Origin of the sequence: Paenibacillus psychroresistens, assembly GCF_009728935.1 — a bacterium.
Taxonomy (GTDB): domain Bacteria; phylum Bacillota; class Bacilli; order Paenibacillales; family NBRC-103111; genus Paenibacillus_AC; species Paenibacillus_AC psychroresistens.
The window spans coordinates 1,377,501-1,608,186 of sequence record NZ_CP034235.1 but is presented as its reverse complement, the minus strand read 5'-3'; the positions used below and the strand labels follow the sequence as shown (position 1 = coordinate 1,608,186).

The 230,686-nt window shown below is 41.4% G+C and carries 197 protein-coding genes, 18 tRNA genes, 1 rRNA gene, 1 pseudogene and 2 riboswitches (2 of these 219 only partly in view); of the genes and pseudogenes, 53 read left to right on the top strand and 164 right to left on the bottom strand.

Annotation, left to right across the window (positions count from 1 at the left end; genetic code table 11):
• Together EHS13_RS07275 and EHS13_RS07270 are read right to left on the bottom strand one after the other, a co-directional pair.
• Positions 1 to 125, bottom strand: the beginning of a protein-coding gene (locus EHS13_RS07275; RefSeq protein WP_155699702.1) for a carbohydrate ABC transporter permease. It extends 751 nt beyond the left edge of the window; only the first 125 of its 876 coding nucleotides appear in the window; its start codon is at positions 123 to 125; its stop codon lies beyond the left edge, outside the window.
• 22 nt (positions 126 to 147) lie between these two features.
• Positions 148 to 1,020 (bottom strand): carbohydrate ABC transporter permease, encoded by an 873-nt coding sequence (locus EHS13_RS07270; RefSeq protein WP_155699701.1) that lies wholly within the window; start codon positions 1,018 to 1,020, stop codon positions 148 to 150.
• Between the two features lie 228 nt (positions 1,021 to 1,248).
• Between EHS13_RS07270 and EHS13_RS07265 the strand changes: the two genes are divergently transcribed.
• Both EHS13_RS07265 and EHS13_RS07260 read left to right on the top strand, forming a co-directional pair.
• On the top strand, positions 1,249 to 1,587 hold the full coding sequence (locus tag EHS13_RS07265) for a PadR family transcriptional regulator (protein WP_227013823.1): 339 nt from the start codon (positions 1,249 to 1,251) through the stop codon (positions 1,585 to 1,587).
• 4 nt (positions 1,588 to 1,591) lie between these two features.
• Entirely contained in the window at positions 1,592 to 2,152 is a 561-nt protein-coding gene (locus EHS13_RS07260) for a DUF2812 domain-containing protein (protein WP_155699700.1), read from the top strand.
• A 4-nt stretch (positions 2,153 to 2,156) separates the two neighbouring features.
• On the opposite strand, the gene EHS13_RS07255 is transcribed toward EHS13_RS07260, so the two are convergent.
• Both EHS13_RS07255 and EHS13_RS07250 read right to left on the bottom strand, forming a co-directional pair.
• Positions 2,157 to 2,822 carry a hypothetical protein gene (locus EHS13_RS07255; RefSeq protein ID WP_155699699.1) on the bottom strand — a complete coding sequence of 222 codons (666 nt, stop codon included), beginning with the start codon at positions 2,820 to 2,822 and terminating at the stop codon, positions 2,157 to 2,159.
• Positions 2,823 to 2,837: 15 nt separating this feature from the next.
• Positions 2,838 to 3,617, bottom strand: coding sequence for a VOC family protein (locus EHS13_RS07250; RefSeq protein ID WP_155699698.1), 780 nt, complete (start codon positions 3,615 to 3,617; stop codon positions 2,838 to 2,840).
• 187 nt (positions 3,618 to 3,804) lie between these two features.
• Here EHS13_RS07250 and EHS13_RS36370 point away from each other — a divergent pair, with 187 nt between their 5' ends.
• Positions 3,805 to 3,978 (top strand): hypothetical protein, encoded by a 174-nt coding sequence (locus EHS13_RS36370; protein ID WP_193571481.1) that lies wholly within the window; start codon positions 3,805 to 3,807, stop codon positions 3,976 to 3,978.
• A 282-nt stretch (positions 3,979 to 4,260) separates the two neighbouring features.
• On the opposite strand, the gene EHS13_RS07245 is transcribed toward EHS13_RS36370, so the two are convergent.
• The 9 genes from EHS13_RS07245 to EHS13_RS07205 all read right to left on the bottom strand — a co-directional run bounded on the left by EHS13_RS07245 (position 4,261) and on the right by EHS13_RS07205 (position 19,368).
• Entirely contained in the window at positions 4,261 to 4,569 is a 309-nt protein-coding gene (locus EHS13_RS07245; protein WP_155699697.1) for a hypothetical protein, read from the bottom strand.
• 168 nt (positions 4,570 to 4,737) lie between these two features.
• Entirely contained in the window at positions 4,738 to 5,598 is an 861-nt protein-coding gene (locus tag EHS13_RS07240) for a protein kinase family protein (RefSeq protein WP_155699696.1), read from the bottom strand.
• 127 nt (positions 5,599 to 5,725) lie between these two features.
• Positions 5,726 to 6,145 carry a hypothetical protein gene (locus tag EHS13_RS07235; RefSeq protein ID WP_155699695.1) on the bottom strand — a complete coding sequence of 140 codons (420 nt, stop codon included), beginning with the start codon at positions 6,143 to 6,145 and terminating at the stop codon, positions 5,726 to 5,728.
• Between the two features lie 220 nt (positions 6,146 to 6,365).
• Positions 6,366 to 8,489 (bottom strand): alpha-galactosidase, encoded by a 2,124-nt coding sequence (locus EHS13_RS07230; protein WP_155699694.1) that lies wholly within the window; start codon positions 8,487 to 8,489, stop codon positions 6,366 to 6,368.
• 28 nt (positions 8,490 to 8,517) lie between these two features.
• Positions 8,518 to 10,539, bottom strand: coding sequence for an alpha-galactosidase (locus EHS13_RS07225; protein ID WP_155699693.1), 2,022 nt, complete (start codon positions 10,537 to 10,539; stop codon positions 8,518 to 8,520).
• Between the two features lie 154 nt (positions 10,540 to 10,693).
• Positions 10,694 to 15,616, bottom strand: a complete 4,923-nt coding sequence (locus EHS13_RS07220; protein WP_155699692.1) for an S-layer homology domain-containing protein — start codon at positions 15,614 to 15,616, stop codon at positions 10,694 to 10,696.
• 102 nt (positions 15,617 to 15,718) lie between these two features.
• The gene (locus tag EHS13_RS07215) at positions 15,719 to 17,356 is read right to left on the bottom strand and encodes an extracellular solute-binding protein (RefSeq protein ID WP_155699691.1); all 1,638 of its coding nucleotides are present in this window, start codon (positions 17,354 to 17,356) and stop codon (positions 15,719 to 15,721) included.
• Positions 17,357 to 17,470: 114 nt separating this feature from the next.
• Positions 17,471 to 18,358, bottom strand: coding sequence for a carbohydrate ABC transporter permease (locus EHS13_RS07210; protein ID WP_155699690.1), 888 nt, complete (start codon positions 18,356 to 18,358; stop codon positions 17,471 to 17,473).
• Between the two features lie 35 nt (positions 18,359 to 18,393).
• The gene (locus tag EHS13_RS07205; protein WP_227013822.1) at positions 18,394 to 19,368 is read right to left on the bottom strand and encodes an ABC transporter permease; all 975 of its coding nucleotides are present in this window, start codon (positions 19,366 to 19,368) and stop codon (positions 18,394 to 18,396) included.
• A gap of 183 nt (positions 19,369 to 19,551) precedes the next feature.
• On the opposite strand from EHS13_RS07205, the gene EHS13_RS07200 reads away from it, so the two are divergent.
• Together EHS13_RS07200 and EHS13_RS07195 are read left to right on the top strand one after the other, a co-directional pair.
• Complete coding sequence (locus tag EHS13_RS07200) at positions 19,552 to 21,123, top strand: response regulator (RefSeq protein ID WP_155699689.1); 1,572 nt, start codon at positions 19,552 to 19,554, stop codon at positions 21,121 to 21,123.
• Positions 21,124 to 21,153: 30 nt separating this feature from the next.
• The gene (locus tag EHS13_RS07195) at positions 21,154 to 22,914 is read left to right on the top strand and encodes a cache domain-containing sensor histidine kinase (protein WP_155699688.1); all 1,761 of its coding nucleotides are present in this window, start codon (positions 21,154 to 21,156) and stop codon (positions 22,912 to 22,914) included.
• A gap of 173 nt (positions 22,915 to 23,087) precedes the next feature.
• On the opposite strand, the gene EHS13_RS07190 is transcribed toward EHS13_RS07195, so the two are convergent.
• The 5 genes from EHS13_RS07190 to EHS13_RS07170 form a co-directional block, all read right to left on the bottom strand.
• Positions 23,088 to 25,202, bottom strand: a complete 2,115-nt coding sequence (locus tag EHS13_RS07190; RefSeq protein WP_155699687.1) for an S-layer homology domain-containing protein — start codon at positions 25,200 to 25,202, stop codon at positions 23,088 to 23,090.
• A gap of 143 nt (positions 25,203 to 25,345) precedes the next feature.
• Entirely contained in the window at positions 25,346 to 25,747 is a 402-nt protein-coding gene (locus EHS13_RS07185) for a hypothetical protein (protein WP_155699686.1), read from the bottom strand.
• A 4-nt stretch (positions 25,748 to 25,751) separates the two neighbouring features.
• Positions 25,752 to 25,913, bottom strand: coding sequence for a hypothetical protein (locus tag EHS13_RS07180; protein WP_155699685.1), 162 nt, complete (start codon positions 25,911 to 25,913; stop codon positions 25,752 to 25,754).
• 42 nt (positions 25,914 to 25,955) lie between these two features.
• Positions 25,956 to 26,639 carry an RNA polymerase sigma factor gene (locus tag EHS13_RS07175; RefSeq protein WP_227014000.1) on the bottom strand — a complete coding sequence of 228 codons (684 nt, stop codon included), beginning with the start codon at positions 26,637 to 26,639 and terminating at the stop codon, positions 25,956 to 25,958.
• Between the two features lie 114 nt (positions 26,640 to 26,753).
• Positions 26,754 to 27,146, bottom strand: a complete 393-nt coding sequence (locus EHS13_RS07170) for a VOC family protein (protein ID WP_155699683.1) — start codon at positions 27,144 to 27,146, stop codon at positions 26,754 to 26,756.
• An 837-nt stretch (positions 27,147 to 27,983) separates the two neighbouring features.
• On the opposite strand from EHS13_RS07170, the gene EHS13_RS07165 reads away from it, so the two are divergent.
• Together EHS13_RS07165 and EHS13_RS07160 are read left to right on the top strand one after the other, a co-directional pair.
• Positions 27,984 to 28,334, top strand: a complete 351-nt coding sequence (locus EHS13_RS07165; RefSeq protein WP_155699682.1) for a VOC family protein — start codon at positions 27,984 to 27,986, stop codon at positions 28,332 to 28,334.
• Between the two features lie 640 nt (positions 28,335 to 28,974).
• A complete protein-coding gene (locus EHS13_RS07160) occupies positions 28,975 to 30,102 on the top strand; it encodes a polysialyltransferase family glycosyltransferase (protein ID WP_155699681.1) in 1,128 nt (375 codons plus the stop codon).
• Positions 30,103 to 30,111: 9 nt separating this feature from the next.
• Here the strand turns inward: EHS13_RS07160 and EHS13_RS07155 are convergent, their stop codons facing one another.
• Positions 30,112 to 30,804: a class I SAM-dependent methyltransferase gene (locus EHS13_RS07155; RefSeq protein WP_155699680.1), complete on the bottom strand. Its 693-nt coding sequence runs from the start codon at positions 30,802 to 30,804 to the stop codon at positions 30,112 to 30,114.
• A 162-nt stretch (positions 30,805 to 30,966) separates the two neighbouring features.
• Here EHS13_RS07155 and EHS13_RS07150 point away from each other — a divergent pair, with 162 nt between their 5' ends.
• Entirely contained in the window at positions 30,967 to 31,398 is a 432-nt protein-coding gene (locus EHS13_RS07150; protein WP_227013821.1) for a BlaI/MecI/CopY family transcriptional regulator, read from the top strand.
• Positions 31,395 to 32,243, top strand: coding sequence for a M56 family metallopeptidase (locus EHS13_RS07145; protein ID WP_155699679.1), 849 nt, complete (start codon positions 31,395 to 31,397; stop codon positions 32,241 to 32,243). The genes EHS13_RS07150 and EHS13_RS07145 overlap by 4 nt, the downstream gene beginning before the upstream one ends.
• A 103-nt stretch (positions 32,244 to 32,346) precedes the next feature.
• Here the strand turns inward: EHS13_RS07145 and EHS13_RS07140 are convergent, their stop codons facing one another.
• From EHS13_RS07140 to EHS13_RS07100, 9 genes are all read right to left on the bottom strand, one after another.
• Positions 32,347 to 33,408 carry an ABC transporter substrate-binding protein gene (locus tag EHS13_RS07140; protein WP_155699678.1) on the bottom strand — a complete coding sequence of 354 codons (1,062 nt, stop codon included), beginning with the start codon at positions 33,406 to 33,408 and terminating at the stop codon, positions 32,347 to 32,349.
• A gap of 106 nt (positions 33,409 to 33,514) precedes the next feature.
• The gene (locus EHS13_RS07135; protein ID WP_155699677.1) at positions 33,515 to 34,342 is read right to left on the bottom strand and encodes a helix-turn-helix domain-containing protein; all 828 of its coding nucleotides are present in this window, start codon (positions 34,340 to 34,342) and stop codon (positions 33,515 to 33,517) included.
• A 296-nt stretch (positions 34,343 to 34,638) separates the two neighbouring features.
• Positions 34,639 to 35,334, bottom strand: a complete 696-nt coding sequence (locus EHS13_RS07130) for a response regulator (RefSeq protein ID WP_155699676.1) — start codon at positions 35,332 to 35,334, stop codon at positions 34,639 to 34,641.
• 42 nt (positions 35,335 to 35,376) lie between these two features.
• The gene (sigW, locus tag EHS13_RS07125; protein ID WP_155699675.1) at positions 35,377 to 35,949 is read right to left on the bottom strand and encodes an RNA polymerase sigma factor SigW; all 573 of its coding nucleotides are present in this window, start codon (positions 35,947 to 35,949) and stop codon (positions 35,377 to 35,379) included.
• A 90-nt stretch (positions 35,950 to 36,039) separates the two neighbouring features.
• Positions 36,040 to 36,603, bottom strand: a complete 564-nt coding sequence (gene kdpC / locus EHS13_RS07120) for a potassium-transporting ATPase subunit KdpC (RefSeq protein ID WP_155699674.1) — start codon at positions 36,601 to 36,603, stop codon at positions 36,040 to 36,042.
• A 105-nt stretch (positions 36,604 to 36,708) separates the two neighbouring features.
• Positions 36,709 to 38,745 (bottom strand): potassium-transporting ATPase subunit KdpB, encoded by a 2,037-nt coding sequence (kdpB, locus tag EHS13_RS07115; RefSeq protein WP_155699673.1) that lies wholly within the window; start codon positions 38,743 to 38,745, stop codon positions 36,709 to 36,711.
• A gap of 15 nt (positions 38,746 to 38,760) precedes the next feature.
• Positions 38,761 to 40,434, bottom strand: coding sequence for a potassium-transporting ATPase subunit KdpA (kdpA, locus tag EHS13_RS07110; protein WP_155705251.1), 1,674 nt, complete (start codon positions 40,432 to 40,434; stop codon positions 38,761 to 38,763).
• Positions 40,435 to 40,493: 59 nt separating this feature from the next.
• Positions 40,494 to 40,571 carry a potassium-transporting ATPase subunit F gene (locus EHS13_RS37475; protein ID WP_155705250.1) on the bottom strand — a complete coding sequence of 26 codons (78 nt, stop codon included), beginning with the start codon at positions 40,569 to 40,571 and terminating at the stop codon, positions 40,494 to 40,496.
• A gap of 141 nt (positions 40,572 to 40,712) precedes the next feature.
• Positions 40,713 to 41,150, bottom strand: a complete 438-nt coding sequence (locus EHS13_RS07100; protein ID WP_155699672.1) for a hypothetical protein — start codon at positions 41,148 to 41,150, stop codon at positions 40,713 to 40,715.
• Positions 41,151 to 41,245: 95 nt separating this feature from the next.
• Positions 41,246 to 41,436: riboswitch (cyclic di-AMP (ydaO/yuaA leader) on the bottom strand.
• A 379-nt stretch (positions 41,437 to 41,815) separates the two neighbouring features.
• A riboswitch (cyclic di-AMP (ydaO/yuaA leader) is annotated at positions 41,816 to 42,006 on the top strand.
• 230 nt (positions 42,007 to 42,236) lie between these two features.
• Between EHS13_RS07100 and EHS13_RS07095 the strand changes: the two genes are divergently transcribed.
• The 5 genes from EHS13_RS07095 (at position 42,237) to EHS13_RS07075 (ending at position 48,772) form a co-directional block, all read left to right on the top strand.
• A complete protein-coding gene (locus tag EHS13_RS07095; protein WP_155699671.1) occupies positions 42,237 to 43,016 on the top strand; it encodes an alpha/beta fold hydrolase in 780 nt (259 codons plus the stop codon).
• Between the two features lie 55 nt (positions 43,017 to 43,071).
• The gene (locus EHS13_RS07090; protein ID WP_155699670.1) at positions 43,072 to 43,827 is read left to right on the top strand and encodes an enolase-like domain-containing protein; all 756 of its coding nucleotides are present in this window, start codon (positions 43,072 to 43,074) and stop codon (positions 43,825 to 43,827) included.
• 38 nt (positions 43,828 to 43,865) lie between these two features.
• The gene (gene kdpB / locus EHS13_RS07085) at positions 43,866 to 45,890 is read left to right on the top strand and encodes a potassium-transporting ATPase subunit KdpB (RefSeq protein WP_155699669.1); all 2,025 of its coding nucleotides are present in this window, start codon (positions 43,866 to 43,868) and stop codon (positions 45,888 to 45,890) included.
• A 28-nt stretch (positions 45,891 to 45,918) separates the two neighbouring features.
• The gene (locus tag EHS13_RS07080; protein WP_155699668.1) at positions 45,919 to 48,207 is read left to right on the top strand and encodes a sensor domain-containing protein; all 2,289 of its coding nucleotides are present in this window, start codon (positions 45,919 to 45,921) and stop codon (positions 48,205 to 48,207) included.
• Positions 48,208 to 48,331: 124 nt separating this feature from the next.
• The gene (locus EHS13_RS07075) at positions 48,332 to 48,772 is read left to right on the top strand and encodes a hypothetical protein (RefSeq protein WP_155699667.1); all 441 of its coding nucleotides are present in this window, start codon (positions 48,332 to 48,334) and stop codon (positions 48,770 to 48,772) included.
• 129 nt (positions 48,773 to 48,901) lie between these two features.
• On the opposite strand, the gene EHS13_RS07070 is transcribed toward EHS13_RS07075, so the two are convergent.
• Positions 48,902 to 50,728 carry an APC family permease gene (locus EHS13_RS07070; protein ID WP_155699666.1) on the bottom strand — a complete coding sequence of 609 codons (1,827 nt, stop codon included), beginning with the start codon at positions 50,726 to 50,728 and terminating at the stop codon, positions 48,902 to 48,904.
• Between the two features lie 283 nt (positions 50,729 to 51,011).
• On the opposite strand from EHS13_RS07070, the gene EHS13_RS07065 reads away from it, so the two are divergent.
• A complete protein-coding gene (locus tag EHS13_RS07065; RefSeq protein WP_155699665.1) occupies positions 51,012 to 51,443 on the top strand; it encodes an SRPBCC family protein in 432 nt (143 codons plus the stop codon).
• Between the two features lie 256 nt (positions 51,444 to 51,699).
• Here the strand turns inward: EHS13_RS07065 and EHS13_RS07060 are convergent, their stop codons facing one another.
• The 5 genes from EHS13_RS07060 to EHS13_RS07040 are packed head-to-tail and all read right to left on the bottom strand — an operon-like array spanning position 51,700 to position 62,203.
• Entirely contained in the window at positions 51,700 to 58,713 is a 7,014-nt protein-coding gene (locus EHS13_RS07060; protein ID WP_155699664.1) for a cadherin-like beta sandwich domain-containing protein, read from the bottom strand.
• Positions 58,652 to 59,761, bottom strand: a complete 1,110-nt coding sequence (locus EHS13_RS07055) for a HupE/UreJ family protein (RefSeq protein WP_155699663.1) — start codon at positions 59,759 to 59,761, stop codon at positions 58,652 to 58,654. Before EHS13_RS07055 ends, EHS13_RS07060 begins: the two co-directional genes overlap by 62 nt.
• 18 nt (positions 59,762 to 59,779) lie before the next feature.
• Positions 59,780 to 61,000 carry an ABC transporter permease gene (locus tag EHS13_RS07050; RefSeq protein WP_155699662.1) on the bottom strand — a complete coding sequence of 407 codons (1,221 nt, stop codon included), beginning with the start codon at positions 60,998 to 61,000 and terminating at the stop codon, positions 59,780 to 59,782.
• Entirely contained in the window at positions 60,987 to 61,685 is a 699-nt protein-coding gene (locus tag EHS13_RS07045) for an ABC transporter ATP-binding protein (RefSeq protein WP_155699661.1), read from the bottom strand. The genes EHS13_RS07050 and EHS13_RS07045 overlap by 14 nt, the downstream gene beginning before the upstream one ends.
• Complete coding sequence (locus EHS13_RS07040) at positions 61,685 to 62,203, bottom strand: hypothetical protein (protein WP_155699660.1); 519 nt, start codon at positions 62,201 to 62,203, stop codon at positions 61,685 to 61,687. The genes EHS13_RS07045 and EHS13_RS07040 overlap by 1 nt, the downstream gene beginning before the upstream one ends.
• A gap of 269 nt (positions 62,204 to 62,472) precedes the next feature.
• Between EHS13_RS07040 and EHS13_RS07035 the strand changes: the two genes are divergently transcribed.
• Both EHS13_RS07035 and EHS13_RS07030 read left to right on the top strand, forming a co-directional pair.
• Complete coding sequence (locus EHS13_RS07035) at positions 62,473 to 63,018, top strand: TlpA family protein disulfide reductase (RefSeq protein ID WP_155699659.1); 546 nt, start codon at positions 62,473 to 62,475, stop codon at positions 63,016 to 63,018.
• A gap of 126 nt (positions 63,019 to 63,144) precedes the next feature.
• Positions 63,145 to 63,363 carry a hypothetical protein gene (locus EHS13_RS07030; protein WP_155699658.1) on the top strand — a complete coding sequence of 73 codons (219 nt, stop codon included), beginning with the start codon at positions 63,145 to 63,147 and terminating at the stop codon, positions 63,361 to 63,363.
• 50 nt (positions 63,364 to 63,413) lie between these two features.
• Here the strand turns inward: EHS13_RS07030 and qoxD are convergent, their stop codons facing one another.
• The 5 genes from qoxD to EHS13_RS07005 all read right to left on the bottom strand — a co-directional run bounded on the left by qoxD (position 63,414) and on the right by EHS13_RS07005 (position 68,660).
• Positions 63,414 to 63,698, bottom strand: a complete 285-nt coding sequence (qoxD, locus tag EHS13_RS07025; RefSeq protein WP_155699657.1) for a cytochrome aa3 quinol oxidase subunit IV — start codon at positions 63,696 to 63,698, stop codon at positions 63,414 to 63,416.
• Position 63,699: 1 nt separating this feature from the next.
• On the bottom strand, positions 63,700 to 64,296 hold the full coding sequence (gene qoxC / locus EHS13_RS07020; protein ID WP_155699656.1) for a cytochrome aa3 quinol oxidase subunit III: 597 nt from the start codon (positions 64,294 to 64,296) through the stop codon (positions 63,700 to 63,702).
• On the bottom strand, positions 64,293 to 66,242 hold the full coding sequence (qoxB, locus tag EHS13_RS07015; protein ID WP_155699655.1) for a cytochrome aa3 quinol oxidase subunit I: 1,950 nt from the start codon (positions 66,240 to 66,242) through the stop codon (positions 64,293 to 64,295). Before qoxB ends, qoxC begins: the two co-directional genes overlap by 4 nt.
• 3 nt (positions 66,243 to 66,245) lie before the next feature.
• Positions 66,246 to 67,169: a cytochrome aa3 quinol oxidase subunit II gene (gene qoxA, locus EHS13_RS07010; RefSeq protein ID WP_155699654.1), complete on the bottom strand. Its 924-nt coding sequence runs from the start codon at positions 67,167 to 67,169 to the stop codon at positions 66,246 to 66,248.
• Between the two features lie 672 nt (positions 67,170 to 67,841).
• Positions 67,842 to 68,660 carry a TrmH family RNA methyltransferase gene (locus EHS13_RS07005; protein ID WP_155699653.1) on the bottom strand — a complete coding sequence of 273 codons (819 nt, stop codon included), beginning with the start codon at positions 68,658 to 68,660 and terminating at the stop codon, positions 67,842 to 67,844.
• Positions 68,661 to 68,775: 115 nt separating this feature from the next.
• Here EHS13_RS07005 and sspI point away from each other — a divergent pair, with 115 nt between their 5' ends.
• A complete protein-coding gene (gene sspI / locus EHS13_RS07000) occupies positions 68,776 to 68,982 on the top strand; it encodes a small acid-soluble spore protein SspI (protein WP_155699652.1) in 207 nt (68 codons plus the stop codon).
• Between the two features lie 49 nt (positions 68,983 to 69,031).
• On the opposite strand, the gene map is transcribed toward sspI, so the two are convergent.
• The 8 genes from map to EHS13_RS06960 all read right to left on the bottom strand — a co-directional run bounded on the left by map (position 69,032) and on the right by EHS13_RS06960 (position 76,719).
• On the bottom strand, positions 69,032 to 69,778 hold the full coding sequence (gene map, locus EHS13_RS06995) for a type I methionyl aminopeptidase (protein ID WP_155699651.1): 747 nt from the start codon (positions 69,776 to 69,778) through the stop codon (positions 69,032 to 69,034).
• Positions 69,779 to 70,209: 431 nt separating this feature from the next.
• Positions 70,210 to 71,304: a Gfo/Idh/MocA family protein gene (locus EHS13_RS06990; protein WP_155699650.1), complete on the bottom strand. Its 1,095-nt coding sequence runs from the start codon at positions 71,302 to 71,304 to the stop codon at positions 70,210 to 70,212.
• Between the two features lie 21 nt (positions 71,305 to 71,325).
• Positions 71,326 to 71,949: a ThuA domain-containing protein gene (locus tag EHS13_RS06985; RefSeq protein WP_155699649.1), complete on the bottom strand. Its 624-nt coding sequence runs from the start codon at positions 71,947 to 71,949 to the stop codon at positions 71,326 to 71,328.
• Positions 71,950 to 71,982: 33 nt separating this feature from the next.
• Positions 71,983 to 73,143: a Gfo/Idh/MocA family protein gene (locus EHS13_RS06980; RefSeq protein WP_155699648.1), complete on the bottom strand. Its 1,161-nt coding sequence runs from the start codon at positions 73,141 to 73,143 to the stop codon at positions 71,983 to 71,985.
• A gap of 35 nt (positions 73,144 to 73,178) precedes the next feature.
• Entirely contained in the window at positions 73,179 to 74,198 is a 1,020-nt protein-coding gene (locus EHS13_RS06975; RefSeq protein WP_155699647.1) for a LacI family DNA-binding transcriptional regulator, read from the bottom strand.
• Between the two features lie 84 nt (positions 74,199 to 74,282).
• The gene (locus tag EHS13_RS06970) at positions 74,283 to 74,630 is read right to left on the bottom strand and encodes an ImmA/IrrE family metallo-endopeptidase (protein ID WP_155699646.1); all 348 of its coding nucleotides are present in this window, start codon (positions 74,628 to 74,630) and stop codon (positions 74,283 to 74,285) included.
• Between the two features lie 135 nt (positions 74,631 to 74,765).
• Entirely contained in the window at positions 74,766 to 75,512 is a 747-nt protein-coding gene (locus EHS13_RS06965) for a YheC/YheD family protein (RefSeq protein ID WP_155699645.1), read from the bottom strand.
• Between the two features lie 28 nt (positions 75,513 to 75,540).
• Positions 75,541 to 76,719, bottom strand: a complete 1,179-nt coding sequence (locus EHS13_RS06960; RefSeq protein ID WP_155699644.1) for a glycosyltransferase family 4 protein — start codon at positions 76,717 to 76,719, stop codon at positions 75,541 to 75,543.
• A gap of 99 nt (positions 76,720 to 76,818) precedes the next feature.
• Here EHS13_RS06960 and EHS13_RS06955 point away from each other — a divergent pair, with 99 nt between their 5' ends.
• On the top strand, positions 76,819 to 77,145 hold the full coding sequence (locus tag EHS13_RS06955; protein WP_155699643.1) for an acetyl-CoA acetyltransferase: 327 nt from the start codon (positions 76,819 to 76,821) through the stop codon (positions 77,143 to 77,145).
• Between the two features lie 67 nt (positions 77,146 to 77,212).
• Here the strand turns inward: EHS13_RS06955 and EHS13_RS36365 are convergent, their stop codons facing one another.
• Positions 77,213 to 77,302, bottom strand: coding sequence for a sporulation protein YjcZ (locus EHS13_RS36365; protein ID WP_193571480.1), 90 nt, complete (start codon positions 77,300 to 77,302; stop codon positions 77,213 to 77,215).
• 207 nt (positions 77,303 to 77,509) lie between these two features.
• On the opposite strand from EHS13_RS36365, the gene EHS13_RS06950 reads away from it, so the two are divergent.
• On the top strand, positions 77,510 to 78,592 hold the full coding sequence (locus EHS13_RS06950) for an HD-GYP domain-containing protein (RefSeq protein ID WP_155699642.1): 1,083 nt from the start codon (positions 77,510 to 77,512) through the stop codon (positions 78,590 to 78,592).
• A gap of 51 nt (positions 78,593 to 78,643) precedes the next feature.
• On the opposite strand, the gene EHS13_RS06945 is transcribed toward EHS13_RS06950, so the two are convergent.
• The 6 genes from EHS13_RS06945 to EHS13_RS06920 form a co-directional block, all read right to left on the bottom strand.
• Entirely contained in the window at positions 78,644 to 80,230 is a 1,587-nt protein-coding gene (locus EHS13_RS06945; RefSeq protein ID WP_155699641.1) for a peptide chain release factor 3, read from the bottom strand.
• Between the two features lie 84 nt (positions 80,231 to 80,314).
• Positions 80,315 to 81,283, bottom strand: coding sequence for a quinone oxidoreductase family protein (locus EHS13_RS06940; protein WP_155699640.1), 969 nt, complete (start codon positions 81,281 to 81,283; stop codon positions 80,315 to 80,317).
• A 134-nt stretch (positions 81,284 to 81,417) separates the two neighbouring features.
• A complete protein-coding gene (locus tag EHS13_RS06935; RefSeq protein ID WP_155699639.1) occupies positions 81,418 to 86,883 on the bottom strand; it encodes a S8 family serine peptidase in 5,466 nt (1,821 codons plus the stop codon).
• Between the two features lie 190 nt (positions 86,884 to 87,073).
• A complete protein-coding gene (locus EHS13_RS06930) occupies positions 87,074 to 87,694 on the bottom strand; it encodes a cyclase family protein (protein ID WP_155699638.1) in 621 nt (206 codons plus the stop codon).
• Positions 87,695 to 87,718: 24 nt separating this feature from the next.
• Positions 87,719 to 89,284 (bottom strand): glucose-6-phosphate dehydrogenase, encoded by a 1,566-nt coding sequence (gene zwf / locus EHS13_RS06925; protein WP_155699637.1) that lies wholly within the window; start codon positions 89,282 to 89,284, stop codon positions 87,719 to 87,721.
• A 147-nt stretch (positions 89,285 to 89,431) separates the two neighbouring features.
• Positions 89,432 to 89,872 carry a GNAT family N-acetyltransferase gene (locus EHS13_RS06920; protein ID WP_162462992.1) on the bottom strand — a complete coding sequence of 147 codons (441 nt, stop codon included), beginning with the start codon at positions 89,870 to 89,872 and terminating at the stop codon, positions 89,432 to 89,434.
• A gap of 248 nt (positions 89,873 to 90,120) precedes the next feature.
• On the opposite strand from EHS13_RS06920, the gene EHS13_RS06915 reads away from it, so the two are divergent.
• A complete protein-coding gene (locus tag EHS13_RS06915) occupies positions 90,121 to 91,371 on the top strand; it encodes a flagellar filament capping protein FliD (protein ID WP_155699635.1) in 1,251 nt (416 codons plus the stop codon).
• Here EHS13_RS06915 and EHS13_RS06910 read toward each other — a convergent pair whose 3' ends face one another.
• The 23 genes from EHS13_RS06910 to EHS13_RS06800 form a co-directional block, all read right to left on the bottom strand.
• Positions 91,372 to 92,016, bottom strand: a complete 645-nt coding sequence (locus EHS13_RS06910; RefSeq protein WP_155699634.1) for a response regulator transcription factor — start codon at positions 92,014 to 92,016, stop codon at positions 91,372 to 91,374.
• On the bottom strand, positions 92,004 to 93,047 hold the full coding sequence (locus EHS13_RS06905) for a sensor histidine kinase (protein WP_155705249.1): 1,044 nt from the start codon (positions 93,045 to 93,047) through the stop codon (positions 92,004 to 92,006). Before EHS13_RS06905 ends, EHS13_RS06910 begins: the two co-directional genes overlap by 13 nt.
• A 64-nt stretch (positions 93,048 to 93,111) precedes the next feature.
• On the bottom strand, positions 93,112 to 93,777 hold the full coding sequence (gene liaF / locus EHS13_RS06900) for a cell wall-active antibiotics response protein LiaF (protein WP_155699633.1): 666 nt from the start codon (positions 93,775 to 93,777) through the stop codon (positions 93,112 to 93,114).
• 116 nt (positions 93,778 to 93,893) lie between these two features.
• A complete protein-coding gene (locus EHS13_RS06895; protein WP_155699632.1) occupies positions 93,894 to 94,628 on the bottom strand; it encodes a PspA/IM30 family protein in 735 nt (244 codons plus the stop codon).
• Between the two features lie 2 nt (positions 94,629 to 94,630).
• Positions 94,631 to 95,035: a PspC domain-containing protein gene (locus EHS13_RS06890; RefSeq protein ID WP_264373576.1), complete on the bottom strand. Its 405-nt coding sequence runs from the start codon at positions 95,033 to 95,035 to the stop codon at positions 94,631 to 94,633.
• 41 nt (positions 95,036 to 95,076) lie between these two features.
• The gene (locus EHS13_RS06885) at positions 95,077 to 95,757 is read right to left on the bottom strand and encodes a PspA/IM30 family protein (protein ID WP_155699630.1); all 681 of its coding nucleotides are present in this window, start codon (positions 95,755 to 95,757) and stop codon (positions 95,077 to 95,079) included.
• A gap of 24 nt (positions 95,758 to 95,781) precedes the next feature.
• Positions 95,782 to 96,075, bottom strand: coding sequence for a LiaF transmembrane domain-containing protein (locus EHS13_RS06880; RefSeq protein ID WP_155699629.1), 294 nt, complete (start codon positions 96,073 to 96,075; stop codon positions 95,782 to 95,784).
• Between the two features lie 392 nt (positions 96,076 to 96,467).
• Positions 96,468 to 96,911, bottom strand: coding sequence for a hypothetical protein (locus tag EHS13_RS36360; protein WP_193571479.1), 444 nt, complete (start codon positions 96,909 to 96,911; stop codon positions 96,468 to 96,470).
• 130 nt (positions 96,912 to 97,041) lie between these two features.
• On the bottom strand, positions 97,042 to 97,854 hold the full coding sequence (larE, locus tag EHS13_RS06870) for an ATP-dependent sacrificial sulfur transferase LarE (RefSeq protein ID WP_155699628.1): 813 nt from the start codon (positions 97,852 to 97,854) through the stop codon (positions 97,042 to 97,044).
• A 62-nt stretch (positions 97,855 to 97,916) separates the two neighbouring features.
• Complete coding sequence (locus tag EHS13_RS06865; RefSeq protein WP_227013820.1) at positions 97,917 to 99,110, bottom strand: GNAT family N-acetyltransferase; 1,194 nt, start codon at positions 99,108 to 99,110, stop codon at positions 97,917 to 97,919.
• Complete coding sequence (locus EHS13_RS06860) at positions 99,107 to 99,919, bottom strand: anti-sigma factor (protein ID WP_155699627.1); 813 nt, start codon at positions 99,917 to 99,919, stop codon at positions 99,107 to 99,109. The genes EHS13_RS06865 and EHS13_RS06860 overlap by 4 nt, the downstream gene beginning before the upstream one ends.
• On the bottom strand, positions 99,912 to 100,493 hold the full coding sequence (locus tag EHS13_RS06855) for an RNA polymerase sigma factor (protein WP_155699626.1): 582 nt from the start codon (positions 100,491 to 100,493) through the stop codon (positions 99,912 to 99,914). Before EHS13_RS06855 ends, EHS13_RS06860 begins: the two co-directional genes overlap by 8 nt.
• 246 nt (positions 100,494 to 100,739) lie before the next feature.
• Positions 100,740 to 101,744 carry a GTP 3',8-cyclase MoaA gene (moaA, locus tag EHS13_RS06850; RefSeq protein WP_155699625.1) on the bottom strand — a complete coding sequence of 335 codons (1,005 nt, stop codon included), beginning with the start codon at positions 101,742 to 101,744 and terminating at the stop codon, positions 100,740 to 100,742.
• Between the two features lie 73 nt (positions 101,745 to 101,817).
• Entirely contained in the window at positions 101,818 to 102,453 is a 636-nt protein-coding gene (locus EHS13_RS06845) for an MOSC domain-containing protein (RefSeq protein ID WP_155699624.1), read from the bottom strand.
• A 2-nt stretch (positions 102,454 to 102,455) separates the two neighbouring features.
• Positions 102,456 to 103,046 carry a histidine phosphatase family protein gene (locus EHS13_RS06840; RefSeq protein WP_155699623.1) on the bottom strand — a complete coding sequence of 197 codons (591 nt, stop codon included), beginning with the start codon at positions 103,044 to 103,046 and terminating at the stop codon, positions 102,456 to 102,458.
• Position 103,047: 1 nt separating this feature from the next.
• Entirely contained in the window at positions 103,048 to 103,359 is a 312-nt protein-coding gene (locus EHS13_RS06835) for a winged helix-turn-helix transcriptional regulator (RefSeq protein WP_155699622.1), read from the bottom strand.
• A gap of 259 nt (positions 103,360 to 103,618) precedes the next feature.
• Entirely contained in the window at positions 103,619 to 105,187 is a 1,569-nt protein-coding gene (locus EHS13_RS06830) for an ABC transporter substrate-binding protein (RefSeq protein ID WP_155699621.1), read from the bottom strand.
• Positions 105,188 to 105,242: 55 nt separating this feature from the next.
• Complete coding sequence (locus EHS13_RS06825) at positions 105,243 to 106,133, bottom strand: carbohydrate ABC transporter permease (protein WP_227013819.1); 891 nt, start codon at positions 106,131 to 106,133, stop codon at positions 105,243 to 105,245.
• A 19-nt stretch (positions 106,134 to 106,152) separates the two neighbouring features.
• Positions 106,153 to 107,124, bottom strand: a complete 972-nt coding sequence (locus EHS13_RS06820) for an ABC transporter permease (RefSeq protein WP_155699620.1) — start codon at positions 107,122 to 107,124, stop codon at positions 106,153 to 106,155.
• 171 nt (positions 107,125 to 107,295) lie between these two features.
• Positions 107,296 to 108,594, bottom strand: a complete 1,299-nt coding sequence (locus tag EHS13_RS06815) for a response regulator transcription factor (RefSeq protein WP_162462991.1) — start codon at positions 108,592 to 108,594, stop codon at positions 107,296 to 107,298.
• Complete coding sequence (locus tag EHS13_RS06810) at positions 108,587 to 110,338, bottom strand: cache domain-containing sensor histidine kinase (protein ID WP_155699618.1); 1,752 nt, start codon at positions 110,336 to 110,338, stop codon at positions 108,587 to 108,589. Before EHS13_RS06810 ends, EHS13_RS06815 begins: the two co-directional genes overlap by 8 nt.
• Positions 110,339 to 110,462: 124 nt before the next feature.
• On the bottom strand, positions 110,463 to 111,749 hold the full coding sequence (efeB, locus tag EHS13_RS06805) for an iron uptake transporter deferrochelatase/peroxidase subunit (RefSeq protein WP_155699617.1): 1,287 nt from the start codon (positions 111,747 to 111,749) through the stop codon (positions 110,463 to 110,465).
• Positions 111,750 to 111,756: 7 nt separating this feature from the next.
• A complete protein-coding gene (locus EHS13_RS06800; RefSeq protein WP_155699616.1) occupies positions 111,757 to 112,950 on the bottom strand; it encodes an EfeM/EfeO family lipoprotein in 1,194 nt (397 codons plus the stop codon).
• 213 nt (positions 112,951 to 113,163) lie between these two features.
• On the opposite strand from EHS13_RS06800, the gene EHS13_RS06795 reads away from it, so the two are divergent.
• Positions 113,164 to 113,769: a YcnI family copper-binding membrane protein gene (locus tag EHS13_RS06795; protein ID WP_227013818.1), complete on the top strand. Its 606-nt coding sequence runs from the start codon at positions 113,164 to 113,166 to the stop codon at positions 113,767 to 113,769.
• Positions 113,770 to 114,001: 232 nt separating this feature from the next.
• Positions 114,002 to 114,367 (top strand): c-type cytochrome, encoded by a 366-nt coding sequence (locus EHS13_RS06790; protein ID WP_155699615.1) that lies wholly within the window; start codon positions 114,002 to 114,004, stop codon positions 114,365 to 114,367.
• 31 nt (positions 114,368 to 114,398) lie between these two features.
• Here EHS13_RS06790 and EHS13_RS06785 read toward each other — a convergent pair whose 3' ends face one another.
• Both EHS13_RS06785 and EHS13_RS37715 read right to left on the bottom strand, forming a co-directional pair.
• Complete coding sequence (locus tag EHS13_RS06785) at positions 114,399 to 115,070, bottom strand: sortase (RefSeq protein ID WP_162462990.1); 672 nt, start codon at positions 115,068 to 115,070, stop codon at positions 114,399 to 114,401.
• Between the two features lie 22 nt (positions 115,071 to 115,092).
• Positions 115,093 to 116,052 (bottom strand): Calx-beta domain-containing protein, encoded by a 960-nt coding sequence (locus EHS13_RS37715; protein ID WP_155699613.1) that lies wholly within the window; start codon positions 116,050 to 116,052, stop codon positions 115,093 to 115,095.
• Positions 116,053 to 116,311: 259 nt separating this feature from the next.
• On the opposite strand from EHS13_RS37715, the gene EHS13_RS06775 reads away from it, so the two are divergent.
• Positions 116,312 to 116,704: a flagellar protein gene (locus tag EHS13_RS06775; RefSeq protein ID WP_155699612.1), complete on the top strand. Its 393-nt coding sequence runs from the start codon at positions 116,312 to 116,314 to the stop codon at positions 116,702 to 116,704.
• Between the two features lies 1 nt (position 116,705).
• Here the strand turns inward: EHS13_RS06775 and EHS13_RS06770 are convergent, their stop codons facing one another.
• The 4 genes from EHS13_RS06770 to EHS13_RS06755 form a co-directional block, all read right to left on the bottom strand.
• Positions 116,706 to 117,638 carry an NADP-dependent oxidoreductase gene (locus tag EHS13_RS06770; RefSeq protein WP_155699611.1) on the bottom strand — a complete coding sequence of 311 codons (933 nt, stop codon included), beginning with the start codon at positions 117,636 to 117,638 and terminating at the stop codon, positions 116,706 to 116,708.
• 29 nt (positions 117,639 to 117,667) lie between these two features.
• Entirely contained in the window at positions 117,668 to 118,294 is a 627-nt protein-coding gene (locus tag EHS13_RS06765; protein ID WP_155699610.1) for an FMN-dependent NADH-azoreductase, read from the bottom strand.
• Between the two features lie 375 nt (positions 118,295 to 118,669).
• Positions 118,670 to 119,701, bottom strand: a complete 1,032-nt coding sequence (locus EHS13_RS06760) for a zinc-dependent alcohol dehydrogenase family protein (RefSeq protein ID WP_155699609.1) — start codon at positions 119,699 to 119,701, stop codon at positions 118,670 to 118,672.
• 63 nt (positions 119,702 to 119,764) lie between these two features.
• A complete protein-coding gene (locus EHS13_RS06755; RefSeq protein ID WP_155699608.1) occupies positions 119,765 to 120,742 on the bottom strand; it encodes an aldo/keto reductase in 978 nt (325 codons plus the stop codon).
• 133 nt (positions 120,743 to 120,875) lie between these two features.
• On the opposite strand from EHS13_RS06755, the gene EHS13_RS06750 reads away from it, so the two are divergent.
• Entirely contained in the window at positions 120,876 to 121,958 is a 1,083-nt protein-coding gene (locus EHS13_RS06750) for an acyl-CoA dehydrogenase family protein (RefSeq protein WP_162462989.1), read from the top strand.
• Here EHS13_RS06750 and fdhA read toward each other — a convergent pair.
• From fdhA to glcD, 5 genes are all read right to left on the bottom strand, one after another.
• Positions 121,955 to 123,169 carry a formaldehyde dehydrogenase, glutathione-independent gene (gene fdhA, locus EHS13_RS06745; protein WP_155699606.1) on the bottom strand — a complete coding sequence of 405 codons (1,215 nt, stop codon included), beginning with the start codon at positions 123,167 to 123,169 and terminating at the stop codon, positions 121,955 to 121,957. The two genes, EHS13_RS06750 and fdhA, sit on opposite strands and share 4 nt — an antisense overlap.
• Before the next feature lie 42 nt (positions 123,170 to 123,211).
• On the bottom strand, positions 123,212 to 123,952 hold the full coding sequence (locus EHS13_RS06740) for a phytanoyl-CoA dioxygenase family protein (RefSeq protein WP_155699605.1): 741 nt from the start codon (positions 123,950 to 123,952) through the stop codon (positions 123,212 to 123,214).
• A 132-nt stretch (positions 123,953 to 124,084) separates the two neighbouring features.
• The gene (locus tag EHS13_RS06735) at positions 124,085 to 124,927 is read right to left on the bottom strand and encodes a helix-turn-helix domain-containing protein (RefSeq protein ID WP_155699604.1); all 843 of its coding nucleotides are present in this window, start codon (positions 124,925 to 124,927) and stop codon (positions 124,085 to 124,087) included.
• 15 nt (positions 124,928 to 124,942) lie between these two features.
• The gene (locus EHS13_RS06730) at positions 124,943 to 126,277 is read right to left on the bottom strand and encodes a (Fe-S)-binding protein (protein ID WP_405083552.1); all 1,335 of its coding nucleotides are present in this window, start codon (positions 126,275 to 126,277) and stop codon (positions 124,943 to 124,945) included.
• Complete coding sequence (glcD, locus tag EHS13_RS06725) at positions 126,270 to 127,685, bottom strand: glycolate oxidase subunit GlcD (protein WP_155699603.1); 1,416 nt, start codon at positions 127,683 to 127,685, stop codon at positions 126,270 to 126,272. The genes EHS13_RS06730 and glcD overlap by 8 nt, the downstream gene beginning before the upstream one ends.
• Before the next feature lie 434 nt (positions 127,686 to 128,119).
• Here glcD and EHS13_RS06720 point away from each other — a divergent pair, with 434 nt between their 5' ends.
• Entirely contained in the window at positions 128,120 to 128,845 is a 726-nt protein-coding gene (locus tag EHS13_RS06720) for a FadR/GntR family transcriptional regulator (protein WP_155699602.1), read from the top strand.
• On the opposite strand, the gene EHS13_RS06715 is transcribed toward EHS13_RS06720, so the two are convergent.
• From EHS13_RS06715 to EHS13_RS06670, 10 genes are all read right to left on the bottom strand, one after another.
• Positions 128,839 to 130,077 (bottom strand): NAD(P)/FAD-dependent oxidoreductase, encoded by a 1,239-nt coding sequence (locus tag EHS13_RS06715; RefSeq protein WP_155699601.1) that lies wholly within the window; start codon positions 130,075 to 130,077, stop codon positions 128,839 to 128,841. The two genes, EHS13_RS06720 and EHS13_RS06715, sit on opposite strands and share 7 nt — an antisense overlap.
• A 52-nt stretch (positions 130,078 to 130,129) precedes the next feature.
• Positions 130,130 to 130,450: a MocE family 2Fe-2S type ferredoxin gene (locus EHS13_RS06710; protein WP_155699600.1), complete on the bottom strand. Its 321-nt coding sequence runs from the start codon at positions 130,448 to 130,450 to the stop codon at positions 130,130 to 130,132.
• Between the two features lie 38 nt (positions 130,451 to 130,488).
• The gene (locus tag EHS13_RS06705) at positions 130,489 to 131,568 is read right to left on the bottom strand and encodes a fatty acid desaturase family protein (RefSeq protein ID WP_155699599.1); all 1,080 of its coding nucleotides are present in this window, start codon (positions 131,566 to 131,568) and stop codon (positions 130,489 to 130,491) included.
• 109 nt (positions 131,569 to 131,677) lie between these two features.
• On the bottom strand, positions 131,678 to 132,577 hold the full coding sequence (locus tag EHS13_RS06700) for an AraC family transcriptional regulator (RefSeq protein WP_155699598.1): 900 nt from the start codon (positions 132,575 to 132,577) through the stop codon (positions 131,678 to 131,680).
• Between the two features lie 28 nt (positions 132,578 to 132,605).
• Positions 132,606 to 133,367, bottom strand: coding sequence for a DeoR/GlpR family DNA-binding transcription regulator (locus EHS13_RS06695; RefSeq protein WP_155699597.1), 762 nt, complete (start codon positions 133,365 to 133,367; stop codon positions 132,606 to 132,608).
• Between the two features lie 19 nt (positions 133,368 to 133,386).
• A complete protein-coding gene (locus EHS13_RS06690; RefSeq protein ID WP_155699596.1) occupies positions 133,387 to 134,409 on the bottom strand; it encodes a DUF4432 family protein in 1,023 nt (340 codons plus the stop codon).
• 18 nt (positions 134,410 to 134,427) lie between these two features.
• Positions 134,428 to 134,928, bottom strand: a complete 501-nt coding sequence (locus EHS13_RS06685; protein ID WP_227013999.1) for a D-lyxose/D-mannose family sugar isomerase — start codon at positions 134,926 to 134,928, stop codon at positions 134,428 to 134,430.
• A gap of 89 nt (positions 134,929 to 135,017) precedes the next feature.
• Positions 135,018 to 136,208 (bottom strand): carbohydrate kinase family protein, encoded by a 1,191-nt coding sequence (locus EHS13_RS06680; protein ID WP_155699594.1) that lies wholly within the window; start codon positions 136,206 to 136,208, stop codon positions 135,018 to 135,020.
• Between the two features lie 2 nt (positions 136,209 to 136,210).
• A complete protein-coding gene (locus EHS13_RS06675) occupies positions 136,211 to 137,368 on the bottom strand; it encodes a Gfo/Idh/MocA family protein (RefSeq protein ID WP_155699593.1) in 1,158 nt (385 codons plus the stop codon).
• Positions 137,369 to 137,392: 24 nt separating this feature from the next.
• Positions 137,393 to 138,223 (bottom strand): class I fructose-bisphosphate aldolase, encoded by an 831-nt coding sequence (locus EHS13_RS06670; RefSeq protein ID WP_155699592.1) that lies wholly within the window; start codon positions 138,221 to 138,223, stop codon positions 137,393 to 137,395.
• 203 nt (positions 138,224 to 138,426) lie between these two features.
• On the opposite strand from EHS13_RS06670, the gene EHS13_RS06665 reads away from it, so the two are divergent.
• Together EHS13_RS06665 and EHS13_RS06660 are read left to right on the top strand one after the other, a co-directional pair.
• Positions 138,427 to 139,308, top strand: coding sequence for an AraC family transcriptional regulator (locus EHS13_RS06665; RefSeq protein WP_155699591.1), 882 nt, complete (start codon positions 138,427 to 138,429; stop codon positions 139,306 to 139,308).
• A 127-nt stretch (positions 139,309 to 139,435) separates the two neighbouring features.
• The gene (locus EHS13_RS06660; protein ID WP_155699590.1) at positions 139,436 to 140,200 is read left to right on the top strand and encodes a phytanoyl-CoA dioxygenase family protein; all 765 of its coding nucleotides are present in this window, start codon (positions 139,436 to 139,438) and stop codon (positions 140,198 to 140,200) included.
• 1 nt (position 140,201) lies between these two features.
• Here the strand turns inward: EHS13_RS06660 and EHS13_RS06655 are convergent, their stop codons facing one another.
• The gene (locus EHS13_RS06655; RefSeq protein ID WP_155699589.1) at positions 140,202 to 141,173 is read right to left on the bottom strand and encodes a zinc-binding dehydrogenase; all 972 of its coding nucleotides are present in this window, start codon (positions 141,171 to 141,173) and stop codon (positions 140,202 to 140,204) included.
• A complete protein-coding gene (locus EHS13_RS06650; protein ID WP_155699588.1) occupies positions 141,170 to 142,015 on the bottom strand; it encodes a sugar phosphate isomerase/epimerase family protein in 846 nt (281 codons plus the stop codon). The genes EHS13_RS06655 and EHS13_RS06650 overlap by 4 nt, the downstream gene beginning before the upstream one ends.
• A gap of 156 nt (positions 142,016 to 142,171) precedes the next feature.
• Here EHS13_RS06650 and EHS13_RS06645 point away from each other — a divergent pair, with 156 nt between their 5' ends.
• On the top strand, positions 142,172 to 143,035 hold the full coding sequence (locus EHS13_RS06645; RefSeq protein ID WP_155699587.1) for an AraC family transcriptional regulator: 864 nt from the start codon (positions 142,172 to 142,174) through the stop codon (positions 143,033 to 143,035).
• Here the strand turns inward: EHS13_RS06645 and EHS13_RS06640 are convergent.
• Complete coding sequence (locus EHS13_RS06640) at positions 143,032 to 145,509, bottom strand: glycoside hydrolase family 38 N-terminal domain-containing protein (protein WP_155699586.1); 2,478 nt, start codon at positions 145,507 to 145,509, stop codon at positions 143,032 to 143,034. The genes EHS13_RS06645 and EHS13_RS06640 overlap by 4 nt on opposite strands.
• A 170-nt stretch (positions 145,510 to 145,679) precedes the next feature.
• Here EHS13_RS06640 and EHS13_RS06635 point away from each other — a divergent pair, with 170 nt between their 5' ends.
• The 7 genes from EHS13_RS06635 (at position 145,680) to EHS13_RS06605 (ending at position 154,445) form a co-directional block, all read left to right on the top strand.
• On the top strand, positions 145,680 to 146,798 hold the full coding sequence (locus EHS13_RS06635; RefSeq protein ID WP_155699585.1) for a GntR family transcriptional regulator: 1,119 nt from the start codon (positions 145,680 to 145,682) through the stop codon (positions 146,796 to 146,798).
• 115 nt (positions 146,799 to 146,913) lie between these two features.
• Positions 146,914 to 147,315, top strand: a complete 402-nt coding sequence (locus EHS13_RS06630; protein WP_155699584.1) for a MarR family winged helix-turn-helix transcriptional regulator — start codon at positions 146,914 to 146,916, stop codon at positions 147,313 to 147,315.
• A gap of 347 nt (positions 147,316 to 147,662) precedes the next feature.
• The gene (locus tag EHS13_RS06625) at positions 147,663 to 148,904 is read left to right on the top strand and encodes a molybdopterin molybdotransferase MoeA (protein ID WP_162462988.1); all 1,242 of its coding nucleotides are present in this window, start codon (positions 147,663 to 147,665) and stop codon (positions 148,902 to 148,904) included.
• 429 nt (positions 148,905 to 149,333) lie between these two features.
• Positions 149,334 to 150,743: a HEAT repeat domain-containing protein gene (locus EHS13_RS06620; protein WP_155699582.1), complete on the top strand. Its 1,410-nt coding sequence runs from the start codon at positions 149,334 to 149,336 to the stop codon at positions 150,741 to 150,743.
• Positions 150,744 to 150,910: 167 nt separating this feature from the next.
• On the top strand, positions 150,911 to 152,239 hold the full coding sequence (locus EHS13_RS06615) for a spore germination protein (protein WP_155699581.1): 1,329 nt from the start codon (positions 150,911 to 150,913) through the stop codon (positions 152,237 to 152,239).
• A gap of 17 nt (positions 152,240 to 152,256) precedes the next feature.
• Complete coding sequence (locus tag EHS13_RS06610; protein ID WP_155699580.1) at positions 152,257 to 153,354, top strand: GerAB/ArcD/ProY family transporter; 1,098 nt, start codon at positions 152,257 to 152,259, stop codon at positions 153,352 to 153,354.
• On the top strand, positions 153,351 to 154,445 hold the full coding sequence (locus tag EHS13_RS06605; protein ID WP_155699579.1) for a Ger(x)C family spore germination protein: 1,095 nt from the start codon (positions 153,351 to 153,353) through the stop codon (positions 154,443 to 154,445). Before EHS13_RS06610 ends, EHS13_RS06605 begins: the two co-directional genes overlap by 4 nt.
• A 21-nt stretch (positions 154,446 to 154,466) precedes the next feature.
• Here the strand turns inward: EHS13_RS06605 and EHS13_RS06600 are convergent, their stop codons facing one another.
• The 7 genes from EHS13_RS06600 to EHS13_RS06570 form a co-directional block, all read right to left on the bottom strand.
• Positions 154,467 to 155,297 carry an AraC family transcriptional regulator gene (locus EHS13_RS06600; protein ID WP_155699578.1) on the bottom strand — a complete coding sequence of 277 codons (831 nt, stop codon included), beginning with the start codon at positions 155,295 to 155,297 and terminating at the stop codon, positions 154,467 to 154,469.
• Positions 155,298 to 155,338: 41 nt separating this feature from the next.
• A complete protein-coding gene (locus tag EHS13_RS06595) occupies positions 155,339 to 156,499 on the bottom strand; it encodes a UxaA family hydrolase (protein WP_155699577.1) in 1,161 nt (386 codons plus the stop codon).
• Position 156,500: 1 nt separating this feature from the next.
• A complete protein-coding gene (locus tag EHS13_RS06590) occupies positions 156,501 to 156,830 on the bottom strand; it encodes a UxaA family hydrolase (RefSeq protein ID WP_155699576.1) in 330 nt (109 codons plus the stop codon).
• A 181-nt stretch (positions 156,831 to 157,011) separates the two neighbouring features.
• A complete protein-coding gene (locus EHS13_RS06585; protein ID WP_155699575.1) occupies positions 157,012 to 157,338 on the bottom strand; it encodes an L-rhamnose mutarotase in 327 nt (108 codons plus the stop codon).
• Positions 157,339 to 157,353: 15 nt separating this feature from the next.
• On the bottom strand, positions 157,354 to 158,979 hold the full coding sequence (locus tag EHS13_RS06580; RefSeq protein WP_162462987.1) for a family 43 glycosylhydrolase: 1,626 nt from the start codon (positions 158,977 to 158,979) through the stop codon (positions 157,354 to 157,356).
• A complete protein-coding gene (locus EHS13_RS06575; protein WP_155699573.1) occupies positions 158,972 to 160,918 on the bottom strand; it encodes a DUF8034 domain-containing protein in 1,947 nt (648 codons plus the stop codon). Before EHS13_RS06575 ends, EHS13_RS06580 begins: the two co-directional genes overlap by 8 nt.
• A gap of 12 nt (positions 160,919 to 160,930) precedes the next feature.
• Positions 160,931 to 161,851 carry an aldo/keto reductase gene (locus tag EHS13_RS06570; RefSeq protein WP_155699572.1) on the bottom strand — a complete coding sequence of 307 codons (921 nt, stop codon included), beginning with the start codon at positions 161,849 to 161,851 and terminating at the stop codon, positions 160,931 to 160,933.
• 176 nt (positions 161,852 to 162,027) lie between these two features.
• Between EHS13_RS06570 and EHS13_RS06565 the strand changes: the two genes are divergently transcribed.
• The 3 genes from EHS13_RS06565 (at position 162,028) to EHS13_RS06555 (ending at position 164,583) form a co-directional block, all read left to right on the top strand.
• The gene (locus EHS13_RS06565) at positions 162,028 to 162,870 is read left to right on the top strand and encodes a helix-turn-helix transcriptional regulator (RefSeq protein WP_155699571.1); all 843 of its coding nucleotides are present in this window, start codon (positions 162,028 to 162,030) and stop codon (positions 162,868 to 162,870) included.
• 134 nt (positions 162,871 to 163,004) lie between these two features.
• The gene (locus EHS13_RS06560; protein ID WP_155699570.1) at positions 163,005 to 164,294 is read left to right on the top strand and encodes a DUF455 family protein; all 1,290 of its coding nucleotides are present in this window, start codon (positions 163,005 to 163,007) and stop codon (positions 164,292 to 164,294) included.
• Positions 164,287 to 164,583: a 2Fe-2S iron-sulfur cluster-binding protein gene (locus tag EHS13_RS06555; protein WP_155699569.1), complete on the top strand. Its 297-nt coding sequence runs from the start codon at positions 164,287 to 164,289 to the stop codon at positions 164,581 to 164,583. Before EHS13_RS06560 ends, EHS13_RS06555 begins: the two co-directional genes overlap by 8 nt.
• 226 nt (positions 164,584 to 164,809) lie before the next feature.
• Here EHS13_RS06555 and EHS13_RS06550 read toward each other — a convergent pair whose 3' ends face one another.
• Both EHS13_RS06550 and EHS13_RS06545 read right to left on the bottom strand, forming a co-directional pair.
• Entirely contained in the window at positions 164,810 to 165,700 is an 891-nt protein-coding gene (locus EHS13_RS06550; RefSeq protein WP_162462986.1) for a helix-turn-helix domain-containing protein, read from the bottom strand.
• A gap of 35 nt (positions 165,701 to 165,735) precedes the next feature.
• On the bottom strand, positions 165,736 to 166,548 hold the full coding sequence (locus EHS13_RS06545; RefSeq protein WP_162462985.1) for a helix-turn-helix domain-containing protein: 813 nt from the start codon (positions 166,546 to 166,548) through the stop codon (positions 165,736 to 165,738).
• Positions 166,549 to 166,765: 217 nt separating this feature from the next.
• Between EHS13_RS06545 and EHS13_RS06540 the strand changes: the two genes are divergently transcribed.
• The 3 genes from EHS13_RS06540 to melA are packed head-to-tail and all read left to right on the top strand — an operon-like array spanning position 166,766 to position 170,364.
• The gene (locus EHS13_RS06540; protein WP_155699566.1) at positions 166,766 to 167,854 is read left to right on the top strand and encodes an FG-GAP repeat domain-containing protein; all 1,089 of its coding nucleotides are present in this window, start codon (positions 166,766 to 166,768) and stop codon (positions 167,852 to 167,854) included.
• A gap of 7 nt (positions 167,855 to 167,861) precedes the next feature.
• On the top strand, positions 167,862 to 168,914 hold the full coding sequence (locus tag EHS13_RS06535) for a Gfo/Idh/MocA family protein (protein ID WP_155699565.1): 1,053 nt from the start codon (positions 167,862 to 167,864) through the stop codon (positions 168,912 to 168,914).
• 37 nt (positions 168,915 to 168,951) lie between these two features.
• Positions 168,952 to 170,364 carry an alpha-galactosidase gene (gene melA, locus EHS13_RS06530; protein ID WP_155699564.1) on the top strand — a complete coding sequence of 471 codons (1,413 nt, stop codon included), beginning with the start codon at positions 168,952 to 168,954 and terminating at the stop codon, positions 170,362 to 170,364.
• A gap of 145 nt (positions 170,365 to 170,509) precedes the next feature.
• Here melA and EHS13_RS06525 read toward each other — a convergent pair whose 3' ends face one another.
• From EHS13_RS06525 to EHS13_RS06515, 3 genes are read right to left on the bottom strand one after another with little or no spacing between them, the layout of a single operon-like run.
• Complete coding sequence (locus tag EHS13_RS06525) at positions 170,510 to 171,511, bottom strand: ABC transporter substrate-binding protein (protein ID WP_155699563.1); 1,002 nt, start codon at positions 171,509 to 171,511, stop codon at positions 170,510 to 170,512.
• Positions 171,512 to 171,564: 53 nt separating this feature from the next.
• Positions 171,565 to 172,578 carry a FecCD family ABC transporter permease gene (locus EHS13_RS06520; RefSeq protein ID WP_155699562.1) on the bottom strand — a complete coding sequence of 338 codons (1,014 nt, stop codon included), beginning with the start codon at positions 172,576 to 172,578 and terminating at the stop codon, positions 171,565 to 171,567.
• Entirely contained in the window at positions 172,575 to 173,636 is a 1,062-nt protein-coding gene (locus EHS13_RS06515) for a FecCD family ABC transporter permease (protein WP_155699561.1), read from the bottom strand. Before EHS13_RS06515 ends, EHS13_RS06520 begins: the two co-directional genes overlap by 4 nt.
• 546 nt (positions 173,637 to 174,182) lie before the next feature.
• Between EHS13_RS06515 and EHS13_RS06510 the strand changes: the two genes are divergently transcribed.
• Positions 174,183 to 174,959: an IclR family transcriptional regulator gene (locus EHS13_RS06510; RefSeq protein WP_162462984.1), complete on the top strand. Its 777-nt coding sequence runs from the start codon at positions 174,183 to 174,185 to the stop codon at positions 174,957 to 174,959.
• Here EHS13_RS06510 and EHS13_RS06505 read toward each other — a convergent pair whose 3' ends face one another.
• The 10 genes from EHS13_RS06505 to EHS13_RS06460 all read right to left on the bottom strand — a co-directional run bounded on the left by EHS13_RS06505 (position 174,960) and on the right by EHS13_RS06460 (position 183,046).
• A complete protein-coding gene (locus tag EHS13_RS06505; RefSeq protein WP_155699559.1) occupies positions 174,960 to 175,724 on the bottom strand; it encodes an SDR family NAD(P)-dependent oxidoreductase in 765 nt (254 codons plus the stop codon).
• Positions 175,725 to 175,748: 24 nt separating this feature from the next.
• Positions 175,749 to 176,717 carry a mannonate dehydratase gene (locus tag EHS13_RS06500; protein ID WP_155699558.1) on the bottom strand — a complete coding sequence of 323 codons (969 nt, stop codon included), beginning with the start codon at positions 176,715 to 176,717 and terminating at the stop codon, positions 175,749 to 175,751.
• A gap of 93 nt (positions 176,718 to 176,810) precedes the next feature.
• On the bottom strand, positions 176,811 to 177,716 hold the full coding sequence (locus tag EHS13_RS06495) for a fumarylacetoacetate hydrolase family protein (RefSeq protein ID WP_155699557.1): 906 nt from the start codon (positions 177,714 to 177,716) through the stop codon (positions 176,811 to 176,813).
• A gap of 34 nt (positions 177,717 to 177,750) precedes the next feature.
• Positions 177,751 to 178,524, bottom strand: coding sequence for an SDR family NAD(P)-dependent oxidoreductase (locus EHS13_RS06490; protein WP_155699556.1), 774 nt, complete (start codon positions 178,522 to 178,524; stop codon positions 177,751 to 177,753).
• Between the two features lie 210 nt (positions 178,525 to 178,734).
• Entirely contained in the window at positions 178,735 to 179,478 is a 744-nt protein-coding gene (locus tag EHS13_RS06485) for an IclR family transcriptional regulator (protein ID WP_155699555.1), read from the bottom strand.
• A gap of 74 nt (positions 179,479 to 179,552) precedes the next feature.
• Positions 179,553 to 180,527, bottom strand: coding sequence for an aldose epimerase family protein (locus tag EHS13_RS06480; protein ID WP_155699554.1), 975 nt, complete (start codon positions 180,525 to 180,527; stop codon positions 179,553 to 179,555).
• Between the two features lie 38 nt (positions 180,528 to 180,565).
• The gene (locus EHS13_RS06475; RefSeq protein WP_155699553.1) at positions 180,566 to 182,044 is read right to left on the bottom strand and encodes an MDR family MFS transporter; all 1,479 of its coding nucleotides are present in this window, start codon (positions 182,042 to 182,044) and stop codon (positions 180,566 to 180,568) included.
• Positions 182,045 to 182,089: 45 nt separating this feature from the next.
• Positions 182,090 to 182,518 (bottom strand): MarR family winged helix-turn-helix transcriptional regulator, encoded by a 429-nt coding sequence (locus EHS13_RS06470; RefSeq protein WP_155699552.1) that lies wholly within the window; start codon positions 182,516 to 182,518, stop codon positions 182,090 to 182,092.
• Positions 182,519 to 182,682: 164 nt separating this feature from the next.
• Positions 182,683 to 182,759 (bottom strand) — tRNA-Arg (locus EHS13_RS06465).
• A gap of 56 nt (positions 182,760 to 182,815) precedes the next feature.
• Complete coding sequence (locus tag EHS13_RS06460; protein ID WP_155699551.1) at positions 182,816 to 183,046, bottom strand: helix-turn-helix domain-containing protein; 231 nt, start codon at positions 183,044 to 183,046, stop codon at positions 182,816 to 182,818.
• A 64-nt stretch (positions 183,047 to 183,110) separates the two neighbouring features.
• On the opposite strand from EHS13_RS06460, the gene EHS13_RS06455 reads away from it, so the two are divergent.
• On the top strand, positions 183,111 to 183,428 hold the full coding sequence (locus EHS13_RS06455; RefSeq protein WP_155699550.1) for a hypothetical protein: 318 nt from the start codon (positions 183,111 to 183,113) through the stop codon (positions 183,426 to 183,428).
• Between the two features lie 453 nt (positions 183,429 to 183,881).
• On the opposite strand, the gene EHS13_RS06450 is transcribed toward EHS13_RS06455, so the two are convergent.
• Positions 183,882 to 184,061, bottom strand: coding sequence for a hypothetical protein (locus EHS13_RS06450; protein WP_155699549.1), 180 nt, complete (start codon positions 184,059 to 184,061; stop codon positions 183,882 to 183,884).
• 114 nt (positions 184,062 to 184,175) lie between these two features.
• Positions 184,176 to 184,898 carry a glycerophosphodiester phosphodiesterase gene (locus tag EHS13_RS06445; RefSeq protein ID WP_155699548.1) on the bottom strand — a complete coding sequence of 241 codons (723 nt, stop codon included), beginning with the start codon at positions 184,896 to 184,898 and terminating at the stop codon, positions 184,176 to 184,178.
• A gap of 169 nt (positions 184,899 to 185,067) precedes the next feature.
• Here EHS13_RS06445 and EHS13_RS36655 point away from each other — a divergent pair, with 169 nt between their 5' ends.
• Together EHS13_RS36655 and EHS13_RS06420 are read left to right on the top strand one after the other, a co-directional pair.
• Complete coding sequence (locus tag EHS13_RS36655; RefSeq protein ID WP_227013817.1) at positions 185,068 to 186,996, top strand: NTTRR-F1 domain; 1,929 nt, start codon at positions 185,068 to 185,070, stop codon at positions 186,994 to 186,996.
• 215 nt (positions 186,997 to 187,211) lie between these two features.
• Complete coding sequence (locus EHS13_RS06420; protein WP_155699547.1) at positions 187,212 to 188,513, top strand: hypothetical protein; 1,302 nt, start codon at positions 187,212 to 187,214, stop codon at positions 188,511 to 188,513.
• 55 nt (positions 188,514 to 188,568) lie between these two features.
• Here the strand turns inward: EHS13_RS06420 and EHS13_RS06415 are convergent.
• Positions 188,569 to 189,217, bottom strand: a pseudogene (locus tag EHS13_RS06415) (isocitrate lyase/PEP mutase family protein).
• Positions 189,218 to 189,637: 420 nt separating this feature from the next.
• Here EHS13_RS06415 and EHS13_RS06405 point away from each other — a divergent pair.
• Positions 189,638 to 190,420 carry a phytanoyl-CoA dioxygenase family protein gene (locus EHS13_RS06405; protein WP_155699544.1) on the top strand — a complete coding sequence of 261 codons (783 nt, stop codon included), beginning with the start codon at positions 189,638 to 189,640 and terminating at the stop codon, positions 190,418 to 190,420.
• 45 nt (positions 190,421 to 190,465) lie between these two features.
• A complete protein-coding gene (locus tag EHS13_RS06400) occupies positions 190,466 to 191,311 on the top strand; it encodes an AraC family transcriptional regulator (RefSeq protein ID WP_155699543.1) in 846 nt (281 codons plus the stop codon).
• 153 nt (positions 191,312 to 191,464) lie between these two features.
• Here EHS13_RS06400 and EHS13_RS06395 read toward each other — a convergent pair whose 3' ends face one another.
• The 4 genes from EHS13_RS06395 to EHS13_RS06380 form a co-directional block, all read right to left on the bottom strand.
• Complete coding sequence (locus tag EHS13_RS06395) at positions 191,465 to 193,492, bottom strand: DUF5107 domain-containing protein (protein ID WP_227013998.1); 2,028 nt, start codon at positions 193,490 to 193,492, stop codon at positions 191,465 to 191,467.
• 24 nt (positions 193,493 to 193,516) lie between these two features.
• Complete coding sequence (locus EHS13_RS06390; protein ID WP_155699541.1) at positions 193,517 to 194,362, bottom strand: carbohydrate ABC transporter permease; 846 nt, start codon at positions 194,360 to 194,362, stop codon at positions 193,517 to 193,519.
• Positions 194,363 to 194,374: 12 nt separating this feature from the next.
• On the bottom strand, positions 194,375 to 195,286 hold the full coding sequence (locus EHS13_RS06385; protein WP_155699540.1) for a carbohydrate ABC transporter permease: 912 nt from the start codon (positions 195,284 to 195,286) through the stop codon (positions 194,375 to 194,377).
• A 105-nt stretch (positions 195,287 to 195,391) separates the two neighbouring features.
• A complete protein-coding gene (locus EHS13_RS06380; RefSeq protein ID WP_155699539.1) occupies positions 195,392 to 196,816 on the bottom strand; it encodes an ABC transporter substrate-binding protein in 1,425 nt (474 codons plus the stop codon).
• Positions 196,817 to 197,026: 210 nt separating this feature from the next.
• On the opposite strand from EHS13_RS06380, the gene EHS13_RS06375 reads away from it, so the two are divergent.
• The 3 genes from EHS13_RS06375 to EHS13_RS06365 are packed head-to-tail and all read left to right on the top strand — an operon-like array spanning position 197,027 to position 201,853.
• Complete coding sequence (locus tag EHS13_RS06375) at positions 197,027 to 198,844, top strand: sensor histidine kinase (protein ID WP_155699538.1); 1,818 nt, start codon at positions 197,027 to 197,029, stop codon at positions 198,842 to 198,844.
• The gene (locus EHS13_RS06370; RefSeq protein ID WP_155699537.1) at positions 198,837 to 200,255 is read left to right on the top strand and encodes a response regulator transcription factor; all 1,419 of its coding nucleotides are present in this window, start codon (positions 198,837 to 198,839) and stop codon (positions 200,253 to 200,255) included. Before EHS13_RS06375 ends, EHS13_RS06370 begins: the two co-directional genes overlap by 8 nt.
• A gap of 11 nt (positions 200,256 to 200,266) precedes the next feature.
• Positions 200,267 to 201,853 (top strand): extracellular solute-binding protein, encoded by a 1,587-nt coding sequence (locus EHS13_RS06365; protein WP_162462982.1) that lies wholly within the window; start codon positions 200,267 to 200,269, stop codon positions 201,851 to 201,853.
• Between the two features lie 65 nt (positions 201,854 to 201,918).
• Here EHS13_RS06365 and EHS13_RS06360 read toward each other — a convergent pair whose 3' ends face one another.
• From EHS13_RS06360 to EHS13_RS06350, 3 genes are all read right to left on the bottom strand, one after another.
• Positions 201,919 to 203,094, bottom strand: a complete 1,176-nt coding sequence (locus tag EHS13_RS06360; RefSeq protein ID WP_155699535.1) for a sugar ABC transporter permease — start codon at positions 203,092 to 203,094, stop codon at positions 201,919 to 201,921.
• An 11-nt stretch (positions 203,095 to 203,105) separates the two neighbouring features.
• Positions 203,106 to 204,626, bottom strand: coding sequence for a sugar ABC transporter ATP-binding protein (locus EHS13_RS06355; protein WP_155705243.1), 1,521 nt, complete (start codon positions 204,624 to 204,626; stop codon positions 203,106 to 203,108).
• A 105-nt stretch (positions 204,627 to 204,731) separates the two neighbouring features.
• Complete coding sequence (locus EHS13_RS06350) at positions 204,732 to 205,799, bottom strand: sugar ABC transporter substrate-binding protein (protein WP_405083573.1); 1,068 nt, start codon at positions 205,797 to 205,799, stop codon at positions 204,732 to 204,734.
• 188 nt (positions 205,800 to 205,987) lie between these two features.
• Between EHS13_RS06350 and EHS13_RS37710 the strand changes: the two genes are divergently transcribed.
• On the top strand, positions 205,988 to 206,443 hold the full coding sequence (locus tag EHS13_RS37710; RefSeq protein WP_319633420.1) for a hypothetical protein: 456 nt from the start codon (positions 205,988 to 205,990) through the stop codon (positions 206,441 to 206,443).
• A 174-nt stretch (positions 206,444 to 206,617) separates the two neighbouring features.
• Here EHS13_RS37710 and xylF read toward each other — a convergent pair whose 3' ends face one another.
• From xylF to EHS13_RS06325, 4 genes are all read right to left on the bottom strand, one after another.
• Positions 206,618 to 207,622: a D-xylose ABC transporter substrate-binding protein gene (gene xylF / locus EHS13_RS06340; protein ID WP_405083571.1), complete on the bottom strand. Its 1,005-nt coding sequence runs from the start codon at positions 207,620 to 207,622 to the stop codon at positions 206,618 to 206,620.
• A gap of 124 nt (positions 207,623 to 207,746) precedes the next feature.
• Complete coding sequence (locus EHS13_RS06335; protein WP_155699532.1) at positions 207,747 to 209,306, bottom strand: response regulator; 1,560 nt, start codon at positions 209,304 to 209,306, stop codon at positions 207,747 to 207,749.
• Positions 209,281 to 210,747: a sensor histidine kinase gene (locus tag EHS13_RS06330; protein ID WP_155699531.1), complete on the bottom strand. Its 1,467-nt coding sequence runs from the start codon at positions 210,745 to 210,747 to the stop codon at positions 209,281 to 209,283. Before EHS13_RS06330 ends, EHS13_RS06335 begins: the two co-directional genes overlap by 26 nt.
• Positions 210,744 to 211,721, bottom strand: coding sequence for a sugar ABC transporter substrate-binding protein (locus EHS13_RS06325; RefSeq protein WP_155699530.1), 978 nt, complete (start codon positions 211,719 to 211,721; stop codon positions 210,744 to 210,746). The genes EHS13_RS06330 and EHS13_RS06325 overlap by 4 nt, the downstream gene beginning before the upstream one ends.
• Before the next feature lie 236 nt (positions 211,722 to 211,957).
• On the opposite strand from EHS13_RS06325, the gene EHS13_RS06320 reads away from it, so the two are divergent.
• Positions 211,958 to 213,040, top strand: coding sequence for a family 43 glycosylhydrolase (locus EHS13_RS06320; protein WP_155699529.1), 1,083 nt, complete (start codon positions 211,958 to 211,960; stop codon positions 213,038 to 213,040).
• 233 nt (positions 213,041 to 213,273) lie between these two features.
• On the opposite strand, the gene EHS13_RS06315 is transcribed toward EHS13_RS06320, so the two are convergent.
• The 27 genes from EHS13_RS06315 to EHS13_RS06185 form a co-directional block, all read right to left on the bottom strand.
• Positions 213,274 to 215,754 carry a family 43 glycosylhydrolase gene (locus EHS13_RS06315; protein ID WP_155699528.1) on the bottom strand — a complete coding sequence of 827 codons (2,481 nt, stop codon included), beginning with the start codon at positions 215,752 to 215,754 and terminating at the stop codon, positions 213,274 to 213,276.
• 208 nt (positions 215,755 to 215,962) lie between these two features.
• The gene (locus tag EHS13_RS06310; protein ID WP_155699527.1) at positions 215,963 to 218,668 is read right to left on the bottom strand and encodes a family 78 glycoside hydrolase catalytic domain; all 2,706 of its coding nucleotides are present in this window, start codon (positions 218,666 to 218,668) and stop codon (positions 215,963 to 215,965) included.
• A 136-nt stretch (positions 218,669 to 218,804) separates the two neighbouring features.
• Entirely contained in the window at positions 218,805 to 219,632 is an 828-nt protein-coding gene (locus EHS13_RS06305) for a carbohydrate ABC transporter permease (RefSeq protein ID WP_155699526.1), read from the bottom strand.
• The gene (locus tag EHS13_RS06300) at positions 219,632 to 220,504 is read right to left on the bottom strand and encodes a carbohydrate ABC transporter permease (RefSeq protein WP_155699525.1); all 873 of its coding nucleotides are present in this window, start codon (positions 220,502 to 220,504) and stop codon (positions 219,632 to 219,634) included. Before EHS13_RS06300 ends, EHS13_RS06305 begins: the two co-directional genes overlap by 1 nt.
• A 78-nt stretch (positions 220,505 to 220,582) precedes the next feature.
• The gene (locus EHS13_RS06295) at positions 220,583 to 221,920 is read right to left on the bottom strand and encodes an ABC transporter substrate-binding protein (protein WP_155699524.1); all 1,338 of its coding nucleotides are present in this window, start codon (positions 221,918 to 221,920) and stop codon (positions 220,583 to 220,585) included.
• Positions 221,921 to 222,027: 107 nt separating this feature from the next.
• A complete protein-coding gene (locus tag EHS13_RS06290) occupies positions 222,028 to 223,515 on the bottom strand; it encodes a response regulator transcription factor (RefSeq protein WP_155699523.1) in 1,488 nt (495 codons plus the stop codon).
• Between the two features lie 18 nt (positions 223,516 to 223,533).
• Positions 223,534 to 225,336: a sensor histidine kinase gene (locus EHS13_RS06285; RefSeq protein ID WP_162462981.1), complete on the bottom strand. Its 1,803-nt coding sequence runs from the start codon at positions 225,334 to 225,336 to the stop codon at positions 223,534 to 223,536.
• 366 nt (positions 225,337 to 225,702) lie between these two features.
• Complete coding sequence (locus EHS13_RS06280; RefSeq protein ID WP_155705241.1) at positions 225,703 to 226,296, bottom strand: YdeI/OmpD-associated family protein; 594 nt, start codon at positions 226,294 to 226,296, stop codon at positions 225,703 to 225,705.
• 67 nt (positions 226,297 to 226,363) lie between these two features.
• On the bottom strand, positions 226,364 to 227,053 hold the full coding sequence (locus EHS13_RS06275) for a hypothetical protein (RefSeq protein WP_155699521.1): 690 nt from the start codon (positions 227,051 to 227,053) through the stop codon (positions 226,364 to 226,366).
• A 608-nt stretch (positions 227,054 to 227,661) separates the two neighbouring features.
• Positions 227,662 to 227,740 (bottom strand) — tRNA-Leu (locus EHS13_RS06270).
• A gap of 59 nt (positions 227,741 to 227,799) precedes the next feature.
• Positions 227,800 to 227,876 (bottom strand) — tRNA-Arg (locus EHS13_RS06265).
• A 21-nt stretch (positions 227,877 to 227,897) separates the two neighbouring features.
• Positions 227,898 to 227,986 (bottom strand) — tRNA-Leu (locus EHS13_RS06260).
• Positions 227,987 to 228,001: 15 nt separating this feature from the next.
• Positions 228,002 to 228,075: transfer RNA gene (locus EHS13_RS06255), tRNA-Cys, on the bottom strand.
• A gap of 13 nt (positions 228,076 to 228,088) precedes the next feature.
• Positions 228,089 to 228,163: transfer RNA gene (locus EHS13_RS06250), tRNA-Gly, on the bottom strand.
• A gap of 11 nt (positions 228,164 to 228,174) precedes the next feature.
• Positions 228,175 to 228,248, bottom strand: a tRNA-Gln gene (locus EHS13_RS06245).
• 34 nt (positions 228,249 to 228,282) lie between these two features.
• Positions 228,283 to 228,358 (bottom strand) — tRNA-His (locus EHS13_RS06240).
• Positions 228,359 to 228,381: 23 nt separating this feature from the next.
• Positions 228,382 to 228,455: transfer RNA gene (locus EHS13_RS06235), tRNA-Trp, on the bottom strand.
• Between the two features lie 7 nt (positions 228,456 to 228,462).
• A tRNA-Tyr gene (locus tag EHS13_RS06230) sits at positions 228,463 to 228,547 on the bottom strand.
• A gap of 21 nt (positions 228,548 to 228,568) precedes the next feature.
• A tRNA-Thr gene (locus EHS13_RS06225) sits at positions 228,569 to 228,644 on the bottom strand.
• A gap of 22 nt (positions 228,645 to 228,666) precedes the next feature.
• A tRNA-Phe gene (locus EHS13_RS06220) sits at positions 228,667 to 228,739 on the bottom strand.
• A gap of 20 nt (positions 228,740 to 228,759) precedes the next feature.
• A tRNA-Asp gene (locus EHS13_RS06215) sits at positions 228,760 to 228,836 on the bottom strand.
• A gap of 12 nt (positions 228,837 to 228,848) precedes the next feature.
• Positions 228,849 to 228,925: transfer RNA gene (locus tag EHS13_RS06210), tRNA-Met, on the bottom strand.
• 26 nt (positions 228,926 to 228,951) lie between these two features.
• Positions 228,952 to 229,027, bottom strand: a tRNA-Val gene (locus tag EHS13_RS06205).
• Between the two features lie 10 nt (positions 229,028 to 229,037).
• Positions 229,038 to 229,112 (bottom strand) — tRNA-Glu (locus EHS13_RS06200).
• Positions 229,113 to 229,121: 9 nt separating this feature from the next.
• Positions 229,122 to 229,212, bottom strand: a tRNA-Ser gene (locus tag EHS13_RS06195).
• 4 nt (positions 229,213 to 229,216) lie between these two features.
• Positions 229,217 to 229,292: transfer RNA gene (locus EHS13_RS06190), tRNA-Asn, on the bottom strand.
• Positions 229,293 to 229,435: 143 nt separating this feature from the next.
• Positions 229,436 to 230,686: ribosomal RNA gene (locus tag EHS13_RS06185) — 23S ribosomal RNA — on the bottom strand; it runs 1,675 nt beyond the window's last position.

The following is a 230,686-nucleotide window of genomic DNA, read 5'->3' as shown; positions in this document are numbered from 1 at the left end:
ATTTCATGCTCTGTCATAAATGAGTTCGTAAAAGTAATCACAATGGGAAACAGCATGGCTAGAGCAAGGATTAACAATACCAAGCTTAATGCTGATTTTCGCAATAAAGCGGATGATATATGCATGTATAGCTACCTCCATGATCGTTTATTCCATAAAATTGCGGAAGCGTCGTTCCATCCCGTAAAGAGCCATTACGATGAATATAATGCTTGCGACCATTAAACTTGCAGCCGCAGTCAGCTTCTGGATATCCAGCGAAAGAAACATATTATTCATATAATGCTGGAGCATATAAATGCTGTCGTAGGGATAATCGCCTGCAATGAGGTACGTTTCACGGAACACTTTAAACGAGTTGATGATCGACATCAGAATAACAAAAAACATCGTGGGCATTAAATAAACAAGCGTAATCCGCCGCAATTTAGTGAACGGTCCAGCTCCTTCGAGATTGGCAATTTCGTAATAGCTTTCCGGGATGCTCTGGATGCCCGCTAAGAACAAAATCATGCTGTATCCGATGTTCTTCCATATATAAATGACGGCCACAACAACAATCGACCAATTCGATTTCATCCAATCCACACGATTCATCCCTAAACCATGCATCCATGAGTTGATCGTTCCGTTCCAATCGAATACAGCCTGCCAGATAAAAACAACTGAAGCAACCGGCACTACAAGCGGTAAAATATAAGCCGTCCTCAACCATTTGCGCATATAAACACTCTGATTCAGCAGCAGCGCAAGCATCAAAGAAAGTCCAAGCATTAACGGCACACTTACGACTGTGAATAGTGCTGTATTCGAGGCTGCTTTACGAAATGAAGAGCTTGCAAGAAGCACCTGATAATTGTCCAAGCCTACAAAGCTCCCATCAATGGTACTATCCATAAAAGAATAGAAAAATCCCATTACAAATGGAATTGCATAGAAAAGCGAGAACCCGCCTACACTCGGGGCAAGAAACAGCAAAGCTATCGCCGTCTCTCCTTTAAACAATCTAGGAATCTTCATTTACTCACCTCAAAATGGCTAAGCGATTTTCTGCCTATCCTATTTATAAAGCAAGGATGTTAATAAAACTTCTCCGACTTGTAAACAAAATGTAAAAAAGATGCCGACTAGTTTAGTCAGCACCCTGTAAATGGAAATATTTAATTAATTCCAATAAAAGTTTCAATGTATTGACAGTCGATATATCGCATGGTAATATAGCGACATACGATATAAAGAGGTGAGAATTTGGATTCAACAAAAGAAATGCTGCCATTAACGGAAGGCTTTTACTACATTCTCATTTGTCTTATCCAAGCACCGGCTCATGGATATGGAATTATGCAAGACGTGGAGAAAATGACTCTTGGCAGAGTGCGAATTGGCCCTGGTACTCTTTATACAGCTTTAAACACACTGCTCAAAAAAGAGTTAATTATTGATCTTCCTACGACCGACAGCGCAGACTCTCGTCGGAAAATGTATGCCATAACCGAAAACGGAAAAAAAACGGTAGCTGGAGAAATACAAAGGCTGCAGGAGCTTTTGGATAATGGTCGAAAATCAATGAATACTGGTGAGGAGTAATTATATGGAGAAGGAAACTACACGTAAGTTTAAATGGGGCTTTACTTGGGAGCTTGAAAAATTAGAAAAGTGGATGAGCGATTTATCAGCTAAAGGAATGCATATTGATAAACCAGGGAATTTGTGGAATAGGTACACTACTGATCCTTCCATTCAGTATATTTACCGTATAGATTTCCAACAAGATTTACTCGATAAGGACAAATTAAATGAATACACGAGTCTTTATGCAGACAGCGGTTGGGAGTACGTGGGTTCAGTTGGACCTTTATGGCATTATTTTCGCAAAAATGCTTTTTCCGAAGAACCTTTTGAGCTTTACACAGACCGCTCCTCACTAGCAGATTATTACAAGAGAATAAGTAAAGTTTTAGTACTTGTCGCCTTAATTAATCTATTAAGTATAGCTCTCAATATAAGCTTAGTTTTCCCTAAATATTTCACAGCAAATTTGTGGAGTATCACTATACCTGTCGTTTCTATTCAAATGCTCTTATTCTTATTTCTGATATATGGGTATTTTAGGTTCAGTCAGAAAATAAAAGTTTTAGCCGAAAATAAGTAAATTGTTATCCCTTAGTTATCGGTCCCAAGTGGGTTACCAAAGTTTTTAGAGGATTGCCTATATGCACATTCATTTCACGCTCAATAACTTCTGCTGCATCAACCATAGATAACTGAACGACTGAGATCACCTTGCTCTCGTCAGCTGCTAGTAATTTTCTAATATAGCTTGAAATTTCATTCTCATATCGTGCTTTTTCGCCTAGCATAATCATCTCAAACGTATGTTCAATCACTTGCACCTCAATATTATCAATTGGTTTTTGATGTGCACTCGCATATTCATGGAGCCTCTTTATCGTACCTTCAACTGTTGCTGGATTAGTAAAAAGAAGGACTTGGGGCTCCGTTGTCTTACATACCTGCTCGAAGAAAGGTTCATCTAATTTAATAATTGGGATTGGAGATTTAAGCCGGTCTTCGTCTAGAAGTGCAATATAATTAGTGCAAGTAATCAGAATTGCATCTACATTTGTTTTTGCGATCCATTCGATCTGTTCAATAACTCTGTCCTGTGCTTGAACTAAATCAAAATTCTTATCTGCTGCAATTCTAATCATCAACCCCGGGTCCACAAAGTGAACCAACTCCACATCGTTAGCGGAAAAAGCATTTTGAATATAGGCAATATTAGAGTAGTGGGCGTGTAAGCAACCAATTTTTGTTTTCACAGTTAGTGATTCCTTTCAAAATGATGTACCGAAGATGCCAATAGAATTACCGTCCAAATCCTCAAATGTGAACCGAACTTTGTTTCCTTCCTCATAATATTTCGATAATTTAACATTCTTTTTCTGCAAAATATCATAATCCTCCATAGCATTGGAAGAGAGAATATTATAAGGGATGTGCCTAAGTGGATTAAATGATGGGGTTTCTACTAATGCCATGCGACTCCATGCTGATTCAAACGAATTATGGTCAACTCCAGCATAATTAATTGTTAAATCAGCTACATATTCAGGAGTTGCACCAATATAACCAGCACCTCCAGTTGCGCTAAAAAAATGGAAGTGAAAGCCGAGATTTTGTTTATACCACTCAATTGATTCAGCTAGATTTCTTACAGTCAGAAATACTCCACCCACTTCAATAATTTGGTTTGAGCTCTCATTCTGCTCCTCACAGAGTCCAATTCGATTTCCATCCGGATCATAAAAATCACAGCATAACATGTTATCATCATTAGTCAATTCAGTCATAACAACCCCCACATTCTTCAAAGAAGCATGAAGCTCTCGAACTGCATTCGTATGGAAGTTAAACGGGATATGTGTGTAACTATTTAAGTGTGAACTCTTAATGAGAATGAAACTTGTTTTCTCGAATGATAGTCTTATTTCATTTGGCTGAGTAGTCTGATCGTCCATGGATATATTCATCCCAAATTTATCTTTATACCACAGGCTGGATTCCTTGGGATTAGTTACGGGAAGAAAGATTTCATTTAGATATTTGAAGTTCATATTAAACCTCCATTTTCTTATTTTTCAAGGTAATTAATGTATTCGCTAGAAATCCTTTACTTCCTTTAATACGGTGATACCAACTTGGTATTTTACATTACTTAACTGTTATCGATAGCAATCAACCTTTTAGAATAATTTAGGTCATTTTCTAACATAATAAAAACTTAAACGTGGAGGTGAACCTATGACTACAAGCAGACAGCATCAAGAAGCTCACGGTATCGGACAAATTGAGAAACAGCTTAAAAACCAATCGGAAGCCGCTGTGGAATTACAAGGAGAGAATAATGTAGATCAAGAAATTATATCAGCAGCTATAAACAATGATTCGGAAGAATTAGATGAAATCTTGGAATAACCTTTAAACGTTGAATCTATAGGTCATAGTAAAATGGTAGTACAGGAATAAACCCCTGCGCTACCATTTTTCGTTTAACCTACAAACTAACCAATTAAATTTTTGACTTTTTTCTTGAACTCATCTCGAGTATTAGGATTACCGCCAGCTTCCTGTTCGTTCTTGTTATTGTCGCCACCTCTATCGGAGCACGCACTAATTACCAGCAGAATCAAAGAGATAAGATCGACAAATTTATTTTCTTCAATTTCCCTCCTCCTTTATCTTGTTTGTTATAAAATATTACCCTTCCACTACATCCGCGCCCAATTCGCCCGCAACCTCAATCATCTTCGGGATTACGGCCTCGTTGGTGCCGGAAACGTAAATATCTCCCTGATAATGCCGAAATGGGATCTTAATATCACCGCAGCTCCACATGAAAAAATCTCCCTCAATGGACATGCTGGTAGAGCCTGCCACCGTAAACACGGATGTATAGGAAAAATCAGGTTTTGAAGCAAAATACTGTTTGCACTCTTCAATAGGTATTGTTTTCGCCAAATTGTCATTTTCCTGTAACGTTCTTGTAATTCGATAGCGTTGACTCATTGAAATCCCCCCATTTTTTGTTAAGCATCCGTTCTCAAAATAAATGCAAAAGCGTAAGATGACTTTTTAGATGCGGTTCTTCTTGTTTCTTATCCCCACAACCTGACATTAATATTACCGTGAGAATTAGGATGATGAATGCTTTCATAATCTCTCACTCCCCTCAGACTAATAGGATTTCCAGTATTCCCACGCCTTTAAGTAACCTTCTAGATCATGTGGATGGTGTTGTATACAGATCCCAATGCGACAATAAAGTTGAAAGATTACGGCTTCAATTAGCCTTGATCTCTCGATTGGTTCATGATTGAGCAAAGTGAAAGTTGCCATTAAAGTTTCTAGGTTTAAATCATCTGGAGAGGAGCAAAAAGCGTAAGTAAAATCATATAGCAAAGGACCGATCATCGGAGAAGGATCAATAACACCAGCTAATGAGAGTTGATGAAATACAAAATTATGCACACCCGTATCCCCATGCAATAAATATCTAGCTCCATACTCTTCGCTTTTCGATATGTTTTCAACAATTGATTTCATTCTATAATAATCCTCAATGGGTAAAAGGCTTCCCCAATCATTTCTGGTACCCTCCAAACTCCGATTGTTCCACTCACTCCAAGACTGAATTGGTGATTCCAGCCTTCCCCACTTGTCCGTTTGTAGATATTGTTCATAATGATTGAAGAGCTCTAGCACCAAAATGGTCATCCAATTTATTTTTAAACCACGATTATAATGAGTTGTACCCGAAATATATGAACAGACGATAAACGCTTTTGCAGGATCTGTATAGAAAATTTCAGGTAATAGTTTAATGTGCTGATAAGTATGAAGAAATTGTTCAACCATGCTAATTTGTAGCGGACGATCTATTTTCAAAACGTACTTCTCTTCGTTGTGCTCTGAAAGAATATAAACAAGCCCATCTGTAGATCCTGTCTTATTATTAGTTGCAACAACAGTGTTATCGATTAAGCCTTTCTCATAGAGATTTTCAATAATACTGTTAATATCTACTTTTTCTAACATTCTGAATCCGCCCTTTATCCAACGATTAAATGAATCTTCATTCTATTAGAGAATAGGGTTGTTCTGGAGAGTGTTCAAGATAAAGTTTCGTTTTAACCAACTATTCTGCATGTAAGGGAATAGGGAATCATGGTCCAGAACTTAATGACTTTATTTGATATTCTCCATCACTCTTTTGAACATCAACATAAAGTTCACGATTTTTTACCCAGCCGTCCTCATTCAATTCGCCACCTCCTGCAACTACAAAATCCTTTGATGCAGGCAATGTATCGTAGTCAACTATAAAAAAAGTATTTTCGTCGTTTTTAAATATCTTTATATCGTCATGCACAATAAAGTTAATTATCCTACTATCTATGGGTACAGTTTGTTTCTCTTCATTTTTAAGGTGTTCCATAAAAAGTTTTTTTACAACAGGCTTTAAGCCTACTAATTGCTGATTGCTCATTTCATTTATCTGATTATTTGGGTTAGAGCTGAAAGTATCACAAGAGGCTAACAATATAAGACTACAAATAAAAATTAAGCTCATTCGTTTCAACATAAATCAACTCCCTTAACAGCTTAGACGCTATATTTCTGCCAAGGTTGCATTTTTGGGTATTTTACCCATAAACCAAAAAAATAGCTACCTAGTTCCCTTACAATTAATGTACCATTTAATAGAAAAAAAGAACAAGCCGAATCTTGTTGGCTTGTTCTTTCTCATTGCTCCAAGTAAAAGCTGTAACAGCTCCCTTGTATACATTTCATTTACTTCTTAACTAATTATTTGGAGTTAGTTCTGTCAGCTTGAGTAACATGGATTGCTTTGGAGCCAGATTAAGTGTTAATAGATTCGTTGCTGTAAACTTTCGCCCTGACCATAGATCAACAATTGAATATGCCATATCCGGCTTCAGCCCTGCTCGGAAAAGTGAAATCGTTTTCGATTTACTTTCACTGGTTTGAAAATTAAAAACTGCTATATAGTCGTTTTTTTCATCGTGCAAAGTAAATGTATCGCCAGAATCTATTCCAGAATTACCTTCAAGCGGCCGAAATGCGCTTCCTTTACGCGCAATTTCATTTACTGCAGAATTGGTCAGATTAGCTTCCGCAATGACCTGCGAAACAGGATTTCTTAAATCATCTCCATCCAGATAGACCGTGCCTGCTATAACCGCTGAAGTTACGCGACTTTGCGCTTCCATAGGATCTTGGGTTAATTTAATATGATCTGGATCCGTATAAGAGTAGATAGTTCCATTCTGCCACCAGCCATAGGTGAGATTGTTCAGCATATATTCCGTTGAATCCTTTACTCCGCTGATAACTCCAAATGCATCACAGGATATGCGTCTCGCATGTGCATATTGACTTGGAAAAATCGGCGAGATGGCTTGACTAATGAACATCTGATTTCCAATTCGTTCTGTTACATATCTCATTCCTTCATTATAAGCTTGCATGCCGGTTTGTATCGTCGGATTGTAATGCTTGCCCTCCAAAGAGGCGTGTGTTAAAAAATCCAATTTGATATACTCAAAGCCAAGCTTTTTGAAGCGGTCGATGAAAGCATCAATTCGAAGCTGTGTTCCCGGATGCGTCGGGTCCAAAGGGAAGGCACCATCTAATTTGGGGAGCAATGAACCATCACTCTTCTTCATAATTAAATCCAGAAAAGAATAGTCCCCTCCCTCCGCAATTTGCGAAACATCATCCCCCCAGTAAACAAATGGAGCCCAATAAATACCTGCTTTTTGGCCATTCTCATGAACATGCTTCACAAATTCTTCTAATTGCTGTGGGCTTAAGTTATCCCAGTAAGAGTCCAGATTGATATAGACCTCATTCTGATTATTAAATTGATTATTCTGCAAATGCTCTTTTATATAGTCAGAATGAAACACGGCCGTTTCGTAATCCAAATTAGACTGAATCGTTCCCCAACTGTTCCAACCGAATGGGACACCTCCATCCCATTTCAGAACACCATTACGTGCAGCATTCGCATGCCCATATGACTCCATACCATCTCGCCAATCCGCGTAATATCCCACAAAAATCTGTGGAGATGCAAGCCTGATACCGTCGATTTTTGCATGAGGTTGTGTATCTCTTGTATGCTCATCAGCGACTCCACCGTACACTTCCAATTGCTCGATACCTGTTGAGTTTCCTTTAAACTTCAGCCCTGTTTTCCAAATATCATGAGAGAGGGATCCAATTACGTACCCGTTTCTACTCTCATTATCATAAGCTGCGGTAACTTCATAACTCATTCCATTCCCATCTGCTGAGACTCCTTGAAATCGGGACCAAGAATCATTATCGAAGGGCACTAACAGAACACGGTTATCTTTGCCCGACTTCATCGATATAGCGGCTGAATCAACAGATAACGGTGAAATATAGGCTGTAGAAATACGAGTCGCAGACAATATAACAACATCTATGAATAGATTTGGATTTCCATCATAGAACGTGAAGTGCTGCAATATGGATGGGTTCCCTTTGGATTTATTCTCAAAAGAAACAATGGTACCTTGGCCAAATTCATCCTGTATCGTTTGAATCTTATTCACCTGTAAATGCTCACTGTAGGATGAGCTGGTGATTAATTTATCACCCGCTTTATAGGAGCTGTATAAGTTTGATAGCTTATGGTCCTGTCCCCAATCCAAAGTGGTGAGGCCAGATTTACGATCATACTGAAGCTGTACCTTTCCGTTGGATACTGTCGTAATCATGTCCTTGTTAATAATCGTTACTTGGTTTATCGTACGTGATTTGTTCATTTTATAATTGTTTAGTAAAATTCCAAATGCTGATGAAAGCCCAATAACTATCGCAGCAATAACGATTATTTTTATTAGCCTGCTTTGGGTCACTCCTATGCCCCGCATAATACATTCTCCTTCGAAAACAACAAATTTAACTAAACTGCAGCCGCACTATCTTAGATTCGCTAGCCTTAAGCTCGACCACTAAATCTCCTTTGCCCGGATAATCCGTTTTATCCCACAGATCATAAATTCTATAGCTCTGTTCATTCTGAACTGCTAATCGTTGGAGTGAAATGGGAATTATAGCCGATTCAGATAAGCTAAAATTGAAAATGGCGAGATACAGATATCCATTCAAGTCATCATTGAGGAAAAAAATATTCGCAGCCTGCCCACCAAACTTGCTTTCAAGAAGAATGAAGGAATCTCCTTTTTGTGCAAGCGCCAATAATTCAGCATTTGTTGCCCAGTGGATCGCTCTTTTCTGAGCCTCCTCTATTCTAAAGTCGTCACCAAGCAACAGAACGGTTCCAGCAATAATGGAAGCATTTAAACGGCTTCTGCCTTCGTGCCAGCTGGTAGCCCGTTGATTATAGCTTTTGTATAAAACCGTATGATCGGGGTCATTGTATCGATATAGTGAATTATTAATCCACCAGCCGTAAGTCAGCCCATTGAGCATATATTCTGTATCTTCTAAGGTTCCAAAAGCATCGCAGGAAATCCTCCGACTGTGAGCATATTGGTGTGGAAATAACGGTGCAATGGACAGACTTATAAAAAATGGCCTGCCTATGCGAATCGGATCCAATTTCTCACGAATATAGGACATCCCCCAATTATAGGCTTGTATCCCCGTTTCAATCTGAGAATCGGCATGCTTGCCTTCCAAAGCGCCGTGCCCTAAAAAATCCAGCTTAATATATTCAAAGCCCCAATCTATAAAATGATCCAGATGATAGTCCGCTCTCAATAAATTAGCCGGGTGAGTTGGGTCAATCGCTAATCCTCCGTCAAGCTCTGGCAGGATATTCCCATTTCTGTCCCGTAACAATATATCTCGATACCTGTATTTTCCATCTGTTCCCTCGACCAAACGATCATGATCCTTTCCCCAAAAGGTGAACGGCGTCCAATAAATTCCTGGCTTTTGTCCGTTCTTGCGAACTGTGTTCACAGCTTGGAAAAACTCATCTTTCGATAAATTGTCGGAGAAAGCGTCGAAGTTAATATAGACATTTCCATTATTATGAAAATAATTATCTTGCAGCTGAGTTTTGATAAATTCGGAGGTATGCACATATTGAGCATAATCGAGCTTATCGCCTGCTGCTGACCAGCTGTTCCAGCCAAAAGGAACTCCATCATGCCAAGGCATTGCCGGAATAAGCTCAGCATTTGCATTTCCATATTCGCTTAAGCCCAGCCGATAATCGTCATAATATCCGATAAATAGCATTGGTGCTGTCAGTTTATTTCCCGTAATGTTCCCGTGTGGTATCGTATCTCGAGTGTATTCCCCAGCTGCCCCGCCATATATCTCTATTTCCCCAATTTTTCCACGATCCGTGCCTTGGATTTTAACACCTGTTTTCCATACATCATGTTTGACCGAACCCAGGACAAACCCATTCCGCGATTGCGGATCGTAGATAGAGGTTAGCTCATAGCTTTCAAGTTCATTAGGCATAGTAACTGATTGATACCTAACCCACTTATCGTTATCGAAAGGGATAAGCAGCACCTGGATTTCAGATTGATCCCCAGTATTTAGCTTTAGAACAGAATCATGTAGTTCAGCTGATGAAATAGTGATTAGCGGTGCCATGTAATTGGTTGACAGAATTTCCTCTGGAGTTCCACCTTTTACCTCTAAACGCATAAAACAAAAAGATGTATTTTCATAGGCAGTAATGATTTGAGTGAGCAGCGGCTTGCCAAATGAACGATGCTGAATGACCCATTCTACTCCCTTTCCATATTTCTGATGAGCCTCTGGAAGCGAACTAAATTGGACCTCATGCTCATCCGCGTCAAGTGTACGCAGCAGAATACCACCTAATTGTACCGCACTATAAATATTGGATATTTTAGCCCCGTTTGCCCATTGAAACTCAAGAATTCCCGTTTTTGGATCCAAAAAAATCTCAAAGCCGTTGTACCCGGACATAGTGTTTCCTCCTTTATCTTAAGAACTAACTTACAACGAGGTGTTAAACCTCGAATAATGGCAGCTTCCCCCCTAGTTACTTTTACTCTATCAATGAGAAAGATCCCCCATATCAATATGGAGATCTTTCTCACCCTTTAAAATATCTGCATACTCAATTAATAAATTGGACATATCGCAGCAATCGCGCTAACATGACAGTTGCCTCTGCACGGGTAGCTTGAGCGGAAGGAAGCAGCCTATGAGCTTGATCCCCTTGGATAAAGCCTGCTTTGACGGCTGATTGCATCGACGCAAGCGACCAGCTTGCAACTGAAGATGCATCCTTATATTCACTGAGATCGCCACCGATCGCGACTTGCTTCTGTGCAAAAACAATTGCTCTGGACAGCAGGACCGCTATCTCTTCGCGGGATATGCTGTTATTCGGCCTAAATGTACCGTCCTCATAGCCATTAACCAAGCCAATCGAAGCTGCTACTGCAACCCCTTCAGCAAACCAGCTTGCTTCAGTAACATCTGCAAATTTAATGACAGACGTTCGATCGGATAAACCTAGCGCCCTGACCAATTGATTAGTAAACTCAGCTCTTGTAACGGATTTATTCGGAGCAAAGCTAGTATCCGTTTGACCATTAACCAACAAGCGTGATGCCATGGTTTCTATACTATCTTGAGCCCAATGTCCTTGAATGTCGGCAAAACTTTTAGCTCCAGTTAGAATTGCATACGTGCTGTTGCCCGTTCGGTTTATCACAGCTGTATAAGTGCCGTTCGTCTGTTTTTCAAATAAGGCTGGCACCGGTACAATACTGCCATCATCCATCAACATAACCGCTGCTAAATTCGACGGATCGACAGCACCCAAATGGATAGAACGCTCAATATAGATGTTGCCAAAGCCTTCTACCTTTTTCGATACTCCTCCAGCATCGGTTGTAATCACTTCAAAGTTTATTACCTCCCCAACCTGAAAACCGGAGGCAGTCGCAGCTTTAACCTTCAGAAGTGTTGCTTCATCCGCTTTAGAAATGACAATCAATACCTTTGTTCCTAAAGGTAACTCCAAGGATTGCAACGGCAGCTTGTAATTACCAAACGGACTAATAATTTCTATAATCGTATCCTTACCACCTTTTAACAGTGCGGCGTTGATGATCTTTGCATTTAGTTCAATCGAAATGCCTGTGTTACTAGTTGGATTTGAAACCTCTATAGCATAATAGTTAGTACCTTTCTCCTGAGAAGCAATGGATGCTAGGGTTTTTCCTTCATCCATTACTAGTATGCTTATTCCGTTTTTCTCTCCTTGAATTTGAATCCCTGAGCTTAAATCTCCCGCTTTCACAGCCGTTGGAATATCCGTCACTTTGGGCTCGTTCACAGTTGATCCAGGAGTTGCCGGAGCCGTTGAGCCGGGATTTCCAGGATTGTCATTATTACTGCCCCCAGTAACAGCTTGCACAGAGGGTCCATCTGTCGAAATTTCACCATTTAAATTTTTAGCTTGAACCGTAAATGTATAAGCTGTACCCGGACTCAATCCGCTAACTGCCAAACCATATACATTCCCGCTTACTGTTTCATATAATGTTTGATCCTTATAAACAACATAGCTTTCAATCCCATGCTCATCCTGAGCGACAGACCATGTTAATTGTGCATTCACCGTACCCATCACAACATCAAGATGGCTATCGGAGGACCACATCGATCCTACTGAAGAGAGCTTATAAAGCTTGGATTCCGTAGGAGCGAGGCTTACATTAAGTGAACCCTGCACCCCAGTTACTTGATCCGTCCATAGATCCGTTAGCTTGTACTCACTGCTGCCTCCCAAGCCAGCCCGACTCAGGTTGACTGTTTTATTGACAGCTGAGTTACTGTAATTGAAAACAGCCAAATAATAGGTGCCTTGATCATTCAGGACAAAGGTATCCGTTGCTTTCGAGCCGGTATTGCCCTCAACCGGCTTGAATGCTTTGCCTTTAGTTACTACATCCAGAACACTAGCCTTGGTAAGCAGTGATGTTAGATATTCCTGTGCCGAAGTGTTATGAACATCATCGGAATCGAAAAATACCGTACCTGAAACAACAGCTGAATTCACTCTGGATCTTGCTTCAGTTAACGTATTTGCACGAGTAAGTGCCATATGATCAGGATCGGTATAAGGATAAATCGTTCCATTCTGCCACCATCCGTAAGTGAGTGCATTCAACTGATATTCTGTATCGGCAATACTGCCAAACGTATCCGTTGCTAGTCTGCGGGCATGGCCATATTGGCTTGGAAACAGCGGAGCAATCGATTCGCTGATAAACATCGAATCTCCGACTATGTTGGCTACATAAGCCATTCCCTGATTATAGGCTTGGATACCTGTTTGAACAGCAGGATCAAAGTGGTCGCCTTCTAGTGAACCATGTGTCAGAAAATCAAGCTTGATATACTCCATTCCGAGATTCTTAAACTTATTGAGAAAATAATCCATTCTTTGCTTAGTCCCCGGATTTGTCGGATCAAGCGCATAGGCACCATCCAGCTTCGGCAGAACAACGCCATTATCATCTTTTAGAACAATATCTCCATAATTATAGAGCTCCGCACCTTCAACAAAATGATTCATATTATCGCCCCAGTAAACAAAGGGAGCCCAATAAATACCGGCTTTCTGGCCATTTTGGTGAATCCTTGCAACTGCGTTAGCCAGCTGGGTATCGGATAAGTTATCCCAATAAGAATCCAGATTAATGTAGACATTGCCTTTGTTGGCAAAGCCATTGCTCTGTAAATGAGTTTTAAAATAATCCGATGTATCGATTACATTCTGGTAGCTTAAGCTGCTTCCATAAGCCGCCCAGCTATTCCAGCCAACGGGGACCTCATGCGGAACAGTAGCGCTAAATGAAAGTGGTGGAGTTATTACAGCATTGGCCTTGGCATATTCCTCCAGCCCTGTGCGATAATCAGCGAAATATCCCACAAAAGCCATTGGTGACCAGAGGTTTGTACCTGTGAGACTGCCATGCGGAACTGTATCATGAGTTTTCCCAGAGGATGAACCCCCGTATAATTCAAGATTGTTTAGTCTGTTATTGTCGCCTGTAAAATGAATGCCTGTTTTCCAAGTATCATGCGAAACAGACCCTACAATCAAACCGTTCCTATTCGTATTGTCATAAATTGCCGTTACTTCTTGACTTGTGTCTGAAGAATTAATCGACAAAGCCTGATAGCGAACCCATTGATCATTGTCAAAAGGAACTGTTAGCACCCTATCATCGGCATAGCTGCCAAGGTCAATCCCTCTATCTGTATTAGTTACCAAAGGCGCCAGATAATTAGTGCTGATCGGCGTTTCATTCACCACTTCCGTCCGAGTAAAGAAGTAATTAATTTCTGGATAAAAATAATAAAGCTGATTAATCGTCGGACTATCTACATTCTCGTTCACAAACTTAACTACAACTCCATCGCCAAAACCATCATGAATTGGCTGGATATCAGACATAGAGAAGTTATGTGACGAGTAACAGCTGCTTGCAGCATCTCCAAATTTGCTGTATATTCCCCGGGCAATAATTTTATCGTTCCACGCATAATCTGCCAGCCCGCTGTCCAATTGATAAGTTACTTTCTGCCCATTAGCTCCCGTCAGAACAACGGCATGTTCATACTCAGCGGCGTGAAAGAAAGCACCAAAGGATTGTTCCGCAATCTGTTCACCTGGAGCTGCAGCGTCGCCGCTAACCTTCTCACAAGCCTGCACATTGCTGCTCTGACTTTGCGCTATCACAATTTTATCGAAATCTGGAGAGTATTGACCGCCATCTGCGAACAGAATCGTATTACTGCCTGCTTTTAAATTAATCGGGATGATTTGGCTCCCCAATGTACTCCAATCCACTGTTTTGTCGAATAGAATATTCTGAGCTTCACCGCCGTTCACGCTTATGTTAGCAGCGCGGGGATCTCCTGAAATATAATAAACCGTCATCGTATAGCTTCCAGATGTGCTTACATTAATTTCATGAAAAGCCAATGAGGAGCCTTGATACACGCCACCCACCTTACTTCCACCTGAACAATAGTCACAATTTCCCGTAGAAGCATTGCCCGTTTTAGTATTCACTGAAGCCTCTGCCTCATAGTTTTGACTCACGGGAGTCACTACAATCCTGTCAATGTCAGGGCTGTATTGACCGCCATCGCTAAATAACAAGGTGTTATCGCCAGGTATAAGCGGGAGCAGCATATCCATACTGCCGATAGTACTCCAATCAGCTGTTTTCTCGAAGGTAATGTGCTGTGCTTCACCGCCATTAACACTTAGCTCTGCTGTTCGAGGATCTCCTGAAATGTAGAAAACCGAGACTTTATAAACCCCATAAACGCTAGCCGTTATCCCATTGAATAACACGGATGAACCTTGATAAAGATTGCCAACTTTTTTCTCACCTGAGCAATAAGTACAGTCACCTATCCCTGCATGCCCCGTCAAAATGTTCCCTGACGCCTCTGCCTCATAGCTTTGATTAATCGGTAACACAACAATTTTATCGATATCAGGAGAATATTGCCCGCCATCAGCGAACAGGATTGTATTATCCCCTTTCGCTAGCTGCACGGTAACGGTTTGTGTGCCAACCGTATTCCAATCTGCTAATTTTTCGAAAGCATAATTCTGTGATGGACCTCCGTTCACACTAATCTCAAAAGCACGCGGGTCACCAGATAGGTAGGAAACGATAATATTATAAGCGCCCGCTTCACTTGCATGTATCTCGTTGAATTGGAGCGAAGCGCCTTGATATAAATTCCCCACCTTTTTTCCGCCTGAACAGCTGCTGCAGTTGCTTATACCTGCATTCCCGACTAAGATATTTGCGACTGCTTCAGCCTCATAGGTCTGAGCATAAGCATAAGTTGCCTCTGTACTCGAAGCATAAGCCGAATTGGGTTTTAAAAAAGATCCCGCATTATCGAGATTTATGATATACGGATTACCCCCTGACAAGAAAATAATTGAAAACAAGACTAATAGCAAACAACACTTGGAAGTTATTTTTCGCATGCTTAAACTCCTCTATAAATAAATTTTAGTGAACAAGTTCATAGAATAAGGAAGCCAAGCATAAATCGCATTGACTTCCTCCATTTGCTTAATTAATAATCATTAATTCCAAAGCTTCATTCGTGTATTGTAGTTTTCGTTGATAATGCTCTCGACTTTGGAATCACCAGCACTTTTCATATCTACAAGCATTTTGTCATATGTGCTGTTTAAATCGGCATCAGACTTGGCGAGAATCATCTTAGTAATCCCCTGAGTCATGACGTCCTGTATCTTTTGAGCCAGTAAAGTTTCTGGCGTACCGCCAACAGGTCCTAAATTGTCATAAGGTGATGTATCCCAAACGGAGTCAGCAAGATTTTTTAATGCCATTTTATCGATATCACCGCGTATAAATCTTCCAGCTAAATCCAATGGCGTTCCGTCGGTACCTGGCCCATTTTTGATAAACCATGTCCATTTGCGGATCCCCGTTTTCTTGACATATCCACCCCAGTCGTCTTTAAAGCCTTGAAGCGTTTCAGGTTTCGGCACGTGCTTGCCATCCTTCAAATCCCAATCTTTACCTTCAACACCCCACATTAATAAATATTGCCCTTCCTCACTTGCTAGAAAATTAATCAATTTCATAGTTCTCTCTGGATATTTATTAGCTTTTGTAATTGCTATCGCATCCCAACCAAGCGAGCTTCTGCCTCCAAAGGTAGTTTTCGCAGGGTCTACTCCTGGAGCAATCACTTTATACGGATATAATTGCTTGTCGTCTCCACCTATCTTCTTCAAAGCTGTATTCGCATTCCCTAAATCCCAATAAGCCCCTGTTGAAGCAAATACAATTCCATTGGAGATCTTCTGCTCCCATGTTTGGTTTTTATTAATCGCCCATTCCTGATCCATCAAACCATCACGGAATAACTTGTTCATGAACTGAATCATTTCTTTATACTTCGGATCCTTAACATCATATTTCAACACACCATTGTCATCGAAATAAGACTTTAACCCCCACATTCCCTTGAACGTTCCCAATGTAGCTCCCATATTCTCGCCGCTCATCGATAAAGGAATGGTTGTCTTTCCATCTACTTGCGGATACTTATCTTTATAGCTCTTCAACAAAGCTGCAAATTCATCCGTAGTAAAGGGTGTCCCGCCGTCTGCTTTATCCGGCGCTAGCTCTTTAATGATATCCTTACGAAGATTCATCCCAAATACGGGCTCATTCTCAAGTCCATACCAATTCGACAGATAATAATTCTTGCCATCCGAATAACGGGTTTTCTTCAAAGTATCACCATACATTTTAGATACATCAGGTCCTAATTTATCGATTAAATCGTTTAATGGAATGATTGCGCCTGCCGCTGTGTATTTAGCCACAACATCACTGCCGCGAGACATTAAGACCATATCCGGCAAATCACTGCTTGCTAGCATAAGATTCAGCTTTTCACTCGGATTCCCTGTTGGTTGTTGAATCTCTAATGTGATTCCGGTGCGTTTGGTAATTTCCTTAGCAACCGCATTATCAAAAGCATCCCCAGTGTTCATATCAAAAAAAGTAAGTTTAATCGGAGTATTATCATCGGTAGCTGCCGGACTAACTACGGCGGCATCTGTGGCGGATGGGGCATTAGTAGCAGCAGCGCCGTTATCCGCTTTTTTGGCGCAACCAGAAAATACAATCAGAACTAACATAAGCGCCAATAATAAGGCGATCGATTTACGAGCATTCAACATGGTTCTTCCCCCTAAAATATAATTGAGTTTAGCTATTGCCATTCTATAAAGATATCTAACCATTATACTTTTACTTACAGCCTTGCTGCCATCACCTCCCTTATTAAATTTTAATTAGCTCTTAATTGCACCTAGCATCATCCCTCTGACAAAATATTTTTGAACAAAAGGATAGATCAGAATGATTGGCAAAGTGGCTACCATTGTTGCTGCCATCCGTAATGAATCAGGCGAAACCGACAATCGTTTCTCCGAATTGGCAAGTGCTTGTGCACTGGTAATCATGCTGCCGGTTTGATATTGATTTAATATTTTCACTAATACCGATTGCAACGTTTTTAATTTGGGGTTGTATGTAAACACATAAGCATCGAACCAAGCATTCCAATGTCCTATGGCTATGAACAAACCTATTGTCGCCAAGACCGGCGTTGTTAAAGGCAGGATTAATTTAAAAAAGGTTTGAAGATCATTGGCACCGTCTATTCTCGCCGATTCTTCCATTTCAGGAGGAAGCTGCTGGATGAATGTGCGAACAAGGATCACATAGAACACGTTCATCAAACCTGGAATGATAAATACAGAAAACGTGTCGATCAGATGCAAGCTTTTCAGAATCATATAGTAGGGAATCAACCCCCCGCCAAAATACATTGTGAAGATAAAATAAAGGGAGATGGCTTTACCGCCCAGTAGCTCTCGTTTGCTTAGTGGAAAAGCCAGCAGGGTAATGACCATAATAGAAAGCGGCGTGCCAATCACTGTTCTGGCAACCGTCACCTTCACAGCATCCAGAATTTCGCGATCCACTAAAATTTGTTTATAGCTGCTAAAGTTAAGCACACGCGGCCATAAATATACACCGCCTTTAATGGTGTCCTGACTATCATTAATCGAGAGCACAAGAATATTCCAAAACGGATATAAAGTGATCACAGTAACGAACAGGAGAATAAAATAAACGATAAATGTAAACAAGCGGTCTTCAATTTTCAAACGCATATGCTATTCCTTCCCTTCTGGTTGCCTAGATGTTCTCAAAACAAGGATACCTCATTGACCTTTTTAGATATGGCATTAACTGAGATAACAAGTACTAGAGCCACGACCGATTTAAACATTCCAACCGCCGCACCATAGGAAAACATGCTGTTCTGCAAACCATAACGGTAAGCATACGTATCAATAACTTCCGAATAATGCAAAACTGTTGTATTCTGCAATAAATATTGCTGATCGAAGCCTGCGTTCAAGATACCGCCGATGGCAAGGATCATAAGAATCACAATAGTTGGTCGAAGCGCCGGGAGGGTAACATGAACCATTTGTTTGATTTTGTTGGCTCCATCCACTCGGGCTGCTTCGTAAACCTCTGGATTAATCGCTGCAATAGCCGCAAGATACATGATTGAATTGAACCCCATATCCTTCCACATGTTCGAAATCGCGATAATAATCCAGAAATAGTGGCCGTTCTGTAAAAATTGGACAGGCTGATCTGTAAGATGAAACAGCACGAGTAATTTATTCAAAATCCCTTGTGAAGAAAGGAAGGTGACAATAATATTCGCTGCAATAACCCATGAGATGAAATAAGGAAGATAAGAAGCGGTTTGGACGAATTTTTTAAAGAAGCCTTGACGTACCTCATTAATGATTAAAGCTAGAAGTATAGGTGCTGGAAAGCCAATGAGCAAGCTAAGCCCGCTCGTAGCCAAGGTATTCCGCATAATGATATAAAAATCTCCATTATTAAAAAAATAATGGAACCAACTAAACCCTACAAATTCGCTATGAAAGAATTGTGAAAAAAACGAACCGCCCCCAGGGCTGTAATTAATAAAGGCCATATATAACCCGAACATCGGGCCATATGCAAAAAGGGTTGTTACAATAAATGCCGGCAGAATCATCATGAACAAATACTTTTGCCTAGAGAGCTTGGCTAATCTCTGGTATTTCTTTTTTGGCGGGAGAAACTCGGTTTTCGTGGTCAATGTGTATGGTTGCAATAGCGCTCCTCCTTGTGTATCCGCTTACTTTCTATAGTCTATATGTTAGCACCATCTTCGGATGTTAAATATAATAGGTTCTACAGATTTGTAGCGTAAAGCATCTCTCTTAGATCCAAGTCATTGTTGAAATGCAGCATTATCCTGTAGAATAGGGACATAACTCAAGGAGAGTGATGAGAGATGTATCAGATATTACTCGTGGATGATGAAAAACTAGAGTTAGACATGCTGACAAACTATGTTCCTTGGCATGAAATGGGGGTCGAGGTTGTAGCAACCGCTAAGAACGGGAAAGAAGCTTTACAAAAGCTAGAGCAGTACAAACCCGATATCATTCTCACCGATGTACGCATGCCTATCTTAAATGGTTTGGAATTCGCTTATCGTGCAAGACAATATAACAAATCGATTAAGATTGTATTTCTAAGCGGACATGACGAATATGAATATATCAAATCTGCCTTTTCCGTAGATGCTTCTGGTTATTTATTGAAGCCGATTGATTTAACGGAATTGCGTTTCCTCATAGAAAGAATCAAAACGAAATGCGAGGAAGAACGATTAATCCACCATTCCAGCTATCTGCTAATGGAGAAATATTTAAAGGAATTAATGGAAGAGTCGGATGAAACACGGCGGGTGGAATTGGTGCATCTATTGACCCTACTCCCTGCTTCACTTCCTGCTACAGGGCAGTTTTACCTTGCTTATGTGACGATCGATCATTTGGATTTACCTTCAAACGACAATTCCTTGGATACAACGCTTGAAAAGAAGCTAAAGAAATACAAAGAGGAGCAAGACGCTTGCTCCGATGTTTATTGGATTCCCTGCGGAAATTATACATTTGCAGTACTTCATTATGTGAAGCCCCATTTATTTGAACAAAATGAGCAGCTTTTTTGGAAGGAGCTGCAGCTAACTGCCGAGGATACTTATGCTCTATCACTGACCGTGGGCTTGTCTCAAGCCGAAAATCAGTTGAAATCCATACATCATTTATTAATCGAAGCAAAAGAAGCAAACGCCTATAAATTTTATGCCGGTAAAGGCAGCTTAATCCACTTTCCAGAGTTGAATACAATTAACCGGATCAACCTTGATATGGATTCGTTGCTGCTGTCTTTATTCCGTTCGATTTCACAAATGAAAACAATTGAAACGGTTATGGAATTACGCAAGTTTTTTCAGTCTTTAAAAACAGACCACATCCACCGTGATTTAATCATAGCTGGAGTCATTCATTTAATTAAGTCGCTGGGACAGCAATTTATGGTTCAATCTGATGATATCAACCCGGATCTACTGTTTTCCAAGCAATTGAGCCGCTTGCAGGAATCTGAAACGATTGACAAAATCGAAGCTGATCTGCTGCAAATCTGTGAAACCATTATCGCCGAATTGGCTCGTAAAGATCAGGATCCTAAAGCGCGAATTGTTCAAAAGATCAGCCATTATATAGATCAATCTTTACATAAGGTGCTTACGGTTGAAGAAATATCCAAGGAAGTTTTTCTGTCGCCCAATTACATGCGAATCATCTTTAAAGAAAGAACAGGAGAAACCGTTCTCGAGTATATCACCAAAAGACGGATAAACCTGGCTATCGAATTATTGAAGGATCGCTCGTTAAAGATCAATGAAATTTCAGTTAAAGTGGGCTATGATAGCGTCTCTTATTTCTGCTCCATCTTTCAAAAGATCAATGGAACTACACCAATGGAATATCGTAAGCTTATACTCAAGGATTGATCGTTTCGTTTATTGCAAAGGAGGTTCGAGATGCGTACTCATTGGCTTCATAAAATATTCCTACATCCCTTCCTCAATATCCGGTTGCGCAGCAAGCTCTTTATTATTCTCTGTATTGTCTCGATTCTTCCGCTGCTATGCTTTGTATACTATTCCTATTCCACAACAAAAAAAGATTTAATCGATCAAGCCTACCAGAACATGATCAATACTACGGCTCAAATCAATGTGAATTTAGAGAATAAATTAGACAGCTTATCCAAGATCTCAGCATCTCTCTATCTTGATCAAACACTACGCAGTTATCTCATTCGCGATTATACAGACAATGTAGATTATCTCGATGCTTACACTTATATTAATAATATTTTCAATAATTTACTGACTACAAATCCGGATATCCAAAACATCTCGATTTTCTCTCCAAATCCATCCTTGCCAATCGATAACGTTTTCATCAAGAAAATTGATAAACAGGTCGAGAACAAAGCCTGGTATAAGGCCGTTCAAGCCACTTTTGGGAATACGATATATATATCGACTCCCGCCCAGCAAGCAACCGTTCCCTTATTCTCCGTATCTCGGCTATTAAATAACAACAGCTTGAATTTTCCTTACGGCATTTTAACCATCGACATTGCTGAGACCAACATTTACACCTTAATGGAAAAAGAAAATAAGGATAAAACAACCTTTATCGCCGATCAGGACGGCACCATTCTGAGCAGCAAAAACAAAAGTCTGTTAAATCGAAATTTAAATGATCTGCTTCATCATCAAATAGGCTCCAATCGGGACGGCAGCTTTAATGCTACTTATGCGGATGAACCCGTATTAGTGGTCTACAGCACATTAACGAATGGTTGGAAAACCGTATCTATGCTGCCTTTTCATAACATATTGAAGAACGTTCAATTGGCTACCCTGCGCATTATTTACTTTGCTCTAATCAGTACGTTTCTTGCAGCCATTTTAATTTACCTCACCGCGCGACTGCTAACAAAGCGCATTGAACATTTGCTGCAGCTGATTCGACGAGTTGAACGCGAGGATTTTTCAACACCATTTCGCAATATGGGCAATGATGAAATTGGCCAATTAGCTTTTGCCTTCGACAAAATGTCTATCCGTTTGAAGGTATTAATCAATGAAGTCTATAAAAAAGAACTATTGAAAAAGGATGCAGATCTGCAACTGCTTCAGTCTCAGATTAACCCTCATTTTCTATATAATACGCTTGCTTCCATCTCGGCACTCTCTCTCAAACAAGGAGATACTGCAACCCATAATATGGTTGCTCATTTGGCAAAGTTTTACCGAATTTCACTGAATAAAGGGAAAAGCATCATCACCCTTAATGAGGAAATTAAACTGACTGAGAATTATATTGCCATTCAACAAATTCGCTTTCATGAGCTCATCCATCTGCATTATCAGATTGAGGAATCGGTTCGTGTTCACTCGACCGTGAAGCTTACCTTGCAGCCATTTGTAGAAAACTGTATTAATCATGCTCTTTGCGACGATGAATTGGGGATTAATATCGTCATTAAAGTATTTAAGCTGGATGCGGATATCCTATTAGAAGTAATCGATGATGGCATGGGCATGCTTCCTGAGGTTGTTGAGCAATTAAAGCAGGATATAAATGAGTTTAAGAGCTATGGGATTTCAAACGTAGATAAACGAATTAAACTAGCCTTTGGGGAAGAATATGGAGTATCCATTTATAGTAAATTGGGTATTGGCACCAAAGTTTCAATTCGCATACCTCAAAAAGGAGTTATGTAGCTATAATTATGCAAAAAAAATGGACTGCAAGTTTTAAACGAGCAGCCCATTCTTTTATGCGTGAATCCCCGGCTTGACGTTGGTGTCATAATGGATACCATCCTAAGAAGCATTGTTTGAAGTGTTTTTTGGCATATTCTTTTCATTAAAAACTCGATAGCTTTCCACTCTTCTCAGAGAACCAACCTCGTAGAGCAGAGGCACGTATAAATTGGATCATTCGAAACTGTAAGATAAACATTTCCGTCCTGCGCAGGATTTAAGATCTTTTGCTCACCCATGATATCCGTGACCGTGAGCGGCAATTCCGTTTTAATTTTGACCTGCTTCGGTTTGTCGGATTCATTCCACATCACACGAGTAGCCTTACTGTTACTGCCAAATAAGTAAGAATTAATGCCGTCTATTATGGTTTCTTTTTTCAGAAAAGGCTTGTCGGCGATTTGTCTTGTCATGGTGCCATAAGCTACATAAGCAGGCTTAGGTGCATACTTACCCATTGGATCGTTAACGTTCCGGATGATTCCGAAATTGTGCTCGACATTGTGCGGATCTGTACCGTCGTTCATGAAATCGTACCAGATCAGCTTTTGGACACCAGCTGCAAGTGCTTCAACGTTGCTGATCACTGCATAATTGGCCTGGACGTTTTCCTCAATCATGCGGGAGTCATCCCCTGTTGGCCATCCTATCTCCGAAATCCAAATTGGCTTCGTTTTGCCGTTGTTATATTTCTTGATCAATTCCTGCAAATTCGCCAAATCCCGCTCCAACATTTTTGGAGATTCTGGGTAACTGTAAGGATGTACGGATACCACGTCCATATAATTCAGACCGCCAAGCTGGAATAATTGCTCCAACCATTTCAAAGGAATGCCAGACGTGACTGGCCCTACAATTAGCTTATCCGGGTGGGAAGCCTTCACGGTCTGATAGGTTTTTTTCAGCAGCTTATAATAATAGTCAGGCATGGAATTTGCGGGACCATTCCCTTGATCACCATAGCCAATGTTAAATTCATTGTATACTTCGACCCACTTTACATCGGAGTAATGATTCAACATCGCATTCGCATAATTGGCGAAGCCCTGCCTACCTTCGTCTGTGTAAGGAGTACTCCCTTTGTCAAATAATGAGTTTGTGTATGAAAGCACCACAAATGCATCCATGCCCCGGCTCTTCAACTCGTTATAATACTTATCATAATTTGCAGGGTACGTGTAAACGTTTTTTGCTTTTTCCAAAACACCCCAATACATTTCGTCCCTAATGTTTTTCAAACCAGCTTGCTCCAGAAGCGGAATCATTTCCGGACTCCAGAGCTGCCCAAAATGGGTGGCTATACCGAATGGTGTAGAGGGTGTCTGGGTCAGATCGATTTTCGGCAGGACGGCAAAGGACGTTTTGGCTGAACCCATTACGTCATCTCCGGAAAGCGCCGTAACCTGAAAGGTATAGTATCCGCTGCCAAGTCTAGGCAATTGAATAGCCGCCGTAGTCCCAGTTACAGCTTCGGTCCTACTGGCAACCTGCTTGCCTCGGAAGTCGGTTGCAGTCCAAGTAAGCTGACTTTCCGATGTCTCCACTGTGAATGAAGCACTCTCATTATCGGAGAACACGTTGCCTAGCTTGATCTGCTTGATCTTTACACCTCCGATACGATCGAGCAATGCCGCTGACTCTGCACGAGTAAGTATTTGATCCGGATTGTATTGGCCTTTATCGTCCCCATGAATAAGTTTGTTCTGTACTGCTGTGGCTAAGTATGGCCGAAGTGGGACTGCAATCTTGCCCGCATCCTTAAACTTTCCTTGAAGCAATTGGTCAGCAGCTTTAGCATCCATCAATTGGATGGAATTCATCTTCATCATCACTTTGACTAGAGTAACTGCAACATCTTGTCTTTGTACCCCTTTGGTAGGAGCGAATTCATAGTCACCATTCAGAGATTTGAATGCATCAAAATAGTCTTTTGTAGCCTCTACATCATTAAATGACCAACGACCTTGTGGCACGTCGACAAAATTTTGGGTGGTAGAACTATTATTCAAAAGATACATCCTTGCCACCATAGCCGCAAATTGTTCACGTGTAACATGCTGATCCGGATTGAAATGATGCTGCTCGTCACCTTCAAGAATGTTTTTGCCAACAAGGTCTTTTATGTATTTTTCAGCCCAATGTCCGCTTATATCATCCAACTGGACATTGGTCTGATCGGCATACGCCGATAAACCTGATAAAGTTAAAATCGAAAGAATTACTGCTATTGCCAAAAGCTTTTTCACCGCAACATCATCCTACGTTAGTATTTTGTTCCTACAATTATAAATGTAACCTGTCATTGTCCCCCTACTATTTAACGAACTTGATAACCTTTTGTTGCGACTTTTTAAAAAAAGAAAAAAGAACCCAGCTTTGGGTCCTTAAGTCATACCATAAAACCATGTCTGGCTTCGCTCGGCTTCCATACCTTAAATTTATTGTTATCTAAATCAAAAAAATCGAATTCTTCAAACCAATTATAGCTTGTTATTTCAGTCACTCTTACATTTTCATTTTTAAGATCTTCATGCAATTGTCTAAGATTATCAGATCTAAAACAAAACGCGGGCATTTCATAACATTTTTCTTCCTGTTGCCAAGCGTTGGTTGCAAAATTTGTTGTTCTTTCATCAGTTGTCTCCACACAGAATAATTCTGTATGTCCAATTTTCAAGTGGTCTCCTTCAATAATAAGATCAAAATGTTGTAAAAACCAATTCATTGAGTGTTCTCGTTTTTTTACTGGAATATAGATGCTATCAACTGAGGTTAGCTTTGGTTTTGACATTAAACTACGTCCTTTCTGACCATTTTTTTCCGTATGCTGCTTTTGATGTGTCAGCCTTCAGCTTTAATGTTCTCGCAGCTTCCCGTAACAGTTCCATACTGAAATAGTAGGAATCCCAGCGGACGATTTTCCCCATCTCTATTTCAATTGTATTAATATCCCACAACTCCGGGGCTCCATCGCTTTCAGACAGGAATACAACAATTGGTCATCCCCATAAAAATACTCTTTGAATATCCAATTGAGTATGGATGTTCTCCCAGCCCGCCAGTGAAGATTTAGTAATGACTGTTTTACCATATTCGGCACTGTTATGTACGATAACGTTCGCAACGGCGTGTTCATCCAGCATTTCAATCAATTTCACAAAGTCGCGCTTTCGGAAAGCTACGACGAATTGTTTGAGCACATCCTCATTTTCTTCGTTCACCGCGTTCTTCTTTATACGCGATATAGGTATATCTTCACTCTCTTCGGTCGCTCCTGTGGTCTTACGCAATTTATTCCGCGCTCGATGTATGGCAGTGTTCACAGCACTTTCGGTCGAACCTAGAAGTTCAGCCGTTTCTTTTCCATTGAACTCAAAAACGTCTATGAGCAGTAATATTACCGCTTGTTTCGGAGATAATTGTTTCAGTATCCTTCTGATACCGTCTTCAGACTCTAAATTATCCATATCAGTCACTGTTCCAAATGCTGAAGCGTTTTCCTCATAAGGGACAAGTTTTACTTTATTCCTCCGACATTCATCGATCCATTTATTGGAGGCGACGCGAAAAAGAAAAGATTTGGAGATGATTGGTTGTTTGATTTTGGCTATCATTCCAAAGGTCTTCAACAAGGTCTCTTGAAAAAGATCCTCAGCATCCCAAGGTGATCTTGTCAGATACAGGCAATATCTCCAGTTTTCCAGATAATCATCTCCCTCTTATTCGATTTCACACTAATAACGAAAATGAGGTTCATTTTCTTACACATTTATTAAAAATATTTTATTCTAAAGCACTCAATCGATTGTTTTGTGGTCCTGACACATCATTAAGGTATTCCCATCAGGATCTTTAAAAAGCAACCAAGACACATTCGGACCACGATCGATTCCGAAAGATATTTTAAAACCGTGCTCCTCTAAATATGCTTTTGACTTATCAATATCCATGGACTCTAGTTTCAAAGATACAGGTAACCAATCAGGTATGGGTCTTCCTTCCATTTCATCAGAATCTAATATTACACCGTTATCCATAAAATATAGATGACCAAACAAAAAGTTCTCTTCCTTTATAGAAAGACCGAAAAGACTGCTGTACATATTCATAGCCTTCCTTATATCCCTCACATAGAGAAAATGACCGTTAATTTTCGCTTGAACCAGTGATTCTGAACCTTGTTTCTGCATAATTGCTTCCTCCTTCATTTTATACTTAGTTTGTATCGCGATCTTTGGGAAATATATCTAGTTAAGCATCGTTTGCAGCCTATCTCATCTTCATAAATGTAGCCTCCCGGTGGTTGGTTATTAGTCCCAGCATGTTTATCACAAATAAAACAAGACATCCTTACCCACTCCTTCGATAAAATCTGGTATCTCTATTACTTATAAATTTCTCTTGTCTTCACATATCATACTGTGCATACTAATCACTCCTCATGGTTTTTTAAACTAATATTCTAATTCTTTAATATCTTGTCGGCATTATTTGTTGGAGCTTCTGTATTTAAATAATAGTCCTCTGCTTTCCAATACCTACTCTTAAATTTTTCAATATTCATTTGAGTTGAGCTGCTTTCACGAGAAAACCTTATATCCCTTGGACATTCCAAATAAGCTATAAAATCATATAGACCATTCCACTCTTTTCGTTGTAGAAATACTCCCTCAATTAGAATTACACAAGTTTCAGGAATGTTTACGTTCTGCATCCGATGTGTATCAGACTCGTTATCATAAAATGGAAGGTTAAGCAGGGTGGCTCCTTTTAGTTTCGCGAACAAATTTTCTTTCAGCCATTCAACATCGACTTAATCCATCAATACCCAGAATAAATCGTTTTCCTGTCTCTAACTTAGGGATTGAATTCAACAATATCAATACATTCTCTTTCACTGTTATCAAAATCCTTTCGACTTTAGTCCGTTTTGATTATAGATTAGGTTGTTTCTAGTTTTACACAGTGATACAATTTGTATAGATACCATGCTTGGGGTTCAAATAACTAATTTAAGGAGTGTTACTATGGCAGACGGTACAGTTTTTCGGGGAATCACACCTCTAAGTCCTTCTAAGGACGTTGAGAAGACTATTCAGTTTTACTTTGATGTCTTGGGTTTTAAGCCTAACGGATACGGTGGTGTTATTCGTGGTGATGTAGAAATCTTATTCTACCAGACAAACGATCAAAAACTCGCTGAGTGGACAAGTTTTCGGATTCATGTCCAAGGTGTAGAGCAGTTGTACGAAACTTACCAAAGTGCAGGTGTCGTACACCCAAATGGTAAACTCTCAATGAAGCCATGGGGAAACCTTGAATTTGCTATTATCGATCTTGATGGAGTTTGTATTACATTCTTTGAAAAACGTGAATGAAGCAGGCTGTATCCTCAATACTTGCGATTATCAAGCTCTTTCTGACTGTCCGCTACGTTAATGGCAATGGCTCAACCTCAGCCCATGAAGCAGAAACCCTTAGCTCTTAATTAGTTAAGGGTTTCTATATACTCAATCAAGCCTATCTGACCTAGACCTAACCTCTCTGAACTGATATATCAAATAAGATATTAAAATGATAATAACGAATATGTTTATAGTGCTAGACTTAAATGAACCATTGGTCAATAAATTAAGATAAAGGCTTATCTTTATGATACAAAATAGAATGGAATAAAGGATAAGGGACTGTAGAAAATGTTTAAGATGTTCTCCGTCTTTGTTGTTGGAAACAGCGATTAAACTAAAAATAAAACAAATAAAAAAGAAAACGTATATAAGCATAATTTGACTCCTTTTTTGTTCTGTCTAAATCGGTCATCCTAAATTAATTCCATTTGCTTACATTAAAGACGCATTTTATTCTAATTAGTTGCAGAACTAGGACCCATGGTTGATTTTCCGGATTTAGGAAAAATACCTTTGACACGATACGTAATGTATCGTAATATATGTTACAAGTATGAATATTAATTAGACTCATTATAATGTAACCGAATCCAAGAAAGGGGAGAAACTTATGGAAAAGATTAAGGGGAAGCAAAAACGCTTGTTTATTTGCACCAAACCTTACCAATATATGATAGCTAGACTAATTAAGGAAGGCTGTGGATTCGAGGATTGTGATTTATTAATACTTAACCATTTTTGTGAAGCAGAAGATTTTTGTAATAAAGTAAGGGAAACCGGGGTTTGGGGTAAAGTCATGTTTTTTGATGATGGGACTTTAGATAAGTACAAGCTAGAATTAAATCCTCTTAAAAAATATTATTTCTATAGATCTTGGAGAAAGTTTCTCCCTCCCATACTCTCGGACCTTTCGGAGTATTCCGAACTTTTTCTGGCTCATGACTTTGTTGCAGTGGAATATGCCATTCTAAGACATTTCAGCAGTGAAGGCAAAAGAGTGACCATTTTCGAAGAGGGCTTTGGTAACTATATTAATAACAGCACACATACGAAATTACATATGAGATTTTTAAAAAGACTTGCACCTTTAATGGGTCTTCCAGGAGGATACATAGGTAGCTTAAAATGGGTAAATTCTGTCTGGGTGCAGCGTCCTGAGTTGATTATGGAAGACCCAAGAAACCAGCTTCGCCATAAGGTTAAGCAGCTCCCTTTAAAATTAAAGGACTTTTTAGGAATGCCTAAAATAGTTAATGAGTTGAATATGATCTATCCAGAGCTCAGGGAAATAGATCGAAAAGTGCAGGGACACGATATAATTTCGGTCGTACTGACTGAATCGTGGCATGATGGGATTGCTAATAGAAATCAATACATGGAACAATTTTTTGCAAAAGTAAGTGCAAGTGTGAACAAATCAAATTCACCAATCTTTATCAAGCAGCATCCAGGAGAAAGTTTGTCTATTGAAACAAATTCCGAACAAATTGAGATTTTGCCAAAGAAGCTTCCCATTGAATTGTTGTATCTAATTATGATAAGCAACAAAATTCAAAAGGTAAATTTGTATTCGTTCGGAAGCACGGCAATTCTTAATATTTATGATTTATGCAGAAATGATGAAAACCTCGATATTTATCTTATTAGCAGTATGACTATGACAAGTGATTTTAAAATAACCTTTCAACGCTTTTGTGAATTGGCGACAAATTATCATGTTAGGTTCAAAACCGTATAAAATTAATTATTATAATCCTTTGTCGCCCGCATTCTTCCTAGCGAATAATTCAAACATATTTCCGTAGAATGGGAATTTTAATCTGGCTCCGAACAAATTGATAATAAAACATCCAAAGTCTCTGATTGGTCTTGCGTAAGGTGTATTTAGATAAGGTTTATTAATCTCTAACATTACCATATTCATCTCTTCTAGTATTTTCCGTAATTCTTTATCCGAAATTAAAAAGTGTTTTATATCTTTTTCTAGCATGGGTAAGTCATTGAATAATTTGTAATAAATACTTGAAGTATTGGGTGCCGCTAAAAACGCTATAATACCACCTGGTTTTAGCATCTTATTTGAATAGGATAGGATTTCTAACGGTTCCATGTAATGAAGGCTGCCTCTAAATACAATAAGATCAAAGCTTCCTTCTTCACAAGCTTTAATATCAAAATTAATCCCTTTCTGGGTTGCCACACTTTTAGCATAATCTGACAATTCAATCCCATACTTTTCCCAGTCATCCCCGAATAATTCAGAAAATGTTCCTAAACCACAGCCAATATCCATAAGACGTCCCTTAGAGGGTAAAAACTTTTTTAAGCGACTATACTCTTGATTATACGTTTGAACACGCCACTTATATTTATTGCTAGTTGGATCTATATATGTACTAAAATCATAGTTGCCATCCAGTAATTCCTTCTGATTAAGCATTTTATTATTCCCCTTTCCTAATGAAAAATAAAGCACTACATATCCTCATCTTTTAATCTATGATACAATTTGTAACTTGTCAAGTAAAATATATATTTGACTAGATACGATTTGTATCATATATTAATGATATGTATTTCTAAAATTAGGGAAGTGAAAAACTTGAAAATCATAAAATACAAAATGTACGAAGCAGGATTAAATCGTTTTTTTGGACCGCTTGAATCGAAAGTAATGGAGCTTATTTGGGCTTATAATAAAGTGACCATTAAAACAATTCAGGATTCCTTAAACAAGGATAATAATTTGTCTTTTAACGCTATCATGACCGTTATGAATCGGTTAAATGAAAAAGGGCATCTGCACAAAAAAAGCTTAGGCAGCGGACGAAGTAAACTCACTTTTTATGAACCTATCCAAACTAAGGAGCAATTTATTGAAGAACAAACAAGGGAAGTTACTCATGGCTTAGTTTATGAATTTGGCGATCTAGTGCTGAATCAAATGATAGAGGCACTGGAAGATACTGACCCTGGGCTGATAGCTAAGCTGGAGCAAAAAATTGAAGACTTGAGAAGGAGAATCACCCCATGAATGTACAGCTTAAAAGCAATTTAATATTCTTATCCATTCTACTGTTATGTACCCTTGTTTTGTTAAACATGGGCTTATATATAACTCATACCTTATACGGCTTACAGTATACTTGGGGGATTTTTAACTGCCTCTTAAAGATAACTATAGAATTCTCTCAATTACATTTTCTCTTTCACATTGGCTCATTTATATTAATTATCTACACCTTCTTACGTGTATGTATTAGAATTTTCAAACAAATTACTTTGACCTTAAAATGGAATCGGTATTTTAACGAAAACGAACATAGTTTGTCATCTAAGCATATCAAAGCGAAGTATAGCCATTCCAATTCAGAAATATGTGTAATTGAACATCCAGGATTTATTGCTTTAACTATAGGGATATTCAAACCAAGAATCATACTATCCACATTTGTTTTAACTCAATTTGATGAGCAAGAAATTGAGGCAATCATCCTGCATGAACAATATCACTTTAAAAATTATGATCCTCTAAAAGTTTTTTTAGTAACCCTTATTTTAGATGCCATTAACTATATCCCCATCATAAAAATATTAGTACATCACTATAAAATATGTAAAGAATTAATGGCAGATCAATATGCCATTTCCAAAATGAATTCTTCCTTTGGACTAAGTAAAGCTTTGTTAAAAATAAATCGAATAAAAAAAAATATCCCCGTTTCAATTGGGATAGGTTTTACAAATTCGACAATGAATTTTAGAATCAAGCAAATTCTTGAACCCGAAAACTTAGTTTATTTTCCATTTGATTATATAAAACCGTTAATTAAATCTTTTATTATATTTGCATTAATGAGTCTCGTGTTTATCGGTTAGGCACTTGTACCTGTCCAGGTCAAAAAAGTGCCTATTCCCATACCTAAGCATGGAGTAGACACTTTATTCTGTAGTCTTTTTTTGGTGATTCACACCTATAATCTTATTTCGATTTCAACTCTTTTGCTATAATCTCCATGCCATAAGCTCTACCGATGGGACCAAATCCAAATGCAAGTGCTCCATTTATGCCATATACATGGCCTTGCTCTACTGCTTTCAGCTTTTTCCACACCTCGCTTTTTCCCCATTCATCGGAGAGAGCAGGCAACGTAGTATCCGTGTAATTGAAATAACCAAGCACTAGATGATCTGGATTTATGACACTCAGTCCTTCAAGTGTCAGTTCTGCTCCTTCACCTTTTGCTGCTTCTGGCGGTGTAAGGCCAAGCGCTTCATAGAATTGATCCGCATAATTCGTCCCTTGCAGATACATGTTTTTCTCCCTAACTTGAACAAAAGCAACAGTACCTTCTATACCGCTTAATTGCAGCTTCGCAGCCACTACTTTGGCAGCATACTCATCGATAAACTTCTGAGCATTTTCTTCCTGCCCGAGTGCCTCGCCGAACTTGGTAACGACTGCTTGCCAATCTCCCCAAACATTCGTCTTCTCTTCATCGATAAGTAGAGTCGGAGCAATCTGCGATAGTTCTTTTAGAATCTTCTCATTCGTAACAGTCCCCGCCAGGATCAGATCCGGCTCATATGCAAGCAATGCTTCCAAATTAACTTCCGTATTCTCGCCGACAAAAACCACTTCACTAAATTTATCAGCATAAGGCTTGTACTGCTCCGTATCCAAACTCGATTGCTTGGCAGTAAATGGCAGCGCTAAGCCAATCGATGGCAAATCAAAGGTCAATAAATCGTCCATTAAACCCCAATGCACCAGTGCCACTTTTTGCGGTTTCTTCTCAATGGTTAAAGGACCATTCGCACTGTCCACTGTCCGTGGAAAGCTGCCACCCACAAGTGCGCTTGCTTCCGGACTTGGACTGGCGGCATTATCAGTTACTACAGCAGTAGCCGCAGGTGTGTTAGGTGCAGCACTATTCTCAGTATTCGTTTCTGTCTTGTTAGAACATGCGCTTGCAATTATAGCCATAAACAATAAACATACAGCAAGCATCGGCATTAGCCGTTTATTCGTCTTGATTCTCATTTCAGTCTTCCTCTCACTAACCATGGTATTATTGATAACGATTTTCATTATCATTTAACAATAATATCATTACGGTTAATTTAGGCAAATAGAGGATTTCCCGATTTTAAGATGGATTATTTCCGCCAAGCTGTTTTACTGCTGTAGGTGCCAACCCTGTATGCTTCTTGAATAATCTACTGAAATAGTAGGCGTCTACATAACCAACGCTTTTGGCAATTTCACGTACCGAGAAAGAGGCAGTCATCAACAGCTCATAAGCCAAATTCATTCTATATTTAATTAAATAGTTAATTGGGCCCATCCCGGTGTATTTTTGGAACAAATATGAGAAGTACTTTGCCTTCATCCCATGCTGTTCCGCCAAACTTTCTAGTGTGAGTGCCTCCATATAGTGCTTCCGAATATAGTCAATCGTCTGCTCCATCATCGGCTGGCTTTCACTATTTTGCTGGTAACGCTCGGACAGAAGTGTTTTATTGAGCAGTCGATAAAATAATGTCTTTTTCTCCAAAAGCTCGATATTACCAAGACTTGTAGAAAGCCTGCGTAGCTCTTCCGTCATTTGCAGCAGTGCAGCATCCATATTGATATGCAACTCATTTACATTTACCATCAGTAAAGATTGTTTGGGATCTGGTACAATTGGCAGATAGTGTACCAAAAAATATTCAAATTGGGCAGTGTGCACAATAATTTCAAAATTCCGATTCAATCCACCAAGTATAGCTCTTCCGGGATACATAACATAGCTTGTACCATCATATCTAAAATCGGCCTCGCCTTTCAAAGCGATCAGCAAAGCGCAATGAGTCGTGGCCTTGTATTTATGCCCTTGATGAATACCCGAATCCAGAATAGATTGGTACACACCGAATACATCGATCGATACGCGCAAAAAATAAGCAGCCAATTCATCATACTGACTTTCCATACATGTGCCCCCTGCTTGTTCACTCAGGTATTATTATACCTATCCCCAAGTGAGTTTCGCAACATCAGCAACATGCAACAGAAAAAACATATAATTTACTAAAAACTATGCTTGTTTCATCGGCTATACTCTCACATATATCCGGATGAATTGCGTATCAAACAAGTCGATATGAATATGTTATCAAAAAATAAATAAAAACAGTGTTAAGATCCCATCATTCTCTATAAAGATGTTGTTAAGATTTTATATAAAGAAAGAAGCCTATAGATAAGGCTTCAATCTCAAATAAGTTACTATTCATCTGCTAGTCGATATCCAACACCCATTTCAGTCCATATATACCTTGTTTCAGCAGGTTTTTTTTCGATTTTTCGTCGTATATTTGCCATGAATACCCGAAGAGTCTTCGTATCATTGATTGAAGGTAAACCCCAAATCTCATCCATTATAAATTTATATGTTAAAACTCTTCCCGGATATTTAGACATAAGTGCTATCAGTTTGTATTCAATGGGTGTAAGGTGTATGGCTTCATTTGACAAAAAAACACGATGTTTTTCGAAATCAATTTTCAATTCACCTACTGTAAATAAAGTAGGATTTTGAGGTAGACTAAATTGATGCAAATGTCTAAATGCTACTCTAACCCGAGCCAAAAGTTCGCCTAAACTAAAGGGCTTAGTCAAGTAGTCATCTGCACCACTGTCTAAGGCATTCACTTTCTCTCGTTCAAGACCACGTACGGATACCACAATTATCGCCGCTTTAGTGACAGGACGTACCTGTTTAATAACATCTAGACCCTCCATATCTGGAAGATTTAAGTCCATAATAATTAGGTCCGGATGATGGGAAGAAACAAGTGAAATAGCTGTTTTACCGCTTTCGGTATCCAAGCATTTATACCCCTCGTAATTAAGCGAAACACATAGTAAATTCCGAATTGGTTTATCATCCTGGACAACAAGGATAATGGGTTTACGCTCCATAAATACCACTCCCTATACATAGAAACTCACAACTCTTTCCTATCAAAACATATATTCTTTATACAACTTCTTACGCAGAAACTCTCTGCCACGGTGAATTCTAGTTTTAATAGTTGTCACTGGCATTGCGACAATTACACTAATTTCGTTTAAGGAAAGCTCATGGAGGTATCTTAACACCACAATAGATTTATAATTATGTGGCAAGCTATCAATAGCTTTATAAACTAGTTCATGTGTTTCCTTTAGTAGAGCTTCTCTTTCGGGGTCTGGATTTTGACCAGGTGTTCTATCATACAGTTCTACTCCATCCCCATCATAGGTTCTGGCATCTAAAGAATATCTAAGTTTGCGCCTACGTAACCAATCTATGCATAAATTAATCCCAATTTGATAAATCCAAGTCGAAAACTTATGGACTCCATCAAACCTATCATAGTGTTTATAAGCCCTTAGAAAGGTTTCTTGTACAATATCTTCAGCATCCAATCTATTATTCAACATTCTGTAGCCGAGATTAAATAGGCTATCTTTATATAAAATAACCAATTGTTCAAAAGAATCGCGATCCCTATTGTGAGAAAGCTTGGCCAGCCGTAAGTCTATAATGTCCAAAGCTTTTACCCCCATCACTAGCTTACCTTTAATAAAACTTTAAAGTTGAAAAATCCACCCCTAATGGATTAGGAGTGGTTACACGAAAACTTACAATTTCACTTGCTTCAAAAGCTCGCGATTTAACTGGAATATATTCACTCTTGGTTCTCCAAAAATACCAAGCTGTCTGCTTTTACTAGTGTCATCAATCAATTTATTTAAATCCGTTTCTGCTATACCTGTCGCTTGACTGATTCGATGAACTTGAGCTTGTGCACCTGCTATAGAAAGATCTGGATCAAAGCCAGAGCCAGATGTAGTGACTAAATCGGCTGGAATATCTTTCAATGCCGAGTTCTCCAGCTTAAGCGCATCAACCTGTTCCTTGATTGCTTTTATATAATCGTCTGAAGCAACAGCTTTGTTGGATCCGGATGAGCTTGTGGGATTATAACCCGCAGCTGAGGACCTAGAGTGAAACAATTTAGGTGAGGTAAATTCTTGGGCGAGTAATTCCGAGCCCTGAACGACACCATTGGCTTCAACTAAACTGCCATTCGCCTGTTTCGGAAACAGTACCTGAGCAATTCCAGTTGTTACAAGCGGATAGATAAATCCACATATTACCAGTAGTACAACCGAGGTTCGTATTGCTATCCATAATAATTTCATATCCATTCTCCTTAGAGTTTTCGTAAGAAAACTAGCATCGTAAGCATTAACTTCAGGGCTTGCTTAAGCAAGCCAGCATCGTAAGCATTATCTTTATAAATTGAATTACACCAAACCATGGATGATCAAATCAATAATTTTAATGCCTAAGAAAGGAACAACTACACCGCCTATACCATAAACAAAAATGTTGCGAATTAGCAGCTTGTTAGCCGAAGAAGGAATATATTTCACCCCTCTCATGGCAACAGGGATAAGCAACGGAATAATGATCGCATTGAAAATTAATGCCGACAAAATCGCAGATTTTGGTGAATCCAAATGCATAATATTTAGCGATTGCAGCTGTGGTATGGCAATAATAAACATCGCTGGAATAATCGCAAAATATTTAGCAATATCATTGGCGATAGAAAAAGTCGTCAACGACCCCCTTGTGATCAACAGTTGTTTACCTATAGAAATTACCGACAACAGCTTGGTTGGATCCGAATCCAAATCAATCATATTCGCCGCTTCTTTTGCTGCCATTGTTCCGGAGTTCATGGCCAATCCAACGTCAGCTTGCGCAAGTGCAGGAGCATCATTCGTTCCATCACCAGTCATAGCTACCAGCTTGCCTTGCCCCTGTTCTCGCTTTATCGTTGCGATTTTATCCTCAGGTGTAGCTTCTGCAATAAATTCATCAACTCCAGCTTCGCGAGCTATGGTGGCTGCTGTTAAAGGATTATCTCCCGTACACATAATGGTTTTAATCCCCATTGCACGCAGCTCTGCAAACCGTTCCTTCAGCCCTGGTTTTACAGTATCCTTTAAATAAATTAAACCGAAGATTTGATCATTAACCGAAACAGCAAGCGGAGTTCCACCCTCTTTGGCAATACGATCTGATTTATCATTTAGATCATCTGGAACCTTGCCACCTTTAGCTGTAACATATTTCTTAATGGCATCGACAGCACCTTTACGAATTTCTGTCCCATCCGTAAGGTTTAAGCCAGACATACGGGTTTGGGCAGTAAAATCAACGATTTCTGCGTTTGCATACTCTTTCTCATCCCAATTCACATTCATTTTGTGAGCTAGCTCAACAATAGAACGTCCTTCTGGTGTTTCATCTTTAACAGAGGCTTGTAAAGCTTTAAGTGTGACATCATTTAAAGTTGCTCCTCCAACTGGGACGTACTCAGCCGCCATCCGATTACCGAACGTAATTGTTCCTGTTTTATCAAGTATCATGGTATCGATATCACCAGCAGCTTCAACCGCTTTACCTGACATAGCCAATACATTAAATTGTGTGACACGATCCATGCCGGCAATCCCAATCGCAGAAAGCAATCCGCCAATGGTAGTAGGGATTAGACATACCAACAAAGCAATTAAAGTTGCTATATCCAAATCCACATTGAGATATTTAGCCATCGGTACTATGGTCATAATGACAATCAAGAAAATCAAAGTTAATACGGCTAACAATGTTGTTAATGCAATTTCATTAGGCGTTTTTTGGCGTTTTGCCCCTTCTACTAAAGCAATCATCCTATCTAAAAAAGATTCACCTGGATCTGTCAGTACTTTAACGATGATAAAATCAGAAACGACACGTGTCCCGCCTGTTACAGATGAAAAATCTCCCCCTGATTCTTTAATTACAGGTGCAGATTCACCGGTAATCGCTGATTCGTCAATTGAAGCAAGTCCTTGGATAATTTCACCATCTGATGGAATTACCTCACCTGTTTCTACACGTACGATATCGCCTTTCCTTAATTCTGTTGAGGACACTTGTTTGAATGAACCATCTTTAAGCACCTGACGTGCGATTGTGTCTGATTTTGTTTTCCTCAATGTGTCCGCTTGGGCCTTTCCTCGCCCTTCAGCTATAGCCTCAGCAAAATTTGCAAAAAGCAAGGTAAATAATAAAATGAAGAACACCGCAATATTATAACCCTGCCCACCGGTTGTCGTGCCAAACGCATTTGGTGCTATCGATAAAATGAGTGTAATTAAAGTACCCACTTCAACCACAAACATGACAGGGTTTTTGATCATGACGCTTGGATTTAATTTTTTTATTGCATCCCAAATTGCACGGGTCACCATTTCTTTGGACATGGTTTTACTTCTTTCCTTAGCCATATAGAGCCTCCTAATTTAATGATACAAACCTAAATGCTCGGCGATTGGGCCTATTGCGACGGCTGGGAAAAAGGTTAATGCGCCGATGATGAGAATGACTAACATGAGAATGATTGTAAATAATGAAGTATCCGTACGTAATGTTCCCGTTGATACAGGCACCACCCGTTTAGTTGCAAGCGACCCTGCAATAGCCAACATAGCTATTATCGAGATATAACGGCCAACTAGCATAACAAGACCAAGAGCCATGTTATAAAAATTCGTATTCGTAGTCAGCCCGGCGAATGCAGAGCCATTGTTCGCTGCACCTGATGTAAAGTTATACAGTACCTCGCTAAGTCCATGAAACCCCGAATTCGAAATCGAATTAACTGATTCAGGTCGTGAAAGTGCAATTGCAGTCGAGACCAGAATTATAGCAGGGTGAATCAGCAAAGCAATCGAAGCCAACTTAATCTCCTTACCTTCAATTTTCTTACCGAGAAATTCTGGGGTTCGCCCAACCATCAAGCCGCATATAAACACCGACAGGATTACGTACATTAAACCATTTAATAATCCGACACCTTTACCGCCAAACACATTGTTCAGCATCATTCCCGCCATAGGAACTAGACCTCCGATTGGTGTGAGCGATTCATGCATATTATTAACTGAACCTGTTGTCGAAGCCGTTGTCGAAGCTGCAAAAAGTGCGGACTCTGAAAGCCCGAAACGTACTTCTTTACCTTCCATATTTCCATGAATTCCAAGCGATTGTAGTGCAGGTGTGCCTTTATATTCAGCAAAAAATACGGTACCGATCATGACAATGAAGATTAAACCCATTGCCGCAAAAATGGTCCAGCCTTGCTTTTTGTTTTTGATCATCACGCCGAATGCATACACTAATGCAGTGGGTAATAGCATCAAGCTGAGAATATGAACCAAATTCGTTAATGGTGTTGGATTTTCAAATGGATGGGCTGCATTCGTACCAAACCACCCACCACCATTCGTACCAATATGTTTAATCGATTCCAGTGAAGCAACCAACCCTCGCGTAATAGTTTGCTTGGCTCCTTCTAACGTAGTTGCATCCACTGCACCCATAAAGGTTTGCGGAACCCCTTGAAAAACTAGAAACAGTGCAACTAATATAGAAAGTGGTAAAAATACTCGTGTAATAGCACGCAGTAGATCAACAAAGTAATTTCCAAGGTTATCTTGCTTGCCAATCAGACCTCGGATAAAAGCTATTGCCAAGGCAAAACCCGTAGCAGCCGATGTAAACATGGGGAATATAATCGCAACCATCTGGGATAAATAAGATAATGAATTTTCACCGCTATACGACTGCCAGTTTGTATTGGTAATAAACGAAATCGCTGTATTGAATGCTAATGCTGTTGGCATATTCCCAATACCATCAGGATTGAGCGGTAAATACTTCTGCAGCCTTAATACAGCATAAAGGATCAGCAGCATGACTAAATTTGTGAGCAACATTGCACCCACATATTTTTTCCAACCCATGGCCTCTTTTTCGCGCACACCCATTAAACGATAAATTCCACGTTCAAAAGGTCCAAAGAAACGGTCCAAACCTGTTTTTTCGTAATTAAATACCTTTACTAAATAGTTACCTACCGGTTTAACAAGCAATAAAATGACAACCAGTGTTATTGCAACTTGTAGCAAACCCATGCCCATTGATAATTCTCCTCCTGTTAAAAATCTTCTCAACGATCCTTTTGATTAGGTAGTTAAAACTTCTCAGGCTTAATGAGTACAAAGCCCAGATAAAATACTAATGCAATTGCAATAATTCCAATCACAATCATGATGTTTCCTCCTCAAGTTCTTTCACTAAATTCCAAAAATCCCCAAAAACCTAAAAACATGATTAAAAATATTAAAACCATCACAAAATCGTTGTACATGCCACGTACACCTCCTAAAAAAGATAATACAAACGTTGACGATTATGCTTTACTATTTCCAATGCAACCAAAATCATGCAAGCTATCCATTAAAAAAGTAACATTTTCATTTGGATTAACGATAATTTCATTTGCCCCTAGTACTCGATAAATCATCCTCGGCATTAAACCATTTGAAATAATACGAATTGGACTTTTCGTCCACTTCCTACACATCAACAAGTATCTGCAGCATAGCGGAAGACTTCTCTCAAAAAGATAAATATTGCCAACAGGAAACTCAGGCTTCAACCATTCATAGTGATCAAATGTGTTAATTTGCATAATATTGATGATTCCTAATTCCTTCATCCGTTTATATTCCCTGGTGCTGTTCACCAATACGGCGAATGGGATCTCCAAAACCATTAATAAATGTATAAAACTCTTGCCTGCTTTATTGGGTGCAGACACAACCACTAAGCTTTGTTGCTCCTGCACGGTAATCTATTCCTTTCTGGTAAAGCAATTTTGCACAGCAAAAAACCACAGCACCATACTCCTGTGGTCGATCATCCGATCACAAGCTTCATCATCCTTCCTCACATACATCGCTTACGAGGTTAGCTGTCGGATTCGGGCGGTGAGAGTCGCCCTACTCATTACAAAATGTCATGTTCATTTTGTAATGTGATTCACCCCTGAGTACTATCTTGGCTCTCACACCAAGAATTGCACTCGTTTGGTTCCCCCATTTTCCATTTAGGAAATTCAGCATTAAGCATTCTGAAACTTAATTTTTTAAATCATAAGCTGTATCTTACTCTTGCAATTTAATCTTGTAAAGTTAGCCTCGCAGTCGAATTTGACAGATAAAACCTGTTTTAAACCAAAATACCGATTTTATATTTGTGAATGCTTATTTCTCTCTTGTTAGCTCATTTATGAATCGCTTTCAGAAGCTTTCTTGAAAATTACTACCTCTTTGCTCCCCCTGCCATCCTTTTTCAATTAATTTGCGATAAACAATGGAATAGTGAGTATAATAGAGCATACTGAAGATACATATTACTTTTAGCACCATAGATTGCCTTAAATTGACTTTGATCTATCTTTACATATTCGTAAACCAAGCGTAATATACAGTCCATGTTAATAATGGTTTTCCAATAAAAACGCTGAATTTTCTAGCACAAGGAAAACGGGGAATCCAAAAAAATCATGTTATTAAGGTGTTTGTACCTTACATTACATGATTTGGGGTGAATCCTAGGAGTTACTTTTGTAATTCTCTAGGTAGGGCGACTCTCACGCCCGAATCCGTCAGCTAACCTCGTAAGCGCATATAAGAGAGGCAACAGCTATCGTGAAATCGCATAGTTTATCTAACTATGTTTGATTAAGCCACGCAAAGAAGCCCTCATCTTGGGCTTCTTTTTTTGTTACCCTCTTATGAAAACTATTTTCAAAATAGGAAAGAAGGAAATGGAAATGAAAGATGAAGATATCAGCCGCCTTAAATTTATATTGTAAGACGAAATCCTCATCCTAATAATCAGATTTGTCTGGATTGGAGCGAATTATATTATGGGGTTATATGTCGAAGAATCAGGCCAAAAAAATAAAACAACGATTGTTTTTCTGCATGGCGAAGGAACAAGTAGTTGGATGTGGCGAGCTCAAATCGATCAATTAACTAATTACCACATCTTAGTTCTCGATTTACCTGAACATCGTGGCAGCATGGTTGAGGGAGCCTTTTCTATTGCTAACAGTGCTGAAAAAGTTGCAGAAATAATCCGGAAAAAAGCCCATGGAGGACGAGCACATGTGGTTGGATTTTCGCTCGGGGGACAAGTAGCCATCCAATTATTATCCATTGCTTCTGAGCTCGTTGAAAGTGCGGTAGTTAGTGGAGTATTGGTGAAATCTAATCTTGATAACAAAATTAGATTGTCCTTATTAGAGCTCTATGTGCTGTTTAAACATTACAATTTCTTAATTCGAGCTAAGTTTCGCAGATATGGAATCCCCGAGAAGTATTACGAAGAATTTAAAAAGGATTCTTTATTGACTACTCCTAAGTCACTTGAGAGGATACTAACAGAGAATTTCAATTACCGGGTTCCAGCTAATGCCTCAAATATACAATCACGTCTCTTGTTGCTTGTCGGAGAAAAAGAACCTGACATTATGTTTATGTCTAATTTGGACCTATATAAGGCAATTCCAGAAGCACAGGGATTTGTTGTCAGTGAAATGAACCACTTTTGGCCGCTCCAAGAACCTGCCTTATTCACTAAATCATTAAGAGCATGGATCGAGAATAAAGATTTGCCTAAAGAATTAATTAAAATGCCCTATTAAAATAATCAGCAGCTTTAAAAAATCACACCATTAATTAAGGAGTTGGAAAGTCCTCATGGACGATAGAATTGTCGGTATACAAATGTTTGAATTTGATGTGCCCAGTAGTTTTCATTATGAACAAGGCAGAATGGTAAATTGTCGCTATGGTCTGCTTAAAATTACCTGCTCCGGTCAAACTGGCTGGGGAGAATGCATCATGTCCATCAATGAAAAACATTTTGATTTAATCAAATGGTCCACATTTTTATATAAACTTAGAAAATTGACTATTCAAGAGGCACAGATAGCTATTGAGCTTAATCGAGCTTTGTGGGGCAAGGCTAAGACGGAGCTTGTAGAGATGGCGCTATTGGACCTGACTGCTCGCTTACAGAAAAAAAAGTTTAATGAATTGATCGGACTGGGAGTCGATCTTAATAAAGGTTCATCGATTCGCACTTTAGATATCCTACCTTCTAATTATAGTTTTAAGCAAACAGCTACTTCTCTGCTCGTTCCAAAAAGCATAACCGAGACCTGTCACATCCACCCTGGGTGCAAAGGAACCCTGTTGGAGACTGTTAATTATGCGCAAAGCTTACAACAAAAAGGCATTAAGTTGCTCATGCATAAAGATTACCTGATTGGTCCTGCTTGCTTGGCATGGCAGCTTGCTGCACTTGGTTTAGGAGCTGAATGGCTAGAAGTAGATGATTATTTGGAGCCGAGTCGTCTCACTCCACTCTTACCAACCGCATACGGTACGGGTTTTCAGCGTGATTTTCCACTATTGCTAGAAGAATCACAAGCTTATTTTGCCATAATCTAAGGGCTGTACTTGCAGTATGAGAAATGAAAGGTGATTCCATGAAAAAGGAATTGAAAAAAACGTTCAACTCCAGCCTGATGTATAGGGCTTTGCTGGACTGTTTTATTAAATTAAATCCGTGGTTAATGCGAAAAAATCCTGTTTTGTTTGTATTGGAAACAGCTACTTTACTCATTTTAATGTTGATTCTGTTCCCATCTTATTTCAAAACTGAACAACAAATGGGCTATAACACAATTGTATTCTTCATTCTGCTGTTTACGATTTTATTTGCTAATTTTGCTGAAGCACTTGCGGAAGGTCGCGGAAAGGCACATGCCGATAGCTTAATTAAAACGCGAAAAAAGCTAACCGCTAAGCGAGTTCAAAATGACGGATCCATTCAACTTATTGCTGCTGCTGATTTGATTAAGGGCGATATCGTATGGATTGAAAAAGGCGATATCGTTCCCGGTGATGGAGTAATTGTCGAAGGCATTGCGGCAGTGGATGAATCCGCGATTACAGGTGAATCGGCATTCGTTATCAAGCAAGCTCGCTCAGAATCCAGCTCAGTTACTGGTGGAACAACGATTATTAGTGATTGGATTAAAGTAGAAATGACTGCAGAACCCGGCGCCTCTTTTCTCGATCAAATGATTTCACTCGTGGAGGGAGCAAAACGCCAAAAGTCACCAAACGAGATCGCGTTAAACACCTTATTAGTTGTTTTGACCATTATCTTTCTTATCGTGGTCATGACCTTATATCCATTAGCGCTTTATGTAGGTGTTCATTTGCAGGTTTCTACCTTAGTTGCCTTGCTAGTCTGTTTAATTCCGACCACAATTGGCGGTCTGCTCTCTGCTATCGGAATATCAGGCATAGACCGGGTAACGCGCTTCAATATCTTAGCCAAGTCCGGTAAAGCAGTTGAAACGGCAGGTGATATCAATACGGTAATCTTGGATAAAACGGGAACTATTACATTTGGCAATCGAATGGCCGCCGAATTTCAAACAGTAGCTGGTTCAGCTATGGCAGAATTAGTGGAAGCAGCCGAAGTCACTTCCATGTTCGATGAAACACTCGAAGGCGCTTCGATCTTAGAGCTTTCCAAAGAACATCAGATAATTAGCGACCTTAGGGCTTATCAGGGAGAAGTCATTCCTTTTACTGCCGAAGAACGAATGAGCGGTTTAAATTTGAATGGAGCTTATTTCCGCAAAGGCGCTGTCAGTGCGATTTGCAGTTATGTCACGGAGCGTGGTGGAGTCATTCCTAGCGACCTTATAGCCAAAAGCGATGCAATCTCCAAGCTTGGAGGCACACCGCTTGCAGTAAGTCGAAACAATCAAATTCTTGGCCTGGTTTATTTAAAAGATACTATTAAACCAGGAATTCGTGAACGACTACAGGCTTTACGGGAGATGGGAATTGAAACCATCATGTGTACCGGAGATAATCCACTCACAGCAGCAACAATTGCTCAAGAGGTTGGTGTAGATGAGTTTTATGCGGAATGCAAGCCAGAAGATAAAATTCGGATCGTACGTTCCGAGCAAGCCAAGGGCAAGCTCGTTGCCATGACCGGTGATGGTTTAAACGATGCCCCTGCCCTCGCCCAAGCTGATGTTGGAATCGCCATGCATAGTGGAACAACCGCTGCAAAGGAAGCTTCCAATATGATCGATTTGGATTCCGACCCAACTAAGATTCTAGACATCATCACTATCGGGAAGCAACTGCTAATTACCCGTGGAGCCATTACTACTTTTAGCATTGCCAATGATTTTTCTAAATATTTTGCAATTATTCCTGCCATGTTCACAGGTGCGCTCCCACAGCTGCAGGCTCTTAATATCATGAGCTTGAATTCTCCTACAAGCGCCGTTCTCTCTGCGCTTATTTTCAATGCACTAATTATCCCATTGTTGATTCCACTTGCGTTAAGAGGAGTCAAGTTCATACCTACTGGAGCGAATCAGCTTTTGTTCCGCAATGCACTCATCTACGGCGTGGGTGGTGTCCTTACTCCTTTTATAGGAATCAAGCTCATTGATATGCTTTTGAATTTGATTTGATTCTGACAAGAACTGAGGTACAACTAAAATGGATAAACTTATAGAATCAAATCATAAATCCGAAGGAAGAAAAATCCCTATACGTATCGTATTGGCATATTTGTTTTTGTCCTGTTTGTTTCCTGTCGGCCATATCTTGGGCATTTCTTACACGTTGCTTAGTATTGTATTTATCCTTATTACCGCATGCTTTCTCTATTTCATCATTCAACGCTATTTAGGAAACATCGCTCATAACGAGGCGAACTTTTGGAAGCATGAGGAGAATAAAATCCGATCAACTTTAGAAAGCATTCAAGATGGTTATTACGAGATAGATATGGATGGAAACCTGTCACAGTCAAACCATTCTCTTGCCGAAATATTAGGCGTTTCCCAGAACGAGCTGCTGGGACATAACATTACTGAATTTATGAATGGAGAGGATGCTCAAAAACTGAAACAAGTATTTCACTGGGTATCTCATGAAGGAACTGCAGTCAATTGTGTGGAATGGCAAGTTAACTATAAAGACAGTTTACGAAAATCAGTTGAAGGGTCCGTCGTACTTATTCGTGAATCCGAAAACGGCATGCCATTAGGTTATCGTGGCATTATCCGGGATATTACAGAACGAAAGGATTCAGAAAAGCTGCTCGCGGAAAGTCGCTATCGTTATAAATCTTTAGTTGATTATAATCCTGATTTAATCTGTTCGATTGATTTGGAAGGAATTATTCTGACGATAAATCCAGCCACAGAAAAAATAACTGGGTTTTCTTCTAATCAATTACTTGGCATAAATTGTGGCCATTTTATAGGACGCCGTAAAGTTTCCAAAGTGATTCATTATCATCTATTAGCTAAAAAAGGGACCAGCTCCAGCTTCGAAATCTCTATCCAGCACAAGCAAGGGCATTCGGTTGACCTGCAAATACGACTTATCCCAATCATTATTAATAATCAAATAGATGGTATCTATATTATTGGCAAGGATATAACGGAGCATAAACAAGCAGAAGAAACGATCAATCACATGGCTTATCACGATGCACTTACGGATTTGCCTAATCGACGTCTGTTTATCGATAAGCTGACAGATGGTTTATTACAAACTGAAAGAGCTGAACATAAGCTCGCTGTATTATTTCTTGATTTGGATCGATTTAAATATATTAATGATTCATTGGGACATTCGTTTGGTGATCGCTTGCTGAAAACTGTTGCAGATCGCTTGAAATATTGTATTGGCAGGTCTGGAACGATTGCTCGAATGGGTGGTGATGAATTCACTATTTTACTGTCCGACATAATCGATGAAAGCTCTATAATTCTCATTGCAAGAAGCATTATTGAGGAAATTAATAATCCAATCCTGATTGATGGTAGAGAATGCTCTGTTACGGCCAGTATTGGTATTAGTATATATCCTGACGATGGAAATGATGCCCAAACACTAATGATGAATGCTGATACAGCGATGTATCGTTCTAAAGAGACCAGTCGGAACACCTATAAGTTCTTTAACCACCACATGAGTGAGCAAGCATCCAAACAGCTTTCTGTGGAACAAGAGCTGCGCAAAGCTGTGGAAAGGAATGAGTTAGTTTTGATGTACCAACCACAGGTAGATTTAATTTCTGATCAAATTACAGGCGTCGAAGCCTTAGTCCGTTGGCAGCATCCCAGCCGTGGATTGGTTCCCCCACTTGAATTCATCCCACTTGCAGAGGAAACAGGGATGATTGTGCCGATTGGTGAATGGGTGCTTCGAACAGCATGCAGACAAAATGTCGAATGGCAAATGGCAGGCTATACACCCATGCGGGTAGCGGTGAATCTCTCCGCCTATCAATTCAAACAGTCTAATATTGTTCAAACAGTCGCTGAAATACTACGAGAAACAGGTTTAAATCCTAAATATCTAGAGCTGGAAATAACAGAAAGTATTGCTATGCAAAATGCTGAACAGGTCATCCAAACTCTAGAAGCCTTGAAACTTCTTGGTATCCAAATATCCATTGATGATTTTGGAACAGGTTATTCATCGTTAAGCTACCTGAGAAATTTTCCAATAGATCGTTTAAAAATTGATAAAACATTTGTTGACAATATTACGGATAGTGCAGGTGATGCCGTTATTGCTGAATCGATTATTGCCATGGCTAAGAGTTTAAAGCTCGAGGTTATTGCAGAGGGTGTAGAAACTAAAGAGCAATACCAATTCTTAAAAAGCAGCGGATGCCATGAGATGCAAGGGTATTTCTTCAGCAAACCACTTCCTGTAGATCGATTAACTTCAAAGCTATCCAGGTTATCTGCAGCATCTGGACATTAACTTCAGCTTGGTGAGACATCACTCCTGATTCCCGTAAATATTCATTGAGAAAGGTTTGATTACTATGCAAACAACTTCCACTGTCTTCTTTGGGTTGGGCTCACAGTTTCTGGATCCTTTTACTTTGAAATATAGCTGGTTTGGTGCTGTATGGAGAACGGAAGGAAGTTCTCAACTAGTTGATGGGTTTTGGTTCGGGGATCAAAAGAACAAAATACTGAAACAGGTTAATAAAGCTGGATTTAACAATTGGAAAGAAACTGCCACCAATTCTATTGAAATTCAAAACATTTATAATTCAATACGTAAAAGTCAGAAGGAGCAGGATTGGAAAAAGGTTTCGCTTTTATCACTTAAGACTGCATATACATGGAGAAATACTACTTCAGGCTGGTATCTAATTCGGTCTAACCCTAATTATCCTTTTTATATTTCAGCAATCAAAAAAAATAGTTGTTTTATTTGGTTAATGCATACGGATATATGCGAAAATGCAGCGGATATACAGAAATTTATGGAAAAGGTTAACGAAAAGCATCAGATCCAACTAAAATCGCAATTTTAGTTGGATCTGTCAATTTACCCAAAGTCTTAAAAATCTTAACAACATCTTTATACCGAGCAAACTCTCTTAACACTGACTTTATATGTTTTATGATATCTTTTAAGTAGTCACTTGACTCGTCAAATTGCTCTACTTCTCCAAATGATACGGCACTGTAGTAACAATTACATTTCGCCTATATAACAGGTGAGCACGAATTAATAAACTGGATTGGTTATGAAGAATATTATGCCAGCCCTTTTTGGGAATGAATTGTGGAATTATAACTGTAACCTGATAATTGGATTCACCCGCTTTGCGTTGCACCGTATCAATGAATTTGGTCAAAGGGTTAATGATGCTTCTATACGGCGAGTGAAGAGTTACTAATCTTACATCTGGCTGCCATTTGTGCCACTTTTCTTCAAAGGCTGCTTCATCTTCTCGTTCAAACGGAACATAAACGGCAATAATCTGATGAGGAGAAAGAGATTTCGCATAATTCAAAGAATTTTCCACCACATGAGTTATACCTGCGACAGGGAGAATAATTACATTCCCCTCGATAGGTACAGCAGGCTCACGATTTGCAAGTCTTAATTGGTCACCTACTGACTCATAATGCTTTCTAATCCGATAAAATACAAAAATAATTATCGGCAAGAAAACCAACACCGGCCAAACTTGCGTGAACTTAGTTAAAAAGAACATCATCGTGACAATTAGGCTAATCAATGCTCCTGTTGTGTTAATAATGAGTTTTGAAATCCATCCAATCGGCTTTTCTCGAATCCATTTCACAACCATTCCAGTCTGGGAAAGCGTAAACGGGATAAAAACACCAACTGCATAAAGCGGTATGAGATGTTCCGTTTTCCCTTTAAAAGCAATAATTAATAGGATTGATAAAACTCCTAGAACGATAATCCCATTAGAATATCCTAATCGATCTCCGCGAATGGTGAACATTCTTGGGATAAACTTATCCTTTGCAAAATAAACGGCTAGTAAAGGGAAAGCAGAGTATCCTGTATTCGCAGCAAGAATTAAGATCAATGCCGTAGTTCCTTGAATGAAGAAATACATGAAGTTCCGTCCAAATGTCTGTTCAGCAATTTGTGAAACAACCGTTACCCCTCCAGTTGGTGTAATTCCATAATAATAAGCTAGAAATACGATTCCGGAAAATAGCACAGCCAGCAAAGTTCCCATCGCAACTAACGTTTTAGCCGCGTTATTCGGTGCAGGATCTTTAAAGTTGGGAATAGCATTCGAAATAGCTTCAACTCCCGTTAACGCAGAACTTCCAGAAGCAAAAGCTCTGAGGAGCAGAAATAAACTAATCCCAGCTACTGGAGTTCCTAATGAGGTATGTAATTCAGCTGATACATGCCCCGTTAAGATATTGTAAATACCTACACCAATTAAAATGAATAATGCTAGAACAAATAAATAAACGGGATAAGCTAATATAGATGCTGACTCTGTGACCCCTCGCAAGCTCATAGTTGTAATGAACACTACAAACACAATTGCTATAATTACATTATGCTCATGTAAGCTAGGAAAAGCAGAAGTAATGGCATCTGTGCCCGCGGTCACACTAACAGCTACCGTTAAAATATAGTCTACCAACAAGGAGCTTCCTGCGATTAATCCTGGATATATACCTAGATTTTCTTTTGCCACTACATAAGCCCCACCACCGTGAGGATAAGCAAAGATAATTTGTCTGTATGACAAAATTAGAGCCAATAAGAGAATTAAAACACCCATTGCAATAGGGATAGAATACCAAAAGGCTGCGGCACTAACTGTTATTAGGACTACCAAAATTTGCTCAGGCCCATATGCAACTGAAGATAAAGCATCAGAAGAAAGGATAGCCAACGCCTTAGTTTTATTTAGCTTTTGTTCACCCAACTCAGTTGATTTTAAAGGCCGTCCAATTAAAAATCTTTTAATAGCAGATACCATAATTAATTTTTACCACCAATTTTCATTATTTTAGACCTATAAATATTATAGTAATCTATCTACTATTATACAAGTTAATGAAGATGATAGTTATTGAATCTTAACAATTCAGTATTGTAAGTATCAAATATACTAACTCCAAAAACTTGAAACGCTAATCTGCCCGTTTCGTATTATTAGAATCTACCAGTCTACATCCACCATTAGTATTCATTGACAGGAATATTCCACATGGTGTATATTCAAACAAGGAAAACAAAACCAATTTAAGGAGAGATGTATCATGGGAACAGGTGATAAAGTAATAATTACGGTAGAAACCACAGTAAATGCGCCAGTTGAAAAAGTTTGGGAATATTGGACAGAACCACAGCATATAACAAATTGGTATTATGCTTCTGAAGAATGGCATGCGCCAAATGCCGAAAATGATTTACGCGTTGGAGGAAAATTTCTAACAAGAATGGAAGCGAAGGATGGTAGCTTTGGGTTTGATTTTAGTGGAGTTTATGATGAAGTGAGATTAGGTGAGTTTATTTCCTATAGTCTTGGAGATGAAAGAAAAGTTGCGATCACTTTTATTAGTCAAGAAAACGATACTAAGGTAATCCAAGCTTTTGATGCAGAAAACACCAATTCCACTGAGATGCAAAAAGCAGGCTGGCAGGCGATTCTAGACACTTTTAAAAAATATAGCGAAATTTCTAAAGCATAATAGGAAAACGAATCTGACATGCTGGTTTAATCCTTATTATTGAAACATTATTTATAACCTTCCTTTCGGAAGGTTATTTTATTTGCCAACTCCTCCGTAATAGAGTTTCCCATCTAATCAAAGTTCCTATTGGTATAAACTTAATTTGAAAAAGAAAATGAAAAGGACAACATGTAAACAAATGACCCCTGAAATTCAGGAGTCATCTGTTTATCTTTTGTATTAGGTTGATTACATATCTAATCTTCTTTAGGCATTACTTTCTTATAGCTTTTAAAATAACAGTTACAGCTTCCGCACGTGTTGCATTTGCCCTTGGCTTGAATGTACCATTTTCGTATCCGTTCATTAAATCATTAGCGATAGCCGTAGACACTTCTGCATTTGCCCATTCAGAAATATCAGAAATATCTGTAAAACTGCTTGTACTGATTGCAGTTGATAGCTTTGCGGCTCGTACAATCATTACGGCCATTTGCTCTCGGGTAATCAAGTCATCTGGTCCAAAAAAAGTTTCACTATAACCTGTGATGATACCGTAAGCTGCAGCAGTTTCTATAGATTTTTTCGCCCAATGGTTGGCTGAATCTGTAAATGCCTTTCCACTTTTTTCAGCAAGCTTGAAGGCTTTTACCAATACGACTGCAAATTCGGCACGGGTAATGTTTTTCTCTGGACCGAAGGTTCCATCCGGGTAGCCTTCGATAGCACCTAACTGAATCAGCTCATGAATGCTATTCTCCGCCCAATGACCCTTAATATCCATGAGATCCACCACTGGGACAGGAGTCGGTTCAACAGGCTTGACTGGCTCTTGAATTGCTTTTGCCAGGACCGCGAACTTGGTGAAATGATTTACCGTTCCGGATACTACTGCATTTTTAATATCTACATTACTATTATCCAATGGAACCCATTTCCTAGCTGTTTCATCAAACCAATAAATCGATATCGTTGACTTCGCAGGATCAACCTTTGTTACGTCGAACGGTAAGCCTATCGATACAGGTTTAACAAAATCGTTCATTTTATCCTTCTTAATTTCGAAGATGTCGCTAATTAATTTGTAAGGAGCATCCGCAGCTAAATCTACTGTATTGGCTACTTTATCAACTGTCACTGTAATATCGGTATTAATTGCATCAGCAGGTACTGTAATATGAACACCATTAATAATTAGCGATCCGCCAACAGAAGCAGCAATCAAATTCTTGTTAGCAACTGGAGATGGGCTAGATGGGTTAGGCGGATTAGATGGAGAATTCGTTGTATAGCTTACAAATTTGGTGAAATGCTCTGTCCAAATAACTAAATCATTCCCAACATTAATTTTAGCCTCTCCACCAGCAGCAATTTTTTGATCTGCATCTGCAGCTTCTTGAGTATCCGCACTAATAGTATTATCAATTGATGCAAAGACCCCTTCTTTTACAAATCCAGCTGACTTATACGCCTGGTTAGGTATAAGCAACCTTACAGCCTTATCGAAAGTCAGTGTCATATCTGCTACTCCAACTTCGATTACAGCACTTACATTGGAATTACTGATGAATACACTATTATTCGCTTGTACCGCTGGAAGTTTAATCGTTCCGTCCCAAGTAGAAGGAGCGGAAATCGTTACTCCAGAAGGAAATGAAACATTAACATTCCCCAGCGACGTATCTACAGACGCCTCCACAAATGGCAATGTAGCTTGTTTAGTATTCCCATTTGTAGTAGGTGCAGCTTGAATTCGTGCATCGACTACTTCAATTGGTACCTTTAAGCTTAATGGAACTGTAGAAACGGGAACTGGCTTATCGGTTACTATCTGAGAAAGAACACGTGTAATTGTTAATGTATAGGTTTGGACTGTCCCATCTTGCGCCGTTACTTTAACCTTAATCGTATTTATTCCTTCAACTAGATCTATCTGCTTATTACTGACTGCTACATCATTAATTTCAAGAGCAGCATGTGTATCATATGCGGCTGCAGTAACAGTAACCTTACTCACACTATTACCTACACTTACCGCATACTCTAATTTATCTGCCAAGAATTCTATCGATCCTTTGTCTAATTGCAATTGCTTAAGTGTTGCGTCATGGGATAGAGCACGATTCACTACAACCGTATATGTTTTCTTCGTCTGGTTCTCAGCTGTTACTTCTAGGGTCAGCGTGTTGTCGCCTACATTTAGCCCGATTGGACCATATGCTCCGCCAACAACACTTACCACTTTTCCATTCGCTTTGACAATGAGGGAAGAATTCTCATCATAAACCAATGCGGTAACTGCCAGACTGCTAACTGTATTAGCTACATTTGAATTGTAGTTTATTACATCTCTTTTAAAAGATGGCGTTAAGGTGCCTTCGCTTATTGTCAGTTGCTTGAGTGTAGCATCATCAGATTGAATCGGAACCTCACGATTCACTACAACCCTATATGTTTTCTTCGTCTGGTTCTCCGCTGTTACTTCAAAGGTGATTATATTGTCGCCAACATTTAGCCCGATTGGACCATACGCTCCGCCACCAACACTTACCACTTTTCCATTCGCTTTGACAATGAGGGAAGAGTTCACATCATAAACCAATGCGGTAACTGCCAAACTGCTAACTGTATTAGCTACATTTGCGTTGTAGTTTATTACATCTCTTTTAAAAGTTGGCGTTAAGCTGCCTTCGCTTATTGTCAGCTGCTTGAGCGTAGCATCATCAGATAGTACCAGATCCTCACGATTCACTACAACCGTATATGTTTTCTTCGTCTGGTTCTCCGCTGTTACTTCTAGGATGAGCGTGTTGTCGCCAACATTTAGCCCGATTGGACCATACGCTCCGCCACCAACAGTTACCACTTTTCCATTCGCTTTGATAATGAGGGAAGAATTCTCATCATAAACCAATGCGGTAACTGCCAAACTGCTAACTGAATTAGCTACATTTGCGTTGTAGTTTATTACATCTCTTTTAAAAGATGGCGTTAAGCTGCCTTCGCTTATTGTCAGCTGCTTGAGCGTAGCATCATCAGATAGTACCAGATCCTCACGATTCACTACAACCGTATATGTTTTCTTCGTCTGGTTCTCCGCTGTTACTTCTAGGATGAGCGTGTTGTCGCCAACATTTAGCCCGATTGGACCATACGCTCCGCCACCAACAGTTACCACTTTTCCATTCGCTTTGATAATGAGGGAAGAATTCTCATCATAAACCAATGCGGTAACTGCCAAACTGCTAACTGAATTAGCTACATTTGCGTTGTAGTTTATTACATCTCTTTTAAAAGATGGCGTTAAGCTACCTTCGCTTATTGTCAGTTGCTTGAGTGTAGCATCATCAGATTGAATCGGAACCTCACGATTCACTACAACCGTATAAGTTTTCTTCGTCTGGTTCTCCGCTGTTACTTCTAGGGTCAGCGTGTTGTCGCCAAAATTTAGCCCGATTGGACCATATGCTCCACCAACAACACTTACCACTTTTCCATTCGCTTTGACAATGAGGGAAGAATTCTCATCATAAACCAATGTGGTAACTGCCAAACTGCTAACTGTATTAGCTACATTTGCGTTGTAGTTTATTACATCTCTTTTAAAAGATGGCGTTAAGCTGCCTTCGCTCAATGTCAGTTGCTTGAGTGTAGCATCACCAGATAGTACCAGTTCCTCACGATTCACTACAACCGTATATGTTTTCTTCGTCTGGTTCTCCGCTGTTACTTCAAAGGTGATTGTATTGTGTCCTTCGTTAAGGCTGATTGGACCATATGCACCGCTACTTGTGTTCACAGTTGCGCCGTTTGCCATAACTACTAATGATGATTTAATGTTGCTGACTGCTGGTGTAATTGTGATAGTTTTTTCACTATTACCAACATTAACTGTATATTCTGTTGAATTAGCATTGAACACTGGGTTCAAGTTGCCTGCACTCAGGTTCAACTGCTTCAATGTAGAATCATCATTTCTATTATCTTCGACGATGAATATTGGATTGGAATAAGCGTACTTTCCGTTATTCCCCTCAAGCTCCATCCGGAAAAAATCCCCTGAATTTACTTGTACAGTGAGTTGTTCAGCGATATCGTTTCCATTTGGCGTCCATGTCTGTACGACATCCCCGTTTTTGATTAGTCGCACTGTCGTCAAACCTTGCTCCGAATAGCCTGTGAAATCTAAAGTAGCGCTATCGCCATTATGTGGAACAGCTACATCTTGACCCATCATTTTTCCGTTCATGTTAAAGGTTAGATGGGGACCGTTGGTTCCATAGTACGTTCCGTTTTTAAGTACATCCATGATATTTTCTTTATCGAGCTTTGGCATATAGCCTCTGATGTAATTCGCTCCGACTTTGCCTGGATTATGGGCATCGGAGTTCGATATCCCATAGATGTGTCTGCCTTGTTTGTTCAGTTCATCCCATTTGGCAACAGCTTGCAAATTGACGGGGTGTTTAGGTGGATAAAATCCGTTCCATACTTCGATCCCTGTGAAATTATCAACATCCCAGTTATCCCACTCCAGTCCAGGATAAAATGGATGTGCGATATAGTGAATGCCTTGCCCGTTGTTGCTGGCATTCGTATCGTCGATATATTGCTGTGCCGGCTTATTCCAATCAATGAGTCCGTTGATGTTATATGCGAGGGAATGTCCACCTGATGTCGAAATTTCTTCTCCCCACAAAGCTACAAAATCATCGCTGTTTTCTAAAGCAACATCGTTTTGTTGACCAATCTTGTTATGATCAGTCGCTGTCAAAAAGTCCAAACCTTTGTTTCTCGCAGATGTAAAATTATCATGAATCGTTCCACTGCCATCGCTCCATTTGCTATGGGAATGGTTATCCCCTGAATACCATCCGGTTCCGTCAATGAAAATTCTTTTTGACTGGGTAGACAAGATATTATCTTGCTTCTTGACATCTACGCTTGCAGTTCCCCGTCCGCCTTCCAAAGAGCTTAAAGGCCATTCCACGGTCACAGTGCTGTTAGGCGCAATTGTCCCTATCATCTGCTCCAGCTCTTTAGTCGTCGTTAGATTGGCCGATAGACGTAAGCTGGCTTTCAACCCATCGACTGACTCCGCAGAGCTGTTGGTCACGGTGACCCGTGCTGTCACTTCAACTCCAGGAGTTATTATGCCTGAGGGAGTTAACTGGAGGTTGGTTTCGACTCCCATTTTCTGTTTAAGCAGCTCTTCATAAACCGCATTGACAGCTTCATATTTGTTGGCAAAACTATTAGTATTTGCGGCTACCAAATAACGCTGCAGCTTGTAATTTCCATTTGCTGGTATCGTCACTTGCTTCTGACTCCCCAACCATTGCTCGAAACCCATAGCACTAAAACCTTCTGCAAAATCACCTTCATACATAATGCCAAACGCTTCAGGATCATCGCCGTTATACATCGCAATCCAAGGCAAGCTAGGCTTGCTTCCAGCAATTGGATCGAGATTACCTGAAACAACACCAATTCCCGGCACATAAGATGCATTGGTACTCCCATCAACATCCATCGCGTCCCCGATCCATACGGTCTGCGGTTGATTGGACGAATTCGTAATGACGCTCTCCACATAGACCCAATCTTCGTTTGGCTTTATCGTATAGGTCGTCTCAATTGGAAAAGGGGTGTATACGTCATCCACGACACCACTAGTTTTCACGACCGATTGGATATTTGAATTTTCCACAATCTCTACACTTTGATTCTTAACTGTTAAAATATTCCAAGAATCTTTGATTAAAGGCTGGTCTCGACTCACTAAGGGCAGGTTGATCCAGTCAAGACCGTCATTCCCTCCCTGAACCGCTAAATCGATTGGTTTTCCGAGTGTTGCACCTGGTAATTGAGTGTCATTGAATTCTTTTGCCACTGTCAAAGCCATTTTCTGATTCTCTAGAATAATATCATTTGCGGTTCCTTCAGATAAGCCGCCTGGTATTTGTTTACCCGTGCTAGCCAATACTTCAATGGCCTCCATATACAAATTAACCTTATAAGAACTATTAATATCTGCAATTTCCACAGAATTGGAGGAATCGCTAAAAGCCATTCTGCTGCCTGTCAGCGTATAAGTACCTACAGGGAGCATCATGGTATATTCGCCTTGGCTATCTGTTGTAGCGGAATTGAGCGCTTGCGCACTAATATTCCTTGCTGTTACTTTAACCCCTTTAACACCGTAGCCATCCGAATCATACACCGTACCTGTGACTGTTGCCATTTCTTCCTCATCACTCAGGAGTGTGGGGATTTTTGCAGCCCAATCAGCGATTTTGGAATATGGTTGTGATCCTCCACTAGGGTAGTCGGTAATGTGATAAACAACGATATCTCGGCTGTTGCCTGCTTTGACACTGGCGTCGAACCAAACCCCTGATATGTAACCTTGAGCGTTCAAGCCAGTAGGTTCATTCTCATACCAGGCAATCCCGTGAGCGGGAACTCCAGTTTCCGTGTTATCACCGTCATACAAATAATTGCCTGTCCATCCGGAAGAGAACAATTTACTCGGTGAACCACCTGATGTGGGGGAAAAATTCAATCCCGGAGCGTAAGCTAACTGCTGTCCTACATCATTATCAAATTGATAATTCAAGTATCCATTGTAATCACTGGTTCCGTTATTATCGAGGTGAACAATGATCTGCATGATTGGTGCATCAGGAAGCAGTTTATAAGTTACCTTGGCTCCTAAATTCGAATTAGCCTGGGCCGCACCGGTTGCCACCAGTTTATTTCCGTTCGTCACATCCATCGAACTGAAATCGAGCAGCTTTCCGTTATTATTCCAAGTATCCGACATCGTATCGCTCAAGAAAAACTCCGTCCAGTCGAGCGTTTCTTTATGGTTCGTATCATTCAACACGAAATCGACAGGCATGTATTTAGCGTATAAGGAACCGGCAGCATCGTTACCTACACTTTTACTCGAGAAAACTACCTTTGCTTTACTATTTGCTGCATAATAATATTGCTCCCCGTTAGCAATATCCTTAGTTTTAGCTGCAGGATATGTAAAATTAAGCAGTGCGTTGCTCACCCCGGCCGTTACATCGCTAGCAGATGAGACTTCTTGCGGAACCATTTGCAGCATAAGACCTATGGAAAGCAGCACAGGCAGCAATTTCTTTAGTTTTTTTCGAATTGATATTAACATGTTGTGCGTTTCTCCTCCAGTTATCGTATCCAAAATATCTATCTCTTTATAAAACCCGTTCAATAAACCAAAAAACTCCAATAGCTCCAACAATTCCAGATATGCCATAGCTTGTTTTTAACAACCACTTCTTTTTGGCCAAGTACCAGACCAGCGGCAATAGAACAGCGAGCACAACAATTTGTCCTATTTCAACACCTAGGTTGAACGAAACCAGCGACAAAGCAAAATGACTGGTCAGCATCCCCTGGAGGATGTAGGAAAACCCAAAGCCATGAATTAAACCAAAAATAAGGGTAACCAGCCAACGCCACTGCAGCCTCTTCCAAATGATATTCTCTACGGCTACATAAATAATGCTCAATGCGATCAAAGGTTCGATAATTTTAGGGGAAATGACAACAACTTCCATAACGGATAACCCCAATGTGATACAGTGGCCAAGCGTAAACGCTGTAAGAATTTTTAAATATTCCCGTTTACTTCCCCCTCCAATAATCAGAACAGCCAGAAATAGCATATGATCAATTCCTGACCATATATGTTCCATGCCAAGACTCATATACCGCAATAAGATACTGGTCCAATTGGGAATAGAAACAGTAATCTCATTCATTCCAAAAACCTCATTTGTCAAAATATTATGTTCTTTGTCAATGATCTTTTCCACAGTTTTGTCACCTTTTACAATAGTGACGAAATTTTGATGCTGCGGATCTGTATCTTGGAAAAAGAAACTATATTCGATTTCGAAGTTGCCAATAGGCTTAGAAAACGGGTATTCCAAATCAAAACGAAGCATAGGGATTTTCTTCCGGTCTTCAAGCCTCACCTCCTTTAATTCAGGAATCCCTGCAACTTTTTCATTGATAACCGATAAATTCGATTTTACATATTCAAACAAATTGTTTTGTAAGTTTGCGACTTCCTCAGACTCTACATATCCGTTACTATTGGCATCCAAATCGGGATACCTGATAACTACCTCGTAAGGATCCAATAACAATGTATAATGAATCGTTTTGTTTTCAATGGAAATCTCTGAATAAGCAAACGTTTGAAAATGTGCGTAAACGGTATTTATTGATATGGAGAACAACATCATAAACAACAGCCATACAGCCGCACCGAGACTTACTTTACGGCAACTTGACATATTCACTCTTCTCCTTCTTTACAGTGGATTTAGATATTTGGACACTTCTGTCCGATAAGCGCTTAATGCTGGAATCAGGCTGCCCGCCATGCCAATGAAGCAGACACCAAATACGACAGGATAAAGCTTAAAATGGAAGAGTGGAACAATTCCTATTCCATGATCATTGATCATATAAGAAGCAAATACCGTGGCGATACCGTACCCCAATACTGCCCCTGCTAAAGTACCAAACAAAATCAATACAAATGTTTCAAGAAAAACCAATACAAGAATTATGCTTTTGCTCGCACCAATTGCCCTTAGAATAGCTACGGTCCGTTTTCTTTCCAGCATGGAGCCATACATGGAAAGCATGATGGATAAACCAGCCATGCCCAGAACAGCATAGCTAATCCATTCTAATACCTTTTTCCCACTTCCAATCATGTCGAACAGCTTGGCTAATTCTTTTCCCGGGAAAACAGCCTGTGCATCTTTGCCTAGATTGATTTCCTGGTACATTGCATATAGATTTACATAACTGTCAGGCTTCACGAGAATCGCTGTCACTCCTCGTTTTGTTTCTTTGTTATTCAAATCCATAGATTCAGGCTGGGTGTGACTAATCCAATAGCTTTCCAAAGGTGTGTAAATACCAAGATCAGCCGAGCTAAAGGTTTTTGCAAGAACTCCGACCACGATATATGGATTCTCATTATGGTGCTCTTCTTCCCCTTGAGTAGCCACAGCGCCATGACTTGCAATAAAGGTATCCCCTACTTTTAGATTCCCTTGTCGCGCGGTTTCGGCACCGAGTACAATTTCAAACGGCTGTTTAAAAGATCTCCCTTCCTTCAAGCGAAAGTAAGGCGGATCACTTAACTTTTCTCTTATTTCAAAAAAATCCATATTGGTTCCAATAATACGAAACCCTTTATAATTATCTCCCATGCCGAATGGCACGAGTTGGCTGACTCTGGCATCGCTGCGCAGCTTTTCAAAATATGCATAATCCAGATTTCCAAGCGGGGTATCCGATAGGAAGATGGTGTTCATGACCAGCTGTGTTGAGCTGCCTTTAGATCCAACTAACATACCGTAGGGACCACTTGTCTGCTTCATACCTTCCTTCATGCCGTCGGATATTAACATCACACTTTGGGACAGTGCAACCCCAACTGCAACAATGATGATCGTGACTATGGATTGCAGCTTCCGGTTTAACAGATTACGATAAACGATATTAAGCAAAGACATCGCTCATAGCCTCCACATCATCGGACTCAGAACGCTTTCTCAAATGAAAAATATAATCCATTTGATTTGCCATATCTATATCGTGTGTGCTGACAATTAGCGCAGAGTTAAACTGAGAACACATTTCGACAAGGAGATTGAACACTAAGGCTGAATTATCGGAATCTAGACTTGCGGTAGGCTCATCCGCCAAAACAAGAGGTGGCTTATTAGCAAGTGCTCGCGCAATCGCTACGCGCTGCTGCTCGCCTTGACTAAGTCGGTTCACTTTATTATTCAAACGGTGAATAAGACCAACTCGATCCAACAGCTCTAGCCCACGAGCTTTCCGTTCTTTTTGGGGAATTACTTTGGCAAATTGCATAGCGAACATTACATTTTCCAAAGCTGTAAAACCAGACAACAAATTAAAATTTTGAAATACATAGCCAATATGACGGGAGCGAAAAGCGTCCATCCTTGTTTCTCTCAGCTGCAAAATGTCCGTACCTAGTACATTTACTTCTCCTGAAGAGGGGCGGACAATTCCCGCAATAATATTGAGTAATGTGCTTTTCCCACATCCGCTTGGACCGACTATAGCAACCTTTTGCTGCTCGGATACTTCAAGTAAAGGAAGAGTTAATATTGTAATGGGCTGATGTTCGCTGGAGTATGTTTTAACCAGTTGTTTAATCAAAAGCATTATTCTAGTACCTCGATTTTCTCTACATAGATCCTTACAAGACTGACAAATCCGGTTTGTTCGTCTGTCTCTTCCCCAACCTCAAGCCTTCCCTTGACAATTAACGGATGGTCTGTAACTTCCATCGACTGTCCTTCTGGCATATAAACAAGGACTATATCGGCTGGCCACTGAGCAAGCGCGGCGCAGAATGGACACTGCTCCATCATATAACGGGTCAGCACAAAAAACTCCAATTCCGGCGTAAGCGGAGGAGCCATAAATCCATCAATCTGAACTAGTTGTCCTGACATACCTGATATTTTTGGTGAAAGAGTCTTACTCTCTTTGTCAGAATAAAAATCATCAAAAACTAGTTTTTGGTAATCTTTCTTTGCTTGAACAGCAACTGGTGTGAAAGGCTCGGCTGTTCTAGATATCGATTGCTCCGTTCCGTTTTGTCCACATCCGAATAAGCATCCTATTAAAACAATGATAATAAGAAACCATATAATCCTCTTGCTGTGTAAATCTCTCATGCTGTCTGCCTCCTATTTCGCCCCTTCTATTCTTCAATGAGCACAACAGTCTGATTGATTTAAATATTCATATGTTACATCATCAATCTATATAGTATTAAACAATTGTAATGCGAACGTTAACTTAATATTAAGATATTATTAAGTTGTAAAATGTCCCGCGCTTACATTTTTATAGTATATATATGCTATGTTGGATGTGATAGACTTCACCTATTAGATCCAGCAACTCCCTTAAATTTCACATTATCAGCAAAGGAAGATATTAAATGAAAAGCATGTTCCGAATCATTGTGATAGTTATGCTATTAACACTCGTTTTATATGTGAGTTATCAAACATTTACAAAAAGGCATATTCAAAGATCTTTAACAGCAGCTAAAAGTTTGAGTAATGATGGAAGGGTTCCCTCCATTTTGTTAAAGGGATTAGATGAAGAAGAATATCAGCTAGGTGGCTCGAGGGTGAAACCTCTAATCATTAATTTCTGGGCATCCTGGTGCATCCCCTGTCAAGAAGAAATTCCGGCATTACAAAAAATATACGATAAATATCAGTCGCAATTGGATTTATATGCCGTGAACATTACGATGAAAGATAGCCTGAAAGAAGTTCACAAATTTAACGAGATTAATAATTTGAATTTCCCGATTTTACTCGATTCGAAGGGCGATGCAGCAAAGGCTTTTCGAGTCGCTTTTATCCCCACTACGTTTCTTATAGACAAAAAAGGAAATCTGAAGGAAGCCATTCATCTACTCCCGCCAGAACAACTTGAAAAGCATATTCAAAAATTGATAGATAGTGCGGATTAACCACGACTCACATCGCTGCCCCCATTTCAATGGATGATCAATATTTATATTTTATACATTTCATAAAAAAAGATTGACGATTCTGTGAACAACGTGAATAATATAGAGTATAGGGAGTGATCTAAGTTGGAAAATAATACGCAAATACTAAACGCAGTAAAGTTTGTAGGTATTTCGTTACTTTTAATAGGATTTATCACTTTTATGCTGGGTCTTTTTGGCAGTAATTATAGCCACTTGGTACCAATTGGCATTGGGACGATTGTGGGAGCAGTCGTAATTTTTTTGATGGGCGTGTTTTTTGTAGCCACGGAAGAGATGTTAGGAAAGACCGGGAGAGGTTAATTTGAGGGTAAAAAGGAGCGCCTTTACTGGCGCTCCTTTTTAGACTAGAGTCACACAAAACCCCAAACCATACATAACAATGTACCGAAAACAGTAATTAATGCTATGGCTAATGCAAAATAGATATTCGTGTAGATAGGTCCTCTATCACCTGTTTCCCCCGCATGCATAAACACTACGAGTTGAAGACCTGCTTGTATGAATGCTGTTACAAGAAGTATGGTCATCCCGATACTGAATGACAAGTCCAAGAAGTAAACGGCAAGAGCAATAGCAGTAAGGATCAACGAGAATGCAAATCCCATGACTTGTTTGCGCGGGAATAGCTCTTTCATGCTACATCATTCCTTTCAGATAGACAAAGCTGAAGATGAATATCCACACTACGTCCAAGAAATGCCAGTAAAGCGAGAAAATGAACGACTTATTAGCTGTCTCTGGCGTCAACCCGTCTCGCTTCACCTGCAATAAGATGAATAATCCCCAGAACAGACCAAATGTTACATGCGCTCCATGTGTCCCCAATGTGGTTAACAGGATTGCTGTAAATGCACTGGTTTGCAGTCCTGCTCCAATATGAACATAATGAATGAACTCAAATATTTCGACAGTCAGGAAGCCTGCACCAAGCAGAAGAGTGATCCCGAAGAAAACCATCATGGCTTTCTTGTTGCCAATCCTCATGGCATGAATGCCAAGACCAATGATGAAGCTGCTTGTTAATAACAAAATGGTTTCTATGAGTACTGGGGTGATCTCAAAAATTTCTTTACCCGTTGGCCCAAGTGCTCCTCGATCCACTAATGTGAAATACGATGCAAATAGAGTACCAAACAGCATAATTTCAGCTCCGAGAAAAATCCAGAATCCTAGAATATTGATCTGATTTTGTTCTGTGCTGTATTCAAGCGGCAGCGAGTGATCGATTTTCATAGATTGGCACCTCGCAATTTATTTTCTGTTTCTTCAATTTCTTTTACGGAGATATAATAACCGTGATCCTTACTGAATGAACGGTAAGCCAAACAAGCAAAAATACCGAGTGTAGCGAGAATCGCAACAATCCAAATCCCGAACACAAATGAAAATCCCCATACAAAGAACAAACAGCTCATTATAAACGGTGCACCGGTGTTATTCGGCATATGAATTTTTTTGTATTCGCCTGGAAATAGGTCGTGGCCTTTTTTCTTGAAATCCCAAAACGCTTCAATGGATTCAGCTTTTGGTGTAATCGCGAAGTTATAGACTGGGACGGGACTATGAGTAGCCCATTCAAGGGAACGCGCATCCCATGGATCTGGCCCTATATCTCTTGAAGCATAACGAACGCTGTAATAAATGTTGTATACAATTAATCCAAAACCTATCGCCATACCAAGCGCTCCGACAAAAGAAAGCATATTGAGCGGCCCAAATCCAGTTGATTCGGAGTAAGTATACATTCGACGTGCTTGGCCGTCTAAACCCGTAAGGAACATAGGGAAGAAGGTTAAATTAAAGCTGACTGCAATGAACCAGAACGCCCATTTGCCAATACGTTCATTGAGCATGAAGCCAAACATTTTGGGCCACCAATAGGTGAGCCCAGCAATCATAGCGAATACCACGCCAGGAATAATGGTGTAATGAAAATGAGCAACCAGGAACATGGTATTATGGTACTGATAATCAGCTGCCGACATAGCAAGCATAACCCCGGTAACCCCGCCGATTGTAAAAATCGGAATGAAGCCTATTGCGTAAAGCATGGGCACGGTAAACACAATTTTCCCTTTCCAAAGCGTAAACAGCCAGTTAAATATCTTGATCCCGGTCGGGACTGCAATGGCCATTGTGGTGATGGAGAAAATGCTGTTGGTTAGTGCTCCTTGCCCCATCGTAAAGAAATGGTGCGTCCATACCAAGAAGGAAAAGAAAGAGATGAGCACCATCGATGCTACCATTGATTTATAACCATACAGGTTGCGACGTGCAAAGGTAGAGATAATCTCACTATATACACCAAATGCAGGTAAAATTAAGATATAAACTTCCGGATGACCCCAAATCCAGAATAGATTCGCCCATAACATATCCATTCCGCCATTTGTTGTCGCAAAGAAGAATGTTCCAAATAATCGATCCATAGTCATCATGATCAGCGCTACCGTTAATACCGGGAAGGCAAACACGACAATTACATTGGCAGTTAAGGCAGACCAAGCGAACATTGGCATTTTCATAAGCTTCATGCCAGGTGCTCTCATTTTTAGAATGGTCGTAATAAAGTTGATCCCGGATATTAATGTACCTATACCCGATATCTGAAGTGCAAAAGCATAATAATTTGTCCCTACAGATTCACTGAACTCATTTCCTGAGAGCGGAAAGTATGCAGTCCAGCCTGAATCAGGGGAACCGCCAATGACGAATGATATATTGAGCAGCATGGCTCCCATGAAGAATAGCCAAAAGCTGAGTGCATTCAAGCGTGGAAAAGCTACATCACGTGCTCCAATTTGTAAGGGAACCACAAAGTTCATTAAGGCATAGATAAATGGCATAGCCATAAAGATGATCATAATGACCCCATGCGTTGAAAAAACTTCATTATAATGCTGGGCATCTAACAATGTATTATCCGGCACAGCCGTTTGCGCCCGCATCATCAATGCATCTACACCACCACGGAACAGCATGATCAGAGCGGATATCAAATACATGATGCCAATTCGTTTATGGTCAACCGTTGTCAGCCATTCCCGCCAAAGATAACCCCATTTTTTGAAATAAGTTAAGCCAAAAAGGATCCCAATGACTGTAAGACCTATGGCTACCATTGACGCATAAATGGCTGGACTTGGGTGGGGTACAGCAAAACGTTCAAAGAATTCCATGCTTTAATGCCCCCCTTCGTGTTGTACATGTTCGGAATTAGTGTCAGTGTCCATGTTCATATCATCCATATCCATATCATCCATATTGCTTGATCCATGATGCATGCCTTCCGGTGCTGGCATAAATTCTAAATGAGTCCCGGTAAATGTTAACTGTCCAAGATTGCCTGGCTCCAATAACTCCTTGAATTTTGGCTCGGTAAGAGGTTTAGCGGTTTGTTTTACCTCGTCAACCCATTCCTGAAACTTATCTTCAGACATGGCTTTGACATTGAACGTATTCTCAGCGAACCCTTTGCCACTAAAATTTGCATTTCGCCCCATATATTCACCTGGAACATCAGCTGCCAAATGAAGCGTGTTAACCATGTCAGACATCGCATACTTTTGTCCGCCTAATTGCGGTATCCAGAAACTGGTGATCGGCCCGTAAGAGTATAGCTTAAACTCAAGTGGGCGATTAGTTGGAATATACAAGTAGTTCACGGTTTCTATATTCTCTTCGGGATAACTAAAATGCCATTTCCAGTTAGAGGATGCAGCGTAGACAATTAATGGTTTCTGATTCTCGTACCCTTGAGGTGCTGCCTCAACAATATAATTACTCTTAACAGAGACCACTGAAAGAAAAATGATGATAAGAATGGGAATTCCAATGACTATTGCTTCTACAACCTTGCTTCCTTCGATATGAGGAGGCTCATAATCATCCGCTTGCTTGGATGCACGGTATTTAACTAACATAAATACTAAAATTATGAACACAATAAGGACGATAACCGCCATTAGCCCAATCGATAGCATAATGTCATCAGCTTGTCTTTGAGCTTGCGGTCCTTTAGGATCCAATACCGCTAATTTCCCGCAACCAGTTAAACTTGTAACGGCAGTAAAAATGAATGCCAGTAAAGCCCATTTGAATTTCATTGCAGAACTCCTTCCTGAATCGTTACTTCACAATCTCAGAATAGCTATGCATAAACAATAAAACAATAGAGTTTAAGGGATGTCACAGAATGATGTGAATTTTGTCACATAGTTGTTTCAAAGCCGTCATCATTTGTTCAAAAAGCTTTAATTCTCAAATAAAGTCGTGGTTTATTGTTACTAATTCGTCACATTCACCTAATCGTTTTGTTACCTAAATTTCAGAAAAAAAAGCCATGCAAGAGATTATCCTGCATGAAATGAGTATTTTTTTCCTTGGCTATTTCCGCATCCAACAATTTGCAATACTAGCCCTCGCCCATCCCGATGCAAGATTACCACTCGAGCCGTTATGTGCTTTCAATCCTAATGCCCGAACGATCATAGCTGCAAATTTAGAAAAAATCGCTATAAATATCTGCAAAAGATACCGCCTGTTTCTGTATGCAGATTAAAGTAAGTGTCGGCTCGTTCGATGTACCTATATTAAACTAATAAAAATAGAATTGAGAACACTAGAGGGAAAACCCATAAGAAAAAAAAGCCTTATATTACAAGGCTTTCCCCTCATTCTAACTGACTAAGTTGTGACAAATCTACGTTACAAATCGGTGACAAACTACGTTACAAACGGTGACAATCTGAATTACAACTCACACAGGACAGGTTTTATTATTTGTGTAACCCCCGCTGACGTCCAGCCTCAAATAAAAGCACAGTTCCCGCCATAGCGACATTAAGTGATTCTGCTTTACCCCTCATAGGAATAATAACCTGCTGACTTATGTATGGTTGAATTGATGCGGATACCCCGCTGCCTTCGTTACCGAGAATAAACCAAATGGTTTGAGTCATATCTAGCTCATAGCAGCTTTGGTCAGCTTGGAGACTTGTGCCGACTATCTCTATATTTTTATCACGGGCTAGAGGCAGTAAATCCAGTAAATCAAATTCTAAAATTGGCAAATGAAAAAGTGAGCCCATAGTAGAACGTATCGTTTTCGGATTGTATAAATCGACTGTGCCTTTACCCAATACAACTCCAGTCGCCCCTACTGCATCCGCACTGCGAATGATGGTCCCTAAATTCCCAGGGTCTTGAACGCCATCAATAACAATAACGAGTCCATTTTCTTGCTCGAGCAACCGTTCCTTTGACCACTCAGGCTTTAAAGCCACAGCAAGCACTCCTTGAGGAGTCTGAGTATCTGAGCATTTTGCCAATACAGCATCACTTACGCCAATGATTTCAATAAATAAATCTCCAGCTAATGACAACTCATCCGGATAACCTTTTTCTAAAGAAAACAGGATGACCTCAAGCTTCAAATCAGCTTGCAAAGCTTCTCGAACCAGATGAATTCCCTCTAGAATAAACTTCCCTTGTGCTTCTCGACCGCGTTTAGTCAGCAACTGGCTCCAGAGCTTTATTTTCGGATTATTTATAGAAGTAATTTCTTGAATGGGTTTGTTGGAATCATACTTATTCATCGGAAAACTCCTCAACTTTTTACTCATTTTATACAGTATACCAAAAGCATAATCCTACGCCTACTTGAGCATATTAGCAAAGACAATCAATCATGAAAGTGGAGGATGGACTTGAATGAATTTAAATTTACGACAGGCTATTTTACAAAAAGTACAAGATAAATCCAGTGAAGAAATTGCCAAAGTCATCGATGATTCCATTGGTGGAGATGAGATGGCTTTGCCTGGGCTTGGCGTTTTATTCGAAGTCATCTGGGAGCATAGTGAGCAGGATGTTCAAAAACAGCTGTCGGATACGCTCAAGAATAATTTAACCGAATAAAAAAGCGCTCCACCTTAAGCTAAGGCAGTTTGCGCTTTATCAATCATATCTAAAGCTTAGTGAGAATAAAGGGGCCATCTTTAGTGATTGCAAGGGTATGCTCGTATTGGGCGGATAATTTTCCGTCCTTTGTTCGTGCTGTCCAACCATCCGAATCGATCTTACAGTGAAAACTGCCCACATTCAGCATCGGCTCAATCGTCAAAACCATGCCTTCTTTGAGAAGCGCTCCTTGTCCGGGCAATCCAAAATGTGCCACTTGTGGCGCTTCATGCATATCTTGGCCAATGCCATGTCCACAGAAATTACGTACTACGGAATATCCCGCTTTCTCAGCAAATCGCTGGATAGCATTGGATACATCTCCGATTCTATTCCCGACCACGGCTTGCTCAATCCCCTTATACATAGCCGCTTCCGTAACTTTTAACAGTTCGTCCGCCTGATCAGACACTTGGCCAACGCGATACGACCATGCCGAATCGGCTAGCCATCCATTTAAATTAACTACAAAATCAATGGTTACAATATCACCATTCTTCAGAGGCTCTTTATTTGGGAACCCATGACAGATAACATCATTCACCGAACCGCATGTAGCAAAAGGATAACCGTGATACCCTTTTTGTTCCGCTGTTGCTCCATGATCAAGCAAATATTTCTCAACAAATTGATCGATTTCATGAGTGCTTATACCAGGCTTAATTCTCTGAGCCACTTCTTGATGACAGGACGCTAACAGAATCCCCGCCTCACGCATCAAATTAATTTCTTCTTTGGTTTTAATAATGATCATCTAAACACCTCAGCTTGACGAAAATGAAGAACTTTTACTAACAAATATACGCCAATGGGCAACGAATTGCCACTAGCCAGCCGGAAATAAGCCTGATGGTCTAGAAGTAATTAGTTTACCCCAGCAATCAGCGAAATAATTTCGTTATTAATGATGTGATTTTCTCTAATGTGACAAGAAAACAGCTTCAATCGGAGTAATAACGAAAGAATGGCGTTACTATAGAAACAGTTTCGTTATTAACGCCGCTCTTTCGCTAAATCCTTTCTACTTGGGTATAAAAGCTACTTTTAGGGAAAATGTGGTAGCTAATAACGAAATAATTTCTCTAAATTATACCCCAGATCATGAGAAAGCATGAGAAAGCATGAGAAAGCAAAAAAACCTGATCCTAAAGAATCAGGTTTCAATAACTTTGAATCAACATCTACTTAAAACTTAGTTTCACCCTCTGGCATCGGTTCAGGCAATTCACATTTGCTCTGCATGATATAATGCTTTCCTTCAGCAGATGAATCATGGATGCCGATCATCGCTTCTAGCACGTGATAACCCAGCTCTCCGCTAGCACGATGCTTGCGGCCTTGTAGAATAGCCTGAGCCATATCTGCTGCGCCAATGCCGCGATTATTGCCGTCAAACCCGTGAGTCAAAGCAATCTCTTGCCATTCTGAGTTGCCATTGTTACGCAATTTAACTACGCCGCCAAAACCGTTTGGATCGGGTACAGATAAAGTACCTTTGCTGCCGTAAATTTCAATGTTAGGCAAGCTCTGTCCACCCGGAACGTCGAAGCTAGTAATAATCGTGCCAATAGCGCCGCTATGAAATTCAAGTACACCAGCAACATGAGTAGGAACTTCAACTTGGATTTTCTGACCATTTTTCGGCTGGCTCGTTATTTCACGTTCTGGATAAGTAATGCGTGCAGAACCTGTAATCCGTTGGATTGGTCCTAATAATGCAACCAAAGCAGTTAAATAATAAGGTCCCATATCGAACATCGGACCGCCGCCGGCTTGATAATAGAATTCAGGGTCTGGGTGCCAGCTTTCATGACCTCCGCATAACATAAACGCCGTCGCTGCTACTGGAACGCCAATTGCACCATCTTGAATCAGCTTAATGCAGGTTTGGATACCACCACCAAGGAATGTATCCGGAGCTGTACCAACCAGCAACCCCTTCTCCTTAGCCAGTGCGATTACCTCTTGAGCTTCTTCACGAGTAACTGCAAATGGCTTCTCCACATATACATGTTTCCCTGCATGTAAAGCCTGCAAATTTACTTTAGCATGCACTTTGGGAATAGTCAGGTTAATCACTAATTGAATTTCCGGATCTGCTAATAATTCTTCTACAGAATAGCCTTTAACTCCGTGCTTTTCTGCTTTCGCTTTCGCACGCTCTATATCTAAATCTGCACAAGCTACGACTTCCAAGCCCTCGAATAATGCTTTACCGTTTGAAAAATAAACTTCACTAATATTACCGCATCCAATAATACCTGCTTTAATTTTGCCCATTGTCTAAACTCCCTAATTATATTATTTAGCTGACCAAACAAAACCACGACGCATTAATTCTGTTACTTCAGGCATAGCTACAATATTCGCTTGATGACCTAATGAATTATAGTAGACCTTGCCCTCGCCATACGATTTAGTCCACACTACAGGCATAACCACTTCACCGAAATTCGTTGTTGCCAAGACATTATTGGCAGGATCGACATGCATATAATATTGCTCGGAACAAACCGCGAAATCCTCAATGCCTGCTACCAAAAAATCATCTTTTTGCTTGATATTAACCATGTAATTCACGCCGTCGTTTCCTGGATGAGCCACCCATTGGCCACCGACCATAAGCTGGAATTCAGTCTCATTGCGGAAGGAATCTCCTAATCCTCCGTGACAGCCGGCAATCCCCACTCCACTTTTCACAGCTGCAAGCAGAGGATCCAATTGTTCTTTAGTGATACTTCCCATTGTCCATACCAGAACTATCAAGTTTAAACCCAACAGCTTTTCTCCATCCAATAAACTATCTAACGTATCCGAAACCTCAACTTCAAACTGCTCTTCACCAAGAATTCCTGCAAAAATATCCGCAACCTCTTTAGGTTGATGTCCATCCCAGCCGCCTTGCACGATTAATGCCTTTTTCACCTTACATTCCTTCTTCCTATTAGTATAGAATAATTACATTTCGCTGATTTTAACCCAACGTCTTTGGTCAATCGAACGCTCCACTGCTTCTAGAACCTCTTGGCATTTCACACCATCCACGAAATTCGGTACAGGCTGGCTGTCCGTTCCAAAGCATTCCATCATTCCCACAAGCTCATGAATAAAGGTTTGTTCATAACCAATCGTATGACCTGGCGGCCACCAAGCATCTGCATATGCATGAGCAGGATCTGTAGCCAATACACGACGGAAGCCCTGAACATCAGCAGCATCATCTGTAAAATAAACCTGCAATTCGTTCATTCGTTCGAAATCGAATTTCACGCTGCCCTTACTGCCATTAATCTCAAAAGAATTCGTACAACGATGCCCAGGCGCAAATCGAGTTGCTTCAAAGCTGCCCAATGCTCCATTCGTAAAACGAGACAGGAACAACGTAGCATCATCCACATTAACAGGTCCTTTAGGTGCGTCTGCACTGCCTTTAGCACTTAAGCCTGTCATCGATTCAGCGATAGGACGCTCTTTAATGAACGTCTCGCTCATGCCAATAACCTCTTCCATACCACCAATCAGGAAATGCGCTAAGTCAATCAAATGAGCGCCTAAATCACCATGCGAGCCAGATCCCGCAATCTCCTTATCCAACCGCCAAACAAGCGGAAACATCGGATCGACAATCCAATCCTGCAGAAACCAAGCACGGAAATGATAAATTTGGCCAAGACGTCCTTCATCTAGAAGCTTTTTAGCCAAGAGAACAGCAGGAGTAAACCGATAATTAAAGCCAATCATATGTTTAATGCCAGCCGCTTCTGCCGCTTCAAGCATTTCTCGTGAATCTGCCAGGTTAAGCGCTAAAGGCTTTTCACAGAAAATATGCTTGCCCGCCTTAGCGGCAGCCAAAGCAATCTCTTTATGCGCATTGCTTGGAGCATTGATATCAATTAAATCAATATCATCGCGTTTCAATAGCTCCCGCCAATCGGACACATACCCTTCCCAGCCAAATTGCTCGGCCGCTTGTTTAACACCCGCTTCATCTCTACCACAAATGAGCTTCATGACAGGCTTGGTTACCTGAGGGAAGAACATTGGAATCGCGCGGTAAGCAGCACTATGAGCTTTGCCCATAAATTTATAACCAACCATACCCACATTAATCTGTTTCATATAAGAGAACCTCCTTAGATTTATTACTAGAGATATTAACTGCCACACGATTTACGAACAACTAATTTTGTTGCTAGCTTTTGCTGAAAAAGTGTTTTTTCCTGCTCTCCTAAAACCTGCTTCAGCAGCTTTTCAGCCGCTATTTTACCCATCTCGTAGAAAGGGACATGAACGGTCGTTAAGGGCATATCACTTAGATGCGCCGCATCAGAATCATCATAACCCACGATCGCTATATCTTCTCCGGCACGAACTCCAAGCTCCCGCAAGCCCTGCATTAACCCAATCGCCATTCGATCATTTGCTGCGAAAACCGCATCAATGTTATCTTTTTGCTCGTAGATTAATTGAGCAGCTTGTATCCCGCTGGTTCGACTATAATTCCCCAGAAATACACGTGCTTCGTCAAACTCAAGTCCCTCTTCCTTTAAAGCCAATTGGTAGCCTTCCAGTCGGTCTCGGCTATTCGAATATTGCAGCGAACCATTTAAAAAAGCAATGCGTTTATAGCCCTTATTTAGAAGATGCTTCATTGCATCGTAGCTGCCTTTAACATGGTCTGCATCAATTTCATTAAAGGACTGATTTGCAAAATGCTGATTGACTAAACAAAACGGTAATTTCTGCTCCCAAAGCTGCTCCAGCGCCTTTTCAGAATTGGCAGAATCACTTGAGCCCAGTATGATGCATGCATCTACCTTTTGGGAATGATATAACGAAGTATAGTCCTGTGCCTGCTCAGACGAACGAAAAAGCAATAGGAGATCATAGCCCTTCTGCTGTACCGCTTCACCAATCCCACTGAGAATTTCCGCAAAATAATGGGTAGAAAAAAGATGAACCTTCGGCACATAAGGCAAGATAACACCAAGATTGCCGCTGCGACGCCTTGCAAAGCTTTGTGCAATTGCATTAGGATGGTAATTCAATTCGTTCACGACTTGCAGCACACGCTGCTTCGTATCTTCACGCATGGGACCAACGCCATTGAGCACCCGAGAAACTGTCGCCTCAGAAACACCAGCAGCTAAAGCTACATCCTTACGCGTGACCACAGGACCGCGCCTCCTTGTAAGTATTTCTTATTTTATGTACACGCGTTCATTTTCTCATTCGATACTTCGTTTGTCAATATATTCTTAAGCTTCCCCTGTTTGGGTGATTTTGCCGATGGTAGCACGCAATAATTTCAAAGCTAGTATGTAGTAGTTAAAATGACTGCTATTCTCATCCAGAAAACAAAAATACATTCCTTCATTAAGCGCGTGATGTGCGAGAAGGTAGGCACAGACAAAAAGCTGTTTATGCTCATTAATGTCACGATTAATCACAATAATAATCGCATCCTCACTCTCATCTATATAATAAAGCCCACCGATTTCATCAGGCATTCTATCATACCGAACCAAGACCCCTAACACATCTGCAAGCTCAATTACCGATTCAATCTCATACTTCTTAATCACATTTAACAGTGCATTTTCCATTTAATTTCTCCCTAGATAACAATAATACATTCATTATAAAAAACTTCGTTTAAATAGGCTGTCGAAACTTGACGAAGAAATGAAAAAAACCATTCTACGTTGGAATTAACGGGAACGGTTATTTTTTATCTGTCATTATTTTTGATTTGCACGTTTATAGCGCATGATTTTTCCGAAAATGGCTTTATTCGCTAAGCTGCGAAATATATAGGGATCCGGCTTTGTATTAACTTCTAAGATCCATGGAACGATAGCTTCATCCAACGCTACATCTATGCCAATCTCTTTTATTCCTGGATATCGTTTATGCAATTGCTTGGCAACATTGGTCCCTAATTGCTTAAATTGTTTATGATAGTGTTTTTTTCCAGTTTCTTTTGTGCGATCTTTCAATAGTTCCTCAATGGGCATTAGCTTTCCGCCACTATGATAATTTGTGACAATTTTCCGTGGATGTGCTACCCGTCCAATCCAGCCTGTTGTTTCCCATTCCTTCTGCAGGTTCTTCTGAACCATAATGCGAATATCAAACCTACGTTTTTGGTATTTAAGCAAATGGATCCCTTTTTGGACCAAATATTTTGTTTTTCTAGTTTTGCGTTCAATATCCTCGTACATACTGTCATAATTTACGAACGAGCGCGCTTTTTCCCCCAGCTGATATTGGTAAGGGTTGCTTAGCGCTGAATCCCACTCCACCCTCATAACACCATTCCCAAATGTGCCTATATCCGGTTTAATATAGACCATTCGATATTCGTGGAGCATGGAAAGCAAGCTATCTTTGGTCATCCGAACTGTTTTTGGGATATGGGCTCGAAGCTCGTCATTCTTCATCAGCTCATTTGTCTTTTTCCATTTACTCACTACAAATCTTTTCATTTCATAAGCCGCCTCCCCTCTCGCCACTTTACTTCCGATACAACTTGCTTAAGCCTTTAACCGTATTAGCCCAACTAAACTGTCGCTTCATATCCCTTCTAGCTCGTTTCCCTAAACCTCGCGAGAAACTACGATTTTTAGCTAGCTTTAACATGACTGCCGCAAATGCTTCAGGACTTCGGTATTTCTCAATCAGATAACCATTTTTACCCTGCTTTATTGTCTCTCTCATCCCACCGAGTTGCGAGGCAATTACCGGAATGCCTGCGGCCATTGCTTCTACATTAACAAGGCCAAAGGCCTCATGCTTCTGAGAAGGACAGACCAAGCAATCCGCCATCCCGTAAACCAAATGCATTTTTCGATGTGGTTTATAGCCTAGAAATGCTGCAGAGATCCCAAGACGTCGGGCTGTTTTTTTTAAGTGGGCTTTATATTTGGAAGTCCCTCTTCCCGCAATTACAAGCTTAGCAGCAGGAACTTTTTTACGGACTTTGGCTAAGGCCTTCATCAGGACTGGAATTCCTTTTCGTGAAACAAGCCGCCCGGCAAAGGCGAACACATAAGAGCCATTTAAACCATATTTCTTGCGCAAACGAGATCGCTTAGTTTTTTTTAGAGGATGAAATTGCTTTAAATCCACACCTAAGTGGACTTGCTTAACCTTATGGCTCAATTTCGGGAATTTAGCTGATAGCTCTCGCTTTAATGAGCTGCTATTGGCAATAATTTTATTTGCTTTACTTAAATGCTTTACTGCCGATTTATGCGAGATCCTTGCTTTCGATACGAAAGTTAATGAATGAAGGAATACTGAAATTGAAGTTTTGGAGAAACCTTTTCGTACGGATGTGATGAACCGTGGGCGATTATCAATCTGAATCCAATCATAGCGCTTGCCTTGAATATGCTTCATAACAGCTCGAATGTAGTGATCAGGATTAGTGGCTGGTACACGAACAATTTTCAAATTTCCTTTTATAGAAATAGGCGGATAATTGGCATAACGTCTACTCATTAATGTCACTTTGTGCTTACGTGCTAATCTTCTGGCAATCGCAAGCATACTAATTTCCACTGATCCCCCTTTGGGTGGAGGCACCGCAATCTGCTCTGGGGCAATCATTAATAAATGCATGAGCTCATACACTTCCTTTTGCACATAAACGAGTTGGATTACACCTTTAGCATATGTTGTAATAGCCAATTTGGTCCTTATTATATAGTTAATTGTCTCGATTTTGTGCACTTAAAAATGGGCTCATGCATACAATGTGGCAAGATATTATGATGGAGGCGATTTAAGATGAGCAAGAACAATCCTTACCCAGCCCAGCCGCAAACCGTTTATCAAGCGGATCCTACATTCATCCAGTCCATGCAAGCGATGAAAGCAAATGTAATCGAGCAGTCTAAGCAATGTATGCATCGTCCTGTTCGCGTTCAAATGGTCGAGGGCCAGGTTTTGGAAGGTACGGTTGTCCATTTGGATAGTGATTACATTTACTTAAAGGTTGAGATGAATCCCGAAACCATGCGTCAGCCGTACAACCCTTATTACAATCCCTACAATTCATCTGTTATTCTTCCACTCGTCTTATATAATTTGCTCGCTATTACATTATTGCTTTAAAAGCAATGAAATAGCCTTCAGCCATTAATTCAAGCTGAAGGCTATTTTTCATTTAGCTTTTGTTTAATTAAAATGTGCGAAGAATGATGACCAACAGAATGTATAGCACCAAGATAACACCTGTGCTCGTGAACCCAATTCCCGCAACTGCACCCATATCCAATTCCTCCTTTGATTCAAAAATTGTTTATGTTTTCCCAATCATTGTATGTTCGCCCGTAAGAAATGACATGGATAACAGTCTATCTTTCTGCTCATTGCTGTATCGCAAGCAAATTATAAAATAGTGTAGATCATACCCACAATCTTTGTTAAAATGAATAGATGTACAGCCGTAAGTAGACTCAGGTGCCGGGGGAATACAATGAAATATTTACATATAGCTTCCGTTAACCCTGGCGATATTGTTGCTAAAACCATTACTTCCGACAACGGCAGTACACTATTAGGTTTAGGACAAGTATTGACCGATAACTTCATAGCCCGGTTGAAGAAAATGGGTATTGATTACCTCTATGTTGAGGATCCCAAAACCTCCGATTTAATACCTGAAGAAATCATTAGCGACGAAACGCGTCAACGCGCTTTTAAGGCTATTCAAACTACTGTAAATCATTTAACAGACATGCCGTATGTCATTGGAATTGCTTCCATGCCGCAATTAGGAGAACGCTTTCGTCTAATCTGTGGAGAGTTCATGAAAGAAATTTCCCGGCGTCCCCATATGAGAATCCATCTAATGAATCTGTTCGTCAAGGATGATTATTTATTTCATCAATCGATTAATGTAACGGTGCTAGCTCTCATGATAGGCGTTGCCAAAGGATATAACCAGGTTCAGCTCACAGAGCTTGGGATGAGCGCTTTGCTCTTCGATATTGGAATGGTGAGTACACCTAAACATTTATGGAATAAGAAAACGGAAATAACACCCATCGAACGCCAGTTAATTCAAACTCATGCGCAAGTTGGCTATGAAATCCTAGATAGGCAGGATGGAGTTTCACCACTGGTGGCTAGAGTTGCCTTGGAGCATCATGAACGCTTTGATGGCTCCGGTTATCCCAATGGCTTGAAGGGGTCGCAAATACATGAATATTCGCAAATTATCAGCATCGCTGATGTCTATTCCGCTTTGACTTCACTGCGTGCTTATCGTCATCGTTATACACCAAGTGATGCGATTGAATTTCTCTTGGCTACAGGCAATCAGCAATTCGATATCAAGCTTATTCAACAGTTCTGCAGTTATATAACCATTTATCCGGTTACTTCAACCGTACGTTTGAATACGGGCCAAATCGCCGTTGTATCCGCCACTAATCGCAATTTCATCCATCGTCCCGTCGTTCGTATCATTCAGGAGGCCAATGGTCAGCCATCTGTAAGCCGCCATGAAATTGACTTGTTTCACTCAACTAATATTACCATCGTCAGCTCGCTGTGAATAAAAAATCCCGCCTACTGCAGACTGTGCAGGAAGGCGGGATTCTGTATATTATGGGGCAATCTCTAAAAATTTAGCCGTTGGGTTTTTCTCAACCGCTGTACGAAGTGCATATTCGTTTTCGAATAAAGCGACATAGTTATCTTTTTTATCTTTAACCAAGGTGGAATTGATCCGGAATTTGCTCGGGTCAATTTTATCATCAACCAACCAGCGGGCAAAAGCGTAATTGGCACGGTGCAATTGAATCTCTACACCATATTCTGATTTCATCCGGTGCTCGAATACTTCGAATTGCAGCTGTCCGACAACACCAAGAATAGTTTCATCAAATCCGCTAATTGTACGGAATACTTGAATGGTTCCTTCCTCCGTTAGCTGGTCGACGCCTTTTTGATATTGCTTTTGCTTCAATGCATTCTTGACCGTAACTTTACAGAACAATTCGGGTGAAAAAGTCGGCAGCTCGTCGAATACAACGTCCCCGCCTTGAGACAATGAGTCGCCAATTCGGAAAATACCCGGATCAAACAGTCCAATAATATCACCTGGGTAAGCCGTATCCACAATATCCCTATCCTGTGCCAGGAATTGCTGTGGCTGAGCTAGCTTAATGTCTTTACCAATTCTCACATGCTTTACTGACATCCCACGCTCAAATTTCCCTGAGCAAATCCGCAGAAAAGCAATACGGTCGCGATGAGCTGGATTCATGTTCGCTTGAATTTTAAATACATAGCCTGTAAATTTCTCGCCAAAAGGAGAGATTACACCTACGCTGCTATTGCGCGGTTCTGGATAAGGGGCAAGCTCGAGAAAATTATCGAGGAAGGTTTGCACCCCAAAGTTATTAATCGCACTCCCAAAAAAAACTGGTGTTAGCTCACCACGGCGAACTTTTTCTAAATCCAATGGATCCCCTGCTACATCAAGCAGCTCCAAATCATCACAAAGCTGTTTAAACAAGAATTCTCCAGCAATCTCTTTCACTAGAGGATCTCGGTATCCACTAACCTTGCTTACTTGAATTTCTCTATGCTCTCCGCCTTGAAACAGCTCCAATTGCACATGCTGCCGATCGTAGACTCCACAGAATTGCTTGCCCGAACCAATAGGCCAATTCATTGGATAAGAACGAATACCCAACACCTGCTCAAGCTCTTCTAATAATTCAAACGGGCTTTGCCCTTCGCGATCCATCTTATTAATAAATGTAAAAATCGGAATGCCTCGCTTGCTGCAAACCTGGAATAATTTCTTTGTTTGTGTTTCCACACCTTTGGCAGAGTCAATTAACATTACCGCACTATCCGCAGCTGTTAAAGTCCGAAAAGTGTCCTCACTGAAATCTTGGTGACCTGGAGTATCCAATATATTGACGCGATTGCCTTCGTAATCGAATTGCATCACGCTGGAAGTTACGGAAATCCCTCTTTGTTTCTCAATTTCCATCCAATCGGATGTAGCATGCTTGTTAGACTTACGAGCTTTTACGGTTCCTGCCAAACGAATGGCTCCTCCGAATAACAAAAGCTTTTCCGTCAATGTCGTCTTTCCTGCATCCGGATGTGAGATAATCGCAAATGTTCTTCTTTTATGAACCTCAGTTTGGATTTCTTCAATAAGTGGTGTTGTCATTCTATTCTCCGTTTCCCTTCCTTACATAGCATTATTTACACTTTAGCAGAATTGGACGGCATCGTCCATGCAGACAAGCGAATTCTAGGGAATAAGCAGAATTTTCCCTGTGCTATGGCGACTCTCCATATAGCGGTGTGCCTCAGCACCCTCTGATAACTTATATAAGGTTGGAGCAGCTAAACGTAACTGTTTCGTCCGCAGCCATTCAAACAATTCATTGGCACGTGTTACTCTTTCCATATGCGAAGTGAGGTAGTTCCATAAATCGCCGCCCGTTAAGGTTTTTGATCCATCCATTAGCATACGCGGATCAATCGATTGAGGATCCCCGCCGGACATTCCGTAGAACACTACGGTTCCTCCGATTTTTGTGGCAAGGAAGCTTTCTTCAAGTGTTGAGCCTACGGAATCATAAACCACATCGAAGCCTTTTTGCTCACGAGTAAGCAGGTCTGCCTTTTCAACCCAATGCTCTGCATATAATAATACTTTATCCGCTCCTGCTTTCAAAGCAACTTCCCGTTTGGCTGGAGTAGATGTCAAGCCAACGACATAAGCTCCTCTAAGCTTGCATATTTGGCTTAGCAGCTGGCCAACCCCGCCGGCAGCAGCATGAATTAATACTTGAGTTCCTTCAATCACTTTATAGCTATCCTGTGTCAGATAATGGGCAGTCCATCCTTGCAGCAGCAGCGATGCTGCCGTTTCAAAAGAAATATCCCCAGGTATTGGTACAGCGTGATCCTCAGGAACCGCAACTAGCTCTGCATTAGCATGAGGGACGTCCGCAAAAGCCACCCTATCTCCGATTTGAAATGCGGTAACACTCTTACCAACCTGCTCAACAGTACCTGCTCCTTCATATCCTAGAATATACGGAGGATTTCCCTTGAGATGATAATTGCCCCGCCTCCGATAAATATCAGCAAAGTTCAAGCCGATAGCTTTCATCCGCACTAAAATTTCCCGCTCCCCAATGACGGGATCTGGCAGCTCCTTATATAGCAATACCTCAGCGTCACCGAATAGCTCAAAACAAAGTGCTTTCACAAAGGTATCTCCTCGTTTTCAGTCTTTCCTCATATTCTACAGGAATTGCTGACAAAGCGCCAAAACAGAAAAACCTCCACTCCTCACCCTAACGGTAAGAGAATGGAGATTTAGTTATTTAAATGAGCAAAGGGCTAGTTAATAAAAGCAATAAATTGCAGAAATCTTACCAGCATCGAGGCTGCTTCAGCTCTGGAAGCATATTCTTGAGGAGCAAAGGAGTGATCATCCCTGCCTTTTACAATCCCCGTTTCAAGCAACTCTGCAACAAATGGAACAGCCCATTTACTGATAGCATGTTGATCTGCTAATTCAGATAGAATGATATCCTGTCTCTCTCTAATGTTTACAGATGCTTGTAAATAACTCAAAGCATTCCCTAACATGACCGCCATTTGCTCTCGAGTGATTTTTTCATTTGCACCAAATGTATTATTTTTATAACCGCTGACTACACCCGCTTTAATAGCTGCACCAACGCCACCTGCATACCAGCTATCCTCTGTAATATCGGAGAGCTTTAAAGCGGCTTGCTTGTCCTCTCTTAAACCAAGCGCTCGCGCTAACATCACCGTAAATTCAGCTCTAGTTACAGATGTATTCGGATTAAACTTTTCTGCAGTTACCCCTTTTATCAACCCTTTATCTGCCAAAAGATCGATCTCCATCTGTGCCCAATGATTGCTTAAATCTGCGAATTTATGCGGAGTGCGAACAACTCCATAGAGGCTATTATGAGGCGATTTAAGGGTAACTATCGTTTTCCCCTCATCTGTTTGGAATAACGCTGGTACAAAAGCCAATTGCCCTGTTGCTTCGTCCAAGGTAACAACAGTAAGCTCATTTGGGTTAGTTTGTTCATCCATCTCGAAGGTTCTAGAAACATATTTTCCATTAAAATCTGTCAGAAGCTCCTGTTTTCCGTCGCCTTCAAAAGACGTTGTAAATTTAATAATAGGACTAACCAAGCTACCTTTATCTCCCAATGCAAGCGTGAATTTATCCTCTGAAGCCTGATCTACTTTCTCCATACTTACAACTAACAATAGATTATGGAATGCAGCAGCACCAAATTTATCCTCTAAGGCTTCAAAATCAATTAGCTTCACTGGTAAGAGAAAGCTGTTTTTCGCTGATTTGATCTCAATTACAGCATTTGGAATTTGTTTGGCTATAAGGTATAAGTCCGCTACAAGAAGCTTTATTGAAGCATCCGTCTCAGCTTTAGGAAGCAGGAGTGTGAGGATGTGCAGTTTTTTGGCTTCAAGCTGCTCTAAAGCTTTTGCAAAAACAGCTGAATCCACAGGCTGATAGCTAAGCAACTGGTAGCTTAAACCAGCAGGATTAACTTTGAAAACCAGCTCTGGAGTAGCAGTAGCTTCCAGGGAATGAGCAGATTCGTTTGCACTCTTATCTACCGCACTTATTTGAAAGGTGTAGCCTGTCCCATTGGTTAACGGCTTAACTGTGTAGGTGCTCCCCGTAACCGTAACGGTGTTTAATCTAGCTCCGTTCTGATAAATATTGTAGCCGCCAAGATCTGGCTCGTCATTTACTGTCCATTGTAGAACAATTTCACTGTCACCTGCCTGCGCATTCAAGCCTGTTGGTTTAGCTGGCGGGGTTATATCTGGGCTGACAAAAAGTGGTCCTGGTTGTCCTGGTTGTTCCGGTTGTTCTTCTGGTCCTGGTTGTTCTGGTAGTGCTTCAACTGGGGAGGCAGTAACAACTTCAGATGGAATCGATTCGTTTCCAGATATATCTACCGAGGTCACGGTAAAACTATAAGATTGTCCATTAATTAATAACCCGACTGAGTAAGTGTTGGCTGTAAGGATGCCAATATTGTGTTTAATCCCATTCACATAAACGTTATATCCAGCAAGATCATCCTCATTATTCGCTTTCCAGTTTAATGTTACAGAAGCGTCACCTGGAGCCGCACTCAATTCAGTTGATATTGCAGGTGCAATAGTATCGGCTTCTTCACCTGCAAAACTCGTAACACGATGATCTGAGCTAATTAATTTTCCGGATAAATCTTTGACATTAAAGACAATTACATGATAAAGGGTACCCACAGATTGATAGTTAGTTGTTAATTTCACTTTTGCTGGGTCTTGTTGAAGCTCTGCTTTCAATACGGTTAAGCCATTGTCAATGGTATAATTACCAATGTTCTCAGTACTCACTTTATCTAAAGCCTCATTAAATGTCAGCATTACCGTTGTGTTGGTTATCGGATCAGCCCGCACAATCTCTGGTGCCCCAAGAATATTTATGATCAATTGATTAATTAAATTAGCAGCACTTTGACCTAACACATCCCTAATGGGTGTCTCATCTTTCTGATAATTAAGCGAGACAGCTTGGGATTCTAAAATTTCTGTGTATAGAGTCAAAATCACCTCAAAAGAGCTCAAAGCTACAGATTCTACCTTTACAGTTGATTGGGGATTATTATCAATAAAAACTTTGAAATCCTTTGGTGAAGGAATCGAACTCTCATCTAAGGGTTGATTATATGTTAATGTGATTTGCTTCCCTTCAACTATTGCTGATGTTAGTAATGGATTTGCTAGGAAGCCATTACCTATAAATACTATTGAATTATGACCTGAATTTATTAACTCACCTGCAGAATCCTTCACATTGCCGATGGTAACTTTATATATGGCTCCTGATTTTGAAGGAGAAACCGTTGTTAAAATAACTTTCTTTGGATCCATTTGCATTACCGCACTGATTACGGAAAGTTTAGCTTTTGCTCCGTATAGTTCAGTAATGGAATAGTTTGCAATAAACTGCGCTGTTAGTGGATCTAACGGCTTATTAAAAGTCAGCTCGACAGTTGTATTCGTCCAAGCAACTGCGGCGGTTACACTAAAAGGATCAGCTAGCAGTGTAGTCAAGCTAACTACGTTAGAATCACCTGCACTAGAACCGCCTATTACAACCAGCTTGAACTGATATTTTGTGTTCACTGCCAAATCAATCACAGTCGCTGAATCCGTCCCGATCGTAGAAATGGGTGCCAAAGTCGTTGCAGTACTCCAATGAGTGCCATCTGTCGATTCTTGAATCAAGATAGAATCTGCATTAGAAGGTGCTATCCAGCTAAAGGATGCTGTATCGGCAGTTTTCCCTGTGCTCATAAAGCTTGTTATCGGTCCTGTTTCTCCTGAGTTTATTCCTGCAAAATACACTGAATTTTCAAGCGGATTAACAACACCCCCACCTAAATCAGTTACATTATCTATAGTAATCTCGTATAATCCAGCATTTAAAGTGGAAGTTGTAAGAATCACCTTGTTTGGTTCGGATTGTCTTACAGCTTTAGTAACTTGAACATTATGATTAATGGAATAATTCAAAACATTTTGAGATGTAAGCAGCTCAACCGGATTGTTGTAATAAAGCACAATAGTTTTATTATTTTGAGCGATTGCCATAGTTGGTTTCAGCAGTTCCGATGTATATAAACCAATACTATTAGATTCTCCAGCATTAGAACCACCTGTCACAACAAGCTTGAACTGATATTTTTCGTCCGGGCTTAGCCCAGTAACCGTTGCACCTGTCGCATTAGCTGTGATAGGTATTAGAGTCGTTGCCTCACTCCAATCCATACCAAGTAATGATTGTTGAATCGATACAGAGGATGCCCCCTCCGCTGCTGTCCAGTTAAATGAAGCCGTTGTCGCAGTAACTCCTGTATTGGCAAAATCTACTATTGGAGCAGCTGACAAACCATTTGTTATTGCATATAAATTTGAGTTAACTAGTTTAGGATCAACGGAAGTACTTACAGAAACTGCATAAGTCCCTGCATTAGGATTTATTATGTTAAGGACTTCAATTTCTACTATTGAAGCACTTGGTGTATCCTCTTGAAGCTCAATGGTAACACTAAACACCCCTGTTTCAATCGAGCCACCTCCTGAGGGCGGAGGTGTGCTAGGTCCTGTTCCTGATCCATTACCTGGCTCTGGACTTGGTGTTGGAGTTGGAGTTGGACCGGAGCCAGCATCTGAGCTAAAGAACTCAGCTTGACTAACTGAGCTAGTTAACCCGTTAATTTTAAAAGAATATTCGTTTGTTGGTGCAGCAGGTGGAAAGCCAGGTTGAGATGGAGGTGTAGGTGGAAATGGGTATGGCCAAGCATCCATGGGGAAATTTAAAGTAATATGCTCCCCTTTTAATAGTTTGCCGTAGCTGCTTAACTGAAAAGTAAGTTGATAATCAGAGCTCTCCCCAGCTTTATTTGAGGTAAGTTTTATGAACGGTTTGCTAACCTGAGTAGCAATAGCATTATTGAGATTCGCCATTTTCCCTGAGCTAGTTTTTCCTTGTAAGGAAGAAAGGGTAACCCCACTTTCTTTAATTAAAGCTATCGTTTCTACTGTAGATAGGTGCTTTTGACCAAGCAAAGCTGCTGCAATTCCAGTGACATGAGGAGCTGCCATCGATGTCCCGCTCAAATAAGCATAAGCTTCTGAATAATTGGTCTGCCCGAACTTGGGAAAGGTACTCAAAATATTTACACCAGGTGCACCCACATCGACATTCTCTAAACCATAGTTTGAAAAATAAGCTAGCTGACCTTTGTTGTCAATTGCAGCTACACTAATAATATTAGCTGCAGGAAGATTTGTTGGTGATTTATGAATAATGTCATTATTTGAACTATCGTTACCAGCTGCAGCAACAAAGACAATTCCTGAGTCCTCTATAGCTTGATTTAGCAATTCATCATAGCCCCCATCTGCTCCTCCCCAGCTGGCATTAATCACTTGTGCACCATATTCTTTGGCGTAATGGATAGCATCTATGGCATCCAACGTGCTTCCACCTTTAGGACCAATGAACTTAAGCGGCATAATTTTCACATTAGATGCAACCCCACGCACTCCAATAGAATCAGCTGCTGCTGCAATAGTACCTGCAACATGAGTTCCGTGATAATCCCCGTCTCCTTCATCATAAACACTACTGTCATCGTGGAGGAAATCCCACCCCTGTACCGTTCGTCCTATTAAATCCGGATGATTAATATCTACTCCCGTGTCTATAACCGCTACAATTACTTCGTTTAAATCATTTGTATACTCCCATGCTTCAGGTGCATCTAAATCTATATCATCTATACCTGATTCTCCTTGGATACTCTGACCATTATTGTTTAAGCCCCACAGCTCAAGAAATTTGGCATCATTATTACTTGGGACCGAATCCGTATAATATAAGTAATTGGGTTGGGCAAGCTCAACAAGTCCGCTATCTATAAGAGATGTGACCACACTATTTACATTTTCAGTTGAATTAATTTTTAACAGTTGTACACTTTCATTGTCTAAGGGGATAACAGCTTTCAAACTTAAGTTATTGTCCCTAGTTAGGGATAAGCTTTGTCCGCTATTAAGATTGGTTTTAAATTTGACGATAACCTCGCCTTCTACATACACTTTATGCTCGTTGGTTAAGAACATCGGTTCCTCTTCAGCATTTACTAATACTGGTTTCAAGCTTATTACTGCCACCCAAACCCCAAAAACCAACATACAAAAAACAACAAACTTTTTAAACATAAGATGGTTCAAGTGGCTTCCTCCTACATATTATTGATACCAATTGTATCTTATAACATATACTACCATATTATGATACATTATGTATCGGTTTATTTATAATTCTCACTTTTTAAAGCTTCACTATTTAGCCCTACCAAGCGCAACAAAAAACGGAACCCAATGGGTTCCGCTATCTATACTTAATATTCATTTGTATTATCTACCCAATCAGAAAAGCTCTAGCTGGCGCCGCTTCAATGCCTGCAAGCTTAAGCGGTGCAATCACCATAAAATAATTGCCGCCCGGAACATCCTTAAGGCGCAATCCTTCAACTACATGAATGCCCGCTCCCAGCAAAGTACGATGAGTGCCATAATTAGGCTGCGCTCGTTCAATACCCAAGCCGTCCGTACCTATACCTTTAACCTTTAAATCATGCAAATAATGAGCTCCATCTTCCTTCAAATAAATGAATTCGAAATTGAATTCCTCAGAAGCCGAGTTACTCGTTTTAAACAACAGCCATTCCCCCGCTTGAATCGCGAACGGCTCTAAATCGGCTTTAGTGATCCCGTCTACTACATGGCTAAGATCCAATACTCTAGCTGGACCAACCAAGGATTCCAGATCAATGGCTTCCATTGTTGCTCCATTTTCGAGCATGTGCAGAGGGGCATCAATATGAGTTCCTGTATGTGCATCCATTGTAATTATAGTTTCGTAAGCTTTCCCAGTCACAAAATTCGAAGAATTAAGGAAAACCGGTCTTTTCTCATCTTTATTCTTATAAACCTGCATGGTTGGTTGAATCGTCATGGAAATATCATAAAACTTACTCATATTGGAACACCTCTTTAGTTAGAATTAAATATGTTCGCCTACCCAAACGACTTCACTTTCAGCTTGTCCATTTACAGGCCACCAATGAAAGCCATCTTTTGCTAATAATTCATCCGCTTCTTGAGGTCCCCATGTACCAGCTGGATAAATATGCAAATCATCTGCATTTTCTGCCCAAGCTTCTGCGATTTGATCAACAAATTGCCAAGCCAGCTTTACTTCATCCCAACGAGTAAAATAAGTCGAATCTCCGCAAGCCGCATCATATATCAGTAATTCATATGCCTCTGGAGTATTCAAACCCACCAAGCAGCTTTGGCAGAAATCCATTGCGACCGGTATAATCGTCGATTGTGATTCATCTGAAGATCCTGGACGTTTGGCATTAATCTTGATATAAATGCCTTCCATTGGATTCACACGGAACACGAGCAAATTAGGCTGCAGTTTGTTCTTTTTGGCCAAGTAGACGTTATCTGGAATGTTCTTGAACTCCACGACAACCTCTGTTGTTTTTACAGGTAAATTCTTCCCAGTTCGAATATAGAAAGGCACGCCTGCCCACCGAAAATTATCAACAAAGACTTTAGCTGCAAAATAAGTGGAAGTAGTCGAAACTGGATTCACATTAGGCTCTTCACGATAAGCTACTCTCGATTTACCGCGCACCGTACCCTCACCATATTGGCCACGAACCACATGACTTTTGACTTCTTCTTTAGAGGAATAAGCCCTAAGCGAGCGCAACACTTTAACCTTCTCATCACGCAAATCTTCCGGATGTAAACGGCTTGGAGGTTCCATAGCCATCATAGTAACCATCTGCAGCATATGATTCTGCCCCATATCGCGCAACGCACCGGAATGATCATAGTAACCTCCGCGCTCTTCAACACCCACAGTTTCACTAAGTGTGATTTGAATGTTGGCAATATATTTATTATTCCACAAAGGTTCAAAAAAGGCATTCGCGAAACGTACCACACCAATGTTCTGTACCATTTCTTTACCTAAATAGTGATCAATTCGATATATTTCTTTTTCTTCAAATACCTTATTAATCTCTTCATTCAACAGCTTAGCCGATGCAAGATCAAAGCCAAATGGCTTCTCAATTACCAAGCGATGCCAGCCGTCGGTTTCCAGCATTCCGCCATCACGAAGATTATGAGCAACACTGCCAAACAAATCAGGAGCTAATGCCAAGTAAAACAAGCGATTGCCTGCGATATCGAACTTCTGCTCAAGTTTAGTGGCTACACTAGAAAGCTCTTTAAAGCCATCTATATTATTGATATCCAGGGACATGTAGGTGAAATGCGCAGCAAAACGCTGCCAATCTGCATCTACCTTATCCACTTTATATCGAGCGAATTCTTGAATGGATTGCAGCAAATCATCATGAAATTGTACTTCAGTTCGCGGTCTTCTCGCTAAGCCAATCACAGCAAACTTCTCAGACAATTTACCTTCACGATATAAACTATATATAGCTGGAAAAAGCTTACGTCTTGCTAAATCACCAGTCGCGCCAAAAATAAAAAATACGGCTCCGGATTGCTTGATTGCTTCACTTTTCGTATCGCTCATCGTTACACCATCATTCTTCCTTATTTTAGATTATCTTGTTCAGTTTAGCATATCTAAATGCATCTCAACAAGAAAACAGGGTAAAAAGAAAAACCCAACAAATGGAAGACACATTCGACTCCCTAGCGGATTCCCTTTTTTGCAGCATTATAATGCCTTTTGCATCAGATAACAATGCACCAATGGCATATAGTCTTGAATCTCATAGCCTTTATTTTGATAGAATGCAATGGCATGCTCATTATCTTCATCAACGAATAAGCGTGCGAAGGTGCAGCCCATTCGCTTGCCATATCGTTCTCCAACTGTCATTAATCGACTCCCCCAGCCGCGATTCACATTCGATGCTTCTACGGCTAGTAAATCAATGAATAAGATACGCTCCTTTAATACTAAACTTATAAAACCGAATGGAGGCTTACCTGCTCTAATGGATACATAAACCTTGGCTTTTTTTAAGCGAAGATAAGTCTCCTTTTTACTTAATTTTAATTTAGGCTCCGCTATTCGCGCTTTAGGTAAAAGTCGTTTTACAACGATTCGATACAAATGAAGATCATCTCTGACAGGAACCCTTAACCGAATCACGGCTTCACCCCCTACACAACAATATATGTAAAAGAGAGATTCGTTCACACCTAATATTAGCCTTTATATTTTTTTGAAAACCAGACTAAGAACCATATACAAATGGCTGCTACTATAACAATCACAATAATCTGTGTTAGATTCATCCTATAGCGCCCTTTCATTTATAAAATAAACTTGACAAATTACCCATAATCAGCAATTGGTGCTATAATAGATTTAATCAAAAACCCTAAGGAGTGATTATTATGGTAACTCTACAAGCTGCCCAAGCTTTACAAAACTATGTAACTACGTCCAATTGGTATACTCAAACGAAGAATTCTAAAAGCTCACAGGAGCTTAATAAACCATATAGCTTTAATTTCTCAAACTATTCCAGTTCTCTGTTCTCTGATAAGGTTGCGGGGAAGCTTGCCAAGATACTCACTTCTGCTAATCAACTGCATGCTTCTGCAGATGCCTTTCGCAATACGGGTAATGCTCTCTTGAATAGCCGTGTTGTTACTTCATCCGACAGCACATCCGTTACAGCGACAGCGGTCAAAGGCACTGATTTGGATTCGACCAAAATCAGCGTACAGACCATTGCTGCTACACAAACGAACAGTGGTGCTACATTTAATCCAACCTCGCCTACTTCCTTGCAAACAGGAACGCAGCAATTCGCGATAACTATGGGGGATAAGACGACGAAAGTTTCTTTTACGGCTAATGGAACAGATACTCACCAAATGATTATAGATAAAATAAAAAATGCAATCAACGCATCAGACAGCGGAGTAACAGCAAAGGTTGTTAAAGATCCGGTTTCCAGTAATCTACATTTGGAATTGTCCAGCAAAGAAACGGGAACCTCACAAGCTTTTACCCTAGCCGATGTTAAGGGAAGTGCTGTCAGTTCAACAGGTATTCAATCGGTCACAGCTGCAGCGGCTAATGCCACTTATCGCATAAATGGAGGCACGCTGCAAACTTCTGAATCCAATACAATTCAGTTAAACAACGGTAAAATAGCAGCTACTCTTTTGAAGCCGACCACTGATATGGTAACTCTCCAATCAAGACCGGACAGTAACGCGATTATTAAGCAAACCAAACAATTGGTTAAAGACTATAATGCTTTGCAAGCTCAAATCTCGGATGGTGCGAGTTATGTCAATCCAGCTATTGAACGGAATTTGCAGAACTCATTAAAATCCAATGATTTAGATACACTTGGTATTACGAAACGAGCAGATGGTACTGTTACCTTAGACGAAAATAAGCTCAAAAACAATATAAACTCACACTTTGATCAGGTGAGTCGGAGTATTAATAGCTCAAATGGTATTGCATCTGCCCTAGGTAAAGTTACGGATCGCTTGCAATCCAGCCCTGCCGAAGCTTTGTTGAACCAATATAACACGGAATATAAACAATACAACAATTATCAGGCATCTCTGCAGTTTTATACGCAACTGCCAACAAATGGCTTGTTGGTTAATAATTTCTTTTGATTATTTAATCAAGCCATTCTTAAAAGCATAAATAGCAGCTTGGGTACGATCTTCTACACCTAGCTTGGATAGAATATTAGTCACATGAAACTTAACTGTCTTAATTCCAATATATAATAAATCCGCTGTATCTTGATTGGACTTGCCTTCTGCAATTAAGCAGAGAACTTCCAGCTCGCGTTCAGTCAAGCTTTCATGCAGTGCGGCTGCTGGCTTAGGCTGACGAAAGCGGTGCATAATCTTCGATGCCACCTGTGATTCAAGTATAGGCTGGCCTTTTGCTGCGGAACGAATGGCTTGGGCAATCTCCGATGCACGAGAGGTCTTCAATAGATAGCTGAATGCACCTGCCTCGATAACCGGATACATCTTATCGTCATCGAGGAAGCTCGTTAGCACAATGACTTTACAATCTGGATATAAAGCAAGCAAACGACGAGTGGTTTCTATGCCATCCATCCCTTCCATTACCAAGTCCATCAATACAATATCCGGTCTATATAACTGAGCTAAGCGAATGCCCTCAGCACCATTGCTAGCCTCGCCAACAACTTCAATACCATCCTCTGTCCCCAACACTGCCGCAAGTCCAATTCGGACCATTTCATGATCATCGACTAACAGAACCTTTATCACATCTTCCATGCGGTCTCATCTCCCCCATCCACTTTCGCAAGCGGAACCCTTATCTCAATCCTCGTGCCTTTATCGGGTGCTGTCACAATGTTGATTGATCCACCTACTTCATTGACTCGCTCTTTCATCGAAACGAGACCATAGGAAGCATGCTTTTGATTCTCCATATCGAAACCAATTCCATTATCTCGGACAGTCAAGCGAATCGCATCTGGTGGATGCTGCAGCTTAATTTCCATCGTAGTTGCTTTTGAATGGCGGAGTGTGTTGGATAAAGCCTCTTGCACAATACGGAATAAATGATCCTCTATGCCTTTTGGCAGCTGTATGTTCGCATCCATTTCCCATGAGATATCAATCGGAACCTTATCTCGTAATTCTTGCAACAGCTCCAGTAACCCTTCAGAGAGCTTCTTTCCTTCCAAATGTACAGGGCGCAAATGCAGCAGCAACGCTCTCATCTCCGATTGTGCCACAGAAGCCATTTCTTCGATTAGATGGATTTGCCTGCGTGCCTTTTCAAAATCCTTATCCAACGTTCTTCCAACAGCTGTAGCCGTCATCGAGATAGCAAATAACTGCTGACTAACAGCATCATGGAGGTCTCTAGCTAATCGCTGTCTTTCTTCAACTACAGCTGAATACTTAGCCTTCTCGGCCAATTGTGCATTATTCGTCGATAATCGTTGCAAAGAGGAAACCTGCTCCTCCCATTTCGTACTTATGCGATTAAGCTGCTCTCCCAGTCGACCTATCTCATCCTCACCCAAAGAAGGAACCGAATGGCTTAAGTTGCCCTTTTCCAGATAAAGCATCATTTCATTTAATTGCTCTAAGCGCCGGCTTACTCGGAAGCTCGTCCAAAACCCGAATGACAAGATCAGCACACCCGTAATTAAAAGCAGCTCCAAGCAAAACTTAACCCCAGACTGCCAGGTAGAAAACAACTCCATATAATCGTGCGAATATAACAAGTAGATGATCATGCCGCACACCAAAAGACTAAGCCAAATGGATTCGCTTATGCTTCGCCAGATCATATTGGTTAGCCGTCTGTTCACACAATCACCCTTTCCTGCTATTAACGAACAACTCGTTAAACGTTTATATAATTTTCACATCTACATCTGCTACGATATAGGAAACATGAAGTTTCACTTTATTGGTACATGTATGATAGTTAGGCGACTGCCAAACCATTTTGTTTAGCATGCCCGCTTCTTTTTTAAGTTCAACTTCAATTTGCCCGAAAACAACGGAGGCTGTAACAATCAGACCCACGTTCTCCGGCACAATAATATCAATATCGCCAATTACGCCTTGCAGTATAATCGTAACCTCAGGCTCTTCCCAAATGGCCAGCCCAAAATCCAGCTTAATTTCGCCAATAATATTCCAAATGCTCATCGAATGCAGACTCCAAGGCCGCTTATTCCATTGCAAGCTTTCAATGATTTTTTGCCTATTCAGATAAGCACCTTTCCAATGGTTTTGCTTCGTTTTCAGAAAATACAAACCTAATGATACTAGCACTATAGCTACGATGATTACAAAAAAATGACCGATAATCAGAATAGCACCGATTCCCAGCATGATATACCCTTTTTTCACCTCGGCTGTACGTATCGCGCGAAGACCTAATAAAATAAATAAAATAGAGATGACAACAGCGAAGCCGAATAACTTAAAAATTAATATAAAAACACCTGCAGCGATAAAAAGCACGTAGGTATTGCGTTTGCGGTTACTACTCTTATCTTCGATTTCCATGTTGTCACCTCCCTAAAATGTAAACATAATCGTAGAAAAGAAAAGCCATCCAGGCTTTAGCTCGCCCTATGGCTTTCCCTTTCATAGCATAACATAATTCGTTTGCTGCACCAACTCTATTTTGTTGCGTTTTCTTCTGAAGTTTCTTCGCTATATGCGGCTACTTCAACGGGTGCCGCTTGGCTTACACCTAGCTTTTCCTTCAATTGGCGGAGCTGATCGTCGACCAATTGCTGTTTGGCTGCATCCACCGTGTTCACTGATCCACCTGTTGGCGCATAAGGTTTGCGAACAAATGACGCTTCAACTTCAAGCTGCATGATTTTTTCTTCCATGCGGTGGAAGCCGCGTGATGCATTACCGCCTTCAATTACATTGTTGAAGCTGATTTGCGCCATTTGCTTTTGCGCTTTTGCCATTTGAGCTCGTGATACCAGCTCATTGCGTTTGTTGCGCATTTGATAGAATTCATCCTTCATCTCATGCAGCTGATTCATTAATTCATCTGCTTGAGCTTTGGCTTGGGTATGCAATTCCACGTATTCCACACTTTTTTGATCATAGAATATTTTTTCTTCTAAGGCTTGTCTTGCGATTGCTTCTTGGCCATTCTTTAACGCTGTCGAAGCTTTCGCTTCACGATCGGCACTTGTACGGATAGCACCATGCAGACGCTCCTGCAGTTTACGTTCGTTAGCCATTTGTTTAGCTACCGTAACCTCCGCTAATGCAATTTCTTCTTCCATATCACGGATATATTGGTTTAACATAATGATTGGATCCTCGACTTTGTCTAATACCTCGTGTAATGATGCTTTTGTCATATCCTTAATTCGAGTAAATACTCCCATGGCTATTTTTCCCCTTTCTCATATTGAGCTAATTTGGCACGCAATTGTTCAACTTCTGTGCGAAGTGCTTTTTCTTCGATGTCTTTCATCATGTCATCAATTTTATTGGAGCCGGCAGATGATGAGAATGTTTCTGTGCGCGGCTGAGCTTGTGCAGGAGTCTTATACGAACCGTATGCCATGGATGATCTTACTGAACCCGACATCGGTTGCTGTGCTGCGCCATACATCGGTGGTTCTGCCCATCCATACGAACCTGAATCATGCAAAGGTTCTTTGGGAATGGCAAAGCTCGCAATGGCGTATACGGCAAGGACGGTTCCTCCTGTGAAAAATGTGGTAACAACAACGACTAAACGCAGTAGTGTCGCATCGACATTCATCGCTTCGGCTAATCCGCCGCACAAGCCGAAGAGCTTCTTGTCCGTGCGGGAACGATAGATTTTATTCATAGCTTACTTCCACCCTCCATAGCTAGCTTTTTACGCAAATTGTTCAATTCTTGTTCTAATACCTGTTGAACGGCACTGCCTGCTTGATACAAAACTTCTTTACTCAGTCGGCGTACATCACGCAATGATCGAGTTTCGTACTCAAGATCGGAAACCTTTTCTTCCAAGCGATTAAACATCCTCGGGGTTGAACTGCGCCCCATTTCATTCATATGCTCATTCATCCGACGCTGCAATCGTACTGATTCCAAGCGAGCTTGATAATAGCTTCTTTTGGCAGCAATCTCCGTGTAATCCGCTTTAAGTGCGTGCAATTGGTCTTCTAGCTCAACCAGCGCTAATTTACTTTGCTCATATAATTCACGATATTGCTCACATTTTTGCTCATGGATCATTTTATCCTGTAAGGCAAGTCTTGCTGTCTGTTCTTCACCGGCTTTCAATGCCAGCATAGCTTGCTGCTCACGCTTATCTCTCCACTGCTCGGCTCCAACGAACTGAACTCTTAAGGACTGAGCATGCTGAACGCATTGCTGGTGCAGCCTTTCTGCTTGTTGAATTTGCTCCCGCTGTGAAGCTAAGTATTGATCAATCATCCGGACAGGGTCTTCCGACCTTTCCAGCTTTTCATTGAACGTGGCAGCTGTCATATCTCTCATCCGCCTAAGTAGGCTCATGCTTCTTCCTCCTTTTATTTATATTTAGTAAGCTTTCTTCCTCAGCATCGATACACCATAAAGTATCAAGCCAATTGCTATTACCAATCCAATTAAGCCGGATAATTTACCTAGAAGGAACACTGCCCCGAAGAACATCAACACACCGCCGAATAATCTTTTACCACCTTTAAAACCGATATATCCGAAAATTAGCATGGCTAACGGGATGATTAAACTGAACAAATGCCCAAGACCAAATCCGATTTTATCCAACACCATCAAGGCGCCGCAACCGATTAAAAATAATGCAAATCCGCTTTTTCTATTCAATTCCATTGTTATCACCGCCTTTCGTCTGTATCTCGTTTTCCTATGTCCTTATTGTAGGTCATTCCAGCATTCGCTAAAACAGCCCTGCGACGGTAATTTGTACTGGACTTCGGACGGGGAAAGAGTCAGCCTCAAGGGGATTATGGAGTTCGGTGGCGAATAAAGCTGTTTTATGGCTTTATTCGTGCTCTCGCGAATGAGACTGTAGCGTAGCGTAGCGTTACAAAGTATCGCTACAGATATACGTTTCTTAAAGTAACCAGCTGTAGAGATATCTTATATCGTTAGGGAGGTAGCGAATGCAGAGAGTGAGCTTAGCAATCAACAAAAAAGAGCTGGGATCTCCCCCTAGCCCTTCTCTGTTCACTTAAATGCTGTTCACTCATATGCTGTTTATCTCACTCCGCATGCCGCCAAGAGGTTTCTTTCCCTGTATTAGGGCAGACTGTAAACATCTCACCGATTAGGAAGTTCTCATGCTCTCCAATGATCGAATAGTAGTGGCCGGACTCCATGACCGTCTCACCTGTTTTATAATCTGTATAGTAGTGTCTCCAGCTCGTCTCGCCATCCGTTGTAGGACAAACAGAGAATACTTCGCCGACTCGGAACATTTTGTGCTCGCCGATTGCAGATATATAATTCCCTGTTTCCTTCACAGGTTCACCTGTTCTATGCTCGTGAACGGCATGCCGCCAAGATGTTGCATCACCCGAAGTCGGGCAATTGGGGAATGTATCATCCAGGGACAATTCCATCCGCTCTCCAGTCGAACAAATATAAACACCCGCTTCGACGACGCTATCTCCCGTTAAATGAAAACCATTCAGTATGGTATTCATGTTCACATCACACCTCTCTACGCTCAAATGATAATATACTTATATTTAAACGCCTCATTCTCGTTTGAAACAGTAAAATAAAAACTTAGCAGCAAAAATCACTACTAAGCTCTAGAGTACTAATATATTATTATGCCGTCGTTAAAACTTCATTCAAGCTGCCTGAACGGTAGCCTTTTAAATCTAAGCTAACGTAGGTGTAGCCAATTTCCTGTAGCTTAGCTGTGATCGTATCGGCAACTGCAATTACTTCTGCCAAGTGAGCAGGCGCTACTTCGATTCGAGCAAGCTTTTCATGCTGACGTACCCGTACCTGTCTAAAGCCAAGCTGCATCATGAAAGCTTCAGCTTGATCAATCATCGTCAGCTTTTCTTGTGTAATCAACTCACCGTAGGGGATGCGAGAGGACAAGCAAGCAAAGGATGGTTTATCCCAGGTCCTTAAACCAAATTGTCGCGACATATGGCGAATTTCTGCTTTTGTAATTCCTGCTTCAAGTAATGGTGCACGTACTCCACGATCATGGGCAGCTTGTAAGCCTGGACGATGCTCTCCTAAATCATCCGCAATTGCACCAAAAATCACATGATTATAGCCACGTTCCTTAGCAATCGGAATTAAATGTGAGAATAACTCATTTTTGCAAAAATAACAGCGATTGGTTGGATTCTCTGCATACCCCGGAATATCTAGCTCACTGGTATGTATGACCTCATGCGGAGCGCCGATTTCTTGCGCCAGCAGGATCGCTTCTTCTTTTTCACGTTGGGGGTAGGTCTCTGAATCCGCTGTGATTGCCAGCACTCGCTCTGGTCCTAGAAAGTCTAATGCCGCTTTAAGCAATAAAGCACTGTCCACTCCACCTGAGAAGGCAACAACCACTTTATCCATATCACGCAATATCTGGCCCATTTGTTCATACTTCTGCTCTATATTGTCCATAGTCATAACCTCCCAGAGTTTTCGTAAGAAGCTTTCTTAGTAAGCCTAATCTAAATAATTACTCAAAAGAAATCCATTAGATAAGTTGTGTTTCTAGGAATAAGCTGTTCAAGAATTTCCACAGCTTCATTCGTGGCTTGCAGCCTGCCAATCGTCTTTAGTAAGGTAGGGCGTTGATACCCTAATAGCATAGCACTCAAAGTACCGATATCACAAGCTAGAATAGAAGGGCTTCCTTTAGTTTCCTTTGTTAATGAGGCTTCAACTTGCTTAACCTTGGCTTTCCCCGAAGTATTCCATTTAACAGCAAAAGTGCCATTGTTCCAAGGAGCGAAAGAATCTGTAATTTGCAATTCAAGCTTTTGTTTTTCTAAACCAGTCGTCATAGGAAGCTTTTCTATAAAAGCGACTAGGTCAACAATTCGCGCCATGAAATAGGGCACAATTTCTTGCTTAATTCGCGGGTTTGTTAATAAAAAAGCTAGCTGATCGTCTATAGGTGCCTTTACTATTACTTTTTCCATCATGGAGTCGTGGTCTGCGATAAACTTCCAAAGCCCTCTTCGTGCTGATTCATCGAGGAAAACTAGCTCGTCCACATTCATTTCTTTGTTTTTCACTTTATATTGGATATAGCCCTTAGCTACATTACTTTCATCATAGTAGATAGCAAATGCCGCTGATTTATTGCCCCTATTCTTCGTCCACCACGCTTCATCGCGAATGAGTGTCCCATTGAATTGCTGTGCATAAGCTTGGTATATCGGATCAAGCAGCTTCCAATCGTTTGTCTGCTTCATTTGGCCCAATGAGGTGAATTGTTTAATAATTAAATCTTTAGGGATTTCATATTTTTTATGCTCTATATAGGTCTCCCAGCCATATTTTCGATAGAATGGAAATTCAAAAGGGTGCAAAAAAGAAACGGTTTGACCAGCTTCCTTCATGGTTTGAAGCGCGTGAATCAATAGTTTTTTCACCATGCCATGTCTACGAAATTCAGGCCAGGTCGCTACACTTGCAATACCGCCCATATCAAACGAGCGACCATTTATCCAGGTTTGCAGCTTTAGAATAATCAGCTTAGCCGCAAGCTGATCCTCGATGTAATATCCCCAGCTTAGTCCAGGCTTGAAGCTGGCGATCCGTTCCGCTAGTTCAGCTTCACTCAATTCATACTGAAAAGCAAATTGGCTTAACCGAAGGCTTTCTTCTACTTTGTCTAGCCCAATTGCACGAATATTACCTTCCATCATGAATCTCCTTTTATCTCAGCTGCAAGAATAAGCGTTCCCCGAGGCTGTTTCCCATTTGCATCTGGCTCTAACGTAATGGCAACTGTATCATAGTCATTCGGATCAAAGGTATAGTATAAGGCGCCATTCCCATCCTGAGAAAGGAAGGTCCCCGCATTTACAGGCTGTTTATCCTTCAATAACCAAACCTGAAAGGCTTCATTACCTTTTAATTCAGGCAGCTTTTCTGCTTGTACCACCAAGTGTGTTCCCGTGCTATCGATCAGAATAGTTGCCAAGCCTTTTGCGATGATGTCGTTCGCTGCTGGACTTAGAGCAACAGCTTGATTGACCTTGGATGCTGTTAATGGTTCACTTGCTAGAGCAATATGCGATTGTAAATCTTGTACATCTCTTCTTAGTTCTGCAGAATAAAGCGCTAGGACAATTACGGCAGCAGAAAGGCCAATCGTCATAACCATTCTATATACACGTCCCAAACTTCCAGCTGCAGTTGCAGTAGCATGTGCAATTGGAATAACAACGGATGCTGTTTCTGGCGGTATTCCTTCTTTGGCTATTTCAACTGACTTAACAGTAGTTTGCTCCAGCACTTGACTCATGATTCGTTGTTTCATCCCGCTTGGAACTGGAACAGACTCTGAAGCAAGCGGCAATAAGTTAACTAATGCTGTTAATTCTTCAACCTCTGACCTACATTCTGGACTTGTTTGAAGAAAAATCTCAAATTCCCTTTTCTCTTCGACTGATAGTCCGCCTAATACATAAGCTTCTACCCAATCGCGTTTGTTTTCATTTGAATCACTCATGGGTAACCCCCCTTTCCACGACATTAGCCAACCGTTGCTTTAACTGCTTCATAGCTAGCCTAACCCGACTTTTGACCGTTCCCAGTGGAATAGCATGACGTTCTGCAACTTCTTGTTGGGTTAATCCCTGATAATATATCCATTCGACCACTTTTTGCTGGTCCTCATTTAATGCTTTCATAGCTTGTCTAACCTCGTCACCAATCCAATTATTCTCTACTTCATCTTCAACGGCTTTCCCTGAGTCTGGGATAGCATTCAATTGCTGCTGCTCGGCTACCTGCTTTTGGACCCGATTTTGTTTCTTTCGGAGGATATCAATCGCTATATTGCGTGTCAATGTAAACATCCAAGTGGATAGCTTACCTTGTGTAGATTCATATCGTTCCGCAAAATTCCAAATTCGCATGAATAGTTCTTGCACAACTTCCTCTGCCATCATTACATCATTAACTATCCGATGAGCGAAACAATAAATCGCTTTCTCATACCGATCATACAATTGTTCTAAAGCCGGTGCATCCTTAAGCGCAATGAGCTTCATTAATTGGAGATCTTCCACTCGTTCATTCATTAAGAGTCCCATCCTCGCTAAACCCTTCCATACTACATTCGTTATATGTAGAAGAAAGGATTACATTTTATTATTTATTTTGTAAAAGTTCTCTAAAATATGTACATCAGACTCCAAAATGAAATGACGCGCTAATTGAGATTATACTACAGCCAACAACAGTATACGAGTCTTAAACCTCCCACTATATATAAAACAAAAGAGCGGTTCGTTGAACCACTCTTCTCAACAATTTATGAAATAAAATTAACCGCCGATCTGTGACATGCGCCTTAAAGTCGGAGTGTGCGATTGTGCCTGATTATCTAAAGCCTGCGCCATCTCATGATTCTCTGGCTTTACTTCCAATGCTTCAAAGAATAGCTTAGCCACAGCTTCATCATCCCCTATATATTTACGAACATTGAACTCATCCGACCAATATAAACAAGGCTTGATATTGCCATCTGCCGTCAAACGCAGCCGATTGCAGGTCTCACAAAAATGATCGCTAACCGGATGAATCAGGCCAAATACGCCTTGGGCTCCATCAATCCGATAATTTTTAGCAGGGCCGTTGCCGTATACCTCTTCCGATGGAGTTACATTCCAGCCATTAATAACGCAACGCTCGAGCACAGCATCCAAGGATAAATAGCCAGCTTTCCAATTGGCATCGTTATGGCCTATAGGCATATATTCAATAAAACGGACATGCAGCTTACGATCCATAGTTAGCCGTAGAAAATCGTCGATTTCATCATCATTGATCCCCTTCATCAGCACCATATTGATTTTAATCGGATCTAGGCCGACACGTGCTGCTGCTTCAAGGCTATCCAATACTTTTCTAATATCCCCACCGCGTGTAATCATTGAAAACCGATCCGCTCGCAGTGAATCCAAGCTTATATTGATACGGGTCAGACCTGCTGCTTTAAACTTTTCAGCTTTTGCAGCAAAGAATATCCCATTTGTAGTCAACGCTATATCCTCGATACCCGGAATTGCTGCAAGTGAAGCAATCAACAAATCCAGATCTTTGCGAACCATCGGTTCTCCGCCCGTTAACCTCAGCTTACGAACGCCATAACCAGCTAGAACACGCACGACTTCGGTAATTTCATCAAACTTCAATAGCTTATCGTCAGGCTCAAACTCCATCCCCTCTTCAGGCATGCAGTAAACACAACGCAAATTACATTTATCGGTCACAGATATTCGCAAATAATCATGAACCCGATCAAACCGATCAACGAGAATTTTCGACATTGTATAACCTCCCCAGATTTTTGCCTTAGCAAAAATCACTTCGTAAGCATCATCACTTCGCAAGCATGATCTGTTATTGCTTCAATCTCTTTTCCAATGCATTACGCCAGCTTTCAGAGAGTGCCTCGACAGCCAAGACTTTTCGTACACCATCTAAATCAGTGCGATTTCCAAACATAATATGATTAGCATAAGAAAGTGAAATCTGTAACGGATCTTGCTTTTCTAACTGGATTTGAGGCTCTTTGCCTACCCAGCCTTCTTGCAGCACTCGAAAATAAAAGCCTGTAAACCCCGTTTGCTGCACATGCAGCGGCATATCAGGCCGATTGTGACGATGTCCAAGCTTATAACAGGGCTGTCTAGGCTGGCTCACCTGGACCAACGTCTCATCTATTCTATAAACATCACCAATACAGATATCGGATTCAAGCATTCCCTGTACAGTTAAATTTTCACCAAAGGCACCAAAGGTTAAAGACTGATCTAAAAAGGACTCCCAATGGGCATAATGTTCATAACTATACACACATACTGCTTTATCCGCACCACCATGATTGACCAAATCAGCTTGTTCATCCGCCGAGAAATGCTGATACCCCAAGAAAATAGGGAGCTCCACCGGTTTTTTATGAATAGCGGTAGTCATCTCTTTATTATTAAAAAGAAAGCTTTCCACTTTACCCACTTGGACGGATAAGATTTGCATAGCTAGTTAACCTCCTGCAAATGCTTCGTACAATTAAAGAGTAAACATTTCCATTCATTCGCAGGGTCTTCCTGATTCTGAATTACCGTAACACAGGTATTGTTCAAAAACGTAATTTCCATCTCTTTAAATAATTCTGCCAAAAGCGAGCGTATCCATGCTCCATGACTGATAAGCAGCACTCGAGATTGGGGATGACGTTCCTTCAGTTCATTTAATAAACTTAAACTGCGCACTAACATGTGCTCATCACTTTCCTCATTATGGTCAAGGTCTTTCCAATTCTCACCCCATAAAGCAATCCGCTCTTCCACCGTTGTACCATCTAATCGTCCATGAGTTTTCTCACGGAGTCTGGGGTCAAATCCAGTAATCTTCATATTCAAGGCTCCAGCTATTTTCTCTGCAGTAGCGCTAGCCCGTGAAAGATCACTTGAATAAATATAATCCCAGGATTCCTGAGAAAAGCGATTTCCCAATAATTCAGCTTGCCTGATTCCATCTATATTAAGCGGAACATCTTCTTGTCCCTGTGCTCGGCCTTGTTGATTCCAATCGGTCACTCCATGTCTGATTATTCCAAAGATGGTCATCCTATACTTCCCACGCTTCTGCCCACTTTTGGACTTCATTCATTGTGAAATGCAAAGCACGGCCTTTCTCTGTCAGTTCATACTCAATACGGACTGGCGTTTCTGGATAAACGTGCCGAACAAGAATCCCTGTCATTTCAAGCTCTTTAAATCGTTCTGATAGCATCCGGTCACTCATCCCGTTAATACTCTCTGAAATATCCTTAAAACGCTTCGGACCATCCAATAAAACCTTTATAATCAGACCCGTCCAACGTTTACCTAATATTTCAAACGCTGCTTCAAATTTTGGACAAAGTTGGTGTTCAACCATTATGCATCATCTCCTCCTTACATTTTATCATAGCTACTTGACAAAAGTAAGCCCTGATCCGTCTGCACAAAAAAAACCAACACCACACTTGGGTACCGATTCCAATTTAACCAATGACTCTCACAAGAGCTCAAAAGAGCCGCCATTATGTTGGCTCCTCTCATAGAAAAGAGACGACTGCTTAGGGGAACGGCAACTTAACAATAAGTTATCCGCTACCACATATATCAGCCATCCCTATTCGTTGTCTATCTGCTTATTACTTTGCTGCTAAGAAAGCATCAAATTGTTTTTGTTTTTCTGCGATAATTTTATCAACGCCTGCTGCTTTTGTTTTCTTCAGGAATTCAGCAATTTTAGCTTCCGGTTCAACTGAACCAGTACGAATAGCAGCTTCAAACTGTTTGCCAATATTAGCTACTGCTGCAATTTCACTCTTAACTGGATCAGCATCAAAGGAGAAACCAAGCCCAGGAGATTTCACGCCTTTAGCATTAAATTCTTTAAACAAATCCCATTTTTGTGGATTTTCATTCGACATCAAGTAATTTAAGAATTGGTTGCCAAGCTCCCACTGTGCACCTGGGTTATAAGGATGTGCTTTTGGATCAATACCAGGAGCTACATCAATGATGTTTTCTGATTTTTTAACATAATGCACATTTTCAATACCATAGTTAATTAAGTTATTTAAGAACTTATCGCTGTGCAATAGACCGATAACCTGCATAGCTTTATCTGGATTTTTGGAAGACTTGGAGATTGCCAGCATCGCTCCGGAAGCATCTCCAGTAGTAATTGTTGGCGATGTTAAATCAATTTGTCCTAGCTTGAAGCCAACGTAGCCTTCGGATTCTGCTGCTTTACCAGGCTTTAAGCCTTCTGCCCACATGAATACTTTTCCTGCTTTGGCTTGATCTTGAACAGTTACAGTGCTTGTAGCTGCATCTCTGTTGATCAAACCAGCTTTGAACCATGCACGTGTCATTTTCATAACAGCTAAATATTCAGGTGTTTCTAATTGGTTTAAGATCTTAGTCGAAGTACCCGTTTTGCTGATCACGCCTGGAATAGCGCCATCACCTAAAGCATCCCAATCTAAGCTGTCAAATACACCATTACCAGTTGATGTAGTGAAGAAAGGTGTAATACCTGGTTCTTTATCTTTAATTACTTTTAACAATGGCTCTAAATCGGCCCATGTTTTTACGCTTGCAACATCCAAGTTATATTTTTCCACTAAATCTTTACGATATAGCACACCACGAGTAGCAGCTAGCTCTTTATTAGTCGGAATTCCGTAGTTTTTACCATTGATTTTGGAGCCTTCTAAGAAAGCTGGGTCAAGCTCTGTTCTGATCTCTGGAGCATTCTTGTCAATCAACGGGCCTAGGTCTAGAAAAGCTCCCTTAGCAACATTGATTGCATATCTTTGCCAAGCAGCTGTGAAGATGATATCTGACTTTTCTCCAGAAGCGATCATCAGGTTAAGCTTATTATCCCATTGACCCCAATCTACAGCGTTTAACTTAAGTGTAACGTTAATCTTATCTTTAAGGTATTTGTTAGCTTCTGCTTCAACCAAGGCAACATCCTTTTGTGGAGTACCCGGATACATAAGCTGAATCTCAACTGATTCTTCCGACTTTGGTGCTTCTGTCACTGCAGGCGCATCCGTCGCTGCCGCTGGTGCAGCCGTTACCACTGCTGCATCTGAAGCTTTAGGAGCATCTGAAGGTGTTTCTGTTGCTTTCTTAGAGCAACCTGCTGCCACTATGCTAATAGCCAACAATAAAACCAAGCTTAACAAACTAAATCTTCTTTTCATTCGTAAACCCTCCCAAGTATTATTAAATATATACTAAACCGAACCAAGTTCGGGATTAGCCTTTCACCGCGCCAATCGTAAGTCCTTTTACAAAATATTTTTGAAAGAAGGGATACGCCAAAACAATCGGCCCAATTCCAACAACTGCCATAGCCATCTGTAATGATCTTGATGGTAGATTAATGACTTCACCCATTTTGGAAAGCTGGCTAGCCGCATTCTCATTCGTCGTTAAATATTGAATGTTCAGCAGGGTTTTATACATCAGATATTGCAAGCTGATTCCATTACTCTTCGTAATGTAAAGCAAGCTAAGAAACCAATCATTCCAATAATTTAATGTATTGAACAACCCGATCGTCGCAAGCACCGGAAGGGATAACGGCAATATTATTTTATAGAAAATCTTAACTTCACTCGCTCCATCGATAGTTGCAGATTCAACAATAGAATCTGGGATGGTCGTCTGAAAAAAGGTACGCATGATGATTACAAAAAAGGGCTGAAGCAGTAATGGAAGAATTAGCGCCCAGACTGAATCTTTTAAATGCAAGAAGTTCACATAGACCAAATACCAGGGTACCAATCCACCATTGAAGATCATAGTTAGAAAAATGAAAAGTGCGAATTTATTGCGGTGCTTTAATTCCTTTCTGGATAAGGGGTATGCATATAGGGCAATTAACAATAGACTGAGCAATGTGCCCACTACCGTTACGAAAATCGATACGCCATAAGCTGTGGCAATTTGTGAGGACTGATTCCACAGAAAATTATAAGCTTCAAAACTGACCTTTTCTGGGATAAACTTAAAGCCATTAGCGACAATTGTATTCTCATCCGAGAAGGATACGCCAATAACCAATATAACCGGAAGCAAACAAGTTAACGATGCTAGGATGAAGAATATATGGAGCAGCCCCTGTGAATAGCTTTTTTTTGTCATTGTGATCTCCTCCTTTACCTTAGAATAAGGCATTCTCTTTGCTGTATTTTCGGACAAGCGCATTGGTAGCAAATACGAGGATCATGCCGACGACTGCCTGATAAAGCCCTGCAGCAGATGACATTCCGATATCACCATTGGTTTGAAAGGTGCGATAAACATACGTATCAATAACATTAGTAGTTGGAAAAATCGTTCCTGAATTTAAAGGAACCTGGAAAAACAATCCAAAATCCGAATAAAATATTCGACCAATCCCTAACAGGGTTGTAATGATCATCAAAGGTGTTAACAACGGAATTGTCATATAACGAATTTGCTGCCATTTCGATGCTCCATCAATAGTGGCTGCTTCGTAGTAATCCGTATCAAATCCAATGATAGCTGCAAGATAGATCAAGGAAAAGTAACCAACGCCTTTCCATGTGTTTACAAGCGGTAGAATGTAAGGCCAGAATTTATTCTCGGAATACCAATCTATGGATTCTATACCCAGAGGAGCTAAGATCGAATTATTGATGAAGCCATTCTCCACTCCTAAAAAAGCATAAACGATATAACCTACAATGATCATCGATAAGAAGTACGGCAGGAATATAATGGATTGATAAAGCTTACCCATAATACGACTCTTCACTTCATTGAACATGATCGCTAAACCCACTCCAAACACTAAGTTCAATACAAGAAACAATCCGTTATACAGTAAAGTATTTCGTGTAATGACCCATGCATCTTCAGTGCTAAATAAGAATTTAAAGTTTGTCCAACCAATCCACGGGCTGCCCCATATTCCATCTGTATAATTAACATTCTTGAAAGCAATGATAACACCAAACAAGGGTATGTAATTATTGACTAGCAGGAAAATGACACCAGGCATAAACATTAAATAAAGTGCTTTATACTGTAAAATATGTCTCCATCCAGCGTTTCTTTTTCGTGTTTTTGCGATTTTTACGGGTGCCTTTAAGCTTGCTTCCTGATTCATGTAAAAACCCTCCTTTATCCTTTAAGCTTCCCAATATTTCTCTTTATGTATGTATTATAAAACGAATTAGACTTGCGCTCTATAGGTTACCATGACCTGATGACTTATGTTATTATGACATTCAGAAAAGCCCTTTGGTCACAAAAACCAAAAGGCCAGCTAAATCTATTTTTATATGGAATATGTTTTACGATATTCCTGTGGGGTGATCTCTGCGTATCTCTTAAACATTTTAGTGAAATGCGGGATGTTTCCGTAACCTACTAATGAGGATATATCACTTATTTTGATATTAGTTGTGACAAGCAAGGATTTAGCCTTTTCCATTCTTTTTTGGAGGATGCAGTCAGTTAAAGAGTTATTGGTTTCCTTACGGAATAATCGGGATAAATAAGCCGGGTTAAAATGGACATGCTCTGCAATTTGTTCTCGGCTCATATCATCCTGCAAATGCCCATCTATATAATCATAGATTTTTTGGATCACTGCGGTTATTTCTTTATCTTCTTCTTGTAAAACTTCATTTCCTAGTGAAATAATCCGCTGAGACCACAAATTAAATTGGGCTTGTACTTTATTCGACTGGGTGACATTGCTTCTCTCCATTTCCAGCAGTGCTACATAGGTTCTAAGCAAATTGGGAAAGCTCGAGACACTGCCTATATAACAGGACAAATGACAATAAAAATATTCATTGCAAGCTTTGAGATAACTTTCGCAACGCTGAGCTATCTCTTCAATAACTATTGCTCTGTCTTGATTTTCATAGAGCAGAACAAGATTATGCCCTCCACGATCCTGAATAACACAGCCCATATTTTTTTGAACAATTAATTCCGCAGCAGCATTTCGCAAGGCATACTCCATAACTTCTTCCTCGCGCACCGTTAATTCCTTTTTCCATAACTCAACGCTAATCAGAATAGGCAGCACGGCCATATTCGGTGTTAAACTCAGCTGGTATTTCGCGATAAGCTTTTCCAACTCAGGTTGATTGGGCGAAGTCCTCTGACCGAATAGATCCTGCCAGAATCTTTCTTCCATTAAGGGCTTTTGTGATTCAAATAATAAAGAGTAACGCAGCTGGTCTTTATCGTGAATGATTTTCTGCAATACCCTGCGAACCACAGCTTTTAATTCATCATAATTGACTGGCTTCAATAAGTAATCAAAGCTGCCCAGATGTAGCGCAGTACGCGCGTAGCTAAAGTCTGCATGCCCGGTTACGAATATCGTCTCCGTTAACGGATGATTGACTTTTATCCACTCTAACAGCTCTAATCCACTATTCGTCGGCATTTCGATATCACAAATCACAATATTAATGGCTGTCTGGGAGAATATTTGTTTGGCCTCTTCTACATTGTAAGCTTCGAATACTTCCGCAATAGCCAACTCCGACCAGTCAATTCCTTGTGTAATCCCTTTAACTGCATATAATTCATCATCTACAACCAGCAGGTTATACATCCTCATCCTCCTCTTTATTAACAAAGCTTAAAGGAATTCCAATTCGAATTTCCGCACCTTTTTCTCTATTATTAAATAATAATCTTGCTTTCTGATCATAATGAATTCGTTGTCTTTGCATGACATTTTGGATGCCTAAATGCCCCTCTTTGTAAATCTCGTTGTCATAGGTCCCCAATTGAAGCTTTTGCAGGATATCCTCTGGAAATCCAATTCCATTGTCAATAACCTCAATCCAGAGGATTGGCTCAATACCTTGGTCTTCCACATATGCTTTAATTCGAATAAGAAACAGCTCTTTACGTGATGCAAAGCCATGAATGACGCAATTCTCTACAAAGGTCTGGATCGTCAAAGGCAAGACAGCAGCTTGACGATACGGATCAGGCAGCTCGATTTCATAATTAAGCTGGTTGGGAAATCGCAGCTTCTGAATTTCCAAATAATTCTGTACATGGCGAATTTCAGCTTCTAAAGTAACCGTACCTCGTTTTGTTTGGATAATAAAGCGAAAATATTCAGCGAGATGCTGTGTCATTTTCTGGATCAATGAATATTCTTTAATCGCGGCTAAGCTGTGAATAATATTGAGTGAATTTAAATAAAAATGAGGGCGTATTTGAACCTGAAGCAGTCCAAACTCTGCATCCTGCGTGCGAATTTTCTCCTCATAAACATCTATTTTCAAATCGGAAATTTGCATAACCATGTTGTTGAAGGTACCCAACAAAAAGGCAAATTCGGTAGAATGATTCTCATTCAAGCGAATTTTTAAATCGCCCCGCATAATCCGGTTCATCCCTTGGATTAAAACCTTCATCGGTCTCAGCAAGACCTGACGCAAGAGGATGAGATAAAAGACCAAGAGCAGGATACCGCCAAGAGGGACAATATAAAAAGCTAGCCGAAAAAAGGGCAAATTCTGCAAGATGGATTTCTCAGGAATCATCACGCGATAATTAATATCTGCTACCATAGAAGGAACACCAAACAATAAGAACTTTCCTTTACCGCCTGGATCTGTAACGGTTTGAAATGGATCATTGGGCTTCAAAACTGTCTTATTAATAACTTCTAATTGGGAGTCAGTAAGGATTGTGTCTGAGGCAAGCTCACCCGTTTTCGAAAAAATAACAGCCCCACCTGAGTCCCCCATCTCCAGAAATTTTAATGTTTGAAGCAAGGTATCTGTATTCACAAGCGCACCGGCAAATAAATTCTTACTTAGGCGGACCGTTTTAATTAACGCGTCCCCTTTAGCGGTCGGAATAATTTGCCATTCACGTGTTTCTTGACCCTGTGGTTGATTACGAATCGATTTCATTTTATCAATAATTGCATCCTGCTGAATATAATAATCCTTTTTTGAAGCAAAGATCAGATCATTATCGCGAATATTATATAAAAAATAGGAATCCATCAGCGGAAAGTAATTAAGTGTAGTTTTGAATCTTTGAAACAACATGACTTTATTGATCATATAATCATCACTATCAAAGGGCAGAAAATCAACGGGGTTCACTTCTGCTTCGTTCTCGTTTAATAAATTCAAAAAATTAGTAGCCTCACCCAACATATCATCGATTTGGTTCGCATGCTGTTGCAATAAGTTGCTATTGGTTTTGGATACCTGCTCCCGTACCACATTGGTTGCATATAGGTTGTTGAACAACAGAAAAAAAACAAGCGGTACAAAGATCATTAGAAAACCAACCACAAATTTAAAGCGTAATGAATTTCGCATGGAGTACGTCCTTTCATGCCATTAATATAGATAACCATACTCCATTAATCGGAGCGTGTATACTCACAAAAAAATCCGTCGTTTCCTCCAACAGAGGCTGCAACGGATTTATAAAAGTCTTTATTTAGTTAAATAATCCTTCTCCAATGTAGGAGTTAGCGTCTTTAGCTCCAGGTGGCACTACGTAATAACCCCCGCCTGTAGTTTGGGTATAAGCGAGCATTTGGTCTGGCATTTTCGGATTCGTTAACCGCCTTTGAATCGGCTCGAATTGCTTTTCAATACTGCGATTGAAGCAGATGAATAATAAGCCTGCGTCCACTCGCCCAACGGGATCTAACCCATTCATGAAATTAAATCCGCGTCGCAGGATACGTTCACGTTCAGAAGCTTCACCAGTACGGGGATTAGAAAGTCGTACATGTGAATCCACAGCCGTTACATTGCCTGAAGGATCTGCCCCGAAATTAGGCTGATCAAACTCCAGCTTCCCATCCATTGGAGCGCCTGACGGTTTCTGTCTGCCTATAATAATTTCCTGTTCTTTATAAGCAACCTGATCCCAGGTTTCAATCCGCATATGCACACGCCTAACTACCATAAAGGTTCCGCCTTTTAACCACGCCGGCTCATCCCCTGTACCATCCATCCATACATTTTGATTCATAAACGCTATATTATTTATATCTGGATTATTAGTGCCGTCTTTAAAACCGAACAAATTTCGCTGGGTGCCTCCTGGCTTCATCCCCCATTGGCCGGCTTGCTGCCAACGCAAATGCGCTGAGCCACGCGAAGCTTTCGCCAGATTACGGATAACATGAAAACAAATCATCGGATCATCTGCGCAGGCTTGCACGACAATATCGCCATGTGTAGCCATCTCTTGAATCAAATCCCCGTGAAACTTAGGCATCCTAGTGAAGCTTTTAGGCTTACGTGAAGCTAGCCCGAAACGATCTTTGCCATCCTTCTCAAACAATCCCGAACCAAACCCTATCGTTATGGTTAATGAAGCTGGCTGCAAACCTACTTGCTCACCTGTATCTGCGGGTGGAAATTGTGTATCCTTCTGGCTGCCGTCCCAAGGCTTGACTGCCATCATTTCTGCACTCATCTTGCTCCAATCGCGAAGCAGCTTCTGTAAATCCTTGACACTTTCCGTTGTCACATCAAACGAAGCCATACAAATAAACTTCTGGCTGGGTGTTACAATTCCCGTTTGATTGGCCCCATAGAAATCTATAATTGTAGATGGATCCTCTCCCAGTGCCTCGACAGACTTAAGAACTTCTTCATTAGAAGAAGCTCTCCCATTATTAGCCAAGCCCATAAGGTCGCCCAGTACAATTCCTGCTGTACCTGCCGCAGCCATCCCGAGGAATGCTCTGCGGTTTATTTTATTACTCATAGTTGATTTATCCTCCCAAAACTCCCGGCATTCTAACCATCGGTTCTGCCAACGCTTCAAGCTTGTTTTTCAAATCTACAATTTGAGCTGGTGTAAGCTTACTATAATCGGTCCATTCTACTGCATCTTTTGGTGACAACGCATCTATCTGAGCTAGAACCTTAGTTAAAGCATCCCCAATTGTATCGTTTAAAGCGGAATCCTTTTTCTTCAATTCATCCTTGACTAAGTTATAAATTTCTTCGGCGCCTTCCACATTTGCACGTAGAACTGGCAAGCTCGCCCCACTCCAACGCTCTTCTTCACCTGTAATTTTCGATGTTTGGGCTTCTTCCATCAATTCACCGACACCTGTTACAAAATCTGCCGGTCCAATTACAGCTGTTTTAATACTTTCACGCATTTTCTTACCATTAGCTAATAAATCATCGGCAAACGGTTGAGCGCCATCCAACGTCTTTTTCACAAAAAGAATATTCTCAATACGGTGGTATCCTGTGAACTTCGGATCTGCATCACTTTCAAAATCATCGACACGCGCATCCATAACTTCATCTAACTCAATGAAAGTTTCGATAATCGGCTCGATGCGCTCATAAGGAGGACGTGATTGTCCATAGGCCGTTTGCGCAGCCTTTAAATCTCCGCTTGCAATTGCTGCTTGCAGCTTCTCTAACTGTACAACCAATTGCTCGCCTTGTTCATTTACATAGGCCATATAAGTTGTGGCAGCAGCCTGCAATTCAGGTGAGCTTTCAAGCGCTTTAGCATCAACAGCCTTCTTGCCATCAGCCAAATCAGTACTCAACTGCTCTAAAACAGCTTTCAAATCATCATTCAACTTTGTTAGTATATCAAAATCTAGCGAATCCTGCTTGGCTCCTATTGTTAATGGAGACCAGTTGGTTTCAACCTTTAGGTAATCATCTGGGTAATTAGGTTTAATAGTGTTCTCAAAAGAGAGCCACTGTGCTTCTAGCTGAGCGCCCAGCTTCTTCACTTGTGCAGCGTCCTTAGCATCAACAGAAGTTTTGAAAAGTGCTGAAGTATCCAGCATGCTCTTTATGCCTGTTTGGGCATCAATCGATGCCGCTGTTGATACAGCTGGTGTTGCCGTTTCCTTGGTATCCGATTTGGTACAGCCGCTTAAAGCTAAGCTAGATACAATAACTGCAATAGAAACATAATTGAATAATTTCATAAAGCCCCCGTTAATTAATTGATTTTTTTGGTAATGAGAATCATTATCACACTAAACACAAGTTTTATGTTACTCCTTCCAGACGCCCCCGTCAATAAACAATTAATGAGAAATTGTGAACTTTTATAGCAAAAATAGCCCACTCGAGTCATAGAACTAGCTAGCTTTTTCCTGTAGATTTAGATTTAGATGTTAGAAAGCGAGGTTGTTTCATTGAAAAGAATATTAGCTTCATTCTCTACCCTTATCTTGTTCACTATGTTATTTGCTGGAATCGCCAGTGCGCATGTAGTCGTATTTCCTAAAGAAACGATTCAAGGCAGCTATGAAAAATTCACAGTACGTGTCCCCAGTGAGGAAGAATCTCCGACCATTAAGGTTGAGGTTAAAGTACCAGAAAACGTAGAGATTTCAAGGACTTTGCCGTTTAGTGGTTGGAAATCAGAGCTAACTAAAGATGCAGATGGTAAGGTAATTAGTGTCATATGGACAGCTACCGCTGATGGTTTATCATCCACAGAATTCGGAGAATTCAATATGCAAGGCAAGGTAGATAATGCTGCCACAACTATCATCTGGAAAGCAATTCAAACCTATAAAGATGGAAGTATTGTCGAATGGATCGGTGATGAGAAGAGCGAGCATCCCGCATCAGTTACAACAGTGAAGGCAGTTCCTGCTAATGCAACTGTAGCCGCAGACGGTGATGTTGAGTCAGCAGATTCCACTTCCTCCGATCTTCCTTTATATCTATCCATTGCAGCAGTTGTTCTAGCTTTATTATCTTTAATCGTTTCCTCAGTACGCAAAGCTCGCTAAAAGCCAGCAAAAAAGCATGATGCAGAGCGTTTAATTGCTCTCGTATCATGCTTTTTCTAATTAATGTTCTCAATTTGGACAACTGTTTGCCTAATCGGATTCCTTAAAAAATATTTTTATTGATTTACTGTTTTTTTTTGCTTAAAATTATGCCTAGTGAGTATATTTTAAGATGTTGGATAATATGTGTTTTATTCGCACAAGTTATGATTTGTAGAAAGGAGGAATCACGATGTATAAATGGGCCTTATTCATATTGCTAATTGGTGCATTCTCTCTTGGTATTGTTGAATTATTCGTTGAAGCGGATAAACATCAAGCAGAATTAGCAGAGGCAAGCAAGCCTGAAGTCGTTTCATCAGTTCCACTGGATACAGTAGCTGCTGAAGCTGTTTATAAACAATCCTGTATTTCCTGCCATGGCGGAAATTTAGAAGGCGTAGCTGGACCAGCGCTAATTAATGTCGGAAGTCTTATGACCGAAACCAAGATTCTTAAACAGATTACCAATGGCGGCGGCGGAATGCCACCCTTTAAAGGCGCAATCAAAGATGATCAAATTGCAAATTTGGCTAAATGGTTAGCCACACATAAATAGGCCATAAGGTTCTAATTAAGCTATCGATGCGTTATTGCATCGGTAGCTTTTTTGCGAATAACAAATAACGTTTAGGTGCATTGCCTACAAAATGAAACGGATAACAAGTTATCAAGGTAATTGTACTTTCGTCACCCGAGAGAAATACACTCGTATCATCCACTTCAACAATTTTGGAACCTGTAACAGAGTAAGTAAAGGAACCTGCTTTCGTTTCGAAAGTAATAAGGTCATTAGGCTCAAGCTCCCCCAGCTTACGAAACACACTATCACGATGTCCAGCTAAGACTGAATTCCCTTTCTCACCTGGAAAAACACTTGCTTTATAATGGCCTACACCTTTTGCCAGTTGAGCGTTATCTGTACCTTCGATAATCGGATAGGATTTGTGGAGCCGATCTAGTGTAATTTTACCGATCACTTCACCATTAGCTGGTATTAAGCTGGAAGAAACTGATTTTAAAGGATCCGTGAAGATTGGCAGTTGTTCCTGCTCGGTAGTAATTTGCAGATTTTCGTCAACCGCCTCACTAGTCAAGCCTTCTAAGCTTTTCAGACTAAGATGCTGCTTGTCCCACTCGTCTAATCCATTAGTTATCGACCTTTGCGTTTGCCAAATTTCCAGTGTTCCATAAGCTAGAAGCGTAAAAGCAGCAATAAAGATAATCAACCACAGAAAAAATCCTAATTTCCGTTTATTCATGGTGTTTCCCATCCAAATATGCTTATTCACGTCTAAATGCGGCAATTCTTTTGTATAACATCGTGCCCGAGAGCAATACTAATAGCGAGCCTACCACAATGTAATTGTACCAGGGAGTTGCTGTGTTCGGCATATCCGTAACATTCCCCGAAACTTCAACAGCCTCTGGTTCATCATCCATAACTTTGGGTGCAGGTGTAGCGGTTGGAGTAGGTTTAGGTGTAGCAGTTTCAGTAGCCTCAGGTGTGGCAGTTGCACTAGCTTCAGGTGTAGGAGTCGGTGGTGTCTCTGTAGGACTAGGCGAAGCAGTTCCTTCAGGTGTCGGACTTGTTACTGTCGTTATCGAAGATGCGTAACTAGGACCTGGGTTTTCTTGGTTTGTTGTTGGTGATGGTGATGGTGATGGTGATGGCGATGGTGATGGCGATGGCGATGGTGATGGCGATGGTGATGGCGATGGCGATGGTGATGGCGATGGCGACGGTGATGGTGATGGTGTCGGTGTTGCTGTGCTCTCCTGGTCATTATCGAGAATTGTGATTGTAACTACAGATATGCTCCCTATTGCTGCCCCTCCACCAGGTGCCATTAATTTAACGAAAAACTGTTCCGTACCTTCACGAATATTATCATCTTCAATTTTTATGCTAAAAGATTGACTATGCTCATCCACATCATTGTAAAAAATCATCGTTCCTGAGGAATGTTCAAAATCCCCTGGTGCTACTGCTGTATCATTGCATGTGCAATAAGTAACACTGACTACTCCGTGAATCCCACCAGTACGAGTTATCGGAATGCTTATGTGACCCACATCTTCATTAACCGTATAAGCAGCTTGGGCAAATTGCAGCTTCTGCCCATTGCTTGTTGCATTCGCATTTTGTTGAAAAGCTGGGAAAATCAAAGAAAGCAGAATCAGACCCAGACACATTTTTACCATTAACCAAGCTTTGTTGTTTTTCATTGCAATTGTTGTCATTATAATGCCCCCTACTATGAGTTATGATACATATCGTATCAGTAAATATATACATAATGTATCATATTTACACTTTAAGGCAATACTCCACTTATGTCAAGAACAAAAACAGACATTTACAATGATAATTTTACAGAAGCCGATTTCTAATTTTCGCTAAGAAGCTTGTAAATCTGCATGAATATTTTATTGTTGTTTTCGCAAAATTATAGTAATCTAGAACTACAACTATTTACCCACGATCAAGGAGACCACTTTTATGAATCTAAATGTAGCCAATTGCCCTAATTGTGGTGTCGTCTATCAAAAAAACTTTCGGAACATGTGTATGAGCTGCAGTTCGGTATCTGACGATCAATTAAACCGTTGCACCAAATACCTTTGGAAAAACCCTAAATCTACGACCGAAGAAGTAAGCCTAGCACTCGATGTAGAACCAGCAATCATTATTAAATTTATTAAAAAAGGGGCAATCTCTAAAGTTTTCCCTAACCTAACCTATCCATGCGATTCTTGTGGCAATCCAATAACAGATAATCGCCTTTGTGGTAAATGCGCAGGTAACTTTAGAGATCTTGCCCACCAAATCGCGAATCCAAAGCCACTATTCAAGACTAGTGGTTTTAAAATCGGTGATCGTCTTCGTAGTTAGATTAATCTACGATTTGAAGCACAATACGTCCTCTTCCATGTCCAAGCTGGCTTAAAGCGTGTGCTTGGCCCGCATCCTGCAACGAATATGTTGCAGCAATCGTTGCTTTTACCTTATTCTCAGCTATCAGCTGTACAATTTGTTCCAAATCTTTACTTGATGCGAGTGCCGTGGGCTTTATTGCCTTGATGCCACTCGCATTTGCTTTTTCCTGGGATGGAGGCATCACTAATGAAATCAGGATTCCGCCTTGTTTAACCAATGACCATGATTTCTCCAAGGTAGCTCCGCCAATCGTATCCAGAACAATATCAAGCTCAACTGCTACATCTTCAAAAGCTGTAGTGGTATAATCAATCACCTGATCTACACCTAAAGACTGAACGAAATCAACATTAGCCGACCCACAGGTACCAAAAACAAATGCACCTTTCCACTTAGCGAATTGTACGGCATATTGGCCAACTCCGCCTGCCGCTCCATGAATCAAAACTCTGTCCCCAGCTTTTATGTTACTTTCATTTATTAAGGCTTGCCATGCTGTTGTGGCACCCCCACTAATGGTTGCTGCTTCATTGAAGCTTACTGCTCGAGGAATGAGTGCTAGTGAGCTAACTACAGCTGTCGTGTACTCGGTATAAGTCCCTTTCGAGCTCCTTCCAAACACGGCTTGCCCCTGCTGAAATTCGGTTACACCAGGGCCAACCTTCTCAACAACACCTGCCAAAGCTGTACCAGGAATGCTCGGGAATGTTATCGGAAATTTAATTAGCCCTTGGCGAATTTTCCAATCAATCGGGAGTACCCCTGCTGCATGAACCCTAATCAGAACTTCGCCCTCTGCAGGTTCAAGGCATGGTATGGTTTCATATCTCAATTCCTCAGGTCCTCCGTATTGATGAAAACGAATGGCTTGAATCGATTTATCTGTCATTGTTATCGCCTACCTTTCAATAATTTCATTTAGAATACTTTAGCTGTTTGAGCTGCTAATTGAATAGCATCGCCAATAATTCTTTCTCTTTGATCCGGTGATTTTCCATGCCCCTCAGCAATAATCTTAGTTATATCGGTTATGCCGAATAAATTCAAATTCTTTACTACCAAATTAACAGCCATCTCAGAAGCAGCCGCATCACCTTCGGAATAATTACCGCCACGAGCATTTAATAAAGCTACTTTCTTGCCTAAAACCAGACCAACAGCACCTTGCGGCGTATATTTAAAAGTAGTCCCAGCCCGGTTTAAATAGTCCAAATAAGTGTGCAGAACTGCTGGAACTGTAAGATTCCATAAAGGGAATCCGATAATAATCTTATCTGCAGCCAGAAATTGATCGATAAATCGAGTAGCAATATCTGTAATCAATTTTTCTTCCGCTGTTAATCCCATTCCTCTACCCAGTTTGAAAGCTCCGCTTATCAGATTAGTGTCCAAATAAGGTAGATGCTCCTGATATAAATCCAACTCAACGATGTCATCATCTGGATGCGCCTCCTTATAATTCTCTAGAAAAGCTTCATATAATTTAACACTTACTGCATACTCCACTGGGCGGTTATTAGCTTTCACGAATAAAATAGAACTCATTGCATCCAGCTCCTCAAACTAAGTATTTGTCTACATAAATCTGACTTCTAAATCCGATCATTAATACGGAGTATTAGGTATATTGTGTATACGCAATATATGTTTACTCAAAGTAAGTTTATACATTATAATCCAGGGTGTCAAGGGGGAATTACTAAAGAAATATGTTCGTTATTAGACACGCCAATTTCTATATTAGCAACCTATTCATACAACTAAAATCGATATAACGAAAAAAAGACGCTAATAACGAAACTCTATCGTTATTAACGCCTTTTTTTCGTTATCCATACACTTGATTACTTTCCTTGCTTAATTAAAGAAAATCATAACACTAATAACGCAAGTCTTTCGCTATTGGCTGGATGAGTGACTTTAGAACCCAGCAAAACCTTCCGTTTTCCGTTCAAATTGTATGATGCTCTTGCCAACATTCATTTGTGAGTAGTTCTCCATAACCTCGGGGATATCATCCAAGTAAAAACGATGGCCGACTAAAGACTCGACTTGGATAATACCTTGACTAACTAAGGCAATGGCTTCCTCATGGGTATGCGGATTAATAAAAGAACCCATGATCTTAAGCTCTTTGGAGAAAATCTCATAAGGGGATATGGCAATTTGCGTATCCGGTGAAGAAACCCCGAACAACAGTACTTGCCCACCTTTACGTACCGAAGAAACAGCTAGCTCCATGGACTCCCTCTGACCAACGCACTCTATTACAATATCAGCCATTACTAAAGATGCCAGTGAACCGAGAACGGGCTTCACTACTACATGCGCCCCTAATTGCAGTAAGCGTTCATGTTTACTCTCATTGGGTTCGCTAACGACTATTTTGGCTGCCCCATGCTGTTTAAAAAGCTGGAGGAAGAGCTGTCCAATAAAGCCGCCGCCAATAATAAGCACAGATGAGTTTGCGCGAATGTCTAATTTCTTGAATCCGTGAAGCACACAACCTAGCGGCTCAATTAACGCTCCTTCCGCATAGCTCATCGTGTCAGGGATTTTGTAGCAATTCGCGGCTGGCGCTACACAAAACTCGCTCATTCCCCCATCTCGCGTAACTCCCACAGCTTGTAAATGGTCGCAGAGATGAGCTCGCCCACTACGACAAAACTCACATGCCCCACAATAAATATTAGGATCTATGGATATACGATCTCCGACCCGCAGATCAAAAACATTTTCACCAATCTCTGTAACTTCTCCAGATAATTCATGACCCAGAACTATAGGGGGCGTCACAACGGCAGAGCCGGGATGCCCATGATAAATATGCTGGTCCGTACCGCAAATCCCACAGCATTTCACTTGAACTCTGACCTCATTCGGTAAAAGCTCTTGCATTCGCCACTCCAACACTTCAATCTGATGCTTACCTTTCCAAACCGCTGCTTGCATCAAGCTACACCCCCATTAGTTATGGATCCTTACCCTTTAATTACCATAATACTCTATACTAATTTACCATGAATAAGCTTCTGGCGCTGGTTTTCCTGGACCCGGGAAAATGTCATCCAATTGCTTCATTGTTTCCTCACTAAGCTCAATTTCCACAGCTCTCAAAGCACCTTCTAATTGTTCTAGGGTTCTTGGACCAATAATTGGTGCTGTCATCGCCGGATTTGCTAATAACCATGCCAAACCAACATTGGATTCGCTTTCGCCTAATTCCGCACAAAGTGCCGCAAACCGTTCTAATTGGGTACGATGCTTCTCTACTGCATTCGTTTCATTTGCGGTTCTCGAGCCTGCTTTAGGTTTAAGCGCATTTCCACCCAGCAATCCTCCCGCAAGCGGGCTCCAAGCAACAACGCCAATCCCATGATATTGCGCCGATGGCAGCACTTCTAGCTCAGGTTCTCTACACAACAGACTATACTTATGCTGTTCGGATACAAGCCCAAGAATATGCCTAGCTTTCGCCTCTGATTGAGCCAAGGCTAGATGCCAGCCAGCAAAATTACTAGAGCCAATATAATCAACCGTTCCTTGTTGAATAAAGGACTGAAACACTTCCCATAGCTCATCCCAAGTTGTATTGCGATCAACATGGTGCATTTGATAGAGCTCGATGTGGTCCGTTTGCAATCTGGATAAGGATCCAGCTAAATGCTTGCGAATCTTATATGCTGAAAGTCCGCCAGCCATGTTAGGTCCTTCATTCGGATCCTCCATGCTGCCATAAACTTTAGTCGCCAATACAACTCGTTCTCGTCTTGATCCACCTTGTGCGAACCAACGACCGATAATTTCTTCGGTCAATCCGCGTTTTTCGCCACCATACCCATTAGCCGTATCAAAAAAATTAATCCCTGCATCCAATGCTGCATCCATGATACGAAAAGCATCTTTCTCAGTAGTAGCTTGACCAAAATTCATCGTCCCTAAGCATAGTCGGCTAACTTTTAAGCCCGTACGTCCCAAGTGAACATATTTCATTTTTTACAGCTCCTCATTATCAAAAAGTATTTTCCAGCCCAAAATCACAGACTGATTGTTACTTACCCATTAACCAACCTTCTCAAACTTATGTTATATTTTAAGAAAAAATACTAGTTTGCTGAAGGAAAAGGTGAATGAATTGGATTTGTTCAAAGAAGAAGCTGTAGCTATGATCAGAAGTCACGCAAGAGAAATGGAAGAATCGGGGCTTGTACCGCAAGAAGTCTTAAATTATATGTATGAGCACAAGCTCTTTAAAATATATTTGCCAGAGGTGCTAGGTGGTACGATGTTATCATTGCCGGAAGCCTTGCGTTTAATTGAAGCCTCGTCATGGGTCGACGGCAGCTTCGGCTGGTTAGTCATGATTGGTGCAGGCGGCGGCTTTTTCTGCTCGTTAATTCCGCATGAGCATAATCTCAAATTGTTTGCCAATCCGCAGGCGGTCATAGCTGGAAGCGGCCATCCATCAGGCATAGCCAAACCAGTCGAAGACGGGTATCAAGTAACAGGACAGTGGAAATTCTGCAGCGGCAGCCAGTATGCGAGTATTTTCACAGCTAACTGTCTAATAGAGACAACCGCAAGCGCAACCCAAGAAACACCGGAAATCAGAGCCTTTATTTTCACACCTGAGCAGGTGCGGATTATTAAAGATTGGAAGGCCTTTGGTTTAAAAGCAACCGGCAGCCATTCGATGGCGGTAGATTCCGTTTTCGTGCCGCACTCTATGACATTCACCTATAATGAGCCCTATGACAACTACAATAATCTCGCCTTCGCCTATCCATTCTTGCAATTTGCCGAAGCTACCATTAGTGCAGTCAGCATAGGTATTTGCCGACATTTCATTAAAGCTGCCAAGCAGTTTATTGTTGCTCTTAAACCCAGCTGGGACAAATCTAAAATCGGCCGTTTTCAATCTGTTATGAACCAGATAGAGGCCGCTGAGCTCGGTTTTCAAAGTATCGTCGCAGATTATTATCGAATACTAGACGCTTCTTGGGAAACGCTCGTCCAGCGGCAGGAAATATCAGCAGCCGAATTAAACGAAGCTAGCATGATATGCAAAAAAGCAGCCAAAGCTGCTTTAATGTGTGGTCAAGCTATATTCCCAATCCTCGGTATTCAAGCTATTATGGAGCATGCAGCCGTTAATCAAATCTGGCGAGATCTGCAGGTGGTTAGCCAGCATTCCGCGCTTGCTGATTAACGTACTAAGCCATGTGGATCAATAACATACTTGCGTGAAACGCCGCGATCAAATTCCTTATAGGCTTGCGGTGCTTCATCAAGTGAAATGACGGTCGCATTAACCGCTTTAGCGATTTGTGCTCTGCCACTAAGAATCGACATCATCAGCTCTCTGTGATATTTCATAACAGGAGTTTGTCCGGTTACAAACGTATGAGATTTAGCCCAGCCTAAACCAAAGCGAATCTTCAGAGTTCCAATTTTGGAATCCTCATCTATTGCCCCAGGATCGCCTGTTACATATAGCCCCGGAATACCCAAGCTGCCGCCCGCACGTGTAACCTCCATAATGGAGTTCAATACAGTTGCAGGAGCCTCAGAATGACCTTTGCCATGTCCATGGGCTTCAAAACCTACGCAGTCAATTGCAGCATCAACCTCTGGCGAACCAAGAATTTGATCAATTTGCTCACCTAAATTGCCATTGATGGCTAGGTTAACTGTTTCACAGCCAAAGCTTTTTGCTTGAGCCAATCGTTCTGCATTCAAGTCACCAACTATAACAACAGCAGCTCCAAGCAATTGCGCGGAATGTGCAGCAGCCAAACCAACAGGGCCTGCTCCAGCAACATAAACCGTTGAACCTGGTCTAACTCCAGCACTTACAGCACCATGATAGCCCGTTGGAAAAATATCGGACAGCATCGTTAGATCACGGATTTTCTCCATAGCTTGGTCTTTATCGGGGAACTTCAATAATTGAAAATCTGCATAAGGAATCATTACATATTCGGATTGTCCGCCAACCCAGCCACCCATATCCACATAGCCATAAGCTGATCCTGGACGATCTGGGTTTACGTTAAGACACACGTTGGTATTACGCTCTTTACAGCTGCGACAACGACCGCAAGAGATATTAAAAGGAACCGATACAAGATCACCTTTTTTAATGAATTCTACATCACGGCCAACCTCAATTACTTCGCCTGTGATTTCATGCCCCAAAACTAGCCCTGATGGAGCTGTTGTTCTACCACGCACCATATGCTGGTCACTGCCACAAATATTAGTTGTAACTACCTTAAGAATAACGCCATGATCACATTTGCGTCCCACGTTCAAAGGATTTACTCCAGGTCCATCCTTCAAAACCAAATCCGGATAAGCGGTGTTGCGAACCTCTACATTACCAGGTCCTGTGTATACAACTGCTCTGTTTCCTGACATAAATGATACCTCCAATGATAAAAGTTAAATAAGCCCTCTCTATTATAAAACGTTTACAAAATTACTGCCAGCTATATCTTTTCCACGCGCCAGCCATATTTTAAAATCAGGATTCTTGTCTGGAATTACCTTAGCTTCTGTTGAAAAATACCGCATTGTATACCCGCAGCGACGGTTTGGACTAGGATTTGGCGTGGCTCCATGGATAATTCTTGAATCATGAAGCGAGGACTGACCTGGCTCCAGTTCAAAATACACCGCTTTCGAATCATCAATCGCTTTAATCTGAGTAGCAAATATATTCGCCCCTTCATCCACTTCCTCATAATCCGAAAATCCATTAGAATGGGTGCCTGGAATTACACGCATGCATCCGTTTTCTTGATTGCTGCGATCAATTGCCAGCCAAACAGTAATGATCTTCTCAAAGCTGCTGAGCCGGCCTTTCCAATAGGCGGAATCTTCGTGCCAGGGTGTTTGCTTGCCGATGAACGGTTCCTTGCAGATAAAATGACTGGACCATAACCCAATGTTGGGACCAATGAACGGCTCGACCAAATCCAAAACCTCATCACTCAATAGAAACTTCAAAAGTCGTTCATCACGAAAATGCGGAGTATCCAGCTCACTATTCAATTTCCGTCCAACCAGCTCCCATTGCTCTTCAAAAATACTAGTTAGCTCAGCCTGCTTCTCTTGACTAAATAACGGTTGCTTATAAAGCAAATAACCATTTTTCTTGTAGAAATCTTGGTCCTGTTGGGTAATGCTTGCGGTTGTCATAGAGAAATCCCCCTAGCGATATAGTTGTGTGCTGTATTTTCGAAAATTACGGCTACAATCCTATCTTACCGAGAAGGGAGATTAACTTCTTTGCATATTTACAGCTAAAATTGATTTATTTTCGGAATATGCTTAATTTCGTTGCTGTCTGCGATAGGTACTTGGGGTTGAGCCGAATTTAAGCTTAAAGGTGCGGTCAAAATGTGAAATCGAATTAAAGCCCGATGCCAGACAGATGTCGATCACGGATAGCTCGGAGGCTTGGAGTAAGGAGCTTGCAAAGCGGAGACGAAGCTCCTGCAAATAGATTTGAAAAGAGCTTCCTGTCTCCTTATGAAAGAGCTCGCTGAAATAATTGGTTGAGGTATTGCTGTGTGCCGCTACTTTGGCAAGTGATAAGGGCTCGCGAAAATGATATTGCATATAAGTAATAGCATTGCGAATGGCCGGCTTAAGATAATCCGTTTTGGCCTTCAGAACACCGGTTAGCTGGAGATTTCGCTCTGCTAATAGCATAATTCGCTCCAAAGCTCCTTTTCGGAGCAGATCACTGCCTACTTTAAGCTCTTGCTGCTGCTCGCACCAGATAAATTCGAATTCAGCGAGTAAGCTCTGATATTCTTCTTGCTTGAATATAGTTTGAAAAGCCTCTGAGCTATTAACCATCAAGCGCTGCAAAGGCTCCGATAAAACTTCATTGTTGAATATCATATTTAATAAAACCAGTGTTTGTTTAGGATCTGGCTCAAGCAAGTGAAAATCTGCAGGTGTTAGAAAAAGCAGCGAGCCTGGCTCAAGACGGTAAAGAGAACCATTCAAGGAATGGTTCCCTTCGCCTTTTAAGATTAATGCTATTTCGTAAAACTCATGCCAATGCAGCTCAATTTTATCCTGAAGGTAATGACGAAAGATGCGAATCGCTGAATTGCCCCCCATATAATCACTGTTAGTCAATCGAACAGGGTCCATTATCATGCGTTGCACTCTCCCTTAATTTTTCACCATACGATCGTACAAGAAATCAACAATATGCACAGCCTGAACAGATTTATCGGCACCATGCTTATCAATACCAGACTTCATTTGAAGCAAACAGCCGGGATTACTCGTAACGATATATTGCGCCCCAGTTGCGTTGGCATTTACCATTTTGTGATCGAGAATTTGATTGGCCATAGCTGGTTGAGTGACATTATAAATACCCGCAGAGCCACAGCAAGAGCCCGCGTCCTTCATTTCAGTGAATTTTACATTGCCTACCCCGTTTAGAAGCGTACGCGGTGAATTAGATGCTTTGATTACATTCTTAAGATGGCAGGAATCCTGGTAGGTCACATTTAAAGGCTGATCGTCTGATAGTGCTTCTACAAACTTTAAAGATCGGCCTTTTTCGATTAGAATCGTGCTGATGTCCTTCACTCTTTTGGCAAACCAGGTAGCACTCTCATGCCAATCCGGTTCATCGTGCAGCAGATGATCATATTCTACTAAAATTGCGCCGCAACCACCAGCGTTCGAGACGATATAATCAACATTCGCTTCTTGAAAGGCAAGAATGTTATTCTTAGCCTGCACTTTAGCTTGGTTCATTTCCCCGGCATGTGCGTGAAGAGCACCACAGCAATTCTGGGTTGGTGGAATGATTACTTCAAAGCCTGCTTCTGAGAGCAGCATCACCGTTTTACGATTCGTTTCGGTGAAGAGCACATCCATTAAACAGCCACGGAACATGCCTACGGTTGCGATCTTAACACCTTTGGCTGGAACTCTTGTGCCTAGCTGTTCCACAATCCCATTACTCGAAGCTTCAGGCAGAATACGTTCCATGTTAGCTAAATCCTTGGAAAACAACCCAACGACTCCCGTTTTCTGGACAACTGCTTGAAGTCCTGTTTTCTGATACAGACGTAAACCCTTGCCCAACAATTTCATCCGATTTTGATGCGGGAACACTTGCTTAAACATCAGCTTACGGACTACTTTTATCCATGGTCGGTGATGAACCGTATGCATTTCAATCGCTTCACGAGCTTGCTCGATCAATTGGCCATACTTCACATCAGCTGGACAAGCCGGTTCGCAGGCTCTGCAGCCCAAGCAATGATTCATCTGATCCTCAAAACGAATGCCTGGCTCCATCAAACCATCTACGGTTGCTTTCATTAATGATATTCGACCACGTGGAGATTCCGCTTCCAAGCCTGTTTCTTTAAAGGTTGGACATGCTGGCAGACAAAAACCGCAGCGCATGCAGTTGGTTAATTGATCATAGTCTAATTTGATTTTTAATGTTTCCTGCAGCTCACTCACCGATGCACTAGCCACGATCAATCACCACCCTGCGTCTGGATTCCTTGGCGAACATTTTACCTGGATTTAATATGTTATGCGGATCAAAAACCTGTTTGATCCCTTTCATCAGCTCGATCCCTACACTTCCAACCTTCCATTCCAGAAAAGGAGCTTTCACAAGCCCTACTCCATGCTCCCCGGTAATAGTTCCGCCAAGCCGAATCGCTGCTTCAAAAATCTCGGCAAAAGCTTCTTCTACCCGATGAATCTCTTCATGATCTCGTGCATCTGTTGTTGCCGTTGGGTGCAAATTGCCATCTCCCGCATGTCCGAAGGTGCAGATGTTTACTTGATGTTTTTCTGCGATCCGATTGATTTCCAGCACCATTTCGGCAATTTTGGAACGCGGCACGGTTGCATCCTCAAGAATAGTTGTGGGCCGAAGCCGTGCAAGCGCTGTAAACGCACTGCGCCTAGCCGTCATCAGCTTCATGCCTTCCTCAGGTGTGCTGGCTATGCTAATGCTGTCTGCCTTTTCTTCGCGGCAAATCTCCGAAATCCGCTGAATATCGCGTTCAACCAGCTCCTGATCACCATCTTGCTCAATCAGTAATATCGCGGCCATATCCAAAGGCAAGCCAAGCTTAGCAAAATCATCAACCACCCGGATCGTCGGATTATCCATGAACTCTAAAGTTGCTGGTATGATCCGATTTTCAATAATTTTAGATACTGTTCGAGCAGCATCATAAATATCTTTATACATGGCTAGCATGGTTTTTTTATATTTAGGTGGAGGGACTAGTTTTAATGTTGCTTCAGTGACAATCGCCAAGGTCCCTTCAGAACCAACTAGCAGCTTTGTCAAATCGTAGCCCGCAACGTCTTTAACGAGCTTGCCGCCTGTACGAATGATCTCTCCGGATGCTAGAACAGCTTCCAATCCGAGTACATAATCCTTGGTTGTACCATATTTCAAGCCTCTAAGACCTCCTGAGCACTCAGCAATATTGCCGCCAATCGTCGAAATAGACATACTGCTTGGATCAGGTGGATAGAAAAGACCTAATTGTTCAATATGCTCAATGAATTGCTTAGTAATAATTCCTGGTTGCACGGTTGCTGTTAGGTTGAGCATATCCACTTCGAGAATAGCATTCATCCGGTGCATCACCATAATCACGCCGCCTTGAACCGGAACCGTTCCACCGCACAAGTTCGTGCCTGATCCACGGCCAATTACCGGAATCCGATGCTGGCTCAGCACCTTCATAATGGCTGAAACCTGATTTGTGTTTTCTGGATAAATAACTCCATCCGGCATGGATTGCAGCATCGGGGTCCCATCATAAGAATGGGTAATAAGTGCTTCAGGATCATCTTTATAATGATTTTCTCCAACAATGTCTCTTAACTGTTTCTTGATCTGACTATCGAGCATGATAGCATTCACCTCTAGTTTCAATAATTCATCATGTGATCAGATGACTTTATTTATATTTTAACGTATGATTGAATAGTTGTATAGTAGAAAGAAGAAATAAGAAAAGTAGTAATTTAGAAAAGTAACCGTTCGAGTGTTTTGATGCTGGTTTTTCCGGACCCATACAAAATTTAACCTTAAGCACAAAAATTATGCTTATAGATTCTACGCAACTGGTATCCTAAGTGATACGCACAAAAAATGTGCTTAATACCAGCTAAAACCCCGATTTTTCAAAGAAATCTTATGAGTAAGCACAAAAAATGTGCGTAACCAGCATTTTAGGTTCCTACGTTCTATATTTAGCACAAATATTAGGCTTATTAATTTTTGAAACAGGCGAAGAATTCACTGTGACGCAAAAAAATTATAGCATTCCAAAGAGGTGTCCCATGTCTTTTCAACAAATCAAGCCGCAAAAAGGCTCAGAAATCGTCATGCATCAAATCAAGCAGCAAATTCTAGCAGGCGCTTATCCACCTTCAGCGAAGCTACCCACCGTAGTCGAGCTGGCTGCGAGCTTTGAGGTTGGTCGTTCGACCATCCGAGAGGCGCTAAGCGCACTAAAAGCGATGGGCTGGGTAGATATCCGCCATGGTGGCGGCACTTTCGTAAGCAAAATTCTACCAAATGAGTTAGGGGAAGAAAACGGCGGGTTGTTCTATAAAACGGAGTCTTTCCAGGAGGTACTCGAGGTTCGTAAATTTATTGAGGTCGGCTGTGCTTCATTGGCGGCAGAGCGCAGAACAGAAGCTGATCTTGCAGGGTTAGCCGCAATACTAAGCCAAATGGAAGCTTCACTTGATAATGAAGAACTCAGTGATCAAGCAGATATCAGCTTCCATTTGCACATTGCTAGAGCATCGCATAATTCATTGTTCGTCAGCATGATGGAATCTGTCGCTCAGAGATTGCAGGAAAGCATGCGGGAATCCCGCCGCCTCTGGTTTTTTGCTGAGCGCGCATCAGCTGAATTGCTACTACAGGAGCATCGGGAAATCTATCAAGCTATCGAAGCTAGACAAGTTGAGCTGGCCTCAACGAAGATGATGCAGCATATTATGAAGGTGGATCAAGTGGTTCATAGACTTGCACTACCTCACTCGAAGACTCAATAAACCAAAAGTGATTTTAATTTTACCTCTGGATTTTCTAAGGATTTGGGATCAAGCACCATTTGCTTTTGGATGAGCATTTCCGCTAAACGGATATCCTTAGCAATATTGGAATTCAAGCCTACCGCACTTGCTGCAGCCAACCTGCCGTCACTGGACAGATGAAAATAAAATTTAGCAAACTCCCCCAGATCCCGACATAGAGTCTTCACTCCATAATCAGGTAAACCAGTCACCTGCAGCGTCTGTTCATATTGATCGGACCAGAACCAAGGAATCTCGAGAAAAGGCTTTGCAGCTCCTAGCATATTATGTGCAGCATGAGTCCCTTGATCCTGGGCATTACGCCAGGCCTCAAGCCGAATCCGTTTTCCTCCATATAGGCTATGTGGGAAGGAGCAGCAATCACCGGCTGCAAAAATATCAGCATCACTCGTTGTTAGCTTTTCATCAGTAAATATGCCATTTTCAATGGTAAGCCCACATTTAGCCGCTAGCGAAGTTTCAGGAATGGCTCCAATCCCAACGACAACCGTATCACATTCAATGATTGTTCCGTCTGCAAGCTTTATGGAATGTCTATCCTTAGAATTTTCAATGCCCTTAATACCTACCCCAAGCTTAAACATTACACTCGCATTGAGATGGCGCGCCTTTAAGATATGCGCAATTTCCTCGGGAACACCTCGCATAAGTATACGCGGTCCAGCTTCGATAACGGTGACAGAACAACCTTTTTCTCGCGCACTTGCTGCTGCCTCGAGTCCGATAAAACCAGCACCAATAATAACAATATGTTTACCTGCAAGGAATCGCGCACGAAGCGCAAGTGCATCGGCGAACGTTCGAAGATATAATAAGCTCGATGTATCGGATCCTTCGATGTTCAGTTGACGCGGGTAGGCTCCTGTTGCAAGTAAGAGTCGTTCATACCGTATTGATTGCCCATCATTCAGTTCAAGCAAATGATCGCTTGGATTAATATTAACAACCGAGCTATTCGTGATTAATTTAATTTTGTATTGCGAGAGCTTAGTTTCATCTAGGATTGTCACAGGTGAAGGCTCTTCCGTGTCCAATAATGAGCTTTTGGAAAGCGGCGGCCTTTCATAAGGTGCCAGCTTTTCTTTTCCAATTAACGTGATGCTCCCAGCCCAGCCTTCAGTACGAAGCTCAACTGCTGCTCGCGCACCCGCTTCTCCCGCCCCAACAATTACCATTCCTAATTCAGACATTCTATTCTCTCCTTAGAGTTTTCATTAGAAAACTGGCATCGTAAGCTTTGACTTAGTCAATTTGTATGAAAATTTTATCAGCTTCAATCTTCACAGGGTAAGTTTTTAAATCCACACATACCGGCGTTCGTTTAGCAGCCCCAGTAGTATAATCAAATCGGCCATTATGTTTAGGGCATTCAATGGTGTTTCCCATGACTAATCCTTCCGCTAGATGAAACTTTTCATGAGTGCAATATCCATCCGTCGCATAATACTTACTTTTTGCCGTACGATAAATGGCAAAAGTACGAGCTCCATGATCAAAGCGGATAACATCCTCTTCATCAATATCATCAACTTCGCATGCTTCAACCCATTCTAAATTCTGCATATAAGTGCCTCCAAGTAGTCGAGAATAGTATTATTATTTTATAAATTAGCTACTTTCCCAGGTTCCGCACCATAGTAATAAGGAGTTGCTGTAGCTGGAAGCGGACGGTCCACCACATAGGCTGGATCCTTTTTTTGTTTAATCAGTGCTGAAATAACCTCTTTCAACGCTGCCCAAAGACTAGGGCTTGCAACGGGATAATCAAACTTAAGCTCTTCATGTAGTGCAGGCAATGCATGATAGGGAACCATCGGAAACATATGATGCTCGATATGATAATTCATATTCCAGTAAAGAAATCTAAAAAAAGGATTAATATAAATTGTTCTCGTGTTTAAACGATGATCCAGCACGTCTTCGCGAAGTCCCAAATGCTGGGCTAGACCGACCAATAATAGCAGGATTGGCCCATAAAAGGTTGGAAGCCCCACAAACATCAACGGAAGAATACTCCCTATTACAATCGACCACACTACAAAACCGATTAGAATTACTACCCAAATCCGGGAAATCCACACGGATTTTCTAAATTCAGATTCTGGAACATAATCTTTCTCTGAGTCTGTCAGCTTGCCGAAGCAATGTGTGAGAATGGCTTTAAGATCTCTTGAGCCGCCATAAATATGGACGATTTCCCCAAAAATAATCCGCCAAACCGGTGGTCGAGTCATGGCAATTTCCGGATCGCGGCCAACGATGTAAGTATCCGTGTGATGGCGGGCATGACTCCAGCGCCATGGGGTTGGTGGTCTTAAATCCATAAACGAAGCGATTTGATAGAGTACATCATTCATCCAAGCAGTTTTAAAGGCTGTACCGTGTCCACATTCATGCCATCTGGAATCTGCAGTCGAAGCATAGCTGATACCATATAAGGCGAATGCCGGAAGCGCCCACCAAGTGCCCCATAAAGAATAGGCAAGAAAACCTGTACCTGCGAGCCATGCAAACATAATAATCGTATCTCGTATTGCAGGTCCATCCTTACGCTTCATAAGCTCCTTAAGCCGTTTACGGGAAATTGGGCTCGCATACCATTCGGCTGCAACCAGTCCCTTTTCTTGCGCCCGTTTGTTCTCGGGTCCTGTGAGACTGTAGTCTCTTTTATTAACAGACATTAGGTTAGCCTCCCTGTCATTCGAAGATGATAACGCTTTCTTAAATGATAGCCTTTTAAGCGCGTACTGTCTTTGAAATTAGAGGACATTCACTTGCACTATACGGACATTATTTAAGGTTAAAAGGGGCTTCAGACAGCTGTGTTTTGCGAAATTGACCGGGGGGAACACCTATTTTGCGCGTAAAAACTCTAGTATAATAATGAACCGATTCAAAGCCCGTTTCTTCAGCAATCCGGCTAATAGACCAATCTGTCTCAAGTAATAATTCCATAGACTTCTGAACTCTTTTTTCCTGCACATAATGGGAGAAGGTTTGACCAAGCTTTTCGGAGAAAATACGCGATAAATGGCGTTCTGTAATATGCAAATAATTGGACAATAAATGGAGGCTTAGGGCTGAGGTGAGGTTGTCTTCAATAAAAAGCTTTGCTCGCTGCAAATAAGCAGAAACTTGTTGATGCTCTGCCATTTCATCACTTTCCAATACTTTGGAAAACTCACTATAAAAGGAAATTAGAAGGGCATAAGCTAGGCTTCGAATCATTTCCTTAGTCATGGAACGTTCCTGCTTGCATAAAGTTAAGAGCATCCGCCAGGTTTGAGCAGCTATCGTATCATCCGCCGTTGAAACAACAATTTTGTTAGTATGAGTAAGCTGAAGGTAGCGATTCATCACGGCTTCATTAGAATGAGCCTCATTGAGTTCGAAAGCAACATAGAATAAGGCCAGGCCTTCCAAGCTTTTTATCTGATGCCATTGACCAGGTCTTGAACAAAATAATGTCCCTGGGGTTAGAGGATATTCGTCATTTGATTCGTAGTAAAAGCCATTACCCTCCAACACATAACAAACCTCAAAAAAGGAATGCCGATGCAGCGGATTATCATAATGCTCCGGCATGGCTCCCCAATAATGCACTTTAAACCCTAATTCCTCACCTTTTAAAGCAATCGCAGTTTCATTTAAAATTCGGGTCATTTTTTTGTAATCTGATTTGATTGCCATTGGAATCCTTTCAAATTAACCTCAACTATTACTGGCTTATTACAATTTCTACAGCTGCATCCTTAAATGCTTGCGTTAGTTCTTGCTCTGGAAGTCGATCTGTAATAATTCGATTAACGGATATCAACGAGGCAAATGAGAATAAATCCTTCATCCCAAACTTGGTATGATCCATGACAACATTAACTTCAGCCGCTTGTTCAATAGCCAATCGCTTGATTTCGGCCTCGTGCATATTAGAATTGCTAAAGCCATGTCGTATTGTAGCTCCTGTAGTTCCGATAAACACACGATCAAACGCCATTTTCATCAGTGAATCACAGGCAAGCGGCCCCACTAAGGTTGATGTTTGCTCTAAAAGAATGCCACCAACGACGATTGTCGAGATTTGTTTACCTTGAAGTTCAGCAGCAACATTCAGTGCATTGGTCACTACAGTGATATTCATATTCGGTCTTAAACACTTCGCAATCTGCAGAGTAGTCGAGCCGCCATCAATAAAAATCGAATCCCCAGGCTGAATCAATTGCACAGCTTGAAGTCCGATTTTCATTTTCTCCTCGATTAATACGCCGGTTCTTTCCAATAAAGCGATATCTTTGCCGAAAAGAATAGCACCGCCGAAGGTACGCTTAAGCAAGCCCATTTGTTCAAGCTTCTCCAGGTCTCTACGCAAAGTCATCTCCGCAACATCGAAGGTTTCTTTAAGCTCAGCAAGCTTTACTTCCCCGTATAGAGCCATGCGGTCCAATATTTGTTGTTGGCGTGTATTCACTTGGTTTTGAGACATGTGTTTTCCCTCATTCATTTTACCTAATAGTCAACTTTAGCTCATATTTCACAGTTTCTCCAGGCTCCAGATAAACCAACGTCCCTTGCTCACGCTCATTCTTCCTGCCTCCGACCCAGCAATTGGAAGGCTCGACACCAAGCGCATGCTCGCCTGCACCTGGCATTTTCCATTGAACTAGCTTGGGAAGTGTTTCCCCCGACCAATTTAATGAAACATGTACTGGAGCAGTTCCAGAATGAACAGGGAAATTGGGATTGATAATTTCAACCTCTGGCTTACTCTGCGGCACATGATAATAAACTCGTTCGCTGTAGCTCGCATCTGGCGCCTGCCATTCAGCTATGTCATCCAAAGGCAAATCTGCATCGCGCGCTTCCATTTTCGTATCCTTAAAAAGGATTTGAGTTTCTTCACTTAACAAAGGAAATCCAAAATTGAAATGATATAGAATCATATGCGGACATCGTTGAAAGCCCATATTGCGCACTTCATCGCGTATAATAATTTCATTCACACCAAGTCGACTACAAATTTGTCTCGATAAACGCAGCTTGCCGCCAAAAATCGAGGTTTCATCCACCACTCCGGAAACCGTCATATCTAATTCATCCTCAGACCATTCACTAACCGCCGATACCTGCTGAGCAGGAGTATGATGCAATCTGCCATGCACGCCTAGCTGCTCACCCTCATCCTCATTTGGGCTGCCTACTTGCATCAAGCCACAAGTCATCAGCAATCCGCCTGAAGCCGAACGAAGCCAGCCTGTTCCAGCTTCGTTATAGTAGCTGGGATGCACATCTCCATTTGGCGATTGCCAGCTGATCGCTGCTCCTTGATATTCCGCTAACGAAATATCAAGACCTTTGGACGGAGTAACATAATAACATAAACCCGCACCCGTACGAACTTGGATTTGCTCAACATCCGCTTCCTTGCCTTCTGTGCTCTTGAATCTGCGCACTCCGCCAATTTGCTCCATTCGTCCGACACGGGCTTCCAGCTCACGGCGCGTCCAGGACCTTCCATATAAATTCATAAGAGAGACTCCTCCTTATTAATCTTCTGTTACAGTTGGCATTCTTTCAATACGCGTATCCGTAAAAATATCAAACTCATCTCGGCTTGTGCTAGAAAATTCAGATACTACTGCACCATCAGCACCTGCTTGAAACCAATGCTTAATACCTGGATGAATCGTATATTGCTCGCCAGGATTTAATTCAATTTCATTAAAGACGGTATAATATGGCTCGCTGCCTACAGGTATAATTCCTTGAATTGACTTGGTTGCTTCCCCTTCAACATAAAGGAATACTTTACCTGAGCGACAGCGAAAGGTTTCCATCTTGCCCGGATCCGTTCCGATTGGCGGATGCAGATGCTCGGGACAGGTTTGTAGCGGGAACAATAGCAGCTCTTTAGCGCAATATCGGTCTGTATTAACATAAGTAATTAATTCAAGGCCTTGAATTTCCAGCTCATTTAATCCAAAACACGCGACTTCAATGCTCGTTCTCTCTTGCTCTGTTATCTCAATATTGCAAGCTTTGAGCATTTCCGCGGCACGCGCTTGTGCTTTTACTATTTCGCTTCTTTTCATAATAGTATAACCTCGTTTCTATTAGAATGAATAGTGTTCATCTGTTACTTAGACCACAAACCATCTTCAGTTGCATGCCATCCAGGTAAATCTAGCTTCATTTCGCGTTTAGCCCAGCCATTTGTGATTCTTTCCTGCAGCTTAGCCAATAAGGGAATACCGCTGGTTGCATCAGCCTGCTCGACGTTGCAAGCTCCTACTCCAACTGCTATTTGCAGCGCATCCTCCAAAGAAAGCCCTTGCAGCATACCGCATAAAAATCCAGCAATCGTGCAATCACCAGCTCCTGTTGTGCCGATGACGTCTACTTTAAAGCATGGAGCCAGCAGCTCGCGAGCTGTCCAGCTGTCCAGCTTTTCCTCAACAGGCGTGCATAATCCACTAGCAGCAAGTCTCGCTGAATCTGCAGTTGTTCGCACGTAAAGCCCATGCTCTCCTAGCTTTAAACCAACAACCGCAACACCCATCGCCAGTAATTCTTCCGCTATATCTGAAAGCAGCGTACCGTCAACGAATGGCAGAATATCCCCAGCCGGTGCTTTCCGCAGCATTTCCTCATAACGTTCACGGTGCAGCATATAGAAAATTTCTTCAAAGCTTGGTAAAAACACGTCTACAAAAGGTAGAGCTTTGCTTAATATCGTTCGCCAATCTGCCCTGCCAGCAGCTGACTCCGGATCTGGCTTAGCCAAATCCAGTGAAACAGTCAGTCCGCTTTCCCTAGCTTTGCTCAGCAGCAGCTTCAATTCTTCACCTTGCTCCTCATACATCTTACGCATTAAAGGAGGATACCCGAAATGAAACAGCCTGACACCATCCAGCTGCTCTACATTCAGATCAGCTGATGAAAAAGTGTCGTTTGCTCCTGTACAATGCAAGAATATACGATCAACGTTAGGCGGATTAATGACTATGGTATAGGAGCTATGCTCACCTGGAGCAACGATCATACCTTCAACGATATTATCGCCATGCTGTCTCAGTACTTCAATAATGGCTGCACCAAATTGATCATCGCCAACCTTGCCCATTAATTGGACATCGCTGCCCAATCGATGAAGCGCAAGTCCCGTATTAGGAACAGCGCCGCCTGTTGCGATAACAGCTGGTCCAATATCCACTAGCTTGCCTGGGACAAAGAGTGCATCCAGCCCCCCTTTTTTCTCCGATATAGTTGGGATGATATCTAAACAGATATGTCCAGCAACGATCACTTCCGCTTCACTACGGGTCAAAGCTAATCCCTCCAATTAATCTGCGTGGTATTGCCTGTACGATTAGATTCCAAAGCAGCCGTGAAAACCAGATGACTGCCAGCCGCCTCTTCAGGTGTAGCGCAATGGAAATTCTGCTGCATCTCTGCACCGTGAACCAATTCATCACAGAAAGCTGCCCACATTTGGAGAATGGAATCAGAGAAGCCAAATTCAAAAATCCCGCCTGTGATCGTTTGGTAAGCAGATTTATAAGGAGCATCTGCAACATGCCAAGCTTGAACACCACCCGGTGTATAAGGTAACGATGCAACCTGCTTCGGATTTTTAGTGGTAAACTCAGCTGATAATTTAGTTCCTTGTATCTTAATAAACCAAGTATTAGCATTCCCAGGTGCTATCCGCTTTGTCGACAAAACCATCGGAAAGCTTTGTTCCCCTGTATCCACATCGCAAGCAAGAATAGCGTTATCCCAAGTTTCACACGGCACCATATTTCCTTGATTATCAGGGCGCTCTGGCACTATTTTGGAAAGCAGCGCTCGCACAGATTTAGGCTTCCAGCCAAAACGCATAGGCAGATGAAGCACATGCATCCCTAAATCGCCCATACAACCATATTCGCCATTGGTGGCGATTCGCCTTTTCCAATTGATCGCTTTTGTCGGATCTAAGTCGCTTGAATGCCAAAATCCCGCTTCTACTTCGATAATTTTACCGAATTTATTTTCTTGTACCCACTGAATAAGCTGCTGAGCTCCTGGATAAAACGGAAATTCTGAAGAACAACGCACTATGACCTCAGGATGCTTAATAATTGCTGCTTGAACCATTTGGTTAGCGTTTTGATCAATTCCAAATGGCTTTTCACCTAATAAATGCTTGCCTGCTTCAATGATATCCACATAGATTTGTTCATGTAAATTATGCGGAACAGCACAATAAATGGCTTCAATCGTCGGATCAGCAAGCAGTAATTTATAATCGGTATATGCTTTTTCAACACTAGGGACATTCTCTTCAAACCATGCCGTTGCAGCTGGTACCGCGTCACATACAGCGACAATCCTCGGTTCAAAATCAACATTCGTTAAATGCAGCCATCTTGCAGCCGCACTGGCAAATTCCTTGCCCATTAATCCGCAGCCAATGACACCAAACCGTATTATCTTCTTAGCCATATTTGAGTAGTCCCCTTGTAATTATTATTTTAGAAGTGCTAATGCTTCTGATTCAGAAGCACCATGATGGACGATCGACATCAATGCTTTCGTCATGCCAGCAGGGTTGGGATGCTGAATTACATTGCGCCCGTATACAATGCCCGATGCACCTTGCTTCATTAACTCCACCGTACGGCTCATGATTTCCTCGTCACTCGCTCTACCGCCGCCACGAACCAATACCGGAATACCGGAAGCAATTTCAATCACACGATGATATTCTTGAACATTGTCACATGGATCGCCTTTAATAACATCAGCACCCAATTCAACGGCCTGTCTGACCAAAGGTAGAATTTTCTTAATATCTCCATCGACCATATAGCCGCCTTTGGCCTCATTCGCCAGCATTACTAAAGGCTCAACCATTAAAGGCATCCCGTATTTCTCTGCGGCTGTTTTCAAAAGGCTTACATTCTTAGCACATTGATAATGCAGCTCAGGCTGATTCGGTAAAAGCAGCAAATTCACACAAACCGCTACTGCATCCAAACGCACTGCTTGCTCAATAGCCCGATCAATCAACTCACTGAATAAGAAGCGCGGAAGCTCACTCCCATAAATATTAGCCACATCTGTTCGCAATACTAAACCCGGTTTTTGTTTACCTGGAATGGACTGTAAATGTCTCGCTTGACCTACACTTAGTTGAATACAATCTGGATTGGCATCTACAATGGTTTCAATTGCCTTATTCATATTCTCAATACCTGCTAAAAAAGAATACTCATTAAAAAAACCATGATCCACAGCCACATCAAAGCATTTCCCCTGCGCACTAAACATTCGGTTCAATCTTGGTTTATCCGTCATTATTCATTTCCTCCTATTGTTCGTTATGAACATTAAATGTTTGTATATAACATAATTTTAAGTTAACTTCTAACATTTGTCTAGCATTAAATCTCACCTTTTCATCCCCTTGTAAAATTCGACCCCTTATGGTTTAATCATGCTAAATAAGTAAACAAAATCAATCATATAATTTGTTTTTTTCAGACAAGGTGGTAAATACGATGTTTCAAATAGACCATTCTAGAGCAGCCTACACATTAAATAGCTTTGCGAATGCGCTCAATCAGCAAGCCATCGCGTTTAACATTCACTACTGGGGAATCGAACCCTTTCATTTAAAAAACCCGATGCATAAGCACTCCTTTTACGAAATTTGTTATGTAATCGATGGGCAAGGTGTTTATAGTGATGATGGAATCCAGTATGCTTTGGATACAGGAACCTTGTTTTGTTCAAGACCCGAGGTCTGGCATCAAATCAGCAGTCCAAAAGAAATGTATCTAGTCTATGTAGCCTTTGAAGTTGATCCTCAGCAATCGAATAAAGAGATGTTAGAACGCTTTAATACCTTATACCGTACCCAGCATTTCTTTCTCCCTCATAGCGAAAATACAGTATCCGCCTTATTATGGACGGCATTAATCAAACAATTCGAATCCCCTGATCTCTTAGTCAAGGAGAATATTGTTTCTATTGCACAAGCTCTGCTGCTCTCCTTCTATACGGCTTTCACGGAGCAAGAGGAGAAGTTAATTCAGCTGCCTAGGGGCAAGGCGTCCGTTTATTTGTTAAATCAAGCTAAGACATTTATTAGAGATAACTTAATTCAACCCTTGCAGCTCGATACTTTAGCGGGTTATTTGCATATATCAGGTCGACATTTATCCAGGCTTTTTACAGAAGGGACAGGTCAGAACTATGTTTCTTTCGTGCAATCCGAACGTATTAAGTCCGCAGCCAATTTACTTAAATACACGAATGACCCTATTAAAGATATTTCGGAGAAAGTAGGATTTAACTCAGTTCACTATTTTACAAAAGCATTTTCTGGAAAAATGGGTCAGCCCCCTGGTGAGTATAGAACCGAACAATCGCAATTATAGAATCAAATTATAAACTTGTCTTAAAATGACAAAGGTTTGTCGTATTTTTGTAAAGACGATTCGATAGTATTTCTCTTATAATTTGAATATAGAAGATAAATATTGCACCTTAAAGGAGCGTTTACGGATGATTACATTAGAGGATGTTGAGTTTTATAAAGAAAATGGCTATTTGTTAGTAAAAGGGGTTTTTAATCCGCAAGAAGTTGAGGAAATGAGAAATGCCGTTGAGCGAATTCTAGTTAAAGCGGCTGCAACTAAATTTGATAGCAATGCTGCATGGCAGGGCGATTATCTTCCCCCCGATGAAATGAAAAAACTTGTGCTTAAAGGCTTTCATGATGTGCATTATCACGATGCCTCTTTCACCAAAGCTGCGATTCATCCGAAAATGGTAGACGTTTTGTCGCAAATTATTGGACCTAATGTCCAGCTTCATCATTCTAAAATGCTTGTTAAGCCGCCAGAGAACGGCGCTGCTTTTCCGATGCACCAAGATACACCTTATTTTCCTCATGAAAAACATACAATGCTGGCAGCTAGCGTGCATTTTGACGATTCCGATATGGAAAACGGTTGTCTCTGCGTTATTCCTGGCTCGCATAAAGCTGGTTTATTGGATCACGTCGGCAAATTTTACCTAAACCATAAAGAATACCCGCTTAGCATGGGAACACCTTGTCCAGCTAAAGCAGGCGATGTATTATTCTTCAACTATTTAACGATTCATGGCTCAGATGCCAATCGCAGCAATCGCACAAGAAGAAATGTTTTATTCCAATATCGCGATCCTATGGATTTCCCAACAGAGGAAACTCATGTGAATTGGGGCCAAGGGCTGATGATTTGCGGCGAGAATTTGGTTTATAAGGAATACAAAGGAGCTTACTAAGTTACTTTAACTGCGACCAATCAAATACAATGAATAGCTCTTTGTAAGATCGGTTAGATAGATCTCGATAAACGTTTTGGGCATCCTGAGGGGAGACCTTTCGCACTAGACCATCTAATGAAACTCTCCCTTCCTGAAGCCACTTAGCGGCGATTTGCAGGTTTGTGAAAATACTATGTGGTTGACGTTCATTAGAAAAAGTCGGAAGCTCCCACTCCCACCCGCTTCTTAGTACAGCATATTTATGAAACACTTCCCAAGCAATATCATGTGCGGTGAGATCTGTACGCTTTTTCCATGGCACTCCAATCATAACTACCTCTCCACGCATCTGAACAGAGCGCAATCCATCTAGTAAAGCTTGTTCATGCCCTGAGCATTCCAGCACTAATGCAAAAGGCTGCAGCTTCTGCCCATCTGCGGAAATGGAAGAATACACATGGGTTATGCCTGATTGCTTCAAAGCTAGAAGTCTTTCCTCGTCAGGGTCACAAACCGTAACCTCATAACCAGAGATGCCAAATATATGAGCAGCCAAGAACCCAACCGGACCTGCCCCCATTATTAGGACACGGTCACCGGGCCGTGCATGGGTGGTTGTCAGAGTAGTCATACTTACCCCCATTAACCGCGCAATCGTTCCCTTCCATTCATCCAAGCCTGCTGGCAGCAAGAATGTCCACTCCGCTTTAAGTATTTGCTGCAAACAGTGATTTCCCATCGAAAAAATTAAATCTCCCAGCTTAATGTGCTTAACTTGCTTGCCAATCCGAATAACTCTGCTTACAGCTGCATAGCCGGAAATCTTGGGAAAAGGCGGTTCACCCAAATAACCGGAGTTTATTTCAGTGCCCGGACTGATTAAGCTAAACAAGGTCTCAGCAGCTATTTCATCTACATCAGGTTCTCCGACTTCTCCGACTTCCAATAATTCCGCTTTTGCATATTCTGTAAAAGTTATTGCATAGTTCATTTGCTTTCCTCCATTTGGATTCCAGCCTTTTCAGCAACACTTCTAATATAATTAGCTGCCTTTATATATTCCGCTTCCGAGCTTAAATGCTCCAGCATCAAAGGCGTATCGCGATGCAAACCGTTTAATTGCTTTAGAAAAACCTGATAATCCAGAGCGCCTGATCCAGGAATGACTTCATCTAAATGAAAGCTTGAGTGAGTAGTAAGCTTAATATCCTTGGCATGACAGCTTTTGATATAAGGTCCCAATTCAGTGAAACATTCCGTCAATAATGCCGCATTCTGAAAATAACTTCGGGGAGATACGATTAAATTTACAGGATCGAGGTGAACAGCAAAGCTTTTGCGATCAATCGCTTTAATTAACCTTACATAGCTCTCGACAGAATCCGGGAAAACCCACTGCATAGTTTCCAGCGTATAAAAAGTATGCTGTGGTTTAACTGCATCTACAATACTGCGAATGGTATCAACAATCAAAGCAAATGTATCTTCGCTCAAATTCGCCGCATAAGCTTCATTCCAAATCTCGCCCCGAGCCCCTGCTATATTAACACAGCATTTAGCGCCTAGCATTTCCGCATATTCAAGCCTTTCTTGGCAATAATTAATTGCCTTTAATCGTTTGTCATCGTCAAGATCAATGGGATTGCTCCAAGCACCGACCTCAGCAATCAGCAAATCCGCTTTTTCGGCTTCCTTCTTGTAGGCTTGAATTAACTTTTCATCCCTAATATCAAGCGCTGGAGAGTATGCTGCGGTATAGCCTGCTGCTTTGTGTGCTTTCACCCACTCTATAGGATCTTTTGTATCCACGAATATCGGCCCGCCAAGTCTCATTCTATTTCACACCTTTCCTAATCGATTTATATGTAATCTTCTCTTGTTAAAAATATACTTTAATCCAGTAAATATAAATGTCCAATAATCTTAAAAATATATCTGAAAGTCCCAGACTCTGTTAACATAAGGAATGAAGATAAGGAGTGTGAGCGGATGTATTTGTGGGAGAGCTTTCCTGAAAACATGATTAAATTGAGGTTTGCAGATGTTGGAAGAGGCTATGCGAATGATGGTATTATCCATGAGAAAACCGTCCCTTTTGTAATTGTAGCCCAAGCCATTACAGGTCAATACGAGGTTGCTTCACCTCTAGGCAACGTCACAGCATCTGGGACTGAGGTCTTTCTCGCCCCGTCTAATTTACCGTTAAAGATTACCCATAGAAGTCAGCCCGATAAAGCCACTATGTCTTTTCAGTATATCCATCTCGAATTTATGCTTTTTGAAACTATAGATATTTTCTCTGTTTATACCCTGCCGTTAAAATCGGACAAAGAGAAGGGACAGCAGCTTGGTGCAATAATAGCTGAGTTGCTTCATCTCCAGGATGTCTCCACAAAAGAGCTTGCAATAAGCCATTTATTACAGCGTAACGAGCTTACTTCACGGCTGTTAAACATCTTATTAAGCCTATGCCATCCACCTGATGATGAATTAATCAACTATCAAATTTACCAATCCGTTGTCCCTGTTTTCACTTATATTAAAAAACACTTGGCAAGCTCCATTACTATGGATGATTTAATCCCACTAATGCCATTATCTCGTTCAGCTTTCTTTCAGTTTTTTAAAAAGCACTTTAAGAAAACGCCTATGGACTATTTAAAATCTATCCGCCTAAACGAAGCCTACCGTCTATTGTGTTATTCAGACAGATCGATTTCCAAGATCGCCGATGAAACGGGCTTCAGCAATTCCTATCATTTCAGCAGGGAGTTCCGTAAGTACTTTCATAAAACCCCCTCTCAAGCGCGAATAACACATCGGGATTTAATCGATTCGAAGAGTCTTGCTTAATCTTCCATCAACTCTGCCTCTACAAGGCTCTTGGCCGCTGTATTTAAGCGCAATGTTTTAATTTCAAACTTACCTAGCTCAACATTTTGTTTAATCCCAAGCGCTGGAATCGTTAAAGTCGTGGCTCTTGCTGTACCTGTTGGCTCAAATAAACGAATGATATAGTCATCCGATAATTCAGCTCTTTTGAAGGTGGATAAGAGCACTGTTGAATCGCTTAATGTTAGTGCATTTTCAGGCGCTTCTCCTGCTCCTGAAGGAAAGAAAGAAAGCACAAACGGCTTCTCATTTAATGAGAGAGCTTCACGATCTATAACGTCCATCCGTTCTGAGGCTTTACCCGCATTAAACCAGAAGCGATATAATCTTTCACCTTGATCAATTCGACTGGAATAACGATCCTGTCCCATGATTGGACGGTCCCCGATTGGATGTCCTGAATAGCCGGCAGAGCGCAGCAAGGAAATACGTACTTCTCCATCCGCATAATCAGATCCGTAGACTCCATCATTAATGCAAGTTAAGGCTAAATCCTGTTTTTGATCTATGATAGCTGCCCATTTTTGCGAGACGGCTTCATTTCCGTCATTAGGCAGCTCATTCCGCCCATAAGCAACCTGCCCCCAATATTCCCCGTCTGAGAATGGAGTTGGAATGGAAAGCTTGAGCATTTTGCTTTTTTCATTCCAGTGCACACGAATATGGACCTCAATTTCAGTTCCCTTTTTCGGCAGCTTGTAGGTCTGTATGATGAAAGAATCACCGTATTCAAACAAGGCTTCCACCACTGTACGAACAGCTCCATCCTCAATTACACGCACAGATTCCAAGCGGCTTCCACGAATGCCTGAGAAACGAGTCCCCTCATCTGCAGACATCAGCTTAAAGGCACCTTCTACATTACGAAAACTTAATGCCTGCGTTTCCCAAGGGTCGTCATTGTCATCGATCACAATCGGTACAAATGCATTGGGCTGAACATAATCCACACCATTCGCACAGTAACGATCCATAAAGCCCGTTTCGCAGTTGATGATAATGTCCAGCTCCTGCGTTTTAAAACTAATTTTCCCGTCTGCTGGCTGGAGCTCTGGAGCTGGTTTTTGCGGCAACACCTCTAAACGTACATCGAAGCGATTCATCTGGCCTGGCTCCAGCTCTGCCTGAAACACAGCCCGTTTACGCCAATCCAGGTTCAAATTGCTTAGCTCCTTTTCAGCTTGCGAGGCAATTTGAACCCCATCCTTATAGACCAGCGGCAGTGAGAATTCATCCTTCCAATTCTGATCGGCGAGCTGAAACTCACATTCAAAAATCCCGACAACTTTATACGGATGCGGATTATAGATCAGGATTGGAATTTCATTTTCTTCCGCTTTTTTCTGACCGCTTGCCAAGGCAAAAAAGGCACGCGCTTTAAGTCGTGAGACGATTTCCAGCCCATGGTCCACCAGTCGCAAGGAAGCTTCTTCAACAGGCTGAATCGATGAGCCCGGCAACACATCATGAAACTCAGTGACCATTAAATCGCACATAGCTTCATGAATCAGCTCATAAGGATAAGCCGTTAAGCCTTGCAATGTGGTATGAGACAGCATTTTTTCGAGCATATATATTTCATTTTCAAGCAGTCGGTGTTTTTGCTTAATTCGGATTTGTGAAGTGTAGCAGCCAGGTGCCCAAGCATTTACATCCTTTTCGTGACGAGGCAAGCTAGCTTTTACAACACGCAATTCCTTAAAAAATGCTTCTGGCGTTGAGTGGATAATTTGGACGTCCTTGGTTTCCTGCATTAGCAGCTTGAGCTTCTCTAAATCTTCTCGTGACGGGCCGCCGCCATGATTGCCTACACCCCAAAGCACAGAACCAATCGGCTGATCCGCTGTTTTAGCAATCCATTCAAGTACCTTCTCGTCTGCCTTGCCACGAGGAGAATTATAGAATTCATCTGCACGATGACCGATAATTTCTGAGCCATCATAGCCCACCCAAACAAAATCACTCGCCGGAAGCTCGCAGTCCTTCTGTGAAGGGCGACAAAAAATGTAAGAGTCAAAACCCGCCTTACTCATAATCTGCACTAACCCACGCGTATGGCCAAACGGATCAAAATTAATCGCTGTCGTCGGCTTTACACCAAATTTGTCCTGAAAATAGTTGCGCCCCAGCAGCATCTGGCGAACAAATGACTCCCCGCTAGGCATATTGCAATCCGGCTGAAGATACCAGCCACCCATGATGTGCCATTTCCCTTGTTTAACCAGCTCCTGAATGCGGGCAAATAACACAGGCTCATATTCTTCGACCCATTTATAAAGCGTCACCTCATTATGATTAAAAATAAACCCGTCAAACTCCTCACACAAATCGGCTGCAACACGAAATGTAGAAATCGCCTCCGCTGCACCTTCTTCCCATTCCCATAGCCAAACAGGATCTAAATGCGCATTGCTTAGTAAATGAAAATTTTTCATTATAAATGCCTCCTCTTATTTAAAAGATATCTTATAACCTATATTAAGCTTTTAGACCCACTTGTAAATATCTTTAATAAAATAATTTTGTATCTTTAATAGTTGTGTAATTTGCATATCTCCTGTATCTTTAATTTATAGGCAATCACATAGAATATGGAGTGATCCAATTGAGTCTCGCACCAAAAAAACCAATCTACAAGCAAATTATCGATGATTTTAAACATCGTATTTCAACCGGAGAGCTTAAACCAAACGATCCAATTCCGTCACAAACAGAACTCGCTCTTATCTATAAGACAAGCGAAATGACCATGCGTAAGGCGTTAGCCTTTCTTGTTGAGGAAGATTTAATAATCCGCATACGTAAAAAAGGCAGCTTTATTAAGGCGGCCTCTAGAATGATTGAATCAGATGCGAATTCACTTGCGTTAACCAAAATATACTTTGTACATCATAATATTCTCTCCAGACTGCTCAATGACGGCTTCTATTTAGCGATGTTGTCTGGAATTGCTGAGGTGTGCACCAAGCATCAAATTGAATTTGCGATTTATAACATTGGCGACAACCTTCAATTACCGGATGATTTGGATGCAGGTTATATTCTTTTTGGCTTATTCGATGAAAAAAGGGCCGAGTTCATGAGCATCGTCACCCAGTGGAAGCTGGAAAAACGCAAAATGCTGACGATCCAATTTTATTTCCCTCATCTGGAAATCCCCTACATTGCTGGAGATAACTTAGCGGGAGGTTATTTAGCTACTCAGCATCTTCTGGACTTAGGCCACACTCACATTGGTATTATTGTTTCAGGCAAGTCTCAAATGGAGATTTACTCCGATTTCTCCTTCCGCTTACAGGGCTATCGTCTTGCACTTAGCAATCATAATATTGCATTTGATCCTGATCTAGTCATTGTAAAAGATTGCAGCGAAGAAACAGAAGTCTCCGGTTATGAAGGCTTCAATGAATTAATGGAGCTTGCCGAACCACCGTCTGCTGTTTTTGCAGCGAGTGATTACAAAGCCATTGGTGCTATTCAAGCAGCTAACCATCGCGGGTTAAAGGTGCCCTCTGACATCAGCATTATCGGATATGATGGACAGCCTATTGGCCAGTGGACATCACCGCGACTTACAACTGTCGACCAGAATACCTTCCAGTTTGGCAAACAAGCCGCGGAAATGCTGCTTTATGGTGATACAAAGCTTGGAAATTCTGAGGCACAAGTATCTCCCCATTTAATCATTAGAGAGAGTACTCAGAAATTTGGTGAAAGTAAGTAAATTATAATAATGATAGATTTCATTACATGAAACCAGCTTTTTGGTGACATTTCAATTGTCCATTACCAAATGATGCTGTAAACTAGATATATTCTTGATCTGTTAGGGGTTGGAAATGACTAAACTGCCATTGCCTAAAAATGTGTATGAAAAGCTCGCATTATTCCGATACCGCATTCGTAAGTTTATTCGCTTCAGTGAGGAAGCAGCCCGCGGAAAAGGACTTACACCACAATACCACCAACTTATGCTATCGATAATGGGTTTTCCTAATAGAGAGTATGCCACACCAAAAGAACTAGCAGAACGATTGCAGATAACTCGCCACGCTTGTCTCGAATTAATAAATCGTTGTGAAGAGCTGGAGCTGGTGCAACGTTTTCCAAATCCAGAGGATAAGCGCAGTATTTTCATAGGGCTAACCGATGCTGGTTTAAGGATACTTGAAGAGTTGTCCGAAATTCACCTAGACGAATTAACGAGAGCAGGATTACTAGAATTTCAGCAGGACTCCTAGCCGCTCAGATGATTTTCTGGAATTTCTCCTGTTAACAAATGGATTCAGCTTTGTTTTTATGGATCACATGGAATTCCTCCAGATAGATAAGCTGGCTGCTTCAATTTATGAAGCGGCTTTTTTATTGCCCAGGAAATTGTACTAGCCTAGCGAATAAAGTCGGTTTGTGGCGCTATTGAGCTAGAACGACTCAGGCTTACATTTGTTTATACTCGCACTTCTATACATGTTATATAACCTAACACAAAGTATTGACTTTATCGTAGAACGATGTATATTAAAAGATAAATAATACTTCTGCATAATACATGATTAAGCAATTACTGCTAGAGTTCCGGGGGTGTGAAATGGAAACCAAAAAACAAGCACGGAGGATAGTTTCCGTAGATAAAGGTATTGAGCTGTTGCTATTGCACAGTGAAAGACAACCTATCGAAAATGTTTCCCTTGCAGAGTCCGTCGGACGAGTTCTTGCAAATGACTTTTTCAGTACATTCCCCTTACCGTCTTTTCGTAAGGCTGCCATGGATGGATATGCTGTTACATTTAGCGACATTGCACATGCTACCCCTGATAAACCAGTTGTAATGCGGGTAACCACTGAAGTTAAAGCTGGAAGCATGGATCTGCCTGCAGGGGATCATCCAGCAGTTCGAATTTATACAGGAGCTCCAGTTTATGAGCAATATGATACTGTTATTATGCAAGAGGCTGTCGTCGCTTCAGAGGAAGAGGGGATTCCGTTCATACATTTCCCATTTCCATCCGAACGAGGCAAACATGTTGCTGAGATTGGCGAGGATATCTTAGAGGATACATGCATTCTTGTTAAGGGTACTTTATTAAGCGCTAAAGAAATAGTCATCCTGGCTTCTTTTGGAGTTCAGGAAATTGAGGTATATCGCAAACCAACTGTAGCTGTCATCCCAATTGGAGACGAATTGCAATTGCCTGGCGAGACATTGCGACCTTATCATTTGTATGAATCAAATGGATTTATGCTGGAAGCGAAGTTAAAAGAACTGGGAGCCAATTGTATTCGGTATGCCCCGATTCCTGATGAACCCGCTTGTATAAGCCGTACCATCCAACTCGCATTAAATTATGCAGATTTTATCATAACCACCGGAGGTGTTTCCGTTGGCAAGTACGATTACGTCCTCGATGTTATGGAAGAAATGTCTGCAGAACCCTTGTTTACAAAAGTCTCCATGCGACCTGGTGCTCCTACATCCGCATTTAAAGTGCAGAATAAAATAAGCTTTCACTTATCCGGGAATCCCTCCGCTTGCTTTGTTGGTTTTGAACTTTTCGTCAAGCCAAAGCTTCTATTCCAATTAGGCTGCAACAAGTATCAAAACGATAAAATTGAAGCTAATCTAGATGGTGATGTGAAGAAACCAAGTGCTTATCCGCGATATGTGCGTTCATTTGCCGAAATTAGAAAAGGGACACTTTATGTTACTCCGTTATCTAAGGACCAATCCGGCAATATAGCTGCCTTTGCTAATGCTAATGCGTTATGCTTGATTCCGTCTGGCGGGAATGGTGCTGCAAAAGGGCAAATGGTTCAAATGTTATGGATCTAGTTAATTGATAAGCACAACAAAAAGCACCGCAAGCTGCGGTGCCTATTTTTGTCTATTGATGTATCACCTTATGATTTTGACGCTCATAGAAGCGTTCGGGATCCGTAACCTTAAGCAGCTCCGATCACTGACTAGGGAGAGTCGCCCGCTCATTTGCGTTTACCCTCGCAACGAGCTTTGAACCGGGGTCATCAGGGAGGCTTCGGCGTAAATCTATGTTAGGAAGTTGTTCGCAATGGTCTTATCTATATAATACCCCTTTTAAATTAATTCAACCTTAAAAAGAAATGAAGATTTAATAAAGGTCATTATATTGGCATCTTAATTTTGTGCTAAATTGAATGAACATCGTCTATTTAAGGCAATGGCAATCCTCTTTATAATAAGGGCATAAGCAAAAATGCTTACACTTCTAGGAGGTTTATAACTATGCCGCTGCCCAATACTCCGCTTTTACTATCGGATAACCAAATGAAAAAATTCATTTCTGAAGGATTTCTAATTCTCCAAACAGACTTTTCTGCAGATTTCCACCAAAGCTTGTTGACCCAATTAAATGAAGTTTATCAGCAGGAAGGCAATCCAGGCAACAACCTATTACCACGAATCCGCGATTTACAAAAAGTATTCGATCATCCAACCGTTACAGGAGCACTTACTAGTGTGCTCGGTCCGAATTATATGCTTCATGCTCATCGGCATGGTCACTTTAATGCCTCACCTACAGCTGGCGGATGGCATAAAGATAGCTACTGGGGCTACAGCAAAATGCGCCATCATCATCCTTGGTGGGCGATGATTATGTATTTCCCACAGGATACACCTATAGATTTAGGTCCAACTAGTGTAATGCCAGGAACACATCTGTATGAGAATCGACTTTTCCATTCCGATGGATCTGAATCGGAAGCTTTAGCTAACGGCCAAGCAGGAACCTTTGCTTTAATCCATTACGATATCTGGCACCGTTCTACTGCGAATATATTGGATCAACCTCGTTATATGCTTAAATTTGAGTTTATGCGTACAGAAGCCCCCGTTGCAGCAAGCTGGGATAATCAAGAAATAGCATGGAGCACTCCAGCTTCCATTGAGCTGCCTATTGCTAAACACGAAATCATTTGGGCAGAAACCTGGAATTGGCTATCTGGGCAAATAGGCAGTATCGCTAATACCGCAGCCGCAGATTCTGTAAAGCTAACTGAGCTTGCGCAAAAGCTTGAAGATGAAGTTGAGTCAACCTCACTTGAAGCCGCTTATCAGCTTGCAAGATATGGCCAACAAGGCATTGATGCTTTGCTTCAAGGCTTGCAGCAAACAAACGATTTAGTATCACGTTCATCTGCTTACGGGTTATCCGTTGCTGGGCCGGGCGCAATTACAGGATTAATCGCTGCTTTGGATAGCAGCCATCAGCCCTCCGTAATCCATGCGGTATTTGCGTTAAGTGAGCAAAGAGAGCATGCAGCTTCAGCATTACCAAGCCTGTCTAAATTGTTCTCCAGCTCTTCCACACCTGTCCGTCAAGCGATTACGGAAGCCTTTGGATTAATCGGTACGCCTAAAAGTGTAAGCGAATTGATACAGTGTTTGCAGGATGCAGATAATCAAGTGCGATTTATGGCTGGCCTTGCACTCTGTCGCCTAGCCTCATTAGCCCAAGCGGCAATTCCTCATTTGGAAATTGCTTTGGAGGACGAGAATCGCTATGTTCGGGCTCATGCTGCCGAGGCCTTACACTATATAGGAACCGACAAAGCCAAGGACGTGTTGATTAAGTTCTTATTAAACTCTCGTTGGTGCCCTACGACTACTGCTGCCAATGCTTTTTATCCTTAAATACCTTTCAAAGTTAATGCCTCAATTAATAACACCGTAAAGCGCAGATTACCTGCGTTTTACGGTGTTTTCATTTTCATTGAGTCTTTGAATAATTACATTTGTTATTAAGCACAATAAAGGGATAAGCAAATGATGGAAAAAACCTTTAGTAAGGATGCTGCTAAATGACCCTATCCATTAAAAAGTTGATTAATGACCAGCTTTCCTCTACATCTGACCTGAAATCCGAGCTAATAGCTATTAAAGATATTGAAATGGAGCTGCTTTATTTAGATAGCCTCTGTGATGAAATTAAAATTAAAACGGATTTAATCAGCTCCATATTGAAATGTACGGATAAGAATGAATATAAACAGTATTTAAATTCTCTCCCTGACATTTCCAAGCTGAATGAAGCGGATTTCATGAGCAAATTTATGAGTGGACATGTCTGTGTATTAATTGACGGTGAAACCTATCTATTCAATGCTTCGAATGTGGAAAATAAAATGCTTGGAGCATCTAGCTCAGAAACAGCCATTTATGGGTCACTGAATTCATTTAGTGACGATATTAAAACAAATCTCAACCTACTTCGCCATCGTTATCCCTCACCAAATCTTATTGCAGACAAGAGAAAGGCTGGTCAAGCACCGCAAACAGAAATAGTCGTGATTTATGACAGCGAATTAGTAGATCAAGCCGTATTAAAAGATATCCAATTGAGAATTGATGCGCTACAGCCCTCCATAATCCATTCGTCAGGCCATCTCATGAAGCTGTTGACCCATCGTAAATTTTCACTATTTCCAATGATGATGCTGACTGAAAGACCAGACCGCACTGCTCTAAACCTTTCACAGGGCAAAATCGTCATCCTTGTTCAAGGAAATGGATTTGCCTTAATTGCCCCAGCTGTATTTTTTGATTTTATTTCTTCCATGGACGATATATTCCAATCATTCTGGATTAGCATCTTTATTATCATGAATCGATATGTCAGTATTTTTCTGACTATATTACTTCCGGCTGTTTATATTTCTACTGTTTCTTTTAATCCTGAACTATTTCGAATTCAGCTTACTTTATCGATTGCAGGAAGCCGCGAGGGTGTTCCTTATCCTTCCTTTTTTGAAGTAATGATTATGATGTTCTTAATAGAAGCCTTAATTGAAGCAAGCATACGCCTCCCCAAATATATTAGTGCCGCAGCGACAACAGTTGGCGGATTAATTCTAGGTCAAGCAGCTCAGGAGGCAAATCTCGTTAGCAGCATTATGATTATTGTCACATCTACTCTGGCTATTGCCAATTTCGTTGTTCCCATAAATGCTATGAGCTTTGCGTTGCGCGTGCTTAAGTATCCGTTTATTATTCTGGCTAGTTTCTTTGGCATAGTTGGAATAGGTGTCGGTTTGTTTGGCCTAATTGTTTATATGACTGATTTAAAAAGTTTTGGTAAGCCCTATCTCAAAATATTTGTAGGTGAAAACGAAAAATTCGGCAAACTGTAAGTGGAAGGATTCCATATATGAACCGTTATGTTTTCTATATACTATGGGAAAGTATTTTGACGATTGGTTTGCTTTTTGTGAATCGCCATTTATTGGACGACCGTTTTAATGGCAGTATTGCAGCGATGCTAATAAGCGCTGTAATAGGAACCCTATTCCTTATTATTTTTAGCAAATCATTAGAACGATTCCCTAATCAAGGATTACCTGAGATATTAGCTCAATATTTTCCTAAGTGGATATCCGCTTGTTTATTATGTATTTTTTCAATTTTGCTTTTATCCGAGGGCTGCCTTATTCTTGGTGGTCTATCTGCTATTATTAATCGCTTTCTTTTGCCTAATTTACAGCTAACTTCAATCTTCGTTTTATTCTTTCTAGTTGTGGCCTGGGGTGCCTCGAGATCCAGCAAAACGGTTTTAAGCACATTAGAAATCACACTTGTTATTTGCACTCCTGTGTTTTATTTCTTATTTTTTAAATTACTATTCAGCCCAGGCGTAGAGTGGAATGCGATTAAGGAAATGCGAGATTACGTTTTTATAGCTCCTAAATGGAGTAATATCACAGAAGCTTCGAGTACATTTTCAGGCTTTGTTGGGCTTACTATATTTAATCGAACGATCCCCAGTAAAATGAAAGGGTGGTTCATAGCACTAGTTATTTTATTAGGTTTACATACATTAGCGATGAATTTTTTCATGCCAATCGGTTTTTTGGGAACTATGGGCGTCGAGGATTTTGTTAATCCGGGTATTTCCACGATTGATTCTATTCGATTTGAACTCGGGCTATTTGAACGAGCTATTTTTGTTTTCTTATTAGTATTTCTGATGTTTGCTTTGATGTATTCCATGATTACCATGCATGTTGGAATCGAACTGCTGCAGGGCTGCTTTTCTCAGAAAATGTTAAGCAGCAATCGCAAAGCTCAGATATTTAAGTGGGTTGTTCTTAGCTTTATCGCTATTTTGACGGGACTGTATTTCTACATATTCACCGAAAAAAGTATCATGGAAAAATCAATTTACTGGCTAGAATTTCGTTTCGTTACAGAATTCCTCCTTGTTGCTACAGTCTCCTTTTTAGCTTTCCGGAAAGGTCGTCGTCCATGATAAGAGCCATTATTGCATTAGGCATTTGCAGCTTGTTGCTTTTAATAGCAGGCTGCGCCTTCAAGGATATAGATAATCGAAGCTTCGTGTTCGCCATTGGCATTGATAAATCCAATAAGGAGGATATGCCCTATCGAGTCACCTTGAAGGTTGCCTTACCTATTCAAAAAATAGATCCTGGAAAAGACAACACCCAAATTTTTTCCCAAGATTCCGAAACTATCTCTGGTGCGGTAAGATTAATTGCTGCAAAGCTCGATAAGGAGCTTGATTTTGGCCAAACGAAAATATATATGCTTGGTGAAGGTTTAGCTTATGAAAGTATAAAGGAATCATTAGACTGGTTATCGCGAAAAAGGGATTTCCAAATGGAAGGGTACTTAGCCTTGGGAAGACCAAGTGCCGAGAGCGTATTGAAATTAAAACCCAAATCAGAGCGTTATCCCGGGAATGCGTTAATCTTGAGCTTTGGTGAATCAGGATCGCAGAAGGCTTTAGGATTAACAGAATATTTGTTTGATTTTTATCGTCGAACAACCGAGTTAGGTATGGATCCTTATTTGCCTGTCATCGAAGTTGGCTCAGAAGTTTACATCATGAACAAAGCTGCTTTACTAGACAAAGAAAAAGTAAAACTGATTTTAAATCCCGATGAATCTCTTCTTTTCATGGAACTGCTTGAGAACGCTCCACCTTACAACTTCAGATCAAAAATGGGTGATACCCCCATTGAAATAGTCGCGCAAAAATTCAAAAGACATTATTCTATTGAAACTAACAATCAAAAAGCGCCTGTTATCCATGTGAAAATTAAAATTAAAGGAATTACGGAAGAAACATCCATGCCTATTTATAATGACAATTGGAGTCAATTAGAACGACAAATTGAAGAGGAAGAAATCCCTAAATATAATAAACTGCTAATAAAGCTGCAAAAGAACAATATCGACCCGCTTGGGTTTGGTTTGCTGTATAGAGCCACCCACTATAAGAGAACGCAAGATTGGGAAGACTGGCAAAGCATATATCCTAACGTTAAATTCGAAGTTGACATGAAGTTTTCATTGCGCGGGACTGGACTTATTAAATAAATCCAGTTAAATATAGGGCTGTTAATCTTTTGGAATAAATTCTCGGTATGCAGTGGGGGAAACTCCGTTATGCTCACGAAACATTCTTGAAAAATAAGAAAATTCCAAGCCAACCGCATCGGCAATGGCGGAAACATTCAACTCTGTCATGGTTAACAGGTTTTTCGCTTTCTCCAATCTGGCACGGTTGATGTATTGAATAGGTGAGTTCCCTGTAAAATTCTTAAACAGCTGAATAAAATAATTCGGATGAAAATGAGCAATTTGCGCGAGCTCTTCTACTGTTAAGTTATCCGTTAAATGGGCCTCAATGTACTGCAGCACAACATTCATCTTCTCAAAAGCCGGTGTTGCTTTCAGGTTAAACTTAACTTTATCGCAGCTCTCAATGTAGTCAGCAATAATTTCTAGAAGCACCGAATTGGTATGAATTCTTGAAGTTAACTTATCACTGTTGGAATAATCGATGAGCCGCTCAAATTTATTTCTCCATTGCTCTGGTTGCTCAATCCGAATAAACCGCGAGGTCTCCAAAGCTTGAAATAAATTAAGCTCGCCAATCTTAGCCGTAAAATGGCACCAATACTTGCCAAATGTATCGTCATTGATAGTTCCATAGGATTGAACCCCATCTGCAGGCAATAGATAAAGCTCATTGGGCTTCGGATAATAGGTTTGACCATCGATGGTCAGAAAACCTTCTCCCTCGATTATATAGTAAAATTTATTAAGAATTGGAGTATAGTCTAAGTCCTCCCAAATACGTTCCACTTTAGTGTAAGCTGCGTGAGCCAAATCAACCTGAAGGTTAGCAATATACTGCTTCCAAAAGGTCTTATCGCTGTGTTTCATTTCGATACCCCATTCTATAAATGAAAAAATTTCTTTCTATATTATAAGCTTGGGCCAATCCGATTAATACTAAATTCTTGATGGCCGAGAATCTCAGCTTTGGTCAGCTTGCCTTCAGCCACCTCGAGAATTTCCTGCCAAATCGATTCTCCTGCTTGCTCAAGGCTTAATGTGCCTGCAAGCATGTCGCTTACATCCACGTCCATATTGTCTTCCATACGGGTAAAAGTTAGTTTGTTGCCTGTAATTTTAATTACAGGAACTACTGCCGAGCCTGTTGGAGTCCCACGGCCTGTCGTGAAACAAACGATATGCACACCGCCTGCTGCCATTCCGGAAACACATTCAATATCATTACCTGGCGAGTCCATAAAATATAACCCATGCTCTGGAATATCCTCTGCATATTCAATAACGCCATTAATCGTCTCTGTGCCGCATTTGCTGATGCAGCCTAATGATTTTTCTTCAATAGTGGAAAGCCCCCCAGCAATATTACCCGGACTTGGGTTGCCTCCACGCATATCAGCGCCGATCCGTTCAATCTCTTTTTCAAAGCGATCTACAATGTGGTATAGTTTGTCACTCGTTTCCGGCGTTATGCAGCGTTCAGCCAGAATATGCTCTGCACCGATAATTTCAGTAGTCTCGCCAATTACAATACTTCCGCCTGCATGAATCATTTTATCAGCAGCCACACCTAAAGCAGGATTCGATGCTAAACCGGATGTTGCGTCAGACCCGCCACATTTAACAGCAACCTTAAGCTTGTTTAGCGGAACTGGAACTTTCGCTTGATGCTCCAGGTCTGCTAGCATTCTTTTGGCAATTTCCGTTCCATGCTGGATCGATTTAATTGAACCGCCAACCGTTTGGATATCAAAATATTCGACTGACTTGCCGGTTACTTTAATAGCTGCCGCTAATGCTTCCAAGTCAATGCCCTCGCAGCCTAAGCTAACAATTAGTACGCCGCCGACATTAGGATTCTTCCCAGTACCCGCCAATACATCGAAGGTTCTAACAATATCATCGCCAATCTGACTGCAGCCATGCTGATGAGGCACAACTATTGCGCCTGGAGTCATTTGGGCAATCCGGTTGCTGACATGATTGGCACAGATAACCGTTGGGATAATAATCAAATGGTTGCGGATTCCGATATCACCGTTGGCTCGTTCATAACCCATGATCATTGTCATATTATTGGGCTCCTTTGTTTTTATGTGCAAGATCGCCACGGCCGCGTACGCCCTCAATATTATGCACATGAACATGCTCGCCTGGCTCTATATTCTGTGAAGCTCTACCAATTACATCACCGTACTTATACACATCAGCACCTTGTTTAATTGGTGTTATCGCTACTTTATGTCCAAATGCAATCGGATTCAACAGAACAAGTGTTTCTAAGCTTTCACCTTTACGATAACGCATCGATTCACCAACAGTCATATCGCGCAAAACGGTTGCGACATCGTCTTTCTCATTCATAACCAAGCTATCTGCGCCTTCGATTATTTCATGTGCCATTCTGAGTTCTCCTATACAGGCTTATTTAGCCTCAGCTATTTCTTCCATTATAAGAAAAATAGCCAACGATGAATACAATTTTTCACACGAGGATTAGCACAAAACTAAGATTTATCTTGAATTATAAGACAGTATAAGTTTCACCTATATACAGATCTTAAATTCCCGGACAAACGCCGTCTCAAAAGACGACATAACCGTTTATCCTTGGTTGATCCAAACTGAATATCATCGGAACTTCTTCCCATGTTCTCGAAAAACAAGGTTCTGTCAGCCGATGCCATGCTGCTTCTACCTCTTCATCGACAAATCGATCAGGTATTTCCGTTGTCGAATCCCATTCGAGGTACATCATAAGCTGTAAGCCTTGACGGAAAATTTGCAGCTTTGCATAACCTGCTTCTCTAATATGTTTAATGTTCATTTCAGGAATTTCATTATGCAACCGTTCGTACTCATCAATTTTATCCGGATGCAGCGTAGCCACCCTAAGCTTCATGGTTATCATTACAATCTACTCCCTTTATTCAGATACCAATGTAGGCTCATACTCGAAATTCTCAAATACAGCCTTTCCATGCTCCGTCCCATAAACTCCTCTGGCAAAAATGCCAATCCTTGGAGCAGTAAAGCACAACCAGGTAGGTGCTTTTTCTGGATAGAGGAACTCAGCCGAAACCTGTAGTGGAAGCTCCTCTTCCCTATCATCCTCTTTTGCTAAGGAAAACCCAACCAGCTGAGTTGCAGCATCTAAGCGAATGCTCAATAGAAAGCTTGCCGTTGCTTCAATATCTTCTACGTTGATCTCCAAGTTTTTTTGATATAGCTTTCGTCGCATGCCATTTTCAACTTGATCAATTTGAAGGTAAAGTCCTTTATACTCCTGTTGCTCATGCAATCTAGTTACATCAAAGCTCTGGCCTGAGGTTTGACCAATTCCATTGCGTATCGTCAATAATAGCTGCGCATCGAGATCTCGATAGAGCATAATACCCGCTTCTTCACCAATAGCTTTTGGCATAAACCTCAGCTTAGCTGCAGTCCGAAAACCGAGATGCTCCCATCTACGCGTCAGCACAAGGGTAGATTGTGGGCTAAGCAGCTGATAGGGGAGGCAGTTTATAAGCAATCCTTGTTTGTTTAGCGAATAGCCAGCTTCCAGCGGATGTCTCACCCATTCCCAGCTTGGATCCAGTGATTCGGTTTGAAAAAAATCTACGTAGTGGAGATCATTCGACAATTCTTTAGTAGGTGGTTGCGTATCAGCAGCAAGCTGAATTTTTTCTACGGGACTTCCACCTTCTCCTACCGTAAACCAACCGTCCTCGTTCCATTCCACTGGTGCAAGGAAGGTTTCGCGTCCCAAGGGAGTTGCCCCTCCAGGACCTAATGGCCTTCCACCCAGATGCATCATCCACCAAGCTCCGTCTGAACTTTGCACTAGCTTGCCATGGCCTGTTTTTTGAATCACTTTATTCATATCCGTTTGTTGAAGAATTGGGTTACTAGGGTTGGCTTCATAAGGACCCCAAATCGATTTACTGCGGGCGACCGTACATTTATGCTCAAAGAAAGTTCCACCTTCTGACAGAATCAGATAATACCAATCATTCTGCTTAATTAAATGCGGTCCTTCCGGTGCTACTCCTCCGGTTCCCGGCCATACTTGCTTGGCTTCGCCAATCAGCTGAGAACCATCTGCCGCCATTTCATGCAACCATCCGCCGCCATATGCAAGGTATCTTCTCCCATCCGGATCATTGAAAATCGATGGATCAATAAAATGATGGTTGAGCTGGATGGGGTCACCGTAAGGACCTTCAGGTCGATCCGCTACGAACAACAGATTCGTACAGCGTGGCTGTCCATGAAAAAATGGTACAACCACCCAAAACTTGCCTGCATAATAAGAAATATCTGGAGCGAACACACCATATGAATCCGGAATGCCCGTTAAATCTAGCTGCTCCTTGCGTGTAATGACATGGCCAATTGGCTTCCAATTTACTAAATCCGTAGAGTGCAGAATGAGCACTGCAGGAAAATATTGAAAGGTAGAGGTCACCAAATAATAATCATTGCCCACTCGGACAACAGAGGGATCTGGATAGTCACCCGGTAAAACCGGATTCACATATTCATTAAGCATATTTTCTGCCCTCAAGAAGCACATTTTTCTCTTGATCTGCCCAAGGCAAATCGTAAGAAGGTGAGTTTACATAGCGGGACATGGTTATCTGCAGACTAGCTCCTGTGCCTGCGGGAAGCTCAACCACCAACCATTTATTGTTAACGATGCTGGTTTCAACAGAAGCTCCTGCTTCATCCAAGAAATGAACCTCTTCAAAACGATGCTCTCCAAAAGTACCCGCTTGGATAATAAGGGTGCGTTTAGCAAATAAATCGATGTTTATTAGCTCTAAAGTGACGGAGCGATCTGTGAGTTCCTTAACCAGAGCAGCAACCGATTCTGGTAATCCAGGTCGTTTCCCCTCGACATCATAATATCGAACGCGCGCATGCTGCAATCCTCCGTGAGAAATATGCATTGGGCCGCCGAGAGTTAGCTGTACCAAGCTTTCCATATAAACAGGGCACATTTCCTGCCATGCGTGAATACTGGAGAAATCATCTTCATTATAGGAAGTAATCCAGTTATGCGGATCCCCTGCTTCTGAGCGCATTTTGGTCAATTGCTGTTCAACGAGCTTACAATTTGCATCAAGTATTTGCTGTGGATAATCTGGATTTAAGCCGCGGATATATTGAAACCAAGGCTGGGTATTGCCAATATAATGCTTGGTATCCCTTCCGGTTTTTTTATCTCCTCCGGAAACTGTAGGAATGATTACTTCATTCCAATCATGATCCTTCGCAATCCGTTCAATTCGGTTCAGATCCTCATCAGCCATTGATACCGTCCATAGATAAACCGGATAACGTGGTGCTGCTGGGCGATAGTCGGCCCATCCCGCATCAAAGTATTTGTAAGGTACCAGCCATTGGCCATTAACTTCCTTGCCTAAGGCAAAGTTCTCATCCAACTGGTTTCTGGCGAGATCAAGCTGGCCCATGTCCCCGGTTAACAGCACTGCGTTCATGCAAGCGTTTGTCAACGGCTCAATAATAGTCATGAAACCATGCGGCCAGCGCCATCCATAATAACCGCCCCACCATTTGCCATCGTTATACTGACCGATTTCTCCGGATAAGCCGACATTATCTGGAATGATTCCACCATTCTGTCGGGTTCTTTCTTCCCATACGGCTAGATAATCCAATACCCAGCTGCGGTATTTATCATCACCCGAATAGAGAAACGCATGAGTTACCAGCCCTGTCGCGTTCAAATTAAGCGGTACATCGCCGCGTGTCATTCGCTCATTCATCAAACGCACAATATCCGCATAGATCTCATCATTGGACCAAGCGCATTTGCCACTGGCAAAATCCACACCTGGAATATCCTCATAAGGCGCTAAATAATTGTCTAGAATACCACGATGTGTGACCCAATCCTCAGCAGTCAGCTCAAATTGCGGCCCACGGCTGCCTGTAATCGGTGAGCGGATCAATTTAAGCTGCGCATCATAATTCTTCGCCTCTTCATCTTCTCCGATATACATGCCAGCAAACCTTGCCGCCCGTTGACGATCCTTCAAGGTTGCAGGACCTGCTAGTCCTAGGAAATATAAATATAGATACCCTTCGCCATGATGCATCCAATCGTAATACGCATCAAACTCACGATGAACCTGCCCGTACTCCGTCCACTGCCAAGTAATGCCTTCCCAGATTTTACGCGCTAGCTCATGCAATTCACTGCTGCCGCCTAAGGTATAGAGCAATGCTAAATTCATAAAGCCTTCATAAGGATCATCCGATCCATCCATCCCAGGCCAATCCTGGCGCCAGATCAAGGTTCCGTCAGCTCTAGTATAACGAGCTACGAATTCTAGCGCTGCTTGATTTAATTGATTAATCAGCAAACGCTCTGTTAATGCCCATTGCGGTGGTGTGACTTGATTCTTAAGTGTAATACTGGGGATTAGTAGCTGGCTTTCCTGTTCAATACTTTTCAACTCCATAATTTAAGCGCCTCATTTCGTATAGTCAGGATCAGTTAATAATTTCTGTTGATCAAATAAACGGTATACCTCTTGAAGCTCTTGCTCCGGCAAGCCAACACCATCACAAAAGGCAACATTCATCCGCAAAGCATTTACCGTCGAGATTCCAGTTAAAGTGACCTGTATATCTGGATGGCTTAAGCTAAACCGCATGGCTGGCTCAATCAGCCCTTTTGGCTCGCTTTTTCTCAGAAAATCCAGCATATCCACTCTACGTTTGGCCTCAATTACTACCTCATCTTTCAAAAAGTGTCCCGGCGCATCCGCAAGAACCCCCATTCCCAATACGCTTCCATTAATTACACCTATACCCATTTCCTTAGCTAACGGGAGTATCTCCTCTTTGGCCGTATGGTCAATGAGCATATAGCGCGTGTAAAATTGAATGCAATCGAATAATCCTGTTTTCATATACTTCATTAGAAGCGGGAGATTCCTTGAAGACGCTCCTAGATATCGAAATTTTCCAGCTTGCTTAAGCTTTTGCAGAGCAGGAATCGTTTCCTCCATAATCATATCCCAAGCTTGTACTTCTATATCATGAATCTGCAGCAAATCAATCCAGTCTGTCTGTAAGCGTACCAAGCTATCCTCTACAGAGTTTATTGTGCTTGCATAATCGTAAGAGCGGTCCGAACGTACTGCCTTGGTTGTGAGGATAATATGCTCGCGTTTCCCTCCAGTCAATGCCTGCCCTATTCTGCGCTCTGACTCTCCATCGGCATATATCGGTGCCGTATCGATAATATTGATCCCGAGATCAATGGCTTCATGGATCATTCGCTGAATTTCTGCCTTATCCGTCTCTTCATAAACGCCCCCTAAAGGTGCACCACCTAAACCTAGCTTGGAAACCTTAAGATCCATATTGCCGAATGTTGTATACTGCATCTGCTTTGTTCCTCGCTTTAAGGATTATTTTGAAAATGGAGCTTGTTTGGTGTTCTGCCCCATTCTACGAAAATCACACTATTATCTCTACTTAATTAAGCTTAAAAACTTGTAATTTTGTTCACGTTCGCTACAATAATGAGTAACTACATAATCCGGTAAAAGCAGGCGATCCTATGGTTTATTACGAAGATATTCAATTAGAAGACACCGTTTTCATAAAGCGCACTACCAGCAGATTTGAGCCGCATGATATGCATATCCATGATATGCTCGAAATTTGCGTCATTCTTGAGAATGAATCCCGCTATATGTTTAATGATAAGAGCTACTTAGCCAAGCCCGGTGATGTATTTATGTGCCGTCCCTTTGAAGCTCACTGGATTTATTCATTAGATGCCAATCTTCCCTGCACCTATATCCTTATCTACTTCAGTCCCTCCGTTATTCGTGGAATTCCTGGAGGCCATTCCTTGCTCGCCCCTTTTTATATCACACAATCCTTGCCTGCACAGCTGAAGGCGAATTCTCCTTACGCCAAAGCCATTTATGAATCCTCGCTCCAAGCACTTTTAGTCATGGAACAACAACAGCAGAACGTCTGGAAGACCAAGCAATTTCTGCATTTCATGAATATTCTAGTCTATCTTTATGAGTATGTAATGGAGCAGCTTGACCTTTCAAGTTCACCCATTATCGAGGATGGCTTGATTCAATCGATTGGATATCTTGTCTCCCATATGGCAAGCAGCATGGATATGAATGAAGTTATAGCTATCTCTGGGTTGGGTAAAACTTTATTTTACCGCCGGTTTAAGCAGCTCACACAGCTTACTCCCAACCAATTTCTCAATAAGCTTCGCTTACAAATTGCCGTTCATGCTTTAATGCAAACCCATACCCCGATTATTCAAATCGCTATGGAGGCTGGTTATGATTCACTAAGTACATTTAATAAACAGTTTCTCGCCCATTATAAAATGTCTCCGCGCAGCTATCGGGTATTAAAAGGCTTTTAAGGCTAACTCACTGTTATTCAAGTCCCCTCACAAAAGTATCATTTCTCCCTACAAAGCGTAGTGTTCTCCCCAGGTCTCTGATAGTACAATAGATTCAGATCTTATACTATCAACCCCCACGAGGTGTAAACATTATGAAACCGCAAACAATTATAATGGGCAATCCCGGAAAACGCTCTGTTGAACAATCCTCCTACTTACTCAAAAGACTCTATCTAGTTGAAAAAGAAATCATGCGCACGCTAGGTGGTTATTTGGTCAATATCTCAGATTGGGAATTAAAAAAGAAGCTGCCGCATCATCTTTGGCAGGATTCTTTGCGTGCTGATGCACTCCGATCACGCATTCTGGAAATGCGCTACCCTCGTCGCGACGTAGATCAGGATCATGATCCGGCGTTGCAGCTATTTCTCGCGCGCTTAATTCATGTCAATCGGGATGCTCAACTGATTGAAGCTACTTATTGGGTTGTCAAAAATGCCTTGGTGCAAGCCTATGAAATATATTTGCAAGCTGCCGATAAGCTGGATGATGCGCCAACCGTTGAAATCATCCCCCGCTTCATTGCAGAAATACGCCAACAGCTGCTGGATATGCAGCCGCTTTATCAGAATTTACCGCAGCTGGGTCTACCCGTTCCTCCTGAATGGCAAGCTGCCTGGAGCAGCTATCTCGAGGATTTAGGCGGATTATTCGGATCACAACAGGGAGAAGCCTCGTCAATTGAAGTCTCAGAGCTTATTCTTACCAGCAAACCTTATGTACCGCCACTTACACCCACTCGTGATCCTAAATTCAAGCCGGCTTCCTACCATTATCCGCCGCGTGCGCCAGTCAAATTTATGGAACGACAGATCTGGCAAGCCATTAATCATGTTAATGAGATCTGGGCTGCGGAAATCGTTGGTACAGTCATGTGGGTTTGGCGAGATATGCCATGGGAGTTCTATCTGGATTGCGCTCGTTGGTGCTTTGACGAGTCACGCCACTGTATGATGGGGGAAGAGCGTATGCTGGCTTGGGGCTTTGAGACCGGTGTGGATTATCCGGTTTACGGCGATCACTACGTATCGCAAGCACCGTTTGGGGAAGTCGCCAATCTTGCACTTTTGCATCAATTTGAAATAAACGGCCCCAGCTGGAAAAGTGGCTTGAAGCACGATTTTGAGCTGGAAGGGGACAGCGCCAGCGCTCAGGATTTCGACTTTGATTGGGCCGACGAGAGTATTCACCTGATGTATGGACACAAATGGACGCTTCACCTTCTTGATGGAGATATCGAAGCTCTCGAAGATCTGCGGGCTGAAGTATACGAACGGTGGCATGATTGGGTAGCCAAGGCGCATGCCAGTTGGGACTATGAGCCTTTTATGAGCTCCATTCAGCAGAAAATGACGCGAATCGAGGAACAATACAATGGTTGATTATCGTGTAACTCTGTTGCCTTCCAACCAAATTTTCGAGGTGAGTCCTAGGGAATTGGTGCTGGATGCAGCTGTACGACAAGGCATTGAAATTCCATACTCCTGCCGCAACGGCACCTGTCGTACTTGTTTATTCCAAGTCCAGGAAGGAACGGTCATTCAAGAGGATGCAGAGCTATGTATGCTCTCACAGCAAGAAATCAGCATGGGGCGCAGGTTAATCTGCATGAGTACGCTCAAAAGCGACGCTATCCTAGAAAAAGTCTCCCCGAGAAAAATACGCCCTTAGCTCAGGGCGTACTGCCTGTTGAAAAAGTCATTTTTAAGTGATCATGACTCCTACTAGTCAGCTGATTTACATGGAGCTATTCCAGTTATTTACTGAATTTTCCTGAATAATGGATATTAACGGGAGGAATTCCAGTTAGAGCAACGAAAATGAGCGATAATTCGCAAAATATCTATGGGGAATGGATTTTGTGAAAGTAAAAAGTAGCTTAGGTAATAAATGTCTCTTAAAGAGAGTGCTTGCGGAATTGCTGCGGCGTAATGCCCATTGCCGTACGGAACGCACGAATTAAATGACCGGATGAAGAAAAGGATAACCGTTCAGCGATTTGTTCGACGGATTCTTCTGTTTCCTGCAAGGCCCGCTTCGCCTCTCTTATACGTAGATTGGTTAAGTAAGCACGTGGCGAGAGACCGTACACTTGCTTAAAGCAAAAGGTAATATAGGAGCGATTAAGATTAAGCCGATCCGCCAACTCCTGGATTTGTACGCCTTCCGTCGCTTGCGTTTCCAGTAAGTAGGCAACTTCACGTGCGATCATGATTTGTGCGGGGGAGATCTTAGTATCTTCGATTACATTGGAGCGATGCGCGGCTAGTACCCTGTTTGCGAGATGACCAACCAATTCCATAATACGTGCATTCATTTGCAGAATTCGGACCGAAGCCTGCAGATGATTGAATAAATTGGCGCTGACATTGGCAGGGTCCATTTCTTTTAGGTCCTGGCCGAAATCTATAATAAAATCTTCTACCCATTTCTGTATACTTTCATGATCCTCTAGAGCATACATGAGCACCGGTTCAGCGTCCATTTGAAAAATCGTATGTATTTCTCTCATCTCGATATCAAAATGAAAATTAAAGTATTCCGCACTCTCCGACTGGGGAGCTGTATGATGATAAACACCCGGTTTAACAATCATTGCTTCTCCTGCTTTTAGCGTATAGGGACGACCGTTAGCCCATTGCTGCATTTCACCTTGAACACAATAAAGAAAGTCAAAATAAGGATGGCGATGGCTGGGATAAGACCACTTTGCTTCCACAAGCGTATATTTAATGCCGATGATTTGAATTGCGCTATAAAGTCGGGGTAATCGAAAAACATTCTCCATACAGCACCTTCTTCCATGAGAATTGTTTGTACAGTTCATCCATAATTATCATTCCGATAAACCATGGGGCTTTTAAGGGAAAAGCTCTTGAACCAAGAGGAAAAATATTGCTTTGATCCCAAATGAAGCTCTTCACTGATTTCTTCTATGGGTTTATGGGTTTGCAGCAATTCACGGCAAGCCCATAAATAGCGTTCATGCTGAATAAAAGCGTGAATCGTTGAATGCATCGCTTGAGTGAATACTCTAGACAATTGCCGTGAGCTTATGTGGCAAACAGCCGCAATCTCTTCGATGCCTGGATTTTCTAACTTATGATTATGTATATAAACAATCGCCTGCTCGACGATTTGCTGAGATGACGTATAGACTGAGGCTGTATGAGGCGACCCTCTATGCTCCTCGGTTTTTTCCTGTTCCAAGCTAGGTGAGATGATTTTCCAGATCAGTTCAATCAACCGCATTTGCACATGAAAGATATTCAAGGCACCTAGATTTTCTTGAAGCTGACGGATCGTTTGCAGCTCATTCTGGATCAGAGGAAACGGTGCATATATCCGCGGTAAATCTTTCTTCAAGCCCATAATCGAAAACGGCATGAAAAAAATCTCCATTGGATCCTGCAGATCTGAGAATTGCTCATGCACTTCACCTGGCGGTGCCATATAAACCACGTTCTTGTAAAACTCAATCTGCCCCGACTCAAACTTGTTAATCCCTTTGCCCTTAGTAATAAAATGCATCTCATATTGCTGATGGGAATGTGCTGCGATGAACCAGCCTGGCTTTGGCGCTACATACCCCAGATAATTGACTTCAATTTCAATTTGGTCAAATGCTACCCGCATAATTAACACCCCAAACCCTGAATTAGGATATCCAACTGATATGTATCCGTTATACCACATTCAAGACTCTATTCATATAAAAATGTCCGAATACCATAATTAGTTGTCTGACTTGCTTCTTATGTAAACCCTTTCTTTTCGATATGATGTAACTATGAAACACAGTATTATGCTTACGAAGAAAGTTTTCTGAAGAAAACTCTAAGGAGGATGTAATTTGACAGTCCAATGGAATAAACGATTAATTGATCCAGCGAAGTTTGAAGCCTGCTCTGTATTTGATGTAAACAACGATGGCCAACTCGATATTGTCAGTGGAGAGTTCTGGTACGAGGGTCCTGATTTCGTCAAGAAGCATAAAATTTGCGATATTCTGGCGATTTCTGAGTATCATGATGACTTTTCTGATTATCCGCTAGATGTAGATGGAGATGGCTACTTGGATATCATTACTGGCGCTTGGTGGGGAGAAACGCTGAAATGGCGTCGTAATCCAGGTGCAGTCGGTGGAGAATGGGAAACGATTGATATTGATAAAATAGGCAGTATTGAAACCACGCGTTTTATTGATATTGACGGCTGTGGAGTTCCTGAAATTTTCCCTAACACACCAGGAGTTGCCCAGATTTTCTATAAACTAGTTGTAGATGAGCAAGGTCGTGGTACTGGGAAATTCGATAAATTCGTAATTGGGGAAGCCCCGAGCGGCCATGGAATGGGCTTTGGCGATATTAATGGCAATGGCCGAATCGATGTAATTCTCTGTGATGGCTGGCTAGAGCAGCCCGAAAACCCTTTTCAAACCCCTTGGGTTTTCCATCCGGAATTCACATTAGGCTCAGCTAGCGTACCGATCATTTCACTTGATATTACTGGAAACGGCTTAACCGATTTAATAGTTGGGCAAGCGCATAACTATGGCTTGGATTGGTATGAGCAGCAAGTTGATGCCTCCGGAAAGCGCAGCTGGCTGAAACACGAAATTGATCCAACCTGCTCGCAATACCACGATTTACAATTGGTTGATATTGACTTGGATGGCGAGCTCGAGTTGATTACTGGCAAACGGTATAGAGCACATAATGACGGTGATCCCGGTGCATTTGATGATGTAGGGATTTATTATTTTAAAATCAATGGCGGTCGCTTTGAGAAAAATATTATTGATTACGGGCCACCTGGTGAGGCAACGGGCTGTGGGATTTATTTTTGGCTGGCGGATTTGAATGGAAACGGCTTGACGGATCTTGTTGCACCAGGCAAAGATGGCTTGTATTTATTCGAAAACTTAGGGAATAAGGAGTGACAACGGGATGACACGGAAATTGAAGCTTGGATTTGTTGGCACAGGCGGCATGGGACAGATGGCACATTTATCTAATTATGCAGTGCTTAAAGAGGAATGTGAGGTAGTAGCTATTGCCGAACCTCGCCCTCAGCTTGCCCAAACTGTTGCTGCACGTTATGGAATTCCTCAAGTATTCAGCAGTCATGAAGAGCTGCTTCTCCATGGCGGGGTTGATGCCATTATAGCCGCACAGCCATATACGAGACACAGTATTCTTATACCGGATATTTTACGTGCAGGGCTGCCTGTATTTACGGAAAAACCATTAACGCTTTCCGTTTCAGCAGGCGAAAAGCTAGCTAGTTTAAGCGAAGAGTTAGGCGTATTGCACATGGTTGGTTATCATAAACGCTCCGATCCCGCTATGGAATATGCGAAAAAGCTAGTGGAGGAATGGAAGCAGTCAGGTGAGTTTGGCAAGCTGAATTACATTAGAGTAACCATGCCGCCGGGTGATTGGGTGTCTGGCGCGGATATGCCGCTAGGCACGGATGAGGCTGGAGTACCTGGAGAGCTTGAACCGCTGCCGCCAGAGTTTGATCAAGCCAACGGCAAAAAATATGACATCTTCGTCAACTACTATATTCATCAAGTAAACGCGATTCGTTTTCTATTGGGCGAGCCTTACAAAGTAACCTTTGCCGATCGTTCTGGTGTCCTATTAGCTGGAGAAAGTGAAAGTGGGGTTTGCGTAACCTTGGAAATGGCGCCTTACAGCACTTCAATTGAGTGGCATGAGGGTATTCTAGTTGCTTTTGAGAAAGGGTTTATTAAGATTGATTTGCCTGCTCCGTTAGTTCGCCAAATTGCTGGTAGAGTGATAGTCATGCGTGATAATGGGAAGTCCGCTCCCTCTTATTCCGAGCCTATTATGCCTAATGTATCGGCAATGCGTAATCAAGCTAAGAATTTCCTCGCAGCCGTTCGCGGTGAAAGACCTGCTCCTTGTGCAGCTAAAGAAGCTCTTGAGGATTTAAAGGTGGCACGAGATTATATTCAAATGATGGCTAAATATTAGGTTGATTGAAAAATCCATTAAAAGGTAGGTTAATGTCATGCGGAGAATAGCAATTATTGGAGCAGGCAGCGTTGTATTCTGTAAAACTTTGATGTTGGACATTATGGCAACACCGGCTTTAGAGGAAACCGAATTTGTGTTGATGGCACCCACTCGCAGCAAGACACCGCAGGTTGAAGCTTTTGCCAATAAAGTCATTCAAGCCAATGGGTTGAAATCTAAAGTAACGGTTACCACCGATCGAAGAGAAGCCTTAACAGGTGCTGATTACGTGATTTGCGCTTTTCAGGTTGGAGGCGTTACTGCCTTCGAGTTGGATTACAAAATCCCCTTAAAATATGGCGTCGACCAATGTATTGGGGATACGCTGGGTCCTGGAGGAATATTCCGTGCCCTCCGCTCCATTCCTGTCATTCTCGATATTGCCAAAGATATGGAAGAGCTTTGCCCGAATGCGATCCTCTTGAATTATGTTAATCCAATGGCGATGATTTGTTGGGCATTGGGTGAAACCAAGATTAAATTTGTGGGGCTTTGCCATGGTGTACAAACAACGCTTGATCTCATCTCCGGTTATGTAGGCATTCCCAAAACGGAAATTGATTATATCAGCGCTGGCATCAACCATATGGGCTGGTTCACCAAAATTGAAAGCCAAGGCAAGGATTTATATCCAATTCTCCGTGAGAAATTTGAGCAGCCTGAATTCTATGCCAACGAGAAAGTGCGCGGCGAGGTTTTCCGGCACTTCGGTTATTTCATGACGGAATCCACAGGGCATTTATCTGAATATGTACCTTGGTTCCGCAAAAGCTCCGAAGCACTTGCCTTATATTGTGACGAGCCTTCATTTGGCGGCGAGTCTGGTGCCTATTATACATGGTGTACCTATGTCGCTAATAAATATAAAGGCTACAACGTGCTTGAAGATGAACCCACTGAGCTTCCGCCACGAAGCGTTGAATATTGCGCCTATATATTAGAAGCTTTAGAAACCGGTAAAACCTTTAAATTCAACGGCAATGTCCGCAATGATGGAATGATTAGCAACCTGCCTGCGGAATGCTGTGCTGAAGGTCCGATCTTCGCGGATCGAACTGGGCTGCATCGCACTTTAGTCGGTGAAATCCCACCTCAATGTGCTGCGCTGAATTTAACTAATATTAATGTGCAACGACTAACCGTACTTGCAGCCAAATCAGGAGATCCTGAAACTATCGTGCAAGCCTGTGCCTTAGATCCGCTTACTTCAGCCGTACTATCACTGAAAGAAATTCGTGAAATGGTCACTGAAATGCTCGATGCCGAACAAGAATGGCTACCGCAGTTTGCTGGCCGTAGACCACGCCCAACACCAACCATTGTGATACCGCCCGATGTGAAACGGGCTGAGGTTCCGATAGATCCCGCATTAGCGATCTTCTCCAGATTTGGCGAGCTGGCGACATAAACAAGGATAAACGGTTTCGTCCCGTTTGCAAAAAAAGTCATTCTTATCGCAATAATGCTTTATCCTCATTAAACATTATTAAGATTATCAAGAAATAAGCTTCCAATCGCACATAATTGTGTTTTTTGGAAGCTTTTTATCGCTCTTATTTACTTAATTCGCCTTTGAAGGCTTTGGCAATCCATTCAACACCATACATTTTGCCAATTGCCGTCGGGCCAAATGCCGAAGTATCAATGTTATAAACCTGGTTCTTCTTGGCTGCATCTATCTGTTTGAAGGCTTCATTGGCTTCCAGTTTCTCCACGGCACCTGTACGATTAGTATAATCCTCGGACAAGAATAAAACTTCTGGATTGGATTGGACCAAAGTTTCCAAATTAATGCCCGCTGAAATTTTATCATTCTGATGCAATTCCTTAACTGGGGTCAAGCCGAAGTTCTCGAAATAAAAATTAATATCATACACTGAATTTGTTTTCTCACCAGCCATTAAGAAGAGTGTCTTTTTACCGGTAAAGCCTTTATCCTTCACAATTTGTTTGGTTTCCGCAACTTTATCGGTAAATTTCTTCATGAATGCTGTATAGGCATCCTTCTCATCAATCGCATTGGCGACTTGCTCCAGGCCAACACTGAATGCATCTTTGGCATCCACATAACCGCCATTGATCGAGCTGTCTATGACAATGGTTGGTGCAATTTTACTTGCTTTCTCATAATCAATATTAGCCCAATCAAACGCAATTATAAGATCTGGTGCGGATTCCAACAATTTTTCATAATCAAGGGGAACACCAAAGTCAGTTGAAAGAGTAATAATATCCGGATATTTCTTGAAGTACTCATCATAGAGGGGAAATCCTTTTGCAGTAGTCATTTGACCCGATGCGACAGGGCTGCGTCCAAGCGCAAACATATGCTCCAAAACGATAAAGTCCCCTGCGGCAATGCGTTTAGGTCTTTCTTTAATAATCGTTTCACCCTTCATATGCTTGATAGTAAGCGGGTATTGGGTAGCATTCTCGGAGATGGCTTTTGTTTCTACTGGTGCTGCTGTTTCTTTTACTTCTGACTTAGATCCGCATCCAGTTAATAATACCAAGACTGCGAAAAAAACCAAAAACGCTGAATATTGCTTTTTCATTCTGAAAAACTCCCTTTAATTTTTTTGGTTAAAATAGTCGTCTCTTAAGATTGTCATTTCGCTTTCATTAGCAAATAAATAAAGTATGGGGCTCCAATAACCGCAATAAGCAGTCCAACCGGTATTTCGTTTGCGTCCATCAAATTTTTACCAAGGGTATCAGCAACTAAAACAAGCAATGCCCCTAATAATAACGCTGTTGGAATAAGTTTATGGTGATTGACACCTACCAATCTTCTTGCCAAGTGAGGTGCTATTAGACCAACGAAAGCAATGCCTCCGCCAATTGAAACGCAAACGCCTGTCAGTATGACGGCTATTAACAGAAACAACTTTCGTTCGCGTTGTAAGGTCACACCTAATCCGATGGATGTATGGTCCCCAAGCTTCATGATATCCAACGTTTTGGCACGGAACAGAACAATTGGAATGAGTACCAGCAGCCAAGGCAAGGTCGACCAAACGTAGCTCCAATTACTAACCCAAATACTACCTGATAACCACACCACCATAGAGGTCAAACCATACGAATCCAATTTCATTTCGCAATAAATAATGATTGCATTAAAGCCGGCATTTACAGCGATTCCAATTAGAATGAGTCGAATGGGCGATAAACCGTTCCTTGAGGCAAAAGAATACGTAATCGTTGCTGCAAGCATTCCACCTAGTATAGCTGCCAGAGGAATGGACAGTATTTTAAGAAGTGAAAGCGTTTCTAGCGTGGAACTATGGCTGAACAATAAATAGACAACTACGCCAAAGCCCGCGCCTGCATTAATGCCAATAATACCGGGTTCTGCCAAATCATTTTCTGATACCGCTTGTAAAAGCGTGCCTGCAATGGCCAGCCCTGCCCCAATAAACAAGGCAAGCAGAATGCGGGGCAAGCGTAAATCAAATAAAACGAGCTCGTTTTTTGCCGTTCCCCCTCCAAACAAGGTTTGTACAACCTCGAGCGGTGCTAGGTGAATGGAGCCTAAATTTAGGCTCAGCAATATCGTGCTGACTATCAAAACCAATAAGCCCAGCATAGTAAGCTTGGGGTTCTTCATTGAACTGTTCATACACTGCCCTCTCTCTTTTTAGAGGCCAGGAAAATAAAGAACGGCACGCCAATTAAAGTCGTTACAACACTGACCGGGGTTTCAAACGGAGCACTCACGATGCGGCCCAGTAAGTCAGCCAGTATTAATAAAATTGCACCTAATATTGCACTGCATGGTATAATCAGCCGATAATCGCTCCCCACGAAATAACGGGAGACATGGGGAATAATTAAACCGACAAATCCAACATAACCTGCCATAGAAACCGCCGCACCTGTCAAAATAAGCACAGCGAGATTTCCTAACGCTTTGGTTAAAGCAATTTTTGAACCGAGATTGACTGCGACATCCTCCCCAAAGCTAAGGGTTGTAATCGATTTGGAAATGGCAATGGACAGAATTAAACCGACAATAGCAAACGGTAAAATAAAAAAAACGGTCTTTGCTTCCATTCCCACTAACCCGCCTGCATACCAGAAGGTTAAGTCCTTGGAAACTTTGAATTTTAAAGAAACAATAGTAGCAAATGAGCTTAGCAGCATACCTACTGCTGTACCAGCGAGTGCCAGCTTCATCGGAGACAAACCATTTGCAGCAAAGGAACCGATTAGGAAAACAATTCCAACGCCAATAGCCGCCCCTGCAAACGAGTACATCGTTAATCCTGTTGTCGTTATACCAGGCACAAAGGCTAATGCAAGCGCAACGGCAAATGTTGAGCCTTGGGAAACCCCGAAAATAGTCGGATCCGCTAGCGGATTGCGTGTTAAACCTTGCATAATTGCTCCTGAAACAGCCAGCAAACTGCCGACCAGAAGAGCGGATAACGCCCTTGGAATACGAACCGTATGTACGATAATGCTTGCCGCGTCCGTTGTTTGTGTAGACCACATTAAATCCCATACCTGTGGTATGGTCAAGTTCATACTTCCTTGTGCTATAGAGGAAAACGTTAATAGAGCAATTAACGGTAACCCGAGGCATATAATAAGTAGAAATACTAAAGGCCGTGCTGAAGGCTTCGTTCTCTGGGTGGAAGAAGGTTCTAAAATGGTTGAATTATTAACTCTTTGCAAGGTAAAGCCCCCAAATACATTAATGGTCTATATCCTGTTTGGATTAACTCCCTTCATATTTCATAAATATGTTTACTTGTTTCCGTAAATAGTCATAAAATTCTATTCAATCAATAATGATAATCATTATCAATATTTTTGTCAATTTTATTTTTTTGCATCGTGATAACTGCCTTAAAACACTACAAACGCAACAAAGAACGATTGACCGCTTCCAATGTTGTCTCAATATCACTACTCTGATGAGCTGCGCAAATGTACCATAGACCATTAGGTCAGCTTTTTCCCCTAGCCGCACTTATGGCAATTCCCCCGCCTAATCCCAATCTGAACCCCGTAATGACTTCATCTAAAATCATCACAATTCCCAACTCGACAGTTAATTCGCGCATCCGCTCCAGATATATTTTATATCAAGAAAACTATTTTCTATATATCTAGATTAATTCAAGGAACTAGCGTAGAATATGATTTCAGATGATTCCGTTAATTCAGATTATGCTTACAATATTTGCTGCTTATGCATGCCCTAAGGAGGTAACTGCAATGCCCCAAGAGCCTAAACCCGCTTCCGTTGTCAAATCTGCTGATCGTGTGTTGGATATTTTTGAATTGTTTGCTGAGCATAAGGAAGATATGAGCTTGATGGATATTGCTCGCAAGCTGGATTTGCCAACGAGCAGCACCTATAAAATTCTCCAAAACCTGTTAGCTCGCGGTTATTTGGAAACCGATAGTCATGAAAAGATGTTCAGACTAGGCCAAAAGCTGTTTGAAATTGGCGCTCGTTATGTTCAAAATATAAGCCTAACAGAGGCTTTTCAACGAGTTGCCCGCCCAATAGTCGAAGAGATCAATGAAACGGTTTACCTTGCCATTCGCAGCGGAGATAAGATCCTCTACATCGCTGAACAGCAAAGCTCGCAGCCTGTGCGGTTTGTTTCTCATGTGGGGATGAAGCTGCCTCTGCATTCAACCGCCCTTGGCAAAATATTATTGAGCTATATGGATAACGAAGATATTCGTCAGCTTTATAAAACTAATGAGTTGGGTGTCATGACCGAGAGCACAATTCAAGACCTCGATGTCTTGATGGAGCAATTGGAGGAAGTCCGCAAAACAGGATTAGCCTATAGTTTAGGTGAGACTCTGCTCGGTATTCATTGTATTGCCGCACCTATTTACAATATCCACCGCGAGATGATCGCCGCTTTAAGCATATCCATTCTCAGCGCTCGTATTACGGATACATTATGGCAACAAACAAAGGAACTCGTACAGAAGGCAGCCAAGAATCTCAGCATTCAATCCTACTATAAATAATTAATGCATCATCCAGCCGCCATCTACATTCAAGGTTTGGCCGGTAATAAAATCACTATCCCGCGACGCTAGAAAAACAAAAGCACCTTCAATATCCTTGCTTAGCTGCCTGCGTGGAAAGCATTGCGCTTTCTCCAAAAAACTAGTCGCTTGAGCTTGATCTTCAATCGTCCCGACTTTTTCTAATTCCGTTTCCGTCATCACTGCACCTGGCGTAATGCAATTAACCGTGATATTCTGTTCACCAACCTCGCGAGCTAATCCTCGAGTGAAGCCAACAATGGCTCCTTTGGAAGCTACATAATGCACATAGTTCTTTTGACCACTCCAGAACACAACCGATGAGACATTGATTATTTTACCTCGCCCTTGCTGCTCCATTGCAGGAAATACTGCTTTTGAACAAATAAACTGCGATCTAACATTAACAGCCATAACATTGTCCCATTCCGCAACGGTAATCTCATTCCACTTTTTGCGGGGGTCGATACCGGCGTTGTTGACTAGAATATCTATTCTGCCATACCTTCTTAGTGTCTCGTCTATCATAGCTTGTACCTCATGCTCTTCAGCTACATTTGCCTTATAAGCAAAAGCTTCACCACCCGCTGCAATAATCTCTGCAACTACTTCCTCGGCAAGCTCAGGATTACTTCGATAATTGACAACTACCTTAGCTCCCTCAGCTGCATAACACTTAGCAATTGCTGCTCCAATTGACCGAGATGCTCCCGTAATAATAGCGACGTCTCCGCTTAATCTCATGACTAAATCCTCCTTAAGACTTGCTTATTTAGCAGCTGCCCCGTCTAATAATCCTCTTAAGTAACCCAGCGCATAAAGCCTGCCCATCGATTCATAACCAGGGTCTTGATTGCTCTCGCCTGCCATGGTCGGAACATGATCTACACGCACAGCTCCATCAAATCCAGCAGCTTTATAAGCTTGAATAGCTGCAAACATATCCGTTTGGCCGTTATCATGAAAAGTTTCTGTAAAGCTCTCGGCCGTTCCGCGGATGTCACGAAAGTGTATGTAGAATATTTTGCCGGATTTACCGAATCTCTCGATCGTCTGAGGTATATTCTCCCCTGCTGTTGCAAAAGTTCCTTGGCAGAAGGTAACGCCATTATACTCACTTGGTACGAGATCAATAGCTTGCTGCATAGCGTCTGCACTTGTAATAATTCTCGCAATACCACGTATAGGAGAAAGTGGCGGATCACAAGGATGCAGCGCTAATTTAACCTTGGCCTGCTCTGCTACTGGAACAACCTCTTTCATAAAATAACGCAAATTCTCCCACAGCTGATCCTCACTAATCGTTCCCGCATCTGTAATAGGAGCATCCTTCATTAAGGAATGATCGTAGCCTGTTACGTAAGCTCCGCCTCTTTCTGGAACAGAGACCGAGGTGCGAATCCAATTGAATACAGCCATAAAATTATAACAAAGAACTGGGACCCCTAGTGTTCCCATATGGCGAATCAAGGTTTTAAACATCGCGATTTCTTCTTCTCGCCCTGCGATGCCTAATCGTGTTTTATGTATTTGCCATTCCAAGCCTGGCTCAAAAACCTCAAGCTTAAGTCCAAAATCCTCATAACGTTTCTTCATATGTAAGAGATCCATATAATCTACGGATGGCGTACCGTCTTTATGTAAAGGCATTCGCGATACAACGTGCGTGACACCTGCCTGCTTAGCAACCTGCCATAAACGATCGGGATAAGCGTTTAATACCTCTGCAATTTTCAATTAAGCGACCTCCAAATGAAGTGGATTGTAAAAAAGCAGCACAAACACCCTTAGATAAAAGTGTTAATGCTGCATTCTAATACTGAAATAATTTTATACTTCAGCAACCATAGTATTCGTTAAAGAACCTAATTTTTCAATTTCAATCGTGACGATGTCGCCATCCTTCAACCATACTTGCTTATCAACCGGATAGCCCAAAACAACTCCTTGTGGAGTGCCTGTTAAGATAATATCACCAGGTACAAGCGTCATATGCTGTGAAATATAAGTAACAATCTCATCACAATGGAAAATCATGTCTGCTGTATTCGAGTTCTGGCGAACATCACCATTAACGATACATTTGATCTGCAGGTTATTCGGATCGCCAACCTCATCCGCTGTAACCAAGTAAGGACCAAGTGGTGAGAATTTATCACATGATTTACCCAACAGCCATTGCTGTGTACGAAGCTGTAAATCACGAGCTGATAAATCATTTACATTGCAGTACCCAAAAACATGGGAAAGTGCATCTGCTTTTTCAATGTACTTAGCTGTTTTTCCGATAACGATAACCAATTCAGCTTCATAATCGACTTTTTGTGAAACCTTCGGAAGCGGCACTTCATGGTTATGGCCTGTTAATGTATTGTTAAATTTATTGAACAAAATTGGGTATTCTGGAATCGCAGCGTTAGTTTCAATAGCATGCTGGCGATAATTTAGTCCTACGCAGATTATTTTGTTAGGATGAGTCACACAAGGTCCAATCGTTAATGTTGATTCTTCCAATAAAAAGCTGCCTTTATCTACGGATGAAGCAAGGGCAAGCTTCACATATTGATCAAGTGCTTCAACAGCTGCTGTTCCGCCATCTATTACTTCATGAACGGACACAGGAATACTTGCACCAGATGGTATAGCCGATAATGCCGCTGCAACATCGAAAATCCCTTGGTCTAACTTAACGCCTAAACGGAACTGATCATTCTGAATAAAAGTTACTAATTTCATTATTGAATTGCCTCCTGAAAATTAATAGGTTTGATTAAGCATTTTTGCCAAAAGTAGCTCCGCCATCGATATAAAAAGGTGAGCCCATCACAAATCTTGATTCATCTGATGCTAGGAATAATGCAGCGAACGCTACATCCTCAGGTGTACCCATGTCTCCGCTCAGCTGACGCTTTTTCAGAGATTCCATAGCTGCGATTGGATCATCGTAAGAGGTTTTCAAATAATTTTCGACAAAAGGGGTAAGAATTGTGCCAGGCAGAAGAGCATTAACGCGAATATTATATGAAGCATAATCGACCTGCATAGCTTTAGTCAATGCTAGAATCGCACCTTTGGATGCTGCATAAACAGCACGTCTAGCCAGGCCGATTTCAGCCACACATGAGGACATGTTAATAATCGACCCTGCTTTGCGTTCCATCATATGAGGCAGCACATATTTGCTCGGTAAGAAAACTCCACGAGTATTAACGCGCATCACGCGATCCCATGCCTCAGGCTCAACTTCATGCAATGCACCGACATTACTAATTCCAGCATTATTGAAAAGCACATCAATTCGTCCATATTGAGCAATAACCTGATCGACCAAAGCTTTTACCTCTTCAGGCTCCGTCACGTCTGCTTTAATAAAAATCGCCGTGCCTCCGGCTGCTTCTATTTGGGTTACGGTTTCCGTGCCATTCTCTACATGCAAATCATTAACGACAACAGTCGCTCCTTCTTTAGCAAAAAGCAATGCAGAGCTTCTGCCAATACCAGAGCCAGAGCCTGTAATGATGATAATTTTATCAGCTAATCTCATCTTTATTCCTCCTGTGTTTATTAATATTGGTTTATTATAATAAACCATGTTTTATATAATATATAATAACATTTGAGTGCGTTTTTTTCAACTGCTTAATCCCAGCTCTCTTGCCCACTTCAAATAAAAAAAGCCATATCATCAAATAGAAAAATCTACTTTTTGAATGGCCCTAATTTATTGCAATATAATGCAGTTTATTCTGTATCATTAGCTCAATGAAAGTCTTCCTGCGAGCTTCTTCATTTCTATGATCACTTGATCTTTTTTCAGCTCCCAATGATGCTTAGGCATTGAACAGCTAACTGCCGCGACCACTTTACCTTGCTTAACAATAGCTATAGCTGCACAACAGAACCCTAGCACGGCTTCCTCTAAATCTGTTGCATAACCCAACTCGACTACAGTTAAAAGCTCCGCAATAAGCGCTTGGCGCGTTTGGATAGTATGAGGTGTAGCTTGTACAAAATGCTCATCTGGGAGTAATTCAATTAACTGGTCGATTGCAAGATCCGAGAGCAGAACCTTGCCCAGAGCAGTTGAATGCGCAGGAAATCGCATACCTGGCTCTGATGCCAATCTCACAGGACTAGGCACTTCTTCCTTAGCTAAATAAAACACTTCATTACCCACCAGCTCTGCCAGCTGGATGGTTTCATTGAAGATGACCTTAGTCAAAGCGGCTTCATAATGAAAGCTAGAAATGAGATCATTGCTTTTATAATAGCCTCCAGCAAGCGAACCCAATGAAGGCCCTAAGCTAAACGTATCTGCTTTATCACGTCGAATCCAATTCAACTGCTCCAGTGTATTCAATAACGAATACATCGAGCTTTTATTAATATTAAGCTGCTTGGATAAATCTATAAGCCGTAAGCTGTAGGGTTTTTCTGCAATCGCATGAAGAATGATATTGGCCTTTTCTAATGCTGGAACCCAATATTTGTTTTCCATAAGACCCCCTGAAATGGTTTATTATAATAAACCTAGTTTATTTCAATTGGTCCTTTTATGCAACCTTATTTAGGCTAAATAGGAAAATCCCCATTTCCCAAGCTAACGTCTAATTGCCAAGTCAACGTCTTCCCCGCAAGAACCAGCGCGGATTTACCGTTCGCTACTGCCGCTGCCAGACTGTCATAATAACCAGAGCTTGGCTCCAAAGCACAGGTAATTCGGTCATTATAATGCTTCTCATCCACCCAGATACCTAGATAAGGGACCTGCTCTTGAGAAACCTGGAATAGCAAATAATCCGCTGATTTACTGCAGCTCAACCCCGACCAGCCTTCAGGAACCTCACCTGCATAATATAATTTCCGGCTATCCTGCTCCACGCCAAAATCCATTGTATCCAAATGTTTATCTTGACCAGATACGGATGCAATTGGCCAATTATAGACGGTCTCATTAGCCACTAAGCTATTGCCGCCATGTACACAGATCATTTGTTTAATTGCTTCAGGCAAGTGTATTGCCATATCTGACGTAGCAATGAATTGCGGGTGTGCCGTCCACATCATAGCTAAATCCTCATCAGATAAATTCGTAACCTCGTACTCTAATCGCATTACGCCGTCAGCAATAAAGGACATTTTTCGTTGAAAAACATACGGCAGACAGCTTCCTTTTACCTTAAGATTCAGACTCTCAGGCTCAATGGCTGCATGCCACGGTAACGACCAAACCTCACCATGGTCTGGTAAAAGATTGCCATAATGCTTTCCTTGAAGCGGATACTTGCAGGCATCAATCGTCGGGAAGCATTCATCCCACCCACTCATATCGCTTTTTTCAAATAATGCATCTACTCCCAATGGAAGAAATGGGCGCTGACCTGAATCTAAAAGCCATTCTTTCTGAGTGGGTTTATAGAAGAGTGAAACTATCTTGGCCCCGATTTCGGGCACTACTATAACTTTCATGAGCTCCGTTTCAAGCGAAATTGCGGCTACTCCTTTGTAGGTTGTCTCCAAAATTTGCGGTACTATTTTAGTATTCATCTGAATCCAAATCCCCCTTTTACAAGCTCATCCTACACTTAATGCCCCATCATCATAACCGGATTAGGATTTTGATCGCCACCGTCCGCATCGTCCTCCGGCTGTTTCTTCGGTTTTCGCAAGGTAAAGCTGAGCAGTCCTCCAAGGATAGCAATAGCTGTTGCCACTAAGAAAGTATCGCCATAACCAGCCGTAGAAGCTTCGGATAGATTGGTTATGGACAGTGAATGATGTACAATTCGTGAGGTTAAATAACCAGTCAGCCCTGCAACTGCAAAAGAAAGTACAACCTGTTGAGCAGCAGTTGTTAGTGGTGTCACGCGAGTAACGAGCTTCTTCGGAACGGATTGCAGCACATGTGTATTAATCGCCATCATCGATAATCCCATACCCGCACCCATCATAATAATCGATGTGATGATCATGCCAATACTTGTATCTAGGGAAATACGTGAGAGCATATATAATGCAGCGGTAATAATAATCATTCCAATTATTGAAACCGGGCGCGCGCCAAATTTATCGAACAGCTTACCGCCAATAGGCATCATAACTGCGGATGCAAGAGCTTGCGGCAGGAGAATTAAGCCTGTTTTTAAAGCTCCATACCCCATGATTTGTTGCAGATAAATCGGTACCAACAATATTGCACCGAATAAAGCGATCAAAGTAATCCATGAAATCAGGACGCCTCTGGTGAAATCGGATGAGCCAAAAGCTCGAAGCTCAAGCAAAGGTTGTTTGTGCCGCAGCTCTACAATGATAAACAGAATGAGTGCAACTGCTCCAATACTTAAGCTAATTATTGTAGGTCTAGACGTCCAGCTTTCCCCGCCTTGTGTCACTCCATATGCCAAGGTAGCGAAGGCTATAGGAGCTAATAACATCCCCCATATATCCAAAGATGGCACTTTCTTATTAATTATATCCTGTGGCAAAAGCCGAATGCCTACGATAACAGCGGCAATACCGATCGGTAAATTGATTAAGAAAATCCACTGCCAGGTTACATATTCCACCAGCCAGCCCGATAATACCGGGCCCAATGCAGGTGCCAACAGCATAGGAATACCTAACATGCCCATAACGGAGCCCATTTTATCTGCAGGAGCCAATCGGAAAACCATAGCCATCCCAATTGGACTAACCATACCGCCGCCAATGCCTTGAAGAATGCGATAAATGATTAGCTGTTCCGCTGTTTGAGCTAGCGCACAAAGCACTGAACCAAGCGTAAACAAAACAATACTAATCAGAAAAATTCGCTTTGCTCCAAACCGATCGCTCATCCATCCAGCTAGCGGAATAACAGCCGATAAAGCTAGCGTGTAACCTGTTATCGTCCATTGTATGGTAGTCAATGGACTGTTGAAATCTGCTTGCAGACCAGGAATAGCGACATTTACGACTGTGCTGTCTAGAATAACCATGATCATTCCGATGATAACTGCCATAAGTGGGCCAATTAACGATCTTAATGACACGGATTGTTCGGGTGCTGCTGCTTTTGTACTCATCTAATTTCCTCCTTGATGATAACCAGTAATATAAATATGCTTTATTTAAATAGTGCCATTCATCTTCTCAAACGTTTTAATCATACTCTCAATCTCATCTACACTAAGCTTGTCGAAGTACTTTCCTATCATCTCGTTGCTTTGCTGCTCAAACTCTTTAACAACTAGCAGACCCGCTTCCGTTATCTGCAGTAAAACAACACGACGATCACTAGTATCCGCTAAACGAATAACATAGCCTTGATTAACCATCTTGTCGATCATGACCGAGATCGCACTTGGTTTGACACCCATCTGTTCAGCCAAAGCTGTTACCTTGCAGGTGCCATTCTCTCGAATCATAAATAAAATATAAAATTGAGGTGTCGTTAACCCATGATTGAATTGGTTCGCAAAGTCATGTGTCATCTTTTTTTTCAAATTTTGCAAGGCAGACCGGAATCTTTCAGCGAATAGTTCTTTTTCGGTCCCCATATAAAGCAGCTCCTTTTTATTTATAATATCTAATATTTAACGTATGAAAATATTATACACTTCAAATAATATACGGCTTCAAAAACCTTGTCAATACCATTAAAACTATCCTAATTATCGACAACAAAAAACACCGCCATTAGCGATGTCCTGAATATAAATTATGGCGGGCCCTGAGAGATTCGAACTCCCGACCTTTTGATTCGAAGTCAAACATTCTATCCAGCTGAACTAAGGGCCCATGTCGCTCATTCCTGAGGTATAAACTATAGTACCATTTCTTATTAACTCATGCAATCAGTTATTCTCCATATCATCAGCTTTATTACCAGATAAGAGTAGTAAAGCCTTAACGTCATCATGCTTTAAGGCATATGCAATTGATACAACAACCTCTTTAGTAGGCTGAAACTTACCATTTTCAATAGCATTCATGATGGAATAGCTTACACAGGCTTTTTCGCTTAGCTTACGTAAAGTCATCCCTTTGAGCTGGCGAAGCTCTTTCAGTTTTTCTGCAAACTCCATTTAACGAGTCCTTCCTGCGTTATATTGATGTATAATTAGTTCTAATCAAGAGAGGATGAGGATAATGTCCGAATATAATTCAAGTGAAGCAATGGCTTGTCCAATAGGGGAAGTACTCATAAGTCGGCTAACGGAAATAAAAGAAATGATCGATGATTACAAACAAATTAAAGCACATAAACCTAGTAAAGGACAAGAATCATTTGTAAAAGAACAATCCAAGCTCTATGAAGATCAATTCGAAGCATGCATGGACGATCTACTCTTGAAGCTCGAAGTGGCGGATAAAGCATTGGAGGCTTTATCTCGACCATCCGTTGTCCACTCATCCAAGGATGTTCAGCAGCTTGCTCTAAAAGCATTAAATTCATTGCGAGAATAGCTTATTGCAATTTGGGCCTAGACAACAAAAAGCACCGCCAATAGCGATGTTTGTTTAGTAATGCCTATGGATTTTCACGCTCATGGCAGGCGTTCGGGATCCGTAACCTTAATCGCAGCTCCGATCACTGACAAAGGGGTCTACACCCACTCATTTGCGTTTACCCGCGCAATGAGAAATGAAAGGGGGTGTATCTAGGGAGGTCACGGCCTATATCTGAAAGGGTAGTTGAACTCATTTGGTATATTACTAGCATAACCCTCTTTAATTAATTTAACCTTAAAATGAAGTGACAATTTTATTACGGTTGTAATACAACTTGCTCGGCTGTTAGTTAGAATAAGTGTCTTAACATGGAGAATAACATAATTACAGCTATCGTAAAGCAGAGAATAATCAAGCGTTTTTCTTGACGCTTAAACGATTTCATCTGTTTCACTCCTTGTATTTTATTTATTTTGTAATTAAAGCTGCATTCTTATAACCTTTTTCTTCTAGATAAGCCAATCTATTCGTGGCGATTTTTAAATCGTCGAATTCAATTGCTTTCTCAATCGGGACTATATCATACAACCCTCTAACTCCGTATACCCCACCATGATAACCGCCAATAAGTTTAATAATATATTTCATCTATAAACTTCCTCTCATTTAGAAAACCTCGCACTGCTTTACTCATCTATCTTAACATATTCCAACCAGAGGTTTTCAATTCTAACTAATCTCCCTCCTACACCAACAAATCTATCATTGATCAGAGGCAACCAACAATTGATTCAGCCTACCTGGAAAGTTGGTTATTATGCCTGACACTTGATTTTCGATCAATTCCTTCATTCGAACCTCGTTATCAATCGTCCATGGATAAAGCATGTATCCCTGAGCAATCACATCTTTTGCATAGTCATGATTGACTAGCTTGTAATGGGGATGCAAGGAATACAGTTTAACCTTATTCCATTCAGCAAGAGCTCGGTAATCAATCGGCTTATCATACAACAATCCAATCCGAATCTCCGGTTCAGCTCGCTTTAGTGCATATAGAACTTCATAACCGAATGATGAAACAATAACCGAATTTGTTCTTGCTTTATTTTGCATAAGAGCGATCAGCTTTTGCACCACTTGGGGATGCTTATTGGATTTTATTTCAACATTAATTGGAAAATCCACAGGCATCGCATCGAAAACCTCACCTAGAAGAGGAATCCTTTCGTTAGTGAATGCTTTATTAAACCACCGGCCTGCATCTGCTTGTTTTAATTGCTCGACCGTCAAATCAGCGATAGCCCCTCTGCTGTCTGTGGTTCTATCTATGGTTGCATCATGGCAAACTACGATTTCTCCGTCTGCAGAAACATGAACATCAAGCTCAATCGCCGTAGCACCTTGTTTAATAGCCAACAGAAATGAGGCAAGTGTATTCTCCGGTGCTTCACCCGCTGCTCCGCGGTGACCAATGTTTAACATATTTTTCCCTCCTAACGATATTCACAAACAATTATACCACGATCCATATAATTCCCAAAAATATACATCTCTTATTAGGGAATTGTCTAGGTCAATTAATTAGCTAGATACATAGAATAGAGAGACTTTAGTATAAAGTCAATTTACTAGAAAGGGAAGAACAGAGTAAATGTCTATTCAAAATTTAATCATTAATGGAAGATTTGAAACAGGGACACTAGTACCTTGGGCTTCAGTAAATGCAACTATTACCAGCCTATTTTCACATTCAGGTACGTTCTCTGCAAGACTACTTGGAGGTACAAACACCTCTTGGATAAATCAAATCGTTCCAGTAACCTCAGGAGATAGCTTTGAATTTCTTGTTTCACTAGCTAAAGTGGGGCTTGCACCAGCTCCTTCTGTTCAAGTACAAGTCATTTATATGGACAATCTATTTAATTCACTTGGTGCAGGAATTTTCACCACTATTCCAGCTGATCGGATTCCAACTGTAGATACTCGTACATGGCTTGAGTTCTATCAAACTACGACGCCTGCTCCTCCAACTGCCACTCAAGCTTTAATATTAATCAATACTCTACCACAAGCAGACACGGCAGATATTTTAGTTGATGATGTAGCTCTATTAGCATCTGGGGGAACTGGGGCTACTGGGGCTACTGGGGCTACTGGGGCTGCTGGAGTGACAGGACCAACTGGCAATACTGGCGCTGCCGGTGTGACTGGAGCAACAGGAGTTACAGGAGTTACAGGAGTTACAGGAGTTACAGGAGTTACAGGAGCTACTGGAGCTACGGGTGCGACTGGCGATGCTGGAGCTACGGGTGCAACTGGCGATGCTGGAGCTACCGGAGCAACAGGTGCGACTGGCGATGCTGGAGCTACCGGAGCAACAGGTGCGACTGGCGATGCTGGAGCTACCGGAGCAACAGGTGCGACTGGCGATGCTGGAGCTACTGGAGCTACTGGATCAACAGGTGCGACTGGCGATGCTGGAGCTACTGGAGCAACAGGTGCGACTGGCGATGCTGGAGCTACCGGAGCAACAGGTGCGACTGGCGATGCTGGAGCTACCGGAGCAACAGGTGCGACTGGCGATGCTGGAGCTACCGGAGCAACAGGTGCGACTGGCGATGCTGGAGCCACTGGAGCTACAGGTGCAACGGGTGCGACGGGTGCGACGGGTCCCGCAGGACCAACGATTCCCGTTTCCGTAAATCTTATTTATGTAACAAACTTTGACGAAGACAATGTCTCAGTTATTAACGGGGATACCAATAGCGTACTAACTACAGTTTTAGTAGGAACACAGCCTTATGGAGTCGCTGTAAACCCTACATCGAACCGAATTTACGTATCAAACTTTAGCAGTGACGATGTCTCAGTTATAAACGGGTCTACAAATCTCGTCGTTGCCACTGTTACCGTTGGGTTGTCTCCACGTGTTTTAGCTGTGAATTCTTCAACAAATCTTATTTACGTGACAAACAGCGACAGCAATAATGTCTCAGTCATTGACGGAACCACAAATCTCTTCGTTGCCACTGTTACCGTCGGAACTAACCCATACAGTGTAGCGGTGAATCCTACATCAAACCGAATTTATGTAGCTAACTTTGATACTGATAATGTCTCGGTTATTGATGGGGACACCAATAGCGTCATAGCTACTATTCCGGTAGGAAGTAACCCGTTAAGTGTAGGGGTGAATTCTTTATTGAACGAGATTTATGTAGTGAACCAAGCAGACGATAATGTCTCGGTTATTAGTGGGCTATCCAATATAGTCATTGCTACCGTTACGGTAGGAACTTCTCCAATTGGCATTGGGGTGAATCCTATATCTAATCGAATTTATGTGGCAAACAGTTTAAATGACAATGTCTCGGTTATTAATGGAAGTACCAATACCGTAATTGCCACTGTTACAGTAGGAGCTACTCCAAGAAGCGTTAGTGTAAATCTTTTAATGAATGGGATTTATGTGGTGAATTCTACAGATAACAGTGTCTCCGTTATTGATGGGCTAACTAATACAGTCATAGACACCATTCTGGTAGGAGCTACCCCATTCGAAATAGCGGTCAATCCTTAAGAACTAGATTACTTGATCAACGAACTCAATAATACCGACCTAGTCATTATCGGAGCGCGGACAGTAACTTTATACTTATAGTTGCTTTCTTTTCTTTGCATACATTAAGCAACCTTGAATTTTAAAGCTTCTTATAGCAAAAAAAACAGAGTATGTATTATAATAGAAGATAATTGTTGATGATGTTAAATCGAACGATAAAGCGGGGCAAAACTATGAAGCAGTTTAAGCATTCCAAGATCAGCGAAAAAGAAGCATCCTCTCAACGAAAAGAATCCAAAGGATCAACAGCTTCTAATCATTCTGAACATTCTATTCTGCAGCTGCAGAAATTAATTGGAAACTCGGCCGTACAAAGATTAATTTTGAATGAGAATCGGCAGCAGACAAAATCCATTCAAATGACTAAAAAAGATGAACTGGAAGACCTCGCAGCCAAAACAAAGAAAACGGAAGAAGAACCAGCGCCTGATTTAGGAGCCTATGGTCCAATTTCTGCATCTCCAGAAGCAACTCTTGCTAAAGAACTAGCGCCTGATTTAGGAGCTTATGGTCCAATTTCTGCATCTCCAGAAGCAACTCTTGCTAAAGAACCAGCAGCAGAGAATGACAAAGACGATAATCCATATAAAGCTAATATTGCTGACTTGCTTCCTTCTATTAAATCAACTGCAGACTCATCAGAATTAGAAAATGATAATAATGATAGCCCCTATAAAGCTAATATTGCAGACATTGCATCCTCCATAAAGCCAAAAGCCGAGGAAGAACCAGAGGCTCCTTCAAAATATAACAAAAAAGCTATGGAAGATGGCATGTTGGATTTTGATAAAAATTTACAAGGTGCCGGGACTGCAAATGCCGAGTTACCCTCGACAACTCTTTATGCAGATACAGCAGAAAAAAAGCAAGCTTATTCCCGTAAATTCGTTGATGGTAAAATGGTTGATGCTGAAGGCAAAGCAGTCGATTCAATAGGAGCTGAAAAAGCAGCAGCTATCGGTTCGAAGGCAGATCGACATATCTTTACAATGGATGGAGAAGGCGGAATTTCTTCAGCTGATGCAACAAAGGAGAATAAAACGCGAGCGAAGAATGCAAAGGATGCAGGTAAAACGGAGCAAGAACGATTCCATCATTCCAGCTTCTCTGCTGGTAAAGCAGTCGCGGGAGCCGGCGAGCTTCAGGTAAGGAAAGGACAGGTTGAAATGTTCTCTGATAACAGTGGGCATTATAAACCCGGATCTGAACAAATGCTGCAAACAGCAAAGGAATTAGAAGCACAAAAAGCAGGTGTCGAAGGAATCAGCGCTGAATTTGTAGGTAAAAAGCATGATCAAAAGACAGTCAAATCCTCGGCGCTCGAAATACTTGGTTATCAAGAAGGAGAAGAAGGCGGAAAAGGATTTAAAGGTGGCGCTGAGAAAATAGAATCAGAAATTAGAGAAAATCATGCAAAAAAAGATACCGTTATGGAAGAACTCCTTGCAAAAACACAAAAACGCAAACAAGGATAAACGGTTACACCGTCTTTTAGGACGGGGGGCGTTTGTCCAGAATACCCCTGTTGATTCATACCTCCTCCAAAAATAAGCGATTCATTTCATCATAAGAGATGATATTTTTAGAGAAGCTTTTGTAAGTTCCCTGATGTAGAAACTCCTCCCCCACTTGTCTGATTAAGGACAATGAGGCTCGAAAGGGACCGGATCCACTGCTTATTCTCGCCACACCTAGCTTAGTAAGCTCTTTTACATCAGGAGTATCTTTACCAGCTAGCAGGTTTACTGGCAACTCAATATGCTTAATTAGATGATCTATCACATTATTCTCATGAACCCCAGGTACAAATATACCATCAGCCCCTGCTTCGCGATAAGCCGAAGCTCGCTTTATAGCCTCCTCCGCTTGAATATAGCTTTCATTAAACACATTCCAATAAACATCTGTCCGTGCATTTACAAACAAGGAAACACCGCAAGTCAAAGCAGTTTCTTTAATCAGTTGGATTTTTCTAGCTTGATAGTCCATATCCTCTAACTGCAGCTTCTTATCCCCTTTGCCGTCCTCGATATTAACTCCCGAAACTCCAAAGGATATTAGCTTTCTGATAAGCTCCTTCAGTTCTTCCAGCATCTGCATAACCCAAGGATGCGGCAATTCCTGCGCTTGTTGTACCAATTGCCTTGAAGCCGCATTGTTCAAAAACGATAGCGCTCATAGCATCCCATGCGTTGGGTAATAAAAGCGGCAGCGAATGATGATGCAGCTCTTTAAAAGAAACAGCTTTTTCATAATGTTCGTTGATTTCCAATTTACGTCCTCCTCTATAAACAAGCTTATTATAACCTTTTAACTATAATTATGGCACAAATTCCATTTTGAAATACTTCTCAAATATAGATCGAACTCATTGAAACTGGACTTTACGTACACCAAGCTGAGGTTTTTAATGATCTTAAAAACTTTCTTGGCCCCCCCCCAGCAAATTAAATAATTCCTTAGCCTTTTTCATTTAAATAAAAGATCAGACTGTTAACTTCTGAAGATATGCATACTACTGCTTAGCTAAAGCAAAGAACCTCCATCCAATTTACTATAAAATAAATATTGAATATAAATAAAGCTTGGGAGGCACTTCATGGAAAATACGGAATTTAATAACGCCAAATTAAACTATGATCGCGACGGATATGTGGCATTTCAGAATGTGCTGGATCAGGATTTAATGCAGGAAGCAAAAGCGCATATCGAATGGCTGATTATGAAAAATCCAAACGTACGCCCCGAGATGTTAGGGCATACCTTGGTTAAAAACGATCCGTTCTGGGTTAGACTGCTTAGTGATGATCGCTTATTGAATATTGCCGAGCAATTCATCGGACCCGATATTGCACTGTTCGCCGCCCATTATATTAGTAAACCTGCTTTTGATGGAAAGCCTGTTCTCTGGCATCAAGATGGCAGCTATTGGCCGTTGGATCCGATGAAAGTAGTCACCTTGTGGCTGGCTGTAGATGATTCTTTGCAGGAAAATGGGTGTTTACGCGTCATCCCTGGTACTCAAACCATGGAGCTGCAAGAAATGAGAGTTAATACGCTAGTGGATAATGTTCTAGATTCCGAGGTGGACCCTGCTCTGGTGGATGAATCGAAAGCAGTAGATATTATTCTTAAATCAGGCGGAGTATCCGTTCATCATCCCAATGTCATCCATGGATCTGAAGCGAATCTCTCACCGCTTCGCCGCTGTGGGCTAACCATTCGCTATATACCTACTTCAACAACCATTACAAAACCTAATTGGCCTTGCGCTTTTCTTCTGAGAGGGGAAGCAATCCCTGGGATAAATGATTATTTACCAAAACCAAAATATGTCGAAGGCGAGCATATGCGTTTTAAGGGTTGTGAACTTTGGAGTTGAGCATTAGAATTGAGATATAGTCAATTCTAGCGGGGTGGATGAGGAATGAAGCAAATAGTACCTGATCGTTTGATGCTGGAAGACTATATGTCGAACGAAGCTACACTACGTGTTTATCATTTTGAGATATTTAAAACCAGCCTGCTCCATTGGCATGAGTTCTATGAGTTGGTGCTTGTTATAGCGGGTACAGCCACTCATGGCTTGAATGGTAAATCCATTCCACTCCGAAGAGGCAGCTTATTCCTCCTAACACCTGCTGATTTCCATGAAATAAACGTCACTCCAGGGGAGTCTCTCCTCTTTTATAATGTGATTTTCTCTGGCATTCGCTTGGACGAACCCTTAATTAATATGCTCTTTGAGCAGGATCAGCAGCATTATTATGATTTCACCGAGCCAGAAACAAAGCGTTTAGAAGTGGAATTTACGCTTATGCAAACGGAAGAAAATCAGCAGCAGATCGGGCAGGATCGCCTGATTCAAGGAGCACTTGAGCGGATATTGATTGAACTGGTTCGTGCGATTCAGGTTTTGTCAGTTGCTCAAATCTCAATTAATAAACCTCTTATCCAGCCCTCCATTCGTAAAGCAATGATTTATATAGAGCATCATTTCAGAGAAAACATCACACTTGAAGAAGTTGCTAGACAAGCCCAGCTTGTTCCCAATTATTTCAGTACATGCTTTAGAAAAATGACTTCGATCACCTTTCAGCAATATCTTCAGGATTTAAGAATCCATTTTGCCAAATCATTGCTGCAAGCCAGTCGATTACTATCTGTCACAGAGATTTGTTACGCCTCGGGCTTCAATAACCTAAGTCATTTTATTCGTGTCTTTAAACAAAAAACAGGCTATTCCCCTAATGTTTTTCGCGGTCATTTATAAGGAAAAAGGAAAGAGACACACCTGCGATTGATCTACAGGTTAAGAATTTTATTTTAGTGTCGATTTTCGATACTGCGAAGCGAGATCTGATTGGTTTATAAAAACAAAGAAGCCAAGATTAATTCTCTCGGCTTCTTTTCTGCAGTTAATCAGCTAAGCTCCAACCATTCTAAAATCAATATTTACTGGAGGAGGGAACATCACTTTAGCCTCTTCGATCAATTGTTGAGTTACTGAAGTGTTTCTCGATTCAGCTAGTTTTCTAGCTTGATAGCTGAACCATAGCTCAATAATTAAGACTTCCCCTTCACGAATCACAGCAAACTCTTTGTTAAAAAGGCTGTTCACAAACTCATATTTACCTAACTCGAGTGCAGCTTTTCCGACAATGATCTGAATACGGTCACATCTCGCATCCTGTACAGAAAGCGACTCGTATACCTCCCAAGCTTTGCTATAATCTTTGCCTAACATAATCAGGTTAAGATACTCCTCGGCAAACGCTCGATCTGGGAATCCATTAGTGAGGTTATACGCCTGCTCCAGACAGGCAAGAGCCTCTTCCCTCTGACCTCGTTGCTTCATTACCTCTGCCAAATTCCTGTATACCCAAGTCGATGGTTGGAGTTTTATCGAGGTTTCCCAAGCATCCACAGCCTCAGCTTCCAGCTCTTGTTCATAGAGCATAACACCATAATGCATATAGGCAGCCCAGTTTTGATTGTCTGGATTCTTCAAGCTCATCTGTAGTAACCGAGTCCATTCTTTCTGCACCATCCATGAAGCTGGAATATCCCCGACAGCACTTTCTGGCAAGCTCCCTTCCTGCATTAGCGCAATCCACGGCAATTGCTCAGCACCTAAACTCTCATCAGTAAACAGTATGCCTTGAGGAATATCCCGCTCCCCCGCTTGTTCACGGCGAATTCTCTCCAGCTCTCCCCAGCCTGAGCCCTTATGTAAGATACTCTCGGGCAGCTTGTCAGCATAAGCTTGCAGTTTATTATGAGAAGCATAAACTTCAGCTTCATCCAGCTTCTCATTCAGATGTGCAGCAACATATCCTTGCGCTTGGTCCCAGCTCTCATCATAGGCAAGCTTCGTATCTACCACAGAAACTCCAAAAATCTGTGTGAAATCCCAGATCGTATGAGCTGGCATCTCTAGTCCATGAAGCTGAGTCGGCGCAAATCCGCCTTGCAGTTCAATATAATTGCCTTCACCAGGTTTAGCGAGAAAGTCACACCAACGTCTGCCCCCCTGATGATTGCCCCAACAAAACATTTTGCGATACCTCAATAATGCCGTTGAACGTTCATAGAAGACTCTACCATCCTCATAAACAATCGCTTCCCACGGCGATTTGCAGCTTTCAGCTGTTTGAAAGAAATACTCGTTAGAATAAGGAAATCGCATCGGGTAGGAAACATCCGTATCTGGAACAGATGATAGATAGGGAAGCTGTCCCGTGCCAAACCCTTTAAGCTCAGGATCATGATAAATCACATCCTTGGTATCGGAGAAAACTCTCGATTCTGTTGTTTCCTCCACGGCAATATTCGTCCACCAATACATCGGAACCGCATGGTTGTTGTCGTTAACAATCCGCACATAGAGCAGCAGCTGCTCCGAGCCTTGCGGCAAATGAAAATCAAGCTGCCAGAAAATATTCTTACAACGCTCATATTCGTACATTCTCAGAAATTCATTGCCTTCATCATCAACAAGCTTAGCAGCATGAAGCGGAGAACAGGTTGTATACGTATGCCCGAGATGACCGATATTCCATTCAATCCCTCCTGAAAACCAGGCATTTAGAATCGCTAGATTGGCAGGCTGAAACACAGGATTTTTATATAAAATCTCTCGATTGGTTCTTTTGTCCTTAAGTGAATATAAACGCCCGCCATAGTCTGGTAAGAAAACAGCTTGCAAGTGATCATTTTCAAGTACGACGGTCTTTAATTCCAACATCTCCCGCGCCCTCGAATATCTATCCTGCATCCGATAAGGCAAGTATCTCTCCCCAGTGTCGTTACCAAGATTCAGCTTATGCTCATCCACATAATTCTCATTCACAAAAACCTCTCTGTGATGATCCCTGCTTCTAAACATTGGAAGCGGATTCTCGCCTTCTATAAGAGCTCCTTCAATCGTCAAGCTAGACATCCTTACTTTCATCCCATTCACTCTCTTTTCCCCAAATTAACCTTTAACCGAACCAACCGTTATGCCTGCGACAATCTTCCTCGAGACAAATATATAGAGAATAAAGGTAGGAATAAACACGACCATAGCTGCGGCAAAAATACCTGCATAATTACCTGTGTTGGTGTAGCCATAAACGATAGACTGCAGCGCAAGAGCCAAGGTGTGATGTTTCTGATCATTCGCAAAGATAAGCGCAAAGAAATAATCATTCCAGATGCCCATAAAGTTGAATATCGACAAGGTAATTAACCCGGGCTGCGCTATAGGCATGATGATTTTCATAAAGGCTTTAATGGGACCACAGCCGTCTATTGCTGCTGATTCCTCTAGCTCCTTCGGTATCGAGGAGAAAAAGCCAGTTAATAAGAACACTCCAAAAGGGACATTCGTAAACACATAAATCAGGATTAAGGTGCTTATTGAACCCGTCAGCTTAAGCTGAATAAAAAGCGAGAATAACGGAATCGAAATCAATAAGCCTGGTAATGAAAGCGCAGAGAGGAACATTAAATTAACCAAGCGTTTCCCTCTAAATTGGACTCTCCCTAATATATAAGCAGCAGGAGCTACAACAACTATTATACCGATACAAGCTGTAACCGTGTAGATGACGCTATTCAAAAAATATAGCCCCATATTGAGATTTTTGAATAAATCGATGTAGTTGGAGAAGTGAATCCCGCTTTTCAACAGGGTATTAGAGAATATTTCTCGCGTTGTGCTCAGCGAAGCTAGAATGGCATAACCAAAAATAACGATCGTAAAGCCAAGCCAGGCCATAAGTGGAATGTATCTGAGTAAAAGACTTAGTCTCGTTTTTAGAATTCTGTTCTCCATCATTTCACCTTCACCTCAGTATTCTAAACGTTCTTTACGGAAAAACAGGTTGATTAAGGAGGACAAAACAATTACCGCCAAGGTGATTAAAACCCCAACTGTAGCACCAGAACCAATATTGAAAGCATCATCCATATAAACAGATCTTGAATTGCCAAATACTCGTAAATACATAAAATAACCCGGTGTCATCGTATGGGGATCTGCTAAGCCAAATGTCGCGGACCAAACAAAAAAGTTAATTGAAGTAATCGTCCATAACACCAAGGTAGTCCGAAATACATCTCGCAGCAGTGGCAGGGTTATTTTAAAGAATTTATCAAAAGCATTGGCCCCTTCCAATAAAGCAGCCTCATAATAATCCTGAGGGATTCGGTCCATTCCCGCATTGAGGATCAGCATAAAATAACCGATACAACCGAAGCAGTAAGCCAACAGCATAGAGATAAACAAATGAATATCATCGGTCCATTGAATTTCGGCAAGCGAGTTCAAGCCAACCATTTTAAAGAGTTTCGCGAGAAATCCATAGTCATAATTATAGACATATTGCAGCCATACGATCGATAAGACAACCGCGGAAACCGTATTAGGCAAGAAGATCAATGAACGCCAAAAAGCTTTCCAACGAACTCCCTGAGAAGAAATAATAACGGCAAATAAGAAAGCAAAGAAAAAAACGAGTGCTCCACCGATAATCCATATTTTCAGAACATTCCACACCGAGCCTGTAAAATAAGAATTATGGATAAGATCCACATAGTTGTCTAAACCAATGAAACTCCATTCCGAAAACTGGCTAGAAATACTTTCTACATTATAGAAGCTCATTAATCCGGTTCGAAGAGTTGGGTAGAAAAAAATCGCAAAATAGATGATTACCGCGGGTCCAAGGAAAAGCGCTATGATTGGTTTTTTGATCCTCATAATATACCTCCAGAGCTATAAATCCGTATGCAGACCAAAAATGATGATCTATGTATAACAATCTGATTGACTGCTATACATAGACCGCTAAACTAAATTAACCGATTACTTACCTGTGTAGAATTTTTTCGCTTCATCTGCCATTTTAGCTACATAAGCTTCTGCTTTAAGCTTGCCAGTAACCAATTCCATGAATACTGGGATTACCGTATTAGCTGAGAAATCTCCGCCATTGTCAATTCCGAAGCCCCAAGGCATATTAACCTTGGCATTATTGAAGGCTACTTCAGCTTCTGCTAATGGTGCCGGCCAAGCCGTGTCTATTGTTGCTGGTATGGCAACTGCATCTTTAACCATGCTTTCTTGGGCCTTCTTACCAACCAGATATTTAACAAGCTCGAAAGCTGCTGCAGCGTTTTTGCTGTCTTTATTAATTAGAAGTGCTTGTGCACCAAAGTTAAGTCCTTGCTGTCCACCCTTGTCATTGCCGTTACTTACAGTTGGGAACTGGTAGGATCCCCATTTAAAATCTGCACCTGCTGTTTCGGATACTTCATTAGGCAACCACGTACCATTCAAGTAAGCGGCAGATTTTCCTAACACGAGGTCTTGTTGAGCTGCTGGGTATTTACTGCCTGCAATCTTTTTCGAGAAGTATCCTTTATCTGTTAAATTCTGAATATCCTTAGCAAATTGCAGGACGATTGGATCCTTCCACATTTCACCTGTTTTATCTTTAACCAGCTGATCAACCCAGTCACTGCCCATTGCACTGCCTAGATAGCCCCCAATAAACAAATCTCGGTAAGCATCATCAAATGTGATTGGAGCAACGCCGGACTTCTTCAATAATTCAGCATCCGCGATGAATTCTTCCCAGGTTTTAGGTACAGAGGTAATTCCTGCGGCTTCATAGAGTGCTTTATTGTAGAAGAATAATACAGCAAATGGCTGTTGCGGAATCGCATAATAGCCTTCTTCAATTCCTGCTACTGTGGAAAGCGATTTGGTCCATTCCATCAAGCTCGGTATTATAGAATCCTTAACGGATTTCCCATCCATTCCAATAGCTGGTTGAGCTATTAAATCATCAAGCTTAAGCACATGATCCTTTAAATTGCCAATTAATTTCTCAGGGTCGCCTTCCCAAATATCGACCTGTTGTCCACCATCTAAAGCTGGTTTAATTAACTTGCCGAGCTCACGCCCTGTAAACTTTACTTCCAATTCCACTTTAGGATTAGCTGCTTTAAACTCGGCAACGGCTGCATCAATCACCTTGGATTGTGGTTCCGAGCTGCTCCACATCGACCAGAAAACAACTTTACCTTCAAGCTCTGTTGATTTTGGCGCTTCAGTAGCCGCAGCTGTAGGGGCAGGCGTTTCTGCAGGTGCCGCCGCTTCAGTTGGAGCAGCCGTAGGCGCACTAGTAGTCTCCGTTGCACTTTTACCTCCACAGCCAGCTAGTAATGATAATGCCAGCATGGAAACGGTCAATAAAGTAAAGATTGCTTTTGGTTTCCTCTTCATCGATGAAATCCCCTTTAATAAATGAGTTATCGCATGCAGCCGTTTACAAGCCACCTTGGATACTGAACTCAGTATAAATAATATTATTAAAAGAACGTATGTAAGCAAGTTATGGATAAATGGATAAATCTTAGGATTTGAATGAGAAGTCTCCTGTTCCAAGCGAATCTTTTGTATAATGATATTTGAAGGTGAGGGGATGTTTACTCTATGGGTTTTCTCAAAAAACTGAAGATTCGAACACAAATTTTAATCGCTTTATCCTGCCTGCTTGTCATTATGTTAACCATCATTTATTCCATGTACATCCAGACCTCTGGCATAGTAATCAAGGATAATAATCAATATTCGGAAGACATCATACATAAGTTTACTAAAGCTACCACTCAGAATTACGAAGAAGTTAGCCAGATCATGCTCAACCTTGGTTTCGACCCTACTACGCAGAATTTTTTAACGCAAACCGATAACGTGGCTGCTTATGATTTGTCTAAGGAATTGGATCGGAAGATCATCTCACTAAAGGCTGGCCGCAAAGGCATAGATGATATTATCCTGATTGGAGCTAATGGTACGAGGTATAGCTTAAATGGCGGCGTCGGAAATATTCAACATCTCGAAAATGAAATCAATCATCATAATAATGTTTATGTAAGCGGCATTGAGAAGTTTTTCTATAGCGGCAATAAGGGAGACTACATTGTTTTTGCGCAGAATTTGTTCTCAAACGGGTTGAATACCATGAAGGATGGTATCCGAATTGGCGAAATCGCTGTGATTGTCAACGTAAACTCGATGTTCTTTAATAAAGATCTAGCCAATACGGAAGAAAGTGTAGGCTTTTATTTAATTGATCGATATGGCCATGTATTCCCGGATAGCAACACACCTGATATAACTAAAAACATCAGTACGCTCAGCAAAGATTATAAACCCGATCAGAAGCTAAGCGGCACCATCGGCGGGGTCCAAGGAGCTGTGCAAATTGAGCAAATAACCCAAATTAAAGCGACTATTCTCAGCTTCGTGCCGGAAAAAGTCCTCTTATCCGAGCTTTCAACTGTTCGCAGCCGCAGTATTATGATTATTCTGATTGCGCTGCTCCTAATGGCTCTGCCGTTTGCAGTAATTGCGAATAACATTCTCTCTCCGATTCAGATGCTGGTGAAATTCATGAATCGCATTAAAGCCGGTAATCTCAATGATTTAACGATGAAGCTCCAGCTTGAAGGAAATATCGAGATGAAGGTCGTTGCCGAAAAATTAAATGGGATGCTGGGTGAAATCAACTTATTAACTAATCAGCTTGTCGATACAACCACTAACCTCTATGAAGCTGAGATTGAGAAGGAAAAGTCGGCATCCGCCTTTCTTCGCAGCCAGATTAACCCTCATTTTCTATACAATACACTGGAATCTATCAAGGGAGTTGCTTACGAGGAAGGCAATAGTAAAATTGTCGCAATGACCAATGCACTAGGGAAATTATTTCATTACAGCATCAAAGGCTCTGGATTTGTTACCCTTGATCAAGAATTAACCGCGATTAAAAACTATGTATTCCTCCAGCATATTCGTTTCGAAGAGCGATTCGATGTCAGATACAGCTTCACCGAAGAAGCTCTGCTGCTGCCCGTTATGAAAATGATTCTGCAGCCATTAGTCGAGAATGCCATATTCCATGGGCTTGAGCCCAAAACTTCAAAAGGGATGTTAATCATCCAAGGGGAAATTGTTGCTGGGGATACGCTGATTATCCAAATCAGGGACGATGGAATTGGTGTTGAATCACATAAATTGCAGGAAATTAAAAACAAGCTGCTTGAAGGTACTTCGCTCGCCGCTAATAGAGACGGTTACATAACCTACAATGATAGTATTGGTATTTTTAACGTAAATAATAGACTTCGTTTGGCTTATGGTCTGGGGCATGGATTAACCTTCGAAAGCGAGCTTGGAATCGGAACCTGTATAACGCTTACTATGCCCACTAACATCATGCAATTAGGAGGAACCACAGATGTATAGAGTGCTGCTGGTGGACGATGAGAATTTGGTGTTAAAAAGCCTTGAAGCAGGTGTAGATTGGGCAAAATCCGGTTTTACAGTAGTAGGAAAAGCTAATAATGGCGCTCAAGCTTTGCAATTGGTAGCGAGTCTCAAACCACATATCGTTTTTACAGATATTCGGATGCCTGGTATCTCAGGGCTGGAATTAATCAAGCAAATTCAAGAGCTGGATCCCCATATCCAGTTTATTGTAATTAGTGGGTTTGCCGAGTTTACATATGTTCAGCAATCTTTAAAATTTGGGGTTCTAGGCTACTGTTTAAAGCCCTTTGATGATGATGAGATTAATCTGCTGCTTAAAAAGGCAACTAAACTATTAGATGAACAAAAGCAAAAGCATGAATATCATTTACTGGAATTATTCCAAGAGACACCTTCCATAACAACCCAGGCTGCATTCGATGCTATTTTGTTGGATGAAGAGCTTAATACAGAAACGTTATATGTCTTAGTTTCGATTGGTAAAGGGTGCTTGCCTTTTAGTCAGGGTGACCGCTATTTAAGAATTAATTCGGGAAGTGCCAGCTTTAGTTATATTGTACAGTTTCAAGATGACTCCTCCTATGCCAGGTTTATTGGCACGAATATCCCAGCAGGAATTAAGGGAATAGGGATTCAGCAAACAACACGTTCTCTGGAAAATATCACTAAAAGCATCGATATCGCGACTACAAAAGCTTGGAAATTCTTTATTGTAGGTCAAGCCGATTATTTTATTGAAAATGATCGATCCCTAGAAATCAAAGCCAATCAGCTCGTAAAACAGCTTGAAAAAGCAGTTATAATGAAAGATATCGTGCTAGTGAGAAAGCTTCTAGACGAGTTGCTTCTCGCGGATAATAAAAGCTGCTTGACCATTTTCCATGCCTTAAAAATTTATAACAGTGTCTATTTCCATACTAATGACGATCAAACTCAAGTAACTTCGGATGAGTATGTATTCAGCAAAGAACAGCTATATTACCTATATCTGAGCTTTGAAGCTATGGTTGCCAATATGAAGCAAGCTATTAAAGGCACGAACTCACAAGCCCTACACCAAACAGAGCACAGAACGAAAAACGCCAATTTAAAAGAAATCATTAAATATATGAATGAGAATTATCGAAATGATATCTCCATCCAAAGCATCTCCAAGAATTTTTACTTAAATCCCAACTATCTCAGTCAGCTTTTCACTAAGGAATTACAAGTAACCTTCACCGAATACCTGACCAAGCTGCGCTTGGAGCAAGCAAAAAGCTTACTCCAAACAACCTCCCTATCTATTAGCGAAATAGCCGAGCAAATCGGGTTCAGAGATTACTTTTACTTTATTAGACTATTTAAGAAATATACGAACCATACTCCACGGCAATTTAAACAATAGGAGGAATGAACATGATACGACTGAGGCAGCTTTTGACGTTAAGCATCATCCTTGGATTAGTTGTTTCCCTTGGAGCTGGATGCAATAAAACGGTCAGTGAACCATCCTCATCCTCTACCCAAGATGAGCCAATGGAAATATCTGTTGCGATCTGGGATCTTACACAGAATATTGTCGACTCTGATCCCCTGCTCAAGAAATTAGAGCAGAAATTAAATATCAAAATTAAACCAATAGAAATTATGTCGTCTGACTATGTCCAGCTGCTCCAAATGTGGGCTTCGTCCGATCAGCTTCCCGACATCTTCGCTGTGGATGCTCTAGGAACGCAATATTATCGAAACTGGATATCTCAGGGTGTTATTAAATCCGTTCCTGAGAATCTCGATGCCTACCCCCATCTAGAAAGCTACTTATCTAATCTAGAGATTCAAGACCTCAAAGAAAATGGCAAGCTCTACTCCATTCCACGTAAAACCTACGACAATACGGATTATAATGTCTTGGATAGAGTTGTCGCCTATCGCTGGGATCTGGCTCAGAAAGCAGGCATCACTAAAGAACCTGAAACCTGGAATGAGTTCAGAATCATGTTAAAGGCTATTGTCGATAAAGACCCTGAACACACAAAAATTGATGGCTTGAGCAGCAGCACCTTATTGCTTGGCGGATTATTCTGGCTATACGGCTCCCCAGCAGCTACAAGTGATGGCAGCGGAAGTGATTTCAAATGGATTAAGGAGGATGACAAGTTCATTCCTGCCGTTTTCTCGAAAAACTCTATTGCCTCCTTGCGATTGCTTAGAGATTTCTATACCTCAGGGTTAATTGATCCAGATTTGCCTTCAACTAAAGGTGAAGTTAGCTTTGATAAATTCGCTCAAGGCAAGGTCGCTGCTTTCATAACCTCGGATGGAACTCGGTCGGTTGATCGGAATATTTATAAAAACAGGTGGCTAGAGCTGCACCCTGACGATAAAACATTTTACGATAAAATAAAATTATTAAAGCCGCTAAAATCTTTGGACGGAAACAGATATCATGCTGTTTTTAACTCCTTCTGGTCAGAGAGTTATATCTCAGCCAAAGTCGATGACAAGAAAATGGACCGCATCCTTCAGTTGTTCGATTATCTGAATACACCTGAGTTTCTAGAAATGAAACGTTTTGGCTTGCAAGGTACCGATTATACAAAAAGCGGGGATACCATTACCGCGCTCCATCCTGATATCGATTTGTTTACGAAGTACCCATCCATTTATACCATGTTTAATCTGCTGGATTGGGATGGCATGTTTAAGCTTAATCCTGCTTATACCAATGTTTCCGCTGAAGGACACCAAGCCCTGCAAGAGCTGATCGACTTCTCGATGAAAACAACAACCAAACAGACCTTTGACAGAAGACTAACCTATCTGTCCACTCCCACCAAAGACGGCTTCTCGATTTATGACAATGATGATATGGTTAAGGTGATGCTAAGCAGTAAGCCCGTAGAAGTGATATGGCAAGAAATCATCGACGGTTATAAAGCCAAAGGATTAGATAAGATGATTGCCGAAGTGAATGCCAGGGCTAAAGAAATGGGAATTGAATAAAAAGAGCAGACTAGAACATAAAAATCATGTTCCAGTCTGCTCTTCTTTTATTTACTATTTATTATTTAGCCACGTTTCTTACGCGTCATGACGTCGAAGATAACAGCTAAGGCCAATATAGCTCCGCGAATCATGTACTGGTAGGAAATTCCGACTCCCATTAGGTTCATTCCACTGGTTAAGGAAGCCATAACGATCGCTCCGATAACAGCCCCCGTTACTTTACCGACCCCACCAGCAGCGGATACACCGCCAACATACGCGGCTGCAATCGCATCAAGCTCGAACAATGTACCAGCAGTTGTCGTAGCCGATTGTAGACGAGCAGTGAACAGTATCCCCGAAAGTGCCGAGAGCATGCCCATCGAACCGAACACAATGTACGTAATTTTCTTAACGCTAATTCCACTAAGATGCGCTGCCTCTGGATTACTGCCCACAGCATAAATATGTCTGCCAAGCACCGTATTAGATGTGAGAAAATGATAAGCCGCAACAACAACCAGCATAATTACTACTGTCCAAGAGAAGCCGTTATACCCTGCTAGGATCCAGGTAATATAAGCGATGATAGCTGAAACGAACACCAATTTCAACGTGAAAACTTTGTTGGAAACAACTTCAAATTGATACTTAAGCTTACTTGCACGGTTGGAAAATTCACTATAGATGTACAACCCAATACACAATAAGCCCAAAATTAACGAGAGCAAATGCAAACCGTTAACTTCGATAATGGAAGGAATAAACCCATTGCCGATTGCGTTAAAGTGATCGTCATCGATGATAATGGTTCCGGTTTTCTCCGTCACTTGAAGCAGTGCACCCCTGAATATGAGCATACCCGCCAATGAGGCAACAAAAGAAGGAATTCCGAATCTGGCGACTAATACACCATTAAACAACCCAACCACAATCCCAAGTACAAGTATAATCGGAATAGTTATATAAAAAGGTACGCCAGCTTTTGTCAGGAGAATCGCGGTAATCGCACCGAGAAACCCAGCTGCAAAACCGACTGATAAATCAATGTGACGAATTACAATAACCAGTGTCATCCCAACTGCTAATACGGCAATGTATCCTGTAGCATCCAATAAATTGCTGATATTACGGGAAGACATAAACAGTCCATCCGTCATAATAGAGAAGGTAAGCATGATGAAGAACAAGGCAATGTACATGCCATAGTCACGGATATTTACTTTGACTAACGACTTCACTTCATTATAGAAATTCAAAATTGTTCCTCCTATTGTGTAGCAAGTTGCATAATTTTTTCTTGGTCAGCTTGATCCTTCGACAACTCGCCTTTGATTTTGCCTTCCGCCATGACATAGATCCGATCACTCATCCCTAGTACTTCACCTAGCTCGGATGAAATCATGATGATGCTCATGCCTTCACTAATTAACTTATTCATAATCGTGTATATTTCGAATTTAGCTCCTACGTCGATTCCACGAGTTGGTTCATCCAAGATCAGCAGCTTTGGCCCGACGAACAACCACTTGCCTAATGATACTTTCTGTTGATTTCCACCGCTCAAATTACCGACGATTTGTTCTACAGATGGTGCTTTCACATTCAAAGAATTTTTATAAACATTTGCGATTTTAACCTCTTCGTTATCGTTGATAATGCCATTCTTAGAGATACCCTTAAGATTTGCTGTCGTTATATTACTCTTAATATCTTGAGTCAGAAACAGCCCATCACCCTTGCGATCCTCAGTAACATAAGCAATACCTGCACGAATCGCATCGCTTGTATGAGTGAATTTCCGTGGAATACCCTCTAGCTTTAACTCACCTTGCAGTTTATAAGACTTCGGATTCCCGAAGATGCTTAATGCCAGCTCCGTTCGTCCTGAGCCCATTAAGCCGGCTATCCCGACAATTTCGCCTTTTTTAACGTGCATATCTACATTCTTTACGAGATTTCGACCTAACCCCTGATCATAAGCAGACCAATTAGCTACTTCAAGCACTTTATTGCCAAACGTTTTGTTTGCTCGCTTCGGATAAATATCATCAATTTCACGACCAACCATATTCTTGATAATGACGCTTTCTGAAATTTCCCCTTTGGAAGCATCCAAGGTACAGATGGTCCGGCCATCACGGAGAATAGTTGCTTTATCGGCGATCGAAATAACTTCCTTCAGCTTGTGTGAAATCATAATGCAGGTGATACCTTGTTTCTTAAGATCGCGCATCAGCTCCAACAGGTTTGCACTGTCGTTTTCGTTAAGTGCTGCCGTCGGTTCGTCGAGAATAAGCAGCTTTACTTCTTTGCTTAACGCTTTGGCGATTTCCACTAACTGCTGTTTACCTACACTTAAATCTTTAACCAAGGTTTCTGGATTAATGTTGAGCTTAACCTTTTGCAGCATTTGCTTAGCCTTGACGATTGTCTGATTCCAGTCGACGAATGCACCACGCTTCACTTCATTGCCTGCAAAAATATTCTCGTATACCGTAAGATCCGGGAATAATGCAAGCTCCTGGTAAATAATTGCGATGCCTGTCTTCACACTATCGCTGATATGATGAAACTCCTGCACTTTATTCTCGAACACAATATCGCCATCATAGGTACCGTGAGGATAAACACCGCTGAGCACTTTCATCAACGTGGATTTTCCTGCCCCATTCTCACCGATCAAGCAGTGAATTTCGGCTTTTTTCACTTTGAAATTGACATCGGTAAGTGCTTTGACACCAGTAAATTCTTTAAAAATCTTTTCCATTTCAAGTATATATTCGCTAATTGTTATGACCTCCTTAACCAAACAGCTATTACAATTGCAGAATAGTGATAGACGTATCTATCACTATTCCGTCCTGACTATGATGATTTTCTAATACAGAATCTCTTACAATCCTGTGAAATCTTCTGCTTTATAATAGCCTGAATCAACAAGCTCTTTCTTCACGTTGGCTTTTTCTACAACGATAACGTCTGTTTGTTTAGCTTTTACTTTGATCTTCTTATTGTCGTATTCACCAGTTGTTTCAGGTGACTTACCATCAAGGATGGATACCGCCATTCCCATAGCATCTTTAACAAGTGTACGAACATCCTTGAACACGGTCATCGATTGTTTGCTATCGAGGATGTATTGAACGGACGCTTTCTCAGCATCTTGACCTGTTACTACAAAGCTTGTAACGGCTTTATCGGATGAGAATACATCTGCAATTGAACGAGCAGTACCATCATTTGGTGCAAGGATGGCTACATCGCCCTTCATATCTGCAGCTGCAGCTGTCAAATGCGTTTGAGCTTTATTTTTCGCATCGTTTGCATCCCAGTTTGTTGTAACTTGACCGATAATTTTAGCTAATTGTTCATGGGAAAGCTCAGCGCTATCCTTCAAAGCAATAGCTTCGCTGGAGTTAGCGATTTTGAACGTTCCGTCTTTGATTTTAGGTTGAAGCACTTTCCATGCGCCTTCGAAGAACAAGAAAGCATTATTGTCTCCTGCACCACCAGCGTATAAGTATAATGGTTCACCAGCACCTTTTGCATGATCAACCAGATATTTAGCTTGAGCTGCACCTACTGCAACACTGTCAAACGTAACATAATAATCTACTGCATCTGTACTCGTAATAAGTCTATCGTAGGAAATTACCTTAATGCCTTCTTTTTTAGCTGCTTCTACTGCGCCTGCTGCTGCATCGCCATCTTGAGGGCAGATAATTAGAACTTGGATTCCTTTGCTAATCAATGTTTCAACGTTTTCTTTTTCTTTAGCGGAAGAACCTTGGCTGAACAAAATTTCAGTCGTATATTTTGAACCGGACAGCGCATCTTTGAATCTTTGTTCGTCCTGTACCCATCTCGGCTCATCTTTGGTTGGCAATACGATACCTACACTGAGTTTACTACTTTCGCCTTCTTTTTTGCTGCATGCTGCAACCATCGTAGCTAACAACATAATAACAAGTATTAGAGAAATTGTTTTTAATCCTTTTTTCACTTTAAATACCCCTCTCAAATTCGCTTTATTTACTTACAGGCTTACTATATCACCGAAATAGGCTCATGAAAGCGCAATACAATAGCACTCTTTTATTACCGTCTATACTTTTTTAATCTTTTTTAAACTAATCCTCCACCTTAAACTTGGATACAGCGTCTTTCAGCTCTGCAATCAGATCAACCAGACGGTTCGCATGTTTGGAGACTTCCTTAATCGAATCTGTTTGTACTTCTACAGAGGAGGCGATCTCATCCGTCGAAGCAGTCGTTTGCTCGGAAACAGCCGAGATATTCTCGATTGAGGAAACAACTACTTATTTGGGATACGGCATTTTTCTGATTGTAATTAACCATATTCGTATTATTTACCACATTTACAAGATTATGCGTTTGGGCCAGGATAACAGATATGGTCTCTTGAATGTGTTTAGCCGACTTTTTCCCTTGCTCCGTAAGATTTCTCACTTCATTCGCAACAACCGCGAATCCTTTGCCATGCACCCCAGCTCTCGCAGCCTCAATGGAAGCGTTAATGGACAGAATATTCGTTTGTGCCGTGATTTCGAATATCGCTTTCGTAACGAACTCCTAATCTATTAGGATTGGTGTACAGCCTGACTTCAAATTCTACACGACTTGCTGCAGCATGATTTAAAAACTATATTCCTTAATTTGTTTTACCTAGCATTTTTTGTTATACAACTCATTTTAGCGATTTAGCTCCATAAAAAAATAATCGCCAGAGGATTTACCCTGACGATTAGATAGTCAAAACTATTTATTTTTAACATTCTTATAAACGTCTTCTCTGGAATGAAAGCCATCAGCGATGATGGTATCGTCAATATTGAGCTTGTCTACGGTGATCGGCGGGAGCAGGACAGATGGCACTTCAATCTTGCCGTTGTTCACTTTCCTGTCTGCGCCAGTTTCTTCACCCCTTGCCAGCTTGACCGCAAGCTCCGCTACTTTTTCAGTTAACAATTTGATCGGCTTATAAACAGTCATGGTTTGTGTACCTTCAACAATCCGCTGTGCAGCAGCAAGCTCAGCATCTTGCCCAGAGACTGGAATTTCCCCTGCTATTCCTTGTGCCGTAAGCGCCTGAATGACACCGCCCGCTGTTGCGTCATTCGCAGCAATGACCGCATCAATCTGATTGTTGTTAGCCTTAAGTGCAGCTTGCATGTTCGCTAGTGCATTAGCGGGAGTCCAGTCCTTAGTCCACTGATCATATACAACCGTAATATCCCCTTTGTCGATCAAAGGTTGAAGCACGTTGAACACGCCTTTTTTGAATAAATGGGCATTATTATCTGTATCAGCGCCACCGATATACACATATTTCCCTTTGGGAACCAATCGTGTGATTGCTTTTGCTTGCATTTCCCCTACTTGCTCATTATCGAAGGAAACATATAAATCGACATCCGCGTTTTTAACGAGTCGATCGTAAGCCAGCACCTTAATGCCAGCCGAATGAGCCTTCTTAACGATCGACGCAACTGCTTCAGCGTTATGGGGAACAACAACAAGGAGGTCGATACCATGACTAATCAAAGTTTCAGCTTGCATAATTTGTACAGCGTCATCACCATTAGCCGCCATAATCTCCACTTCTGCACCTAACGACTCCACAGCCTTCTTAAACAGATCTTTGTCCTTCTGCCAACGTTCCTCTTTTAAGGTATCCATGGAGAAGCCAATTTTAATCTTATTCTTAAAAGGTGTTGTGCTACCATCAGAATCTTCGATTGCAGGCTGCTTAGATGGAGTCATCTGCTGCGTACCAGCCACTTCTCCATCCCCTTTGCAAGCCGAAACGCCTCCGATTAAGGCCAGCATAAGCAGGATCAGCCTAATTTGGATAAAAACCACCTTCATTGGTCTCGCTCCTTCTCCGCTAAATCTCATCAACAGATAACCTTTTCTTGCCGAGAAGCGTCTTCCGATACTCTGTCGGTGAAACATCACACATTTTTTTAAATACTTTGCTGAAATAGTTCGGATCGTGATAACCGATTTCGAATGAAATTTCCTTTAAGCTTTTCTCGGGATCACCCATCAGTTTCTTGGCTTTTTCAATCCGACATTCCGTTAGAAAATCGATATAATTCACTCCGAGCTGTTCCTTGAACATTTTGCTAATATAGAACGGGCTTAAACCTACTTTTTTCCCTATTGCATCCAGTGATATATCTTCGTTGGAGTGATTGATAATATGTTGTTTGATTTGTTGGATCGTGTCGGGCTCCAGTCGATCATTATACTCTACATACGTTTGCTTCAAGCGGTTAAGCAATCTACCTGATTCAGCGCTTAATTGCCGATAATCCTGAGCTTGAAAGGAATAAAGCGGAGTCTCTGCTTCAACACCCATATCGCTAAGAACTCGCGAAGCGATCCAGAGGAGTTCCAGCACACGCTGCTGTGTTTGTAACAGATCAACGCCTTCGTTCTCATAACGTTGAATGAAACTCATGACATTCGTATGCACTTGCTCCCATTGTCCGAGTCGTATTTGATCAAAAATCTGCTTTTCCTGTTGTTTAACCTGATGCCCGTCAAGAGCTGCCCCCAGAACTGGGACATCTGAATAAAAACGGTATTTGACATGCAGCGTCGTATCCATGGAAGCGATAAGCGATTCTTGATAAGATTGCCGGATTTGATCCAAAGAATCGTATGCGTTTCCGATCCCAATAAACCAGCCCGCACCGACATCAGCTTTAGTTAAAGAGAGAATTTTTTGAGCAAGAACAACCGCTTGCGCGCGGAATGACTTGTCGGGCTCCCTGAACACGATGATCGGAAGCTGGCGCCCGTTCAATGCACCAACCCAACCGCTTCCTGTCTGTCTAACCTTCTCTTTGATCGCAGAATAGAAGTTTTCCGAGCCAGGCGGTAACAAGACGATCATTACGAGTTTCTCATTCGTCGTTGGGATATCCAACAGCCCGACCAATTCCTCTAAATGCACTTCATGCACATGATCGAATAACAGCTGAGTAACAACATCGGTTTCAACTAGTGGTAATGACCTTTGCAGGACATCTTGTTGCAGCCTGCTGGTCTCAAGGGACTTTCGTTCTTCTTCAATTTGGATGAGTACTTTTCCCACAGTCGCGACGATTTCGCTGGCCTTGCTCGGCTTGAGCAAATAGTCCTTCACGTTTAGCTTGATTGCCATCCGTGCGTATTCGAATGTATCATATGCCGTAACCATAACGAATTTGATTCTGGGATAATCTGCACTGATTCGTTCGATAGCTTCAAGACCGTTCATCCCAGGCATCTTGATATCCATTAAAACTAAATCGGGCTGGAACTCTGCTATCATTTCTAATGCTATTTTTCCGTTCTTTGCTTGTTCGATTATGAGCTCTGGATAGCCCTTCAGCAGAATCGCTTGCAATCCTTCACGCTCAATCTGTTCGTCATCTACGATCAGGAGTTTTATCATACTTTTCAATCCCCCTTGTTTTTGGTATTTTCAATACAACCTTCGTGCCGCGCCCCGGAATACTTTCAATATCCATTACATCATCATAACCGAAGAAAAGCCGAAGCCTCTTAACGACGTTGCTGAATCCGATTCCTGTCGAATGTCCTTCAGATTCGATAAGATGTTCTTCCATGATTTGCTTAATTTTATCCTCATCCATCCCCGGGCCATCGTCTTCAATCTCGATCGTTACTTGTTCGTCTCCATCGATAACACGCAACCAAATAACACCAAAGTCTTCTTTGGGCTCAACCGCGTGGATCACTGCATTCTCGACAATCGGCTGCAGCGTTAAGCCAGGAATCTGTACATGCAGGCAGGACTCGTCGATTTCCATATGAAATTGCAGGCGATCGGTAAACCTTGCTTTTTGAATCTGGATGTATTGCTGCAATACTTTGACTTCTTCATAAAGCGTTACAGATCTGTCCAGCCGCTTTAAGCTGTAGCGCAATAAGTTTGCAACACTCACGAGCAGATCGCTTGTTTCTTCGGAACCTTCCAGGTAAGCTTTCTTGGAAAGCGTATTAAGCGTGTTAAACAAGAAATGCGGATTGATCTGGCTTTGCAAGCTTCGCAGCTGGCTTTCCTGCAGCAGAAGCTTATTCTGTTGCAGTTCGTTCTCTAGCTGCGCCTTTTGCTGAATTTCCAAGATTAGAGTGTTAATATTGATCCGCATGCGATCGAACATCTTAGCGAGAAAGGAAATTTCGTCATTGGATTCCACTTCAATCCGCAAATCGAACCGCCCCTTGGACAACTCCTTGGCAGCTTGAGTCAGCTTCAACACTGGTCTCGTGATACTTAATGAGAACCAATACGTAAATAACAGGAGTAGGAAAGTGATCAGCAGCAGCAGCCAAATCCCGAGTTTTTTCAATTCCTTCGACTGTTCAATAATGCTGCGATAGAAACGATCATACGTCTTCAGCTCTTTATCGAGCAAGGTTAATGTCATCTCCGAAATATATTTGGAAATGCGCGTTGCTTCTAAAACCGCCTTTTGAGAAGACTCCGTTTCTTTCTCAGTCTGGAACATGACTGAGCGATCTATGGTTTCAATGAGACTGTCAATCAAATTTATATAATTGGTCAGAGCGAAATCATTCTCCGAATTTCTTAGAATATAAACCTCGTATTTCGCTTCGCGAATTTTCTGCTTGCTTAGATCTACCTGTTCCAGAGTAGCAGGAGTTGACGAAATCAAATAGTTGTTGATGGCCGTTATCATTTGTTGGCTCGTTGTGGTCACTTCATTCATATGTAAGTATCGCTGCAGAATATCATTATATTGATTATGCGTTTTTTGGTTGTAGTAAGTTAGCGTTGTCCAAATCAGCGCCATAATAACTAAAACGAAAGTGGCAAGCATCCATATTTTCTTCTGAATACTATTCATTGTGCATCCACCGCTTTCAGCATCCGAATATCAGTGAGGTAACCGTTCATATTGAGCGGAACCGTCTCCCCTCTCAGCCATTTCAACATTAGATTCACGCTAGTTTTCCCTATCATATCTGGAGCTTGCTCGATTATCCCGTCTAGTTTCCCTTTTTTGAGCAGCGACAACGATTCAGGGCCGTCATCGAATGAATAAATATAATAAGGCTCGATCTTAGTGCGTCTGCCGATTTCTTGAAGCATAGCACTAGCAATATTCGCATTGATCGCAATAAAGGCATCTACATCAGGTAAGCGATTCATTAAATCCTGAGTAGTGGTCGTTATCTGCTCTATTGTCTCAGCCGTTTCCGCATATTCTGTTCGGACATTTGGGTAGTTCTTCAGCACATCTTGAATACCATTAAGCCGTTGCTCCTGATAAAATTCCTGATGATTGTCACCCATGAGGATGACGCTTCCTGCCTCTCCCATGTCGGTTATCAGCTGTTTCGCAATCATCTGTCCCGCCAAATATTGATTGGAACCGACGTACGTCCTTCTAAGGCTTTCCGCCATCGGCACATCATTTGCTACCGTGATAATGGGGATACCATAGAAAGCAGCTTTAATTTTTGTCAGGTTTTTGAACTCGTCCGTATCTAACCCTTGTACAATAATGCCATCCACTTTGGAATCGATTGCAATTTCAATTTCTTTTAAGAAATCCTCTTGATTTTTATTGTAACTCCCCCATACCTCTAGACTCGCTCCATCTTTCTGCGCTTCCTCGAGTGCACCGTCGCGGACCTTGTTCCAGAAAAGTGTCTCCAGCTCCTGCGTAATTAGAACAAGGCGATATTGCGCCTGCTTTTGGTCCGAAATTACAGGCATCTTCCAATCAGAGCGAAACAATTTCCCAGCAGACATAAACGTAAAATAACAAAGTATCGCACATATACAACTCAGTATAAAAATGATTGTTTTTCGCAAGTGCGGAATCTCCTTTATCAAAACAGCTATTTTCATCATATCACCTGTCAGCAAATGTTAACAACATTCGATCCTGTGTTCTTTTGTCATCACCTGTATAATTGATCCTTGCTGCCAGCAATCCTGTAGTATTGCTTCTATTAAGTCCCCAGCTCTCGAAGTATAATTTAATTCAGTTACATTTTCAGTCTGAAATTAGTAAGTAAATAATAGCAGAAAAGGATAGGTGATCTTATATGAAAAAGAGTAAAAAATCGCTCTATACTCTTACCACAGTAATCGCCCTTATTGCCCTAACCGTACTTGCATGGCCGATCATAAATGAAAGCTACCTTCATAATTACAAAAACGCATATACCAATCCAGTCTTTGAGCCAGTCCTTGCAGATCCTGCTATCCTTAGAGGAGCTGATGGTTTCTTTTATGCATATGGCACGGAAGACGAGTGGAAAACAGGAGAAAAGAGCAAGCTTGTGCCTATTGTGAAATCCGCTGATCTCGTGAAGTGGAATTACGTTGGAGATGCTTTTACAACGAAACCCGATTGGAAGAAGGATGGCGGAATCTGGGCACCAGACATCAGCTTTGATAATGGCAGCTATTATCTTTATTATTCCCTTTCCGATTGGGGCGACTCAAATCCCGCGATTGGTGTTGCTATTTCGGCTAATCCCGCAGGTCCATTCGAAGATAAAGGTAAATTATTCGATAGCACACAGGTTAGCGTGAGGAATTCCATCGACCCCATGTTGTTCGTCGATGAGGATGGGACTAAATATTTAATTTGGGGGAGCTTCAATGGGATTTATGGAATAACGTTAAGCGCGGATGGACTTTCGATTCAGGGAGAGAAGTTTCAGATTGCAGGCTCTGATTTCGAAGGTCCTTACATTATTAAGCGGGGAGCTTATTATTACTTTTTCGGCTCCATTGGCTCCTGCTGTGCTGGTAAAGACAGTATGTATTTAGTCAGCGTAGGAAGATCTGAATCCTTGAAGGGGCCTTATCTCGACGCAGATGGCAATGATATCATTGAGAGCCCAGGTACGGTAATTTTAATTGGTGAAGATTTAGACAAGGACAACAATAAAACTAAAAATTTCGTCGGCCCCGGTCATAATTCAATTATTCAAGATGATTCGGGAACCGATTGGATAGTCTATCATGCGATTGATTCCTCCAATCCGCTCCTGCCCAACGAAGCGACTCGTCGCCCATTAATGATTGATCCGATTGTCTGGGTTGACGGTTGGCCGACCATTAAGAACCAAGTACCAAGCAAAGTGAAAAGCCCAGGACCCGTTTGGAACAAACCTTGAAAACCAAAGGCTATACTTGCGGGGTTTGCTTATTTAGCTGGAGAATGTACCGGTAATTCCCCCCAATATGTCTTTCGTGACCATTTTGCAGTTAAGTAAACTTTTCATCCATTTGTGATCATTTTAAAAGGCGTTTTTCCAGTTAATCGATTAGAGGTGTAACATAATATGTACGCGTAAAAAAAACAAGCAGGATAGAGTTGTTTTCGGCTCCACCCGCTTGTTTAAGAAATCTAATGTATTACACTGAAGTTATCGAATTGAGAATTGGCAAAGTGGGCCCTTAACCCTACCTTTCCGTTGATAAATGGAGTGTTGTTGTCAGTATAGTCGATTTTAGGAGTGACCATATCAACAACATAAACTTTAATGTTATTACCGCTCACAACTACTTTCATATGATACCAGGTGTTGAGATTATACGTTCCGGCTGCAGACGCTAATGTGGTCCAGTTGTAATTCTGTTTGCCAAGTGTAACGTTACCGGTTGCAAGAGAGACCATATACCCCTGGTAAAAATCGGTTCCAAGACCTGCATCATCGCCAGCACCGCCCTGAGCAGGATTCTGTACTCGAACCATGATCCCGCTGTTTAAACCACCAATCCCGTTGACATCGGTCTCAACAGTGTAATCCGTCCACCCTGTGCTTCCCATCACCCGTTTTCCCGTATCATTTATGCTTGCTGTCCCGCTTGCAATAGACCAGCCGACACCACCGACCCAGTTCCAATCACCGCTGAAGGAGGAAGTAAAGCTGTCTGTTTTAGTGAAAGATGAGTTATCCGCTGCAAAGAATTGCAAAGTATAGAAATCGAATTCGCCAGTAACGGTTTCAACTCTTATAGTATGGTTTCCTGACGTTAGGTTCAATCCTTTTAACGTATAGGTTTGCCAGTTATCCCAGCCTCCTGTACTAGGGAGGGTTACTACACCTGTTACATCGGTTCCATCAAACCAAACCCTTACTTGAGTTCCGGTATTTGTTGTTGCATATCTTAAACCTAAATTATACGCCCCGTTTGCTTGAACGGTAACATTGTACTTATACCATTCTCCTGTACTGTTCCAACCAATATTATGTCCACCTTCAGGATTGTTTCTGATATCCACATTATCATTTCTGATATATTGGCCACCTGCGTTTCCACTTGATGTATCATGATAACCTACACCTTCGCCACCAAGATTATAATGAACCGCTTGAATAGTGCCAGGAATCGGTTTGCTTAAATCAAATATGCCGCTTCCGTTAACTTTGTTACTGACTGCAATGTAGCCAAAGTTAGCCTCGTCATCACAGGATAAATAACCAACCTTGCCCGCTCCCAAGCTTGCGGTTATCTTAGTTTCCTTCAACATGCCGTCAACAAAGTACTTGTAAGTTGTTCCAGACTTCTCGATCCGAATCGTATGCAATTTGGTTATATCAAAGCCTGCTGGTAAAGCCGTATTCACCTGCGGACCCCATACCCCACCGACTAACATAACGGTCTCAAGCCGATTGAGATTGCCATTTAATATGGCAACACCGTAGTTGCTTGCATCCACGTACCCATATACAGCCCCAAGCTTGGGTCCCAATGTTCCTTTCGAAACTTCTTTAAGGTTATATTCTGCGGTATAGTTGCTAGCCGTTGTGAATGTATTCTCATAATCAATATAAAACGCTAAGCTTCCTTTTGCAGTCTGGGTAAGGAAACTACTCGTAATCCCCCATGTTCCTCCATTAAGATTGGAGTAGCCCGCCCCTATAGCTGCTCTATTGAATCTATCCTCAAAGCTCGGCAGAGCAGGATTTGGCATGGACCAATTTGTAGGTCCGTACACGGCCATCTTGTCACCATTCCAGCCAATTGGATCAAAATTAACTTGACGTATCGGATAGCCTGCAGGATGTATACTAGCTAAATTATGATAAGTAGTGTAATAGGTATCCAGGTCCGGTCCGATAAAGTTGCTGCTGTGTCCCAAGCCCTTAAAGGCGCCTTCCGTTTTCAAAAGAATTGGCGTACTAGTTTGCGTGAATGGTTGTAACGGTCCCGCTGTATTAGTCGATAGATTCACCCTATATCCAGTGCTAAGAACATGATTTCCACTTCCGGTTAGATTGTAAACCCCATTTCTTTTAATCATGGTTGGGGCTTCCGTCCACTGTCCACTTATTTGTGTACCTCCAAGAGTCACCTCGGATCCGATGGATGCGGGACTGCTCATCGTGGCTCCGTGCAACCCATCGGAGCCTGAGTTATAAAAGTACCAGCCACCATTGTCGTCTATAAAGACACTCCCATCAATACCGTGACCCAAATTGCCGGTCACTTTGACAAATGGTCCTGTCGGACTATTGCTGGTTAGAACATAGTGACCGCCTCCGTTGGGAGAGGTATACATGTAGAAAGTTCCATTCCAATAAACCACTTCAGGCGCATAAGCTACGAAAGTGATGGCATCCGTAGAACACATTCCCGCATAGGTCCAATTCACCGTATCCGTTGAACTCCAGCATTTAACACCCGTTTGGCCATTCGCAGTACTGGCATAAAGATAGAACACCCCGTTGTATTTCATTACATAAGGGTCCCCAGTCCCATAAGAAGCCCATTCACTGGGAAGTGTCATTGGGTTTGTAGACGCAAAAACGCTAGCATTCGGTAATACAAGAGCAAAAATGATACATGCAAAAGCTATCCCTTTTTTAAGATTTCTGAGCATTAATAATTACCTCCGTTTTTTTAGATGATATTCCTAACCAACCTTTTAATCTCTTTTGTTACAAAGATAACCCTCCGTTTTTTTCTAAAATTTACACCACCCCTATTGGCAAGTTTAATGTGAATGCGCTTGCAACCTTACAGTTCTAATCATACTTGCTCTGCCCCTTTTGGGAGGCAGAGTCATTTTCCTTTTAGGGTAGGTTCATTTAACTAAATTCAGTAGACAATACATACGTGCCTGACCCTACATTACTAACCACAAAATACAAGCCGCTTTCATCTAGATAGGCAGAAATCTCTTTCCCATCCATATAAACTATATCACCGCTGCATTTTGGGACATAAATAGTAGCTATGGGACCAACTGGAATTGTGATTTTTAAGGTAACCTTCTTATCTTCCGCATGTTGGGTCCAATGAGAAGCAATGATTCCGTAATTACATTTATAAGTAGCTTCTGCCTCATCCAAATCTTCTGGGATATACGGCTTGATATCAAAAGAGTCATAGCCTGCAGAGGTTGGAGAGATACCTGCAAGAGAACGTGTTAGCCATTCCTTGGCGTGCCCCATCATGGCATGATTCAGCGAGCGACCCATATCCCAGTATTCTGGCAGGGTTGTCATCCCTTGACTGACAAAGTACAAGTAGCTTGGTTGCGTTTTATTCGTTACCATCTTATAAACGACTTCGTTTTGACCATATTTAGCAAGAACAGTTAACATTTGCTTTAAGGCCACTTCACCTGTACTTAAGTGATAATCCGTAACCGCGATTGCCTGGACCAGCAGGCCCATCGACCTCTGAATATTGGGCTCTTCTACAATTTCGCTAAATAGCGCACAGGCATAACTTGCCTGACTTCCAGAACCATAGACACCTGAATCTGCACTGTAATATTCGTTATTAAAGGCTGTTTTAATTGCCCCTGCTAATTCCTTAAAGTAGCCTGTATCCTCGACTTTTCCTATAATGTCAGAGATTTTTGCTACTGTATTTACAATTCGATAATAAGCACTTGTCGCTACGAAATCCGTTGGCGTAGATTTATCGTATGCACCCCACTCACCAATTTGGGCATAGCCAATTAATAAATTGTCGGTTGTTTGGGTTTTTAAATATTCAATATAGGCCTTCATATTCGGATAGGCTTTCTTCAGTATGGTCCAATCTCCATAAACCTGATAGATCTCCCATGGCGTCAGGATAAGCGCGCCGCCCCAATTCGGATCTTTGTACAGGAAAGTAATACGCTGGTATTCAGGCGCAATCGCTATAGATTCTCCGCTCTCCTCTTGAGAGTCCATAATGTCCTTAGTGATTTTCTTCATCCATGACTGAATATCAAAACTTGAAGCAATGGAATTAAACATGAATTGACTAACTTCCGTCCAGCCTAATTTCTCCATGTGAGGACAATCTGTCAAGATGCTATACATATTGCTCTCGATTGAGCGTGTAATAATCGTATTAATCATATTGATATCTTCGCTTGAGGTTTTAAAACTACCTATAACTTCATTGTTCGTTCTCAAGAGATGATTTTTGAAATGAGTAACCTCGGGGTTCCAATCAGCCAGTTCTTCACTAAGCACTATCTCTAGATAACGGTAACCTTGGTAGGAGAAAGTCGGTTTCCAGTTCTCTTCTTCTGCTCCTTTTACAATGTAGCTGTTGTATACAATTCCCCAATCAAAGGTTTCGACTAACGTTCGTTGGTCGACTCCACCTTCGCTGTTTAGAATTTCCCCTGGAAATAATGTAATCTTTCCGCCGGCCATACTCTTTGATATATTCGTCAAATTAATCTCAGGGATTCCAGCACCGTTTCTGCCCATATCTACTAGATAATGGCCATTGGATAATCGGATGACCGATATAGCTTGATAGCTTTCAAACACTGTAATAGATGGGCATTCTCTGGTTGCCAGTTTTCCCATCGGCGGTTCCATTACCTGCACCTGACTCCAGCTATCTCTTCGCGTACCTGCACAGTCCCACCCTTCAATCTCTTTAGTAGCATCATAATCCTCTCCACCGAACCAGCCAGAGAAGGAAGTTGGGCTGTCAGTGAAAACCCAGCTCTCATCGGAGACGATAGTATCCATAGATCCATCTTCATACCTAATTTCCACTTGTACAATCGTTTTTAATCTTCCATATAGCCCTTGCCAGGAAGTGCTCTCTGCAACTCCATTCATTTTCGAGTATCTGAGATGATCTCCCGTTTGAGTACTGACTTCATGATAATTACCGTACATACCATTTCCAAGAAGCACACCAATAGCATTCTTCCCGTCCCTCAGCTGATCAGTCACATCATAGGTCACATAATAAACCGTATCTCTACAGTCACTTTCACCAGGCTCGTAATAGTTTTCACTCACCTTACTGCCGTTTATATGAGCTTCAAACAACCCCAGCCCACTAATATATAATCTTGCTTCAGTAATTATCTTATCTTCACTTGTCCCAAACTCCTTGGCGAGCATCGGAACCATCGAACGGTTTCCTCCCCAGAAATCGCCTTGTCCAATCCAGGTTCCAATCCAATCTGTTTGTTCCAGAAGTCCAGCTTCCCAATAGGCTGGTTTACTCCAATTAGATACCTGATTTTCTTGATCCCATGCCCGAATCTTCCAATAAACTCTTTGCCTCGAAATTAGCGCTTTTCCATTATAGATAATATTGCTTGTTGCTTTTGTTTCAACTTTTCCCGAATCCCACATATCTCCTAAATCATGACTCAACTTCGCCTCCGAGGTTGCTACAACAATTTGATAGCAGGTTTGAAGCTGGTCCCGAAGTGAAGTTTCAATGACATAGCTTAACAATGTGGCTGAGGACTCTAAACCCAGAGGATCTATCAAAGCATTTGTTCTTAAATTAGTTATTTCCCATGTGTGATTCATTCTTATTTCCTCCTATTAATTAAAATTGCTCTCCAAAACCACAGACGGTGTTGGAGAGCAATTTTCAATATCATCGACCTCAAAGCCAGTGATCTCAACTATGATAGTAAGACTGGCAACATGATCTTCATTTGAGTTAACCTTTAACGGCTCCGCCTACAAGTCCTTTAATAAAATGCTTTTGCAATAAAAGGAAAGTAATAATAAGCGGCAATGTGCCTAGTAGTATCGCAGAAAAAATCATATTCCAGCTGCTATTGTATTGGCCTGTAAATGTAAAAATCGCCATAGGAATGGTACGACTTGTCTTTTCTTGTAGAAATAAGAGCGGCACCAAAAAATCATTCCAGATGGATAAGCTGTTTGTGATAATGACGGATGCTGTCACCGGCTTTATTAACGGAAAAATGATTACGGCAAACGTACGAAAAGGGCCACAACCATCGATAAGAGCGGACTCTTCGAGCTCCTTGGGTATTCCCTTTAAAAAACCAGTATATAGAAATATTGAAAATGGAATTGACATTGCGATGAAAATCAAAATTACACCTTGATGTGTATTGATCAAATGTAAGAATTTAAGTAGTTTATAGAGTGGAATCATGCTTAGCTGAAACGGAACCATAATCCCCGCGATAAAATATAAGAATAATGTACTTATAAATTTGGACTTCACCCTTGCTAGCGGATACGCGGCAAAAGAACTCGCTAGAACAACACCTAGTATAGATAATCCAGTAATTAGGATGCTGTTTCCAAAGGCCATGCCTAAACTAGCTGTTTTCCAAGCTTCCGCAAAATTATCCCACATAAAATCCTTAGGAAAGCCTAGCGTCGTATACAATAAGTCTTGAGGAGATTTCACAGATACAGATACTAGAATAATAAGTGGAATAACTACAATCAAAGTCCAAATAGACAATATAATCCATTTGCTCGCTTTACTTGCCCATGCTAATGTCATTATGCCTCTACCTCCCGTTTACGAAGGATCGACAATTGAAAAATAGAGATGATGAGAATGATTAAGAACATAACAACGGCAATCGAAGTTCCATATCCCATTTCATTAAAGTTAAATGCTTTCTTATACAAGAGAATAGCTAACGATTCCGTAGCAGTCCCCGGGCCGCCCTTAGTCATCACATAGATAATATCAAACACTTTAAAGCTGCCAATTATGGAAATCATAATATTGATCGTAAACGCCGGTGCAATCAATGGAAACGTAATTTTTTCAAATGTTTGCCATTTACCCGCTCCATCAATATTCGCGGCTTCATATAAATCAGCTGAGATAGCTTGTAACCCCGCCATATAAATAATCATCGATATTCCAGCCCATTGCCATAAATTCGTGAATACAATACTATACATGGACCATTTGGGGTCTCCTAACCAATCTTGTGCCAGTTGGCCTAACCCGATGTTTTCCAAAAACGTATTGATGATTCCAAATACCGGGTTATACAAATAGCTCCAGATATAACCAATGGCTAAAGCGCTCAATAATGCTGGAATTAGGTATACCACTCTTAAATAACGGTAGTACCATTGCGAACCATCCACCAATAGAGCCAATAATAACGAAATTACATTTTGAAAAATGGTGACTAAGACCGCAAAAACAACTGTGTTCTTTAAAGCAATCCATACCTCTGAATCATTAATCAAGGTATGATAATTTTTCATTCCGACAAAGTTAATCACTGGATCCAAACCATTCCAATCAGTCAAACTGTAATAAACACTGCTTATTATTGGAATTACAATAAATATGCTAAATATTAGAAAGGCCGGCAATATAAAAAGCACCTGTACCCACAGTTTTCTCATCCAATCTCCCTCATATCTTAATTAAGAATTCAGGAGAAATTACTCTCCTGACCGCTCAATTCTTATTATCATTAATAACTATTGACCTTTTTTCTCCGTGAAAACTTTATCCATTTCAGCCAGCATCTTGTCAATTGGGAAAGTCTTACCACCATCAACCATCACACTCTGAATATTCTTCATCATTGTATCTTGTACTCCAGCCGGCCAATTTTGATCTAGGAAGTTATAAGTTCCAACATTCAGATACGGAACCAATTCTTTCAAGGTTGCATCCAGATCCGGATTTACATCCTTAAATACAGGAAACGCTTTTGCTTGCGTTAATAACTGGGCATTGTTTTCAGGTTCAGCCCAGAAATCGAGATACAGCTTAACTTCATCTGGATGCTTGGTCTTTGCATTGCCACCAAGACCTAGAGCAATTGCCGATGGAACCCACACTGGTTTGCCTTCTTCAGCATAAGGGAGAGGAAACATGCCCATATCTGCTTGCGGATTAGCTGCATAAATAGGAGGTAGCCCCCAGTTCCCCATAATCTCCATTGCTGCTTTACCCGTAGCCATCAATTGAACCATTTGATCATAGCTTGTGCCTAAAGGACCTTTGTTAAAATAACCTTTTGCATCAAGCAATGCGTAATCTTCCATCATTTTTTTCCACGGGGAATTCACAAATGTGGTTTTAGCGTCATACATGTCTTTATCAAAAGTCGGAGCATCCCGATAAATAGCTGATGGTGCCATAGCATAAGGAATGATTTGTGTCACCCAAAGATCCTTCATTCCAAGCGCAAGTGGTGTAATATTAGCTGCCTTAATGGTTTCAGCTAATTGTAAAAATTCATTCCAGTTTGTAGGTATAGTCAGGTTCAATTCTTTAAATATCTTTTTGTTATAGATGACGCCAATTGCGTTTTGATCTAGTGGCAAACCGTATACTTTACCATCTTTGCTTTCCATATCCTTAGCACCTTGTTGTAATCTAGATACCCATGGTCTGTCCGAAAGATCCATTAAATAACCGGCTTTGACAAACGGATCCTTCCAAGTACCTGGGAAAACACCAATAATATCGGGTGCGTCACCTGAGGCAAATCTTGTTTTAATAGTGGTTTGATACTGGTCAGTGGGAGCGTTTTCATACTCTATCGTAATATTTGGATATTTTTCATGAAACCGTTTATTAATATCTTTTAGCGTTGGACCTGCTTCTGCTTCTAGAAAATGAAACATTTTTAATGTTACAGGTGCAGAACTGCTTGTTGTTACCGCAGGACTTTCAGCCGCCGCTCCACTTTCTGCGGGTTTCACCGATGCGGGTGTGTCCGTCGAATTGCCGCAGCCTGATAATGCCAATGACAGAGACACGACCGTCGCGAGCGTTGCTGTAATCACTTTTTTTCTTTTAATCATAAAAATTAGCCTCCTCTTATATATCTTACAGTCCTAATAATACTTGTTATACTCTTGTTGGTAAGTAGAGTCATTTTCCTATTAGGGTAGGTTCATTTATCTATTTTTTATTTCTTTTTATAATCCTGAGGAGTAACCCCAGACCAGCGCTTAAAGGTTTGACTAAAGAATTTCGCATCCTCATACCCAACCATTTTACTTATCTCCGCTATTTTTTTGTATCCTCCATTTATAAGCTCTTGGGCTTTATTCATTCTAATCTCCATGATATATTCAGAGAAATTGCTGCCTGTTTCCGCTTTAAACAGCTTCGATAAATAACCAGTACTTAGATGATATTTAACAGCAAAATCCTGAAGATGAATCGTTTCACTGTAATTCTGTTGCACATAGTCCAAGAGTACGGGAATTATTTGTTTGGGATTGCTCTTATCCAATGTATTGCCTACCATCATTCCGCCAAGCTTACCTAACAACCATTCCTGGAGCTTGCTGTAGGTATCGCAGGTTTTGATAAATTCATACATAGAGTCCATACTGAATGATTCCATGTCATTTTTGTTAAGATTCAAGTTATATTTAAGCGCATAGAAAAAATCAGAAAGGAACACAGAAATTTGTTTCAAATTAATAGCAGCCCGGTGCAAGCTATCAAGCATCCGGCGTAATTCCATATTGAGCTTTGCATATTCGGACTCTCGTACGTGCAGTTCAATTAACCTCACACTATCCCAAACGGATATCAAATTCTGCGGTTGAAGGATTGGCATAAATGTAGACATATCGAGTCGAGCTTGATCTTCCAATAATCTCAGACATATTCGATAGGAAGCCTCAAAGACTTCCTGATCCTTCTTAAGGTGATAAACGGTGTGCACGACTTTCTCATGCTTATGGACAAAATCATGGATAAGATTTACCTTTTGCCGAAGATTGCTTTCCTTATCTGTTTTAAGTACTGGAATCATAATAATCCGGATATGCCCATCCATATCAAAGCATTTCGTATTGTGAAGGAACTGAGTTTGCAGCCATTCTTGGAATAGTTTCATAGACAAGCTGCTAAGTGTCCATGTATGTTCACTGTTCCAATTCCGCAATAAAACAACACAAATTAACCAGTTCCCGCTAAGATTTTCTTCCCTTTTCGCTTCCTGATTATTATTCAAGCCATGCATCATTCGTGTTAAGGACCAATCCATGGCCATTTGAATTTTATGTTCTTCTGTAATAACAGAAGCAATCAAACGATCCAAAACCTCATACAATTCCTTGTCAACCACAGGTTTTAATATGTATTCCTTGGCTCCCAATTTAATCGCAGTCCGCGCATATTCAAAATCGTTATAACCACTTAGCATAATAGCCTGCAGCTGAGGATTAATTAGGGAGAGCCTCTGCAAGGTTTCCAAACCACTTAAGCCCGGCATTCTAATATCCGAAATGATGATATCTGGCGCCGCCTTAAGCGCCCCCTCTAAAGCATCCTCTCCATTCTCATAACATACTAAGGTATGTTGTTCAGAATATGGCTTCAAGATGTACATTAATTCCTCCATAGCAAGCGGTTCATCTTCGATTAGAACAATCCTCATAATTTTACCTGTGCCTTTCTATTCAAAGTGAAGTGGTAAAGCAAGTCGAATCGTGGTTCCACCACCCGGTTTATGCAAGAAGGATAGACCATATTTATCTCCATAGATTAAATGCAAACGCTTCTGAATGTTTAACAAGGCAATCCCCATATGTTCCGATTGTGTATTAGAGCTATGAATATCGATTTCTGCAAAGTTCTGGTTGAGCAGCTCTTGAGTCTGGATGTTTATACCCACACCATTGTCAGACACAAAAATCTCAAGTATTTCATCATCCGCTTGAACATTTACAGAAATTAAGCCGCCAGATCTGCGCTGTTCAAGCCCATGTACCACTGCATTTTCCACAAGCGGTTGGATCATTAAGCGTAAAATTCGAGCTTTCAAAAGTCTTTCCGGTATGTTCTGCTCATAGGTAAATCGAGCTTGAAACCGATAGGTTTGAATTTTAATATAGCTTTGGATCAAATTTAATTCCTCACTAAGCTCAACTGTCCCATTCCAATCATATAAGCTGTACCGAAATAAATGAGCTAATGACTCTGTAACCTCCACAACATCAGTTGTTGCGCCTTTTCTTCCCAAGGATTTAAGAATATTCAAGGTATTGAACAGAAAATGAGGATTAATTTGAGCTTGAAGTGCTAATAGTCGTGCGTCTTTCTCACGCAATTCAGCTACATAAACCTGTGAGATCATTTCCTGTAAGCTATCCAACATCTGATTAAATACCCTGCCAAGCTGGCCGATTTCATTACGATGATCTGTTTGGGAAGAACGAATAGTAAAATCTCCTCTTTCCACATGACGCATTGTAATAATCATAGTCCGTAAAGGACGGGTAATCCCAGTTGCAATGAACCAAGCAATTACAATAACTAAGAGCAGAATCAATAACTCAATACTCGTAACTGTATTGCGAATTTCCTTTAACCTTTTAGTAATAGAATCCATTGGCTTCAAGATCAAAGTAGTCCATTCGGTATGATCCGATTTATAGACACCAAATAAATAGGATTTCCCTTGCCAATTCAATGTCCCAGAAGTGTTTTTCCCAATTAGCTCCGTTACATTGATCCCTTCCATAATTTTACCAGTCCATTGATCCTGACTGTCATATATCACATTTCCTTGATCAGTCAGAATAAATAAACTTGAGTCATGCGCATCTCCGTATTCCATGTACGAAACAAGATCCTTCATAACACTAATGTCCATATCCATTTTCATGTAACCTATTTTCTTACCTGTGGGAATTTGATTAATCGCGCGAATTAAGGAGAAAACCTTTACACCCAGAAAATTAGTAATCGTGTTCTCTGTCATCGTAGGCCATAATAAATAAGGCGATTGAGTATACGTCTCAATATACGGATACCAGGGTTCATCCACAATGGAATAACCAAAAAAAGGACCTCTTTTTGCCCAATAGTATGTAATCGCTTTATTCTCGACTGGATATAAAAAAATCCCTTGAACCGATGGCCAAGAAACGGTTGTATTCAACAAATGAGAAGTCATCTGTTGATTTAAACTCGCATCTTCCGCTTCATTGGTTTTTTCCGAGTGGCTTAAAACCGTTTGAACGAGTAAGTCATTAAATACGGAAAGTGACAGCTTTTCCATGTCTTCAATATAGAGCTCAATAGTCCGTGTAATTTGTGTGCTGTTGCTATCGAGCAGCTGTAATGTCTGCTTTTTCAATTCACTTACACTACTATAATAGTAGAAAATCCCGCTCAAAATAATCGAAAACGCAAATAAGAAAGAAAAGCTGAGCACCAGCTTAGTTTTTAACTTCCACGCTTTCCAAAGCTTCATAACGCAAGTACCCCTTTCCCATTTTACAAACACCGGAAACATAATCTGTTTTATGATCTCACTATTAAATCAAATGCACCTCAACAGTTTACCATATCCGTTACAAGGGCGAATATATACTTCAGTACTTGAATAACGGATGGCAAGCCTGATACGCCAACGATCCGATTGGTTTAACGGAGAGTCATGAACCATAGCGTCGTCATGTCAATAAGTGTTTTGTAAGCGTTTTTATTTTGAGGTGCAAAGCTTTAATATGTAATGTAATCATTCTAAGTCATGCACATGATAAAGAAAGAACAGGTCGAATATAACCATTCGTCTGCTCTCTGATGTTAAATTAATCTTTAGGTTTGCATATACGCCCTAATCATCTAATCCTTTTCCATCTAGAATTTGCTGCATATATTTGTCAACCCTTGACACTCGGGTTTTGGATTGTTTGGGTGCAGTAAAATAAATAAGGTATGCCTTTTGCCGTCCCGGCGTCAGTGCCTCAAAAGCAGTTTTCAAGGTAGGAATTTCATCCAGTTTACTTTGAAACTCTTCAGGAATTATGAATTCAGCAGTCTTTTTAAAAATCACTTCCACACCGGATTTTTCAACTTCAATAGCTTCATAAATATAAGCTTTCAAGATGGGTTCCATTTCAGCTATTTCTTGAACATTGGTGAACCGAATCTGGCGCGCCGCCTGTACATTCTCCGTTTGTTGGATCAGGATACCATGGGCATCTTTTAACAAGACACCTTTGTGAAATAGAAGCGCGCAGTAGTCCTTAAATCCATGCATTAAAACTATGTTATTATTCTGAAACGTGTAACATGGATGCATCCACTTTATTTCTTCGGTCAACTCGCAGTCAAGAACGATATCTCTCAACGCTTCAAATTCTTCCTTCCACTTCTTAGCCTTTCTAAGAAATCCATCAACCTTAGGATTCATTCTAATCATTTTCATCATGGCACACTCCACTTTTCATCGATAATTCGTAACTGAGTCTCACAGGTTCAATTGTACTACTATTTTATGGATTGTACAGTTTGCATACAGACTCTAGTGACCCATAATCCAGAGGTAAATCACTTATATATTTAGAGGGATATGCCGATGAAGTGACTGCCCCCACGGTTTCGATATAAGAAAAAAAGGTAATCGACGGAATTTGAATGGTAAGCTTGAGATAACCAATTTTTCGAAACTGTTCGATGCTATGTACTGGCCGGATCAAAGAGTAATAATTGATTCCGTTTTGCTTATCCAATATCCAAAATTTTTGATCCGGAATATCTGTCATACCAAGTCTTTCCTGCAACCGTTCTATTGGAAAAAGATATTTGCCGTCGGTCAGAGTGTCCGATCGGATGGAGTAAACTTCGAGGCTCTCGATATCCGTAGCCTGATAGGCTTGAATGAAGGGAACCGCTTGATCAATTTCTTTGTTCATGAGATAAATCCCTTTTTCGAGGTATACCTCCGGATGTGACAATACGTTCTGGATGGGTTCGGATATGGTTAAATTATCAAGAATGCTGTCATAAAATCGGATGTTGTAAAAAATGCTGCTGTTGGTTTGTATGAGCACTTTTTGATAGGATTCGGAGACGTGTTTGATAATAAGGTTAGCATTTTCTTTGAAAAAATAGTTGGTTAACCCCACGACGGGCAGCAGAATCGTAATCAAATAAACCAACATCAACTTATTTTGCAGCTTCATGAACTCTCCCTTTGTAAAAAAAAATTGCTAACTTTTTTGATGTCCATTTTACAAGAATAGGAGCCGATCTATTTCTATTATACGTCGAGATATACCAAGATCTATAGTACAAATCTATTGAATAACGTATCATTTTTTTTCAAAATGAACTCTTGATATATTGTATTCGACAAGAAAATTAGTTTTCCTTGGAACATCTGCGGGTATTCCTCCAAATGAGAAGTATACTTGAAACTTTGAAATGTTAGGCAGGCCCATTCTTAAGTATACGATTCATTGGTTTAACTTCGTTTGTGCAAAATACTAGCGCCTTTCCCATTCATTCATTCGGAAGAATTGTAATAATTCCTCAATCGCTGCAACTGTTCTAGGCATAAGATGCAATGTCCGATACAATCTAAAAATCCTCCATCTTAAGTATCTGTTTTAGCTTAGATAATTGAAAAGGACGGTTCATGTTTTAAGTAGAGTCCTGTGTGTTTGACTGATACTTAATTAGATACACAGGATTCTTTTAATAGGTTAGCAAAATGTTATTGCTTTCATCATGCATAACAAACAAAAAGACCTTATGATCATAAAGATCATAAGGTCTTTCCTAAATATGATGCCGATGAAGGGACTCGAACCCCCACGGTTTCCCTTTCGATTTTGAGTCGAACGCGTCTGCCATTCCGCCACATCGGCTTGTGAAACTGTAACCTGTTAATTCTTTTGGTCTTGATGATTGAGTTAGGAATAAAAAATGGCGGGCCCTGAGAGATTCGAACTCCCGACCTTTTGATTCGTAGTCAAACATTCTATCCAGCTGAACTAAGGGCCCTAACAAATACTTTGTAAATAATGGTGCCGAAGACCAGACTTGAACTGGTACGGTAGTCACCTACCGCAGGATTTTAAGTCCTGTGCGTCTGCCGATTCCGCCACTCCGGCTAAATTTGAATATTATGGAGGCACCACCCAGATTCGAACTGGGGATAGAGCTTTTGCAGAGCTCTGCCTTACCACTTGGCTATGGCGCCAACAAATGAAATATGGAGCGGACGAAGGGATTCGAACCCTCGACCCTCGCCTTGGCAAGGCGATGCTCTACCACTGAGCCACGTCCGCATGTTAATAAATGGCTGGGGATCCAGGATTCGAACCTGGGGTGACGGAGTCAAAGTCCATTGCCTTACCGCTTGGCTAATCCCCAACAATTATATTTCATTTATGGTATGTAACTTAAATGGGGCGGACGAGGGGAATTGAACCCCCGAATGTCGGTACCACAAACCGATGCGTTAACCACTTCGCCACGACCGCCACGATATTAAACTGTTTTTCTTTGGCAGGGGCAGTAGGACTTGAACCCACACCAAAGGTTTTGGAGACCTTCGTTCTACCTTTAAACTATGCCCCTAAATTAATGGTGGAGGATGATGGATTCGAACCACCGAACTCGATGAGAGCAGATTTACAGTCTGCCGTGTTTAGCCACTTCACTAATCCTCCATAATATTAGGTTTTCAAAAATGGTGCCGTCGAGAGGACTTGAACCCCCAACCTACTGATTACAAGTCAGTTGCTCTACCAGTTGAGCTACAACGGCAAATAAAGAGCTAGAAAAAAGGTGGCTCGGAACGGAATCGAACCGCCGACACGAGGATTTTCAGTCCTCTGCTCTACCGACTGAGCTACCGAGCCTTATTTGAAATATTAAAAAATGGCGGAGCTGACGGGATTCGAACCCGCGGTCTCCTGCGTGACAGGCAGGCATGTTGGGCCACTACACCACAGCTCCATGCTAATAAATTGGTTGCGGGGGCAGGATTTGAACCTGCGGCCTTCGGGTTATGAGCCCGACGAGCTACCGAGCTGCTCCACCCCGCGACATTACATCTTACTAAAAATAATTATGGTGGGCGCTGACGGGATCGAACCGCCGACCCTCTGCTTGTAAGGCAGATGCTCTCCCAGCTGAGCTAAGCGCCCATAATTAACTTGGTGACCCGTAGGGGACTCGAACCCCTGTTACCTCCGTGAAAGGGAGGTGTCTTAACCACTTGACCAACGGGCCGTATCTTAATGGCGGAGAGCGAGGGATTCGAACCCTCGAGGCGCTTGTGACGCCTACACGATTTCCAATCGTGCTCCTTCGGCCACTCGGACAGCTCTCCATAATGGCTCCCCGAGCAGGACTCGAACCTGCGACAACTCGATTAACAGTCGAGTGCTCTACCAACTGAGCTATCAGGGAACAGTGCAATATTTGCGAATAAATCCGGTGTTGAAGAAGCTTTCTCAGGACAGTTATTCCCTGAAAACTAGAAACGAAGCGAAGAGTTGTGAAACATCCAGGTAACACACTGCTTCTTATACATGACTGCATAACAAGTCTTATTGGGTAAGCCCTCGACCGATTAGTATTTGTCAGCTCCATACATTGCTGCACTTCCACCTCAAACCTATCAACCTCGTGGTCTACAAGGGGTCTTACATACTGGGAAATCTCATCTTGAGGGGGGCTTCACGCTTAGATGCTTTCAGCGCTTATCCCGTCCGTTCTTGGCTACCCAGCGATGCTCCTGGCGGAACAACTGGTACACCAGCGGAACGTCCATCCCGGTCCTCTCGTACTAAGGACAGCTCCTCTCAAATTTCCTGCGCCCACGACAGATAGGGACCGAACTGTCTCACGACGTTCTGAACCCAGCTCGCGTACCGCTTTAATGGGCGAACAGCCCAACCCTTGGGACCTACTTCAGCCCCAGGATGCGATGAGCCGACATCGAGGTGCCAAACCTCCCCGTCGATGTGGACTCTTGGGGGAGATAAGCCTGTTATCCCCAGGGTAGCTTTTATCCGTTGAGCGATGGCCCTTCCATTCGGAACCACCGGATCACTAAGCCCGACTTTCGTCCCTGCTCGACTTGTTGGTCTCGCAGTCAAGCTCCCTTATGCCTTTGCACTCTTCGAATGATTTCCAACCATTCTGAGGGAACCTTGGGGCGCCTCCGTTACACTTTAGGAGGCGACCGCCCCAGTCAAACTGTCCACCTAACACGGTCCCTTGCCCCGATTCAGGGGCATAGGTTAGAACCTAGGTAGGATCAGGGTGGTATCCCAACGTCACCTCCACACAAGCTGGCGCTCATGTCTCAAAGGTTCCCACCTATCCTGTACAGATCATACCCAAATTCAATATTAAGTTACAGTAAAGCTCCATGGGGTCTTTCCGTCTTGTCGCGGGTAACCTGCATCTTCACAGGTATTAAAATTTCACCGGATCTCTCGTTGAGACAGCGCCCAAGTCGTTACGCCATTCGTGCGGGTCAGAATTTACCTGACAAGGAATTTCGCTACCTTAGGACCGTTATAGTTACGGCCGCCGTTTACTGGGGCTTCAATTCATAGCTTCGCCTTGCGGCTTACCACTCCTCTTAACCTTCCAGCACCGGGCAGGCGTCAGCCCGTATACTTCGCCTTACGGCTTCGCACAGACCTGTGTTTTTGCTAAACAGTCGCTTGGGCCTTTTCACTGCGGCCCCCTCGGGCTATTCACCCTACCGAGGCACCTCTTCTCCCGAAGTTACGAGGTCATTTTGCCGAGTTCCTTAACGAGAGTTGTTCCGCGCGCCTTAGAATACTCTT

What these genes read in the sequence shown, in the direction of transcription:
- liaF (WP_155699633.1), bottom strand. Translation starts at nt 93,777, where the DNA reads ATGGAAATCGAAGATAAGAGTAGTAACCGCAAACGCAATACCTACGTG.
- EHS13_RS07040 (WP_155699660.1), bottom strand. Translation starts at nt 62,203, where the DNA reads ATGAGAGATTTACACAGCAAGAGGATTATATGGTTTCTTATTATCATT.
- EHS13_RS06370 (WP_155699537.1), top strand. Translation starts at nt 198,837, where the DNA reads ATGTATAGAGTGCTGCTGGTGGACGATGAGAATTTGGTGTTAAAAAGC.
- EHS13_RS06685 (WP_227013999.1), bottom strand. Translation starts at nt 134,928, where the DNA reads ATGCTCAAAGCTTGCAATATTGAGATAACAGAGCAAGAGAGAACGAGC.
- EHS13_RS07055 (WP_155699663.1), bottom strand. Translation starts at nt 59,761, where the DNA reads ATGTCAAGTTGCCGTAAAGTAAGTCTCGGTGCGGCTGTATGGCTGTTG.
- EHS13_RS06470 (WP_155699552.1), bottom strand. Translation starts at nt 182,518, where the DNA reads ATGGGGACCGAAAAAGAACTATTCGCTGAAAGATTCCGGTCTGCCTTG.
- EHS13_RS06420 (WP_155699547.1), top strand. Translation starts at nt 187,212, where the DNA reads ATGAAGCAGTTTAAGCATTCCAAGATCAGCGAAAAAGAAGCATCCTCT.
- EHS13_RS06480 (WP_155699554.1), bottom strand. Translation starts at nt 180,527, where the DNA reads ATGAATACTAAAATAGTACCGCAAATTTTGGAGACAACCTACAAAGGA.
- qoxA (WP_155699654.1), bottom strand. Translation starts at nt 67,169, where the DNA reads ATGAAATTCAAATGGGCTTTACTGGCATTCATTTTTACTGCCGTTACA.
- EHS13_RS06915 (WP_155699635.1), top strand. Translation starts at nt 90,121, where the DNA reads ATGGTAACTCTACAAGCTGCCCAAGCTTTACAAAACTATGTAACTACG.
- EHS13_RS07250 (WP_155699698.1), bottom strand. Translation starts at nt 3,617, where the DNA reads ATGAACTTCAAATATCTAAATGAAATCTTTCTTCCCGTAACTAATCCC.
- EHS13_RS06600 (WP_155699578.1), bottom strand. Translation starts at nt 155,297, where the DNA reads ATGAAACACAGCGATAAGACCTTTTGGAAGCAGTATATTGCTAACCTT.
- EHS13_RS06880 (WP_155699629.1), bottom strand. Translation starts at nt 96,075, where the DNA reads ATGGAATTGAATAGAAAAAGCGGATTTGCATTATTTTTAATCGGTTGC.
- EHS13_RS06950 (WP_155699642.1), top strand. Translation starts at nt 77,510, where the DNA reads ATGAAATATTTACATATAGCTTCCGTTAACCCTGGCGATATTGTTGCT.
- EHS13_RS06505 (WP_155699559.1), bottom strand. Translation starts at nt 175,724, where the DNA reads ATGAGATTAAGCGGAGACGTCGCTATTATTACGGGAGCATCTCGGTCA.
- EHS13_RS06560 (WP_155699570.1), top strand. Translation starts at nt 163,005, where the DNA reads ATGAAACCGCAAACAATTATAATGGGCAATCCCGGAAAACGCTCTGTT.
- EHS13_RS06910 (WP_155699634.1), bottom strand. Translation starts at nt 92,016, where the DNA reads ATGGAAGATGTGATAAAGGTTCTGTTAGTCGATGATCATGAAATGGTC.
- EHS13_RS36370 (WP_193571481.1), top strand. Translation starts at nt 3,805, where the DNA reads ATGACTACAAGCAGACAGCATCAAGAAGCTCACGGTATCGGACAAATT.
- EHS13_RS07080 (WP_155699668.1), top strand. Translation starts at nt 45,919, where the DNA reads ATGGATAAACTTATAGAATCAAATCATAAATCCGAAGGAAGAAAAATC.
- EHS13_RS07060 (WP_155699664.1), bottom strand. Translation starts at nt 58,713, where the DNA reads ATGGCATATCTGGAATTGTTGGAGCTATTGGAGTTTTTTGGTTTATTG.
- EHS13_RS06570 (WP_155699572.1), bottom strand. Translation starts at nt 161,851, where the DNA reads ATGCAGTATACAACATTCGGCAATATGGATCTTAAGGTTTCCAAGCTA.
- EHS13_RS07070 (WP_155699666.1), bottom strand. Translation starts at nt 50,728, where the DNA reads ATGGTATCTGCTATTAAAAGATTTTTAATTGGACGGCCTTTAAAATCA.
- EHS13_RS06715 (WP_155699601.1), bottom strand. Translation starts at nt 130,077, where the DNA reads ATGTCTGAATTAGGAATGGTAATTGTTGGGGCGGGAGAAGCGGGTGCG.
- EHS13_RS06675 (WP_155699593.1), bottom strand. Translation starts at nt 137,368, where the DNA reads ATGGCTAAGAAGATAATACGGTTTGGTGTCATTGGCTGCGGATTAATG.
- EHS13_RS06790 (WP_155699615.1), top strand. Translation starts at nt 114,002, where the DNA reads ATGTATAAATGGGCCTTATTCATATTGCTAATTGGTGCATTCTCTCTT.
- EHS13_RS06710 (WP_155699600.1), bottom strand. Translation starts at nt 130,450, where the DNA reads ATGCAGAATTTAGAATGGGTTGAAGCATGCGAAGTTGATGATATTGAT.
- EHS13_RS07160 (WP_155699681.1), top strand. Translation starts at nt 28,975, where the DNA reads ATGGAAAAGATTAAGGGGAAGCAAAAACGCTTGTTTATTTGCACCAAA.
- EHS13_RS06485 (WP_155699555.1), bottom strand. Translation starts at nt 179,478, where the DNA reads ATGGAAAACAAATATTGGGTTCCAGCATTAGAAAAGGCCAATATCATT.
- EHS13_RS07215 (WP_155699691.1), bottom strand. Translation starts at nt 17,356, where the DNA reads ATGTTGAATGCTCGTAAATCGATCGCCTTATTATTGGCGCTTATGTTA.
- EHS13_RS06785 (WP_162462990.1), bottom strand. Translation starts at nt 115,070, where the DNA reads ATGAATAAACGGAAATTAGGATTTTTTCTGTGGTTGATTATCTTTATT.
- EHS13_RS06660 (WP_155699590.1), top strand. Translation starts at nt 139,436, where the DNA reads ATGATTACATTAGAGGATGTTGAGTTTTATAAAGAAAATGGCTATTTG.
- EHS13_RS06555 (WP_155699569.1), top strand. Translation starts at nt 164,287, where the DNA reads ATGGTTGATTATCGTGTAACTCTGTTGCCTTCCAACCAAATTTTCGAG.
- EHS13_RS06510 (WP_162462984.1), top strand. Translation starts at nt 174,183, where the DNA reads ATGCCCCAAGAGCCTAAACCCGCTTCCGTTGTCAAATCTGCTGATCGT.
- EHS13_RS37475 (WP_155705250.1), bottom strand. Translation starts at nt 40,571, where the DNA reads ATGATTGTGATTGGAATTATTGCAATTGCATTAGTATTTTATCTGGGC.
- EHS13_RS07235 (WP_155699695.1), bottom strand. Translation starts at nt 6,145, where the DNA reads ATGTTGAAACGAATGAGCTTAATTTTTATTTGTAGTCTTATATTGTTA.
- kdpB (WP_155699673.1), bottom strand. Translation starts at nt 38,745, where the DNA reads ATGGCTAAGGAAAGAAGTAAAACCATGTCCAAAGAAATGGTGACCCGT.
- EHS13_RS36365 (WP_193571480.1), bottom strand. Translation starts at nt 77,302, where the DNA reads ATGGGTGCAGTTGCGGGAATTGGGTTCACGAGCACAGGTGTTATCTTG.
- EHS13_RS06520 (WP_155699562.1), bottom strand. Translation starts at nt 172,578, where the DNA reads ATGAACAGTTCAATGAAGAACCCCAAGCTTACTATGCTGGGCTTATTG.
- EHS13_RS06695 (WP_155699597.1), bottom strand. Translation starts at nt 133,367, where the DNA reads ATGTCTCAAAACCAAGTGAATACACGCCAACAACAAATATTGGACCGC.
- EHS13_RS07090 (WP_155699670.1), top strand. Translation starts at nt 43,072, where the DNA reads ATGGACGATAGAATTGTCGGTATACAAATGTTTGAATTTGATGTGCCC.
- EHS13_RS06605 (WP_155699579.1), top strand. Translation starts at nt 153,351, where the DNA reads ATGATAAGAGCCATTATTGCATTAGGCATTTGCAGCTTGTTGCTTTTA.
- EHS13_RS07200 (WP_155699689.1), top strand. Translation starts at nt 19,552, where the DNA reads ATGTATCAGATATTACTCGTGGATGATGAAAAACTAGAGTTAGACATG.
- EHS13_RS07005 (WP_155699653.1), bottom strand. Translation starts at nt 68,660, where the DNA reads ATGAATAAGTATGATTCCAACAAACCCATTCAAGAAATTACTTCTATA.
- EHS13_RS07195 (WP_155699688.1), top strand. Translation starts at nt 21,154, where the DNA reads ATGCGTACTCATTGGCTTCATAAAATATTCCTACATCCCTTCCTCAAT.
- EHS13_RS06400 (WP_155699543.1), top strand. Translation starts at nt 190,466, where the DNA reads ATGAAGCAAATAGTACCTGATCGTTTGATGCTGGAAGACTATATGTCG.
- EHS13_RS06580 (WP_162462987.1), bottom strand. Translation starts at nt 158,979, where the DNA reads ATGCTTAATGAATATGTGAATCCGGTTTTACCGGGTGACTATCCAGAT.
- EHS13_RS06630 (WP_155699584.1), top strand. Translation starts at nt 146,914, where the DNA reads ATGACTAAACTGCCATTGCCTAAAAATGTGTATGAAAAGCTCGCATTA.
- EHS13_RS06305 (WP_155699526.1), bottom strand. Translation starts at nt 219,632, where the DNA reads ATGACATTAGCATGGGCAAGTAAAGCGAGCAAATGGATTATATTGTCT.
- EHS13_RS06460 (WP_155699551.1), bottom strand. Translation starts at nt 183,046, where the DNA reads ATGGAGTTTGCAGAAAAACTGAAAGAGCTTCGCCAGCTCAAAGGGATG.
- sspI (WP_155699652.1), top strand. Translation starts at nt 68,776, where the DNA reads ATGAATTTAAATTTACGACAGGCTATTTTACAAAAAGTACAAGATAAA.
- EHS13_RS06770 (WP_155699611.1), bottom strand. Translation starts at nt 117,638, where the DNA reads ATGACAGATAAATCGATTCAAGCCATTCGTTTTCATCAATACGGAGGA.
- EHS13_RS06845 (WP_155699624.1), bottom strand. Translation starts at nt 102,453, where the DNA reads ATGCAAATCTTATCCGTCCAAGTGGGTAAAGTGGAAAGCTTTCTTTTT.
- EHS13_RS07140 (WP_155699678.1), bottom strand. Translation starts at nt 33,408, where the DNA reads ATGAGAATCAAGACGAATAAACGGCTAATGCCGATGCTTGCTGTATGT.
- EHS13_RS06295 (WP_155699524.1), bottom strand. Translation starts at nt 221,920, where the DNA reads ATGATTAAAAGAAAAAAAGTGATTACAGCAACGCTCGCGACGGTCGTG.
- EHS13_RS07065 (WP_155699665.1), top strand. Translation starts at nt 51,012, where the DNA reads ATGGGAACAGGTGATAAAGTAATAATTACGGTAGAAACCACAGTAAAT.
- EHS13_RS06865 (WP_227013820.1), bottom strand. Translation starts at nt 99,110, where the DNA reads ATGATGGAAGGTAATATTCGTGCAATTGGGCTAGACAAAGTAGAAGAA.
- xylF (WP_405083571.1), bottom strand. Translation starts at nt 207,622, where the DNA reads ATGACTCCATCTAAGCAGCCTGCAATCGAAGATTCTGATGGTAGCACA.
- EHS13_RS06830 (WP_155699621.1), bottom strand. Translation starts at nt 105,187, where the DNA reads ATGAAAAGAAGATTTAGTTTGTTAAGCTTGGTTTTATTGTTGGCTATT.
- EHS13_RS06375 (WP_155699538.1), top strand. Translation starts at nt 197,027, where the DNA reads ATGGGTTTTCTCAAAAAACTGAAGATTCGAACACAAATTTTAATCGCT.
- EHS13_RS06955 (WP_155699643.1), top strand. Translation starts at nt 76,819, where the DNA reads ATGAGCAAGAACAATCCTTACCCAGCCCAGCCGCAAACCGTTTATCAA.
- EHS13_RS07135 (WP_155699677.1), bottom strand. Translation starts at nt 34,342, where the DNA reads ATGGAAAGTCAGTATGATGAATTGGCTGCTTATTTTTTGCGCGTATCG.
- EHS13_RS06655 (WP_155699589.1), bottom strand. Translation starts at nt 141,173, where the DNA reads ATGAACTATGCAATAACTTTTACAGAATATGCAAAAGCGGAATTATTG.
- EHS13_RS06595 (WP_155699577.1), bottom strand. Translation starts at nt 156,499, where the DNA reads ATGACAATGATCATGGGTTATGAACGAGCCAACGGTGATATCGGAATC.
- EHS13_RS06290 (WP_155699523.1), bottom strand. Translation starts at nt 223,515, where the DNA reads ATGAGGATTGTTCTAATCGAAGATGAACCGCTTGCTATGGAGGAATTA.
- EHS13_RS07185 (WP_155699686.1), bottom strand. Translation starts at nt 25,747, where the DNA reads ATGTCAAAACCAAAGCTAACCTCAGTTGATAGCATCTATATTCCAGTA.
- EHS13_RS07240 (WP_155699696.1), bottom strand. Translation starts at nt 5,598, where the DNA reads ATGTTAGAAAAAGTAGATATTAACAGTATTATTGAAAATCTCTATGAG.
- EHS13_RS06455 (WP_155699550.1), top strand. Translation starts at nt 183,111, where the DNA reads ATGTCCGAATATAATTCAAGTGAAGCAATGGCTTGTCCAATAGGGGAA.
- EHS13_RS06705 (WP_155699599.1), bottom strand. Translation starts at nt 131,568, where the DNA reads ATGTCTGTTAATAAAAGAGACTACAGTCTCACAGGACCCGAGAACAAA.
- EHS13_RS07245 (WP_155699697.1), bottom strand. Translation starts at nt 4,569, where the DNA reads ATGAGTCAACGCTATCGAATTACAAGAACGTTACAGGAAAATGACAAT.
- EHS13_RS06800 (WP_155699616.1), bottom strand. Translation starts at nt 112,950, where the DNA reads ATGAAATTATTCAATTATGTTTCTATTGCAGTTATTGTATCTAGCTTA.
- EHS13_RS07210 (WP_155699690.1), bottom strand. Translation starts at nt 18,358, where the DNA reads ATGCGTTTGAAAATTGAAGACCGCTTGTTTACATTTATCGTTTATTTT.
- larE (WP_155699628.1), bottom strand. Translation starts at nt 97,854, where the DNA reads ATGGACAATATAGAGCAGAAGTATGAACAAATGGGCCAGATATTGCGT.
- EHS13_RS06275 (WP_155699521.1), bottom strand. Translation starts at nt 227,053, where the DNA reads ATGAAGCTGCAAAATAAGTTGATGTTGGTTTATTTGATTACGATTCTG.
- EHS13_RS06670 (WP_155699592.1), bottom strand. Translation starts at nt 138,223, where the DNA reads ATGACGGATAAACCAAGATTGAACCGAATGTTTAGTGCGCAGGGGAAA.
- qoxD (WP_155699657.1), bottom strand. Translation starts at nt 63,698, where the DNA reads ATGAAAGAGCTATTCCCGCGCAAACAAGTCATGGGATTTGCATTCTCG.
- EHS13_RS06825 (WP_227013819.1), bottom strand. Translation starts at nt 106,133, where the DNA reads ATGACAAAAAAAAGCTATTCACAGGGGCTGCTCCATATATTCTTCATC.
- EHS13_RS06815 (WP_162462991.1), bottom strand. Translation starts at nt 108,594, where the DNA reads ATGTATAACCTGCTGGTTGTAGATGATGAATTATATGCAGTTAAAGGG.
- EHS13_RS36360 (WP_193571479.1), bottom strand. Translation starts at nt 96,911, where the DNA reads ATGAATACCATACTGAATGGTTTTCATTTAACGGGAGATAGCGTCGTC.
- EHS13_RS06740 (WP_155699605.1), bottom strand. Translation starts at nt 123,952, where the DNA reads ATGACAACCGCAAGCATTACCCAACAGGACCAAGATTTCTACAAGAAA.
- EHS13_RS06615 (WP_155699581.1), top strand. Translation starts at nt 150,911, where the DNA reads ATGACCCTATCCATTAAAAAGTTGATTAATGACCAGCTTTCCTCTACA.
- efeB (WP_155699617.1), bottom strand. Translation starts at nt 111,749, where the DNA reads ATGAGTAATAAAATAAACCGCAGAGCATTCCTCGGGATGGCTGCGGCA.
- EHS13_RS36655 (WP_227013817.1), top strand. Translation starts at nt 185,068, where the DNA reads ATGTCTATTCAAAATTTAATCATTAATGGAAGATTTGAAACAGGGACA.
- EHS13_RS06390 (WP_155699541.1), bottom strand. Translation starts at nt 194,362, where the DNA reads ATGATGGAGAACAGAATTCTAAAAACGAGACTAAGTCTTTTACTCAGA.
- EHS13_RS06990 (WP_155699650.1), bottom strand. Translation starts at nt 71,304, where the DNA reads ATGGGCAAAATTAAAGCAGGTATTATTGGATGCGGTAATATTAGTGAA.
- EHS13_RS07050 (WP_155699662.1), bottom strand. Translation starts at nt 61,000, where the DNA reads ATGTCTTTGCTTAATATCGTTTATCGTAATCTGTTAAACCGGAAGCTG.
- EHS13_RS06775 (WP_155699612.1), top strand. Translation starts at nt 116,312, where the DNA reads ATGAATCTAAATGTAGCCAATTGCCCTAATTGTGGTGTCGTCTATCAA.
- EHS13_RS06525 (WP_155699563.1), bottom strand. Translation starts at nt 171,511, where the DNA reads ATGAAAAAGCAATATTCAGCGTTTTTGGTTTTTTTCGCAGTCTTGGTA.
- EHS13_RS06620 (WP_155699582.1), top strand. Translation starts at nt 149,334, where the DNA reads ATGCCGCTGCCCAATACTCCGCTTTTACTATCGGATAACCAAATGAAA.
- EHS13_RS06590 (WP_155699576.1), bottom strand. Translation starts at nt 156,830, where the DNA reads ATGGCACATGAAATAATCGAAGGCGCAGATAGCTTGGTTATGAATGAG.
- EHS13_RS06970 (WP_155699646.1), bottom strand. Translation starts at nt 74,630, where the DNA reads ATGGAAAATGCACTGTTAAATGTGATTAAGAAGTATGAGATTGAATCG.
- EHS13_RS06610 (WP_155699580.1), top strand. Translation starts at nt 152,257, where the DNA reads ATGAACCGTTATGTTTTCTATATACTATGGGAAAGTATTTTGACGATT.
- EHS13_RS07165 (WP_155699682.1), top strand. Translation starts at nt 27,984, where the DNA reads ATGGCAGACGGTACAGTTTTTCGGGGAATCACACCTCTAAGTCCTTCT.
- EHS13_RS07260 (WP_155699700.1), top strand. Translation starts at nt 1,592, where the DNA reads ATGGAGAAGGAAACTACACGTAAGTTTAAATGGGGCTTTACTTGGGAG.
- EHS13_RS07095 (WP_155699671.1), top strand. Translation starts at nt 42,237, where the DNA reads ATGGGGTTATATGTCGAAGAATCAGGCCAAAAAAATAAAACAACGATT.
- glcD (WP_155699603.1), bottom strand. Translation starts at nt 127,685, where the DNA reads ATGCTCGATAGTCAGATCAAGAAACAGTTAAGAGACATTGTTGGAGAA.
- EHS13_RS06535 (WP_155699565.1), top strand. Translation starts at nt 167,862, where the DNA reads ATGACACGGAAATTGAAGCTTGGATTTGTTGGCACAGGCGGCATGGGA.
- qoxB (WP_155699655.1), bottom strand. Translation starts at nt 66,242, where the DNA reads ATGGAATTCTTTGAACGTTTTGCTGTACCCCACCCAAGTCCAGCCATT.
- EHS13_RS06755 (WP_155699608.1), bottom strand. Translation starts at nt 120,742, where the DNA reads ATGAAATATGTTCACTTGGGACGTACGGGCTTAAAAGTTAGCCGACTA.
- EHS13_RS06450 (WP_155699549.1), bottom strand. Translation starts at nt 184,061, where the DNA reads ATGAAATATATTATTAAACTTATTGGCGGTTATCATGGTGGGGTATAC.
- EHS13_RS06885 (WP_155699630.1), bottom strand. Translation starts at nt 95,757, where the DNA reads ATGAGCCTACTTAGGCGGATGAGAGATATGACAGCTGCCACGTTCAAT.
- EHS13_RS06810 (WP_155699618.1), bottom strand. Translation starts at nt 110,338, where the DNA reads ATGCGAAATTCATTACGCTTTAAATTTGTGGTTGGTTTTCTAATGATC.
- EHS13_RS06565 (WP_155699571.1), top strand. Translation starts at nt 162,028, where the DNA reads ATGGTTTATTACGAAGATATTCAATTAGAAGACACCGTTTTCATAAAG.
- EHS13_RS06575 (WP_155699573.1), bottom strand. Translation starts at nt 160,918, where the DNA reads ATGGAGTTGAAAAGTATTGAACAGGAAAGCCAGCTACTAATCCCCAGT.
- EHS13_RS06690 (WP_155699596.1), bottom strand. Translation starts at nt 134,409, where the DNA reads ATGAATTTATATGGAAGGTCCTGGACGCGCCGTGAGCTGGAAGCCCGT.
- EHS13_RS06895 (WP_155699632.1), bottom strand. Translation starts at nt 94,628, where the DNA reads ATGGGAGTATTTACTCGAATTAAGGATATGACAAAAGCATCATTACAC.
- EHS13_RS07035 (WP_155699659.1), top strand. Translation starts at nt 62,473, where the DNA reads ATGAAAAGCATGTTCCGAATCATTGTGATAGTTATGCTATTAACACTC.
- moaA (WP_155699625.1), bottom strand. Translation starts at nt 101,744, where the DNA reads ATGTCGAAAATTCTCGTTGATCGGTTTGATCGGGTTCATGATTATTTG.
- EHS13_RS06330 (WP_155699531.1), bottom strand. Translation starts at nt 210,747, where the DNA reads ATGAATAGTATTCAGAAGAAAATATGGATGCTTGCCACTTTCGTTTTA.
- EHS13_RS06385 (WP_155699540.1), bottom strand. Translation starts at nt 195,286, where the DNA reads ATGAGGATCAAAAAACCAATCATAGCGCTTTTCCTTGGACCCGCGGTA.
- EHS13_RS06965 (WP_155699645.1), bottom strand. Translation starts at nt 75,512, where the DNA reads ATGAAAAGATTTGTAGTGAGTAAATGGAAAAAGACAAATGAGCTGATG.
- EHS13_RS06300 (WP_155699525.1), bottom strand. Translation starts at nt 220,504, where the DNA reads ATGAGAAAACTGTGGGTACAGGTGCTTTTTATATTGCCGGCCTTTCTA.
- EHS13_RS06365 (WP_162462982.1), top strand. Translation starts at nt 200,267, where the DNA reads ATGATACGACTGAGGCAGCTTTTGACGTTAAGCATCATCCTTGGATTA.
- kdpC (WP_155699674.1), bottom strand. Translation starts at nt 36,603, where the DNA reads ATGAAATTATTATGGATAGCAATACGAACCTCGGTTGTACTACTGGTA.
- qoxC (WP_155699656.1), bottom strand. Translation starts at nt 64,296, where the DNA reads ATGAAAATCGATCACTCGCTGCCGCTTGAATACAGCACAGAACAAAAT.
- EHS13_RS06645 (WP_155699587.1), top strand. Translation starts at nt 142,172, where the DNA reads ATGTATTTGTGGGAGAGCTTTCCTGAAAACATGATTAAATTGAGGTTT.
- EHS13_RS07225 (WP_155699693.1), bottom strand. Translation starts at nt 10,539, where the DNA reads ATGTCCGGGTACAACGGCTTTGAGATTTTTTTGGATCCAAAAACGGGA.
- EHS13_RS07155 (WP_155699680.1), bottom strand. Translation starts at nt 30,804, where the DNA reads ATGCTTAATCAGAAGGAATTACTGGATGGCAACTATGATTTTAGTACA.
- fdhA (WP_155699606.1), bottom strand. Translation starts at nt 123,169, where the DNA reads ATGTCAGGAAACAGAGCAGTTGTATACACAGGACCTGGTAATGTAGAG.
- EHS13_RS06945 (WP_155699641.1), bottom strand. Translation starts at nt 80,230, where the DNA reads ATGACAACACCACTTATTGAAGAAATCCAAACTGAGGTTCATAAAAGA.
- EHS13_RS06640 (WP_155699586.1), bottom strand. Translation starts at nt 145,509, where the DNA reads ATGAAAAATTTTCATTTACTAAGCAATGCGCATTTAGATCCTGTTTGG.
- EHS13_RS37715 (WP_155699613.1), bottom strand. Translation starts at nt 116,052, where the DNA reads ATGACAACAATTGCAATGAAAAACAACAAAGCTTGGTTAATGGTAAAA.
- EHS13_RS06285 (WP_162462981.1), bottom strand. Translation starts at nt 225,336, where the DNA reads ATGAAGCTTTGGAAAGCGTGGAAGTTAAAAACTAAGCTGGTGCTCAGC.
- EHS13_RS06820 (WP_155699620.1), bottom strand. Translation starts at nt 107,124, where the DNA reads ATGAATCAGGAAGCAAGCTTAAAGGCACCCGTAAAAATCGCAAAAACA.
- EHS13_RS06980 (WP_155699648.1), bottom strand. Translation starts at nt 73,143, where the DNA reads ATGAAACAGATTAATGTGGGTATGGTTGGTTATAAATTTATGGGCAAA.
- EHS13_RS06475 (WP_155699553.1), bottom strand. Translation starts at nt 182,044, where the DNA reads ATGAGTACAAAAGCAGCAGCACCCGAACAATCCGTGTCATTAAGATCG.
- EHS13_RS06380 (WP_155699539.1), bottom strand. Translation starts at nt 196,816, where the DNA reads ATGAAGAGGAAACCAAAAGCAATCTTTACTTTATTGACCGTTTCCATG.
- EHS13_RS06550 (WP_162462986.1), bottom strand. Translation starts at nt 165,700, where the DNA reads ATGGAGAATGTTTTTCGATTACCCCGACTTTATAGCGCAATTCAAATC.
- EHS13_RS06350 (WP_405083573.1), bottom strand. Translation starts at nt 205,799, where the DNA reads ATGTTGTTAGCTACGATGGTTGCAGCATGCAGCAAAAAAGAAGGCGAA.
- EHS13_RS06310 (WP_155699527.1), bottom strand. Translation starts at nt 218,668, where the DNA reads ATGAATCACACATGGGAAATAACTAATTTAAGAACAAATGCTTTGATA.
- EHS13_RS06395 (WP_227013998.1), bottom strand. Translation starts at nt 193,492, where the DNA reads ATGAAAGTAAGGATGTCTAGCTTGACGATTGAAGGAGCTCTTATAGAA.
- EHS13_RS06585 (WP_155699575.1), bottom strand. Translation starts at nt 157,338, where the DNA reads ATGATAACCATGAAGCTTAGGGTGGCTACGCTGCATCCGGATAAAATT.
- kdpA (WP_155705251.1), bottom strand. Translation starts at nt 40,434, where the DNA reads ATGGGTTTGCTACAAGTTGCAATAACACTGGTTGTCATTTTATTGCTT.
- melA (WP_155699564.1), top strand. Translation starts at nt 168,952, where the DNA reads ATGCGGAGAATAGCAATTATTGGAGCAGGCAGCGTTGTATTCTGTAAA.
- EHS13_RS06700 (WP_155699598.1), bottom strand. Translation starts at nt 132,577, where the DNA reads ATGGCAATCAAATCAGATTACAAAAAAATGACCCGAATTTTAAATGAA.
- EHS13_RS06720 (WP_155699602.1), top strand. Translation starts at nt 128,120, where the DNA reads ATGTCTTTTCAACAAATCAAGCCGCAAAAAGGCTCAGAAATCGTCATG.
- zwf (WP_155699637.1), bottom strand. Translation starts at nt 89,284, where the DNA reads ATGAGCGATACGAAAAGTGAAGCAATCAAGCAATCCGGAGCCGTATTT.
- EHS13_RS06855 (WP_155699626.1), bottom strand. Translation starts at nt 100,493, where the DNA reads ATGAATGAACGAGTGGAAGATCTCCAATTAATGAAGCTCATTGCGCTT.
- EHS13_RS06860 (WP_155699627.1), bottom strand. Translation starts at nt 99,919, where the DNA reads ATGAGTGATTCAAATGAAAACAAACGCGATTGGGTAGAAGCTTATGTA.
- EHS13_RS06840 (WP_155699623.1), bottom strand. Translation starts at nt 103,046, where the DNA reads ATGACCATCTTTGGAATAATCAGACATGGAGTGACCGATTGGAATCAA.
- EHS13_RS06765 (WP_155699610.1), bottom strand. Translation starts at nt 118,294, where the DNA reads ATGAGTTCTATTTTATTCGTGAAAGCTAATAACCGCCCAGTGGAGTAT.
- EHS13_RS06490 (WP_155699556.1), bottom strand. Translation starts at nt 178,524, where the DNA reads ATGAGATTAGCTGATAAAATTATCATCATTACAGGCTCTGGCTCTGGT.
- EHS13_RS06405 (WP_155699544.1), top strand. Translation starts at nt 189,638, where the DNA reads ATGGAAAATACGGAATTTAATAACGCCAAATTAAACTATGATCGCGAC.
- EHS13_RS07270 (WP_155699701.1), bottom strand. Translation starts at nt 1,020, where the DNA reads ATGAAGATTCCTAGATTGTTTAAAGGAGAGACGGCGATAGCTTTGCTG.
- EHS13_RS06335 (WP_155699532.1), bottom strand. Translation starts at nt 209,306, where the DNA reads ATGATAAAACTCCTGATCGTAGATGACGAACAGATTGAGCGTGAAGGA.
- EHS13_RS06445 (WP_155699548.1), bottom strand. Translation starts at nt 184,898, where the DNA reads ATGTTAAACATTGGTCACCGCGGAGCAGCGGGTGAAGCACCGGAGAAT.
- EHS13_RS06625 (WP_162462988.1), top strand. Translation starts at nt 147,663, where the DNA reads ATGGAAACCAAAAAACAAGCACGGAGGATAGTTTCCGTAGATAAAGGT.
- EHS13_RS07130 (WP_155699676.1), bottom strand. Translation starts at nt 35,334, where the DNA reads ATGGAGCGTAAACCCATTATCCTTGTTGTCCAGGATGATAAACCAATT.
- EHS13_RS07220 (WP_155699692.1), bottom strand. Translation starts at nt 15,616, where the DNA reads ATGCGAAAAATAACTTCCAAGTGTTGTTTGCTATTAGTCTTGTTTTCA.
- EHS13_RS07230 (WP_155699694.1), bottom strand. Translation starts at nt 8,489, where the DNA reads ATGCGGGGCATAGGAGTGACCCAAAGCAGGCTAATAAAAATAATCGTT.
- EHS13_RS06320 (WP_155699529.1), top strand. Translation starts at nt 211,958, where the DNA reads ATGAAAAAGAGTAAAAAATCGCTCTATACTCTTACCACAGTAATCGCC.
- EHS13_RS07045 (WP_155699661.1), bottom strand. Translation starts at nt 61,685, where the DNA reads ATGCTTTTGATTAAACAACTGGTTAAAACATACTCCAGCGAACATCAG.
- EHS13_RS07170 (WP_155699683.1), bottom strand. Translation starts at nt 27,146, where the DNA reads ATGCAGAAACAAGGTTCAGAATCACTGGTTCAAGCGAAAATTAACGGT.
- map (WP_155699651.1), bottom strand. Translation starts at nt 69,778, where the DNA reads ATGATCATTATTAAAACCAAAGAAGAAATTAATTTGATGCGTGAGGCG.
- EHS13_RS06545 (WP_162462985.1), bottom strand. Translation starts at nt 166,548, where the DNA reads ATGCGGGTAGCATTTGACCAAATTGAAATTGAAGTCAATTATCTGGGG.
- kdpB (WP_155699669.1), top strand. Translation starts at nt 43,866, where the DNA reads ATGAAAAAGGAATTGAAAAAAACGTTCAACTCCAGCCTGATGTATAGG.
- EHS13_RS07145 (WP_155699679.1), top strand. Translation starts at nt 31,395, where the DNA reads ATGAATGTACAGCTTAAAAGCAATTTAATATTCTTATCCATTCTACTG.
- EHS13_RS06835 (WP_155699622.1), bottom strand. Translation starts at nt 103,359, where the DNA reads ATGGTTGAACACCAACTTTGTCCAAAATTTGAAGCAGCGTTTGAAATA.
- EHS13_RS06665 (WP_155699591.1), top strand. Translation starts at nt 138,427, where the DNA reads ATGTTTCAAATAGACCATTCTAGAGCAGCCTACACATTAAATAGCTTT.
- EHS13_RS06495 (WP_155699557.1), bottom strand. Translation starts at nt 177,716, where the DNA reads ATGAAATTAGTAACTTTTATTCAGAATGATCAGTTCCGTTTAGGCGTT.
- EHS13_RS06735 (WP_155699604.1), bottom strand. Translation starts at nt 124,927, where the DNA reads ATGATAATGGACCCTGTTCGATTGACTAACAGTGATTATATGGGGGGC.
- EHS13_RS06280 (WP_155705241.1), bottom strand. Translation starts at nt 226,296, where the DNA reads ATGAAAATGATTAGAATGAATCCTAAGGTTGATGGATTTCTTAGAAAG.
- EHS13_RS06315 (WP_155699528.1), bottom strand. Translation starts at nt 215,754, where the DNA reads ATGCTCAGAAATCTTAAAAAAGGGATAGCTTTTGCATGTATCATTTTT.
- EHS13_RS06905 (WP_155705249.1), bottom strand. Translation starts at nt 93,047, where the DNA reads ATGATCTGGCGAAGCATAAGCGAATCCATTTGGCTTAGTCTTTTGGTG.
- EHS13_RS06760 (WP_155699609.1), bottom strand. Translation starts at nt 119,701, where the DNA reads ATGCAAGCAGCGGTTTGGAAAGGTAAGCATCAGATTGAAGTGTTGGAG.
- EHS13_RS06930 (WP_155699638.1), bottom strand. Translation starts at nt 87,694, where the DNA reads ATGAGTAAGTTTTATGATATTTCCATGACGATTCAACCAACCATGCAG.
- EHS13_RS06650 (WP_155699588.1), bottom strand. Translation starts at nt 142,015, where the DNA reads ATGAGACTTGGCGGGCCGATATTCGTGGATACAAAAGATCCTATAGAG.